Source organism: Phaeodactylibacter xiamenensis (assembly GCF_965229835.1).
Classification (GTDB): Bacteria; Bacteroidota; Bacteroidia; order Chitinophagales; family Saprospiraceae; genus Phaeodactylibacter; species Phaeodactylibacter xiamenensis.
Genome location: NZ_OZ245931.1, coordinates 7,290,414 through 7,521,099, shown reverse-complemented (window position 1 = coordinate 7,521,099; position 230,686 = coordinate 7,290,414). Strand labels below are relative to the sequence as shown.

Annotated in this window: 159 protein-coding genes and 3 pseudogenes (1 of these 162 running past the window's edge); 105 read left to right on the top strand and 57 right to left on the bottom strand. The window is 51.3% G+C overall.

What is annotated here, in order from left to right; translation table 11 throughout:
* Positions 1 to 476: 476 nt before the first annotated feature.
* The 7 genes from ACO08I_RS28790 to ACO08I_RS28760 form a co-directional block, all read right to left on the bottom strand.
* Positions 477 to 1,178, bottom strand: coding sequence for a DUF2490 domain-containing protein (locus ACO08I_RS28790; RefSeq protein ID WP_421947906.1), 702 nt, complete (start codon positions 1,176 to 1,178; stop codon positions 477 to 479).
* 3 nt (positions 1,179 to 1,181) lie between these two features.
* On the bottom strand, positions 1,182 to 1,949 hold the full coding sequence (locus ACO08I_RS28785) for a carbonic anhydrase (protein ID WP_421947905.1): 768 nt from the start codon (positions 1,947 to 1,949) through the stop codon (positions 1,182 to 1,184).
* Positions 1,950 to 2,142: 193 nt separating this feature from the next.
* Positions 2,143 to 3,477: an aminotransferase class I/II-fold pyridoxal phosphate-dependent enzyme gene (locus ACO08I_RS28780; protein ID WP_421947904.1), complete on the bottom strand. Its 1,335-nt coding sequence runs from the start codon at positions 3,475 to 3,477 to the stop codon at positions 2,143 to 2,145.
* Between the two features lie 139 nt (positions 3,478 to 3,616).
* Positions 3,617 to 4,150 (bottom strand): GNAT family N-acetyltransferase, encoded by a 534-nt coding sequence (locus ACO08I_RS28775; protein ID WP_421947903.1) that lies wholly within the window; start codon positions 4,148 to 4,150, stop codon positions 3,617 to 3,619.
* A 324-nt stretch (positions 4,151 to 4,474) separates the two neighbouring features.
* Positions 4,475 to 6,403 carry a S9 family peptidase gene (locus tag ACO08I_RS28770; RefSeq protein WP_282774970.1) on the bottom strand — a complete coding sequence of 643 codons (1,929 nt, stop codon included), beginning with the start codon at positions 6,401 to 6,403 and terminating at the stop codon, positions 4,475 to 4,477.
* Positions 6,404 to 6,696: 293 nt separating this feature from the next.
* On the bottom strand, positions 6,697 to 8,496 hold the full coding sequence (locus ACO08I_RS28765; RefSeq protein ID WP_421947902.1) for a PKD domain-containing protein: 1,800 nt from the start codon (positions 8,494 to 8,496) through the stop codon (positions 6,697 to 6,699).
* A gap of 176 nt (positions 8,497 to 8,672) precedes the next feature.
* On the bottom strand, positions 8,673 to 9,470 hold the full coding sequence (locus ACO08I_RS28760; RefSeq protein WP_421947901.1) for a T9SS type A sorting domain-containing protein: 798 nt from the start codon (positions 9,468 to 9,470) through the stop codon (positions 8,673 to 8,675).
* Positions 9,471 to 9,706: 236 nt separating this feature from the next.
* Between ACO08I_RS28760 and ACO08I_RS28755 the strand changes: the two genes are divergently transcribed.
* On the top strand, positions 9,707 to 11,989 hold the full coding sequence (locus ACO08I_RS28755) for a TonB-dependent receptor (protein WP_282774976.1): 2,283 nt from the start codon (positions 9,707 to 9,709) through the stop codon (positions 11,987 to 11,989).
* A gap of 53 nt (positions 11,990 to 12,042) precedes the next feature.
* Here ACO08I_RS28755 and ACO08I_RS28750 read toward each other — a convergent pair whose 3' ends face one another.
* The 3 genes from ACO08I_RS28750 to ACO08I_RS28740 form a co-directional block, all read right to left on the bottom strand.
* Positions 12,043 to 13,146, bottom strand: a complete 1,104-nt coding sequence (locus ACO08I_RS28750; protein WP_282774978.1) for a slipin family protein — start codon at positions 13,144 to 13,146, stop codon at positions 12,043 to 12,045.
* A 922-nt stretch (positions 13,147 to 14,068) separates the two neighbouring features.
* Complete coding sequence (locus tag ACO08I_RS28745; protein WP_421947900.1) at positions 14,069 to 31,603, bottom strand: GEVED domain-containing protein; 17,535 nt, start codon at positions 31,601 to 31,603, stop codon at positions 14,069 to 14,071.
* A 1,242-nt stretch (positions 31,604 to 32,845) separates the two neighbouring features.
* Positions 32,846 to 34,342, bottom strand: coding sequence for a hypothetical protein (locus ACO08I_RS28740; protein WP_421947899.1), 1,497 nt, complete (start codon positions 34,340 to 34,342; stop codon positions 32,846 to 32,848).
* A 973-nt stretch (positions 34,343 to 35,315) separates the two neighbouring features.
* Between ACO08I_RS28740 and ACO08I_RS28735 the strand changes: the two genes are divergently transcribed.
* Positions 35,316 to 35,930: a response regulator gene (locus tag ACO08I_RS28735; RefSeq protein WP_282783323.1), complete on the top strand. Its 615-nt coding sequence runs from the start codon at positions 35,316 to 35,318 to the stop codon at positions 35,928 to 35,930.
* Complete coding sequence (locus ACO08I_RS28730; protein ID WP_421947898.1) at positions 35,930 to 38,317, top strand: ATP-binding protein; 2,388 nt, start codon at positions 35,930 to 35,932, stop codon at positions 38,315 to 38,317. Before ACO08I_RS28735 ends, ACO08I_RS28730 begins: the two co-directional genes overlap by 1 nt.
* Before the next feature lie 291 nt (positions 38,318 to 38,608).
* Here ACO08I_RS28730 and ACO08I_RS28725 read toward each other — a convergent pair whose 3' ends face one another.
* On the bottom strand, positions 38,609 to 39,427 hold the full coding sequence (locus tag ACO08I_RS28725; protein ID WP_282783327.1) for a DUF4349 domain-containing protein: 819 nt from the start codon (positions 39,425 to 39,427) through the stop codon (positions 38,609 to 38,611).
* Between the two features lie 309 nt (positions 39,428 to 39,736).
* Here ACO08I_RS28725 and miaB point away from each other — a divergent pair, with 309 nt between their 5' ends.
* The 3 genes from miaB (at position 39,737) to ACO08I_RS28710 (ending at position 43,409) form a co-directional block, all read left to right on the top strand.
* Positions 39,737 to 41,179, top strand: a complete 1,443-nt coding sequence (gene miaB / locus ACO08I_RS28720; protein ID WP_421947897.1) for a tRNA (N6-isopentenyl adenosine(37)-C2)-methylthiotransferase MiaB — start codon at positions 39,737 to 39,739, stop codon at positions 41,177 to 41,179.
* Between the two features lie 35 nt (positions 41,180 to 41,214).
* Positions 41,215 to 42,525, top strand: coding sequence for a sigma-54 interaction domain-containing protein (locus ACO08I_RS28715; protein WP_282783331.1), 1,311 nt, complete (start codon positions 41,215 to 41,217; stop codon positions 42,523 to 42,525).
* 101 nt (positions 42,526 to 42,626) lie between these two features.
* Entirely contained in the window at positions 42,627 to 43,409 is a 783-nt protein-coding gene (locus ACO08I_RS28710; protein WP_282783333.1) for a hypothetical protein, read from the top strand.
* Between the two features lie 219 nt (positions 43,410 to 43,628).
* Here ACO08I_RS28710 and ACO08I_RS28705 read toward each other — a convergent pair whose 3' ends face one another.
* On the bottom strand, positions 43,629 to 44,054 hold the full coding sequence (locus ACO08I_RS28705; RefSeq protein WP_044224745.1) for a hypothetical protein: 426 nt from the start codon (positions 44,052 to 44,054) through the stop codon (positions 43,629 to 43,631).
* Between the two features lie 87 nt (positions 44,055 to 44,141).
* The gene (locus ACO08I_RS28700; RefSeq protein ID WP_421947896.1) at positions 44,142 to 45,662 is read right to left on the bottom strand and encodes an NAD(P)H-hydrate dehydratase; all 1,521 of its coding nucleotides are present in this window, start codon (positions 45,660 to 45,662) and stop codon (positions 44,142 to 44,144) included.
* Between the two features lie 14 nt (positions 45,663 to 45,676).
* Between ACO08I_RS28700 and ACO08I_RS28695 the strand changes: the two genes are divergently transcribed.
* The 5 genes from ACO08I_RS28695 (at position 45,677) to ACO08I_RS28675 (ending at position 51,798) form a co-directional block, all read left to right on the top strand.
* Entirely contained in the window at positions 45,677 to 46,765 is a 1,089-nt protein-coding gene (locus tag ACO08I_RS28695) for a CaiB/BaiF CoA transferase family protein (protein ID WP_044224737.1), read from the top strand.
* Between the two features lie 64 nt (positions 46,766 to 46,829).
* The gene (locus ACO08I_RS28690; protein WP_282783338.1) at positions 46,830 to 47,735 is read left to right on the top strand and encodes a mechanosensitive ion channel family protein; all 906 of its coding nucleotides are present in this window, start codon (positions 46,830 to 46,832) and stop codon (positions 47,733 to 47,735) included.
* Positions 47,736 to 47,795: 60 nt separating this feature from the next.
* Positions 47,796 to 48,311 (top strand): PA2169 family four-helix-bundle protein, encoded by a 516-nt coding sequence (locus ACO08I_RS28685; protein ID WP_421947895.1) that lies wholly within the window; start codon positions 47,796 to 47,798, stop codon positions 48,309 to 48,311.
* A 55-nt stretch (positions 48,312 to 48,366) separates the two neighbouring features.
* Complete coding sequence (locus ACO08I_RS28680) at positions 48,367 to 50,649, top strand: AAA family ATPase (protein ID WP_282783342.1); 2,283 nt, start codon at positions 48,367 to 48,369, stop codon at positions 50,647 to 50,649.
* Between the two features lie 3 nt (positions 50,650 to 50,652).
* Positions 50,653 to 51,798 (top strand): DUF819 family protein, encoded by a 1,146-nt coding sequence (locus tag ACO08I_RS28675; RefSeq protein ID WP_282783344.1) that lies wholly within the window; start codon positions 50,653 to 50,655, stop codon positions 51,796 to 51,798.
* Here ACO08I_RS28675 and metH read toward each other — a convergent pair.
* Complete coding sequence (gene metH / locus ACO08I_RS28670) at positions 51,786 to 55,463, bottom strand: methionine synthase (protein WP_421947894.1); 3,678 nt, start codon at positions 55,461 to 55,463, stop codon at positions 51,786 to 51,788. The genes ACO08I_RS28675 and metH overlap by 13 nt on opposite strands.
* Positions 55,464 to 55,658: 195 nt before the next feature.
* On the opposite strand from metH, the gene ACO08I_RS28665 reads away from it, so the two are divergent.
* Positions 55,659 to 56,654 (top strand): SPOR domain-containing protein, encoded by a 996-nt coding sequence (locus ACO08I_RS28665; RefSeq protein WP_282783348.1) that lies wholly within the window; start codon positions 55,659 to 55,661, stop codon positions 56,652 to 56,654.
* Positions 56,655 to 56,699: 45 nt separating this feature from the next.
* On the opposite strand, the gene ACO08I_RS28660 is transcribed toward ACO08I_RS28665, so the two are convergent.
* The 4 genes from ACO08I_RS28660 to ACO08I_RS28645 form a co-directional block, all read right to left on the bottom strand.
* The gene (locus tag ACO08I_RS28660) at positions 56,700 to 58,190 is read right to left on the bottom strand and encodes an MFS transporter (RefSeq protein WP_421947893.1); all 1,491 of its coding nucleotides are present in this window, start codon (positions 58,188 to 58,190) and stop codon (positions 56,700 to 56,702) included.
* Positions 58,191 to 58,222: 32 nt separating this feature from the next.
* Entirely contained in the window at positions 58,223 to 60,232 is a 2,010-nt protein-coding gene (gene pulA / locus ACO08I_RS28655) for a type I pullulanase (protein ID WP_421947892.1), read from the bottom strand.
* 86 nt (positions 60,233 to 60,318) lie between these two features.
* Positions 60,319 to 60,918 carry a hypothetical protein gene (locus ACO08I_RS28650; RefSeq protein WP_421947891.1) on the bottom strand — a complete coding sequence of 200 codons (600 nt, stop codon included), beginning with the start codon at positions 60,916 to 60,918 and terminating at the stop codon, positions 60,319 to 60,321.
* 2 nt (positions 60,919 to 60,920) lie between these two features.
* Positions 60,921 to 61,502, bottom strand: coding sequence for an RNA polymerase sigma factor (locus ACO08I_RS28645; RefSeq protein WP_282783354.1), 582 nt, complete (start codon positions 61,500 to 61,502; stop codon positions 60,921 to 60,923).
* A gap of 164 nt (positions 61,503 to 61,666) precedes the next feature.
* Here ACO08I_RS28645 and ACO08I_RS28640 point away from each other — a divergent pair, with 164 nt between their 5' ends.
* On the top strand, positions 61,667 to 62,239 hold the full coding sequence (locus tag ACO08I_RS28640; protein WP_044224699.1) for a hypothetical protein: 573 nt from the start codon (positions 61,667 to 61,669) through the stop codon (positions 62,237 to 62,239).
* A 29-nt stretch (positions 62,240 to 62,268) separates the two neighbouring features.
* Positions 62,269 to 63,300 carry a PspA/IM30 family protein gene (locus ACO08I_RS28635; RefSeq protein WP_282783356.1) on the top strand — a complete coding sequence of 344 codons (1,032 nt, stop codon included), beginning with the start codon at positions 62,269 to 62,271 and terminating at the stop codon, positions 63,298 to 63,300.
* 261 nt (positions 63,301 to 63,561) lie between these two features.
* Here ACO08I_RS28635 and ACO08I_RS28630 read toward each other — a convergent pair whose 3' ends face one another.
* The 3 genes from ACO08I_RS28630 to ACO08I_RS28620 all read right to left on the bottom strand — a co-directional run bounded on the left by ACO08I_RS28630 (position 63,562) and on the right by ACO08I_RS28620 (position 69,444).
* The gene (locus ACO08I_RS28630; RefSeq protein ID WP_421947890.1) at positions 63,562 to 65,127 is read right to left on the bottom strand and encodes a M28 family peptidase; all 1,566 of its coding nucleotides are present in this window, start codon (positions 65,125 to 65,127) and stop codon (positions 63,562 to 63,564) included.
* A 1,817-nt stretch (positions 65,128 to 66,944) separates the two neighbouring features.
* Positions 66,945 to 67,802: a formyltetrahydrofolate deformylase gene (purU, locus tag ACO08I_RS28625; protein ID WP_421947889.1), complete on the bottom strand. Its 858-nt coding sequence runs from the start codon at positions 67,800 to 67,802 to the stop codon at positions 66,945 to 66,947.
* 31 nt (positions 67,803 to 67,833) lie between these two features.
* Positions 67,834 to 69,444, bottom strand: coding sequence for a M1 family metallopeptidase (locus ACO08I_RS28620; protein WP_282783361.1), 1,611 nt, complete (start codon positions 69,442 to 69,444; stop codon positions 67,834 to 67,836).
* A 75-nt stretch (positions 69,445 to 69,519) separates the two neighbouring features.
* Here ACO08I_RS28620 and ACO08I_RS28615 point away from each other — a divergent pair, with 75 nt between their 5' ends.
* Entirely contained in the window at positions 69,520 to 70,437 is a 918-nt protein-coding gene (locus ACO08I_RS28615; RefSeq protein ID WP_421947888.1) for a glycerophosphodiester phosphodiesterase family protein, read from the top strand.
* On the opposite strand, the gene ACO08I_RS28610 is transcribed toward ACO08I_RS28615, so the two are convergent.
* Positions 70,428 to 71,501 (bottom strand): hypothetical protein, encoded by a 1,074-nt coding sequence (locus tag ACO08I_RS28610; RefSeq protein ID WP_421947887.1) that lies wholly within the window; start codon positions 71,499 to 71,501, stop codon positions 70,428 to 70,430. The genes ACO08I_RS28615 and ACO08I_RS28610 overlap by 10 nt on opposite strands.
* 24 nt (positions 71,502 to 71,525) lie before the next feature.
* Positions 71,526 to 73,652 carry a DNA helicase RecQ gene (gene recQ, locus ACO08I_RS28605; protein WP_282783370.1) on the bottom strand — a complete coding sequence of 709 codons (2,127 nt, stop codon included), beginning with the start codon at positions 73,650 to 73,652 and terminating at the stop codon, positions 71,526 to 71,528.
* A 438-nt stretch (positions 73,653 to 74,090) separates the two neighbouring features.
* On the opposite strand from recQ, the gene ACO08I_RS28600 reads away from it, so the two are divergent.
* The 8 genes from ACO08I_RS28600 (at position 74,091) to mnhG (ending at position 81,367) form a co-directional block, all read left to right on the top strand.
* The gene (locus tag ACO08I_RS28600) at positions 74,091 to 75,512 is read left to right on the top strand and encodes an adenylate/guanylate cyclase domain-containing protein (RefSeq protein ID WP_421947886.1); all 1,422 of its coding nucleotides are present in this window, start codon (positions 74,091 to 74,093) and stop codon (positions 75,510 to 75,512) included.
* Positions 75,513 to 75,631: 119 nt separating this feature from the next.
* The gene (gene mbhE, locus ACO08I_RS28595) at positions 75,632 to 77,938 is read left to right on the top strand and encodes a hydrogen gas-evolving membrane-bound hydrogenase subunit E (protein WP_421947885.1); all 2,307 of its coding nucleotides are present in this window, start codon (positions 75,632 to 75,634) and stop codon (positions 77,936 to 77,938) included.
* Positions 77,935 to 78,342 carry an MnhB domain-containing protein gene (locus tag ACO08I_RS28590; protein ID WP_044224680.1) on the top strand — a complete coding sequence of 136 codons (408 nt, stop codon included), beginning with the start codon at positions 77,935 to 77,937 and terminating at the stop codon, positions 78,340 to 78,342. The genes mbhE and ACO08I_RS28590 overlap by 4 nt, the downstream gene beginning before the upstream one ends.
* Positions 78,343 to 78,348: 6 nt before the next feature.
* Positions 78,349 to 78,699 (top strand): NADH-quinone oxidoreductase subunit K, encoded by a 351-nt coding sequence (locus tag ACO08I_RS28585; RefSeq protein WP_044224678.1) that lies wholly within the window; start codon positions 78,349 to 78,351, stop codon positions 78,697 to 78,699.
* Positions 78,696 to 80,213: a proton-conducting transporter membrane subunit gene (locus tag ACO08I_RS28580; protein ID WP_421947884.1), complete on the top strand. Its 1,518-nt coding sequence runs from the start codon at positions 78,696 to 78,698 to the stop codon at positions 80,211 to 80,213. The genes ACO08I_RS28585 and ACO08I_RS28580 overlap by 4 nt, the downstream gene beginning before the upstream one ends.
* Before the next feature lie 5 nt (positions 80,214 to 80,218).
* Positions 80,219 to 80,725: a Na+/H+ antiporter subunit E gene (locus tag ACO08I_RS28575; RefSeq protein ID WP_052516227.1), complete on the top strand. Its 507-nt coding sequence runs from the start codon at positions 80,219 to 80,221 to the stop codon at positions 80,723 to 80,725.
* Positions 80,722 to 81,012, top strand: a complete 291-nt coding sequence (locus ACO08I_RS28570; protein WP_044224676.1) for a monovalent cation/H+ antiporter complex subunit F — start codon at positions 80,722 to 80,724, stop codon at positions 81,010 to 81,012. Before ACO08I_RS28575 ends, ACO08I_RS28570 begins: the two co-directional genes overlap by 4 nt.
* Complete coding sequence (mnhG, locus tag ACO08I_RS28565; protein ID WP_421947883.1) at positions 81,002 to 81,367, top strand: monovalent cation/H(+) antiporter subunit G; 366 nt, start codon at positions 81,002 to 81,004, stop codon at positions 81,365 to 81,367. The genes ACO08I_RS28570 and mnhG overlap by 11 nt, the downstream gene beginning before the upstream one ends.
* 42 nt (positions 81,368 to 81,409) lie before the next feature.
* Here the strand turns inward: mnhG and ACO08I_RS28560 are convergent, their stop codons facing one another.
* Both ACO08I_RS28560 and nhaA read right to left on the bottom strand, forming a co-directional pair.
* Positions 81,410 to 82,795: a dipeptidase gene (locus ACO08I_RS28560; protein ID WP_044224670.1), complete on the bottom strand. Its 1,386-nt coding sequence runs from the start codon at positions 82,793 to 82,795 to the stop codon at positions 81,410 to 81,412.
* 59 nt (positions 82,796 to 82,854) lie between these two features.
* The gene (gene nhaA, locus ACO08I_RS28555; protein WP_421947882.1) at positions 82,855 to 84,222 is read right to left on the bottom strand and encodes a Na+/H+ antiporter NhaA; all 1,368 of its coding nucleotides are present in this window, start codon (positions 84,220 to 84,222) and stop codon (positions 82,855 to 82,857) included.
* A gap of 114 nt (positions 84,223 to 84,336) precedes the next feature.
* On the opposite strand from nhaA, the gene ACO08I_RS28550 reads away from it, so the two are divergent.
* A complete protein-coding gene (locus ACO08I_RS28550; RefSeq protein ID WP_282783385.1) occupies positions 84,337 to 85,488 on the top strand; it encodes a hypothetical protein in 1,152 nt (383 codons plus the stop codon).
* 83 nt (positions 85,489 to 85,571) lie between these two features.
* Here the strand turns inward: ACO08I_RS28550 and ACO08I_RS28545 are convergent, their stop codons facing one another.
* Positions 85,572 to 87,116, bottom strand: a complete 1,545-nt coding sequence (locus ACO08I_RS28545; RefSeq protein WP_421947881.1) for a hypothetical protein — start codon at positions 87,114 to 87,116, stop codon at positions 85,572 to 85,574.
* Between the two features lie 304 nt (positions 87,117 to 87,420).
* Here ACO08I_RS28545 and ACO08I_RS28540 point away from each other — a divergent pair, with 304 nt between their 5' ends.
* The 3 genes from ACO08I_RS28540 to ACO08I_RS28530 are packed head-to-tail and all read left to right on the top strand — an operon-like array spanning position 87,421 to position 94,695.
* Positions 87,421 to 89,034, top strand: a complete 1,614-nt coding sequence (locus tag ACO08I_RS28540) for a DUF1800 family protein (protein ID WP_421947880.1) — start codon at positions 87,421 to 87,423, stop codon at positions 89,032 to 89,034.
* A gap of 20 nt (positions 89,035 to 89,054) precedes the next feature.
* Positions 89,055 to 91,079, top strand: coding sequence for a DUF1501 domain-containing protein (locus ACO08I_RS28535; protein ID WP_421947879.1), 2,025 nt, complete (start codon positions 89,055 to 89,057; stop codon positions 91,077 to 91,079).
* A 7-nt stretch (positions 91,080 to 91,086) separates the two neighbouring features.
* The gene (locus tag ACO08I_RS28530) at positions 91,087 to 94,695 is read left to right on the top strand and encodes a T9SS type A sorting domain-containing protein (RefSeq protein WP_421947878.1); all 3,609 of its coding nucleotides are present in this window, start codon (positions 91,087 to 91,089) and stop codon (positions 94,693 to 94,695) included.
* 74 nt (positions 94,696 to 94,769) lie between these two features.
* Here the strand turns inward: ACO08I_RS28530 and ACO08I_RS28525 are convergent, their stop codons facing one another.
* From ACO08I_RS28525 to ACO08I_RS28430, 20 genes are all read right to left on the bottom strand, one after another.
* Positions 94,770 to 94,970, bottom strand: a complete 201-nt coding sequence (locus ACO08I_RS28525; protein ID WP_421947877.1) for a hypothetical protein — start codon at positions 94,968 to 94,970, stop codon at positions 94,770 to 94,772.
* On the bottom strand, positions 94,945 to 95,586 hold the full coding sequence (locus ACO08I_RS28520) for an SDR family oxidoreductase (RefSeq protein ID WP_421947876.1): 642 nt from the start codon (positions 95,584 to 95,586) through the stop codon (positions 94,945 to 94,947). Before ACO08I_RS28520 ends, ACO08I_RS28525 begins: the two co-directional genes overlap by 26 nt.
* Positions 95,587 to 95,630: 44 nt before the next feature.
* Positions 95,631 to 96,584, bottom strand: coding sequence for a radical SAM protein (locus tag ACO08I_RS28515; protein WP_421947875.1), 954 nt, complete (start codon positions 96,582 to 96,584; stop codon positions 95,631 to 95,633).
* Positions 96,581 to 97,315 (bottom strand): ABC transporter ATP-binding protein, encoded by a 735-nt coding sequence (locus tag ACO08I_RS28510; protein ID WP_421947874.1) that lies wholly within the window; start codon positions 97,313 to 97,315, stop codon positions 96,581 to 96,583. Before ACO08I_RS28510 ends, ACO08I_RS28515 begins: the two co-directional genes overlap by 4 nt.
* A 282-nt stretch (positions 97,316 to 97,597) precedes the next feature.
* Positions 97,598 to 98,365 (bottom strand): ABC transporter permease, encoded by a 768-nt coding sequence (locus tag ACO08I_RS28505; protein ID WP_421947873.1) that lies wholly within the window; start codon positions 98,363 to 98,365, stop codon positions 97,598 to 97,600.
* Positions 98,362 to 99,219 carry an ABC transporter permease gene (locus ACO08I_RS28500; RefSeq protein WP_421947872.1) on the bottom strand — a complete coding sequence of 286 codons (858 nt, stop codon included), beginning with the start codon at positions 99,217 to 99,219 and terminating at the stop codon, positions 98,362 to 98,364. The genes ACO08I_RS28505 and ACO08I_RS28500 overlap by 4 nt, the downstream gene beginning before the upstream one ends.
* Positions 99,219 to 100,442: an ABC transporter substrate-binding protein gene (locus ACO08I_RS28495; protein ID WP_421947871.1), complete on the bottom strand. Its 1,224-nt coding sequence runs from the start codon at positions 100,440 to 100,442 to the stop codon at positions 99,219 to 99,221. The genes ACO08I_RS28500 and ACO08I_RS28495 overlap by 1 nt, the downstream gene beginning before the upstream one ends.
* A 20-nt stretch (positions 100,443 to 100,462) precedes the next feature.
* On the bottom strand, positions 100,463 to 101,110 hold the full coding sequence (locus ACO08I_RS28490) for a hypothetical protein (protein WP_421947870.1): 648 nt from the start codon (positions 101,108 to 101,110) through the stop codon (positions 100,463 to 100,465).
* The gene (locus ACO08I_RS28485) at positions 101,107 to 101,730 is read right to left on the bottom strand and encodes a hypothetical protein (RefSeq protein WP_421947869.1); all 624 of its coding nucleotides are present in this window, start codon (positions 101,728 to 101,730) and stop codon (positions 101,107 to 101,109) included. Before ACO08I_RS28485 ends, ACO08I_RS28490 begins: the two co-directional genes overlap by 4 nt.
* A gap of 1,480 nt (positions 101,731 to 103,210) precedes the next feature.
* The gene (locus ACO08I_RS28480; protein ID WP_421947868.1) at positions 103,211 to 106,303 is read right to left on the bottom strand and encodes a TonB-dependent receptor domain-containing protein; all 3,093 of its coding nucleotides are present in this window, start codon (positions 106,301 to 106,303) and stop codon (positions 103,211 to 103,213) included.
* Positions 106,304 to 106,440: 137 nt separating this feature from the next.
* Positions 106,441 to 107,130 (bottom strand): TIGR04282 family arsenosugar biosynthesis glycosyltransferase, encoded by a 690-nt coding sequence (locus ACO08I_RS28475; protein ID WP_421947867.1) that lies wholly within the window; start codon positions 107,128 to 107,130, stop codon positions 106,441 to 106,443.
* Positions 107,131 to 108,844: 1,714 nt separating this feature from the next.
* Entirely contained in the window at positions 108,845 to 111,319 is a 2,475-nt protein-coding gene (locus ACO08I_RS28470; RefSeq protein WP_421947866.1) for a TonB-dependent receptor domain-containing protein, read from the bottom strand.
* Positions 111,320 to 111,396: 77 nt separating this feature from the next.
* Entirely contained in the window at positions 111,397 to 112,668 is a 1,272-nt protein-coding gene (locus ACO08I_RS28465) for a sensor histidine kinase (RefSeq protein WP_421947865.1), read from the bottom strand.
* On the bottom strand, positions 112,665 to 113,342 hold the full coding sequence (locus tag ACO08I_RS28460; protein ID WP_282778815.1) for a response regulator transcription factor: 678 nt from the start codon (positions 113,340 to 113,342) through the stop codon (positions 112,665 to 112,667). The genes ACO08I_RS28465 and ACO08I_RS28460 overlap by 4 nt, the downstream gene beginning before the upstream one ends.
* 1,320 nt (positions 113,343 to 114,662) lie before the next feature.
* Positions 114,663 to 115,127 (bottom strand): IS200/IS605 family transposase, encoded by a 465-nt coding sequence (gene tnpA / locus ACO08I_RS28455; protein WP_421947864.1) that lies wholly within the window; start codon positions 115,125 to 115,127, stop codon positions 114,663 to 114,665.
* Positions 115,128 to 115,821: 694 nt separating this feature from the next.
* The gene (locus ACO08I_RS28450) at positions 115,822 to 117,333 is read right to left on the bottom strand and encodes a PH domain-containing protein (RefSeq protein WP_421947863.1); all 1,512 of its coding nucleotides are present in this window, start codon (positions 117,331 to 117,333) and stop codon (positions 115,822 to 115,824) included.
* The gene (locus tag ACO08I_RS28445; RefSeq protein ID WP_421947862.1) at positions 117,320 to 117,847 is read right to left on the bottom strand and encodes a PH domain-containing protein; all 528 of its coding nucleotides are present in this window, start codon (positions 117,845 to 117,847) and stop codon (positions 117,320 to 117,322) included. The genes ACO08I_RS28450 and ACO08I_RS28445 overlap by 14 nt, the downstream gene beginning before the upstream one ends.
* Positions 117,848 to 119,518: 1,671 nt before the next feature.
* On the bottom strand, positions 119,519 to 120,709 hold the full coding sequence (locus ACO08I_RS28440; RefSeq protein ID WP_421947861.1) for a hypothetical protein: 1,191 nt from the start codon (positions 120,707 to 120,709) through the stop codon (positions 119,519 to 119,521).
* A gap of 126 nt (positions 120,710 to 120,835) precedes the next feature.
* Complete coding sequence (gene pepT, locus ACO08I_RS28435; RefSeq protein WP_421949737.1) at positions 120,836 to 122,086, bottom strand: peptidase T; 1,251 nt, start codon at positions 122,084 to 122,086, stop codon at positions 120,836 to 120,838.
* A 275-nt stretch (positions 122,087 to 122,361) separates the two neighbouring features.
* Positions 122,362 to 123,180: a M48 family metalloprotease gene (locus ACO08I_RS28430; RefSeq protein ID WP_421947860.1), complete on the bottom strand. Its 819-nt coding sequence runs from the start codon at positions 123,178 to 123,180 to the stop codon at positions 122,362 to 122,364.
* A 1,690-nt stretch (positions 123,181 to 124,870) separates the two neighbouring features.
* Here ACO08I_RS28430 and ACO08I_RS28425 point away from each other — a divergent pair.
* The 3 genes and pseudogenes from ACO08I_RS28425 (at position 124,871) to ACO08I_RS28415 (ending at position 126,481) form a co-directional block, all read left to right on the top strand.
* On the top strand, positions 124,871 to 125,215 hold the full coding sequence (locus ACO08I_RS28425) for a hypothetical protein (protein ID WP_421947859.1): 345 nt from the start codon (positions 124,871 to 124,873) through the stop codon (positions 125,213 to 125,215).
* A 171-nt stretch (positions 125,216 to 125,386) separates the two neighbouring features.
* Positions 125,387 to 125,722: pseudogene (locus ACO08I_RS28420) on the top strand (AAA family ATPase); the annotation flags it as partial.
* Complete coding sequence (locus tag ACO08I_RS28415; protein ID WP_421949736.1) at positions 125,708 to 126,481, top strand: ATP-binding protein; 774 nt, start codon at positions 125,708 to 125,710, stop codon at positions 126,479 to 126,481. The pseudogene ACO08I_RS28420 and the gene ACO08I_RS28415, both read left to right, overlap by 15 nt.
* 1,691 nt (positions 126,482 to 128,172) lie before the next feature.
* On the opposite strand, the gene ACO08I_RS28410 is transcribed toward ACO08I_RS28415, so the two are convergent.
* The 5 genes from ACO08I_RS28410 to ACO08I_RS28390 all read right to left on the bottom strand — a co-directional run bounded on the left by ACO08I_RS28410 (position 128,173) and on the right by ACO08I_RS28390 (position 138,134).
* Positions 128,173 to 130,365 carry a glutamine synthetase III gene (locus ACO08I_RS28410; RefSeq protein WP_421947858.1) on the bottom strand — a complete coding sequence of 731 codons (2,193 nt, stop codon included), beginning with the start codon at positions 130,363 to 130,365 and terminating at the stop codon, positions 128,173 to 128,175.
* A 3,280-nt stretch (positions 130,366 to 133,645) separates the two neighbouring features.
* A complete protein-coding gene (locus ACO08I_RS28405; RefSeq protein ID WP_421947857.1) occupies positions 133,646 to 134,677 on the bottom strand; it encodes a glutamine synthetase beta-grasp domain-containing protein in 1,032 nt (343 codons plus the stop codon).
* Positions 134,678 to 134,758: 81 nt separating this feature from the next.
* Entirely contained in the window at positions 134,759 to 135,946 is a 1,188-nt protein-coding gene (locus ACO08I_RS28400) for a porin (protein WP_421947856.1), read from the bottom strand.
* 348 nt (positions 135,947 to 136,294) lie between these two features.
* Positions 136,295 to 137,548 carry an ammonium transporter gene (locus tag ACO08I_RS28395; protein WP_421947855.1) on the bottom strand — a complete coding sequence of 418 codons (1,254 nt, stop codon included), beginning with the start codon at positions 137,546 to 137,548 and terminating at the stop codon, positions 136,295 to 136,297.
* Between the two features lie 247 nt (positions 137,549 to 137,795).
* Entirely contained in the window at positions 137,796 to 138,134 is a 339-nt protein-coding gene (locus ACO08I_RS28390; RefSeq protein ID WP_044224544.1) for a P-II family nitrogen regulator, read from the bottom strand.
* Between the two features lie 183 nt (positions 138,135 to 138,317).
* Between ACO08I_RS28390 and ACO08I_RS28385 the strand changes: the two genes are divergently transcribed.
* The 3 genes from ACO08I_RS28385 (at position 138,318) to ACO08I_RS28375 (ending at position 142,929) form a co-directional block, all read left to right on the top strand.
* Entirely contained in the window at positions 138,318 to 139,835 is a 1,518-nt protein-coding gene (locus ACO08I_RS28385; RefSeq protein WP_421947854.1) for a hypothetical protein, read from the top strand.
* A gap of 2,219 nt (positions 139,836 to 142,054) precedes the next feature.
* Positions 142,055 to 142,618, top strand: a complete 564-nt coding sequence (locus ACO08I_RS28380) for a DUF4240 domain-containing protein (protein WP_421947853.1) — start codon at positions 142,055 to 142,057, stop codon at positions 142,616 to 142,618.
* A gap of 5 nt (positions 142,619 to 142,623) precedes the next feature.
* Entirely contained in the window at positions 142,624 to 142,929 is a 306-nt protein-coding gene (locus ACO08I_RS28375; protein WP_421947852.1) for a hypothetical protein, read from the top strand.
* A 735-nt stretch (positions 142,930 to 143,664) separates the two neighbouring features.
* On the opposite strand, the gene ACO08I_RS28370 is transcribed toward ACO08I_RS28375, so the two are convergent.
* Entirely contained in the window at positions 143,665 to 144,192 is a 528-nt protein-coding gene (locus ACO08I_RS28370; RefSeq protein WP_421947851.1) for a hypothetical protein, read from the bottom strand.
* Between ACO08I_RS28370 and ACO08I_RS28365 the strand changes: the two genes are divergently transcribed.
* The 59 genes and pseudogenes from ACO08I_RS28365 (at position 144,178) to ACO08I_RS28075 (ending at position 211,756) form a co-directional block, all read left to right on the top strand.
* Positions 144,178 to 144,429, top strand: a complete 252-nt coding sequence (locus ACO08I_RS28365) for a hypothetical protein (protein ID WP_421947850.1) — start codon at positions 144,178 to 144,180, stop codon at positions 144,427 to 144,429. The genes ACO08I_RS28370 and ACO08I_RS28365 overlap by 15 nt on opposite strands.
* Positions 144,420 to 144,803: a type II toxin-antitoxin system VapC family toxin gene (locus ACO08I_RS28360; protein WP_421947849.1), complete on the top strand. Its 384-nt coding sequence runs from the start codon at positions 144,420 to 144,422 to the stop codon at positions 144,801 to 144,803. The genes ACO08I_RS28365 and ACO08I_RS28360 overlap by 10 nt, the downstream gene beginning before the upstream one ends.
* Before the next feature lie 1,509 nt (positions 144,804 to 146,312).
* Positions 146,313 to 146,645 carry a four helix bundle protein gene (locus ACO08I_RS28355; RefSeq protein WP_421947848.1) on the top strand — a complete coding sequence of 111 codons (333 nt, stop codon included), beginning with the start codon at positions 146,313 to 146,315 and terminating at the stop codon, positions 146,643 to 146,645.
* Between the two features lie 662 nt (positions 146,646 to 147,307).
* Positions 147,308 to 148,360, top strand: a complete 1,053-nt coding sequence (locus tag ACO08I_RS28350) for an NAD-dependent epimerase (RefSeq protein WP_421947847.1) — start codon at positions 147,308 to 147,310, stop codon at positions 148,358 to 148,360.
* A 145-nt stretch (positions 148,361 to 148,505) separates the two neighbouring features.
* Entirely contained in the window at positions 148,506 to 149,324 is an 819-nt protein-coding gene (locus tag ACO08I_RS28345) for a polysaccharide biosynthesis/export family protein (protein WP_421947846.1), read from the top strand.
* Positions 149,325 to 149,326: 2 nt separating this feature from the next.
* Positions 149,327 to 151,723, top strand: coding sequence for a GumC family protein (locus ACO08I_RS28340; protein WP_421947845.1), 2,397 nt, complete (start codon positions 149,327 to 149,329; stop codon positions 151,721 to 151,723).
* Positions 151,724 to 152,121: 398 nt separating this feature from the next.
* A complete protein-coding gene (locus ACO08I_RS28335) occupies positions 152,122 to 153,915 on the top strand; it encodes an ABC transporter ATP-binding protein (RefSeq protein ID WP_421947844.1) in 1,794 nt (597 codons plus the stop codon).
* 24 nt (positions 153,916 to 153,939) lie between these two features.
* Entirely contained in the window at positions 153,940 to 155,478 is a 1,539-nt protein-coding gene (locus ACO08I_RS28330; protein ID WP_421947843.1) for an aldolase catalytic domain-containing protein, read from the top strand.
* Positions 155,478 to 156,209: a 3-deoxy-manno-octulosonate cytidylyltransferase gene (locus ACO08I_RS28325; protein ID WP_421947842.1), complete on the top strand. Its 732-nt coding sequence runs from the start codon at positions 155,478 to 155,480 to the stop codon at positions 156,207 to 156,209. Before ACO08I_RS28330 ends, ACO08I_RS28325 begins: the two co-directional genes overlap by 1 nt.
* On the top strand, positions 156,202 to 156,828 hold the full coding sequence (locus ACO08I_RS28320; RefSeq protein ID WP_421947841.1) for an HAD family hydrolase: 627 nt from the start codon (positions 156,202 to 156,204) through the stop codon (positions 156,826 to 156,828). Before ACO08I_RS28325 ends, ACO08I_RS28320 begins: the two co-directional genes overlap by 8 nt.
* Positions 156,829 to 156,836: 8 nt before the next feature.
* Positions 156,837 to 158,027, top strand: a complete 1,191-nt coding sequence (locus ACO08I_RS28315) for a hypothetical protein (RefSeq protein WP_421947840.1) — start codon at positions 156,837 to 156,839, stop codon at positions 158,025 to 158,027.
* A complete protein-coding gene (pseB, locus tag ACO08I_RS28310; RefSeq protein WP_421947839.1) occupies positions 158,024 to 159,034 on the top strand; it encodes a UDP-N-acetylglucosamine 4,6-dehydratase (inverting) in 1,011 nt (336 codons plus the stop codon). The genes ACO08I_RS28315 and pseB overlap by 4 nt, the downstream gene beginning before the upstream one ends.
* Positions 159,034 to 160,245, top strand: coding sequence for a UDP-4-amino-4,6-dideoxy-N-acetyl-beta-L-altrosamine transaminase (pseC, locus tag ACO08I_RS28305; protein WP_421947838.1), 1,212 nt, complete (start codon positions 159,034 to 159,036; stop codon positions 160,243 to 160,245). The genes pseB and pseC overlap by 1 nt, the downstream gene beginning before the upstream one ends.
* Before the next feature lie 200 nt (positions 160,246 to 160,445).
* The gene (locus ACO08I_RS28300) at positions 160,446 to 161,006 is read left to right on the top strand and encodes a transferase (protein ID WP_421947837.1); all 561 of its coding nucleotides are present in this window, start codon (positions 160,446 to 160,448) and stop codon (positions 161,004 to 161,006) included.
* A 12-nt stretch (positions 161,007 to 161,018) separates the two neighbouring features.
* Complete coding sequence (locus tag ACO08I_RS28295) at positions 161,019 to 162,149, top strand: sulfotransferase (protein ID WP_421947836.1); 1,131 nt, start codon at positions 161,019 to 161,021, stop codon at positions 162,147 to 162,149.
* Entirely contained in the window at positions 162,139 to 163,428 is a 1,290-nt protein-coding gene (locus tag ACO08I_RS28290) for a DUF4910 domain-containing protein (RefSeq protein WP_421947835.1), read from the top strand. Before ACO08I_RS28295 ends, ACO08I_RS28290 begins: the two co-directional genes overlap by 11 nt.
* 3 nt (positions 163,429 to 163,431) lie before the next feature.
* Positions 163,432 to 164,121 carry a pseudaminic acid cytidylyltransferase gene (pseF, locus tag ACO08I_RS28285; protein ID WP_421947834.1) on the top strand — a complete coding sequence of 230 codons (690 nt, stop codon included), beginning with the start codon at positions 163,432 to 163,434 and terminating at the stop codon, positions 164,119 to 164,121.
* Positions 164,096 to 164,662, top strand: a complete 567-nt coding sequence (locus ACO08I_RS28280) for a GNAT family N-acetyltransferase (protein ID WP_421947833.1) — start codon at positions 164,096 to 164,098, stop codon at positions 164,660 to 164,662. The genes pseF and ACO08I_RS28280 overlap by 26 nt, the downstream gene beginning before the upstream one ends.
* The gene (locus ACO08I_RS28275) at positions 164,653 to 165,513 is read left to right on the top strand and encodes a methionyl-tRNA formyltransferase (RefSeq protein WP_421947832.1); all 861 of its coding nucleotides are present in this window, start codon (positions 164,653 to 164,655) and stop codon (positions 165,511 to 165,513) included. Before ACO08I_RS28280 ends, ACO08I_RS28275 begins: the two co-directional genes overlap by 10 nt.
* A gap of 1 nt (position 165,514) precedes the next feature.
* On the top strand, positions 165,515 to 166,558 hold the full coding sequence (gene pseI, locus ACO08I_RS28270; RefSeq protein WP_421947831.1) for a pseudaminic acid synthase: 1,044 nt from the start codon (positions 165,515 to 165,517) through the stop codon (positions 166,556 to 166,558).
* A 551-nt stretch (positions 166,559 to 167,109) separates the two neighbouring features.
* Positions 167,110 to 167,427 (top strand): annotated as a pseudogene (locus ACO08I_RS28265) (transposase); the annotation flags it as partial.
* Positions 167,428 to 167,461: 34 nt separating this feature from the next.
* Positions 167,462 to 168,847: a hypothetical protein gene (locus ACO08I_RS28260; RefSeq protein WP_421947830.1), complete on the top strand. Its 1,386-nt coding sequence runs from the start codon at positions 167,462 to 167,464 to the stop codon at positions 168,845 to 168,847.
* Positions 168,848 to 168,910: 63 nt separating this feature from the next.
* Positions 168,911 to 169,996, top strand: a complete 1,086-nt coding sequence (locus ACO08I_RS28255; RefSeq protein ID WP_421947829.1) for a transposase — start codon at positions 168,911 to 168,913, stop codon at positions 169,994 to 169,996.
* Positions 169,997 to 170,634: 638 nt separating this feature from the next.
* A complete protein-coding gene (locus tag ACO08I_RS28250) occupies positions 170,635 to 171,948 on the top strand; it encodes a DDE transposase (RefSeq protein WP_421947818.1) in 1,314 nt (437 codons plus the stop codon).
* A gap of 254 nt (positions 171,949 to 172,202) precedes the next feature.
* Positions 172,203 to 173,624 (top strand): NDP-hexose 2,3-dehydratase family protein, encoded by a 1,422-nt coding sequence (locus tag ACO08I_RS28245; RefSeq protein WP_421947828.1) that lies wholly within the window; start codon positions 172,203 to 172,205, stop codon positions 173,622 to 173,624.
* A 4-nt stretch (positions 173,625 to 173,628) separates the two neighbouring features.
* Positions 173,629 to 174,621, top strand: coding sequence for a Gfo/Idh/MocA family protein (locus tag ACO08I_RS28240; RefSeq protein ID WP_421947827.1), 993 nt, complete (start codon positions 173,629 to 173,631; stop codon positions 174,619 to 174,621).
* Entirely contained in the window at positions 174,608 to 175,702 is a 1,095-nt protein-coding gene (locus tag ACO08I_RS28235; protein ID WP_421947826.1) for a DegT/DnrJ/EryC1/StrS family aminotransferase, read from the top strand. The genes ACO08I_RS28240 and ACO08I_RS28235 overlap by 14 nt, the downstream gene beginning before the upstream one ends.
* The gene (locus tag ACO08I_RS28230; RefSeq protein ID WP_421947825.1) at positions 175,699 to 176,427 is read left to right on the top strand and encodes a dTDP-4-amino-4,6-dideoxyglucose formyltransferase; all 729 of its coding nucleotides are present in this window, start codon (positions 175,699 to 175,701) and stop codon (positions 176,425 to 176,427) included. Before ACO08I_RS28235 ends, ACO08I_RS28230 begins: the two co-directional genes overlap by 4 nt.
* Before the next feature lie 73 nt (positions 176,428 to 176,500).
* Positions 176,501 to 177,652, top strand: coding sequence for a hypothetical protein (locus ACO08I_RS28225; RefSeq protein WP_421947824.1), 1,152 nt, complete (start codon positions 176,501 to 176,503; stop codon positions 177,650 to 177,652).
* A 28-nt stretch (positions 177,653 to 177,680) separates the two neighbouring features.
* A complete protein-coding gene (locus ACO08I_RS28220) occupies positions 177,681 to 178,817 on the top strand; it encodes a hypothetical protein (RefSeq protein WP_421947823.1) in 1,137 nt (378 codons plus the stop codon).
* Positions 178,798 to 180,066 (top strand): hypothetical protein, encoded by a 1,269-nt coding sequence (locus ACO08I_RS28215; protein ID WP_421947822.1) that lies wholly within the window; start codon positions 178,798 to 178,800, stop codon positions 180,064 to 180,066. Before ACO08I_RS28220 ends, ACO08I_RS28215 begins: the two co-directional genes overlap by 20 nt.
* Positions 180,067 to 180,099: 33 nt before the next feature.
* A complete protein-coding gene (locus tag ACO08I_RS28210) occupies positions 180,100 to 181,200 on the top strand; it encodes a hypothetical protein (RefSeq protein ID WP_421947821.1) in 1,101 nt (366 codons plus the stop codon).
* Positions 181,201 to 181,204: 4 nt separating this feature from the next.
* Positions 181,205 to 182,335, top strand: coding sequence for a CapA family protein (locus ACO08I_RS28205; RefSeq protein WP_421947820.1), 1,131 nt, complete (start codon positions 181,205 to 181,207; stop codon positions 182,333 to 182,335).
* A 297-nt stretch (positions 182,336 to 182,632) separates the two neighbouring features.
* Positions 182,633 to 182,872, top strand: a complete 240-nt coding sequence (locus ACO08I_RS28200) for a helix-turn-helix domain-containing protein (protein ID WP_421947819.1) — start codon at positions 182,633 to 182,635, stop codon at positions 182,870 to 182,872.
* A 118-nt stretch (positions 182,873 to 182,990) separates the two neighbouring features.
* Positions 182,991 to 184,304: a DDE transposase gene (locus tag ACO08I_RS28195; protein ID WP_421947818.1), complete on the top strand. Its 1,314-nt coding sequence runs from the start codon at positions 182,991 to 182,993 to the stop codon at positions 184,302 to 184,304.
* Positions 184,305 to 184,701: 397 nt separating this feature from the next.
* Positions 184,702 to 186,180: an asparagine synthase-related protein gene (locus ACO08I_RS28190; RefSeq protein ID WP_421947817.1), complete on the top strand. Its 1,479-nt coding sequence runs from the start codon at positions 184,702 to 184,704 to the stop codon at positions 186,178 to 186,180.
* A 23-nt stretch (positions 186,181 to 186,203) separates the two neighbouring features.
* Positions 186,204 to 187,565: a hypothetical protein gene (locus ACO08I_RS28185; RefSeq protein ID WP_421947816.1), complete on the top strand. Its 1,362-nt coding sequence runs from the start codon at positions 186,204 to 186,206 to the stop codon at positions 187,563 to 187,565.
* Positions 187,562 to 188,623 (top strand): glycosyltransferase, encoded by a 1,062-nt coding sequence (locus ACO08I_RS28180; protein ID WP_421947815.1) that lies wholly within the window; start codon positions 187,562 to 187,564, stop codon positions 188,621 to 188,623. The genes ACO08I_RS28185 and ACO08I_RS28180 overlap by 4 nt, the downstream gene beginning before the upstream one ends.
* Entirely contained in the window at positions 188,620 to 189,753 is a 1,134-nt protein-coding gene (locus ACO08I_RS28175; protein WP_421947814.1) for a glycosyltransferase, read from the top strand. The genes ACO08I_RS28180 and ACO08I_RS28175 overlap by 4 nt, the downstream gene beginning before the upstream one ends.
* A gap of 401 nt (positions 189,754 to 190,154) precedes the next feature.
* Positions 190,155 to 191,372: an ISL3 family transposase gene (locus ACO08I_RS28170; protein ID WP_421947082.1), complete on the top strand. Its 1,218-nt coding sequence runs from the start codon at positions 190,155 to 190,157 to the stop codon at positions 191,370 to 191,372.
* 113 nt (positions 191,373 to 191,485) lie between these two features.
* The gene (locus tag ACO08I_RS28165) at positions 191,486 to 192,715 is read left to right on the top strand and encodes a glycosyltransferase family 4 protein (protein ID WP_421947813.1); all 1,230 of its coding nucleotides are present in this window, start codon (positions 191,486 to 191,488) and stop codon (positions 192,713 to 192,715) included.
* The gene (locus tag ACO08I_RS28160; RefSeq protein ID WP_421947812.1) at positions 192,705 to 193,868 is read left to right on the top strand and encodes an ATP-grasp domain-containing protein; all 1,164 of its coding nucleotides are present in this window, start codon (positions 192,705 to 192,707) and stop codon (positions 193,866 to 193,868) included. Before ACO08I_RS28165 ends, ACO08I_RS28160 begins: the two co-directional genes overlap by 11 nt.
* Before the next feature lie 2 nt (positions 193,869 to 193,870).
* A complete protein-coding gene (locus tag ACO08I_RS28155) occupies positions 193,871 to 194,440 on the top strand; it encodes an HAD family hydrolase (RefSeq protein WP_421947811.1) in 570 nt (189 codons plus the stop codon).
* Entirely contained in the window at positions 194,412 to 195,368 is a 957-nt protein-coding gene (locus tag ACO08I_RS28150) for a polysaccharide deacetylase family protein (RefSeq protein ID WP_421947810.1), read from the top strand. The genes ACO08I_RS28155 and ACO08I_RS28150 overlap by 29 nt, the downstream gene beginning before the upstream one ends.
* Entirely contained in the window at positions 195,365 to 196,504 is a 1,140-nt protein-coding gene (locus ACO08I_RS28145) for a hypothetical protein (RefSeq protein WP_421947809.1), read from the top strand. The genes ACO08I_RS28150 and ACO08I_RS28145 overlap by 4 nt, the downstream gene beginning before the upstream one ends.
* A complete protein-coding gene (locus ACO08I_RS28140) occupies positions 196,488 to 197,090 on the top strand; it encodes a sugar transferase (RefSeq protein ID WP_421947808.1) in 603 nt (200 codons plus the stop codon). The genes ACO08I_RS28145 and ACO08I_RS28140 overlap by 17 nt, the downstream gene beginning before the upstream one ends.
* A gap of 98 nt (positions 197,091 to 197,188) precedes the next feature.
* A complete protein-coding gene (locus ACO08I_RS28135) occupies positions 197,189 to 198,112 on the top strand; it encodes a sugar-transfer associated ATP-grasp domain-containing protein (protein WP_421947807.1) in 924 nt (307 codons plus the stop codon).
* A 69-nt stretch (positions 198,113 to 198,181) separates the two neighbouring features.
* Positions 198,182 to 199,240 (top strand): hypothetical protein, encoded by a 1,059-nt coding sequence (locus ACO08I_RS28130; protein ID WP_421947806.1) that lies wholly within the window; start codon positions 198,182 to 198,184, stop codon positions 199,238 to 199,240.
* 181 nt (positions 199,241 to 199,421) lie between these two features.
* Positions 199,422 to 200,114, top strand: a complete 693-nt coding sequence (locus tag ACO08I_RS28125; protein WP_421947805.1) for a YdcF family protein — start codon at positions 199,422 to 199,424, stop codon at positions 200,112 to 200,114.
* A complete protein-coding gene (gmd, locus tag ACO08I_RS28120; RefSeq protein ID WP_421947804.1) occupies positions 200,114 to 201,238 on the top strand; it encodes a GDP-mannose 4,6-dehydratase in 1,125 nt (374 codons plus the stop codon). The genes ACO08I_RS28125 and gmd overlap by 1 nt, the downstream gene beginning before the upstream one ends.
* Before the next feature lie 449 nt (positions 201,239 to 201,687).
* Entirely contained in the window at positions 201,688 to 202,095 is a 408-nt protein-coding gene (locus ACO08I_RS28115; protein WP_421947803.1) for a GxxExxY protein, read from the top strand.
* A 246-nt stretch (positions 202,096 to 202,341) separates the two neighbouring features.
* Positions 202,342 to 203,274 (top strand): GDP-L-fucose synthase, encoded by a 933-nt coding sequence (fcl, locus tag ACO08I_RS28110; RefSeq protein ID WP_421947802.1) that lies wholly within the window; start codon positions 202,342 to 202,344, stop codon positions 203,272 to 203,274.
* Positions 203,275 to 203,504: 230 nt separating this feature from the next.
* Entirely contained in the window at positions 203,505 to 203,885 is a 381-nt protein-coding gene (locus ACO08I_RS28105) for a hypothetical protein (RefSeq protein WP_282783299.1), read from the top strand.
* Between the two features lie 364 nt (positions 203,886 to 204,249).
* Positions 204,250 to 204,477: a DUF433 domain-containing protein gene (locus ACO08I_RS28100; protein WP_421947801.1), complete on the top strand. Its 228-nt coding sequence runs from the start codon at positions 204,250 to 204,252 to the stop codon at positions 204,475 to 204,477.
* 232 nt (positions 204,478 to 204,709) lie between these two features.
* Positions 204,710 to 205,810, top strand: coding sequence for a non-hydrolyzing UDP-N-acetylglucosamine 2-epimerase (gene wecB / locus ACO08I_RS28095; protein WP_421947800.1), 1,101 nt, complete (start codon positions 204,710 to 204,712; stop codon positions 205,808 to 205,810).
* 9 nt (positions 205,811 to 205,819) lie between these two features.
* Entirely contained in the window at positions 205,820 to 206,965 is a 1,146-nt protein-coding gene (locus tag ACO08I_RS28090) for a DegT/DnrJ/EryC1/StrS family aminotransferase (protein WP_421947799.1), read from the top strand.
* A 724-nt stretch (positions 206,966 to 207,689) separates the two neighbouring features.
* Positions 207,690 to 208,139 (top strand): NUDIX hydrolase, encoded by a 450-nt coding sequence (locus ACO08I_RS28085; RefSeq protein ID WP_421947798.1) that lies wholly within the window; start codon positions 207,690 to 207,692, stop codon positions 208,137 to 208,139.
* Between the two features lie 269 nt (positions 208,140 to 208,408).
* Positions 208,409 to 208,876 (top strand): hypothetical protein, encoded by a 468-nt coding sequence (locus ACO08I_RS28080; RefSeq protein WP_421947797.1) that lies wholly within the window; start codon positions 208,409 to 208,411, stop codon positions 208,874 to 208,876.
* A 939-nt stretch (positions 208,877 to 209,815) separates the two neighbouring features.
* Complete coding sequence (locus ACO08I_RS28075) at positions 209,816 to 211,756, top strand: polysaccharide biosynthesis protein (RefSeq protein ID WP_421947796.1); 1,941 nt, start codon at positions 209,816 to 209,818, stop codon at positions 211,754 to 211,756.
* 26 nt (positions 211,757 to 211,782) lie between these two features.
* Here ACO08I_RS28075 and ACO08I_RS28070 read toward each other — a convergent pair whose 3' ends face one another.
* A complete protein-coding gene (locus ACO08I_RS28070) occupies positions 211,783 to 212,100 on the bottom strand; it encodes a hypothetical protein (protein ID WP_421947795.1) in 318 nt (105 codons plus the stop codon).
* A gap of 267 nt (positions 212,101 to 212,367) precedes the next feature.
* A complete protein-coding gene (locus ACO08I_RS28065; protein WP_421947794.1) occupies positions 212,368 to 212,571 on the bottom strand; it encodes a helix-turn-helix domain-containing protein in 204 nt (67 codons plus the stop codon).
* A gap of 242 nt (positions 212,572 to 212,813) precedes the next feature.
* Between ACO08I_RS28065 and ACO08I_RS28060 the strand changes: the two genes are divergently transcribed.
* From ACO08I_RS28060 to ACO08I_RS28000, 13 genes and pseudogenes are all read left to right on the top strand, one after another.
* Positions 212,814 to 213,158, top strand: coding sequence for a hypothetical protein (locus ACO08I_RS28060; protein WP_421947793.1), 345 nt, complete (start codon positions 212,814 to 212,816; stop codon positions 213,156 to 213,158).
* Positions 213,159 to 213,164: 6 nt separating this feature from the next.
* Positions 213,165 to 213,560, top strand: coding sequence for a hypothetical protein (locus ACO08I_RS28055; RefSeq protein ID WP_421947792.1), 396 nt, complete (start codon positions 213,165 to 213,167; stop codon positions 213,558 to 213,560).
* Positions 213,561 to 216,283: 2,723 nt separating this feature from the next.
* Positions 216,284 to 216,502 carry a hypothetical protein gene (locus ACO08I_RS28050; RefSeq protein WP_350178116.1) on the top strand — a complete coding sequence of 73 codons (219 nt, stop codon included), beginning with the start codon at positions 216,284 to 216,286 and terminating at the stop codon, positions 216,500 to 216,502.
* A pseudogene (locus ACO08I_RS28045) lies at positions 216,483 to 216,911 on the top strand (putative toxin-antitoxin system toxin component, PIN family). Before ACO08I_RS28050 ends, ACO08I_RS28045 begins: the two are co-directional and overlap by 20 nt.
* An 844-nt stretch (positions 216,912 to 217,755) precedes the next feature.
* Positions 217,756 to 217,878: a hypothetical protein gene (locus tag ACO08I_RS28040; RefSeq protein ID WP_421947791.1), complete on the top strand. Its 123-nt coding sequence runs from the start codon at positions 217,756 to 217,758 to the stop codon at positions 217,876 to 217,878.
* A gap of 317 nt (positions 217,879 to 218,195) precedes the next feature.
* Positions 218,196 to 218,420, top strand: a complete 225-nt coding sequence (locus tag ACO08I_RS28035; RefSeq protein WP_044224330.1) for a hypothetical protein — start codon at positions 218,196 to 218,198, stop codon at positions 218,418 to 218,420.
* Positions 218,417 to 218,626, top strand: a complete 210-nt coding sequence (locus ACO08I_RS28030) for a PIN domain-containing protein (protein ID WP_421947790.1) — start codon at positions 218,417 to 218,419, stop codon at positions 218,624 to 218,626. The genes ACO08I_RS28035 and ACO08I_RS28030 overlap by 4 nt, the downstream gene beginning before the upstream one ends.
* A gap of 22 nt (positions 218,627 to 218,648) precedes the next feature.
* Positions 218,649 to 218,948, top strand: coding sequence for a nucleotidyltransferase family protein (locus ACO08I_RS28025; protein WP_044224327.1), 300 nt, complete (start codon positions 218,649 to 218,651; stop codon positions 218,946 to 218,948).
* Complete coding sequence (locus ACO08I_RS28020) at positions 218,941 to 219,375, top strand: DUF86 domain-containing protein (RefSeq protein ID WP_421947789.1); 435 nt, start codon at positions 218,941 to 218,943, stop codon at positions 219,373 to 219,375. Before ACO08I_RS28025 ends, ACO08I_RS28020 begins: the two co-directional genes overlap by 8 nt.
* A gap of 719 nt (positions 219,376 to 220,094) precedes the next feature.
* Complete coding sequence (locus ACO08I_RS28015) at positions 220,095 to 220,235, top strand: hypothetical protein (protein ID WP_421947788.1); 141 nt, start codon at positions 220,095 to 220,097, stop codon at positions 220,233 to 220,235.
* A 186-nt stretch (positions 220,236 to 220,421) separates the two neighbouring features.
* Positions 220,422 to 222,023 (top strand): hypothetical protein, encoded by a 1,602-nt coding sequence (locus tag ACO08I_RS28010; RefSeq protein ID WP_421947787.1) that lies wholly within the window; start codon positions 220,422 to 220,424, stop codon positions 222,021 to 222,023.
* Positions 222,024 to 222,253: 230 nt separating this feature from the next.
* Entirely contained in the window at positions 222,254 to 222,778 is a 525-nt protein-coding gene (locus ACO08I_RS28005) for a hypothetical protein (protein WP_421947786.1), read from the top strand.
* 1,292 nt (positions 222,779 to 224,070) lie between these two features.
* Positions 224,071 to 225,135 (top strand): mannose-1-phosphate guanylyltransferase, encoded by a 1,065-nt coding sequence (locus tag ACO08I_RS28000; RefSeq protein WP_421947785.1) that lies wholly within the window; start codon positions 224,071 to 224,073, stop codon positions 225,133 to 225,135.
* 2,551 nt (positions 225,136 to 227,686) lie between these two features.
* Here the strand turns inward: ACO08I_RS28000 and ACO08I_RS27995 are convergent.
* The 3 genes from ACO08I_RS27995 to ACO08I_RS27985 form a co-directional block, all read right to left on the bottom strand.
* Complete coding sequence (locus ACO08I_RS27995) at positions 227,687 to 228,439, bottom strand: LytR/AlgR family response regulator transcription factor (RefSeq protein WP_282776852.1); 753 nt, start codon at positions 228,437 to 228,439, stop codon at positions 227,687 to 227,689.
* Entirely contained in the window at positions 228,436 to 230,331 is a 1,896-nt protein-coding gene (locus ACO08I_RS27990) for a histidine kinase (RefSeq protein ID WP_421947784.1), read from the bottom strand. The genes ACO08I_RS27995 and ACO08I_RS27990 overlap by 4 nt, the downstream gene beginning before the upstream one ends.
* Positions 230,332 to 230,484: 153 nt before the next feature.
* A protein-coding gene (locus tag ACO08I_RS27985) for a type II toxin-antitoxin system VapC family toxin (protein WP_421947783.1) crosses the window boundary here: on the bottom strand, positions 230,485 to 230,686 show its 3' portion. The gene runs 242 nt beyond the window's last position; the window shows 202 of its 444 coding nt (coding positions 243–444); the start codon falls outside the window, past its right edge; the stop codon is at positions 230,485 to 230,487.

Genomic DNA, 230,686 nt, shown 5'->3' with positions numbered 1-230,686 from the left:
ACGCCCCCCTCCGATGTCATCTTTGACTTTAGCTTGCTTGCCCCCACCACAAAATACTTCTTCCCCGACCGTGAGCAGGAAGCGGTTTGACCAATACCCCGAATGGGTATCCCTGCACCAATGTTCCTTGTGCAAAGGAAGGTCTAGCCGGACCGGTACTACCTAACAAACACACCCTGTACCGAATATACGCAATACGAAGTGGTCACCTACTGGCGCTGACGGCCAGCACGGGGAACGATAAATGTCGGGTCTTTGATCCAGACTTCATCGTCTGGGCTTACAGTCCAGACATTCATCGTCTAGAATCTTAGATTTGCGACATCGACCACTAACGAAGCATAGCTTGTCAGGGCAAGCGCAAGACACTTCCCAGCGTAAATGCTGACATTAAGTAGGTTTGCTGCGGCAAACCACTTAATCGTCAGTATAAACCGTACAGGGTGCAATTCATTTTTGGCTTTTACGATAAAATCTTATCTAAAGGAGAAGTTATGGTGCGCACTGAATTGTGCCTGCCATTTGCTCCAGTTGGCGGTGGTTTGATTCATAGCACCCAGTTGGATGCGCAGGTTGTCACGCAGCCCGAACCCAATACCAAGATAGGTCCGGTTCCGGTCAAAGTATTGCACTTCGCGGCCGTCTCCAATATCGGTTTGACCATTGATGAAAATCTCATTGTACAGGGCCAGGTAGACGACTCCCTTCCCAAAATCGGTGGCATTGAGCGGTACATTCACAAATATATTGTACCGGTAGCGGGTACGGAAGTCCTGCTCCTCCAGCCAGCGTTGCTCCGACCGGAAACGGTGGGTAAGCAGAAAACGGCCACCCAGCCGCTGGGAAAAAAGAGCTTCCTGATAAATCCGGTTTTCATGGACCGTGTTGGTGCTTTCTCCCGGTGTGCCCGTTGTGATACTCGCATAGCCCAGTGTGAAGGTTACACCAGCATCCTTTGGGGTGTACGTCAATCCATTTCGGATCAGCACCTGCTCCAGGTCATTGCCGAAGTTCCAGAATCGGAACTGATAATCGCCCTGAATCCCGAAGGGGCCATCTCCAAACCTGGCATTGTAAAAGTACATGTACCAGGCTCCCAGTTTGTCTTCTTCAACAGTTTGGGCCGCAAGCGGGCTGGCAAGCCATGCACACAGCAGTAGTAACAGCAGTTTTTTCATAGGCTATTGAACAAATTTTGGCAGTGACTTGATCGTCTCTTCCAAAAACTCCACCTGACCGGAGTGCAGGTTGTACACTGCGCCGACGATGAGGACTTCACCGCTTGCAAACTTGCGGCTCAGTACCGGTTCCAGACCCCGGAGAAGTTCAACCTGCTCCAGTACATTCTTGCGAACGGCGGTATCGAGCATGTCATCCTCGCCTTTTGCGTTGTCTTTCGCATAAAGGGAAGCGGGTTTAATGGCATTGATGAGCGTCACCACGTGGCCCGGAGGGTTTTCCGGCAGCTGCATGGCTGCCTTTACGGCTCCGCAGGATTCATGGCCCAGCACAACAATCAGACGGGTATTCAGCACTACCGTGGCGTACTCAATGGTCCCATAAGAAGCTTCAGCCATCACCTGCCCAGCTGTACGGGTAATAAAGAGGTCTCCCACCCCCTGATCAAAAATAATCTCATTGGGCACACGGCTGTCCGCACAGCCAATAATCGTAGCAAAAGGCTTCTGCCCCAGCTCGTTGTTGCGCAGGTCTTCGTCGGTCTGACGCGGTTTGATACTCTTGTTCTCCGCAAAGCGCTTATTTCCATAAATCAGCTTTTTCAATCCGTAGTAGGGATCAAGGTAAGCGCTGTCCCGGTCGGCAAAATACTGATCGGCTTCGAGATCGAGCATCTTCTGAATGGCAGCGCTCTGCTGTGCGTGGGCGTGCGTGAACATGGTGGCCAGGAACAGGAATGCTCCTGACAACAGGGTCTTTGACAGTGTCATATTCATAGTTTGAAGTGAAAAATGACACGCCTAACCTTGGAAATACAAATGTTGTTTTGGTCCTGGATTTTTTAAGAAAATATTAACTAAAAATATTTTTACAAGTCAGAATTTTTATTTAATAATTTGCAAAAAATGGTAAGAAAAGACACATTGCCACAGTTCTGTAAAAACAAAACTGAAAGGAAGTGAATCAACTGGCCCGGTCTTGAAAAAAAGTCTTCAACCGCTCCAGCGCCACCTCCAAATGGCTCAAAGGCAATGTAGTATACACTATCCTAAACACCCCATACTTCTTATGCTGGAATCCGGCACCGGGCGTCAGCAATATGCCGGTACTGTGGTAAATGTCCATCCAAAGGTCTTCCTGCCCCTTTTCGCTATCCTCTTTCAGGTATTTGGAAAAATCAGCCCAAACAAACAGGCTGCCGCGGCTGGGGACGTGGGGCACTTCCAACTCCCGAAGGGCCCTGACGACTGCTTTGTAGCTCCCGGTAAGCCGGGCTTTGTTGGTTGCGATGTAGCGCTCCAGGAAGGCGTGGTCTTTCATCAGCTCCCCGATCACCCATTGCGCAAGGTTGGAAACCATCTGCGGGATATTGACATTCCCAAAACCCTTGAGGAAGCTTTCATTCAAAGAATGTACGATACCAAACCGGAACCCTGACATGGCAAAATCCTTGGACAGGGCATACCAGAGGTGCAGGTAATCGCTTTGAAGCTCCGCCATGAGCTGTGCGAAAGATTGGGGCACCGTTGCCGGCGTATAATCTGCCCGGATGTCACCGTCCTCAACATCCACCAACGACAAGCCGTAAATTTCACTGACAACCAAGTGCACCTCATGCGCCATGCACCACTCGGCAATCTCCCTCAGCTGTTGTTCCGAGTACATACAGCCGGTGGGATTATCCGGTGAGGTCAGCAACAGGATTTTGAACCTTTGCCCCTGCCCGCTGATATCCGCCCAGGCAGCATCAAGGTGTGCGGTGGTCAGGGGGGAAAGATCCCCATGATCGGCAGGATGGTGATGCGTTTGCAAATCGTAGCGCTGCAATCCGCTTTTCAAGCCCACATCATTGGTGTACATGGGGTAAGCGGGGGCCGGAATCACCACCACATCCCCCTCATCGGCCAGCATAAACGTACTCACCTCTATGGTCGCTGCAGCACCGGCAGAAAAGGCAATGGAATCAGGCGCAATGGGACATTGGCACAGGTATTGCTCCATAAATGCCGCCACGGTCTCCCGGACCTCCGGGTGCCCATTCGGATCCGTATACTGGAAAGCCCATTCGGGAACAGCGCCCTGCTGCAAAATTTCATCTATACGGGCCTTCATCATCGGGATCATCAGGGCATTCTCCGCCACATTCAGGGTGAAGTACCCTTCGGGATTTTCCTCCGGATCATACAGGTTTTGAGCGGCTTCAAAGAAGAGGTCCATGTCCACCCGGGCAGCGGAGGCCGCCAGGGGAGCCCCTCTCCTGGAAAGGCCGGAAGCCGGTGTCGTTTTTTCTATCGCCATTCGAGCTTTGATTTGTGGTTTTAGCCTGGTTCAGGCAAATTGGTAATACCGTGATCCGCACATCTAAGAATTCGGCCACTTGAATACAGAACACCTAACAAGCTTCTGATGTGCAGAGTTGAGTACTCAGGCCCATCCCCTACCTAAGCCCCCTGTACACCACCACCGGCATTCCGCTGTAATCCGTCTCCTTCCAGGGCAGCAGCCCATTCTTGCGGGCAACGTGCTGACTCGCCAAATTGTCTTTATGGATAATGGAAATGACCTGCTCCACCGGCAGGTGTTCGAAAGCCCAGCTCTTCATCTGTTGCGCCATTTCGGTACCGTAGCCCTGTCCCCAGTAGCCGGGCATAAGGGAGTAAGCCACTTCGTACAAAGTTTCCCCGTCCAGGTCACGGGGAATGACGCCCGCCATCCCAATGAGCCCGCCCGCCGATGGCAGCGTAGCCGCCAGGTGCCCAAAACCCGTGTCCCGGTACCGCTCTGCTTGCTTGTGAATCCACCAGGCAGAGAGCTCCATGGGCGTACCGTCCAGAGGCATGCCCAGGAAATGCAGCCGGTCATTGTCTATAAAGAAAACCGACCAGGCCGGAATATCTGCTTCCGTGGTTTTGCGGAAGGTCAGCCGGGCACTGCGCTGATTGTAATAGCGCTCCATTAGCGGTGCATTCATAATGATCTGGTGACTAAAAAAACGAATAGAACAGACAACCCAAACGGAGATGCCTCCGGCAACTTAACAGGCATAAGACTTCGCAGAATCTGGCCACCGCAGCGGTGCCAGGCAGAATCACGCCCCACTCTTCCATAGCAAAACCCACACTAGCCGACTTCGTAGAAGTCGCACATTAGTAACACAGGCAGCACCAATACTAACCGACTTCGTAGAAGTCGCACATTAGTAACACAGGCAGCACCAATGCTAACCGACTTCGTAGAAGTCGCACATTACACCCTATATCATGAACTCACCTCAAATTCAGTTGCAATCAAAGCCCTAAGTCGTCACCAACGCCTCAGGTACCCCCACCTCCAGCGGCTGCATCAGATAAGTTTGCAGGAACAAGATCACCGCCTGATTGTAAAAATCACGGTTCGACTTTTTCCGGAAGCCATGCCCCTCATCCTTAGCCAGCAGGTACCAGGCCTCTCCCCCATTCTTACGGATCGCCCGCAGCATTTGCTCCGCCTCACTGGCCGGCACCCGGGGGTCGTTCTGCCCCTGCACAATAAGCATCGGCTTGGTAATCTTATGAGCATTAGTCGTCGGAGAAATCTGCTCCAGATGCCGGCGCATAGCCGGATCACGCTCATCCCCGTACTCCACCCGGCGCAGATCGCGGCGGTAAGACTTGGTATTCTTCAGGAAGGTTATAAAATTACTGATGCCCACGATGTCAATCCCGCAACAAAGACGGTCGTTGTAATGCGACATGCTTGCCAGCACCATGTAGCCACCGTAGGAACCGCCCATAACCGCCACACGACGGCTGTCCAGTTCGGGCTGCTGTTCAATCCAGTCAAGCAGCGCCCCGATGTCCCGCACAGAATCCTCCCGCTTAAAGCCGTTATCCAGCTTGAGGTAGTGCTTCCCATAGCCCGAAGAGCCCCGCACATTCGGAGCGAGCACAGCCACGCCAAGTTCTTTAAGGTAGTACTGAAAAGCCGGTGAAAAGCCAGGCCGAAACTGACTCTCCGGGCCACCGTGAATGTAAATCAGCACAGGCATGGGCGCATCTTGTGGCTCCGGCCGGTAATAAAAGGCAGGAATCTCCCGGTCTTTGCCCCCTACCTGATCAAAAGTCGGATAATGAATGAGCCTGGGCTTGACAAACCCTTTGCGGTCTAACCCACCCACTTCTGAAAAGGTCCACTGCTGCAGGTCCATCGTTTCCACATCCAGCACATAGGCATCGGCCGGCGCCTGAGGCGTATTGATGGTCAGGGCAAGGCGCAGGGCCTTGGGGTGCCAGCGCATATCGGCAATGACGCCTTCCGGGAGGACTTCGACGCGCTCGTAGCGTTCCCGGGCCGTATCGTAAAGGTACAATTCGGAAATGCCGTTCTTATTGATAACAAAGGCCAGCTGTGTGCCATCGGCAGAAAGCTGCAAGCCTTCCACTTCCCAGTCCAGCCCCTGAGTAATCTTTTGCTTCGATTGTGTATCCAGGTCGTAAACCATCAGCCCGCGCCATTCGCTATCGGCATCAGACGTATAGTAAATCCGGCGGCCGTCGGCGGACCAGCTGCCGGAGCGGCAGGCAATATTCGGATCAGCCTGAATGGTCTGCAACATACCCGTCTCCACATCCAGGATATGCAAGTGGCTTTCATTGATCGACCGGTAGTTGATGACGGTCACATACCGCCCGCCTGATGCCCAGGCGACCGGGTACCAATAGCCCTTACCGGTAAAGACCAGTCGTTCGCCTGTACCACCTGCCAGGTCGTAGAGGTACAAATCCTGATCAATGCCGTTGCGCTTGGTACTGCTGTAAATAAAGGCGCTGCCCTCCCGGTTCCATACGCCACTGCTGTGCTTGGATTCCCCATCCGTCAGCATTTCGTATTCCTGCTTCCGTAAGTCATAGAAGTACAGCTGATAAGCCTCGTTACCACCGGTATCCCGCGCAAACAGGAACCCCTGACGGTCAGCATCGGGGCAGGTGCGGGCAATATAAACGGGCTCGTCAAAAAAGGTCAGTTGTTTACGGAAGTGCCCGGGCCGGACCACTTCGTGAATCTGTGCAGCTTCTCCAAACCGGGTTGAGATCAGTAACCCACTGCCATCAGGCAGCCAATCGGCCAAAGCCGCCTCGCGCGTCTGCTGATACAATTGTAGCTTGTCTTTCAGCAAGACAGGGATATCCGGGATGTTCTCAAGTAGAAGGTTGCCTATTTCTTTTCTTCTAATCTCAACTGTCATAATTCAGGGTTCGCAAGAGTACGGTGGGATATTCCACCATCGGACCGACTATCTAAGACCTGGAGTTCAGACTTGCGGTGCCAAATTCAGTTTGGGATTATGCGCAGTGTTCAGCCCGCAAAGCTACAATTTTTTCGGATACCCTGCTGAGTACCAAATCAGTAGCTGCTCCGGACCGAACAACGCGCCATGGCTTTTTAGGTTGCTCTTGCTTGTTTAGCCCCTCAATATATGATTTTTCATATATTTTAACAGTTAAGACACAATCTTTTTTAATCTCAGCTTCCAAAAGCCTATTGAATGACGACCGGGATCGTCTTCCCTCCAGCTTTGGTCTGAATTTGTAAATAATGTACGCCGGTGGCTAATATCGGGAGGTCGAGCCGCAGCGTTTCGCCAACATCGCCCCCTTCCAACCTCCACGACTGCAGCTGTTGCCCAAGCGTATTCATCAACCGGATGTTTATTGGGCCTCCAGGCATATCCCCTCTGATCCAAACCGGCGCACCGGGGGCAAGCAGCGTTGGGTAGGCCTTTATGCCCTGAAGTGCCGCCTCTTCCACACTTACCGGCATGCAGTTGGGGAAATCGGGGTCGTAGGTCATGCTTTGGGTGTAAGAACGGCTACAGCCCGTAAGCGGATTGACTACCTCCAGGGTGTAACTCCCTGAGGTGCTGATGCAGTATTCCAAATCATTGCCGCCTTCCAGGGGCTGCTCATCCAGGTACCACTGCAGCTCGTAGGGATCAGGCAGGGTGTCCGGATCCAGCAGAAAGAGCAGGTTTTGCTCGATCTGGAAGATAGGGAAAGCCGGCAGGTCGTTGAAATCCAGCAAAAGGGTGTCAGAAGTGGCGCTGCAGCCATCAGCATTGGTGTACGTGACCCAGTAGAAGCCGCTTTCGCCCACAGCTAGCAGATCGCCATTCGCCTCAAACAGGGGCACTGTGTCGAGATACCATTGGGTGTTTTCGGTGTAGTTGGTCATCAGCGTCAGGGAGTCGCCATCACAAAGGTCCTCGCCGCTGTAGCCCTGCAGTTCGGGCTTTTCCGGTTGCTCGTAGACCGTTATGATGCCTTCGGAGCGGATGGTGTCAACAGGATTGATGATGGTAATGTCTACCGTGGCGCCATCGTCTTCCAGCTCCCCGTTTGAAGTCTTCACAAAGCCAAAAACGCCGCAGACGTCATCGCCTCCGTCCAGCCCCTGATCGTCATCCACCACCTGAATTTGGTAGGGGCCGTTTTCGATGAAAATGCCAGGCGCAAAAACAACAGGCAGGCTGGCATTCTGCACGACATCAGAGGCAAAAATTTTGTCGCCCAGCGGGTTGTAGACTTCCAAAACCAGATCGGGCGCGCCACCGAAAATATCATTGCAGTCCACATCCGTAATGACCACCTCCGTCAGCTGATGCCCAAAGGTGTCCACAATCACCTGATAGCTCACTCCGTACTCACCAGGCGTATCATAAACCTGCGTGCCTGGATTTTCAGCAACAGAACTTTGCCCGTTGCCGAAGTCCCAGATATAGCTGAAGCCATCGGTGCCGTTGGAAGGCACATTATTGATAAAGTTCGCCACCACTTCTCCGCAACCTGAGGTATTGTCGATAGTGAAGCCTTCTGAAATGACCTGACCGGGCAGGATAAGAATAGGAATGGTCACCGCCGAGGTCTGCGTAGCCACCAAAACCTGGGCTGAAATAATGACTTCCACCTCATACAGCCCCGGAATCAGGGGGGTCCCGCAGAAGCGCACACAGCCATCCGTCACCTCACTAACGTCGAAGGCCAGCTGATTGGCTTCCCACTGCAGCCCAGGCGGCACATTCGCCACAGAGCTGATCGTCATTTGGGAAATTGGGAGCCCCGGAGGCGTATCCGGGTCGGTGGCATTAACCGGCGTGGTGGTTTGGGGCAGGCGGAACGACAGGTCTTCGCTGTAAAATTGGCCGACCTGCCCGTCCGGGGCAGCCGAAATGTAAATGGTATCCTCCGGGAGGGCGGGGAGATTGACCGTACAGCCGGGGCAGTTGGCTTTCGCCGAAAGGCTAAGCCCCCAAAGCAGGATGGTTAGGTATAAGTACTTCATGTCCTTCTGAATTTTAAATAACAAGACCGCCCTTGTGCAGCACAAGGCGCTGTACAAGAACGGTTTGCCAGTAAAGAAAATTTTATAGGGTGTCGGAGCGGGGCTTCACGCTGCAGGGTGGGCAGCACCCCGCTCCTTGTCAGAAGGACTGAATTCTTGGAGACCCGGCAGGGGTACTACCGGTTAATAATCATTTTGGAAGTAGCGGCGTGGCGGCCATCGGTGATACCGTAAAGGTACATGCCTTCTGCCAGTTGGCTACCGTTGAAGTCGATATGGTTTTCACCTTCGATCAGCTGAATTTGCTGTTGGTGCACCTGACGGCCCAGCAAATCCGTAACGAAGAACTGGTACATGCCCGACTGTTTGGCATCCACCACCACCTGCGTGAGGTCCCCAAATGGGTTGGGGCGGTTGCTCAGCCCAAAGTCTGCTGCAAAGGCCTCGTTGGTGTTGGAGAAGCAGTTGGTGCCGCCTTCTTCCTTTACAAAAAGATAGTAGTGGGCATCTGCCTCCAGATCGCCCGGGACCGTAACTTGAAGTTCGAGCCCGGCATTAATAACTGCTGCGATCGTCAGGTCATGCTGGCCTACTTCATCAGCCGTGGCTGTACCAGACACCAGGATGCAGCCTTTAGTCTCGGCGGCAAACACGCAGTTGGGCGGATTACAAACATAATCCATAGAGGCCGGCAAGTTATCAATCCCATCTTCCGCAGGGATGCTCACATCAATGAGCGGCACTTCAAACCCGCTCACATTGTAAATTGCCGGAATATTGAATGTAAAGACAAACTCATATGGGCTGCCTACGCATGCCGTATCTTTGATGCCTCCGTCAGGACGGAGCATTTCATTGTAAGGCAGTGGAGCAACCACCACCGAATCCGGAACTGTTTCGTCCGGCTGGCAATCCTGTGCGTACCCAACGCTGGCGAGGATAACCCCCAAGAAAATCAGTACAATTCGATTCATAATCGTGTTGTTTGGTAAAGAATTCAGCTGCCGAAGTTAGAAAACTTTTGGGAAAGCCAAATGGATTTATTGGAATCTGTCGGCTGCGTGCAAAGCGATTTTTTTCAGGAACTTGCTTGTCAAGTAACACGAATGCCTTAGATTTGTGCTTCCACACGCCCTGAAATTAGCACCCTGAACATTTTGGAGACCATCCACAGCCACTACTTTTGAGTGCTGTGCCTAATTCATTGCATATGACCAAGTACTACCTTCTGCTAATTTTTCTGTCCTTTTCTGTTTTACTGACTGCTCAGCAAGCCCTGCTCACCGGCCGGGTGACGGACGCCAAAACCGGGGAGCCTCTGATTGCAGCGACCATCAGCCTGCAAGGTCAGGGTACCGTAACCAACTTCGATGGGTTCTACGAGCTGGAGGCCGATGCAGGCAAACACCTCCTGAAAGCCAGCTATGTGGGCTATAAAACCTATGAAACGGAAGTAAACCTACCGGAAGGGGGCACCATTGAGCTAAATATGGCGCTCGATCCCCGTGCTACCGTACTCGAAACCGCTACCGTAACGAGCGGTAAATTCGAAAAGCCGCTCAGCAAGGTGACCGTCTCCCTGGAAGTCCTTCAACCTGACCTGATTGAGAACACGGGCAAAGTATCCATTGACGAGGCGCTGGAAAAACTACCGGGCGTAACCATCATTGACGGGCAGGCGAATATCCGGGGCGGCTCGGGCTATTCACAGGGTGCTGGCAGCCGGGTACTGCTGCTGGTGGATGATATCCCTATCCTATCTGCCGATGCAGGCTTCCCCAACTGGGATGATGTGCCGATCGAAAATATCGCGCAGGTGGAAGTGGTCAAGGGCGCGGGCTCGGCGCTGTACGGTTCTTCTGCACTCAACGGTATCATCAACGTCCGTACGGCTTACGCCAAATCAGCACCGGAGACCGAAGCAGCGGTCTTTTACACCCATAACTTCAGCCCCGAAGATGAACGCCTGAAATGGTGGGATACCGCACCGCGCACCATCGGAGCGAGTGTGGCCCACCGCCGTAAGATGGGCAAGCTGGACCTGGTTATGGGCGGCTATTACCTGAATGAAGAGAGCTATAACGAAGGTGCATTCCGCCGTACCGGCCGCTTCAATGTAGGCACCCGCTACCGCGCTACCGACCGCCTGACCATCGGGCTGAACGCCAATATCAACGCCGGAGAGACCGCCTCCTTTTTTTATTGGGCCAGCGATACTGCCGCATACCAGCCGGGCCCCAACACACTTGGTGGCCGCCGCCGGTTGCGCTACAATATCGACCCTACCGTCACCTACTACGATGGCGCCAACAACCGCCACCGCATCCTGAGCCGCTTCTACAATATCGACAATGAGAACGACCTCAATCAGAGTAATTTCTCGGATATGTTCTACGCGGAGTATCAGTTCCAGCGCCGGATGGCAGCAGCAGACCTGGTCTTCACGGCCGGGCTGGTCGGATCAGGCACGGATATCGAAGCGGAGCTGTACGGCGACACCACCTTCACCTCCCGCAACCTGGCGGCCTACGCCCAATTCGATAAGGAGTTTTTTGGCAAACTGAATGCGTCGGTGGGATTCCGCTATGAGCGTAATGTACTGCGCAACCCCGGTTTTGAGTACGATGGCGGCACGGTGGACCCTTCTGACGAGGAGGAAGCCAAACCCGTGGCGCGCCTCGGGCTCAACTATCAGGCCGGCAAGGCGACCTTCCTGCGGGCGAGCTGGGGACAGGGCTACCGCTACCCTACCGTAGCTGAAAAATATATCGTGACAGAAGCCGGCGCGCTACGCATTGTGCCCAATCCCACCTTGCAATCTGAAACCGGCTGGACAGCAGAATTAGGCGTTAAGCAAGGCTTCCGGATTTCCAATTTTGAAGGGTTTCTGGACTTTGCGGTTTTCCGCTCCCGCTACTTTGATATGATGGAGTTCAATATCGTAGGCTTTAGTTTTCAGGCCATCAATATCGGGGATACCCAGATTGATGGATTTGAGGTCACCGCCGCTGGCAGAGGCGAAATTTTAGGTCTTCCGGTAAGCTTACTAGCTGGATACACCTACGTTGATCCGCGTTTTGAAGCCTTTGACACGACCCGCGTCCCTGCCGGCCAAGACCGCACACAGGGGCAAATCAACGCCAATAACTCTTCAATTGATGAGAATATCCTCAAGTACCGCTCCCGCCACCTGTTCAAGCTCGACCTGCAGGCGGATTATAAAAAGGCGTCTTTTGGCGTTGAAACATTCTACAACAGCCAGATCGAAGCCATTGATGCGGCATTCCTGCTGTTCATCAACGGGCTGCGGGACTTCCGGGAGCGCAACGACAGGGGCTTTACCGTGGTCAACCTCCGGGGCAGCTATAAGCTCACGGAGTCTGTTAAACTTTCCCTGCTGCTCAACAACCTGCTCAATGAAGCCTACTCGCCCCGGCCGGGCATTATGGAAGCGCCCCGCAATTTGACGATGAGACTGGACTTTGATTTCTAAGCGAATTGAAAAAGGGCTGCCCCAAACGGAGCAGCCCTACAGTAAACCCTTGTCTACTTTTTATCCGCGATAAAAAGTTCGCGCAACTGATCAATCACCTGTCCGCCACCGGAGACAGAAAGGCTGTTGATCTTCTCAGCGATCTTCTCCACGTACTCCATCTCCTTGAGGCGGAGCAGCATGGCGTTGTCCTCCATCAGCTTAGCGGAGTTGAGCAGGCTACGGGTGGCAGCTGCTTCATCCCGCCGGAGGATGGTATTGGCCTGAGCCTGCTTTTCAGCCACGAGGACCCGGTTCATGATCTCCCGGATTTCGCCCGGTAAGATGATGTCCTTCAGGCCTCCGGACAAGACGGCTACCCCCAGGCTTTCAGCGGCTTTAGCCAGTTCGTCCCGGATGCTGTTGTAGACGCTGTCCTTACCAGCCAGCAGCTCGTCCAACGTCCGGGTGCCCACATAAGACCGCAGTGCTAATTGCACCAACAGGTACAATTGGCGGGGCATATCGCTCACTTCCAGCAATGCCCGCTCCACATTGGTGATCCGGTATTGCAATTGGAAGTTGAGCCGGATGCCCACCCGGTCTTTGGTGAGGATTTCCTGCCCGCTGACCTCTATGGTCTGCACCCTTAGGTCGGCCAGAAGCACTTTCAAGTCCTCAGCCGTTTTCCAGAAGTAGTGCCGTCCGGCAGACAGCTTTTGCTTCAGTTCACCGTCAATAAGCAACAGCCCGGTCTCATAAGCAGCCACATCATACCGGTGTACCTGACGGAAAACCACCAATTTGGTGAGCAGCTCTGGTTCGATAACGGCCCCAACTTCATCCTTGCGGGTATCTACCATCCGGAAGTCATACTCAATGCCAGACTTCCAGTAGACATAGCGCCCTGGCGATAAGAGATTGTCGAACAGCCCATCCCGGTACGCCAGGCAACGCTCGTGGTCCTTTACTTCTACCAGGTGGACTTCAGCCCGAAAGCGCTCATCCTCCAGCAAAATGCTCAGGTCAACAGGCAAGACTAATGGCGTGGTCCGGTCGAACACCAGCAATTCCTGCCTCCAGCCCACTACATGCCAACCTTCGAGGCGCACGCCTACAAAGGACTTGCCCCGGAACAACAGGCCAACCTCATGACGGCTGATCGTTACGAATTTCATGACTTGGTTTTTTGCAGTTGTGAACTATTTAAAAATTTTGATTCCTTACAAAACGTACAGCAACGGCGCCTCAATCCCAGGGATACGAGCCCGGCATTCAGTCTGTGGCAGCCTGTACAGTTGAGCCTTGACAACCCTGCCGAATTCCCGGGGATTACCATAGCCCGCCGCCCCGTAATGCAACAGGCGTACCTGCTACCCACGGCGCTGCGAAAAAGACATTTGGTACATTGCATGACGGTTTCCCGTCGGAGCAGCACCAAAAGCCTTTCCAAGTGCACAGCCTCCGGCAGACGGTATCCTGCCCAACCGGTAGCCCTTAGGATGGTGAATCGCTTACAGCCTGACTGTAAAATCCACGGGCATCCGCTGCTGCACGTACGGTCCAGGTTTTTTACAGGGAAGAACCTGAGAACTTCCAGATGGATTATCAGTCCATTGCCCAAAATGGCGGTTGGTACAGGGCAAAGCCCCGTGAAAGCAAGTACTGTGTTCTAACCAGCTGAACTATGGCACGATTAAGCGCCAGATGGATTCGAACCATCGACCGCAGTATCCAGATGCTTGCATAAACCCTATCGCACCAAACGGTATACCCTACCCCACACAGGCGGGCACCAGAGCGCTGTACAGAAACGCTGCTACGGTTCGGATACAATATGGTCCACTTCTTTAGAGCGTGAAATCTATACGCCCTGATGTATTTTTGAAGGGTTATTTGCTGTTGTCAGACATACATACAGCAGGCGGGATAGAAAAATTCCCAGAGCCGGCATTTTTTTAAAAAAAATGGAGGCTGGATGAACGCCTCATCCAACCTCCTTCCGTAATTAATTGCACAAATTAATGGTCTGGAGCTTGTGCTGCCATTACCCCTGACTTGCCCGGAATGAGGTAAGCCAGGGGCGGCACTCCATTTTATCTAGTCGGCTACCACCATCTTCTTAGTGGCAGTGAAGCGGCCAGCAGTCATGGTGTATTCGTATACCCCTGCTGCCAGTTTTAGCCGTTCTACGTTCAGCGTATTCAGCCCGGCTGCGGCATCCACTTCATAGGAACGGATGAGCCGGCCTGCTACGTCGCTTATTGTAATCGTTACCGTCTGCTCTGAAGGCACTTCAAATGGGATCATCGTTGTGCCCCGGTAAGGGTTCGGCTGGTTTTGGCCAAGGTAGTAGGCTTCATCAGATGCCATACCGTTCTGCCCAAAGCTCAGTGCCACATCCTCAAACGTGCCGCCATTGCCGTAAGCTTCCCTCGGCGTCACCGCATCGCTCATGCCCAGGGCTTCGCTCAGCTGTACGTCCGTGCGGGCGCGCAGTACCAGGGTGAACAGCTCACTGTCCGTTGGCACCGCCGTTTCGGATGCCCAGTTCCAGCTCATTGCTACCCGGCCTTGTGCAGCCTGTGTCAGGCCGAAGTGCCCCTCTGAGAGGGTACCCGGCAGAATGTCCACCAGCTCCAGTGCCTGCGCATCAAACTCCAGCGTGCCCTGGAAGCCTTCAATGGCTGCCAGTTGTGGCGCGGTGAATGGGATGCGGTACTCGTTGCCCGCTTTCAGGGCTTCGTCCGCCGTTTCCAGCTGGAAGCGGCCATCAAAGCCCCGCTCGTCGATCGCAGAGAAGCTATTGGCCACTACATCGCCGCTCACATCACCAATCTTCACGGCGATGAAGTCCGCTCCGTGGATGCCCGTTGCCGGCAGGTTGTTGATGTTGACCACCTCAGGGAAGGCTTCCTGCCATGGGTTCTCCGGATTGGGGAACACATAGCTTGCTTCCACAAAGCGCCAGCTCGTGTTGTTAGCGAACTCTGTATCGATAGACAGGATCAGCTTGCGCAGCTGGATCAGGTCGAGCGTGGTAATGCTGCCGGAGTTGTTCGCATCCGCTGCAATACGCTTGTAAGGGCTGCCCAGCGGCTCTACGCCCAGGATGTGCTTGCTGATCAGTACCAGGTCGAACGTAGACACACCGTTGAGGTAGTCGCCGTCGCGCTGTGGCGTGATCGTGTAGTCAAGCCCTGCTGTCAGGTTCGTGAATACGTAAGCGCCGTCGTTCTCTGTTGTCATCTCATCAGATGCCTGGCCGGAAAGGCTGGCCTGTACATCTTCTACCGGCTCGTTGTCCTCGGTATTGACTGCACCGGCTGCCATTGGTGCTGCTGCACCGCATACGCCCATGTTGTCCTGTACCAGGATGTAAGTCTCGCAGAAGTCGCTGTTGCCAGCTGCGTCGTACGCCCAGATCTCGATCACCAGCGTGCCTTCGTCGTCGCAAGTCAGCACAAGGCCGGCCTGGTCAGGGTTGTTAGGCTCGCCTACGCGGTTGATAGAGTACTTGATTGGCTCAGAGCAGTCGCCCGCCTGAGTGGAGAAGTCGACAAAGTCGCTCGCCCAGATCTCAGCCATGCCGGCGCCCGGGTCCGGCAGGTTGTCGCCGTCCTCGTCTACTGGCATCAGCTCGATCGCAATGCCGTTCAGGCAGAATGGCGCTGGCGCCTTGCAGTCGATGATGTCGAATGGCAGGATGGCAAGGTCTGAGTTGCCACAGCCGTCCAGTACGTGCACTTCGAACGCGTGGCTGCCGATTGGCAGGCCGTTCACTGTGATCGTGTAGTCTGGGTAGGAGCCAGATACCACGCCTGTCAGCTCCACAAGGTCACCGCTCAGGAATGGGTCCAGGAACACCTTGATCGTCAGGCCGTCCGGCGTGCAGTCCTCTTCGATGCTGAACGGATAAGTCACGTTCGCATCACAGTTCACGTTGTCCAGTGAGCAGAATGCGTCTGCCTGCGTGAAGCTGATCTCAGGAGCGGTGTCGTCGTATACCTTGATGATCTGAGTGTACTGGTAGTAGCCAGTCTCGTCATACTCGAAGCTGTAGTAGTCGTTCGATACGCCACAGAAGTTGAACCCTGGCACGTTGTTGCTAGGCGTCTCGTCTGTGTCCTGGTCGAAGTAGATCTTGCCGTTCGGGCGTGCAAGCAGCCAGAAGCCGTTGCCGTTGTTCGCAATGCGGTCGCCGTCGCCTGGCGTGCCGTTGCAGTCCTCGTCGCGGCCTACGATGTAGGGGTCGCTCTCGCCGTCGTACTGGCACCAGTTGATCACCTTCCACGTACGGAAGATCTTGTAGCACTCGTCGCCGGATGCAGAGAACTGCTCGTCGCTGCTTGTCACTGCAAGCAGGCCGCAGCCAAGCTCGTTGTACTCAACGGTGTCTGGTGTTGGCGTGCCACAGTTCGCCTCAGCATCTTCAGGGAAGTAGATCTCGTAGTTGTGCACCTCATTGATCGTGATCACCTGCACACAGCTGTTCGTGCTGCTCAGGCCGTTCACGTCAGTGACGCGGAAGATACGAGTGATGGAGCCGTAGCCGCACTCCAGGTCAGCGTTCGATGCTACCTGCTGTACAGATGCTACGCCGCAGTTGTCTGCGCCCGTCGCCATGCCGAACAGGTCTTCCAGCTGGCCTGCGTCAGATGCGTCGAAGCCGTATGGCAGATCGTCGCAATCCACAACTACGTTGTCTGGCGCGTCACAGAATGGGTTGATCTTGTCCTCTGGCGTAACGCTCAGCCAGCAGGAGTTCTGGTTGCCGTACTGGTCGGTCACAACCAGTGTGATATCAGATGTAACGCCTACGTCACAGCAGAAGAAGTCGACGAAATCGCCGGTTACGCTGTTCTGCGTGCCGCAAGTGTAAGTGACCGGGTTGAAGTTGTTGCGGAAGATCGCGATAGATACATCGCCGCAGTTGTCCCATGAGCCTTCGTCCACGTCAGATGCGAACACCCGTGCAAGCGCTGGCTGGCCAGGCACGATGTTGCCGCCGCCGATGCTTACGTTCAGCTGGTCGTCGCATACTGCCACTGGCTCGATCTGGTCGATCACTGAGAATGGGCAGTACAGCTCCGTCTCATTGCCACAGCCGTCTTCTGCCACATAGCGGAAGAAGTGGCCGCCGAATGGGATAGAAGACACAAAACGGTTCGCGCCAGGCTGGATCGTGCGCACCACTACGGTGTCAATCACAAACTGGCCGGTTGGCAGGCCGTACTGGTTGATCACCTCTTCCTCTGTTGTCGTCACGATCTCAGTGTATACCGTTACGTTAGAGCAGTTGTCGCTCACGCTTGGCATTGGCACTTCGAAAGATGCACCGCAAGAGAATGGGCTCGTAGAGTAAGCGATTGGCGTGCCTGCTGGGCAAGACACCTCTGGCGCTGTGTAGTCGCCTACTTTGATCAGCTGGTTAGCGATCAATGAGCTGCCTGGGTCGCACCAGTCAAAGATAGTCCACTCACGGCGGAACTTGAAGCGGCCTTCGCACTCGTCTACTGTTGGCAGGTCTTCGTAAGAAGCGCCGATGTTGCAGTAATTCGGAGCGATGTCAAAGATGCCGAACGCTGTGAAGATGAACGGATAGCCAGTCAGCTCTGGAGCCGGGTTGCCGTTCGCCAGCGTTGGGAAGTCTTCGTCGCACTCTACCACTGCTGTGAAGCTTGGGAAGTTCACGTCGTCAAGCGTTGGCTTGCGGACCGTGATCTGCTGCTGGCACTCGTCTGTCAGGCCCTGGCCGTCAGTCGCCGTGAAGGAGCGCGTGATTACTACGTCGCCGCAGTCGCCGGAAGCTGTGAAGCTGTCCGTCGCTGTGATGTCTACGTTGTTGTCGCAGTTGTCCGTCGCACTTGGCGCGCCTACCCACTGGTAAGTGCCGCTGATGAATGCAGTCTCCTGTGCTACAGAACCTGCGTCGCCGCCGTAGATCTGGCCGAAGTCGTCACAGAACAGCGGGATAGACAGCTGCTCAGTAGTCGATGGCAGGGCAGAGAACGTCGTGTCGAACTGGATCGTCCAGTCTGGCAGCATCGTTTCTGTAAAGTTCCATGCGCCTACAAGGCCGTTGCCGTCGCTGAAGATCGTGTGCTCGTAGGAGCCAGTCACGTCTGAGCCAAAGCTGGAAACCAGCACGAAGTAAGTCTCGTACGCACGCAGTGGCAGCGTTACGCGCACTTGTGGGTCGAACAAGCCGCCGATTGGGCCTGCGTTGCCAAGGATGTTGTCATCCGCTGCGTAAAGGATATTCTCACATGGGCTGTCCGCATCAAAGCTGCCCTGGTACAGTGCAGTGAAGCCGTCGCCCCATGAAGTGTTCAGATAAATCGTGTAGATATCATCGGCGCTCACCTGGAACTCGATGATGTCGTAGTACTGTCCGCCTGCAACTGGGCCTGCTCCGTCAAGGAAGCAAGAGTAGTCCGCAAGCTCAAGCTGTGCGTCAGTCGTCTCCAGGGCGCCCTGGATCTTCTGTACAGACTCAGAAATCGTCGCTACGTCTGTGTCGTCCGGGCACTCGATAACGGGTGCTGTCTTGTCCTCGCCAGTGATGAAGCCCCAGCAGTCCTGGAAGCCCGGCAAGCCGTCCGGCCCGGTGATCTCGTAGATCCACTGCCCGTGCCCGTCAAGGATATTGCCGTTAGCGGGGTTGTCATCGTTGACGATGGTGATGGTGAAGTCGTCTTCCTGCAGGCAGCCGAAGTTGCCTTCCAGCACCATATCTGCTGTGATCACCCGGGAGCAGTTCTCGTCCAGCGTCACGTTGATATCATCGTTGCACGCCAGGTTCGCTTCCGGCGCATCGTCTTGTGTGACAGACACCCCGAAGGCTTCGCTTGTGCTGTTGCCCGCTGCGTCCACCGCACCTATGCTCACCGTGTACTGGCCAGGGCCCGCTGTGAAGCAGTAGGCCGTGCCGTCTGCGGTAACCGGCACAGCAACGCCGCCAGGCCCTGTCACCGTTACCGTGGGCACGATATCGCCTTCGCAATCGTCAATGGCTGTGGCCTGGAAGCAGATTTCTGCCTCGTCCGGCCCACAGGGGTCAAGCACTTCCGTAATGTTCTGCGATGGGTACACGATGATTGGGGCCGAATTGTCTTCGTCCGCATTCACCGTGATCGTAGCCGTAGCCTCGGTGGTATTGCCGCCGCCATCCGTATACGTGCCCACGATGGTGTACACGCCCGGGCTCAGGCTCAGGCTCCACGCGAAGTAGCCGTTCGCAGGGTCCGACAGCGCTGCGTCGAATGGGGGCGCTGGCGCTCCGTTCACCGTGAAGCTGGCTGTGCCAAAGTCTTCATCGCAGTCGTCTTCCAGCTGTACCGCAAAGCTTACCGCTGCTTCGCCTTCGCAGTTCGGCACCTGGTAGGCCAGGTTGCCGGGCATTGTCATTACCGCCGGCGTGTCCGGGTCTTGCACCACTTCTACAGCATGGTCTATTGTTACCCCTTCGTAGCTGGTAACAATCAGGTAGCTGCCCGCGCTCAGGTTGCCCGTGGCTTCGAAGTACGCATAGCCCTCGTTCACCAGGATGTAGGTGATCTCCAGTGGCGCACCGCTGATGCTGATCAGCCCGTCGAGCACATCGCCCGGCTGCAGCTCGCAGTCATAAATATGGCCCGAGAAGACGATAAAGCCGTCCTCAGCACAGTCTTCGATCACGAACTGCCCGTTGCCGGACACGTCCACGATCGGCGCAGGGCTCTGCGCCTGCGTGACCGTGATGTCAAAGCTGTACTGGCTCGTATTGCCATAGTCGTCTGTAGCCTCGTAGACTACTGTGTATACTCCTGGCGCCAGCACATCGCCCGGCTGCGGGCCGCTGATCTGCACCAGCTCTACATCCAGGTCGCAATCGTCAATCACCGACATCTGCCAGTTCACCGGCATGCCGTCTTCGCAGGCCGGGATCTGCACCTGCATGTCGCCAGGGCCGTAGATCTCTGGTGGGCGGTTGTCCACGACCGTAATCTCGTACGTCATCTCGTTGATATTGCCCGCCTCGTCTGTAGCCGTCAGCACCAGAGTATTGGTACCAATGCCCGCGTGGACAGAGACTACGTATACCGAGCCGTTGTTGGACAGGGTTACGCTGGCAGAAGGGTCTACTGATGGGTTAGCAGCGCTCGTCGTGATCTCTGCGCTCAGGCTGAGACCGCTTACCGGGCAGTTGTCATCCAGCTCTACAAACCAGTCGAACTGCACGCCGCACTCCCCTTCCGGGATGCTTTCGTATACGATCGTCATCTCAGGCTCGTTGCCGGACTGGTCGGTGACCGTCTTAGTGGGCGCTTCGTCGTCTGTATTTTCAAGAATAAAGACTTCTTCGTATACAGTTGGCAGGCAGCCATCGCCGTAGGCACAGCTTAACCGGTCCGCGACTTCAACACGCACGCTGTAGCTTCCCTCGCTCAGGCCATTGATCACAAATGGCATATTCAGCATCACTGCATTAGCGATCAGTTGCTCGCCTGCGCCAACTTCTACCAGATAGATATTATAGGTAGCATTGCAGCCCTGCTCCTCAAAGAGGACAGTAATACTGCCATCGTCACCGCCCGGGCAAGTTGGGCCTTCACCGGTAAGGGTCAATACCGGTACTGGGTTACAAATAGCATAAATCTGGCCCAGAATGGCTTCTACCTGATTGTTGCCCAGGTTCTCGGTAATAGCGAAGTTGTAGCACTCGCCATTCGTCAGGGTACCTGGTGCAAAGGTGACTTCCGTGGAGGACATGTTTACAAAGTCGACCACAGGGTTACCGTTGGCATCTTCCACATCTATTGTCCAGGTCGTACCATTAGCGACAGGCTCCCAGTCTAAGGTGATAGAACCGTCACAGTTACAGATAATGGAGAATGCTTCGGTAACGATACCAAAGTCGAAGGACAGGTTATCCTGGCTGTCGGGATAACCAAGCCCGCCCGGCTGATCATCTGTACCATTTTCACCCAGAAGCAGCTGCCCGTTCTCGTCAATAACGATAACGACACCCTCGGGGTCATTGCTATCCTGATCCTCATCACTGCCTGCACCAATAATAGTTGGTGTAAAGCCCGGAGGCAGGGTAGCAAGGCTCAGCTCATAAGTACCAGGCGTAAGGCCACCGAAGAGGTATTGCCCGTTGACGCCATTATTCGCTGAAGTCGAAACAGTAAAGGTTTGATTGTCTGCAGTAGTTGCCAAATCGCCGTCAGGGCCCGCCCACTCGAGGTTGAGCTCTAAGCCATTGAGGCATGGGCTGGAGAAGTCGTCCTGTAAGCCATTGCCGTTGGTATCTTCCCAAACGTAGCTGCCGATGGCGTAAAGGAGTAGCTTATAATCTTCCACCTCGCCTCCAGGCATCGGGTCTGTACCATATTTATCCGGCCCGAACGGTAGTTGCACCTGAATGGTGTTGAGGCGGAAACGAGCCAGCATCATACCGTTCATGAAAGTGGCATCATCAGGTACACGAATTGCAACATTCACATCCAGCATACCAACCGATGGTACCGTATAAGGAATGGTAACACCTCCTGTTGAAGGATTAACCGGGTCAAGGTACCACTCCAGGTACTCATCATTATCAAGGCTACCATTGCCGTTCCAGTCGATCCAGCCTTCCAGTACTGCGTCCGCACCTGTGGTGTTCACCGCCTTGATATTCAGCACGGCAAATTCGCCAGGCACAAGAGGGGTAAGGAAAGTAATACCATCGTCATCTGCGCCTTCGCCATCTGCCATCGCATCTGGCTGTCCATCCAGTTCTGCATCAATGGTTGTGCCAAGTGACAAGCCAGGGATGATAACGTTTACCGCACCAACCTCTTCCATAAGGGTTGGGTAATCGTTAGGATCGTTGGGGTCATCAGGCAGGTCTCCATAATCCAGGAAGGCAAAGCCCTGATCGTGCGTCTCATCTGTTTGATTATCAGGGAAAGTGCCAACCACATCGCCTGTATCTCCGGAACCATTTTCATCTTCCGGCAGCGTAGTCACATTTTCAATGACAAAGGTTTCCATTGTCATGGAAAGGTCCATACCTGTAATGCCACCATCGCTGTCGAGTTCATCGTCACCGCCCCGGTCAGTACGTGTTGGGGTCATACCTGCAGGTGAGGTATAGGTGATCTTATACTCGCCTTCAATCAAGCCGCAGAAGTAATACTCACCGGTATCAAAATCATCGGCTCCGGTCGTAAGGTCAGCATAGATTACATCATCCGCAGTACCAAGCGTGTTGTCCGGGCCGAGCCAGGTCAGCCCAACAGTTACTCCATCAATCCCTGGTTCGTTGGCATCCTGAACGCCATCGAAGTCATAGTCTTCAAATACCAGGTTGCCAACTTTGCCCAGCGGCAGCTTGTAATCTTCGATCTCACCGAAGGGCACCACTCCCGTTTGGCTGTCAGGAGCTAAGCCTCCGTCTTCGCTAAGGCGGAAGCGGACAAAAGCTGCGCCTTCACGGAAGGCAGCATCAGCAGGTACGTCAAAACAGTACAGCTCTGCGTTCACACCACCATCAGGGATGGCATTACCATTAGTGCTCGTAAAGGTTACTTCTTCGCCAGCATCGAAGCTGCCGTCGCCATTCCAGTCCACCCACATTTGCAATACGGCGTCTACACCTTTATTATTCACTGCTGTCACCTCGATACAGGCTTCAGAGCCAGGGATCATCGGGGTGACAAACACGATGCCATCTTCGTCATCACCAGCAGTACCACAGGTACCAAAGGTAGCCAGCCCGGCATCCGCATCGTCGCCGCCCTGCATCAGGCCAGCCATCGCTTCCGGACTGCCATCAGCTTCCGTGTCCACACAGGTACCCAGCAGCAGGTCTTCGTCAACAATATGCTTAGGCGCCTCCGGGTCGGAAGTTGTGTAGGTGTCAGGCAGGTCACCGTAGTCAAAGCCTACGACTTGTACCATATAGTCTTCTACCTCACCTGAATTGGCAAGACCGGTGGCTGACATAACCTCTGCCATGTTATTAGCCAGACGAATACGCAGACCAAGGTCCTGTCCAACAACGGCATCCACTGGCACCAGTACATCCACTTGTGCGCTGGTGGCACCGTCAGGCACTGTAGCGGTAAACTTCTCGGTTGTGGCATCAAGCACCCCATCCTTATTGAAGTCAATGTAAACCGCAATGGTCGCGTCTTCTCCCGACATATTCATCACTGGAATATCCAGCGTTGTTGTTTGGGTTAAGATGAATAGCGGGAGGTTATTCAGGTCAAGTCCATCTTCATCATCCGGGTCTGCCACGCCTGATGACATACTGTTGTCATCGCCGGCAGCCGTTGCATTAGGCTGGCCATTGGCTTCGTCGTCAAGTTCTGCACCAATTTTAAGGACAGGAACGCCTACAGTATTGGTCAGGATTTTGTGGCGTGCACCATCATCAGCGAGAGTCGTCTGATAATCTGCAGGTGTCAGCGGGCTGTTCGGGTCACCATTGGTACCTGCAGCCATATCGTTGAGGTCACCAAAGTCAAAGCCCATTGATGGAGTCAGATAGTCTTCCACCTCTCCGTCAGGAGCAGGACCTGTTGGGCTCATGGAAGCTACAGCATCTGTACTTAGTCGGAACCGCACACCCACTGGCACCGTAAGCGTTGCCGTGAGCGGAGGCGTAACATCTTCTATTTCAACTAAAGTAGCTCCAACGGGCACATCCACTGAATACATTTCGTTATCATCTTCAAAGTCGCCATCATTATTCCAGTCAACGAACATAGTCAGCTTAGCGACCTCAGTCGTCATATTCATAACATTTACCGGTACATTAACCGGCATGCCTGTTACAAACATAGGCAGACTAACGCCATCCTCGTCCGCTCCGTCTCCATCTGCATTCGCGCTCTGCTGACCGTTAGCTTCTGCATCAACAGTGCTGCCAATTTTCAGGGTCACATCGCCGGTAACCGGGTCTGTCACAATTTTATGGCTGGGGCCGTTGCTGCCATCCTGTGTTTCGTAATCACCTGGGTTTGTACCGGCGCCTGAATCAGACAAGTCACCGTAATCAAAGCCCATGACCATGATTTCGTAGTCTTCTACTTCGCCATCGGGTGCAGGTCCCGTTGGGCTCATCGCTGCATCGGTGGTCAGGCGTAAACGGAAACCAAGGCCTGTATTGAGTGCCGCATCTTCCGGTGCCAGTATATCGGCAAGTGTCACATTGCCATTAGTGCCATCAGGAACACTGACAGAGAACATCTCCTCCGGATCACTGAAGTCGCCGTCGTTGTCCCAGTCGACATACAGCGTTAGCTTAGCATCGCCGCCGGTCATATTCATTACCGGAATATCAATATCCAGCATTTGGCCAGCTACAAACATCACGCTCGCCGGGTCGAAGCCATCTTCGTCGGCTCCGTCGCCGTCCGCATCTGCGCTAGGCTGTCCGTCAGCATCCGCATCAACATCAGCGCCAATCTTCAGCGTTACCATGTCGTCCTCGTTCGTCACGATCTTGTGCGACGGGCCGCCATTGGCGCTGCTCGTTTCGTAATTGCCTTCGCCAACGCCTGAGCCGCTGTCAGCCAGGTCACCGTAGTCGAACGCCATTACTGTGATCAGGTAGTCTTCCACCTCACCATCCGGTGCAGGGCCCGTTGGGCTCATCGCTGCATCCGTGGTCAGGCGCAGGCGGAAGCCGAGGTCGTCATTCAGCACCGCATAAGAAGGCGGTGTTACATTGCTCAGTATCGCGCTTGTCTGTCCGTCCGCTACCGTTACGGAGATCATCTCTTCAGGCTCGTTGAAGTCGCCGTCGTTGTCCCAGTCCACGTACAGCGTCAGCTTGGCGTCGACGCCCGTCATGTTCATTACCGGGATGGTGATGTCCTGTGACTCGCCCCGTACGAACATTACGCTTGTGGGGTCGAAGCCGTCTTCGTCGGCTCCGTCGCCGTCCGCATCTGCGCTAGGCTGTCCGTCAGCATCCGCATCAACATCAGCGCCAATCTTCAGCGTTACCATGTCGTCCTCGTTCGTCACGATCTTGTGCGACGGGCCGCCATTGGCGCTGCTCGTTTCGTAATTGCCTTCGCCAACGCCTGAGCCACTGTCAGCCAGGTCACCGTAGTCGAACGCCATTACTGTGATCAGGTAGTCTTCCACTTCACCGTCCGGTGCAGGGCCCGTTGGGCTCATCGCTGCATCCGTGGTCAGGCGCAGGCGGAAGCCGAGGTCGTCATTCAGCACCGCATAGACCGGTGGTGTTACATTGCTCAGTATCGCGCTTGTCTGTCCGTCCGCTACCGTTACGGAGATCATCTCTTCCGGCTCGTTGAAGTCGCCGTCGTTGTCCCAATCGACGTAGAGCGTCAGCTTAGCATCGCCGCCGGTCATATTCATTACCGGAATGGTGATGTCCTGTGACTCGCCCCGTACGAACATTACGCTTGTGGGGTCGAAGCCGTCTTCGTCGGCTCCGTCGCCGTCCGCATCTGCGCTAGGCTGTCCGTCAGCATCCGCATCAACATCAGCGCCAATCTTCAGCGTTACCATGTCGTCCTCGTTCGTCACGATCTTGTGCGACGGGCCGCCATTGGCGCTGCTCGTTTCGTAATTGCCTTCGCCAACGCCTGAGCCACTGTCAGCCAGGTCACCGTAGTCGAACGCCATTACTGTGATCAGGTAGTCTTCCACTTCACCGTCCGGTGCAGGGCCCGTTGGGCTCATCGCTGCATCCGTGGTCAGGCGCAGGCGGAAGCCGAGGTCGTCATTCAGCACCGCATAGGCCGGTGGTGTTACATTGCTCAGTATCGCGCTTGTCTGTCCGTCCGCTACCGTTACGGAGATCATCTCTTCCGGCTCGTTGAAGTCGCCGTCGTTGTCCCAATCGACGTAGAGCGTCAGCTTAGCATCGCCGCCGGTCATATTCATTACCGGGATGGTGATGTCCTGTGACTCGCCCCGTACGAACATTACGCTTGTGGGGTCGAAGCCGTCTTCGTCCAAGCCATCCCCATCGGCATTGGCACCTGGCTGGCCATCGCCTTCTGTATCTACATCAGCGCCAATCTTCAGCAGGACATTACCGGAAGGATCGGTCAGAATCATATGGCTCGGACCATTGCTTGCCGTTGTAGTTTCATAGTTGCCTTCACCCACTCCAGGCCCTGCATCTGGCAAGTCACCGTAGTCAAAGCCACCGATCATAATCAGGTAGTCTTCCACCTCGCCATCATTCGCCAGGCCAGTAGAGGTAGCAGTGAAATTCAGGAAGTCCGTATCTGTACTAAAGCGGAAGCGGGTACCCAAATTTATGCCCAGCACAGCAGTAGAGGGTACGGGAACACTGAAGTTAGCCGTTTGCACGTTGCCGTTAGAGCCAAAAGTGCTGCCCATGATATTTGAACCGGCAACGGTGATGCTTTGGGGCTGATATCGCTCCGTGGCATTATCGAGGGTTCCATCGTTATTCCAGTCAAACCATACATACAGCTCTGCATCGGAGCCGGTGTTATTAAATACGTCTACGGTGAAAGTCGCGGTCTCACCCAGTTCAAAGGTTGTACTGCCTGGGTTGAATCCATCCTCATCGGTACCATCGCCATCTGCATTAGCAGTTGGCTGTCCATCCGTTTCAGTATCTACTACACTGCCGATGTAAATCTGAGGGACATCCGCTACACAGTGGCCTGCTCCGTTACTAGCAGCAGTAGTCGCATATGGTGGGTCCTGAAGGTCGCCATAATCCACGCCATAAACCGTAATCGTTGCGGTATTGCTGTTGGTACATCCGTTGCCATCCGTATAAGTGTAGGTTACGGTTATTGTACCGGCGCCCGCTATAGCTGGATCAAAGTCGAAGGTTTCGCCATTACCATTATCCGTTACGCCTGTGCCGGAGTATTCGCCACCAGTTGGCATGCCGCCACCGAGGGTCTGCCTGCCATCTTCCAGGCAAAGGTCTGCGATTGGGCTGAAAGTTACCGTGGGCAGGGCAAAGACCTCAACGCTTACCGTCTGGCTGGCTTCGCAGCCGTTGCCATCCGTGAAGGTGTAGGTCACATCGTAGGTGCCCGCGCCCGCTGCGCTCACATCGAGCACTGCTGTACCCGCTGCATTATTCGGCGTAAAGCCTGATGGTGCCGTGGTCGAGAAGGTGCCGCCCATTGGAGTCGCCGTGAAGTTCATATCGCTGCCGTCTATGCAGACATCAGCAGGGTCGTTCAGCGTTACCGTGGGCAACGCAAAGACCTCAACGCTCACCGTTTGGCTGGCTTCGCAGCCGTTGCCATCCGTGAAGGTGTAGGTCACATCGTAGGTGCCCGCGCCCGCTGCGCTCACATCGAGCACTGCTGTACCCGCTGCATTATTCGGCGTAAAGCCTGATGGTGCCGTGGTCGAGAAGGTGCCGCCCATTGGAGTCGCCGTGAAGTTCATATCACTGCCGTCTATGCAGACATCCGCAGGGTCGTTCAGCGTTACCGTGGGCAACGCAAATACTTCAACGCTTACCATCTGATTGGCCGCACAGCCGCTGGCATCGGTGTAGGAATAAGTGATCGTGTAAACACCCGCTCCTGCTGCGCTTACGTCTAACGAAGCCGTGCCATCACCGTTGTCGGTGAAGCCTGCAGGGGCATTCGAGCTAAAGGTGCCCGTAGCGCCTCCAACTGGTGCGGGAGACCCTGTGAAGGACATGTCCGTACCATCTATGCACGCATCAGCCGGGTCATTTAGGGTCACCGTGGGCGCTGCCGGGTCAGACAAAGAAGCGGAAGCCGCTGCACCGCTGCAGCCATTGGGGTCTTCCAGTATTATATTGGTGTAGTTGCCCGCATTCAGGTTCATGATTACCACTTCGCCCGATGCGTTGCTTGTTACATTTGTTGGGCCAACAGCCGTGCCGTCATCTTCGTAGTTGAGGATGTACATAGTACTCGCCTGAAGACCGCTGATCGTAACGAAACCATTTGTACCTGTGCACACCGTTGGGTTGGTACCTACAGCCGTGTAGGTTGGCAGGGCAAAGATTTCCACGCTTACCGTCTGGCTGGCTTCACAGCCGTTGCCATCCGTGAAGGTGTAGGTCACATCGTAAGTGCCCGCGCCCGCTGCGCTCACATCGAGCACCGCTGTACCCGCTGCATTATTCGGCGTAAAGCCTGCTGGCGCCGTGGTCGAGAAAGTGCCGCCCATTGGCGTAGCCGTGAAGTTCATATCGCTGCCGTCTATGCACACATCCGCAGGGTCATTAAGGGTTACCGTAGGCAGGGCAAAGACTTCAACGCTCACTGTCTGGCTGGCTTCGCAGCCGTTGCCATCCGTGAAGGTGTAGGTCACATCGTAGGTGCCTACGCCCGCTGCGCTCACATCGAGCACCGCTGTACCCGCTGCGTTATTCGGCGTAAAGCCTGCTGATGCTGTAGTCGAGAAGGTCCCGCCCATTGGAGTCGCCGTGAAGTTCATATCGCTGCCGTCTATGCAGACATCAGCAGGATCGTTCAGCGTTACCGTGGGCAACGCAAAGATCTCAACGCTCACCGTCTGGCTGGCTTCGCAGCCGTTGCCATCCGTGAAGGTGTAGGTCACATCGTAGGTGCCCGCGCCCGCTGCGCTCACATCGAGCACTGCTGTACCCGCTGCATTATTCGGCGTAAAGCCTGATGGTGCCGTGGTCGAGAAGGTGCCGCCCATTGGAGTCGCCGTGAAGTTCATATCGCTGCCGTCTATGCACACGTCCGCAGGATCGTTCAGCGTTACTGTGGGCAACGCAAATACTTCAACGCTTACCGTTTGGCTGGCTTCGCAGCCGTTGCCATCCGTGTAGGTGTAGGTCACATCGTAGGTGCCCGCGCCCGCTGCGCTCACGTCGAGCACCGCTGTGCCGGCTGCATTATTCGGCGTAAAGCCTGCTGGCGCCGTGGTCGAGAAAGTGCCGCCCATTGGCGTAGCGGTGAAGTTCATATCACTGCCGTCTATGCAGACATCCGCAGGGTCGTTCAGCGTTACCGTGGGCAACGCAAATACTTCAACGCTTACCATCTGATTGGCCGCACAGCCGCTGGCATCGGTGTAGGAATAAGTGATCGTGTAAACACCCGCTCCTGCTGCGCTTACGTCTAACGAAGCCGTGCCATCACCGTTGTCGGTGAAGCCTGCAGGGGCATTCGAGCTAAAGGTGCCCGTAGCGCCTCCAACTGGTGCGGGAGACCCTGTGAAGGACATGTCCGTACCATCTATGCACGCATCAGCCGGGTCATTCAGGGTCACCGTGGGCGCTGCCGGGTCAGACAAAGAAGCGGAAGCCGCTGCACCGCTGCAGCCATTGGGGTCTTCCAGTATTATATTGGTGTAGTTGCCCGCATTCAGGTTCATGATTACCACTTCGCCCGATGCGTTGCTTGTTACATTTGTTGGGCCAACAGCCGTGCCGTCATCTTCGTAGTTGAGGATGTACATAGTACTCGCCTGAAGACCGCTGATCGTAACGAAACCATCTGTACCTGTACACACCGTTGGGTTGGTACCTACAGCCGTGTAGGTTGGCAGGGCAAAGATTTCCACGCTTACCGTCTGGCTGGCTTCACAGCCGTTGCCATCCGTGAAGGTGTAGGTCACATCGTAAGTGCCCGCGCCCGCTGCGCTCACATCGAGCACCGCTGTACCCGCTGCATTATTCGGCGTAAAGCCTGCTGGCGCCGTGGTCGAGAAAGTGCCGCCCATTGGAGTCGCCGTGAAGTTCATATCACTGCCGTCTATGCACACATCCGCAGGGTCGTTCAGCGTTACCGTGGGCAGGGCGTTAATAGTCACGCTTACAGTTTCAATTGCTGAACAGGTAACAGCAGAGGCATCAGTCACAGTAACCGAGTAACTACCTGCTGCCGCAACAGTAGCCATATTAATTATTGGATTTTCATCAGTAGAAGTGAAACCATTTGGCCCGCTCCAATTAAAGGTATAACTGGCAGCTCCGGAAGGGTTAGCCATCAAATTCAGGGCATCGCCTACACATGGTGTGTTTGCAGAAGGAGCCGCAGCCACAGCGCAGGAACAATCAATAGTAGCGGTAGTGACCGTCACATCCTCCCGGCAACCATTCCCCATATTGAAAAGGCGAATGACATAAGTCTGATTATGCTGCAGCCCGGTGATGGTCACACTACCGCCGGATACTGCAAACAGCTGTGGATTACTGGTGGCATCCGAATTGTACTTAGGCCCGTCATAGCCGCCGGTAGCACCGGGATTACTGACCCCGACAATATCGGAGTTCACGATCATAGGTATGGTGACGGTTGCGTCGTTATTAGGCACATTTACGGCCTGACAGGTTCCTGCGCTTGTAGTCGGGGTGCCGCTCTGAGGCGGGTCCGTGGTACAAATTTCCACAGTTACATTAAAGGCACCGCACTGATTATTTGTACCTGTACCGTTCGATGTCAGGGTGTAAGTGGCACAGCCCGCACCGGTAACCGTGATCGAATTATCACAGCTTTCGTAATCAAATACACCATTGGCATCCGCAGTTTCCGCCCAGGTTCCCTCGGCGATGATGCCCTCACAATCGAGGACTTCCTGCAGGAAGATGGTTTCATTGTTTACGCCATCGTAGCAAATGGTATTGTTGATATTTTGAGTGGCCGGGGTGGCACAGCATTCTGTGACTACCCCAATGGCTTTAGGCCTGCCATTCATGGGGTTACCGTAATTGAGGGCGGAAAGCTCCGTAAGGTCTGTTTCGAATACGGAAATACAGTTCACTTTCGAGCTCACATACACCCGGTCTGAAGCCGCACTGTAGGTTACTCCCCGGGCACCACTGAAGCCAGGAACACCATTATTTACATTTCCGACCAGTGGATCAGCCGGGGCGGTCACAGTGCCCAGTACAGCACCCGTAGGGCTATACTTCACCAACACCGGCTGATCATGGGTACCGGAGATGGTCTGCCGCTCAATTACATAAAAATTACCCGCAGCATCCCGAGTGATGCCCATGCCATTTTCATCGCCATCACTGCTGCCGGTGGCTGGCTCCGAGAGGTTGAAAAGCAGGGTGCCGCTGTGGGCCGGCGTACCAAATCCGGTGGTGTAAAAGCTCAGGTCCAGCGGACCTGTGTAAACACTGCCTGGATTACTCCGCTGTACGGCGTACCAGTTGTTATTGTCCACATAAAAGCCCCAGACCACCGGGCCGCTGCCGCTCACTGCATCCGAGCCCGGATACAATTCCATGCGCCCAAGGCTACTGCCGGTGCAAAGGTCAATAGCATATACGTAACGATGCTGATTGTTATGGATATACAACACATTATCTTTGAAACCATAATTGACCGTCCGCAGGGCCGTACCGGCATCGAAGCCTCCCGGCCCTCCGTTGCTCAGCCATGGGCTCAGGGTAATATTGCCAAATGGGTCAAACTGGTAGATGTCTCCCTGGGATGAGGTAGCGATGTACAGGTTACCATTCAAATCCTGCGCAATACCGTGCGGATCGGTAAACTGAGGGGACTGAGCCAGCCCCTCAAACCAGGGGGCACCGATTTCAGTAACAGAGCCACTAGTCTCGTCCACGGCAAATTTATGGATGAACTCAAGATCTGTATCGTTGAGGTAGATGTATTCGGTGCAGTTGCAGCTTTGTCCATAGAGCGTAGACAAAGTTTGTCCCAAAAAAAACAGGACAAAGAATAATTTCAGGAGTGGTTTTGCAAATGCAGCCCGATGGTAAAAACAGGAGTTGAGGCCGGGAGCTAATCCCTTTGAAGAATTTGTGCGTGCTACTTTCATGAGTTCCAAGTTCAAGTGTTGTTATCCCTTATGATTTGCTGGTATGCAATAAAACCATCGGCAAGACCGCATTGCTTCGAGGTAGAGAATAGACTCAACTCTGATACGGAAAATGGTATTTTACACATACACATAGCAAAAGTGCGTTATGTTTCCCGAATCAACCGGGACACTTTTGCCCATCTACCCACCCCCTGAGCGGAGGACCACTAAATACAGGGCAGCTGTAAGGTTATAAATATGATTTACAGGCCATTCCTGGCCATGCTATTGTTGCTTTTCAACCTGACCTCAACAGGGACTGTGAAGAAGGCATTCTGATGGACTATGCGATAGAGACCTGTTTGCAATGTCATCAAAACCCCTAAAGGCCCTACTTTGTAATCAACGGGTTCGGGCAGGGAAAAATGTGAATTGCAGAAATATCTGGCCTGTACACATGGTGAGAGGCTACCGATCAGAAAATGAAGATTCAGTATAAGTCCGCTGTCGTAATGCAACAGGGCAATACCAGGTTGGCACCCTGATTTCCCAGGTGAAGGCGATCTGTGATTCAAATCTTCAAACCTGCAAATCCCCTGCCCTGAGCAGTTAGCACTGGGGGCACCAAAGACCACTTTGCTCATTGTTGTAAAAGAGGCAACCTGGGGGAGCCCGGAGCCAACTTGGCGCAAGGCAGCCTGATGGCTAAGCGTGCCCAATTTATTTGTTAGGAGCATTTAAATTTATTTAAGACCCAGCACCGCCTGGCACCGGGCCTCTGTCCATAAAATCACTTCAGGCTTTTGGCGAAATGATATCCACGTTGATCACGCCATCATTCTGAAGGAATAGAAACTGTCCGTAGAGGGTAAAACTGGAAACGTTCATAGTTGACTCAATTGAATGGATTAAATATTTAGACTGTTCTGATATCGAAAGAAATTTGCCTTGGAGGGATACAGGCTGTATATTCGGATCTTGAAAAGACCAGATTTCGCATTAAATAACTCTTCATATATCAATATTACAAACATATAAAAGACAGTCTGGCAACACACAGACAGTTTTCGGGATTTACCCACCCCCGTTTTTTACACCATCAGGAAAAGCGGAGGGCAGCAGCCGGCCGGTTTACAAATGACCGATCAATAATTCCCAAAGGGTTTCATAGGGGACTATTTCGATTTCAAAAGGCTGACTGGCCAGCGGTATAGACATTTGCTGAAGGCACTGCCAGTCTTTAGCGGCCTTTTCGAGTACGATAGCTTTGTCAAAAGCATTCTTCGGCAGGTATAGCAGCAACTTCATAAACAGGTTGCTTCGCTGTAGGTCCTCCGCCTGATTCAGATAGCGGGTACGGTACTTATGCAAAGCGTCCACCCGGTCAATCAACTCATCCCGGCCTCCGTCTATAGTTTTAAGCAAAATCTCAAGTAGCAGAATAGGAATGTTCATCCCTTTTTTATATTTGGAGAACACCTCTATGCCGTTGAGAAAGCGGGCAGGCCGAAAATCAGTGACCCACTTTTCTGACAAGGCACCTACACTTTGTAAGAAGTACAGGTAAGCCTCTGCTATACGCCAGGACTCCTGAACATTTTGGGGCATGCTTTCAAAATTGCGGTGCCCGACTGCGCTTGTGATGACAACTGCTGCCTCTTCATAATGCTGATTGTGCATGTGGAGCAGTGTCAGGACTTCCTGTATTTTGAACCAGTTAAAATCGCCCTCCGTGACGTATTTCCCGCAGTAGGCCGCGGCCTCAAAAGCTGGCTCAGGCTGCTGCAACTGCAGAAAACAGATCAGCCTTTGGTACGAAAAAACCTGAAGGGGGACAGTTGCACTATAAGGCTTCGCTTCAAAAAACTGAATGGCCCGCTCGCAGACTTCAAGCGCCTGCTTATAATCATTCACTACCGTAAATTGGCTAACCTCCAGCAACCGGCCGCACAAGTGCAGCTGATAGGTATCATATTTTTCGAGTGCAGGCTTCACGGTAAGGTAACTTTCAACAGCCTGCTTCTGCAACTCCCGCTTCGTAGCTTTCTCGTTGACAAATTCAACAGACAGCGACAAATACAGCTCCTCCGCAAGGCTTTCCTCCATCCATTTCTGCTGTACCAGTTTGTACTCCTGATTGTAGGCTTTGTACTTCCTGGCATCGCCTTCTATTGTGCTGTAGTAGACCCTCAGGGTATGCAGCAGATCTAGCTGAAGTTCTGTAAGTTCAAATTTCCGGCTGATTTTCGCCAGTTTCAACATTATGGAAAGCGCTGCGGTACGTGCCTGTTTCCCAAGTAGAATCTTAGCAGCTGCCCACTCCCTGTAAGCTTCGAAATATGCATTTTTCCGGTCTTTATAGCCAGAGCGCTTAAGATCAATCAAAAACAGAGCATTGATCAACCTGCTTTTAAGGCTGCCCCTCAGCTTTTGATAGCCAGAGTAGCTTTTGTCCTTACCGTACAGTTGTTCGGCGGCAGCATCGTCATCTTCCACAGATTTCTCCTGCAGCATATCATACAGCTGCTGAATCATAGAGTCTGACTTGCCTTCGGAAGCATTGAAGAGCTCAACCGACCGTAGCTTATGAGGTGTTACGATTTGTGCAATTTCAAAAAGGTCTTTCATGAGTTATTTTGTGCAATCATTCCGAACTAAAGCCCCTTGTTCCCAGACATATCATACAACTTTGAGAGTTGTTGCCTGTACAACACCGAGACCAGGCAACAACCAGGTAGCTGAATGCCTTGAGAAAATAGTTTTCCGGTAAATAATGACACTACCAATTGAGCCCAGGCACAGCCTGAGCATCCGGTCATCATCTTCCGAAATCTTCTTTAAGGTTGGGAGCTTGCATTTCACCCATACTTGTGCAGGGTGAAAATGTGTTGATTAAATGTGCGGTAAATGTGCAGTTATCAAACAAAGCATATGGGGAAATACCTTTGACCTAATTAATATAGGACACCTGCTATCGTCAAGTTTTAAATATAATCGGAGCGTTTTGGGCTATTGTTTTTCAAGTATAAAAATAGGTATTCTTTTTCTTTGCCCTTAAATCTCAATAGTTAAAATACGTATTAACTCTTTACACAGCGCGCCACAAAGCAAAACCAGATTCTTCGTAACTCACTGACATTCTGCAACAAGTCTTGTGCGGCATACCCCGTGTTCAACTGAAAACAATCTGCAATTCACTACACTTTAAGGTAGTTGTGTTATTGCGGCGCCCACAGGGCTCAATACAAAAAAGCTACTAACAGCCAGTAAATCAGGCTATTCCCATAGGAAGTAAGTTCTGTCATCCTGTCCACCGTACTCAACTCCTAAACAATATATCCGGTATTCTGTGTAATAGTACAACCTGGCCGAAATATTTGATTAGGTTTTTCACACCTAACCCCTCAGCCATGCCCGGCTATCGGCTACCAGATAGTTACAGCTCAAATCATTTAGAACCATATTGAAACACTCAATTTTTCAACCCAAAGTGGTGGACTATACAACATCTCTTTCGGTTTTGTTAAGAAAATCTGTTTTCTTGCAGGAGAGAAAGTCATACGGGTCTCCATATGTGGCTCCACGCTAATGAACAAAAATAATGATCAAGATAGCCCTTATAGAAGATGATGCTGCCTACCTCTACAGCCTTAGGCACAGGATACAGCTACAGCCAGATATCCGTTGCCTGATAACGGCATCCTCAGTCAAATCCTTTTGGGAAACGCTGCCCCGTTTGGCATCTATTGATATTGTTTTTATTGATATAGACATGCCCGAAATGAGTGGCATAGAAGCGTTACCTGGCCTTCGGAAACGATTCCCGGAAGCAAATTTAGTCATGCTCACACAGTGTGAAGACCGGCAAGCCTTATTCCAGGCTTTCTCCAACGGTGCCGATGGTTATATTCTGAAGGATTTTCCGGTACGGGAATTCCCGGATTTAATAAAGGTCATCCGGGACGGGGGCGCCCTGATTTCGCCCAAAATGGCCAGATGGCTGATCGCCTACTTCCAGCCCGCTCCCAGGCCTGAATCTCCACTCACGCCGAGGGAAGAGCAGCTGCTGCAATTCTTTGCAGACGGGCACAGCTACGAGGAAACGGCTTCCCTGATGGGTATTACCGTAAACGGGGTCAAGTATCATGTCAAAAAGGTATACGCCAAACTGAATGTGGATAACAGGATTGACGCGATCAAGAAAATGCAGGGATAATGTGTGCACCCAAGGGCAATGAATATGACAGGTTTGGTAGTCTCTTCCGGTTACTACTGCTGCCTGCCTGCTTCAGCCTGTTGTGCCGGGGAGTCTCCGCCCAAACTGCCACAGATACGCCGCGCTGGGAAGAAACATCGTTTGAAGCATTGCTGGATTCGCTTAATACTGCAGACGGGCCCGAAGACCGGCAACGCATTATACAGGCAGGCCTCACCAAAGCTAAAGCAACCGCAAACGCGCTGTGGGAGGCAGAATTCTCCTACCGGCTGGCTGGGCTGTATGGGCAGCAGGGGCAATACCAAGCTGTAAAGAAAATGGGGGAGCGCCCCATTAAGCTCGCCAAACAAGAAGGCGCCCATCATCTGGCGCTTCAGCTCTACAACCTCTATGCAGGATATGGCTTTTATTCTCTGCAGACCTTCGAACCTGCGATCGGGCTCTACACGGAGGCGCTGCAATACGCGATGGAGCACCGGCAGGTTTTGGGCGACAGCCTTTATACCAGAATGGCGATACAGATTTACCCGCCACTTTCAGAGTGCTATTTTAGAACTGGCCAGTACAACAGGCACCTCGAAACTCTTAAAGCTTTCCAAAAACTGGCCCTTGAGTCTGAAAACCCCATTGCCATGGCTACAGCAGCTATTGCCGTTGGGGCTTCTGCACTAAAGTTCAACAACTACTCCCGAGCCAAAGAAGTCCTGCTGGAAGGATATGAGTATATCAAAACCACTAACTATACCACCCTTAAATTCAATTTTTATATTACCCTTTTTGACATCTACCGGAAGGAAGAACAATTGGATTCCGCCCTGCTTTATGCCCAATTGCACCACGACCTGGCGATTCAAAAAGACTTTCCATTTGACCAGTTCACTTCCCTATACCGGTTGGCGGAAATTGACATCAACCGGCAGGATTACAAACTGGCCCTCGAAAAGCTGGAACAGTGCCTCGCTTTTTTTAGCAACGAAAAAGCTCCCATCCATATCGGCAATATTCATTTGCTGAAGTCTAAGGCACTAAGCCAGCTTGGGCGTGACAACGAGGCCCTTTCTGAAATCAAGCTGGCCAAAGGTTATACTGATACGATTGCAGATCTCTATTTCCTCAAGGACTTGCTCCAACAGGAAGCGAAGCTATACTATCAAACCGGTGACATCACTATGGCTTATGAGGCTTTACGGCTCTACAACGAGGCTACCGACAGCCTCCGGCAAAAGGAGCTCTCCAAAGAAATAGAGGGTATGCAGGTAAGCTTGCAGCTTCAGGCTCAGCGGCTCAAAACTCAGGAACAACAAACTGAGCTGCTGCAAAAGGAGAACCAGCTCTTGCTCTCAGAGCAGAAAAGCCGGCAGCTGACCTGGATTTTGCTGGTCTTGTTCCTGTTTTTTATTACCCTCCTGATTGGGCTGCTGCTGGAACGCAGGAAGTCCCTGAAGGCAGCCCGGCGCCTAAGCGAACAGACCAATCAGCAGCTTGATGAACTGCTGGCCGCCATGCGCAACCATGCCAGCCTGCTTTCCCGGGAACTCCCCGGCCACCCTGATGCCGTTATCATACCCAGCCGCTCTGAACACAATACACCAGAGCCGGAAGAGGCACCACAAAACCCCGGAAGCAAACTGCTACAGCTTAAGTCTTTTGTCAACCGGGAGCAGGAACTGCTTACCAGAATCCGCAATCTTGCTCAGGAGAAAGAAGAAACCCTGAAGTCTTTCAACTATATCGTAGGGCATGATCTGAAAATCCCTCTAAGGGCAGCCCTCAATATTGTCTCTATCCTGGAAGAAGAGAGGACCGTTGCAGAGCAGGAAGAACTCCGCCCCCACTTCCACTATCTCCAGAGCAGCCTTGAGCAACTCGCCAAAATGCTGGATGATATGATTCAATATGCTCAGGCCGACCGTCTGGCCCTTCAACCCAAACCCATACAGCCTGCAGGGATTATCCGGGCGGTCTGGCACCAACTTGAGCACGCTGTGCCGGATTTACCGGAGGGCATCAGATTGCAGCTCCCTGATCACTTACCGGAGGTGTATGCCGACCCACCACTTTTCCGGCTGGTGATCACCAACTTGCTTACCAACGCAATCAAGGCTACTGCACGTACGCCCGATCCTGTCATCCGGCTCACCGCACAACCCGAGGGGCGTTTTCTAAAGCTTGAGGTATCGGATAATGGCATGGGTATCGCTTTGCCTAATCAGCAGCGGCTGTTCTCTCTTTTCAAGTCTGTTCATAACCGGCAGGAGTTCCCCGGGACGGGTGCCGGGCTGGCTATTGTCAAACGTATTATGGAGCGGCATGAAGGCAGTGTTTCAGTAGAAAGCATGGGCGAAGGGCGTGGTACCACTTTCACCCTCCGCTTTCCTTTACCATAAACCCCGCCCTATCAAAAATCAGCCCCGCCGCTGACCCCTGTCAACGCTCCCGGCCATCATTCCCCTTACCTTGAAAATAATTCATCACCAAAATCGACAATCATGACAGGCGGAACTTTTTCTTTGATGATACTCTTTGCGATAATCTTGTTTGTGGTGCCTATGATGATGGGCTTTTCAGGCCGTAACCGGCTGGGATAGACTGTGTCGGATTCCCCCTTTGCAGCACCTCACAGGCCGATTGCCAAATCTGACCGGATACAGGTTGAGCAACTCCATCTTGTTGTAGTGCTATCGCTTTGACCGGCGCCGGCGCCACCACCAAATGAGCAGTGCCAGCAGTAGGAGAACAGGCCAGGCCGTAATGGCACCGAGTACCAGGTTCTTCAGTAGCCCCCATCCATCTGCAAAAGCCATCGCTATTTTACTGCCAAAGCTGCGCTGAGCGATACCTGCTGAGCTGGTCTCGTACAAAGTCAGGTAAATGGTGCTCCGGTCTACCTGCTGCTTCAGGTAACGGAACTGGGCCTCCATGGACTCCACCTCCTCGATGACCTGCCTCAGGTTGTTCTCCACAGCCAGCACGTCGTTCACATTCCGGGCTTCCGCCAAAAGCTCCTGGTAACGGGCAATGACGGCACGCTTGGATGCCAGCCGGGTTTCAAGGTCAACGTACTGCCGCGTAACATCCTCCGCATTAACCGAACGGGAGTCAATTTGCAGCGCCAGCCCCTCCAGGGCATTGAGCATGGAGTCCAGTTGTGCAGGTGCCAGCCGGATCACCAGCTGATTCTCCAGTTGCTGCCCGTACTGCCGTTCTTCCTCGGATGTAATCTCGGCCTCAAATGCCGTGATGACCTGCTTCGCCTTCCTGATTGCCTCCTCGTAATCGGCCACTTCCATCCGCAACCGGGCCGTGCGGATCACTTTCTTTTCCGGGACAGCCTCACCAGGCCCGCCACCAGACTTAGCTTCGGTGGTTTGATCAGGAATGGCCTGAGCTTCCTCCATGGCATAGGAATAATCTGAAGAGCCGGAGCGCCCGTCGCAGGCCATAGCCGAAAAAGCCAGTACCAATAATGGGATCAGGGTGCGAAGTGTCATTTTCATGGTTTTCAGGTTTGGATGTACAGGTATTTGATGCGATTTTGGCTGAACCCGGTGTGCCCGGAGTTGTTAAGGTTTTCATAATAAGAAGTGGGGCAAAAATCAAATACACAACTTTCAAAAAGCTTTTGCCCCAACGTTGCACCAAACTCGCCCTCTGGTTGGTTTTGTGCAACGTTGAAACAAAACCAGGTCTGTATTTGATTTTTCGAGAAGCCCTTAGAGACAAATTACAAAATCTACCTGCCAAATTGTCACTCAGCCGGTGAATTTGTTTTATCTTTGCCGACTACTTTGAAAACGGGACAGACGATGTACGATGATAATCCAACCTTGGTCGGCTTGACCAAGACCATAGACGAACAGCGACAGGGCGAAGCTTTTTTCCAGGAGCAGGCCGCAGAGGCCCACCCGGAAGGGGTTCGGCATTTCTATATTGAGAGCTACGGCTGCCAGATGAACTTTAGCGACAGCGAGATTGTAGCGTCCATTTTGGGGCAGGAAGGATATCAGTCTACCCGCAATATGGAAATTGCAGACCTCATTCTCATCAACACCTGCTCTATCCGGGAAAAAGCGGAGGACACAGTGCGCAAGCGGCTGCGGGTGTTCGACAAGGTAAAAAACAACCGCCCCGGCACTTTGGTAGGTGTCCTTGGCTGTATGGCAGAGCGGCTGAAGACCAAGCTGCTGGACGAAGAAAAGCTGGTAGACCTCGTCATTGGCCCGGACGCTTACCGTGACCTGCCCAAACTGATCGCTACAGCCGAAGACGGGGACAAAGGCATCAACGTCTTTCTTTCCCGTGAAGAGACCTACGCCGACATCAACCCCATGCGCCTCGACAGTAATGGCGTGACGGCTTTTATTTCCATCATGCGGGGCTGTGACAATATGTGCTCTTTCTGCGTGGTGCCTTTCACCCGTGGGCGGGAACGGAGCCGCAATGCGTTCAGCATCGTAGCGGAAGCCACTGATTTGTACGAACGGGGCTACCGGGAAGTTACCCTGCTGGGGCAAAACGTCGACTCCTACAAATGGGAAAACCCGGAGACCGAAGAAACAGTCACCTTTGCCAATCTCCTGGAGATGGTGGCCCTGGTGCACCCTGACCTACGTATCCGGTTCAGCACTTCCCACCCTAAAGACATCACGGATGAGGTGTTGTATACCATGAAAAAATACGATAATATCTGCAAGTACATCCACCTGCCGGTGCAGTCTGGCAACAGCCGTGTACTTGACCTGATGAACCGGACTTACGACCGGGAGTGGTATATGAACAAAGTACGCCGCATCTACGAAATCATGCCTGACTGTGCGGTTTCCTCCGATATTATCGCCGGCTTCTGCAGCGAAACGGAAGAAGAGCATCAGGAAACCCTGAGCATGATTGAATTTGCGAATTACAGCATGTCCTATATGTTCTACTACTCAGAACGCCCCGGCACAATGGCTGTACGTAAGTACGAAGATGACATTCCACTTGAGGTGAAGAAACGCCGCCTTCAGGAAATCATCCGTTTGCAAACGCAGGTATCCTTTGCCCACAACAAGCAGGACATTGGCAAAACCTTCAAGGTCTTGATTGAAGGCGATTCCAGGAAGTCCGATCAGCAGTTCAAGGGGCGAAATTCCCAAAACAAAATGCTGGTCTTCGACAAAGAGCCTGGTTACAAACCCGGCGACTACTGCTACGTGAAAGTAAACGATGCCACAAGCGCCACCCTGATTGGCGAGATGGTACAGGCCTAAGCCAGATTTTTTATACCGAAAACCAACTACCTTAAATGGACGCCAACCTCCAATCCATTAAACAACGCTTTGGCATCATCGGGCGGTCTCCCCTACTCGACCGCGCGCTGAGCACTGCCGTCCGCGTATCAGGTACAGACTTGTCTGTACTGATTACCGGGGAAAGCGGTGTGGGTAAGGAGGTGTTTTCCAAAATCATTCATGCGCTGAGTGCCCGCAAGCACAACAACTTCATTGCCATCAACTGCGGGGCTATTCCGGAGGGTACGATTAACTCAGAGCTGTTCGGACATGAAAAAGGGGCCTTCACCGGGGCTACAAGCGAGCGTAAAGGCTATTTTGAGACGTATGACGGAGGTACGATTTTCCTGGATGAGATCGGCGAAATGCCCATGGATACGCAGTCTTTTCTGCTGCGCGTGCTGGAAACCGGAGAATTCATCCGGGTAGGTGCCTCTAAGGTGCATAAAACGGATGTGCGCATCATTGCGGCTACCAATGTTTCCCTGCTGGAAGCGGTAAAGAAAGGTAAGTTTCGGGAAGACCTATACTACCGCCTGAATACGGTGCCCATCAGTGTACCGCCTCTGCGGGAACGACGGGAGGATATTTACATGCTCTTCCGGAAGTTTGCTACTGACTTTGCCGAAAAGTACCGGACCGCCTCTATTCAGCTTGATGAAAAAGCCCGCCTGATGTTGGAAAACTACAGCTGGCCAGGTAATATCCGGGAACTCAAAAATGTGGCGGAGCAGGCGTCGGTTATGGCAGAGGAGAAACTCCTGGATGCCGGGCAGTTGTTGCAGTATGCACCTCAGCTCAGCCGCCGCAATCTTCCAATGATTGCCGATCGCAAAGGAAACGATGGAGATGGAGTAAGCATGCAGGAACGGGAAATCTTCTACAAGCTCATGCTTGATATGAAGAACGACCTGAATGACTTGAAAACGCTCGTTTTTGAGCTCATCCGCAATAACGACCTCCGCGTGCCGGATGCAAGTGATATCCGCAGCCTGCAGGCGCCTTCCTCCGACTATCCGGGGACGAATGCGGCCGACAGGCGGGACGTCACCGACTTCCTCCACGACTACCACGATGACGACTTCCCTGCGCAGGATCTGCCCGATAGCGTCAAACCTATCATTCTCAACCACGATGATCCGGAACAGCAGCAACACTACGCTCAAACGGAAGAGCTGGAAGAGAACCTTTCGCTGGAAGACAACGAAAAGGAGCTGATCTACAAAGCCCTGCGCAAGCACAATGGCCGGCGAAAGGAAGCAGCTTCCGATTTAGGTATCTCAGAGCGGACCCTTTACCGCAAGATTAAGCAGTACGGGTTATAAGCCCGTTTATGGTCTCCATTTTAATTTTATGTAAAATTTCCTGAAAAGACCGTTCATTTACGGCAGACCTGCTATCTTTTGCATCTAAAACTGGTGCACCTATGGATCATAGCCAAAAAGAACTGCCGACAGCAATGGAACGTCGTCTACTCGGTTTTCTCAACCATATCAATAATGCCGCTACGCTATCTGATGCTATCCGCGACCGCCGGCAGGAAAAAGGCACGGGGATTGGAGAGAAGGTAGCTGACCGCCTGATCAAAGCCCGTACTGAACTGCCCGGATGCCGCTTTGAAAGCCTCAAACAGGTAGCAGCTGTTCCCGGAGTAGGCCAGGACAAACTGCTTGACCTCATGCATGCTTTCAAACAGCCGGCTGCACAGGCTTTCCGCAGCAATATGTACAATGGGGTGATCCTCAGCAACTGGGAACTGGAGTATTTTACTTCTATTTTTGAAGACGAAACTGCTTTTCAGGAAGTAATCGACTCTAAATCCAGCCTTGCTGAATTCGTAGGCGAGCAGGTGGAGCAAATTTCCCTGGAGCGCTACAGCAACAGCAAAGCGGCAGAGCTGGCCGGCGAACTGGTGGAACGCTGCTACGACGAGCACTTCCCAGACTCCCATTTCGGTGCCTACGCCCTGGCGCTTTGGTTTTATCAGTTTGATGCCGACAACTGGTTCTCCTTTGAGCGCGTCTTAAAGGAAACCGAGAAGTACCTTAATTTCTACCCGGAATGGGAGGACCGTTTGGAGCTTCATTTGTATAAAGGCTTCGATAATACGGGAGTACTGGTTGACCCGGTCACTCAGGTGGATCTGCCCGTAGTGATCAACCGGGGTGAACGGGCGGTGACGATTTGGACTTGCCAGCTGAATGATTAGGCTTCCCTCCTTATTGTGAAAGCCGTACCGCTGAAGGGCAATCCTGAACATCACTAATACACTTTATACTGTTGATGGCAGGCGGAGTTCTGTGGCTCTGTTTTCACGCTCCAGCCCTATCAGGCGCTACGGCTCTTAGTGCCCGGCCCGCTCAAATAACCGGGCCTGCAGTCAGTAAAACACTGAGTACCCGTCTGATAAATGAGCGCATGCTCAACGCTACTCAATTAAGGGCACGCCCAGATAAACCTTAATCTCCGGAGAAAGCCGCACCCGTACTTTAACTACGAGCGGATCGTTGAGGTTAGCCAGTGTCCGGCGGTGCAGATTGTAAGTGGTCCGTATGGTGGTAAAGACAGAGACAAGGGCCGCATTCTTGCGCGTCTCCTGAATAATTTCATCCAGTCGTTCCGGCCGGAAATCCTCATGCCGGCCTACCATTTCAACTTCCAAAGCAGGGCTAATAGCCACACTAAGGGCAAAGCTGCGAATTTCAAGCCCGTAGATTTCCAGTTTAGGGAAGACCGTTAGCCATTCTTCGATCAGTTGGAAGCTTTTTTCTTTGGCGCCTTCACCGAACTGTGCGGCTTGTTCACGCAAGGCCCCGGTAGCATCATTTATCGCTTGTTTGAATTTGTCGATCATGGCATTTCTTACGGTTGTTGAAGGGCCAATTTAGAAATTGCAAGCTTCTTTCATTCTGTTTTTCTCTGAACCGCCCTGCTTTTTAGATTAATGGCGGTTGCCGGCTTTACGCAATTGCTGGTAGGCCAGGCCCAGGGCATCCGGGATGTCGCCGGCGATCAGGGATTCCTCGCTTTCCCGTTGCAGGGCACAATCGCCGGCCAGCCCGTGCAAAAAGACGCCAAGCAGGGCAGCTGCTTCCGGTGTATAGCCTTGCGCCAGCAGCCCGGTGATTATACCTGCCAATACATCACCACTGCCACCGGTAGCCATGCCGGCATTCCCGGTGCTGTTGAAGTACGAACGCCCATTGGGGAGGGCGATACAGGTATGCGCGCCTTTGAGCACAATGATTACCCCGTGCTCCCGGGCTTTACGGATTTGTAGTTCGTGGCGTTTGAAGTGATTGGGGGTGGGGCCAAACAAGCGCTCGAATTCTTTGGGGTGGGGCGTGAGGATACTCTGGGAAGGAAGTGCTTTCAGCAAATCTGGCTGTGTGCTGATTATATTCAGGGCATCGGCATCGAGGACGAGTGGCTGATCGGCCAGGGCAATGAGTTGGGACAGTGCTTTTTGCGTGAGCGTGCCCTGCCCAAGCCCGCAGCCTATGCCTATAGCCTGATACGCATCGAGTTGCGGGACTTCAGTGAATTGGAGTTCGTGCCCGTCCAGGCTGACCATGGCTTCCGGAAGGGCCGTTTGGACGATGTTATAGCTGATTTTGGGAACATGCAGGCTCACCAGCCCTGCGCCAGACCGCAATGCACCACGCGCAGCCAGCAGGGCAGCTCCCATCTTGCCATAGCTACCCATGATAAGCAGGGCATGCCCGTGGGTGCCCTTGTGAGAAAACTTAGCTCGTGGCCGCAGTAGCGTGCACGCTGTTTCTTCCGTCAGATAGTAGTTGGAAGTTTCTGCCTGAGCGATGGCTTCAGGGTGCAAGCCGATTGACCGGACCGTCCATTGGCCTACCCTTTCAGCATTTTCCGGAAAAAGGAAAGCCAGTTTAGGCAACTCAAAAGCAAAAGTACGATGCGCGTGAAAAGCCACTCCGGTTGTGGATTGGTCAGCGTAAACGCCCGATGGAATATCAATAGCCACTCTGTTTACATTCAGGCCATTGAGGTGTTGTAGCAGATCGCCCCAGTATCCCTTTACAGGACGGTTAAGGCCCGAACCAAACAGGGCATCAATGACCAGTGCCTCTTCCGGCAACTCTGGCATCGGGTCCCCTTCAGCAATGGGGCAGGCTCCGATAGCGCCATGCCCGGGCAACCGCTTCAGGTTGGCTTCAAAATCCTCCGACCGGTTGGGGCTAATCTGGCAGGTATGCACCCTCACATCGTACCCCGAATGATGAAGCAGCCGTGCTGCCACAAGACCGTCTCCGGCATTATTGCCAATCCCGCAAAAGATATGCACCGGCCGTTGTTGGTCCGGATAGGTCTGAATAAGCCACCGGGTGAAGCAGGCTGCCGCCCGTTCCATTAGTTCGAGGGAGGAAATCGGCTCGTGATTTATGGTATATGCGTCGAGTTCCCGAATTTGAGCAGCAGAACAAATTTTCATAAAATATTTTTCATTTGGATAAGCAACAGTTTTTCGAAGGGCTCAGAGTAGTTGAGCTGGCCAGCGTACTGGCGGGGCCTGCCATCGGATTGTTTTTCGCCGAGCTTGGTGCAGAAGTGGTTAAGGTTGAAAATGCCCGGACCGAAGGTGATGTGACCCGCCGCTGGAAGCTGCCCTCAGAACCAGCTGAAGCGGATTACTCCGCCTATTACTGTAGCGTAAATTACAAAAAAAATGTTCGAATGATCGACCTCTCTGCCCCTCAGGGCAGAGCGGAAGTCCTGGAGTTGATCGCAGATGCGGACATCGTGGTGAGCAACTTTAAACGGGCCTCTGCACAAAAGCTGGGCATGGATTATGACACGCTGTACGAGCACAACCCTGCATTGATCTATGCGCAGTTGGATGCATTTGGTGCCGACGATCCCCTGCCCGCTTTTGATGTGGTGCTCCAAGCCGAGGCTGGCTTCCTGTATATGAATGGCGAACCAGGCCGGGACCCGGTCAAAATGCCCGTAGCCCTTATTGATATTCTGGCCGCTCATCAGCTCAAAGAAGCGGTACTCCTGGCACTGCTGCACCGCTACCGGACCGGCAAAGGGAGTTTCGTCTCCACTTCTCTCCTCGATGCAGCTATTGCCTCGCTGGCCAATCAGGCTACCAACTGGCTAATGGAGGGGCATATCCCTCAGCCTATGGGCATGCAGCATCCTAATATAGCACCTTACGGCGATATCTTTTACGGTAGTGATGGCAAGCCTCTTGTCCTGGCAGCGGGTACCGAAGGCCAGTTTACTCAGCTTTGCCAATGCCTTGGCCTGCCGGAGTTAACGCAGGATGAGCGCTTTGCCAGTAACAAAAGCCGGGTACAGCATCGTAGCCAGCTTTGCGATCAGCTGCGCCCTGCCTTTGAACGGGCTGACCGGGCTGCATGGATGAAGAAACTGGGAGAGGCCGGGGTGCCTGTAGGGAGTATTCGCAACATGCGCGAAGTCTTCGAACGGGAGCAGGCAAAAAACCTCATCCTGGAAGAGCCTATGCCTGATGGGCGCAACAGCCGAAGGGTAGCCACCGCTGCCTTTAAGTGGAAGCCTGCAGGCTGATCTGTCAGGGATGAACATCTCGGGGCTGTCCCCGTTCAAAGACTGAACAAACCCAACATGTACCTTGAACGACTTCAATGCCTCGCTGGAAGCTTTTTGGAACACACTAGAGGGGTGGCTGGAAGGATTAATAGCTAATCTGCCTAATATCATTTTAGCTGTCCTCGTACTGGTCGCTTCCATCTTCCTGTCCCGGTTCATAAAGAAATATGCCGGTAAAGTAGTGTCCAGATTCTCCGGAAATCATACCATCAACGGGCTTTTGGCCAACATCATCACTTCCGGTTTTTTAATGGTAATGCTCTTCGTGGTCCTGGGGATTCTCGGTCTCGACCGGGCGCTGACCTCCCTGCTGGCGGGTGCCGGCGTGGTAGGCCTGGCCGTTGGTCTTGCCGTTCAGGAGCCACTCATGAACCTGTTCTCAGGTATCCTGATGTCAACCAAATCCCTCTATAATGTTGGTGACCTGATCGAAACCAATGGTTACTTTGGCAAGATCAGGAAAGTCAACCTGCGCTCAACCATACTGGAACAGCTGAGTGGGGAGGAAGTGCTCCTGCCTAACAAAAGTATTATTCAAAATCCCCTGACAAACTATACCGTATCAGGCCGGCGCCGGTTAGCACTGAGCTGCGGCATTTCCTATGGGGAAGACCTCGAAAAAGTGCGTGCGGTAACCGTCAAAGCAGTAAAAGACAACGTAGAATATGACGAGCGTTTTCCGGTAGAATTCTACTACGAAGGCTACGGCGACAGTTCCATCAATTTCATCGTACGTTTCTGGCTGGCCGACATCACGCAGAAAGGGCTGCTTAATGCCCAAAGCGAGTCAGTCATCGCCATCAAAAAAGCCTTCGATCAGCATGATATAATGATCCCATTCCCCATCCGCACACTGGATTTCGGCATCAAGGGAGGCGAAAAGCTGAATACCATGCTGAAAGCATCTGCTATGAACGGTAAAGAATAGCCTTGCCGGGCCTTTTCAATGACTCGCTTTCTCCATCACAAAAAAAACAACAATCAAATTATGGCTAACAATCAAGATAAACCCTGGAATAAGAAACGTTACGACGCCAATACGCATGCCTCAGGCATAGCATTAATCAATAACCTCATGATGCGCAACAAAGATGCGGAAGAGCGTTACCGGGAAGCTGCCGCAGTAGCAACCGATGAGAGTCTGGTGCAATACCTGGAAAGCCTCGCTCGCTACCGGAACAGCCTCTATGAGCCGCTTTTTGAGTGGATGAATGCCTTGCCACCCACGCCTATGCCCATCAGCAAGCAGGCACGCTCCTATCTCTATGAACATTGGGGCGAATTTCGGGAGGCGCTGCTGCTCAACAATAAATCAAAGGTTGTAGAATTCTGCGAGGATAGTGAAAAGAAAATCTCCAGAGCCTACCGCGAAGCCGTTGCCCAAACTGGTGTGCCAAAAGATATCAATGAATTCCTCAACAAACAGCTGCAGCACATCCTTAAAATACGCCGTAAAGTAGAGCGTATGGAAACGGTCCCTATGCTCCATGACAATGACTTTTAAGCGGCCGTTTCAGGTCTGACAGAAATAATTATCTTAGCCGGGAATAATTCCCGGTATGGAAAAAATTATATATCCGCTGCTTTATTATCCTATTAACGAAGACACCCTGCTCGGGCAGCTCGTAGGTACGGATATTGAAGCGGTGGACAGTAGCCTGGCGGGGTTAAAGAAGACTTTGCTATCCTACCTTCAGAAACAGTATAAAAAGTACGATGACTACCCGCCATCGGAAATTCAATCCCCCCGGCTGAAAATGGTCGAGCTTCAGGTACGCCCCTCCTACCGGTCTCAGGGAGGGGTATTCCCGTTGCCGGACACGCTAAAAATCCGGTTGCCCATCGTTTACGGCGCGGTAGAAGACGGGCATTATGAGTGCCACATTCCCACCTTTCGCGAAAATTTCTTCTATTACGAGCCCAAGCAGTTTGATGCCCTTGTGCAACATGCGAGCCTCACCCTGCTCAATCAGGCTACCCCTGAGAAGCTATACCGCCTGATGCGTTACCCAAAACCTGTGCTGGACCATGTGGAGCTCAGGGTGAATTATGAAAGAGAATACTTTTGGGGAGGCTGGAGCCATGAGCGCACCTACGAAGTGCTCAACCGGCTGGCAGAACCTTATCCGCCCACCAAGAGCCAGCAGCGTAGCCTCAGTGTATTTCCGGACGCCGCCTGGGAACGGGAAGAAGCCGTTGCGCAGGCAATGGATAAAATTGCAGGCACCCGTTCCAATGTCCTTATTGTCGGGCGGTCCGGCACTGGAAAAAGCGCGGTGCTCACGGCAGCACTAAAACGCATCAGCAACCAGTCCCGTAAACAGCAGCTGGGATACACTTTCTGGCGCATTATGCCACAGCGAATAACGGCAAGCGCTAAATACCTGGGCGACTGGGAAGAAACGGTAGAAACCCTGGTGGAAGAACTCAGCATGGCAAACGGCATTATCTGGGTGGAACAGATGGTGCAATTGCTACAGACCGGGGGCGAAGGGCCGGAAGACAGTGTAGCGGCTTTTTTAATGAACTTCCTCCAGCAGGGAAAGCTCCATATGGTCGGAGAGGCTACGCCACAGGAACTGGAAAGTATGCGCAGGTTACTGCCCGGATTTGCAGAGGCTTTTCAGGTTATTGAAATAGGGGAACTAACGGAGCAGCAGGTCAGTAAAGTCATGAATGAGCTGGCTAATTATGCCGCCCAAAACCTGAAAGTGGATATTCTACCGGAAGCCCGGGAGTTGGTTTACCGGCTACTGTTACGATACCACCCCTATGCCAGTTTTCCCGGCAAAGCAGTCAGCTTCCTGGGGCAATCCCTGAATGAAGCCCGGTCCAGGCAGGAGCGGCAAATTGGCAAAACGGAGGTTATCCGGAATTTCATCCAGCAAACGGGCTTGCCGGAGTTATTTCTAAGGGATGAGCTGCCGCTGGACCAGAAAGCCCTAAAGAGCCACTTTGAAGCCCGGATTATTGGCCAGCCACAGGCTGTAGATGCCCTCACCCGGGTCGTCAAAATCTTCAAAGCCGGGTTAAACAACCCTCATCGCCCCATCGCCTCCTTTTTGTTTGCCGGGCCTACCGGCGTTGGCAAAACAGCGAGCGTAAAAGCTTTGTCTGAGTACTTCTTCGGCAAAGGCCAGCGCCAGTCGCCTCTGATCCGAATAGACATGAGCGAGTTTCAGCATCCAGAGCAACTCACCAGGCTTATCGGGGCGGGCCGGCAACCCGGTCAGCTCGTTAAGGAAGTCCGGGAGCGGCCCTTCTCTGTCCTCTTGCTGGATGAGGTGGAGAAAGCGGACCTTTCCATCTTTGATGCGCTGCTCGGCCTGCTCGATGAAGGCGTGCTGGTGGATGCCTACGGACGGGAAACCAATTTCCGCAATACGATTGTCATCATGACCTCCAACCTCGGCGCCAGCAACCGCTCTGTGCCTGGCTTTGGAGATAAATATCCCGATGCTGCAGCTTACCGTTCGGCAGTGGAGCGGCACTTCCGCCCGGAATTCGTAAATCGTATTGATGAACTGGTTGTTTTTGAATCCCTGAAAGCCGAAGACATTCTCAAAATCACTGAGAAGGAACTGGAAGGCTTAAAAGGCCGGGAAGGGTTCCAGAAGACCGGGCTGGAGGTACAATTCGAGCCTGCGCTGGTCCACTACCTGGCCCGTATCGGTTTTGACGAGCGCTACGGGGCACGGCCTCTTCAAAGGGCGCTGGAAGACCATGTGGTGATGCCGGTGGCCAGATGGATGCTTAAACATCCTGTAGACCGCCCCGGCCGGTTGATCATAGGCTGGTCTGACCGTCAGCAGCTCACCTTAAACTACCTGCCAAAAAAATAACTTATGCCCTGGATTTTGCTGCAAGGTGCAATCTTGCTGGGGGTTCCTTTCCTGAGCCGCAGGCTTGCCCGCCGGGGGCTGTTGCCGGACTGGCTGAGCCCGGTGGTGCTCTGCTATGCAATAGGCATTCTTCTCAAGAATACCAGCCTTTTCCCGCTCAGCGATCCGTTCTCAACTACCGCTACGGAGGTGGGGATTTTGTTTGCTATTCCACTTCTGCTTTATGCAACTGACCTGAAGCGGTGGTTATCCCACGCAGGCAGCAGCGTGCTGAGCTTCGGGTTGTGTGTGCTGAGTGGTGTTGTGGCAACGGTAGCTGCAGCATATTGGTTCCTGAATGACCTGCCGGATACCTGGCGGCTGGCAGGTATGCTCGCAGGGATTTACACCGGAGGTACACCCAATATGCAAGCCATCGGGCTGGCACTGAAAGCACCGCAGGAAACCATCATTCTGGTGAATGCGGCAGATGTGCTGCTGGGTGGCGTGTACCTGTTGCTGCTCACTTCGGTGGTGCCAAAATGGCTGAAAGCTGTACTGCCGGAGTTTCAGCACGACAAGGCAGCAGCGGTGGACGAAACAGAAACTGACCCCTACCAGGCATTCAGCTACGGACATGCCATCCGTGCGATAGGCTTAACGATGCTGGTGATAGGCAGCGCTCTGGGGCTAACCTGGCTGGTCTACGGCCAACTGGGCCAACTGGCGTTTCTCATCCTGATGCTGACGAGCCTGAGCCTGGCAGTGTCTTTTATACCCACCGTCAGGAACTGGGAAAACACCTTCGAGACCGGTGAATACTTTCTGCTGATTTTTTGCGTAGCTCTGGGCATGCTGGCCGATTTCCAAAGTATTCTTGAAAAGGGGCTGGGCATTGTTCAGTTCACAGCAGTAGCCCTGCTGGGCACTATCCTTTTGCACCTGCTTCTGGCCCGGCTTTTCCGTATTGATCGGGACACTTTTCTTTTTACCTCCGTAGCTGCCATCTACGGGCCCCCGTTTATAGGCCAGATCGCCAGCATCACCGGTAACCGGCAGCTAATCCTTTCCGGCATCGCCATGGGATTGCTGGGTTATGCCATTGGCAATTACCTGGGCATCGGGCTGGCTTATCTGTTGCAATGGCTGTTACAGGCTTACACATCATAATTCAGCACCGGAGCCAGCCAACGTTCTGCTTCCTCCACTGACATTCCTTTGCGGCGGGCATAGTCCTCCACCTGATCTTTACTGATCTGCCCCAGGCCAAAGTACTTCGATTCGGGATGAGCGAAGTAGTAACCACTCACCGAGGCAGCCGGGTACATAGCATAGGACTCGGTTAGCTGGATACCGATATTTTCCTCGACCTTCAGCAGTTCCCAAATGGTCCCTTTTTCGGTATGCTCCGGACAGGCCGGGTAGCCGGGAGCAGGGCGGATGCCTTTGTACTGCTCAGCAATCAGCGCTTCATTATCCAGCTCTTCCGATTGGTCATAGCCCCAGAACTCCTTGCGTACCCGCTGATGCAGCCTTTCCGCTAAGGCCTCAGCAAGCCGGTCAGCAAGGGCTTTCAGCATGATGGCAAGGTAGTCATCGTGCTCTGCTTCGAAGCGTTGAATGTGGGCTTCTATTCCAACACCGGCCGTTACGGCAAAAGCACCGATATAGTCGGGCCCGTCTTCGGGTTTCCGGATATAGTCCGAGAGGCTTAAGTTCGGCTGGCCAGGAGCTTTTTGGCGTTGCTGGCGCAGAAAATGAAGGACGGTCTGCGGTTCTTTCCGTTCTTCATCAGTGAAGACCGCTACAGACTCCTCTCCTACAGCATTAGCAGGGAACAGCCCAAATACAGCTTTAGCCGTCAGCCACTTTTCATCGATAATCTGACGGAGCATGCTGCGGGCATCGTTGTACAGTTTTTTAGCTTCAGTACCGACCACCTCATCTTCCAAAATAGCCGGGAACTTGCCTTTGAGCTGCCAGCTGCTGAAGAATGGCGTCCAGTCGATAAATTCAGTTAAATCTTCAAGATTGTAATCTTCGATCACCTGCAAGCCAGGCTGTGCAGGCTTAACGGCAGGCGTGGCGGCCCAATCCAGCTCCAACCGGTGCGCTCTCGCTTTTTTCAGGGTATGGTACTTTTTGTTGGACTTTCGGTTGCCGCGCAGTTCGCGTACCCGCTCGTAGTCCTTGCGGATGTCCAGCACGTAGTTGCTCCGTTGGCTTTCATTTTCGTTGAGCAAACTGCTGACTACTGATACGCTCCGGGAGGCGTCCAGCACATGTACAACGGGGCCGGAGTACTGAGGCTCCACTTTTACGGCGGTGTGGGTTTTAGAAGTCGTCGCCCCGCCAATCAGCAGTGGCACGGTAAAGCCCTGCCGCTCCATCTCCTTTGCCACATGCACCATCTCATCCAGCGAAGGCGTAATCAGGCCGCTCAGTCCTATAATATCTGCACCGGTTTCCTTTGCCTTGGCGAGTATTTTGTCTGCCGGGACCATTACGCCCATGTCGATGATGTTGTAATTGTTGCAGCCGAGCACCACACCTACGATATTTTTACCGATATCGTGTACATCACCTTTGACAGTGGCGAGCAGGACTTTGCCTTTACTGCTGTCTTCGCCCGCTGCTTTTTGAGCTTCAATATAAGGCGTAAGATAAGCCACGGCTTTCTTCATCACCCGGGCGCTTTTCACCACCTGAGGCAGGAACATCTTACCTTCCCCAAAGAGGTCGCCCACTACATTCATGCCATCCATCAGCGGGCCCTCAATCACATCAAGAGGTGAAGGCAGCTGTTGCCTGGCCTCCTCCGCGTCCGCTTCAATGTGTTCGGTGATGCCACGCACAAGGGCATGTTTGATGCGCTCGTGCAGAGGCGCTTCCCGCCAGGCCGTATCTTTTTTGAAGGTCCGGCCGCCATCGCCCTTTACGCTTTCGGCAAAGTCGGTGAGGCGCTCGGTAGCATCTTCCCTTCGGTTGAAAAGCACATCTTCCACCCGTTCCAGCAGATCTCTGGGTATCTCATCATAAACTTCAATCATGCCGGCATTCACAATGCCCATATCCATGCCCGCTTTGATAGCGTGGTAGAGGAATGCAGCATGCATAGCTTCCCGGACTACGTTGTTGCCCCGGAAAGAAAAACTGATATTGCTTACTCCGCCGCTGACCTTTGCGCCCGGGCAGCGCTTCTTGATCAGACGGGTGGCTTCGATGAAGTTAATGGCGTATTCGTTATGCGCCTCTATACCAGTGGCTACTGCGAATATATTAGGATCGAAGATGATGTCTTGTGGACGGAAGCCTACCTGTTGGGTGAGAATGTTATAGGCCCGCTCGCAAATGGCCACCTTGCGCTCGATGGTGTCGGCCTGCCCTTCTTCGTCAAAAGCCATGACGACCGTTGCGGCACCATAGCGCCGAACGGTTTTCGCTTGTTGGATAAAGGCCTCCTCCCCTTCCTTCAGGGAGATGGAATTGACCACGCACTTGCCCTGAACGCACTTCAGCCCCGCTTCGATGACGGAGAATTTGGAAGAGTCGATCATAATGGGCAGCCTGGCAATATCGGGTTCGGCCATGACCAGGTTGAGAAAATCCGTCATTGCTTTTTCAGAATCCAGCAGCCCTTCATCCATATTCACGTCAATGATCTGTGCTCCGCCTTCCACCTGATGCTGGGCGACGGAAAGAGCCTCGTCATACGCCCCGGATTTAATCAGGCGTGCAAACTTTCGGGAGCCGGTGACATTAGTCCGTTCTCCCACATTAACGAAGTTGGTCTCGGGGCGGATGATGAGTGGTTCCAGCCCGCTAAGCAGGGTGTATTCCGGAGATGGGGAGACCTGGCGCGGAGGTAAACCGGCTACAGCCTCAGCCATGAGCTGAATATGCTCAGGGGTAGTCCCACAGCACCCCCCAATGATATTGACGAAGCCACTCTCCGCAAAATCCCGGATGTATTTTTTCATTTCTTCCGGTTCCTGGTCGTATTCTCCAAATTCATTGGGCAGGCCGGCATTGGGATAAGCACTAATGAAGCAATCGGCCATATCGGAAAGCGCCTCAATATGCGGGCGCATTTCCTGTGCACCCAACGCACAATTCAGCCCCACACTAAGCAGCGGCATGTGGCTGACGGAAATCCAGAACGCCTCAGCAGTTTGGCCTGATAGCGTTCTTCCGCTGGCATCCGTAATCGTACCCGACACCATGACAGGCAGTTCCCTGCCCCGTTCCTCATGCAACAAGTCAATAGCAAAGAGAGCCGCTTTGGCATTGAGCGTATCGAAAACGGTTTCGATGAGGAAGAGGTCGGCTCCGCCATCCATAAGGCCTTTGGCCTGCTCGTAGTAATTGTCCCGCAGCTCATCGAAGGTAACCGCCCGGTAGCCGGGGTCGTTAACATCAGGAGATAGCGAGGCCGTGCGGTTAGTCGGCCCTATAGCACCAGCGACAAACCGGGGGCGCTCCGGGTTTTTAGCCGTAAATTCATCGGCAGCCCTGCGGGCAGCCTGCGCCGCCTTGAGGTTGATCTCGTAGGCGTATTCCTCCATACCATAGTCGGCCTGGGCAATACGGGTACCGCTGAAAGTATTGGTTTCAATGATGTCCGCTCCGGCTTCCAGGTAAGCCTTATGGATCGCCTCTATGATTTGGGGCTGGGTAATGGACAAAATATCGTTGTTCCCCTGAATATCCCGGGGCCAGTCTGCAAATCGCTGGCCACGGTAGTCAGCTTCCTTAAGTTGGTACTGCTGAATCATAGTGCCCATAGCACCGTCAATGACTAGAATTCTTTGCTGGAGTATATCGCGGATCGACATGAATGCGTTAAGTTTTGAAGGATTGACCACAGCAGGTATAACAAATACCCTAAATTGTGGTTGCCAAAGGTAGCATATATTGGAAAGTGGCCAAAATTGATTAGCTTAGTCAAGTGAGCATTTTAATGCCTAAAGGCGTACCTTTGCAGAGCTGAGGCGGCACAACCGCCCGGAATACAGCAAAAAGCAGCAGATATGGAAATGGATATAGGTAGTTATATCAGTTTACTTCTTTACAAAAATAAGGCCGTTGCCCTGCCAGGGCTGGGCAGCTTTGAGGCTGCCTATCAGCCTGCAGTAATTGATCAGGTGCAGGGGGAGTTGCACCCACCGGGGAATACCATTTCCTTCAATCCCAATTTGGTGAGCGATGATGGCCTGTTATGCAGCATGATTCAGGACCGCTACGGCCTGCCGGCTACAGATGCTGCAAAGACGCTTGAGGATTACGTCCATGAAGTAAAAGAAGCGATTGGGCGAAGAGAAATTGTCGTCTTCCCCAAAGTGGGGCGCTTGTACCGGGACTATGAAAACAATCTGCAATTCTTACCTGACGGGAATAACTACGATGTGGAATCCTATGGGCTGCCCACGGTAAGCTTCTATCCGGTAGCCCGGTCCAACCGGGCCCAACCGGTGAAGGAACAGCCTGGAAAAACAGCCGCACGCCCCGTATCGGCGAAAAAAGCACAAGCCACGAACAATGGGCTGATTGCAGCTATTGGAGCGGCAACAATCGTGGTTGGCGTAGCCATCTATTTCCTGCTCTTTGGTGCTGATCAGACACAGGAGCAGCCCCTGCACCCTGTGCCGACTTCAAGGGTGAACGTGCGGCCGGGTGACGAAGCATCAGCTAATGCGGCTCCGTCAGAGAACGAAGCTGTGGCGGAATCAGAAAATAAGGCGGAAAGCTCTTCCGAAAGAGCGGAAAGCACAGATACGGAACAACCTACACCTGTTCCCGGGCAGCAGTCTTACGTCATTATTGTTGGGGTCTTTGGCAACCCGGATAATGTAAAGCAACTCATCGACGACATCTACGATGCCGGGTACGAACCCTATACCGAAAAAGCAGGCAATCTGACTAAAGTAGGCGTACAGCGGACTTACCGCTCCGAAGCCGAGATTGAAGCAGCGATTCAGGATGTGCGTAAGCGGTTTACAAAGGATGCCAAACTGTACCGGTGGTAGGTGAAACAGGAAACCAGCTATGAAAAAATGCGGGTTTCCTGTTTTCTAATGTCCTGCCGGCGCAACCGCTGCTGCGTCTCCGGTCTGTTCTTCCTTAACCATAAGCCAGGCCAGGGCAGAAATACCGAGCGTCACGCCACATACCACGAAGGTGATGCTCTTATTTTCGGCATTGCCAATCAGCTGCCCCACACCTAAACTGGCAACTAGCTGAGGTAGCACTACCGACAGGTTGAACAGCCCCATGTAAAGCCCCATTTTAGCCTGATCCACTTTTTGCGACATGATGGCAAAGGGCAGGCTCACGGTAGCTGCCCAGCCAACGCCCGCCACGCCCATCAGCACATAAATCAGCGTTGGGCTGATACCCGGCACCAAAAAGCTGAAGTACCCAACCGCCATCACAGCAATACAGGCAAAGTGTACTTTAACGCGCCCAAATTTATCGGCCATTGGCTCCAGAACGGTTGCAGGCAGGATGGCAGCAACCGCATTAAGGACCAGGAAAGCAATTGAGACCACCCGGCCCATTTCGATTTTAATATCTTCAGGAATCACATCGCCCGCCCTGAAGCCGTACACATCGTGCTGCACGTAGGAAAACATGTAGACAAACATGGTTTGCACCCCAATCCAGGTGAAGGAATGAGCCGCCAGTACTTTCTGAAAACCAATCAGCCCTGCCTCTGATTTACCCTTCCCGGTTTCATTCTTGAGCAGGGCTTGTATCATCACCACCGCAGTAAGCGCCAGGCAAAAGCCCTCTACAAAACCCGGCTCCCGGTCAATATCCATTATCCGTAAAGTCATGGCATAAATGGCATAGACCAGGAATCCCCAAAGGGGCCGTATGGCATTCAGCGTTTCCGAAAGGGAAAAGCCTGGTTTCTTTTCGTTTTCTTCTTCCGCTCCGGAACTCTTAAGTACCCGGGGTTCTTCTATAAAAAAGACGGGCAGTACCGAAAGGATGAGCACCAGGCCAGCTCCGAAATAGATGAGTACGAAGTTGTTCCAAATGGCACCTACCGCATAAGCCAGTACGCCGAATGTACCCGAAATAGTCTGCATCCAGGTGTAGCCTTTGGTGCGTTCTTTGCCCTCGGGGGTAACATCTGCAATGATGGAGCGTGTAGGATTAAAGCTCACATTGATGGCCAGATCAAGGGTTAGCGCTACAATAATAGCAATGCCCAGAATAGACTCCGCCCCCATTGCATCGGAAATGACTCCGATATTAGGCAGCGCCAGAAGCATAAGCGCCGCCAGTACACCGCCAATGAGGATGAAAGGGCGGCGGCGGCCGTTCAACAACCAAACGTTATCGCTAATGACCCCAATCAAAACCTGGCCAATGATACCGGCTATAGGGCCCGCTGCCCAAACCAGTCCAATGTCTTCAATTTCCAGATGATACTGAGTACTGAGAATCCAGCTCAGGGCAGAAATCTGTACCGAAAGAGCAAAGCCCATAGCGGTAGCGGGAAGGCTGAGGTTGACATAGAAGAAGTTCGTCAACCGCTTTTGCATGTCCAGCATAGTTCGCTTGTTTTTTGTTTGTTATCAGAAGGTTACTGGTAAAGCACCATAGCGGTTCTGCCCGGGATCTGCAGCACACCTCCTTCTATGGTGCCGAGCCCTTCCGGGCTTACCTGCCCGCCATCCACAGCAATAGTCCAGGCTCCTTCCGGGATGTTGACACTCTGATAGTCTTCATTGCCGTTGAGGACGACAACAATATTGGACCAGTCGTCTCCATTGGCACCATCGGCAATCTGATAGGCGATCAGATTACTGCTTTCGCCTGTATCCAGAAAGGCCAGATGTTTCTTCACTTCAGCCGTGGTCCGCATCCGGAATGCCGGATGGGCTTTACGCAGCGCAATGAGCCCTTTGACGTAGCCGTTGACGCCGGCGTACTGTGCTTTGCGCGGCCAATCCATCTGATTAATACTGTCCGGAGATTCGAAGGAGTTTTCCACGCCATCCTTAGTACGCAGAAATTCCGTACCCGCATGCAGAAAAGCCGTCCCCTGGGAAGTCAGTACCGTAGCCAGGGCGAGCTTATGCATTTTGATGCGTTCTTCCTCGCTGTCATCAGGGCAGGACAATGCCAGCCGGTCCCAGAGGGTGTGGTTGTCGTGACAGGAGACATAAGTCATCGTCTGTGTGGGGTGAGCCGCCCAGGGGCTGTCCGAATAGGCCACTTTTTGATAATCCACCTGTGGGTGGGCCGTGGAGGCTACGATGCCGAACTTTACGTCTTCTTCCCGTCCGGGCTTACCGCTGACAAAACCTTTTTCTTCATGTTCAAAAACGCTGCCCTTTAGCCCGTCCCGGATGTCATCACTGAAAGCGGCCACATCCGGCATCTGAGCGACTTTGGCTTTTAATGCCCGATGGGACACCGGAAGCGGGCTGTCCCCGGCTGTCCAGCCTTCGCCATAAACGATGATGCTGGGGTCGATATCGGCAAGGGCTTCCGTAACCTCGTTCATGGTTTCAATATCATGAATGGCCATGAGGTCGAACCGAAAGCCGTCCATATGGTATTCCTCTGCCCAGTATTTTACGCTCTCGACAATAAACTTCCGTACCATAGCCCGCTCGGAGGCGGTTTCGTTGCCGCAGCCGGAAGCATTGGAAAAGCTGCCATCTTCATTGTGGCGGTAGTAATAGCCGGGCACGAGTTCGTTGAACAGGGAGTTCTCCGTGAAGCCGGTGTGGTTGTAGACAACATCCAGCACCACCCTTATGCCTTTATTATGGAGGGCTTGTACCATGGTTTTGAACTCCCGGATACGGGAAGCCCCATCGGCAGGGTCCATGGAATAGCTGCCTTCCGGCACGTTATAGTTTTGAGGGTCATAACCCCAGTTGTAGCGTCGTTCTCCTTCCGGCTTGCTTTCATCAATAGACCGGAAGTCGAAAGCAGGGAGAATATGGACATGGGTAACCCCGAGATCAGCGATATGGTCCAGGCCAGTGGGCGTACCATCCGGCGTGGTGGTCCCGGTCTCTGCCAGCCCGAGAAACTTCCCTTTGTTCGTAATGCCCGATTCAGGGTGGATGGATACATCACGGATGTGCAGTTCATAAACTACGGCATCGGTGATAGCATCAAAAGGCGGCCGCTTGTCCTCGCTCCAGCCTTCCGGATTGGTGGCATTGAGGTCAATCACCTGCCCGCGCATGCCATTAGTGCCTACGGCTTTGGTGTAAGGCCCGGGCACCGGCTCCCGCCATTTGTCTTCCACCTTGACTTGGTAAGAGTAGAAGGTACCCAGGAGGTCCTCCTTGAATGAGGCCGTCCAGGTGCCTTGTTCTGCAGGCTCCATTTCGGTGGTACGGGTGGGTTCTCCGCCCAGCGGCTGACTGTAAAAATGGAGGCGTACGGTTTGAGCAGCGGGCGACCACAATCGGAAGCCGGACGACTCAGGCGTGTAAGTCAGCCCAAGGTCATTACCGGTATAAACCGGATAATCATCATAAGAATCGTACTGTGGGGGCTGATAGCCCTCGGATTGGCAGGAGGCCACGATCATACTGGTTGCAATTAGGATCAAAAATGAACGGAGCATGGATTCAGTTTTGTCCTAAAAATAGATAAACTTGGCTGATCAGGGCATAAGAAAAATAGTCTTTAGCAAAAAATCCTGCTCCCGCACTAATGCATCATAAGTAAAAGCGGGGTATTCTCTACGGTGCCCAGCGCAGACCGCCTGGCCCAACCGGGTGTATCTGAAACGGGCTGAGGCAGCATTTTTTCGGTTGGCAACTGAGCCGTAGCGGTAGCGGCAATATTGGCCTCGCCTTCTTTAGGCGCCTTCAGCTGATCATCAGCCGAAAATACCGCCAGGGCGGTATCGGCTACGATTTGCGTTACTTTTTTAAACCATATAGAGTCATTAGCTTCCCAGACTATAGCCGGGGTTTGAGCGTAAACCGGTCCAAAGCGGACGAACTGCCCCATGAGGACCATACAGGCTGCAATGGCTGCGGCTTGCCAAAAGGGCAGGGTGATGGTATGAAGCGGTATGTTGCGGCGCTGATGCTTTTGCCGGAAGGCCCTCATCAGGTTGGCTTTGAGGGATGTCGGCGGAGTGGGCGCCTCTCTCAGTGACTTACCGGAAAGGACGACCTGACGGAGCTGTTCGTACTCCTGTTGTCCGCAGGATTGGGCAACCTGATCGCGCTCGGCTTTGGTCAGTTCCTCATAATCTTTTGTAGCCAGTAAGGCTTCGATATTGTTGGTCAATGGCTCCATAACTATGCATTTGGGCCCAGCACGCAGCTGAGCAGTTCGTTCAATTTTTTAAGACTGTAGTGCAGGCGTGACTTGACGGTGCCGGGCGGGCAATCCATAATTTCGCTAATTTCCTGCACCGTCAAACCTTCCTGGTAGCGCAGCAAAAAGCACTCCCGATGGTGGGGGCGCAGGGACTGCACGGCTTTCTCAATATAGGTTTTGCGCACCTCCGCGTCAAGATCTGGCAGTACTGCCATGGAAACTGGCGTATGATTGGCATCGTGCAGGGAGGCTTGCAGTGGCTGTTTAGCTTTTCTGCGGTACTCATTCTTAACCAGATTGCCAGCCACGGCATAGAACCAGGTAGAAAACCGGCGCCCGGTGTCGAAAGCCTCCGGCTGTTCAATAATTTTGAGAAAAAGCTCCTGTGTAAAATCGTGTGCCATTTCTGCCGATTGCCCCAGCATGCGGTAAAAGTACCGGTACATGCGCTGACTGTAGCGGTCGTACAGGGCGTTGAAGGCAGACTCCTGCCCCTGCTGCATACGTTGCATCAGCTGTTCATCGGTGGGTATAGCCTTAGATTGCTTCTGATCGGGCATTCCGTGCCTGTGTTTGGTATGGAATACACGCCTTCTGTACGGGCGTTCAAAAAAATCGGAAAAAAATTGTTATATCGAACTTCCATCCGGGATCATCGAAAATATACTGTGGTTTTCCGGCAATTTCTTTTAATTTGTAGCAACAGTAAAAAACTTTCGACTAAATGCAAAAAGACCTGAAATCGCTTTTTGGCGATCACCACGGGCTGGATGAAAGAAGTGTAAGCGCGCTGACCCGCGCTTTGGCTAATGAAAACCTTCCAGGCTTCGATTATATTGAGTTCAAACAGGCACTAGCCCGGCTACGCGAAATGGACATGGATGAGCCGACGGCTTTCCGTTCCGCCTACGCAACGGCCTCCACGATGGGACTGACCAAGGAAAAACTCCTGAAAACGGCCCTGCACTATAAAAAGGTACTGGACAATGAAAATGAGCACTTTGAGGAGTCGCTCAAACGCCAAATGGAGCAGCGCGTCAAAGCCAAGATGCAGGAGGTGGAGAAAATGAAGAAGCAGGTGGCGGATTTTCAGGGCAAAATTGAGGAGCTGGAAAACAAAATCAAGAGCCTGGAAGCCAAAATCAAACAGGGAGAGCAGACCATTGCTTCTGCCGATGAGGACATTCAGGCTGCCAAGGACAAATTGCTTTCTACCAAAGATGCTTTCCAGCATGCCCTTCAGAGTATTTCCAATGAGATACAGAAGGACATTGAAAGCATGGAGTCGTACCTTTAATTTTTTGACAAAACCATACCGATATAACTATGGCAACATCATCGCCAAATTTTGATCAATCTGAATTCAAGCAGAAGTCCTTCTGGAAGCGTCCGGAAGGCGTAACCGGTGCGATTTTCCTGGGTGCCCTGATCCTGGGCGGCGGTTACTTGCTGGCCGTCAATATGGCTGCTATTCTGGCACTGGTCCAAAATACGCTTTACCTGGCTATTCTGCTGGCCGTGCTGGCAGCGGTCGTCTACATGGTCCTGGACCCCCGCATGCGCAACCTCATCTGGTACATGTACAAAAGCGTGATGCGCAAAGTCACCGGCATTTTTGTACAGGTTGACCCCATTGGTATTTTGAAGAGCTACGTGGAGGATCTATCCAACAACCTGGTCAAAATGCGGAAGCAAATCGGCATACTCCGTGGCCAAATGCGTAAACTGCAAACCCTGGTGGAGGAGAATACCCGCACCATCGAGGAGCAGATGAAAATGGCAAGTGCTGCAAAAGAGAAAGGCATGGACAGTCAGGTCGTCCTGGCGACCCGAAAAGCAGCCCGTTTGAGGGACAGCAATGAAAAGTATACGTCCCTCCTTAACCGTATGGATGTGATGTACCGCATCCTGAAAAAGATGCACCAGAATTCTGAAATCCTGCTGGAGGATACCAAAGATCAGGTGCAGCTCAAAGAGCAGGAGCGCAAGGCCATCCGCACTTCCCACTCGGCGATGAAATCGGCGATGAGCGTCATGTCGGGCGATCCGGACAAGCGGGCTATGTTTGATGCAGCCATGGAGGCTATCACCGACGATGTGGCCAATAAGGTGGGCGAAATGGAGCGTTTCATGGAAATGTCTTCCAATGTAATGAACTCTATCGACTTACAGCAGGGCATCTTCGAAGATGAAGGGCTGAAAATGCTTGAACAATGGGAAAAGGAAAGCACCCTTATGCTGATGGACGGCGATTCTTCCAGCTCTGATACGCTAAACCTCGATTCGCCTATGGCGGAGCCGGAGCAGCGGAAGCAGGGCGGCAGCAGGAAGGAGGGGTATGACACCTTTTTTGATTAGCATGGATTAGGTGGGGCTTCTCATCGGCTGCCGTAGCTATCAACTCAGCGATGGTATGCCCGGAACCGCCTGATTATTGTTTAAGATTAGGCGGGTCTTTCCCAGAACCGCCTAATTTGTACCGCTTAAAGTTAGGGCATGCCGGTAAAGCCTACCCTAACTGTTGTTAATAGATTAGGCGGGTCTTTCCCAGAACCGCCTAATTTGTTACCGCTTAAAGTTAGGGCATGCTGGTAAAGCCTACCCTAACTTAAATTATCCTTACCGAACCACCACCCGCTGCGCACTAAAGTGATGCCCGTCACTGAGCTGCAGCCAGTAAACGCCTGTGGGAAAATTGCCTACAGGTATACGGAGGCTGCCCATAGTGGAGTTATGCTGCCCACTCCATACTGGTTGCCCTTTCACATTATACAAGCGCAGATCAAGCTGCATGGGCTGGCAATCACCAAAACGGACAGTGAATTCCTCCTGTGCCGGATTGGGCGAAAGGAAGTAACTGCAGGGAAGTTCATGCAGGTGCTCTGCATCCGTAATTATAACATTACTGGCAATGGCTTCACCACTATGCATGGGTTCCGCCATCATAGCAGCGGTAGCAATGACCGCTTTTACTGCATTCGCCATAAAAGCGAAGTTAAGGGTGCCAATCGTATCTGAAGGCTCGTGGTAATGCGGGTTGCGGAAATCTGCACCATCGGTAAGCATTAGTGCAGGGATGTTGGCTTCCCAGAAAGAACCATGATCACTGCGCAGCAGGTCAGGCACAAGCAGTGGGTTGGCAACATTCAGCCCAATGACACGCAGCTCCGGTACATAGGCTGCCGCAGCGGTATTGAAAGCATCGTAAAGGGTGCTGCCAAAACTCGGCCCCACATTGATTAGAAAATTGCCCCGGTTAGCATCAGACTGCACTTCGGCCGCCGCCTCCGGAAAAACCAACTCAAAGCCAGGCGGGAAGTCCTGACTGTTGGGCGTATCACTGTAATAACCGATCATTTCCATATTGAGTACGCCTTCGATGGCTTCGTTCCCGGACAGGTGCTCCACATAATACATACTGCCGTCCAGCCCGGTTTCCTCAAAGTCAAAGCCAATAAACCGAAGGCTTTTCCGGAAGTGGTAAGGCGAGAGGATACGGGCGGCTTCCAGTACACCTACCGTAGCAGTACCATTGTCGTCAGCTCCCGGAGAATCGCTCACGGTATCATAGTGCCCGTCGATGATAATCACGTTGCTGCTCTGCGTTTGGCCCCAATGGTGGCCAATGATATTCTGGCCGGTGGTGCCCAGATTGGGGAAGTTTTGCCGGAAGGTCTCCAATCCATAATCCAGAAAAGCCTGCTCCAGGGTATCCCGGCAGCGGTTCAGATTATCTGGATTCGTAATGTAGTGCCGGATGCCAGCGATATGCTCCATGCGGGTTCGCAAAAATTGGCTGTCTACCTGCGCAACCAGGTCTTGAATAGGGATGTCGTAGCCATCATCGGCAATGATTTTAAAGTCATACGTATCGCTGTTGCCGATTTCACCTGCGTAGTTCCAGGTCATCTGCAAGCCCTCACCCGGAGCAACCGGAAAACCAATAGCACCGGACACATTCTCCGCATGGATACTGAAGTTAGAGCTGCCAGAAGGAGCGGCGCGAAGGAAGACTTCGAGCTCGGTGTCTTCAGCATCTGCCAAATCGTAGGTAATGGTCAAAGTCTGCGTTTCCTGGTTGAGGTCTACAGACTGTATCGTGAGCTGAGGAGGCTGGTTTTGAGCGCCAATGCAGATACTGCATAAGCTCAGTGCCAGAGCGAGAAAGTACTTTCCTGTTATCATATTCGGGGTTGGATTGATTAAAAGATGAAAATACGGTATTTGTCCTCCATTCACAAGGGCGGGATTGATTGTGATGGGATTATTGGATCTGGGCGTCACTGATTTGTTTGGAGGGCAGGTACACATGGTTTGCACTGCTTACACAGATTGGACTAATTCCCGGGATGGCCCCCCAGCGGGGCGGGTCTCGTTGGGCAGATCAGTGGCATCAGTGTACTATCATCGTGCGCGGCGTGTTGGAACACGGATTGGACGGATTTGCGCAGATTTCCACGGATTCCAGGGATGGCCCTCCAGCGGGGCGGGACTCGTTGAGCAAATCAGTGGCATCAGTGTACTATCATCGTACGTGGCGGGTTGGAACACGGATTAGACTGATTGCGCAGATTTGCACTGATTTCCGAGCGGGCCCTCCGGCGGGGCGGGTCTCGTTGGGCAGATCAGCGTCATCAGTTTACTATCGTCGTACGTGGCGGGTGGAAACACAGATTGGACGGATTTGCGCAGATTTCCACGGATTCCCGGGATGGCCCTCCAGCGGGGCGGGTCTCGTTGGGCAGATCAGTGGCATCAGTCAGATCAGCGGCATCAGTGTACTATCATCGTGCGCGGCGGGTGGGAACACGGATTGGACGGATTTGCGCAGATTTCCACGGATTCCAGGGATGGCCCTCCAGCGGGGCGGGTCTCGTTGAGCAGATCAGTGGCATCAGTCAGATCAGCGTCATCAGTGTACTATCATCGTGCGCGGCGGGTGGGAACACAGATTGGACGGATTTGCGCAGATTTCCACGGATTCCAGGGATGGCCCTCCCGCGGGGCGGGTCTCGTTGAGCAGATCAGTGAGATCAGTCAGATCAGCGTCATCAGTGTACTATTGTCGTACGTGGCGGGTTGGAACACGGATTGGACGGATTTGCGCAGATTTCCACGGATTCCAGGGATGGCCCTCCAGCGGGGCGGGTCTCGTTGGGCAGATCAGTGGCATCAGTCAGATCAGCGTCATCAGTGTACTATCATCGTACGTGGCGGGTGGAAACACAGATTGGACGGATTTGCGCAGATTTGCACGGATTCCCGGGATGGCCCTCCGGCGGGGCGGGACTCGTTGAGCAAATCAGTGAGATCAGTCAGATCAGCGTCATCAGTGTACTATCATCGTACGTGGCGGGTTGGAACACGGATTGGACGGATTTGCGCAGATTTCCACGGATTCCAGGGATGGCCCTCCAGCGGGGCGGGTCTCGTTGAGCAGATCAGTGGCATCAGTCAGATCAGTGGCATCAGTGTACTATCATCGTACGTGGCGGGTTGGAACACGGATTGGACGGATTTGCGCAGATTTCCACGGATTCCAGGGATGGCCCTCCGGCGGGGCGGGTCTCGTTGGGCAGATCAGCGTCATCAGTGTACTATCATCGTGCGCGGCGGATGGGAACACGGATTGGACGGATTTGCGCAGATTTCCACGGATTCCAGGGATGGCCCTCCAGCGGGGCGGGTCTCGTTGAGCAGATCAGTGAGATCAGTCAGATCAGCGGCATCAGTGTACTATCATCTTGCGTGGCGGGTGGGAACACGGATTGGACGGATTTGCGCAGATTTCCACTGATTCCCGGGATGGCCCTCCAGCGGGGCGGGTCTCGTTGGACAGATCAGCGTCATCAGTGTACTATCATCGTGCGTGGCGGGTGGGAACACGGATTGGACGGATTTGCGCAGATTTCCACGGATTCCGAGCAAGGGCATAAGAGCGGGGCATGCTTGTGGGACGGCACCGTTTTGCCAGGATTAGCGGCATCAGTAAGATCAACCCTTTAATCAAACACAATCGTCTTATTTTGGTAAGGCAAAATCTTATGCTGAATCTCCAGCCAGATGGCCCGGGCCAGGACGACCTTCTCCAGGTCCTTCCCAATACGGATCAGGTCCCTGATGGAGTCTTTGTGAGAAATACGCCGCACATCCTGTTCGATGATCGGCCCCTCGTCCAAATCTGCAGTGACATAGTGGCTCGTTGCACCAATCACTTTCACCCCCCGGTTGAAGGCAGAGTGATAAGGCTTCGCACCCTTGAAAGCAGGAAGGAAGGAATGGTGGATATTAATAACCTGATTCGGGAAAGCGGCCACAAAGTCGTCGGACAAAATTTGCATGTAACGGGCCAGGACAATGAAGTCTATATCCAGCTTACGCATCAGCTCAATCTCCCGCTGCTCCTGCTCTGCCTTGTTGGCTTTAGTGATGGGAAAAATCTCAAAGGGAATTTCAAAACGCTCTGCAATGTAGCGCAGGTTCTCATGGTTGCTGACGATAACCGGGATGTCCACTTCCCACTCCCCACTCATGCAGCGCTGCAAAATGTCATAGAGGCAGTGCGACATTTTGGAAACAAAAATCGCCATTCGCGGTTTGCGCGCGCTCAGGTGCACCTGCCATTCCATCTGGTATTTTTGCCCTATCAGCGTACCAAAATACTCATCGATTTTTTCGGCAGGGATATTAAAACCCTCCAGCTCCCACTCTACCCGCATAAAAAAGCGCCCCGCCTGCCGGTCAACGTGCTGGTCCAGAGAGATGACGTTCCCGTTGTTGCGGTGCAGAAAGTCGGTGACTGCCGCGACAAGGCCGGTTTGGTCCGGGCAGTGAATCAGTAAAATGGCCGTTTTCTTCATGGTTCCCGTTTTGGAGGCACAAAAATGCAAATTAATTTTTCATCTGCTTCAGTTCAGCGCTAAAAAGCAGCCAGGTATCCGGGTCCAGCCATAGCCGTTGGGGCTCAAAGTCACAGGGCAGGGTCACCGTCTGCTGTTCCTGATCAATATTTACCGTCCAGGTTTCACGGGTACCATCGGGGGCTTCCGCCGCAATATCAAGGGGGAAAGTATAGGTCGCATCGCTGCGCAATTGACCGATATCCAGTTGCAAACCTTCCTTTTTGCTCCACGACCAGCTCACCCCAATTTCCGGCACGCCGGGCTGATAAAGCCACTGGTAAAAGAAACCGCTCAAATCCTGCCCGCTGGCGATTTCCATCACTTCCTGGAAATCCCGGGTCAGAGCATTGCCGTTTTGGTAGGCTTTGTAGTAGGCCCGCAGACCCGACCAAAATGCGCGCTCGCCCACCTTATGCCGCAGCATGTGCAGCACCCAGTTGCCTTTCTGATAGGCATTGGCGTTCAGCAGGCGGTTCCAGTTGGTGATGAGGGTATCAATGATGGGGCGATTGGACTGGCGGGCAAACTGCAGGACTTGCTGACGCTCGGTAAGCAGCCGCTTAGCCATGGCATCCCGGCCGTACTTGTGTTCGATGTAAAGGTTAGCGCCATAGGTCGCAAAGCCTTCGCTCAGCCAGATGTGGTGCCAGTTGCCTTCCGTCACGCTGTTGCCAAACCACTGATGGGCCACTTCGTGGGCGATGAGGTCTTCATGATCCTGCCCACCGGTCACGGAATTTTCAAAGTAGAAGATATTACTGGCATTTTCCATCCCTCCGTAGCGGGTTTTGGACTGTACATTGGCCAGTTTTGGGTAAGAATAAGGCCCGATGGAGTCGATAAAAAACTGCAAAACCTCCGTCGCCTGTGCGTAATCCTGATAGCCTTCCGTCCGGTTTTCGGGGTAAACCCAGCTGCTAACGGGTATACCGGCCACTTCACCGGCCCGGCTCACCGCAAACTGCGCCGCTCCAAAGACCGCCACTTTAGTAGGAATGGGCGTGTCCATCCGCCAGAAAGTAAGTTTGGTTTCCTGGTCAAGGTTAAGCTCTTCCAACTGCAAACCAGAACCCACCACCTGATAATGGTCCGGCGCGATAATCACAAAAGCCACCGTCGCCTTATCCGAAGGGTGGTCCACACAAGGCAGGTAATGATGGGCACGATTCGGCCAGTTGTCGCCAAAGAAGGTCCGGTCACCGTACTTGTTTTGGGCGATGATAAGCCCGTCAGCCGGAACACCTTTGTACCGAATGGTGAATTGCCGGGCGGAACCTGCCGCTGCCGGGCTGCTCAGCGCAATATGCAACTGAGCCCCTTCATGCCGGTAGGCCAAAGGCTCGCCTCCTTCCTTCACTTCCAGGACCTGCATGCCCCCCTGCCCGGCCTCCTCTGCAACCAGGTCCAGCACCAGGGTATCCAATGCCTGTAAAAACCGGATATCCATCAAGGCACTGCCCTGAATGGTGTCGTGCTCATCACTCAGCTCCAGCTGAAAGGTGTAATGCTGTACATCTATTTGGGAAAGGCGGGGAATGGAAAGCTGTGCCAAGAGCAGTAAGGGGCACAAAAGCACAAGCGGCAAAAGGAAGGTTCGCATTTTTGATGGTGAAAATACGTTTTTCCGGGAAAAGACAATTTCCCAATTCCGTACCTTTACCCCAAAGCCAACATTATGCGCCAATTTTATTTCCTCCTCCTGCTGCTCGGGCTTTCAGCCTGCTCAGCGCCTTCAACTCAACAAGACATGAATGCCGAACAAGCTGCTGATTTCGACTGGCAGGGCCACCGGGGTGCCCGCGGGCTGCTGCCGGAAAATACGGTGCCCGCCTTTCTCAAAGCACTGGAATTCCCTCAGGTGAAAACGCTGGAGCTCGACCTGGCGGTAAGTCAGGACAGCCTGCTGGTGGTCAGCCACGAGCCTTGGATGTCTCACCACATCTGCAGCCATCCGGACGGGCGGCCCGTAACGGAAGCGGAGGAAGAGGAGCTGCTGCTCTTTCAAATGCCCTACGCTCAAATCAAGGTCTACGATTGCGGCACCCGCGGCAACAGCCGCTTTCCGGAGCAAACGCCCATGCCGGTGCACAAGCCCTTGCTTAGCGAGGTGGTACAAGCCGTCAATGCTTACTGTGCTGAGCACAACCGCCCCAAGCCACGCTACAACATCGAAATCAAGCACGACCCGGCTTACGATAACGTCAAAGCGCCCCGCCCGCTGACCTTTGCCCGCCTCGTTTTGCAGGAGATAGAAGACCTGGGCATTAAAAACCAAACCTGTGTACAGTCTTTCGATGTCCGCCCCCTACAGGAACTGCACCGGCTTGACCCTGCCGTCACCACAGCCCTGCTGGTTGAAAACCCCAACGGCGTTCAGGTCAACCTCGATGCCCTGGGCTACACCCCGGACATCTACAGCCCCTATTACAAAATGGTGACGGGCAACGTGGTGGAAACTGTGCACGACCTCGGCATGGCTATCATCCCGTGGACCGTCAACGACACCACCGCCATGAAAGCGCTGATTGGCCTGGGCGTGGACGGGATCATCACCGACTACCCCAATAAAATTTCAGCAATTACTCAAAACTGATACCCTACACTAGCAGATAGGGAATAATAAAACAAGTCGGTGGGGAACCAACGGAAGCTACCAAAGTAAAAAGTGGCATTACCGTGCAGCCCGGCATAGAATGGCCCGGCAATTTGCGCCCACGCCCCTGCCGAATAAGCCGGCTTCAGCAGATTAATGGAGGCGTATGGGCGTATCCGGAACGTCTCCGGCAGCATATAGCCGACTTCCACATTATAGGTAGTAAAAGTGTCCGTTTCATTTTCATCCGCCAGCTGCCGGTTGGCTTGTTGCACCCCAAGGCGGAAAAAGACGCGTTCATGCACCCTGGGCATGACCAAAAACAGATCAGCCCCATAGGCCAAATGCCCCTGATCCGCTACAGTTGGTGTATTGGAGAACTGCATCAGTCCGCCCCCAACCCCTATCAGGGGCTTGAAAAAAGGTAATGCCTTTTGGTAAATGGTTAAGGGCTGCCCGGGCTCCGCTTTGAGCTGATGGTAGCGTTTGGCCAACCGGACCAGTGATTGGTGGCTGGGTTTTTCAATTTTCGAGATTTGCCCCTGCAGTTCCGGAGCATCCTGCAAGTGATACTTCAGCAACCCGATGTGCTTCTTCGAACGGAAAAGATAGTCCGCTCTAATTTCCGGTGCGCCCTCAATCTGATTTCGGTCGAAATATCGGATTTCCTCCACATATGGCAAGTGCACCAGTGTATCACCGGTCTTGCGGAAATAATACTGATTAGAGTCGGCTTCATCCCGATGGTAATACACTTCCATCGCCCCGTTAACCAGGCACTCCAGAAAAGCCTTTTTCTCTTCCAGTTGTTCAGCAACAAACAACCGGTCGTCCTCAAACCGGTAGCCTTTGATATCCAGAGGTGAAAACACCTGTTCGGTAGCATCAGCACTACCTTTGAAGTGGCACGCCTGCCCCAGAGAGAGGTCCCCCCGGTAATCAATCCTGCCATACAGGGTGTCGCCTTCTTCCATCCAAACCATGCCCGGGCGGAAATCGGACTGAGCCTTAGTTAGAGAAACCCCTGTTAGCAACAGGGCAGCAAAGAGAAGTATTTTTTTCATCGCGCGAAAGTTTGAAAATCCGGGCTAAGCCTCCCGCTTTGCGTAGGCAAGCGCCAGCCGGATTTTATGATAAGGGATTTGTTCGTCCAAATATTCAAAGACATCCTTCAGTTTATAAGGCTCCTGAAGGTACCGCAAAGATTTCACCACCTGATCGACTTCTGAGGGCGTCACGAGTTCGTGCAGGTTGATGTCCTGCCCTTTCTCAAAAAGGATAGCCAGGTGGGAATAGACCGTCGTTTCAGTCAGCTGCCGTTTTTGTGCTATTTCGGATACGCTCAGCCCCCGTTGGTACATATCGTGGGTGATTTGATAGGTAGAGGACTTGCCCCGGCTCGCTGCCGGACCCACATGCTCAATGATGGCATCAATAAAATAATTGCCGTAGAGGTGCAGCTTGCGCTCCCCTACCCCGCTGATGCGCTTCATTTCATCATCCGTCATAGGCCGCACGGCAGCCATTTCCTCCAGTGTTTTATCACTGAAAATGATGTAAGGCGGCACGCCCCGCTCCTGAGCCAGCTGACGCCGGAGTTGGCGGAGTTGCTCAAACAGCTCATCCCGTACCCCCTGCCGCTCGGTGGCTTTGGTTTTAGCCTGAGCTTTCTCGGCCTCCTGCCGTTCTTTGAGGGTCGCGAAGCGTACAAGCGGCACTTTTTCTCCTTCGAAGAGCACCCGTTTGCTCGCCGGAGTCAGTTTCAGCACGCCATGCTCATCGTGTGCAATCTCGATGTAGCCATAATTCAGCAATTGCAACATGTAGTGCTGCCATTCCAGAAAGGGGATATCACGGCCGGCACCGTAAGTTTTGATGTTTTGGTAGCCGCGTTCAAAGATTTCCTTCTTCCCGCTGCCGCGCAGCACGTCAATCGCCAGGGTCATGCCCACCTGTTGCCGCAACCGGTAAATTGCAGACAGTGCCTTTTGGGCAATCTCCGTTCCATCTATGGTCTTTGGCGGGTTCCGGCAGATATCGCAGTTCCCACAGTCCTCCGTGGTTTCCTCCCCAAAGTAGCTGAGCAGGATACGCCGCCGGCAGCCTACCGCTTCCGCAAATTGCCGCATACGGTCCAGCTTCGCCAGTTTGATATCCACCTGATCGCTGTCGTTTTGCCTGAGGATGTCCTCCATCAGAGCGACATCGTTGTAGCTGTAGAAAAGCACGGTATCCGACTTTGCGCCATCGCGCCCGGCCCGCCCGATCTCCTGATAGTAACTTTCGATATTCTTAGGCAGGTTGTAGTGGATGACCCAGCGCACATTCGACTTATCGATGCCCATACCAAAGGCCACCGTAGCGCAAATGACCGGTGTGTTGTCGTTAATAAATGCCTCCTGCACCGCATCCCGCTCCTCGGGAGAAAGGCCCGCGTGGTAATAATCAGCCGTAATGCCGGCATCCTGCAGTTTTTCCGCCAGTTGCTCGGTACCTTTTCGGCTTAGGCAATAGATGATACCAGACTCATTCGGGCGTTTGCCGATAAACCGCAGGATTTGCTCCCGGCGGCGCTGCCCGGGGCGGACCTCGAGGCTGAGATTGGGGCGGTCAAAAGATGAAATAAACACCTGCGGGTCTGGCAAATTGAGCTGCCGAAGAATGTCTTTCCGGGTCAGTTTATCAGCGGTTGCGGTCAGTGCAAGTATGGGCGTGTCCCGAAACTCCTGTTTGAGGAACTTCATGCGGGTATACTCCGGCCGGAAGTCATGCCCCCAGGAAGAGATACAGTGTGCCTCATCAATGGCAAACAGGCTCACTTTCGCCCGTTTCAGCAGCGGCAGAAAATCCCGGGAAGTCAGCTTTTCCGGAGAAACGTAAAGCAGCTGTAGTTCACCGTTAAAAAACTGATCCTCCACGGCCCGCTGATCGGCTTCGCCGAGTGAACTGTTGAGAAAAGCCGCCTGCACCCCATTAGCCCGCAGCGCTTCCACCTGATCTTTCATTAGAGAGATGAGGGGGGAGACCACTACGGCGGTCCCTGGGAGTGTCACCGCAGGCACCTGATAGCAAATGGACTTGCCCCCGCCCGTGGGCATTAGCACCAGGCTGTCTTTGCCGGCATACACCTGCTCAATGATATCGGCCTGCATGGGGCGGAACGTATCGTAACCAAAATATTTTTTGAGCGCATCCTGAGCGGCGGGCATATTCATGAACTAACAATTTGTTTTGAGCCAGATTCAAATTTAACAAAAATCATCAAATCCCTCCGTCTTTACGCCCGTAATATCCCAAAAAAAAGGGCTTCCAACCTGCGCTGAAAGCCCTTCGAAACTTTTTTGGGTCCAATGCCCAAGAAAACGGGCACTGAGGATTAGTTTCCCTTCCAAAATAAAGGGCTTCCCAGAGAGGATCAAGGGAAGCCCCCATTTAAACACGCTTCTTGTTTATAAAGGAAGGAAGATTTATAACCAGGTGATAGTTTGCAAATTCTGACTAATTCTAACGATTACAAATATAGACCCTCTACCTTAAAATCTAAACCCCATATTCATGGGGCAAGACATTGTGCCTCACGATGTGCGTAAATCATATAGAAACCTTATATTTGGCTTCAGTCGGATCCACCCTTGGCAAAAAAGTACCTTATTATGAGAATGATACTCCTAACTGCAGGACTATTGGCGCTTTTTTCATCGGCTGTCAACGGCCAGGGGAACGCTCAACTGGATTTATCACGGGAATTACTCGGGCGCGAACGCTACGAGGATGCGGCGCAGGTTGCGGAGCAGGCCTTTCACAGTGGCCGCAAAGCAAATAACCTGACTATTCAGACCGAAGCCCGGCTGCTTCAGGCTGAGGCATTTTTTGGCAAACAGACGGCCAGCTCTCTCAACTGGCGGGACAAAATGAAGGTCAAAAGGGCCATGAAGGCAGCGGAGCAGCTTCTGGAAAAAGCACCGAATGACACCTTGCAATTCCAATATCAGCAGTTGGTCCGCCGGCTGAACAATAAGCCACAGATGCCCATTCAGCCCGGCGGGGTGGCAGAACAGCGCCCCACCCTGGAGCAACTTAAGCAGCGCAGGCTCGATGTCATGCGCGCCGTGGGCGATTCCATACTCTCCCTCAAAAAAGAACGGGAAGCTTTTGAAAAAGAAGTGCAGACCCTTACCGATGAACAAGCCCGGCAGGAGCTGCTGCTCGCCCGGCAGCAACAGACCATCGACTCTATCTCCCTGGCCCGCCTGGAAGATTCCATTATGGTCATCCGGCAGGAACAACAGCTGCAGGCTCAGGAAGCCCAGCTACAGCTTCAGCGTACACAGCGCAACCGCAGCCGCATTGTAGCCGGCGCTATTATCCTCATCGCCCTTATTCTGACCTGGCTGTACCTGAACTCCCGCCGGAAAAACCGTATCATCGATACCGAGCGCAAGCGCTCAGAGGAACTTTTGCTGAACATCCTCCCGGCATCCGTCGCTCAGGAACTCAAAACCGATGGGCAGGCCACGGCCCGGCACTATGACGAGGCCACAGTACTCTTTTCCGACTTTAAAGACTTTAGCCGGATTTCCAAGGACCTTACCCCTGCCGAATTGGTGGAAGCCCTCGACCGCTGCTTCAAAGCCTTTGATGAAATTGCAGAAGCACACGGCATTGAAAAGATCAAGACCATTGGCGATGCTTACATGGCCGCCGCCGGCGTACCGGAATCGAATCCGGATGACGCCCATCGTGCAGTAAAGGCAGCCCTGGCCATGCAGGATTGGCTGGAGCAACAAAAAGACCTGCCTTTTTCCGGTGCACGCATTGGACTGCATACCGGCCCGGTAGTGGCAGGCGTGGTAGGTGCCCGAAAATTCGCCTACGATATATGGGGGGATACCGTCAACCTGGCTGCCCGCCTGGAATCCAAAGGGGAAGCCGGAAGGGTCAATATCTCTCAGGCGACCTACGACCGGATTGGCGATACGTTTTCCTGCACGCCACGTGGAAAAGTACCGGCTAAAGGGATCGGTGAGGTCGAAATGTACTTTGTCGAAAGTACCGTTGCCGCCCCGATAGCATAAGGCGCCCAGCGTGGATTGGCCAGCGTTGGCCTCCAAAAAGCCCCTCCGTTCTTATTAACAAGGCTCAGATTAGAACATCTGCCCCATGGTATGCGCTATAGTTATGCATACCAAACTATATGACCATTCTATTTTGCATCCTGGCGGTATTCATGGCTGGCTTCCTGTCTGCTTTATTTTATGACAGGCACCGAAGTATCCTGCTGCCTGCCATCTCACTGCTTTTTCTCGCAATTATCGCCTACTTCGGCTCCCTGACGGGAACAGTACTTGACGGAGCAACCATCGTACAGCAAGTAAAGTGGGTGGACACCCTCAGTATTCAACTGGCTTTCCTTGTGGACGGGCTTAGCCTGTTTTTTGCGCTCCTGGTCACGGTCTTTGGGTTGCTGATCTTTTTATACGCACACCGGTATATGGAAGACAGCCCTCAAATCAACCGGTTTGCAGGTTACCTGCTGTTATTCTCAGGCTCCATGCTCGGCCTCGTCCTCTCGGCCAATCTGATCAGCCTGTTTGTATTTTGGGAACTCACCAGCCTCAGCTCCTTCCTGCTCATTGGCTTCAAACATAAAGATGAAGACTCAAGGCGGTCCGCAAGGCAGGCACTCCTAATTACAGCTGGTGGAGGGCTGGCCCTGATGGCGGGTTTTATCCTTTTGGAAATCGCCACCGGCAGTGGGTACAACCTAACGGAGATACTATCCCAGCCTGAAGTAGTGGCTAACAGTGGATTGCAATCTGCGGCCATTATCCTCATCGGACTGGGCGCCCTCACAAAATCCGCACAATTCCCTTTCCATTTCTGGTTGCCCAATGCCATGGCTGCGCCCACCCCGGTAAGTGCCTACCTGCATTCCGCAACGATGGTCAAAGCCGGCGTCTACCTCATTTTCCGGCTCAATCCTTTATTTCAGGAAGCCGCACTCTGGCACCATCTGCTCGGCGCTGCCGGGGCGCTGACCATGACCTGGGGCGCCCTGAAAGCTTTTCAGGAGGATGACCTCAAGCGTATCCTCGCTTACACAACCGTCAGCGCCCTGGGTATCCTGTTTATGATGATTGGCCTGGGTGGGGAAGCAGCAGTTAATGCCGCGATGGTGTATGTCCTGGCCCACGCCCTGTACAAATGTGCCCTGTTCATGACCGCCGGCAACATCGACCATCAAACCGGAACGAGGCGCATTTCCCAGCTATCAGACCTGAGCCGGAAGATGCCACTTACAGCAACAACTGTAGCCCTTGCCCTGGCATCAATGGCCGGCGTGCTGCCTCTGCTGGGTTTTGTAGGAAAAGAACTTTTGTACGATGCGCTCTACCATGCCGCCGATCCTTTTGCGATCGTTTACCTGGCGCTGTTGTTTCTGGCCGGGGCGCTCTTTACGGCAGTGAGCGTAGACATCCTATATAACGCATTTTTCAAAACCGGCAAACTCAGGGATCAGCCCATACGGGAGGGGCAGCTGCTGCTTACCCTTCCCCCCCTGTTATTGGCTGTCGTAAGCCTGCTGACGGGCATTGCCCCCGGATGGACTATAGCGCCCCTGCTAAAATGGTCGGCTGCCAGTATCCAGGATTTTGCCCCCACTATGAAACTAAAACTGTGGCATGGGTTCAACTTCGTGTTCCTCCTGAGCTTAGCCACTTTGCTCACCGGTGTAGGTTTGTACTTCCTCCGCAACTGGCTCAGGCGGGCCCAAAAACCGCCCTGGGCTTCCGCCGATTTTTTGTACGATCAGGTCATTGCCGGCAGTGAGTTCGTTGCGCAGTACATAACCGGGGAGATTCAAAATGGCTACCTAAGAAGATATATAGCCACCGTTATCATCACCTTTTCCATGCTGCTTTTGGCCGCAATGGCTCATGGCCAGGTTTTCCAGTCTTTTTCAACGGCACCGCTACTGGAAAGCCTGCAGATTTACGAGGTGGTCATTTTGGCCCTGATCGTTCTGGCCACCGGCTTTCTCTTCCGGGTCAGGTCAAGGCTGATTGTGACTGCAACCTTTGGCATTATTGGATATAGTATTGCGCTGGCGTATACCCTGTTCAGCGCACCGGATGTAGCCATCACGCAGTTCCTGGCTGAAACCCTGACCCTGATCCTGCTCATTCTGATTATCCACCGCCTGCCTTCCTATACCCTCAAAACCTCTATTGCCCGGCTGAAATACCTGCCTGTGGCGATCTTGTTTGGGGCAATGATGGCAGTGACGGCCTATGTGATGCTGCTACAGGAAAAGGATACTGGCTCACAAGCCTATTTTTTGGAACAAAGCATCCCCAAGGGCAAAGGCCAAAATGCCGTGAATGTCATCCTGGTGGATTTTCGTGCTCTTGACACCCTTGGGGAGATTACCGTGCTTACAGTTACTATGATTGGCATCATTGCACTGCTAAAATTCAAACCCAATAACAAAAAAGCATGAAAACACTCATTCTGGCGACCCTGCTACGCGCACTGACGCCCCTGTTTATCAGTTTTGCCCTCTATATGTTTTTCAGGGGGCACGATAAACCAGGGGGTGGATTTATAGCCGGGCTGATCGCCTCCATTCCCTTTATGCTGCACGCTATGGTCTTTGGGTACGAGCGGACCAGGCAGGTATTCAGGGTAAAGCCCACCATACTGGCTGCACTTGGTTTGCTGATGGCCCTCCTTAGTGGCTTTTTTGCTGTACTAAAGGGCGAGCCCTACCTGACTTCAGCCTGGGTAACCCAGGAATTGCCCCTGGTGGGCAAAATCGGCACGCCTATCTTTTTCGACTTTGGTGTTTTGCTGGTGGTCTTTGGCGTGGTCCTGCAAATTACTTTTTTACTCACTGAGGAATAACAACTTATGAACCTGATTATACCCCTGATTATTGGCGTTTTGTTTTCAGCGAGCTTGTTTCTGATGTTCCAGAAAAGTTTCTTCAAGCTGATCATCGGGGTCATCCTGTTTGGCTATGCCACCACCTTTTTCCTGTTCACCGTGGGAGGGGTAACCAAGAATGCGCCCCCACTGCTCTCCGAAGCAAAAGCAGCGGTGGACCAGCTTGCAGACCCTTTGCCTCAGGCACTGACATTAACAGCCATTGTGATTAGTATTGGCGTGCAATTGTTCGTGATTGTGCTGTTGAAAAAAGTATACGAGGAAGTTGGGACCGAAGATTTGGATGAACTCAATACAACAGATAAAATAAAGTGACCGATACGATTCCCACCTTACTGCTCTTCCCGTTGTGGGTGCTGCTCGCGGCGTTCATCTTCTGCATTTTATCCTGGCAGCGGGTCAAGGTTCAGGCCGCTATTGCGGTCGTCGCCGGGTTTCTGTACCTGGTAGCGGCGGCAAGCCTGTTTATGGAAGTGAACCAAAACGGTATTCAGGTCATACAGATCGGCAACTGGCCGGCACCGTTTGGCATCACTCTGGTTGCAGACCTGCTGGCCTCGGGAATGGTGCTCATTTCTGCCGTCATCGCCTTTGCTATCATTCTGTACTCTATTCAGGACATATCAGCAGCACGCAAAAAGAAAGGCTTTTACCCGGTTTTGCTCGTGATGATGTTTGGCGTTTGCGGCTCCTTTCTGACGGGCGACATTTTCAACCTCTACGTCTGGTTTGAAGTCATGCTGGTGGCTTCTTTCGTGCTCATCGTTTTGGGCAACAGCAAAAAGCAGCTGGAGGGGGCAGTTAAATATGTCACCCTGAGCTTCATCTCCTCGGGTTTTCTGCTCACCGGTTCGGCTATACTATACAAATTAACCGGCACCCTGAATATGGCTGATCTGTCCGTAGCGATTGCCCAGCACCCCAATCCGGAGCTGATTACGGTCTCTGCCGTATTTTTTCTTACCGGATTTGGAATCAAGGCGGCCCTGTTCCCGTTTTTCTCCTGGCTGCCTGCCTCCTACCCCACGCCACCAATATCGGTGGTGGGGCTGATGGCCGGATTGCTGACCAAAGTCGGAGTATATGCATTAATCCGGTTTTTCACCCTGCTCTACACTCATGATTTGCCAACTACCCATTCGGTACTGCTCGTCCTGGCTGGCCTGACGATGTTTTTTGGAGTGTTGGGGGCTATTGCGCAGCGCAATTTCAAAAAAATCCTCTCGTTCCATATTGTCAGCCAAATCGGATATATGATTATGGGGCTGGCACTATTTACCCCGCTGGCCATTGCCGGTTCCATCTTTTACATCATCCACCATATTCTGGTCAAAACCAACTTGTTTTTGATCAGCGGAATCGTCAAAATCACCAATGGCCATTATGCATTAAGCAAACTGGGAGGGGTATATGACCGATTCCCCTTCGTCACGGTCCTGTTTGCCATTTCTGCCTTTTCGCTGGCGGGCATTCCTCCCCTTTCGGGTTTCTGGGGCAAGTTTATACTGGCGAAGGCAGGCCTGGAGTCCGGAGCGTACGTTATCGTTGCGGTATCTCTCCTCGTGGGGCTGTTGACACTTTTTTCCATGAGCAAAATCTGGGTATCCGTATTCTGGTCTGCAAACCCCGGCACCAAAAGCAATCCACCACAATACGACAGCCCAACGCTGTTCCGCCGTTACTACTGCCTGCTGCTTGCTTCGGTTTTCCTGACCCTTTGCACGCTGGGCATCAGCTTTTATCCTGATTTTTTGATCTCCTTTTCGGAGCAGGCTGCTGAGCAATTACTGAACCCTCAGGAATACATTAATGCTGTACTCAACCCATAAAAAACATGGTTATACTGATCAACCTATTCGTAGCTGTACTGATGACCTGGTTCACCCAAGCCATCTACCCTGGCATCCCGAATGATGGGTTCGCCACCCTCCTGCTGTTTGCCGGCTGGAATATCGTACTTTGGCTGCTCACCTTTTTTTACAGTCCGCATTCCTTTCACAAGTCCCGGCAGATTAGCGCCCTTGTCTTTTTTTACCTGAAAGAGCTCCTTACCGCCTCCCTGCGTGTCGCTTATGAAGTACTCACCCCACAGGACCATATGCAGCCTGCAGTGGTCGCCATCCCGCTTGAAGCAGAGACGGACTTCGAAATCACCCTGCTGGCCAATTTCATCACCCTGACGCCAGGTACGCTGAGTATTGATGTTTCCAAAGACCGGAAGACGCTCTACGTACATGAGGTCTATGTAAAGGCAGGAGATACAGAAAGCGTGAGGCGGCAAATCAAGGACGGCTTCGAGAAAAAAATCCTGAAAATCACCAGAAACCCGTATCAAGTATGAGCCTTTTCACCATCGCAGCTTACATCGCTATCGCCATCATCAGTATCAGCACGATACTGACGCTGGTCCGGTTTTTCAAAGGGCCGAGCCTGCCGGACCGGATTATTTCCCTTGATGTCTTTTCTGCCAACCTTCTTGCCGTACTGGCCATTTACTCCGTTCTGTCTGAGGAGAAAGCCTATCTGAATGTAGCCCTGATCATGTCGCTGATTGCTTTTGTGGGCACTATGACCTTCGCTTACTACCTGGTACAGAAACGGGAAAAATCCAAGAACTATGATCAATGATCTATTCAGTGCCGCCTTTATGCTTGGCGGCTCTATCTTTATGCTGATTGCCAGTATTGGCATGGTGAAGTTCCCGGACTTCTACATCCGCAACTCTGCCAGTACCAAAGCCGTTGTTTTGGGCGTTTTGCTGATTTTGCTGGGCGTTGGGATCCACTACAACGACACGATGATCTTTATTGAGATTTTCGCCATCCTCCTGTTTATTTTCCTGATCGCGCCCTTAGCCGCTCATATTGTGTCCCGTGCTGCGGTCATCACGGAGGTGGGATTCTGGGAAAAGACCGGCCTCAGCGAACTTGAGGACTACAAGAAGGAGCAGGATAAGGAAGCTAAAATCACAAAAGTGGAGTAACCCTTTGGGATTACTCCACTATGCAGTCTTTATCTTCACGCCTTACTTCGCATCAGCGTAATGCGCAAAAAAGTAAGGAATCGTCTCGATACCTTTGTAAAAGTTGAACAGCCCGTAGTGCTCATTGGGCGAGTGGATGGCGTCGCTGTTGAGCCCGAATCCCATTAAAACGCTCTTCGCATTCAGCACCTGCTCGAACAAGGCTACAATGGGGATACTGCCCCCTTCCCGGGTGGGGATGGGCGTTTTGCCGAATGCCATTTCCATAGCCATAGAAGCCGCTTTGTACTCCGGCGTATTAGTTGGCGTTACGGCAGGCTCGCCGCCATGGTGAGGCGTCACAGTAACTTTCACGGAAGCCGGAGCGATACGCTCAAAGTGCTGTTTGAACAGCTGCGTGATTTTCTCCGGGTCCTGATTCGGCACCAGGCGCATGCTGATTTTGGCATTGGCTTTGGAAGGCAGCACCGTCTTCGCGCCTTCTCCAATGTATCCGCCCCAGATGCCGTTGACATCCAGGGTTGGGCGGATGGATACGCGCTCCAATGGCGTATAGCCCGCTTCGCCCTGTACGTCCCCGATTGCGAGGTCTTTCTTGTACTTTTCCAAGTCAAAAGGGGCTTCGTTGAGCTTTTTGCGCTCAGCCTCCGACAGTTCCACCACATCGTCATAAAATCCGGGAATGGTGATGTGCTTACGGTCATCCATCAGGGAGCTGACCATATCGCAGAGGACATTGATCGGGTTGGCTACGCCACCACCGTAGACGCCAGAGTGCAGGTCGCGGTTGGGGCCTACCACCTCCACTTCGAGGTAGCTCAGCCCGCGCAGCCCAACGGTGATAGAAGGGACATCATTAGCGATGATAGAGGTGTCAGAAATCAGGATGGTATCGCACTTAAGCTTTTCCTGATTCTCCCGGCAAAAGATACCGAGGTTGGCGGAGCCTACTTCCTCTTCGCCCTCTATCATAAACTTGATGTTGCAAGGCAAAGCGTCCTGTGCCATCATAGCCTCAAAGGCTTTGACGTGCATAAAAAACTGCCCTTTGTCATCGCAGGCCCCACGGGCATAAATGGCACCGTCCGGGTGTGCTTCCGTCTTTTTGATAATTGGCTCGAAGGGCGGGGATTCCCAGAGCTCCACCGGGTCGGGCGGTTGCACATCATAGTGGCCATAAACGAGTACGGTGGGCTTGGCAGGATCGATTATTTTCTCACCATAAACAATGGGATAACCGGCGGTCGGGCAAACCTCCACACTGTCAGCACCAGCTTTCCGAAGGCTCTCAGCCACAAAGTCTGCTGTTTTGAGTACATCTCCTTTATAGGCAGGGTCTGCACTTACCGAAGGAATACGCAACAGGTCGAGCAGCTCGTCCAGAAAGCGGTCCTTGTTTTCCTGAATATAGTCTTGTACAGCTTGCATAGGCTTAGTATTTGGCGGGTTGATTAACGCGCCAAATGTAAGGAAAAAACGGGAACAGATCAGACCGTTTGCTCCTGACCTGATGCGGCGACGGACTCCAGTTCTTCCTCAAGCGGTTCCCGAAGCGTGTAGTGCAGGAGCAGATACCCTGCTGTACCTGCCACAAAAGAGCCTATGAGTATGCCCAGCTTTGCCTGAGCCAGCAGAGCAGCTCCCTCAAGGGCGAGGTTGGAAATAAACAGCGCCATAGTGAAACCGATCCCGCCCAGCAAGCCCAGCCCGACCATTTGCACCCAGCCTGTTCGCAGGGGAAGATCGGCAATCCGGAGCTTTACAGCCAGCCAGGAGAACAGGACAATCCCAATGACCTTTCCGAAAAGCAGCGCCACCGCAATATTCATAAACAGGGGCTGACCAAAGACCTCACCGCTCCCTCCAAACTTTATCCCGGCGTTAGCCAGCGCAAAGAGTGGCATCACAAAAAACGCGACAAAGTCATTGAGCTGATACTCCAAACGCTGTAGCGGCGGGAGCACCGAGCGGGCCCGCTTTCTCAAATCCTGCAACTGATGGACTTCCGGGTCGGGAATAAAAGGCCCTCCACCGTCAGCCTTCTCCAACCTGAATTCATCCAGGAAATCTTCAATACGATCGGCAAACCGGCGGGCCCGCAGCTTATTAGTAGCTGGTACCGCCATAGCCACTAATACCCCGGCTATGGTCGGATGAATGCCCGACTTAAACATATAGTACCATACTCCCAATCCTCCGAGCAGGTATATCCAGTTGCGTTTGATGCTGAACATATGGTTGCACAAAAACAAAAACGCCAGAATTCCTCCCGACATGGCAAGGGCACCCCAGTGAACTTCATGGGAATAAAATACGGTAATGACGAAAATCGCTCCAAGGTCATCGACGATAGCAAAGGCTGTCAGAAATACTTTCATGCCTAGCGGTACCCGGCTGCCCAGCAGAGAGAGTATCCCTATAGAGAAGGCAATATCAGTCGCCATGGGAATCCCCCACCCCTTCATGCCCGGACCGGCATCCTGAAGCAGAAAAAATAAACCGACCGGGACGACCATGCCTCCAACGGCAGCCAGCAGCGGCAGCGCTGCCTTGCGCGGAGTGGACAATTCACCGTCAATGACTTCCTTTTTTATTTCCAGCCCTATGGTAAAGAAGAAAATGGCCATCAATCCATCATTTACCCACAGCAGCAACGGCTTGGAAAAGCTGTCTTCCCCAATCGAAATACTCACCGGTGTATCCCATAAATTGAAATAGGCAGGAGACAGAGGGGAGTTGGCCCATACCAAAGCGATCACCGTGGACAGGATAAGCAAAATCCCACTCGAAGACTCATTACGGATAAACTGTCGGAAGGGAGCGGCGATGGACTGAAGAAGTGTTTTAGGCTGCATGTAGCGATTGACGTGTTAACCAATTGATTTCCAATAATTTTGAATTGTCAACTATTGAACATGGAAATCAAACCCCATGTTCTAACAGTGAAATCAGTCATAAAAAATCGTAATATGCTCAACCGACAAACCTTCCATACACTTGCTCAGGTCAATACTCCCAATTGTGTAAGCATCTATGTGCCGGGGTATCCTTCCGAACGGGGTATGGAGAGCCGTTCTTTTCTGAAAAAGATGCTCAATGATGCTGCGGACCGGTTAATACAAAGTGGTATGTCCGACAAGGATGCCCGGGCCTATCTGTTCAATGGCTATGAATTGCTCAATGAAACAGAACGCTGGCAACAGCTTGAATCGAGCTATGCCCTTTTTATCGGCCCGGAAATTTTCGAAGCCCTGGAGCTCAATCGTCAGGTATCGCCCCGGTTGATTGTAGACCAGCGGTTTTACCTGCTGCCTTTGATTAGCGAAATGAGCGCCGCCGGCGAATTCTATGTCCTCGCCCTGGGCGAAACATCAACAAGCCTGTACCGCGGCGACGCCAACTCCATACAGCCTGTACCTGCCGATGAACAACTCCCCAAAAACATGGAATCGGCATTGCAAATGGATACTGAGACGCGCAATGTACAAATGAACCGTGGTGCGGCTGCCTTCGACACTCCTATTTTCAATGGAGAAGAGATGGGGCACGACCATCGCCTTAAACAATACAAAAGATACTGCTATCAGGTAGATCAGGGCGTGCAGGCCATCCTCGAAGATGCTGATGCCCCGGTCGTTTTGGCAACGACCGACCAAATCGCGCCTATCTACAAAGAAACCAGTGACTATACAGATATCGCCCCCGTTCATATCAGCGGCACGCCGGAGCAGCTGTCCAAACAGCAGATGCATGAGCAGGCGCTGGAAATCATTCGCGACTTCCACCACAACCAAAAAGACCGTAAAATAGAGGGCTTCAGTGATTATGATGCAAAAGAACTTGCCTCCTCTTCCGTATTTGAAATCCTGCCCCGAGCCTACAAAGGTGAGGTGGAGACCCTCTTTGTAGCGGAAGGACAGAAACGGTGGGGTACTTTCAGCCCTAAAAGTGGTAAAGTCGAATTGCACAAAAGCCGACAGAAGGATAGCGAAGACCTAATCAATCTGACTGCCATTTACGCCTTCCTCAGAGGCGCAGGTATTTTCCTTGTGAACCAGGATGACCTTCCTAATTCCAGCACCCCGATTAATGCCATTTACAAGTCAGGCAACGAATCCTGATCTTGAGGGGTCTGACTTACAGAACAAAGAACTGATTCCCCCCAATCGGCCGTCTGCATCATTCGTGATGTGGGCGGCTGTTTTTATAGCGCTGCCTTAGCTCTAAGTGCACCATTGACAGCGAGCGATCGGCCTGGCCCTCTTTCCTGAGCCATTTCATACATTTCCAGGGCTTTAGCATAAGACGCCTGCTCCATAAGGTAATCGGCGTAGAATTCGTAGGCGGGGTACACAATCTCCGGTGGCCCGTAGCTGTAATCATTTTTGTGCTGCGTATTGACCGCCCTGACCATATACTTTTCGGCTTTCTTTTCGTCCCCTCTAAGGCGCCAAAGCAGTGCCTTTAGCTCCAGCTCCATCACCTCCGCCTGTTTGACCTCCACTTTATTGGCACTGCCCCAGGCACTGCTCGTGCTGCACATGGGTGCTCCCCCCGTAGCCATGATCATGGTTGCCTGCTGCCGCTTGTCCGCCAGTGTGTCAATAATGCCCGCCAACAGCGTTTCATCCTTCTGCCGGTAAGCCTGATAGCCCTGCAGGAAATACCCAACCGCCTGATGGCTGATATTGAGGTCATCCAGTTCCACTTCCGTAGCTGCCAGTGGGTGGTCCCATTTGCCGGTCTCCACCAGGAAATTGCCCAGCATGCGTACCAGGTACGACCGGGCGGTAACCGAAGGCAACTCCGTTGTGTAGCCTGCCATTTCCGTCAGGATTGCTTCGGCTTTTTCAAAATCCCCCTTTTGCAGATAACCATACTGCAGCCAGTGGAAAGCGTGGTAACTCCGGGCATCGTTGTCCAGTTCTTTTGCTTTCATACGCTGCACGCTCGCATCGTAAGAAGCAATATTCGAGTTGACAACTTCGTCCCACATCCCCATAGCCACATAAATATGAGACGGCATATGCAGGGCGTGGGCGGCATCGGGGGCAACTTTGGCATAACTATTGGCCGCATCGAGCGCCAAACGGGCGTGCCCCGGGTCATCGTAGGAATGAATAAGATAGTGCAGTGCGCCCGGGTGGGCCGGATTTTCCCGGATAATGCTCTGTGCGATGCCTGCGCCTTTCTCAAAGACCGCCTTATCACGGCCCGCCTGCACACTCCCCAGCAGGGAAAGCGCGTAGAACGCAGCCACTTCCTGCTGCCCCGGATACTTTTCGTACAGTTCGCTCATGAATTCAGCGTATGCCTGATCCCGATCCGCCTTCTCGCCCTCTCCATACAGCACATGCAGAGAGCGGACCAGGTCCTTTTCCAAACCGGTCCCTGCTTTAGCCAGCTGCTGATTCAGGTTTTTGCCCAGTCGTGCCATGGTACTCCGGCCTTTCTCCGCCTGCTGCCGGTGCCAGATCGGCTGATTGTAGGTCATCGCTTCGCCCCAGTAAGCCATGGCAAAATCCTCATCCGTTTCCTGCGCTTTCTGAAAAGCCGCACGGGCATCTTCGTATTCGAAGCTGTGCAGCAGCAAGAGCCCCTTTTCGAAATAGGGCAATGCCTCCGGCGAACCCGTAACTTTAAGATCAACCTCTCCCAACTGATAGGGCTCAGCTTCAGCCGGACTGCCTGATTCACAACCCACTACAACAAACAACAGCAACAGCCAAAAAACAGACTTCAAGGACATAGCAACTTTTTTTACAAAGCTAAGCATTAATTTATTCCTAAAAACCCTCGGGGATAATTGGGAAAGAAAACCAAATATCATTAATATTGACCAAAGGCAAAGTGACGACTTATTATTTCACTTCTCCTCGTCCTGCTAAAAGCTTAGTTTTCGCGTTAAGCAAACACTTCGCAATCCTACTACAAAGATTTTTTACAGGTTCTACCTAAAGACTGTGTCGGGACTTTAGTCATCGGTGCCCGCTTCCGTTTTGGGGTACCTGAACCCTGTAGTACATTTATCTACTTACACAACCTATTGATCTATGGCGAACCTAAGTCCCCGGCCGGGAGTACTGGGCAACAGACTTGCAGCTCATTTGCTTCGGCGGGCTTCCTTTGCTGTCTCCAAAGACCGGATTAATGCATTTGCCGGTATGACGGCAACGGAAGCAGTGGAAACACTCCTGGCTATACCTCCTCTCGTGCATCCCGAAGGGCCCATCAACTGGATGGATGGCACAACCGCCTGGCTCACCACCGGCCCCTACGATAACGGCCCCGACACCTTCATGGGCAGAAAGCGGCGCGCGGTATGGCTTTGGGTGGTGAATGAAATGCTTCATGACTCGTCCGTGCGGCATAAAATGGCGCTGTTCTGGCATAGCATTTTCGTCACAGAGGAAGACCGCGACTGGTCTGAATTTGACCTGTTCAGGCTGTTCCAAATGTACGCCACCGGCAACATCAAAACGCTGGCCTGTAAAGTCACCCTCGACAATAAAATGCTACGCTATCTCAACAATAACAACAACCGGCGCGATAGCCCCAACGAAAATTACGCCCGGGAATTCCTGGAGCTTTTTACCATCCTGAAAGGGCCCGTGCAGAGTACCGGCGATTACACCAACTACACCGAAGAAGACATCAAACAGGCCGCCCGCGTCCTCACCGGATTCGACGATGAAGGCTTCGATAATAAGGACCCGGAAACCGGGCTGTCCACCGGACGGGCCATCTACAACCGTCACCACGCGGGTTTCAAGACCTTTTCCGCTGCTTTCGGAAACCAAACCATCACCGGCGCTACCGACGAGGCCGATATGTACCGCGAGCTGCAGGACTTCGTGGACATGGTCTTCAACCAAACGGAGACCGCACGGGCTTACGTACGGCGCCTCTACCACTTTTTTGTAAAAGACATCATTAGTGAGGAAGCCGAGCAAACGATCATACAACCGCTTGCAGACCAACTCTACAATGATGCATACCATATCGAAAACACCCTGAAGACCCTGCTGTGCAGCCGTCATTTCTACGATGAAGATGACAGCAACGCTAAAGACGAAGTGATCGGCGGAAAACTAAAAAGCCCATTGGATTACGTCCTCGGCGCCATCAACCTCTTTGATGCCAATAAAATGGGAGTGCTCAATAACAACGTGGAGCATTACGACACCACCGCTCAGCGCTTTTTGTACAACCACCTGGAGCACATCGGTTTTACCTTCTACCCCCTGTCTGTAGAAGGGTATCCGGGTTTCTTTAAAGCACCCAATTACAGTAAATTCTGGTTCGATCAGTCCACCATCGCCTACCGGTTCCGCTTGCCCTATGCACTATTGGAGGGCAAAACCGTTCAGAACAACCGCGACATCCCGTTTCAGGTTGACCTCGTCGCTTTCTTCCGGGACAATTTCACCAATCAGGAGTACGCAGACGAACTGGTCCGGCAGTTTTTGGAACTCACTTTACCGGAAATGCCACAAGGCGAACGATTTGACTACTTCCTACAGAAACTGCTCGGCGACCTCAGCCCCATCAACTGGATGTTTGAATGGCAGGGCTATCTGCAGTCCGGCAACGATGAGTCCGTCAAAGTCGCACTCACCGACCTCTTTGAAGCCGTCGTGGGCTCACCGGAATTCCAAACTTTCTAAAACCGACCAACACCGAAATCATGAACAGAAGAAACTTCCTTCAACAATCGGCAGCACTGGGGATGTACCCCCTACTGGCCGGCGCGATGCCGCTGAGCGGAATCGCCTCGACCACGCCTTTCCTGCCCAACCCCTGCGAAGTGACCGACCGAAGTGTCGTCATCATATTCCTTAACGGTGCCAATGATATTTTCAACACGGCGGTGCCTTTATCCCAATTTTCAGCTTACACCCAATTCCGCCCCTCCATCTACTTGCCTGAACAAAGCCTGATTACCCTGGACGACAGCCTCAGCGACGATCAGGCACTCGGGCTGCACCCCCGCCTTTCGGCCTTCAAAAACCTGTACGATGATGGCTTACTGACGATGGTGCAGGGGGTGGGCTATGATCAGCCCAACCGTTCCCACTTCAAATCTACGGAGAACTGGCTGACCGGTAGCGGTGGTGCCCTGCAAAATGAAAGAAGCGGCTGGATGGCCCGCTTCCTGGAAGACCGCTACCCGGGCTACAACGGCACGCCCTTTGACGGAGAACCGGATCCCCTGGCCCTCCTCTTTGGCAACACTATCTCTACCGGCTTCCACTCTGCGGCCGAGCACCGCCTGGAGATCAACCTCTCCGGGCAGGACCCGTCCGGCTTTTACACCATGATCTCCTCCCTTGGCGGTGCGCCGATTATGGACATTCCCGATACGGACCACGGTGCTATGCTCAACCACATTCAGACCATCAGCAAAAGTGTGAATGTCTACGCTTCCCGGATTTCAGATACCTTTAACAACGGCACCAATTCGGCAGACTACCCCAATAGTTCCCTCGGCAATCAGCTCAAAACCATTGCCCGGATGATGGCAGGGGGCAGCCGCACCAAAATTTATATGGCCAGCAAAGGTGGCTGGGACAACCACAATAATATGGTGCAGTACAACAACAATACAGAGGGCACTCACGCCAACCTCCTCGGCGACCTAAGCGAATCCGTGGCGGCTTTCCAGGAGGATATCCAAAACATGGGCCTCGACAACAAGGTGCTAACCGTAATTTTTTCAGAATTTGGCCGCAAAATCATACAAAACGGCAGCCGCGGCACCGACCACGGTACCCTCAGCTCCATGTTCCTCATCGGCCGGGGCGTGGACGGTGGCGTGATCGGCAACAACATCAATCTGAGCGATCAGGACAATCCCGGTGCGCCCAATCCTGAACAAATTCAGTACGACTACCGGCAGGTGTTCTCTACTGTCCTTCAGGACTGGCTGGGGGCCAATGATGATTCGCTTAGCAGCACCTTCAAGCGGCAGGAATACATCGCCAATCGCCCCACTTTTATCAACGAGAGCAACCTGGTGCCCGACGCCTGCTACTATACCCCTCAGCCACCCGTGACCTGCGCCTGTATACGGGTGCGCCTGTTTCTTGAAGGCTTCTACGATCCGCAGCGGCAGCAAATGCATACCCAACTGCTGGACCGGAATGCATTGCCGAACACTCAGCCCTACACTGCCGCCCCCTTGAACTACAATGGCACCGAAACCGTAACTACCTGGCCGGAAGATACCGTTGACTGGGTGCTGGCCGAGTTGCGCACTGCCAATAACCTCGCCCATACCGTAGCCCGCAAGGCTTTCCTCCTTCGCGCCGATGGACAATTGATGGGCACTGATGGTACCGCTGGTATTTCCTTTGATGGCGTACCGGATGGCACTTACCACCTGGCGGTATTCCACCGGAACCATCTGGCCGTCGTCTCCGCTGAGCCTGTTCCCACAGACAGCCCGAACTTCCAGTATGATTTCACAACCAGCGAAAACCGAGCCCTCGGTGACCGGCAGCTAAAAATCACCGGACAGGTTTGGGCCATGCGCGGTGGCGATGCCGACCACAACCACATCGTCAACAATCAGGACTACAACCTCTGGACCACCCAACAGGGACAATCCGCTCATTACGACAACTATGACCTCAATGCCGATGGCCAGATTGATGCCAACGATTTCCAGCTCTGGCGCGGTAACCGCAGCAAACTGGGCCAATTAAAATAACCGAACGATGAAAAGAACGATCACCTATATTCTGCCGCTGGTATTCAGTCTTTTCACCAGCGGTCAGCTGCTGGCCCAAAGCGTTGCCCTGCAGCTCGATGCCTCCAAAGACTGTAACCTTTACCGGTACTGCACGGATATCATCCTGGCGTCCGATAGTGGTGAGCCCGTCCGCATGGGCACCTCCTCCCTGCTGCTGACTTACAATGCCGAAGCACTTACGTTTCATAGCTATGAGCCCCTGGCTTATAACGGTGGGCAAGACTGCCTCGATGGTACGATGAGCCCGTGGTCCGCTCATGAATACGATGCCTACTCCCACCCCGGTGAATTCAGCCTGACCTTACTGCTCAACGATGCTATGCCGCCCTGCGCGGAAATGGACGAAGCTCCTGCAGTAACCATAGGTACGGTTTGCTTTGACGTCAAACAGCAGGGCAGTGCTCCGGAGATCAGCTTTGATGCCGCCCACACCTCCCTCAACAGCCGGCAGCCCAATAACGGAACGGCTGCATTGCCCGTTTCCTCCTGGCCCACTTTGTCGGAGGCAGGGAGCCTGGCCTGCGACTGCCCCGGAGCAGGAGCGGCCTGCGATGACCAAAATGTGTACACCGTCAACGACCAATACGACAACAACTGTAACTGCAAGGGCGTCGCGCTCGATTCGGATGGGGATGGCATACCCGATGGCGTAGACCCCTGTAGAAATCTGGCTTACGAAGCAGAAAATTTCCTGGAGGGGAATATAACTGTGCACAACCATATTCCCCATTTCTACGGAGATGGCTTCATCGATTACACCAACGATACTTCAGAGTTTATCCTCCTTCAGGTTGAAACGAGTATTGACGGGGAGCACCAATTCACCTTCCGGTACACCTCCGACCACCGCGACCGGTTTCTGCAACTGGCCATAGATGGGGAAGTCGTTGTACCCGCCCTTTTGTTCCCGGAAACCACCGACTGGGAAGACTGGCAGGAGATAACGCTTCCACAGATTTTGTCAGCCGGCACACATGAAGTCACCCTGCGCCCGGTAGATGGCTGGGGCCCGAACCTCGACCGCATGGTGGTTTCCATTTGTGACGGCTGTACCGACAGTGGCAGCCCCTGCGACGATGGCGATCCCTGTACGATTGATGATGTACTCGACCGGGACTGCAATTGCGGTGGCCGGGTCATTGACGAAGACGGGGATCAGATTCCTGACCTTTGCGACCCGCACGTAGGCACTGCGGCTGATTTCCCCCTGGAAACCGGCATCGCTCCATCTGTTACCGAAAACTGGCAGACGATTACCCTGGCCGAAACTTACGATTCCATGGTAGTCATTGCCACCCCACACCTGATGCACAAAACCGACTTGCCAGTAGTAACCCGTATCCGGAATGCACAAGGCAACAGCTTTGAGCTGAGGATTCAGAACCCGGGTGGGACAACTTCCGCTAACTACGCAGTTTACTATGCAGTGGCAGAAGCCGGTACTTACTCCACTGAGCACGATGGCATCAAAATGGAAGCCCGCCTGGAGCCCGCCACAAAAACTGCCGATGCTTCCAACTGGTGGGGCAACCGGGAGCAACGGACTTTCCGGCAGTATTATGAAAATCCGGTCGTGCTTGGGCAGGTGATGACAAGCGAGAATGATGCCTGGTCCGTATTTTGGGCCTCCCGGGGCAATCATTCCGCCCACCCTCCGGAAATGAACAACCTGTCCGCCGGCAAACATAAAGGCGAGGACTACCACACCACCCGCACGGATGAAATGATCGGCTTCCTCATCATCGAAGCCGGCTCCTATCAGGTCCGCAACCGGATCCTGGAAGCCGGGCTGGGCAGCGACATCGTCCGTGGCCCCAACAATAATGGCTACACCTACGACCTCGACAACCCTGAAATCCGGGGCGCGGTGCTGAGTGCTGCCGGCATGGACGGCGGCAATGGCTACTGGCCGGTCCTCTTTGGAGAACAGCCCATAGAGCCCGGCCTGATCCGAATGGTAGTGGATGAAGATCAAATCCATGATACAGAGCGCGGGCATACCACCGAACAGGTTGCCTATCTCGCCTTCGAAGACCGCATTTGCCGGTACGATGGTGATATGGATGGTATTTGCGATGCGGAAGATGTGTGCCCCGGCTTTGACGATATGGCAGACGAAGATGAAGATGGCCTACCCGATGCCTGCGACGACTGTAACGACAACCTGATCGGCCGCCCCTGTGACGACGGCATTGCCTGTACGATTCTCGATGTCTACACCGAGGACTGCGGCTGTGCAGGTATCCCTATGGACAGCGATGGAGACGGCGTCTGCAACTGGGATGACATTTGTGAGAACGGCGATGACAATACCGACACCGATAACGATGGCATACCGGATGCCTGCGACCCGAACGTAGGCGATGCCACCACGATGCCCATAGAAACCGGGTTAATCACGGGCGTTTCAGATACCTGGCAAACGGTTACCCTTAACCGGAGTTTTGAAGACATGGTTGTTATCGCCACCGTGCAGCTACCCAGCTATGACTACGCCCCCGTGGTCCCGCGGGTACGCAACGCCAGCGGAAACACCTTTGAATTAAAAGTCCAGAACCCGGGTGGATCAACGGACAGCCTCTACGATGTCCACTTTGTGGCAGTGCAGGCCGGCAAGTACCAGGCTGCGCACGATGGCGTCACTATGGAAGCCGGATTCGTAAGCGCCCTTGAAACGGCGAATACCGGCTCCTGGTGGTCTGCCCGCGAAAAACGCGAAATGGAACAATCCTACACACAACCAGTGCTGCTGGGGCAGGTCATGAGCGAAAACGATACCCGGTGGTCGGTATTTTGGGCATCAATGGGCAACCATTCCGGCAACCCGGCCGCGCCTGACAATTACGCTATGGGCAAACACGTCGCTGCCGATACCATCACGGACCGGGCAGTGGAAACCATCGGCTACCTCCTCATGGAAGCCGGACAGTACAACCTTAGCGGCGTTATGCTGGAAGCTGGAGTTGGACCGGCTATCATTGGCGGTCAAAACGCGAGTGATACCTACAATACAGTTGTTCCCGCCCCTAATGGTGCTGTTCTCAGCGTAGCAGGCGTTAAGGGGGGCGACGGGCATTGGCCTGTCCTCTACGGTGCAGAGCCTTTCGGCAATCAGTCCTTCGAGTTATCTGTAGATGAGGATCAGATTTCCGATAGCGAGCGCTGGCATATGGACGAGTCTATTGCCTTCATTGCCTTCAACAACACCAATGCGACGATTCCGAACCTGGCGCTGACTACGCCTGACACACCGGAGCCGGCGAGCCAGATTGCAGCGGTTAGTCCAACGCAGGAAGCGCCCATTACTCCGGGTGCCCAACTCCAGGCTTTCCCGAACCCGGTTTATGATGCGGTAACGGTCAATGCGAACGTCAAAAGCGGCACTCCGTGTACCCTGACTGTAGTAGATATGAATGGCAAGGTCCGCCTGACCCGCATTCACCCTCAAACCAATAGTGCGGTACTACAAGAGACCCTGAACCTCAGCCACCTGCCCAACGGCTACTACTTCCTCCGGCTGACCGATGGCGGCCGGGACCGAACAATCCGGCTGGTAAAGGTTAACGGTCAGTAAAAAGATTATTCCCCCTTATTTCAACTGCCCCCCCCGGACCGTATAGCAATATGCGGTCCGTTTTTTATTAAAAATCAATCCCAGCGCTCCTCATCGTACGGAATAATGTAAGCCTTAATAGTTGTGCCGTCAAAGTCTTCCTTCCCTTCCCGCACAATGTCCGGGTAAGCAATATTGTTGGGGCAAAAGACGAGGTACAGCCCGGTGGTGAGGCCGAGGCTTTGACAGTAGTAGGCGAGTTGCCGTTTATTAAATCCGCTCCACCGCCTGCTCAATCGGCTGATCTCCCTGCAGCATCTCATAGGAACCCCGGTAGGTATTCGGGCGGTCCAGGATTTCCTTTATAGTGGTGGCCACATCTTCGCGGGGGATTTCACCCATGCGCTTCTGCGTACGCTCGCCGATGTCTACCTTGCCCTTCCCGCTGTCGTTGGTCAGGCGGCCCGGCTTGAGGATGGTGTAGTTCAGCCCGGAGGATATGAGGTGGTTGTCAGCGGCAGCCTTGGCCTCGTAGTAGTGCTTCATGGAGTCGGGCCATTCCTTTGGCTCAAAGTCGGCACCGAAGGCACTGACCATAACGAACCGGTCGATGCCCCTGGACTTGGCTTCGTTGATGGCTTTGACGGCGCCCTTTTTATCGACCAGTTCGGTTTTCTCCTCCCCGGTATCGGCGCCAGAGCCTGCAGTAAACACCACGGCATCTATGCCCTGAAAAGCATGGCTGATGTCTTTTTCCAGATCGGCCAATACCGGATTCGTCCCCTTTTCCTTGAAGGCGCTAACGTCTTCTTCCTTCCGCACCATAGGCACCGGCTCGTGTTGGCTGTCTTTAAGTTTATCTACCAGTTGCGTGCCGATTTGCCCGTTCGCTCCAATAATCAGTACTTTCATAATTGCTTTTACTGGTGAAAGGCAGGCGGGCAGCAGATGTTCGTTTACGCATTCACTACCGGCAACTCCACGAAGGTATCCGGGTTCATATCCTGCAGGTGCTCGTTGAAAAAGGCATCGCAGTACAGACAGATATTTTCCAACTCGCGGGTGCGGGCTTTGGCTTCGGCCTCCGTTACGCCCAGGTGCTCGCCCATGCGCCAGGGGTCGCCTTCGTTGAGCTTTTTGAAAACGGGGTGCTCGGCCATGCGCACCAGCACATCAGCTACTTTTTCCTTCCGGGCATCGCCCATGGGGAATTTCGTGCCCGGGCAGCAGGGGTTGATCCGCCACAGCTGAATGCTGATTTCCTGCGGGATATCCTCGTAGCCGCCCAGGAAGTTGCGGGCACCGGAGAGGATGGTGCAGAAGTTGTGCTCCGGGTCACGCTTCCAGATATCTTTTTCTATGGCACGCCCCCTTGCCCAGTTGCCGCCCAGCCACATATCTTCGGTAGCGCCCCATGCCCCCCAACTCAGCGGATGGCCATGCAGGTAGTTTTGCTTGTCCACCAGCGGGTCTTTGTCCTCTCCGTTGACGCCCCGGGACTCGAACAGCTCGGCCAGCTCCATCAGCCGGGCGCCGGCCTTTTTGTGGAAACGGTCGATGCTCGCGATGTCGAAGCGGGTCACGCCCTTTTCGATGAGGGTGTCCAGGATTTCTTCGGTCAGCAGATCGCCGTTGGTTTGCAGCATGATTTGAGTGCCCTGATCGGTGTAGCGTTCCCGCAAGGCATCCAGGATGTTGTACAGCTTTTTGCGGTCCGCGATAGGCTCTCCCCCGGAAAGAATGATGCGGTCGATGCGCTCCGGCAGGTTATCGATGATCATCATGCACTCTTCCTCGCTGATGCGGGCACCATAGGGGCCGGAATCGTTGTAGCAGTGGTCGCACTCGTCGTTACACAATTGGGTAAAGACCCAGTATAAAGATTCGCAGTGATTGAAGTCTACTTTCATTTTGTCAGTTTTAAATCATGGAGATCTGTCCAAAACCGGGCCTCTTCCCGGGCACCGGTGGATTCATCCGCGATAAATTCGGCGCGGCTGCCGTATATTTTTAATTGTCCGCCTTGCATCATGCCGAGGCGGTCGCCCATGAGCATGGCTTCCTTGAGGTCGTGGGTGACGAAGATGGCGGTCAGGCCAAGGTCTTTAGCCACCCGTTTGAGCAGTTGCTGCATGCTGCGGCGGGTCTCTGTATCAAGGGCCCCGAAGGGCTCGTCCAGCAGCAGCACCCGCGGCTCGATGATCAGCGCCCGCCCGAAGGCTACGCGCTGCCGCTGCCCACCCGACAGTTGTTCAGGCATTTTGCGGGCTTGCTCCGGCAGTTCGAGCCGTTCCAGCAGTACGTTTACTTTTTTCTTGATCTCCGCTTCCGGGCGGTGCCGCAGCCGCAGCCCAAAGGCGATGTTCTCAAACACGTTCAGGTGGGGGAACAGCAAGGCCTCCTGATAGAGGTACACGATCCCCCGCTGATTGGCCGGAACGGGCGACAGGTCCTGCCCGTCGAGCAGCAATTGCCCGCGGTCGGCAGTTTCCAGGCCGGCCAGCACCTTGAGCAGGGTGGTTTTGCCGCTGCCGGAGCGCCCGAGGATGCTGAGCATTTCGTGCGCCTGTAGGGTGAAGCTGAGGTCCTGCAGGACGGCTTCTCCTTTGTATTTTTTATTGATGTTTTTTATGTCCAGCATTGGCTGTTTGTTACCCATGTTTCGCACCTAAAGGCGCGTTTACCTACATTTCGCACCTACGGCGCGATATGCATATGCATTTTGTTCTACCCATGTTTCGCACCTAAAGGCGCGTTACCTACATTTCGCACCTACGGCGCGATATGCATATGCATTTTGTTCTACCCATGTTTCGCACCTAAAGGCGCGTTACCTACATTTCGCACCTACGGCGCGATATGCATATGCATTTTGTTCTACCCACGTTTCGCACCTAAAGGCGCGTTTACCTACATTTCGCACCTAGGGCGCGATATGTTTTTGGAAGACCACCGCCCGGTTTAGCCACAATAGCGCCACCGGTGGCAATATCAGCAGGCAGCTCGCCAGGGCCGCCAGAAAGATATTAGCTTCGTTCACGTACTGAAAGACCCGCAGCGTCAGCGTTGGCACCTTCCCCACCCCGATCAGATTGGTGAGCCCGTACTCGAACCAGGAGATGAGGAACAGCTGAAAAAAGCAGGTCATCAGCGCGCCCTTTGCTACCGGCACCAGCACTTTGGCGTAAGCCTGAAGGGTACTGCCCCCCAGCGTTTTCACCAGCTCCTCCATACTGCGCAGCCGCTCATTCCAGAAGCTGCTGAAGAAAATGACGCCGTAGGGAAAGGTGATGAATAACTGCGCCAGCAATACGCCCCCAAAGGTCCCGTACAGCCCGCCCACTATGAAAAAGAACTGCAGGCAGGCCGCCAGGATGACTGGCGCAAAGACGTACGGAAAGTACGCCAGGCTCAGCCAGGCTTCCCGCTTCGGGTGGTAGGCGATGTGCCGGCTCACCCAGAAACTCAGCCCCGTGGACAGCGTAGCCACACTTAGCGATAACAACACAGAAAGCAGCACACTGTTGCCTAAGCCTTCACTGCCGCCCAGTACCAGCTGCCAGTTGCCCAGCGACCACTGCTCCGGAAAAACAGCCGGATAAGGCCACTGCCGACCTACCGAAAGCATCAGCAGGAAGGCAAAGGGGAACAGGATCAGCCCGATCAGCGCTATTTTGGTGAATCTGCTCATGCGCGGCCCATTTGTTTGCGGTTGTACCAAAGCAATCCGCCCAGCAGAGCCACCACAAGCACAGTATAAGCCACGCTAATGGCATAGGCTTCCGGTATATCGCCCAGATTATAACGCTGCAGCCGCTGAATGGTCCGCACCGATACCATCTGCACCGACTGGCTGCCCACCAAAAGTGGGATTTCGTAGCTGCCCATGACGAACATGAAGTACAAAAACACCGTGGCCAGCCCCCGCCGCAACAGCACCGGCACCGCCACCCGGAAGATGCGCTGCCGCCCTTTCGCGCCAAGCGTAGCCGCCAGGTGAAGGTACTCCCCCAGCCGCTCATTTTGGTACAGATTGGCGAAGAAGATGGTAAAAAAGGGCGTCGCCATGATCACATGCGCCACGATGATACCGATGCCATAATTGTCATTTACCCAGTCCGGGAATTGCTCCAGCGCGCTGATGAGCCCCAGCTGATGCGACACCCGCGACAGCCAGCCGCCTTTGCCCAGCAGTTGGAAGATGAAAAAAGCCATCACAATCGCCGGAATACTCAGCGGCAGGTAGATGAAAAACGATAACTCTCCCTTCGTGAAAGCCTGAGGCGAGCGGAGCACCAGCGCCAGAGACAACCCCAGCGCAATCAGGATACTCACCGCCGCCACGTACAGGCTGAAGCCCAGGGTACGCCAAAATGCTGCATCCCCCAGTATCTCCTGCCAGTGGGCCAGGGTGAAGCCCTCCGCCATGACGCCCGTCAGCCCGAGGCTGTAGAGCAGGGCGTAGCTCACCCCCGCTACAATCGGCACGGCCGAAAGCAGGACAAACAGGCTTCTGCCCCCGTATGCTGCCCAGCGCTGCTGCATCAGCCTTCTATGATTTCTTTACGAAAATCTTCCGCCAGGCGGATCATATACTCCGGTGCCAGCTCCATCAGCGCTCTGTCCTGAATAGCCTCCCGGTCGGGCGCGTACTGCCGGTTGGGGAGGTTGCGGAACTTAGCCGCCCAGTCATCGGGCAGTTTATCGAGGCTGAGCACGGTGCCATCGCCCCAGATGGCCGGGTCCATTTTGCGGTACTGTGCTTCCGGGGAGATCATGAAATTAGCGACCACCATGGCAGCAGCTTTGTTGCCCGAGTGTTTGGCGATGCCCAGATAGTGGGAATTCTGAATGGTGCCCGGCTCCCAGACGTAGCCACGGGCGCTCTCCGGGAAGACGCCCTGCAGCACCTTGTTGTCCACTTCGCAATCGTTATTGCTCATGGTGAAATGCAGCTCGCCGTTGGCAAACATCTGATGCATGGGCGCTACGCCTTCCGGAAAGGACTGCCCTTCCTTCCATAGGTGGGGTTTGAGCTCGCGCAGATATTCCCATAGCTGCGGGGCGTACTGCTCGTATTTGGCTTCGTCGAAGTCGCCGGCCAGCGCCTCCTGCCCGCCCGCGATATCAATCAGCAGGGCCTTAAGGAAAGTGAGCCCGGTAAAACGGGTGTCGATGGTAAAGGTGCCGGGATGCTTTTTGGCGTAAGCCAGCAACGCCTGCCGGTTCTGTGGCGGATTGGGCGTGCGCAGGGTATCGTAAATGATGGCCATCTGCACGTTGCCCCAGGGGCATTCGTACCCGTCTACCGGCTGCTGAAAGTCGACGCCAATAAAGGGATTGTCCAGGTCGATGTACTGCGCATTGGGCAGCTGTTCCGTCCATGGACCGTGCAGCCCTTTGATTTGCCGCAGCTGATAGAAGGTCTCCCCATTGATCCACATCATATCCACTTCGCTCTCGGTTTTGCCGGCCTGCAGCTCTGCCATCATCGTCTGTACGATGGTCGAGCCCTGCCCGCTTACGATGTTGAGCTCGATGCCGTAGCGCTCCTTCACCTCCGGCTTCACATAGTTCTGCATGTAGTCGTTGATGAGGGGGTCGCCTGTCCACATCATGTGGGTGAGGGTGGCGCCTGCTGCTCTTGCATTGATTTCCTCCCAGCTCATTTGGGAGAGGTCTTCTTGTATAGCTTCCGGTGCGCTGCTATCCCCGCAGGCGGAGAGCAAAAGCGCCATCAAAAGGCTGAAAAAAGTAAGTCTTGTCATGGTTTTTGCTTCGTTTCTTGCTAATCGTTTTCCCAGGCCACGCCATAATGCGCCGCCTGCATCTCGAACCGCCCTTCCGGCTTCACGCCGCACAGCCATTCGGTGAGCTTGTCGACGTAATGATCGAGGTGGGTGATTTGTTGAATGCCGTGCTCCACAATCGGGTCGAGGGTGGTCACGAACAGAGTGCCACCGTAGTGGTTCGTTTCCCAGGAGATGACCTCGCCCCTGCCGTTGGTCTGTACGATGCGGGCGTGCTCCGGTATACGGGTGTATACGCCGTGGGTGTGCCAGCAGGCGTGGCGGGCACTCAACCCTTCGTAAACCGGGTGGCTGTAGTCGGTTTGGGAAACGGGCGGATTGTTAGGGTCTTTTACCCACCAGTAGTTATTGACCGGGCGGTCCTCCCACTGCGCATCGAGCCAGTCGGCGGAGCTGTCGCCGGCCACGAAAACCTTGCCGCCCTGTTTCAGGAAGTTGTAGATGAGGCCTTTGCGCTCCCGAATCGCCGCCTGATTGGACTGAAAGGGCACAGCGATGGCTTTGAGGCCCTGCAGGGAGGCTTCCGTGAGGTCGTGAATGTACAGCAGCCGGTACAGGTGCTGGTATTTTCCCGCTTTCGCGAAAGCGTACTGCGACCTGACGCCGTTAAAGAGCAATCCTATCATGATACTGGTGTTTTGATGAGTTTGGTGAGTAAATTGTGGTAAAGCCGGGTCAGGCCTTCCATAGAGCCCGCATCGTCGGTGGTGCCGTAAGCGTAATCGCCCAGCGGGCCGCTGGCGGTGGCGAAGATGGTGCCCGGAGTGGTCTGCTCATCCAGCAACATAATGCAGCGCCCCCAGGTATCGGCTACCACTACTTCCGCCCGGGGAGCAGGCTGAATGTAGCCGCAGGCCCACCAGCCGCTGATGCCGTTGGAGAAGATGAAGTGGTCGAGGTCCACGCCTTCAAACAGTCCGTAGCGGTCGGATTTCAGGGTGTAGCGGATGTCGATGGTCTTTTTGCTGTTATCGGCTACCCACTGACTGCCGGGTAGCCAATTGGTGAACCAGCCGTCGAAGCAAAAGAGGGTTTTCCCCTGATTAAGAAAGCTTTGTACGGCTTCCCGCCAGCGGTACATGGCTACCTGATCGGTACCATTGGGGACGACGAGCAGGTCGTAGGGGCTGAAGTCCGGTGCGGTGGCCTGATGGGTAGGCAGGAAATCGTACTGCACGTGCGGCTGATCGAGGTAGCTCTCGCGGAGCCCGACGATGCCGTTGTCGATGACGGCTGCTTTGATCATGGTGGTGGTATTATTTTTCAATATTACTTACATGTGACCTCTACGAGGTCGGTTTCATTGATGTTAGCCGGGGGTTACTAACGTGGGACTTCTAACGAAGTCCTCATTTTCACCACGGCTGCGTAAAACCTGTCTACCCGGTAAAGCCAGGTAGAGCAACATGCTACTAAACAACTTAACATGTGACCTCTGCGAGGTCAGTTTCATTGATTTTAGCCGGGGGTTACTAACGTGGGACTTCTAACGAAGTCCTCATTTTCACCACGGCTGCGTAAAACCTGTCTACCCGGTAAAGCCAGGTAGAGCAACATGCTACTAAACAACTTAACATGCGACCTCTACGAGGTCGGTTTCATTGATTTTAGCCGGGGGTTACTAACGTGGGACTTCTAACGAAGTCCTCATTTTCACCACGGCTGCGTAAAACCTGTCTACCCGGTAAAGCCAGGTAGAGCAACATGCTACTAAACAATTTAACATGCGACCTCTGCGAGGTCAGTTTCATTGATGTTAGCCGGGGGTTAGCAACTTGGGATCTCTAACAAAGTCCTCATTTTCACCACGACTGCGTAAAACCTGTCTACCCGGTAAAGCCAGGTAGAGCAACATGCTACTAAACAACTTAACATGTGACCTCTGCGAGGTCAGTTTCATTGATTTTAGCCGGGGGTTACTAACGTGGGACTTCTAACGAAGTCCTCATTTTCACCACGGCTGCGTAAAACCTGTCTACCCGGTAAAGCCAGGTAGAGCAACATGCTACTAAACAACTTAACATGCGACCTCTACGAGGTCGGTTTCATTGATTTTAGCCGGGGGTTACTAACGTGGGACTTCTAACGAAGTCCTCATTTTCACCACGGCTGCGTAAAACCTGTCTACCCGGTAAAGCCAGGTAGAGCAACATGCTACTAAACAATTTAACATGCGACCTCTGCGAGGTCAGTTTCATTGATGTTAGCCGGGGGTTAGCAACTTGGGATCTCTAACAAAGTCCTCATTTTCACCACGACTGCGTAAAACCTGTCTACCCGGTAAAGCCAGGTAGAGCAACATGCGACTAAACAACTTAACATGTGACCTCTGCGAGGTCGGTTTCATTGATGTTAGCCGGGGGTTACTAACGTGGGACTTCTAACGAAGTCCTCATTTTCACCACGGCTGCGTAAAACCTGTCTACCCGGTAAAGCCAGGTAGAGCAACATGCTACTAAACAACTTAACATGCGACCTCTACGAGGTCGGTTTCATTGATGTTAGCCGGGGGTTACTAACGTGGGACTTCTAACGAAGTCCTCATTTTCACCACGGCTGCGTAAAACCTGTCTACCCGGTAAAGCCAGGTAGAGCAACATGCTACTAAACAACTTAACATGTGACCTCTGCGAGGTCGGTTTCATTGATGTTAGCCGGGGGTTAGCAACTTGGGACTTCTAACAAAGTCCTCATTTTCACCACGACTGCGTAGAAGTCGCATGTTACTAAAACACGTACCGCAAGGTAAACTGAAACTGCCGTGGTGCACTTGCATTCCGGCGGATCAGCCTGCCGCTCGCTGCCGAGCCCGGCTGAATCTGATTCGACTGCGTGGCGTTGTTGCTGTAGCCGCTCAGATTTTGGGTATTGAACACGTTGAAGACATCCGCCCGCAACTGCAGTTCGTTGCTGCCCAGCTGAAAATCGTACTGCAAGCCCACATCAAAGGTATTGGACCAGGGCAGTCGGTCGCTGTTGCGGCTTTCGCCCGGGAAACGGTCGCTGTTGCCCACGTAGGCATCGCCAAAGGAGGCGCCATCCCCGTTGAGGTCGGTGGTGGAAGCGGTAACGTCCACCAGGATGGGGTCGCCGTTTTGGTCGAAGGCAGGGGTGCCGTCCGGGGCGGTGAGCTGCTGCTGCACGGGGTTGCCATTCTCATCCACCACTACGTAGCTGACCGGAAGCGGCGTACGGTTGATCGGCTGCCCGCTTTGGATCAGGCCGGCCACGGTCAGCGATAGGTTTTCCACCGGATAGTACGTAAAGATGGTATTGATGATGTGGCGGCGGTCGTTGATGCTCGGCCCCCACTCTGCTTCGAAGTCATTGGCATCCATAGCGCGGAAGTTAATGTCTTCGGTATTGTTCTCCAGGTACGACAGGGTGTAGTTGAGGCGGAAGCTGTAGTCGTCCTCTCCCCTCGCCTTCTGGAAGTTGAAGCTTGCGGCGTAGTAGCGCGATTCGCCAGCGGTTTCGCTCATCACCACATTGCGGGCCACGCCGGTAAGCGTCTCCCCGTTGATTACTGCGCTGTTGCCATCAATAATCGGCAGCGGGCGGGAGGCATCGGCTTCGGCAATGGTGCGCACCTGCGGGTTGTCCGGATCCACCTCGTAGGGGGCGGCGGCATTGAGGTTGCGCAGGCGCAGCAGGTTGAAGGAGCGGTTGTGCACCAGGTCCACGAAGAACAGGCTGTTGTTGTTCATCTGCAGCTGATAGCCCAGCGCCATTTGGTGGGTGTAGGGGTTGTCGTAGCCATTGGGGTTGAGGATGCGGCGCTCGTTGCTGAAGACGCCCTCCCGCTGTTCCTGCAGGCTCTCCGCGGAGGGGCCTTGCAGATAGCCTACGTTGGAGGCAAAGCCGCTGAGGTTGCCCTCAAAGGTGACAGCACTCACATCTGTATCCGCCGGCAGTATGCCCTGATCGACAAAGTACTGAATTTGCTTGCGATAGTCCGCGCTAGTGGTGTTCTGCTGCAGTGCATCGCTGTAGATGGCGTAGGGGATTTTTTCGTAAAAAATGCCGTAGCCCCCGCGCAGGCTGCTGCGCCGCCCGAGCTTGTAGTTGAGGTTAAGGCGGGGCGCGATATTGTTGTAATCGCCCTCATCTGAGCCACCGGCGGAGAGGTTGTCGTAATCGTAGCGCAGGCCGAGAGTGGCGGTCAGGCGGGAAGTCGCCCGCCATTCGTCCTCCAGGTAGGCGGAGTAGATGGTCTGCCGCGCACCGAAGGAAGTAGGGCGCAATTCTACGGCATAGCCCAGAACTTCCACATCGCCCGGGATGTCGTTCACATTCAGGGCACTGCCCCGGCCGAGCCCCCGCACCTGATTGAGTTGGTCTTGGGTAAGGCGGACGGTGTAGTTGCCATCCACATTGCCACCTCCGAAGAGCTGATGGTCGGCAGAGATGACTGCCAGGCCGGTCTTCAGGGTGTGGTTGCCCGCGTAGTAGTTGAATTTTTGCTGGAACTGCACCGTGTTTTCCGTTTCGTCAAAGACAAAGCCCGGGTGACCGATAACGCCGACGGTGATGTCATTGGGATTGAAAATCGTCACCTGCGGGCCGGGACCGTTGAGTGCCCGACCGTAGTTCCAGCGGAAGCGGCTGTATTGTACATTGGTTTGTGCGCTGAAATTATTGCCAATGTAGTTATTCTTCAGCGCCACCAGGATTGAGTTCCGGTCCTGCACACTGCCCGCAGAGGGGAAAGTCACGCCCCCGTCGAGCCCGCCGCCCTGCCGCTCGATATTCACGAGGCCGACGTTCGCCCGCAGGCTGGAGGTGAAGTTGGGGCTCCAGTTGTGGTCGAGCTTACCGGAGATGTAGGTGAAGTTGTTTTCGCCGCGGACCGTTTCGTTTACGCCCAGGGCATCGGAGTTGAGGAGGTTGTCTTTCAGGTCGGTGGTGTGCTCTACGTTGAGGTAGTAAAAGGTCTGATCCTGCACAATGGCCCCGCCGAAGCCCACACCGGCCTGATAGCGTTGAAAGCCATCCTTTACCGGGTTGCCGGAAAGGTCGCGCTGCGCAAAGTCCGACTGACCGTCGATGACCGGCCCGGGACGAGTGATCAGGAAAGCCTCCCCGCCAAACTCATTGCTGCCGCTGCGGGTGGTGATGTTGACGATGCCATTTGCCGTAAGGCCGTACTCTGCGCTGTAGTTGTTGGTGAGCACCGTGATGTTGCGCGCGAAGCCCACCGGAATGGCGAACTTCTGGCCGCCCAGAAAGCGCTCGTTGTTATCCATGCCGTCGATGAGGTAGCTGGTGAAAAGCGGGTTGGCGCCGTTGATGGCTACATTGGGCGCTTCCGGGTAGAAGCCCGTGGCCTGAGAGACGTTGGGCAGGCGGAAAAGCACCCGGGTGATGTCCCGCCCTTCGATGGGCAGTTCTTCGATTTCCCGTTGTTTCAACTCGAAGGATACTTCGGCGTCAGTGCTGTTGATTTGGGTGGTGGAGGCCGCAGAAACCTCCACTGCATCAAGGGCAATCTGCCGGTTTTCGAACAGTGCCAGAGTGATGGTTGGATTTTGGTTGGACCGGATGCTGAATGGGTCCGACTCTCCGGAAAGGAAAGCCTCTGTTTCCTCCGTCAGCACTTTATAACCGGTGACTTCAGGCAAGCCTTTAAAAGTCGCCACGCCCTGATCATTGGTGGTAGCCAAACGCTCCAGACCACGGCTTTCATTGAGCAGCCGGACTTCCATGCCGGCAACCGGCGCATCCGTCAGGTAATTGATGAGGTTGACGTTGAGGTCGGCTTGTGCCAGCAAACCAGCAGCCGTGATGAAGCTCAGCAGGAGCGTCAATTGGATTTTCATAAAAGTGAGTATTTGAAATAGTGAGATTTTGAAAAGATGTACGGAAATGCCCACCGGGTCAGATCATCACCGGTGACCATTCTGCATCAGTTAGCGGGGCTAAGCCCTCATTTTCATGTTATTAACAGGTAGAAATACTACAGGCAAGCTGCGAAGGGAGGGGCACGAAGCCCAAGGGAGCGCAGTAAAGTCAGGTGAAAGGGGCGCCATTGAACTTGAAAAACGGCACCACTCTCCTGCCCCATCAAACGGCTCAGCGCCCGGCGCAGGACAAGAGGCAGGCGCCAAAACTGCCGGCTTAAGGTTCCGGGGCGGTCTATGTCGAAAGAGGTACTGAGCACAGCAACTCCCCCCCCGGCCAAAGCCTGAAGGGCTTCATAAACCGTATCGGTCTGCCAGGGCAGATTCGCAAAAGCGGCATGGTCAAAATCGGAACGCTGCAGCCCAATCAGGTAAGTGCCACCGTCTTGTGTCGGCCCAAGGACCAACCCATGCTGTTCCAGCGCACCTGCGGCCTGCAACAGCAAACCAGTGCTCAGTTCAGGGCAGTCGTTGCCGATAGCAATCACCCGCTCGTACCCCAGCTCAAAAACAGATTGATAAGCATTGGCCAGGCGTTCGCCGAAGGTGGCCCCTACCTGCTGATCGCCCTGAATGACAAAAAGCGGCAGCCCGGTACGCCGCGCCTGCTTTATGGCATAGCGGTTGAATTGCCGGAAAAGCGCAGCACTCCCCTTTTGGCTGCCGGCCAGAGGCTTGTAGCGCGCTTCGTCCTGCTCATTGCGAAGGAAAAGCAAAAGAGCCGTGCTATGCAATTGGGTGCTCATCGGGTGCTAAAGTAGGGAAAAATTTGGTGGGGTGGGTGTCGTTGAGGGGACAGTAGGATTAGAAGTACACTGATGACGCTGATCACACTGATCTTGCAACCCTGCTGCCGCCACACATGCATGCCCCTGCTCGAAATCTGCGAAAATCCGCGAAATCAGTCTAATCTGTGTTCCCCCTCACGCCGCGCACGACAATAGTACACTGATGTCGCTGATCTGACTGATCACACTGATCCTGCAACCCTGCTGCCGCCACACGAACATGCCCCGCTCTTATGCCCCTGCTCGCAATCCGTGCAAATCTGCGCAATCAGTCTAATCCGTGTTCCCCAAACTCCGCGTAACGCAATAGGACACTGATGACGCTGATCTGACTGATCACACTGATCCTGCAACCCTGCTGCCGCCACACGAACATGCCCCGCTCTTATGCCCCTGCTCGCAATCCGTGCAAATCTGCGCAATCAGTCTAATCCGTGTCCCCCCTCACGCCGCACACGACAATAGTACACTGATGACGCTGATCACACTGATCTTGCAACCCTGCTGCCGCCATGCATGCCACCGCTCGAAATCAGCGAAAATCTGCGCAATCAGTCTAATCCGTGTCCCCCCTCACGCCGCACACGACAATAGTACACTGATGACGCTGATCACACTGATCTTGCAACCCTGCTGCCGCCATGCATGCCACCGCTCGAAATCAGCGAAAATCTGCGCAATCAGTCTAATCCGTGCCCCCCCTCACGCCGCACACGACAATAGTACACTGATGACGCTGATCACACTGATCTTGCAACCCTGCTGCCGCCATGCATGCCACCGCTCGAAATCAGCGAAAATCTGCGCAATCAGTCTAATCCGTGCCCCCCTCACGCCGCACACGACAATAGTACACTGATGACGCTGATCACACTGATCTTGCAACCCTGCTGCCGCCATGCATGCCACCGCTCGAAATCAGCGAAAATCTGCGCAATCAGTCTAATCCGTGTCCCCCCTCACGCCGCACACGACAATAGTACACTGATGACGCTGATCACACTGATCTTGCAACCCTGCTGCCGCCATGCATGCCACCGCTCTTATGCCCCTGCTCGCAATCCGTGCAAATCCGCGCAATCAGTCTAATCCGTGTCCCCCCTCACGCCGCACACGACAATAGTACACTGATGACGCTGATCACACTGATCTTGCAACCCTGCTGCCGCCATGCGTGCCACCGCTCGAAATCAGCGAAAACCTGCGCAATCAGTCTAATCCGTATCCCCCCTCACGCCGCACACGACAATAGTACACTGATGACGCTAATCACACTGATCTTGCAATCCTGCTGCCGCCATGCATGCCACCGCTCGAAATCAGCGAAAATCTGCGCAATCAGTCTAATCCGTGTCCCCCCTCACGCCGCGCACGACAATAGTACACTGATGACGCTGATCTGACTGATCACACTGATCCTGCAACCCTGCTGCCGCCACACGAACATGCCCCGCTCTTATGCCCCTGCTCGCAATCCGTGCAAATCCGCGCAATCAGTCTAATCCGTGTCCCCCCTCACGCCGCACACGACAATAGTACACTGATGACGCTGATCTCAATAACAAGACACATCAATACGAAAGCCCAACCCATCCGCTCTTCTAACAAAAAAGCAGCGGATGCCATTCACCCGCTGCCAACCAATTTTCACAAAGTAGTGTATGAGTAAGTCTTAGAAATCACCGCCGCCGCCATCGTAGCCACCGCCATAATTACCCCGGCGCTTTTTCTGCTGATTGATGCGGTAGGAGAAGGTCAGACGGGCCTGACGGGCGCGCCACTGAAAGTCGCCTTCGCTGTAAAAGCCGGTGCCTTCGTTGACATAGCGCCAGCGGCGGGAGTTGAAGACGTCGCTTACGGAGAAGGTCAGTGTACCTTTCTTTTCCAAAATATCTTTGCTCAGGGTCAGGTCCATATGGTACATGGATTTATCGCGGCCCTGAGGATCATTGCGCGGTGCCCGGTAGTTGAAGCGGACCTGCGTATTGAGCTCGTCCCAAAGCGTGATCTGTGAAGTCAGCCGCCCAAAGGAAGTAATAGCGTCTGCCCCGAGGTCTTCGCCCGACTCAGTGGTACCGGAAATGATGGACCGGAAGAAATTGACGTTGCCATCCAAATCCCACCACTTGGTAGGGGAAACGGAGAAGGTGACGTCCACACCGTAGGCATCCTCTGTGGCCAGGTTTTCCGGCTGCGTGAAGGTGATGCCCTCGGAGTTGACCCGCTGAATACGTTCCGTTTTGCCTGTGGTGAAGCGGTAGAAAACGCCCGCTGTCATCGAAGCGTTATCCCAGTATTTCAGGTAGTTGATCTCGTAGGAGTCGGTGAATTCGGGGTCAAGGTTAGGGTTGCCGGTGAAGATGTTCCGGGCATCGCTGAAGCTGAAGAACGGGTTCAGGCTCCAGAAGTTAGGCCGGTTGATGCGGCGGCTGTAGCTCACCTGCATGGAATTGCCGGTTTCGCCCAGGTCGTAGCCCAGGAATACACTGGGGAACAGGTTGAAGTATTCCCGTGGATTGACCTGCTCGGTGGCGACTAATTCAGTAACCATATTAGTATATTCAGCTCTCACCCCGGCCTGGAAGGAGAAGTCACCGTACTTATTGCCAATGCTCGTATAGGCGGCATAGACATCCTCGTCAAACAGGAAGTTATTGGTGAACTCGGGCAGGTTTTCCCACCCACTCACTCCAAATTCATCTACCTGGAAGTTGGTTTCTATATCGCGCAGGCCAGCCCGCAGCCCCACCTCAAATTTGCCCTCTTCGGCAAAGGGCCGCACATAGTCGGCCTGCCAGATCAGTTGTCTTTGCAGCTCCAGATTGCTGGACCGCTGCTCCAGCTCGCTCGCACCGGTCTCTTCAAATTCCGGGGTAAAGTAGGCCTCGCGGATGGTGGACGTTTCCAGCTCCTCACTGTCCTGATAGCGGATATCAGTGGTGAGCTGATGCCCCTTGCCTTTGAATTCCTTGCGATAGGTCATGACATATTCCAGGTCGGCTTCCTCTTCCCGCTCATTATCGGTACGGGTGCTGATACCGGTGGGATTATCCAGGCTGTTGATAAAATCGCGGTAGGTAATCTCCGAGATATTGTCGCCATCTTCCACGCTGTAGGTAAAATTAGCGGTCAGCGTGCTGGTTTCGCTAAAGCTGTAGTCCGCTCCCACACGGATGTTATTGTCCCATCCGCCACGGGTACGGTCCCGGGTCAAGTCCTGGATAAACGTCGTATCCGGGCCAAATTCGTTGCGGTCATAGACTTCCTGGTAGCGGCTGCCACTGCCGGGGCTCTGCCGGTAGGTCAGGCCATAGTTGGCAAAGAAATTCCACTTCTTGACGCGGTAGTTGGTATTGATGGCCAGGCCTGCCTGTTCCGGGTAGCCCCCGGTGATGTCCACCGAGCCATTCCAGCCTTTGCGCTTTTCTTTTTTGAGAATGATGTTGATAATACCCGCCATTCCTTCGGCTTCGTACCGGGAGCTGGGGTTGGTAATCACTTCCACCCGCTCGATCAGGTTGGCGGGGATGTTGCGCAGGCCATCGGTATCCCCTACGCCGACCAGGCTCGAAGGCCGGCCGTTGATCAGGATGCGCACGCCACCACTGCCGCGCAGGCTCACATTGCCTTCCACATCCACCGTGACTGAAGGAACGTTGTCCAGCACATCCGTAGCCGAACCGCCGAGGTTCGCCAGGTCCTTGCCGACATTGAATACGCGCTTGTCCAGCGACATCTGCATGCGGCTTTTCTCTGCCCGCACTTCCACTTGCTCAAGGGTGGTGGCATCCGGCCGCATTTCAATTTTGCCCAGATCGGCACTCATCCGGCCACGGGCAATCTCGAAAGGCTTCGTTTCCAGCTTTTGGTAAGAAATGTAAGCCACTTCCAGGTAGTAGCGGCCTGTTTTCAGTTCTATGGAGAAAATGCCCTCTCCATCGGTAATGCCACCCGTCACCAGATTGCTGTCTGGCAAGGCATAAACCGATACTGTGGTGTATTCCAAAGGAGCCCCTGTGGAGCCATCTATAATTTGCCCTTTCACAAGCCCCTTCATGTCATCGCCGGGGTCTGTGGAGGCACCCTTTGCGGCGTGCAAAAAGGAAAAGGTGAGCAGAAATGTGAGTAAGGTCAGGTGAAACTTCATGCTTGAATTTTATTTACGACAAAGGTAAGAGGCGAATCTATCGCTCACCTGTAGTAATGTTGAAGCAATTCTGAAGTTTAAACATTTGTCGGGAAAATCACACTTATTTCGTGCCAGCCGTCCTGAAAATCGTAGTTGACAGACAGGCGGTTGGTGTCGCAGATCTTCTTAACGATGGCCAGCCCGAGCCCCATTGACTTCTCGGATTGCTGGTTTTTGCGGAAGCGCTTGAAGAGATCCCGGGTAGGGATGGTAGGAGCCGCACCGGTATTGCGGATGATAAGGCCCTTGTGGTCCAGGTGAACCTCAATGGCACCATCTTCCTGATTGTGGCGGATGGCATTGCGCACCAGGTTGGAGACCAACACATCAGCCAGGGTGGGATCAAGGGCAACCTTCACACCGGGGTTGACGTCCCGCTTCACGGGCAGGCCCCGCAGCATCGCCAGCTCCTCAAAATTATCGATACAGGCGTTCACGATGGCCGAAAAATCAATTTTATGCTGCGCCCGGAACTCGTGGTTCTCAATTTTGGTGAGCAGCAACAGAGCGCTGCCCAGTTTAGACAAGCGCCGGAGTGCCGTTTGCGCATCGTCGATGAGCCGGAGTTGCTCCTGGTCCAGGGACGGGGTTTCCTGTAGGAGCTCCAGCTTGCCCCGGGCGATAGACAGGGGCGTTTGCATCTCGTGGGAAGCATTCTCAGAAAACTCCCGGACCGTGCGGAAATCCCGCCTTGCCCGCTCCGTCATAGCCGATACAAAGGCGTTGAGCTGCCGGAACTCCCGGGTAGTGGTCCTGGGCAAATCCAGAGGCTCGGACTGCTTGATGTTAAAGCCCCGGATGCTGCTCAGGATGCGCTGAAATGGGGTTAGCAGCCATCGGGTCACCAGAAAACTGGCAATCAGCATGCCCACGCCGAGGATGAGAAAGAGCCGCCAGATGATTTCCACCACCACATCGTAGATATCATCGGATTCGATGAAAACATCAGTGATGGTAATATGGAAAAAACTGCCGTCCACTTCTTTCACGGCTTCCAGCTTCCGGTAGGGTTCGGTTTCGCCTTCGCGGTAGGGATGCGGAGCGATGGTGTCTGAGAACCGATAGAAGGTATCAACCTGCAGGTGGTCCCCCAGGTATTCAATCTCTGCTTTGCGGCGGCGCAGGATCTCCAGGGGGATGCCATCCCGGATATCGCTGGCCATATCCTGTACCTCATCGTAGAGCGCGTAGTCCGTCTCTTTGATCACTTCCGTTTCCACCACATGGTAGGTCACGTAGCCGCCGATGCCAAAGACCAGCACGGACACCAGCAGGTAAAACACGGTCGTTTTGGCAATCAGGTTCATCGGTTGGTAAATTTATAGCCCAGCCCGTAGATGGTTTTGATGTGCTCTTCGCAGCCTTCGATGGCGATCTTCTTACGGAGGTTTTTGATGTGCTGATACACAAAATCGAAAGAGTCTAATAGGTCCACATCATCGCCCCAGAGGTGCTCGGCGATCACCTGCTTGGTCAGTACCCGGTTTTTATTGGTAATGAAAAACAGGAGCAGCTCGTACTCCTTGACGGTCAGGGTAATGGGCTGATCGGAGACGGTTACTTCCCGGGTATCGGTATCAATGCGGATGCAGCCATGCTCCAATACTTTATGCCCCTGCTGACGGCGGCGGCGGAAGATAGCGTTGAGGCGGGCGTTGAGTTCGGAAAGGTGGAAAGGCTTGGTCAGGTAATCATCGGCTCCCAGTTCGAGCCCTTTGATTTTGTCGTCCAGTGCATTTTTTGCGGAGATGATGAGCACGCCTGTTTCCGGGTTCATCCGCTTGAGCAGGCGCAGGAGGTTGAGGCCGCTCCCATCGGGCAGCATCAGGTCGAGCAGCACAATATCATAGCTGAAGGACAGGAGGCGGTCCTGTGCTTCCGCAAAGTTGCGCGCGGCTTCGCAAACTACGTCGCCACGGCTCAGATACGCCCGGATGTTGTCTACCAGTTCTTGCTGATCTTCTACTATGAGCAATTTCATAATAGCAAAGGTAAAAAGTGATTCTGTAGAAATTTTGAAGTCCCTGTCGCTATCCTCTCCCATAAGCATCAGACCGGTAAGCCCGGACCTGACCTCGGCAAAGCATACGTTGCTCACTACCACCTTTACGGGGTCAGTGCGCTACAGGGCCTAAGGCTAGTAAGGTTTTTTATCCGGCAAAGCCTGCTTTGGCAACAGAGACCGGAAAGGTTAACTTTTAAGGTTGGGGTGACTTACTGCCTAAGCAGCGCATGCGACCTCTGCGAGGTCGAACCTCTCTCGTTCCGGAAGTTAGTAAGATATGACTTCTACGAAGTCAGCCTGTGAAGCCCCATACTATTAACGTCAACTTGGTGCCCCGGTACTGACCTCGCCAGAGGTCACACCTTACTCACTCCCAGCCACAGCAGCCAAACGACCTCGCAGAGGTCGCACTCCAAGCCTCTTAACCGCTACCAAGCCAGCTTGGAAAGACCCACACCATGAGCGCCTGCCTGGTAATACAGACACTGACCTCGCCAGAGGTCACACCTTACTCACACCCAGCCACAGCAGCCAAACGACCTCGCAGAGGTCGCACTCCAAGCCTCTTAACTGCTACCAAGCCAGCTTGGAAAGACCCACACCATGAGCGCCTGCCTGGTAATACAGACACTGACCTCGCCAGAGGTCACACCTTACTCACACCCAGCCACAGCAGCCAAACGACTTCGCAGAGGTCGCACTCCAAGCCTATTAACTGCTACCAAGCCAGCTTGGAAAGACCCACACCATGAGCGCCTGCCTGGTAATACAGACACTGACCTCGCCAGAGGTCACACCTTACTCACTCCCAGCCACAGCAGCCAAACGACTTCGCAGAGGTCGCACTCCAAGCCTATTAACCGCTATCAAGCCAGCTTGGAAAGACCCACACCATGAGCACCTGCCTGGTAATACAGACACTGACCTCGCCAGAGGTCACACCTTACTCACACCCAGCCACAGCAGCCAAACGACTTCGCAGAGGTCGCACTCCAAGCCTCTTAACCGCTACCAAGCCAGCTTGGAAAGACCCACACCATGAGCGCCTGCCTGGTAATACAGACACTGACCTCGCCAGAGGTCACACCTTACTCACTCCCAGCCACAGCAGCCAAACGACCTCGCAGAAGTCGCACTCCAAGCCTCTTAACCGCTACCAAGCCAGCTTGGAAAGACCCACACCATGAGCGCCTGCCTGGTAATACAGACACTGACCTCGCCAGAGGTCACACCTTACTTAACTCAACAGACCATAGCAAAACGACCTCGTAGAGGTCGCACACTCACCACTTTTAGCTAGTTTTCCCAAAAATCAAAAGGCCTTTTTCTACCAGTTTCTATTTCATAAGCTTTCAGGAAAGACGAAAACTCCTCCCGGAACGTCCGTTTCCGGTGGTGCGCCTTTTGATTTTGAATATACCAGTATACCCGTTCCACGTGAGATTTGCTATAAGAAAAAGCAGCGTATCCGGCCTGCCATTGGAATTTTTGAGGGCAAAACTGATTGTCGTTAATAAAATTAGTACTCGCTTTCTTCGTCTCCTGAACTAAATGAGAAAGGGATTCAGCAGGTTTGAAGCCGATTAAAAGGTGCGTATGGTCTGGCATACCGTTAATTGCCATCATTTTGTGCCCTCTTTTTTGTACGATCCCTGTGATGTATTTATATAGCTCTTCTTCCCATTCAGGTCTAATGTGGGCTTGTCGGCACTTTACTACAAATATAAGCTGGATATAAATTTGAGTGTAGGAGTCTGCCATAACTATTGCTTTTACTTATATGTCGCGGAAGGATGGTAAATTCCATAAATCCCAGGAAAAAAACTTTCGCTTTTTTTAGGTTTGGGTTCCGGAATCAATTTTAGTTAGGGCAACATTTCAAACTTAAAGCAGGTATAGCGCTTGTACATATGCGACCTCTACGAGGTCGAACCTGCCTCGTTCCCCGGGTTAATAAGCTGTGACTTCTACGAAGTAAGCCTGGACGCCCCCCACTATGAACATCAGACCGGTAGCACGGAACTGACCGCGGCTAAGGTCAAATATTACTCTCTCACCTACCCAGAACCACAAAACGACCTCTTTCCATGGGTTGGAAAGCGACGGCTTCCACGAAGTTATTTTGGGCTGCTCAGAACCTATGTATCTACCTGGTAGCTCAGAACTGAACTCGCCAGAGGTCACACCTTACTCACTCCCAGCCACAGCAGCGAAACGACCTCGCAGAGGTCGCACCCAAAGCCACAATTACCCACTATTCCGACGACGAAGTAATTTGGCACCATGACTTCGTGCCTGCCCGTGTCCCGTCGCCAGAGGCTTTGGCCGCCGGTGACCATGCAAAGGCAGGCGGGTCGGCATACCTGTGCATACCGGCATACTCGTGCGTCGGGTTTGTGCCTTCGCCCAAACCTCTCCGTTCCGAGTATAATCATACCATCCAGAAAGCGTCTTTTTACATCCAATCCTCCCGCCGGCTTTCCACCCGGTACAGCACATAGTCCTGCAGCGCCCGCGCCAGATCAAGCGGCAGGAAAGGTACCCGCACCGAGCCCCCCGCCGTGTACAACTCAACAGAAGCCAAAGCCCGCCGCCGCTGAAAAAACGACTGCCGGATACGAACCGACTGCACCTTATAAACCGGCAGCAACGTAACCGTCCGCCCCAGCACTCCCTCCGAAGTCTTCAGGTATTCCGGGGACAACCACAACCGGAAACGCTGCTGATACGCCCAAAGGTACAAGCCCCCCAGCACCGGAAAACCAACCGCCGGCAGGGCAAAGCGCGGCTCCTGCAACAAGTATCCCAAAGCCCCAAAAACAACCGCAGGCAGCAACATAAACCGGATATACCAGATAAAATACGCTTTGGAAATGCAATGCCCCCGAAACTCAGCCTCCGCACTGCCCTCAAAACTCGAATGTACCACGTCATTCACCTGAGCCTGTTTACAACCGGGAATGGAAATTTGCTCCGCTGCCCGCTCCGAGCCCGAAATCGCCTGATGAATCGACACCCGGAACAGCCCCAGCAACCGCCGCAGCGGATTGTCCGTCCAGCGAATAAGCTGAATCTTGCGCTTCTGCATGGAAGCTTCCCGCCGGTTAAACAGCCCCGCCTTCAGCTGAAAACCGTCCCGGCTCTCAAAAAACTGTAAATCGTAGTGCTGCGTGACCGTCCGGATCAGGGTCAGGAAAAAAGCCACCACAAACAACAGGGTCGCCAATATCAAAAAGCCCCAAAAGCCCGGCTGCAGCATCGGCCAGCGCTCAATCAGGGTCTTGACCAGGTCTTGCTCAAAGGCACCGGCCACTGTAAACAGAAAGCCGAATACCGTACCCACGATCACTCCGGCCGTAGCAAGGTGGTTTTGGGTCACCCCAATCCGCAGCAAATCCTCAAAAGTCAGGCGGAGGACTATCGATTGCGCAAGCGGGGCACTTCGTTCGGAGGCTTCCGGGCCCAGGCCAGACCGCTCCTGCGCCTCTTCACGCTTTTGCTCCAGCACATAGGACCGCATCGCTTCGGCATCTTCGCGTTCCAGCGCATCAATCGTTACCTCATGCCCGCTGCTGCCGGCCGAGTCGACCCGCAGGCTCACTACACCAAGGAGGCGGTGCAGCACGTTCTGCTCAATATACAGGTTCTGAATGCGCTCAAAGGGGAGTTTGGTCAGGCTGCGGTTGAACACGCCTTTCTGAATCACCAGCTGATCTTCCTCCAAATGAAAGAAGTAACGGAAGTAAGCCACTACCGACACCCCAAGAGAGAATAAGCCTCCAATCAGCACCGTAGCATTCATCAGCAGCTCCGTATTGCTTTGCTCCTTATTGCTGCGAAATAAAAACACCAGCAAAATCGGCCAGGCCGCCCGAAGGATGCGCACCACAAATTTGTAAATGAAAATCGCGATCGCCGCTTGTGCCTGACGGCGGGGCTCAAGAAAATTCAGCTCACTCCTCTTCATCCGCCGCTACTTTTTGGGAAAGGAAATTGCGGATGCGCTCAGCGTCTTCTCTTTTCAGGCCGGGAATGACCAAGTCGCTCTGACTCCCCCCGGCGGTAAAGACCGACAGGCTCGACAGCCCAAACTGCCGCTCAATTACACCCTGCTCCACCTCGCTGTGCTGAATGCGCGTGAAGGGCACTACCGTGACCGACCGGAACAGCAAGCCGCGGCGGTACATCAAGTCGTGCTGCCGTACCGCATACCCCTTGATCCGGAAGCCGAGATAGCGCAGCACCGTGATCAGCAACAGCAAAAACACCCATAGCCCGGCAATACTCCACCGTACCACCGGCGGAAATCCTTCCACAAAAAAAGTATAGGCCAGGAAAACCCCCAGCACCCCCAGCCGGAACAGCCAAAGCCCAATCAGGTCCACCCGAAGATAAGCCGGATTGAGCCCCTGCCATTTCACCCCGGCTACACTCGGCAGCTCCTCAATTGACAATTGTGCGTTTTGGAATAATGTATTCATGCTTCCAAAATAGGCACTCTGCGGTGATTTTCAAATATTCGGATTCATATCACCCCCTGTGCTACTGCTTAAACTGCCCTTGCCCCTTTGCTTCTCCTGCGCTTACTATACCACAAGCCTATACTGATGCCCCTGCTCGCAATCCGTGAAAATCCGCGAAATCAGTCTAATCTGTGTCCCTCCTCACGCCGCTCACAACAATAGTACACTGATGACGCTGATCTGACTGATCTCACTGATCTGCCCAACGAGACCCGCCCCGCTGGAGGGCCCGCTCGGAAATCAGTGCAAATCTGCGCAATCCGTCCAATCCGTGTTCCCACCCGCCGCGCACGATGATAGTACACTGATGACGCTGATCTGACTGATCACACTGATCTGCTCAACGAGACCCGCCCCGCTGGAGGGCCATCCCGGGAATCCGTGGAAATCTGCGCAATCCGTCCAATCCGTGTTCCAACCCGCCACGCACGATGATAGTACACTGATGCCACTGATCTGACTGATGCCACTGATCTGCCCAACGAGACCCGCCCCGCCGGAGGGCCATCCCTGGAATCCGTGGAAATCTGCGCAAATCCGTCCAATCCGTGTTCCCACCCGCCGCGCACGATGATAGTACACTGATGACGCTGATCTGACTGATCTCACTGATCTGCCCAACGAGACCCGCCCCGCCGGAGGGCCATCCCTGGAATCCGTGGAAATCTGCGCAAATCCGTCCAATCCGTGTTCCCACCCGCCACGCACGATGATAGTACACTGATGACGCTGATCTGCTCAACGAGACCCGCCCCGCCGGAGGGCCATCCCGGGAATCCGTGGAAATCTGCGCAAATCCGTCCAATCCGTGTTCCAACACGCCGCTCACGATGATAGTACACTGATGACGCTGATCTGCCCAACGAGACCCGCCCCGCTGGATGGCCCGCTCGGAAATCAGTGCAAATCTGCGCAATCAGTCCAATCCGTGTTCCAACACGCCGCACACGATGATAGTACACTGATGACGCTGATCTCACTGATCTTACTGATCTGCCCAACGAGTCCCGCCCCGCCGGAGGGTCATCCCGGGAATCCGTGCAAATCTGCGCAAAGCCGTCTAATCCGTGTTCCAACCCGCCACACACGATAATAGTACACTGATGACACTGATCTGACTGATCTCACTGATCTGCCCAACGAGTCCCGCCCCGCCGGAGGGCCATCCTTGGAATCCGTGGAAATCTGCGCAAAGCCGTCCAATCCGTGTTCCAACCCGCCACGCACGATAATAGTACACTGATGACGCTGATCTCACTGATCTGCCCAACGAGTCCCGCCCCGCTGGAGGGCCATCCCTGGAATCCGTGGAAATCTGCGACATCCGTCCAATCCGTGTTCCCACCCGCCACGTACGATGATAGTACACTGATGACGCTGATCTGCCCAACGAGACCCGCCCCGCCGGAGGGCCATCCCGGGAATCCGTGGAAATCTGCGCAAATCCGTCCAATCCGTGTTCCAACACGCCGCACACGATGATAGTACACTGATGACGCTGATCTGCCCAACGAGTCCCGCCCCGCCGGAGGGCCATCCCGGGAATCCGTGGAAATCCGTCCAATCCATGTTCCAGTCTACCTCCGCGATCTCTGCGTGCCCCCCGCGAACACCGCGTGAAGACAACGCTCAAATCATCCGCCGTGCCCCCGCAATCTCCCGCTTCACGAAAGGCTTCAACCGCTCCACCGCCTGCAGCAACAACATCTCCTCACTTGGGAAAGGTACCGGCTGATTGCCAATCCGCTGCCGGGACTGCTTGCTCAGCGCCCGCTTATCGCCCCGGAAGGTCGCCGCGTAATTCTCGAATACGGCCTCCGCAAACATGGGCTCGGTATGAATCAAGTTGTCCGTAGAGCGGTCCACAAACTCCAGCCGCCCACTGACCCGCGCCGTCTTGTTCTGATAATTTTCCAGGATCAGCGCCCGTACCGTCACTTCCCGGGGCTGCGTAATATCGTTGCCCAAAGAATCCTTCGCTACATTGCCATTGGCATCCAGGACGTATTCCCAACCATCTTCCACCACCGCGGTCTCCTCGTACTCCCGCTCGCGCACCAGCCCGGGGCTGATTTCAATGCGGTTGATGCGCATCGCCACCTCGTAGTCGTAATGCAGCCCTTCCACCGGACGGGTATGATAGACCTTCCACTGACTATTCAGGTCCTGAACGGCCATTGCGGTAAGCTCCCGCTCAAAAGCATTGGGGATGGCCACCGGCGCCTCCTGCCGCATGCTCACCAGAATATGCGTCGTGCCCAGGTACAGGGCTTCTTCCTGCAGCTGCTCCACCTCCCGGTAACGGCTAAAATACTGCCGGATGCGGTCCAGCTCGGCGTACGCCCGGCGGGCAGCCAGCCGGTCTTCTCCCTGACGGGCATCCCGGAGCAGGCGTTTGGCCTCTGCATAGTGGAATTCTGCTGCTTTCTCCCGGCTCTCCATCTCCAGCTCGTCCACCTTTACGAAACGGAAGTTGGCCTTAATGCCTTCTTTGGATACCAGGGGCAACAGGGGTGCCACCGCCTCCTGACGCTTGCGGATACTGAGGTAGTGCTCGTGGATGCGCGCCCAGTTCTCCGGCCGGTTCTGCCGCTTGAGGCGGTCGGCTGCCGACAGGTCGCGCTGATTGGCTTTCTGAAAGGCTTCCTCCAGCGCCAGCACCAACCTGGTCTTCTTGTTTTTCTTACCGGCCAGACGACGGGCGGCCACTTCGATGGCAGCTTCATAATTGCCGTGCTCCACCAGCTTTTCCGGGGATACACAGGAACTCAGGCTTATAAAAAGGATAGCGATCAGGGAAAAGGAATATCGGGTACGCATAGTGTGTGGGTTTTTCTTATCCCCAAGTTACCACCCCTGCCTGCCCGATGTTCCTAAATTGGCGTTAAGCCGCGTGCAGATTCTGTTAAAAAATCTTAAGCCGGCAATATTGGCTCTTAAATTCTATTAAGAACGCTCTTCCCACAGGCGTACAATCTCCACAATCGTGCGCACGGCCGCTTCCATATCCTGCACCGACGACCATTCTTCCTTAGAGTGGAAAGCATACTCCCCGGCAAAAATATTCGGGCAGGGCAAGCCCATAAAAGACAAACGCGAACCATCTGTCCCGCCCCGGATACTGCGCTTTTGAGGCTCCAGGCCAGCCCGGCGCATAGCCTCCCCGGCATAGTCTACGATCTCGGGGCGCTTTTGGATCATCTGCTTCATGTTGCGGTACTGCTCTTTCACCACAAACTCCGCTTTGGAGTGCGGGTAGTGTTGCATCACCTGATCCAGATAGCCTTTCAGTTCGGCTTCGTGGGCTGCCAGCTTTTCATCCTCAAAATCGCGGATAATGAACTGCACTTGGGCTGACTCTGCCCCACCGCTGATGCTCACGGGGTGGACAAAACCTTCCTTGCCCTCCGTGGTCTCCGGTGAGAGGCGGTCTTTGGGCAGGGCCGCCACCAGATCAGCTGCAATTTTCAGGGCGCTCTCCAGCTTGCCTTTGGCGAAACCCGGGTGAATGCTTACACCAGTAATATTGACGGTGACCGCATCCGCAGAGAAGGTCTCATCCTCCAGGCTGCCCAGGCGCTCCCCATCAACGGTATAGCCAAAGTCAGCATTCAGCTTCTCCATATCCACGTGGTCCACGCCCCGGCCGATCTCCTCATCGGGCGTAAATAGGATACGGACAGCACCGTGCTTCACCTCCGGGTTTTGGGTAAAAAAGTGCACCGCGTCCATAATTTCGGCCACGCCGGCTTTGTTGTCTGCCCCCAGCAGCGTCGTCCCGCTAGCTGTGACGATATCGTGCCCGATTTTGTGCTTTAGTTCCGGGTGGTCTTCCGGGTTGAGCTGCACGGCAGGGTCATCGGGCAGGGTCAGTATGCCCCCGTCGTAATCTTTATGCACGAGCGGCTTCACCCCTTCCCCGCTACAGTCGGGCGAAGTATCCACATGGGAGCAAAAGCAGATGGTAGGCACCTGTTTGTCTGTATTGGCAGGCAGGGTGGCATAAACATAGCCGTGCTCATCGAGGTGGGCGTCCGCGATGCCCATTGCTTTCAGTTCTTCCACCAGGAGGCGGCTGAGGTTCTTCTGTTTTTCAGTAGACGGAAAGGTGGTGGATGCCGGGTCGGATTGCGTATCGATCTGTACGTACCGCAGGAAGCGGTCGAGTACCGTATGGTTAATGGTCAGGCTCATCATTTTTGCCGGCAATTTAGGGAATTTGGGGGGTAAGTTCATGCGGAGGGCTTAGAAAAAGGGTGGGCGGGATGGGTGCACGCTAAGGGCGCTATGAGAGGGGTGCACGCTAAGGGCGCTGTGGGAAAGGTTGCACGCGGAGAGCGCTGTGAGAAAGGTTGCACGCGGAGAGCGCTGTGAGAGGGGGTTCACGCTAAGGGCGGAAAACCCCGTGAAACCTCCGCAATCTCCGCGTGAAAATCTCCGCGACCTGCGCGTGAACCCACCCCGTGAAACCCCTAAGGCAAACTATTCTGAAAAGCCATCCAGGCCTGCGCATCCGAGTCAAAAGCCGTATCGCACATACGCTCTTCCGCCTCCATATTGATGGCCTCCACACGGTTGTCCGGGTTCGGGTGAGTGCTCAGGAACTGCGGCGGGTTCGCACTGCCCTGATCAATCAGCTTCTGAAAAAAGCTCGCCGCACCGTTTGCCGCGTACTCCGTTTCGCACAGGTAGATGACTGAGAACTGATCCGCCTGCGACTCATCATCCCGGCTAAACTTCAGCCCCAGCAGGCTGCCCAGGACATTATTCAGCAATTCCTGGTCTTCTCCCAGCAACAAGCCCAGCAAAGTCGCCACCCCATACTGTTGTGTGAGCTGCTGCGTGGAATGCCGCAAATCAGCGTGAGCAATCTCGTGCCCCATGACGCCCACAAAGTCATCCTTTTCCTCCAAAAACTTAATCAGGCCCGTGTACACAAAAATATAACCGCCCGGTGCCGCAAAGGCATTCAGCGTCTCCGGGTCATCAATGATATAAACCTCCCAGGCAAAATCCTGTGCGTACTTCACCTCCCCACTGCCCAGGATATCATCTACAATATCCTGCAAAAAAGCATAAGCCTCAGGGTACTGTGCCTGATCCAGGATAGGATACTCCTGAGGGTTCGCCAGGATTTCGTCCCGCAGTTCCCTGCCCAGCATTTTATCGTCCTCAATAGAGAATAAATTAATCCCGCCCCCGCGGTCATCGTCCCCACCACAGCCGGTGAAACTCACCGCACTAATCAGCAATACAAAAGCAAGCAGGGTCATCTGAATACGCTTCATCATGTTTGTTTTTTTAGTTTAATGGTTCTGACGCCCAAAACCGCGCCAGTCACATTTTAGGAACGGCAGGGACAGCGGTTAAAGTTCGTGGGCGCCCCCAAAGTTTTCTTAATTTGGTGAAAAACGGGCGGCACGGGCGGGCCCGCCGAGGCTGAGGCTGAGGCCAAGGTTGAGGCTGAGGCCAAGGTTGAGGCTGAGGCCAAGGTTGAGGTTAAGGTTGAGGTTGAGCACCAGCCTGCGTCACCCAGTGCCACGGCCGCTTTGCGACCGCCTCCCGGCAGACCAAGCGACCGGCACTGCTAGCCCCAAGCCACCGCCCCGGCAGCCCCAGCCCGGAAGACCCCGCCTGGCCCTCAACCTCATCCTCGCAAAGACCTCGCCACAGACCAACCTCAACCTCCCCCAGGAAAAGCATGGCACCGCCCAGCTGAGGTTGAGGTTGAGGTTGAGCACCAGCCTGCGTCACCCAGTGCCACGGCCGCTTTGCGACCGCCTCCCGGCAGACCAAGCGACCGGCACTGCTAGCCCCAAGCCACCGCCCCGGCAGCCCCAGCCCGGAAGACCCAGCCTGGCCCTCAACCTCATCCTCGCAAAGACCTCGCCACAGACCAACCTCAACCTCCCCCAGGAAAAGCATGGCACCGCCCAGCTGAGGTTGAGGTTGAGGTTAAGGCTGAGGACCAGGCTGCGTCACCCAGTGCTACGGCCGCTTTGCGACCGCCTCCTGACGACCCACCGACCGGCACTGCTCGCCCCAAGCCACCGCCCCGGCAGCCACCGCCAGGAAGACCCCGCCTGGCCCTCAACCTCATCCTCGCAAAGACCTCGCCACAGACCAACCTCAACCTCCCCCAGGAAAAGCATGGCACCGCCCAGCTGAGGTTGAGGTTGAGGTTAAGGCTGAGCACCAGCCTGCGTCACCCAGTGCCACGGCCGCTTTGCGACCGCCTCCTGACGACCCACCGACCGGCAACGCTCGCCCCCGAGCCACCGCCCCGGCAGACCAAGCCCAGGAAGACCCAGCCTGGCCCTCAACCTCATCCTCGCAAAGACCTCGCCACAGACCAACCTCAACCTCCCCCAGGAAAAGCATGGCACCGCCCAGCTGAGGTTGAGGTTGAGGTTAAGGCTGAGCACCAGGCTGCGTCACCCAGTGCCACGGCCGCTTTGCGACCGCCTCCTGACGACCCACCGACCGGCAACGCTCGCCCCCGAGCCACCGCCCCGGCAGACCAAGCCCAGGAAGACCCAGCCTGGCCCTCAACCTCATCCTCGCAAAGACCTCGCCACAGACCAACCTCAACCTCCCCCAGGAAAAGCATGGCACCGCCCAGCTGAGGTTGAGGTTGAGGTTAAGGCTGAGGACCAGGCTGCGTCACCCAGTGCCACGGCCGCTTTGCGACCGCCTCCTGACGACCCACCGACCGGCACTGCTCGCCCCCAAGCCACCGCCCCGGCAGCCACCGCCAGGAAGACCCCGCCTGGCCCCCGGCCTTGCAGCGTTTAGGGAAAATCGCGGAGGAGCGGCGTTCACGCAGTGACGTGGATACACTGTTTGAGCCCAAACGCCCAATCACCTGAAAAACCAGCATCATGCTATTCACCACGCACCCTTAACCCGCCCTGCACCAAGGCGAGTTTGTAGGCACGAGCCGCTCCTTCGCGATTTTCCCGTTAAGAACGATGCAGAGCCGTGATTTTTGTTTCTTTTCATCCAGGAAAAGAAAATGTAATATTTGCGCACAAGCCACCGCCCCGGCAGCCACCGCCAGGAAGACCCCGCCTGGCCCTCAACCTCATCCTCGCAAAGACCTCGCCACAGACCAACCTCAACCTCCCCCAGGAAAAGCATGGCACCGCCCAGCTGAGGTTGAGGTTGAGGTTAAGGCTGAGGACCAGCCTGCGTCACCCCAAGCCACGGCCGCTTTGCGACCGCCTCCTGACGACCCACCGCCCGGCACCGCTCGCCACTTTTACCCTCCTTCCTATCTACTTCAGCGGGCTGAGCATTTCCGAAGGCCCGTATGGGTTTCATTAAGCATTTTGCTGTTTTACATTTATCACCTGCAGCCCTTAAACCTACCTCTCAAAAACACCGTTTTTTTGTGTAAATTAAAACCTAAACTTTAAATTTACACAAAAAAGCATGTACTTACCGCGAATACTGGAACCATCGATCAGGGAATCTTTATAATACAATCCGGCAACCGCTGTGCTGGGGCCCAGGCAATGCGGTAAATCAACCCTGGTCAAAGAGTTGCTGAAGGAAAAAGAAAAAACACTTTATCTGGATCTGGAAAGGCCTTCCGACCTTCAGAAACTGCAAGACCCCGAATGGTTCCTGAGCACCCAAACCGACAAACTCATATGCCTCGATGAAATCCAGCGGGTGCCTGAGCTATTCCCCGTACTGCGCAGCCTCATCGATACCACCGCAAAGAAAGGCATGTACCTTATTTTAGGAAGTGCATCACGGGAGCTGATCAGGCAAAGTTCAGAATCATTAGCTGGCAGAATTAGCTTCAAGCGCTTGACACCTTTTCTTTTCGCAGAGATCAGCGACCGGGTTAGCCTGGAGACCTATTTATACAGAGGAGGATTCCCACTCAGCTTACTGGCGCCAAAAGAGGAAGTCTCCTTTGATTGGAGGCAGGACTTTATCAGCACTTTTCTGGAGCGTGACCTACTGCAGTTTGCAGGTTTTACACCCCGGACTATGCACCGGCTATGGCAAATGCTTGCCCATACTAATGGACAAACGATAAACTTCAGTAAGCTGGGAAGCGCCCTGGGCGTTAGCAATACCACCGTCAGAAAGTATATTGATTTGCTCGAAGGGACCTTCATGCTCCTGCAAGTGCCCCCGTACGAACGAAACACCAAAAAAAGGCTGGTCAAATCGCCAAAAGTTTATATCTCGGATACAGGCATAACCACGGCCCTGCTCCAACTAAAAAATTTCGAGCAGGCAGCTGGCCATCCAACCTTTGGTTCCCTTTGGGAAACAACGGTACTGGCCAACCTGAAAGGCCATTTTCCCAATCTGGACTATTCCTTTTACCGGACTAACCATGGCGCAGAAATAGATTTCGTTTTATCCAATGGCCATAAGACCGCAGTGGTGGAATGCAAAGCCTCCGTTGCACCCAAGCTAACCTCCGGCAATTACGCCTCCCTCCGGGATATCAATCCCGACCACTGCTATATTGCTGCACCGGTACCTTCCGGATATCCTAAGGAAGAGGGAATTGAGGTGGTCTCGCTACATGAATTAATATCTAATATCGGCGAAATGCTCACCTGACTGAAAAGGTCAATCGACCCAATACCAAACTATTCCCATCCTGACGTGGATCGGGGGTGGAAGTTTTATCTTTTCCTTTGCAAAATAATAGTGCCCCACCGACCGGCACCGACCGCCCCAAGCCACCGCCCCGGCAGACCCAGCCCGGAAGACCCCGCAACAGACCAACCTCGACCTCCCCCAGGAAAAGCATGGCACCGTCCCGCCAAGGTTGAGGTTGAGGTTGAGGTTGAGCACCAGCCTGCGTCACCCCAAGCCACGGCCGCTTTGCGACCGCCTCCAGGCAGACCAAGCGACCGGCACTCCGAGACCCACCGACTGGCAACGCTCGAAAGTAATTGCCCACGCTGCCCCTCAATCCCCTAAAGGGGAAGAACCACCCGCACCAACACCCAATTACCCGTTTTCACCCCATTTCCCATGTTGGAAAGAAAGCTTCATTAAAAGCAAAGCGCCCCCGGAACCACCGACCGGCACCGCTCGCCACTTTTACATTTTTCAGTTTTACATTTCCGAAGCGCAGCAAGGCCCGTATGGGTACAGTTCTCTGTTTTACAGTTCCAAACCACAGCCCATGCCCCGTTAGGGGCTAAATGTCGGTAACACCCAAGACCAACCATCGCCTCGTGCCGTAGGTACGAAATGTGAACGCCAAGGCTACACCAGCTGGGCACTGCTTACAGAACGCCGGGGGAAGGGAGAGCCCCCGGCGTTCCGATTTCCCAAGCCTCCCCGACCGGCACCGCTCGCCCCCAAGCCACCACCCCGGCAGACCAAGCTCCGAAGACGCCGCCTGGCCCCCGGCCTTGCAGCGTTTAGCGGATTGGGCTGCGAAAAACCGTGAAGAACGGCTCATTGTTTGAGCCAATGCCTGCAACCAAACTGAAAACCCAGCACTACGCTATTCCCCACAATTCCTATGACCACAATGCACTAAGGCGAGTTTGAGCAGTTTAGGTTTTTCGCAGTTCAATCCGCGTTAAGAACGATGTCCCGGTATAACCGGGAATTTTTGTTTCCTCCGCCTGCCGTAGCTTAAGCGCCAGTATCCATTCGTAGGGACTTATCCGTAGGGATTTATCCGTATGGACTGGCCCGTATGGGAAGGCAGGTTCATCCAGGAAAAGAAAATGTAATATTTGCGCCTAGCCACTGCCCCGGCAGCCACCCCCAGGAAGACCCCGCCTGGCCCCCGGCCTTGCAGCGTTTAGGGAAAATCGCAGGCAGACGACGGCCACACAGTGGCGCGGATACACTGTTTGAGCCAATACGCCCACACAACCTGAAAACCCGGCATCAAGCTATTCCCCACGCCCCCATAACCCACCACGCATCAAGGCGAGTTTGTAGGCGCGAGTCGGCTGTCTGCGATTTTCCCGTTAAGAACGATGCAGAGCCGTGATTTTTGTTTCTTTTCATCCAGGAAAAGAAAATGCTAGATTTGCCCCAAGCCACCGCCCCGGCAGCCACCGCCCAGCCCTCAACATCATCCTCGCAAAGACCCCGCCACAGACCAACCTCAACCTCCCCCAGGAAAAGCCCGGCACCGCCCCGCCAAGGTTAAGGCATACCACCTAACCAAGCCTACACTCAAAGTATACCCTAACAGCCCAGCCCAAAACCAAAGCAGCCCAAGCCACGCCATACGCGCAGCCCGGGCTACTCCTTTACAACAGTCTAAAACGTATCTCTTACCGGACGAACATCAGCTCCCGGTACTTGATCAATGGCCACTCCCGGTCATCCACCAGGTACTCCAGGCGGTCAGCATAGGTGCGGATCTCCTCCATCAACGGCTTGATCTCGTAGCAGTACGCCTTCGCCATCTCATTGGCATCCTCCAGCTCGTTGGCATCCCGGCGGGCAATCGTCATCTCATTGACTTTCTGCTTGATGAGGCTGATGTTTTCCGCAATCAGCTTGATAATGTCCAGCTGTGCCTTGTACTCATTTTCGGTCAGCCCCAGCTCCTTGATCTTCACGGCACCATCCGCCAGCTGCCCCTGATAGGCAATCGCAGCAGGCAAAATGTGGTTGATCACCATCTCGCCCATAGTGCGGGCCTCGATCTGCAGCTTGATGATGTAGTTCTCATTCATCACCTCGTAGTGGGCGTGCAGCTCCTTCTCTGTGAATACCTTGCTCGACGTGAACAGCTCGATCGCCTCCTCCGACTTGTAGGCATTCAGGGCATCCGGCGTGTTCGGCGTGTTCGCCAGCCCCCGCTTTTCAGCCTCCCGCTCCCAGGCTTCGCTGTAGCCGTCGCCTTCAAAACGGATGGCCCTCGACTCCTTGATGTAGCGGCGCAGGATCGTCAGAATGGCTGCATCCCGCTCCTGCCCTTTGTCCATCAGCTCCTTCAGCTCCGCATTGAACAGCTCCAGCTGACGGCCCACAATCGTGTTCATCACCGTCATCGGTGCCGCGCAGTTCATCGTAGAGCCCACCATGCGGATCTCAAACTTATTGCCGGTAAAGGCAAAAGGAGACGTCCGGTTACGGTCGGTATTGTCCAGCTCCAGGTTCGGGATCTTATTCAGCAGATCGATCACTTCCTTCACGCCCGCCTCATCCAGGGTCGCCCCGTTCTCAATGCTGTCGAGGACTTTGGTGAGGGTATCGCCGATAAAGACGGAAACGATAGCCGGCGGCGCTTCATTGGCTCCCAGACGGTGGTCATTGGAAGCCGAAGCTACGCTGGCACGCAGGATGTCCGCATACTTGTGCACAGCCTGAATGGTATTCACAAAGAACGTCAGGAAGCGCAGGTTGCTGCCCGGCTTCTTGCCCGGCGACAGCAAGTTGCTGCCCGTGTTGGTCGACATCGACCAGTTGTTGTGCTTGCCCGAGCCGTTCACGCCTGCAAAGGGCTTCTCGTGCAGCAGCACCCGCAGCTTGTGGCGGCGCGCCACGCGGTCCATCAGGTCCATCAGCAGCTGATTGTGGTCGACGGCGAGGTTGACTTCCTCGAACATAGGCGCCAGCTCGTACTGCCCGGGGCCTACCTCATTGTGGCGGGTACGTACCGGGATGCCCAGCTTGTGGCACTCCGTCTCCAGGTCGCGCATGTAAGCGTACACCCGCTCCGGAATGGAACCAAAGTAGTGGTCGTCCAGCTGCTGCCCCTTAGGCGAGTGCTTGCCCAGAAGGGTGCGGCCCGTCAGCAACAGGTCAGGACGGGCATTGAACAGCGCTTCGTCCACCAGGAAGTACTCCTGCTCCCAGCCGAGGGTGACCCAGACTTTGGAGACCTGCTCGTCAAACAGCTGGCATACCGGGATGGCGGCCTGCTCCAGATAGGACTGCGACTTCAGCAACGGTAGCTTGTAGTCGAGGGAATCCCCCCCGTAAGTGACGAAGATGGTCGGGATGCAAAGGGTCTTGCCCTCCCCTACTTCCAGGATAAAGGCCGGTGAAGAGGGGTCCCAGGCCGTATAGCCGCGGGCTTCGAAGGTGGACCGCAGCCCGCCACCGGGGAAAGACGAGCCATCAGGCTCCTGCTGAACAAGGGTATCACCGGTGAACTCTTCCACTACCTCCCCGTCCGGGCGCAGGGTGAAGAAGGAGTCGTGCTTCTCTGCCGTACGGCCCGTCAGCGGCTGAAACCAGTGGGTGTAGTGGGTGGCACCGTGGTCCATCGACCAGCGCTTCATGGCATCGGCAACGACGTCGGCATCCTCGCGGGACAGCTTGGCACCCGATTCGATCGCCAGCTTCACGTTGCTGAAGGCTTCTTCGGTCATGTATTCCTTCATGGCTTTGTCGTTGAAGACATTACAGCCGAAGAAGTTGGAAATCTTGGGGTCGGGTACGTCTACGTACTCCAACTCAAACCCGGAACGATTAAGGATAGTATCCAGGGCTTGGAATCTGGAAAGGCTCATAGAAATATGCTTAGTTTTAAGTTTTAAAAAAAATGCGATCCCAGGGTTGATGAATGCTGATGTGTTTTCCTTCAAAAATCCTGAAATGCTATTATAGTTCCTATAATTTTCAATTGCTCTAAAGGTAACAAACTTTGGTGGCCCGTGGTAGCTATACTTGCCCCATTTTGGAAAACCTGCCAGGGGGCCCAGGCTGCTCCCAGGGGAGGTTGAGGCTGACCTTGGGCTGCACCCGGACCGAGGCTGAGGTTAAGGTTTAGGTTAAGGACCAGGCTGCGTCACCCAGTGCCACGGCCGCTTTGCGACCGCCTCCTGACGACCCACCGACCGGCAACGCTCGCCCCCGAGCCACCGCCCCGGCAGCCACCGCCAGGAAGACCCCGCCTGGCCCTTAACCTCATCCTCGCAAAGACCTCGCCACAGACCAACCTCAACCTCCCCCAGGAAAAGCATGGCACCGCCCAGCTGAGGTTGAGGTTGAGGTTAAGGCTGAGGACCAGCCTGCGTCACCCAGTGCCACGGCCGCTTTGCGACCGCCTCCTGACGACCCACCGACCGGCAACGCTCACCCCCGAGCCACCGCCCCGGCAGCCACCGCCAGGAAGAACCCGCCCGGCCCTCAACCTCATCCTCGCAAAGACCTCGCCACAGACCAACCTCAACCTCCCCCAGGAAAAGCATGGCACCGCCCAGCTGAGGTTGAGGTTGAGGTTAAGGCTGAGGACCAGCCTGCGTCACCCAGTGCCACGGCCGCTTTGCGACCGCCTCCTGACGACCCACCGACCGGCAACGCTCGCCCCCGAGCCACCACCCCGGCAGCCACCGCCAGGAAGACCCCGCCTGGCCCTCAACCTCATCCTCGCAAAGACCTCGCCACAGACCAACCTCAACCTCCCCCAGGAAAAGCATGGCACCGCCCAGCTGAGGTTGAGGTTGAGGTTAAGGCTGAGCACCAGGCTGCGTCACCCAGTGCCACGGCCGCTTTGCGACCGCCTCCTGACGACCCACCGACCGGCAACGCTCGCCCCCGAGCCACCGCCCCGGCAGCCACCGCCAGGAAGACCCCGCCCGGCCCTTAACCTCATCCTCGCAAAGACCTCGCCACAGACCAACCTCAACCTCCCCCAGGAAAAGCATGGCACCGCCCAGCTGAGGTTGAGGTTGAGGTTAAGGCTGAGGACCAGCCTGCGTCACCCAGTGCCACGGCCGCTTTGCGACCGCCTCCAGGCAGACCCAGCGACCGGCACTGCTAGCCCCAAGCCACCGCCCCGGCAGCCACCCCCAGGAAGACCCCGCCTGGCCCTCAACCTCATCCTCGCAAAGACCTCGCCACAGACCAACCTCAACCTCCCCCAGGAAAAGCATGGCACCGCCCAGCTGAGGTTGAGGTTAAGGCTGAGGACCAGGCTGCGTCACCCAGTGCCACGGCCGCTTTGCGACCGCCTCCAGGCAGACCCAGCGACCGGCAACGCTCGCCCCCAAGCCATCCCCCCGGCAGCCCCAGCCCGGAAGACGCCTCGACCGGCACTGCTCGCCCCAAGCCACCGCCCCGGCAGCCACCGCCAGGAAGACCCCGCCTGGCCCTCAACCTCATCCTCGCAAAGACCTCGCCACAGACCAACCTCAACCTCCCCCAGGAAAAGCATGGCACCGCCCAGCTGAGGTTGAGGTTGAGGTTAAGGCTGAGCACCAGGCTGCGTCACCCAGTGCCACGTCCGCTTTGCGACCGCCTCCTGACGACCCACCGACCGGCAACGCTCGCCCCCGAGCCACCGCCCCGGCAGCCACCGCCAGGAAGACCCCGCCTGGCCCTCAACCTCATCCTCGCAAAGACCTCGCCACAGACCAACCTCAACCTCCCCCAGGAAAAGCCCGGCACCGCCCAGCTGAGGTTGAGGTTGAGGTTAAGGCTGAGCACCAGGCTGCGTCACCCAGTGCCACGTCCGCTTTGCGACCGCCTCCTGACGACCCACCGACCGGCAACGCTCGCCCCCGAGCCACCGCCCCGGCAGCCACCGCCAGGAAGAACCCGCCCGGCCCTCAACCTCATCCTCGCAAAGACCTCGCCACAGACCAACCTCAACCTCCCCCCAGGAAAAGCATGGCACCGCCCAGCTGAGGTTGAGGTTGAGGTTAAGGCTGAGGACCAGGCTGCGTCACCCAGTGCCACGGCCGCTTTGCGACCGCCTCCAGGCAGACCCAGCGACCGGCAACGCTCGCGCACAAGCCACCGCCCCGGCAGCCCCAGCCAAGAAGACGCCTCGACCGGCAACGCTCGCCCCAAGCCACCGCCCCGGCAGCCACCGCCAGGAAGACCCAGCCTGGCCCTCAACCTCATCCTCGCAAAGACCTCGCCACAGACCAACCTCAACCTCCCCCAGGAAAAGCATGGCACCGCCCAGCTGAGGTTGAGGTTGAGGTTAAGGCTGAGGACCAGGCTGCGTCACCCAGTGCCACGGCCGCTTTGCGACCGCCTCCTGACGACCCACCGACCGGCAACGCTCGCCCCCGAGCCACCGCCCCGGCAGCCACCGCCAGGAAGACCCCGCCTGGCCCTCAACCTCATCCTCGCAAAGACCTCGCCACAGACCAACCTCAACCTCCCCCAGGAAAAGCATGGCACCGCCCAGCTGAGGTTGAGGTTGAGGTTGAGGTTAAGGCTGAGGACCAGGCTGCGTCACCCAGTGCCACGGCCGCTTTGCGACCGCCTCCTGACGACCCACCGACCGGCAACGCTCGCCCCAAGCCACCGCCCCGGCAGCCACCGCCAGGAAGACCCCGCCTGGCCCCCGGCCTTGCAGCGTTTAGGGAAAATCGCGGAGGAGCGGCGTTCACGCAGTGACGTGGATACACTGTTTGAGCCAATACGCCACACAACCTGAAAACCCGGCATCAAGCTATTCCCCACGCCCCATTTTCCCACCCTGCACCAGGGCGAGTTTGTAGGCGCGAGTCGTCTGCCTGCGATTTTCCCGTTAAGAACGATGCACAGCCGTGATTTTTGTTTCTTTTCATCCAGGAAAAGAAAATGCTAAATTTGCGCCAAGCCACCGCCCCGGCAGACCAAGCGACCGGCAACGCTCGCCCCCAAGCCACCGCCCCGGCAGCCCCACCCAGGAAGACCCCGCCCGGCCCTCATCCTCAACCTCATCCTTGCTACAGACCTTGCCCCAGCCCAAACCCTACAGCTCCAACAAGACTGCCCCCGGACTTTACCGGAGGCAGAAAATTGCATACTTCTATGCAGGAACTATAAGGTCAATGTATAGTCATTACGGGTTTAAGCCGGCTGCATCACATCGGCCGAGCGGACGGTCCTGATGATGCGCGCCGCCACCTTGTAGGGGTCTGCAGCAGAGTTCGGGCGGCGGTCTTCCAGCCAGCCCTTCCAGCCATTCTCCACCGTGGCGATCGGGATGCGGATAGACGCGCCCCGGTCAGAAACCCCGTAGCTGAATTTGTCAATCGATTGCGTCTCGTGCAGCCCGGTCAGGCGGAGGTGGTTGTCCTCCCCGTATACCTCGATGTGCGCCTTGATGACTTCCGGCGTGGCACCGAAGGCCTGACAAACCGTATCGTACACCTCGCGGCTGCCCGCCTCCCGCAGCAGGGAGTTGGAGAAATTGGCGTGCATGCCCGATCCGTTCCAGTCGCCCTGCAGAGGCTTGCAGTGCCAGTTGATGCCCAGGCCGTACTTCTCAGCCGTACGCTCCAGCAGGTAGCGGGCCACCCATACCTGATCGCCAGCCTCGTGCGCGCCTTTGGCAAACACCTGAAACTCCCACTGCCCGGCAGCGACTTCTGCGTTGATGCCCTCGATATTCAGCCCGGCATCGATGCACAGGTCGAGGTGCTCCTCGATGACCTCCCGGCCGTAAGCATTGCCGGCGCCCACGGAGCAGTAGTAAGGCCCCTGCGGCCGCGGATAGCCATTGGCAGGGAAGCCCAGCGGCTTGTTGGTCTCCAGGTCCCAGAGGAAGTATTCCTGCTCGAAGCCAAACCAGAAGTCGGCATCGTCATCATTAATCGTAGCCCGGCCATTGGTCGGGTGAGGCGTGCCATCCGCATTCAGTACCTCGCACATCACCAGGAAGCCCGCCCGGCGGTCGGGGTCCGGATAAATCGCTACGGGCCTGAGCAGACAGTCGGACGCACCGCCCTCCGCCTGATTGGTGGAGCTGCCGTCGAAGGACCACATCGGGCAGTCCTCCAGGGCACCACTAAAGTCTTTTACAATCTTGGTTTTGGAACGCAGCCCCTGCGTGGGCTCAGAACCGTCCAGCCAAATGTACTCTAACTTTGATTTTGCCATGATCTATTCAAATTTTGTGGTCAATGTCAGTTGTAAACGATGTTGGGCATACACTCCATAAGGAGAATACCCAACCGGGTTTTAAAAAGCGTAAACCGCCGCCAGCATAAAGGAAGCCAGGGAAGCCACCGGCTCAAGGGCGGTATTCACAAATACATCGTCCTCCGAAGCCGTGTCCAGCCGCAGTTCCGGGATCAGCGTCAGGTTGCCGATGGTAATATTCCCGGAAAGGGTCAGTGCCATAATGCTGCCGTTTGCATCTGCATCATAAGAGCCAATAATGCCGTAACCGCCGTTGGCTTCCGCGAAGTACTCCCCGCGCAGCCCAAGGGCAAAGGTTTCGGATGCCCGGTACTGCAGGTAAGCCGCCGCGCCGTAGAAGCTGTTGCCATCACCGCTGTCGGCCACAATCTCGCCCTGCTCAATATGCTCGCCCATAGCGGTCGTATTGTAGGTCGTATTCAGCCCCAGGTAGAAAGCTTCCGTCAGGTCCCAGCCCGCGGTCAGGTCTACCTGAAACAACGCACCGGCAGACGCCAGCCCTTCCTCCGTATCCCCGTCCGTCAGGCGGCCATCCTGATCGCCGTACAGGAGATTGAGGTAAACGCCCTTGTAGCCGATCTGACCGCCCAGGCTGTAGGTGCCCACCGGGTTGAACTCCGTAAAGTCGGTCGGATTGAAAACCCCCAGCATAAAGGACAAATCGTCACTGACCGCAAAGTCAGCCTTGATGCCCGTATGGGAAAACGGCCCCCAGGAAAACATATAGGAGGTCGAGTAATTAAAATTGCCGGTAGGGGAAATGACCTCATACCCCAGAAAGGTATTGAAGTCTCCCATCGTCAGGGTCAGCTGATCGGTCGCTTTCCAGTACACGTAGAGCTGATTGACAACGTTGTTGGGCGCGCCGGAGGCAAAAACAGCGTCCACCCCCCGGGGGCCAAAGACCAGATCGCCAACCACCCCGCCCCGCTGCCCTTCCCAGGCACCGATGAGGTTGAACATGCCCATGCCGAAGCCCGGTGCATACGCAAATGCCGTATTGGGGGCCGGCGCACTGTGGGCCGGGTCGTTGTTGGCCGTCAGATTGGCCCGGTAGTAAACATCGGCACTGCCCGAAAGCGTAAAGCCCGGCTTTTCCGCCCCTTCTTCCGCTTCCAATTCGGTTGCCGGTACGGCCTCCATGCTGAGGTCGGCGGCATCCTGACTGTAAAGGCTCAGATGCAAGATTTCAAAGAACAATAGTAAAAGGAGTGTCTGAATTTTCATGATGACTAAAGGTTTAGGCTATGCCGGGGCTTCACCCTCCGGGCAGCAGTTGCGCTTTAAGCGAATGCTCAGCATAGACTTGGTGTGAAAAATGAGGCTTGAAAAATGGCGCACAGCAAATGCATGCTGCAAAACACATGTGGCCGACCTCACCCAAACACACAAACCTTTTGGAAAAAGTGACACTTTCCCCTACCTTTGTGATTACCAAGCGTGGAATTCGGTCCGCCGACTTCTGCGGGGGCTTCCGGCGCCAATCCGGAAGCCTTTTTTGTTGGTGAGCACCGGCCGCCAATGACCGGCGCTCCCCTGTTTTTTCATACTAATCCAGTACAACGCAGGGCTGTACTATTTCATCAGCTGATAAGCCGGCTCCGTCACCGTGCCCGCTTCATAAGCTTCCATATCGTGCTCGGCCACGTCCAGACCGCGCTCTTCTTCTTCCTCGCTGACGCGGATGCCGATCGTCACCTTGAGGATATACATCAGCCCGAAGGCAAAGGCGAAGGTGAAAGCCCCCACCGCCAGGGTGCCGTACAGCTGCGTCCACAACTGCCCCAGCCCGGCTTTGGCACCGAAAATGCCTACCGCCAGAGTGCCCCAGAGCCCGCACATCAGGTGGACGGAAGTGGCGCCCACGGGGTCGTCGATCTTGATACGGTCAAAGAAGACCACAGAGACCGGGATGATCAGCCCGGCAATACCACCGATCATGATGGCCTCCATAGGGCTCATCAGGTCGGCCCCGGCCGTGATGCCCACCAGGCCGCCCAGGATACCGTTGAGGACCATGGACAGGTCGTGCGACTTGAAGAGGAAGTAGGACAAAAAGAAAGCCCCTACCGCCCCGGCCGAAGCCGCAAGGGAAGTCGTTACAAACACCAGGGAGACCGCCACCGGATCAGCCGACAGCACCGAGCCCCCGTTGAAGCCGAACCAGCCGAACCACAGGAGGAAAACCCCGATTGCCGCCAACGGCATGCTGTGCCCCGGAATCGGCTTGATGCCCCCGTTTTTCTGATACTTGCCCCGGCGTGCGCCCAGCAGCAATACGGCCGCGAGTGCGCCCCAGCCGCCTACTGCGTGCACCAGCGTGGAGCCCGCAAAGTCGTAAAAGCCAGCCGCATCCAGCCAGCCCGCACCCCACTTCCACATGCCGGTAATGGGATAGCTGATGGCCACGAACAAGGTCGCGAAAACCAGGAAGGCATTGAGCTTGATGCGCTCCGCTACCGCCCCGGAAACGATGGTCGCCGCCGTAGCCGCAAACATGCCCTGAAATATAAAATCCGTGTAGTAAGTGTAGCCGCCATCTGCGTAGGCAATCCCGCCTGCGTCCCCTTCCGGCATCGACAGCCCAAAGCCGCCAAAGCCAAAGAAGCCGCCTTCATTCACACCCGGATACATGAGGTTGAAGCCCACAATAAAGTAGGTCAGCAGCCCAATCGAAATGATCATCGCATTCTTGAAGAGAATGTTGACCGTGTTTTTCTTCTGTACAAAGCCAGCTTCCAAAGCCGAAAAGCCCAGGTGCATCACAAAGACCAGCACCGTCGAAACCAACATCCATACATTATTTGCCGTGAATAATGCCTGATCCATAAACGTAGTCGTTAAAGTAGTTCTTCAAATAGTTCCTCACACAGAATACTCCGCTGGCTTTCGCCAAACAGCATTTACTGCACTGCTCCAATGGCAGACAGTCATTTCTTAAAGCATAATTTGGTATTGGTAAGACAGGGCTAATTCGTCAGCGCAGGCCTCAGCAGAGGACTGGCTAAATTTTAGCAAAAAGGGAGATAAATAAGGTTGTGCAGCAGCGTAGTAAACAGGTTAAGCGTAATCTCTTCTAAAGTGCCTCCGCATTGGTTTCCCCGGTGCGGATGCGGACGACGTGCTTTACATCATAGACAATGATTTTGCCATCCCCCACCTCGCCCGTACGACCGGAAGCACTGATGGTTTTGACAATATCATCGACCTTTTCGTCCTCACACAGAATATCGAGCTGTAAACGGGCAATATAATCAGCATCGTAAGTGCTGCCCCGGTAAGTCATCTTGGGGCCAATCTGCAGCCCAAAGCCCTTGACTTCCGTAAGGGTAAAAAAACGTACCCCAATACCCGCCAGCGCATCCCGGATTTGCTCAAAACGGGACAACCTGATGATCGCTTCTATTTTTTTCATTTTGTCAATCCTTTAAAGTTTTGTCAACTTTTGGCCGGGCCTGCGGAACTGTATTCTGTGATAATTACAAATGTAGCGCATGATACTCCCCCAATATAGCTACTTTTGTTTTTTGATGTGATGCCCAAAACCAAACCACAAACCCTAACCCCCTGTTTTTCAAAACTATAAAATCTGTTTAATGTGCCACTAAACACCAAACGCGACCACCTGCTCCACCTCATTCAGTCCATGACCCGGGCCGAAAAGCGCAACTTCAAGCTCTACGCCAGCCGCTACCAGGGCGACGCCACCTTCGTGCAGCTCTTCGACCTCCTCAATCAGATGGACACCTACGACGACAAGGCCATCCTCGATGCCCTGCCCATTTCCCCCCGCAACCTCCCCAACCACAAACGCCACCTCTACCAGCAGCTCCTCAAGAGCCTCCGCCTGCTCTACATCAAGCGCGATATTGAGATTTTCATACACGAGCAGATCGACTTCGCCCGCATTCTCTACAGCAAAGGCATGTACATGCAGGCCCTGCGTACCCTCGAAAGCGTCAAAAACAAAGCCGAAGCCCACCATCAGGACGTCCTCCACCTCGAAATCATCGAATTCCAGAAGCTCATCGAAGCCCGCCACATCACCCGCAGCCGCCGCGTGGCCAACAAAATGGAAGGCCTCCTCGAAGAAGCCAGCCACCGCAGCCGCATCGCCCACTCCAGCAACCTCTTCTCCAACTTCAACATACAAATCCAAGGCTGGTACATCGAGCACGGCCATGTGAAGTCCGAAAGCGAAGTCGCCAACGTGCAGGCCTTCTTCGAAGCCCATATCCCCCAGGAGCACCTCAACGGCCCCCTCACCTTTTTCGAGAAAGCCAACCTCTACCAGGGCTATATGTGGCATCAGTACATCCTGCTCAACTTCGATGACGCCCTGATCTACGCCCAGCGGTGGGCCGCCCTGTTCCGCGAAGACCCCCAGATGCAGGAAAAAGACCCCACCCTCTACATCCGCGCCCTCTACTATAATATGGTGCTCCACTATATGCTCGACGATGCCGAATCCCTGCGCGACTGCCTCACCGGCTTCGAAGCCTTCTACCACGGCACCGCCCCCGCCCTCGACGCCACCGCCCGCTCCACCGCCCGCGTCTACCTCCACCTCAGCCACCTCAACCACGCCTTCGTCAGCCGGCAGTACCAGGACGGCATACAGCTCATCCCCACCCTCAAAAAAGAGCTCCGCCTCCTCGAAGCCCAGACCGACGTCCACCGCATCCTCCTCTTCTACTACAAATTCGCCTACCTCCACTTCTGCGACGGGCAGTACGAAGCCGCCCTCGACTACCTCAACGAGATCATCCACCTCAAAGCCGGCTCCCTGCGCGAAGACCTCCTCCACAACACCCGCATGCTCCACCTGTTGTGCCACTACGAGCTCGGCAACTACCGCCTGCTCGACTACCTCCTGCGTGCCGTGCAGCGCCTCTTCGCCAAAGCCACCGACCTCAGCCCTATGCTCGCCCGTACCCTCCGCTTCCTCGCCGAGCTGTCCAACAAGCCCCTGTCCGAGCACACCGCCGCCTTCCGGCAGTTCCACGCCGCCCTGCAGCCCTTCCTCCACAGCCCCTTCGAGCGCAAAGCCATCCACTACCTCGATGTCCCCGCCTGGGTGGAAGGCAAGGTAGGGCGACGGATGGGGAATGCTTAGCCACGGAGGCACGGTGGCAGGGAAGAGCACGGAGGCGAGGGCAAGGTTGAGGTTGGCCCAGTGCAAGGCCTGACCGAGGTTGAGGTTAAGCGCCCAGGTGCCGCCCTCCAGAGGCCCCACCGATCGGCACCGCTCGCCCCCAAGCCACCACCCCTGCAGACCCAGCCCGGAAGACGCCTCGACCGGCACCGCTCGCCCACCAAGGCTAAGGTTGAGGTTGAGGTTGAGCACCAGCCTGCGTCACCCAGTGCCACGGCCGCTTTGCGACCGCCTCCCGGCAGACCAAGCGACCGGCACTGCTAGCCCCAAGCCACCGCCCCGGAAGACCCCGCCCAGAAGACCCCGCCTGGCCCCCGGCCTCATCCTCGCAAAGACCTCGCCACAGACCAACCTCAACCTCCCCCAGGAAAAGCATGGCACCGCCCAGCTGAGGTTGAGGTTGAGGTTAAGGCTGAGGACCAGCCTGCGTCACCCAGTGCCACGGCCGCTTTGCGACCGCCTCCTGACGACCCACCGACCGGCAACGCTCGCCCCCGAGCCACCGCCCCGGCAGACCAAGCCCAGGAAGACCCAGCCTGGCCCTCAACCTCATCCTCGCAAAGACCTCGCCACAGACCAACCTCAACCTCCCCCAGGAAAAGCATGGCACCGCCCAGCTGAGGTTGAGGTTGAGGACCAGGCTGCGTCACCCAGTGCCACGGCCGCTTTGCGACCGCCTCCTGACGACCCACCGACCGGCACTGCTCGCCCCAAGCCACCGCCCCGGCAGCCACCGCCAGGAAGACCCCGCCTGGCCCTCAACCTCATCCTCGCAAAGACCTCGCCACAGACCAACCTCAACCTCCCCCAGGAAAAGCATGGCACCGCCCAGCTGAGGTTGAGGTTGAGGTTAAGGCTGAGGACCAGCCTGCGTCACCCAGTGCCACGGCCGCTTTGCGACCGCCTCCCGGCAGACCAAGCGACCGGCACTGCTAGCCCCAAGCCACCGCCCCGGCAGCCACCGCCAAGAAGACCCCGCCTGGCCCCCGGCCTTGCAGCGTTTAGGGAAAATCGCAGGCAGACGACGGCCACGCAGTGGCGCGGATACACTGTTTGAGCCAATACGCCCACACAACCTGAAAACCCGGCATCAAGCTATTCCCTGCGCCCCCATAACCCACCACGCACCAAGGCGAGTTTGTAGGCGCGAGTCGGCTGTCTGCGATTTTCCCGTTAAGAACGATGCAGAGCCGTGATTTTTGTTTCTTTTCATCCAGGAAAAGAAAATGCTAGATTTGCCCCCAAGCCACCGCCCCTGCAGACCCAGCCCCGAAGACGCCTCGACCGGCACCGCTCGCCCACCAAGGCTAAGGTTGAGGTTGAGGTTGAGGTTGAGGTTGAGGTTGAGGTTGAGCACCAGCCTGCGTCACCCAGTGCCACGGCCGCTTTGCGACCGCCTCCCGGCAGACCAAGCGACCGGCACTGCTAGCCCCAAGCCACCGCCCCGGCAGCCACCGCCAAGAAGACCCCGCCTGGCCCCCGGCCTTGCAGCGTTTAGGGAAAATCGCAGGCAGACGACGGCCACGCAGTGGCGCGGATACACTGTTTGAGCCAATACGCCCCACCAACTTGAAAACCCAACACCAAGCTATTCCCTGCGCCCCCATAACCCACCACGCACCAAGGCGAGTTTGTAGGCGCGAGTCGGCTGTCTGCGATTTTCCCGTTAAGAACGATGTCCCGGTATAACCGGGAATCTTTTGTTTCTTTTCATCCAGGAAAAGAAAATGTAATATTTGCGCCTAGCCACCGCCCCGGCAGACCCAGCCCCGAAGACGCCTCGACCGGCACTGCTCGCCCACCAAGGCTAAGGTTGAGGTTGAGGTTGAGCACCAGCCTGCGTCACCCAGTGCCACGGCCGCTTTGCGACCGCCTCCCGGCAGACCAAGCGACCGGCACTGCTAGCCCCAAGCCACCGCCCCGGCAGATCAACCCCAGGAAGACCCCGCCCGGCCCTTCTCCGTCCGACGTAGCTTTAGCGCCAATATCCATCCGTATGGACAAGTTATGGGGAGTCGGAAACCTCATCCTAGCAAAGACCTCGCCCCAGACCAACCTCAACCTCCCCCAGGAAAAGCCCGGCACCCCCCAGCCGAAGGAAAGACAACCCCAAAAAACCACCACCCCTTGCCCCACCACTCAATAAATCATAACTTGCAACGTACAATTCCAATATTCAAATGGCCCAATCCATCAAAATACCCATCCACCAGCTCAACGAAGACAAACTCAAAGAGCTACAGGAAAAATATCCCGGCGCAGAAGTCAACCTCACCCTCCCTGCACAGCCCAACGACCACCTGAGCGAAACAGACTTTTGGGCAATTATCGGGCTATTCAACTGGGAAGCAGCATCCGACGAAGCCATCGTCCAACCCGCCATAGAAACACTGGCAAAAATGCCCACCCCGGCTATCTATAGCTTTGCCGACTTGCTTTCTGAAAAACTATACCTCCTCGACCAAAAAAAATACGCCCTCCATATCGGAGAAGACGCCTGGCAGCCCCATACCTATTTCTCCGTAGATAACTTCCTCTACGCACGGGCCTGCGTCATCGCCAACGGAAAAGACTATTACGACAAAGTAAGCGCCCATCCGGAAGCCATGCCCAAAGACATGACCTTCGAGTCTATACTCTATATCGCCAGTGAAGCCTTCGGGCTGCAGCGCGGCAAGCCCTTTGACTATATCCCCGCCTACCCTATTGAAACCTACAGCAACAAAGCAGGCTGGCCAGACTAAGTCCTATGGCAAAGCACGGAAACAGCCTGAACAACGACAAAGAGCACCACCTCTACGCTATTCATGACCGCAAGGAAAAGGACATTTTCAAATACGGCATCAGCGACAAACCCATAGGAGAAGATGGCTATTCTGCAAGAATGCGGGAGCAAATCAACTACCTCAATGCCGCCGTCGGTATTATCCGCTACGTTGGAGAAGTCCTCCTGAAAGGTATCATCGGAAGAAAAAAAGCACGCCAAATCGAAGACCAGTACATCGAAGCTTACGAACAGCAAAAAGGCAGGAAACCGCGGGGCAACAGGAAATAATTCAAAATACGCCCCCTGCGCCCCCAGACCCACCGACCGGCACTGCTCGCCCCAAGACCCCGCCCCGGCAGACCCCGCCAAGGCTAAGGTTGAGGTTGAGGTTGAGGTTGAGGACCAGGCTGTGTCACCCAGGGGCACGGCCGCTTTGCGACCGCCTCCCGGCAGACCAAGCGACCGGCACTCCGAGACCAACCGACCGGCAACGCTCGCCCCAAGCCACCGCCCCGGCAGACCCCGCCAAGGCTAAGGCTAAGGCTAAGGCTAAGGTTGAGGTTGAGGTTGAGCACCAGCCTGCGTCACCCAGTGCCACGGCCGCTTTGCGACCGCCTCCTGACGACCCACCGACCGGCAACGCTCGCCCCAAGCCACCGCCCCGGCAGACCCAGCCCCGAAGACCCCGCCTGGCCCCCGGCCTTGCAGCGTTTAGGGAAAATCGCAGGCAGACGACGGCCACGCAGTGCGCGGATACATTGTTTGAGCCAATACGCCCCACCAACTTGAAAACCCAACACCAAGCTATTCCCTGCGCCCCCATAACCCACCACGCACCAAGGCGAGTTTGTAGGCGCGAGTCGGCTGTCTGCGATTTTCCCGTTAAGAACGATGTCCCGGTATAACCGGGAATCTTTTGTTTCTTTTGCATCAAGGCAAAAGAAAATGTAATATTTGCCCCCAAGCCATCCCCCCGGAAGACCCCGCCCCGAAGCCCCCGCCCGGCCCCCGGCCTTGCAGCGTTTAGGGAAAATCGCAGGCAGACGACGGCCACGCAGTGGCGCGGATACACTGTTTGAGCCAATACGCCCACACAACCTGAAAACCCGACATCAAGCTATTCCCTGCGCCCCCATTTTCCCACCACGCACCAAGGCGAGTTTGTAGGCGCGAGTCGGCTGTCTGCGATTTTCCCGTTAAGAACGATGCACAGCCGTGATTTTTGTTTCTTTTCATCCAGGAAAAGAAAATGTAATATTTGCCCCCAAGCCACACCGACCGGCACCGCTCGAAAGCAACCGCCCACGCTGCCCCCACCGACCGACGAAGCCTAAAGCGCCAATACTGGCCCGTCCATACGGATAAATTATGGAAAGCCGGCCAATCCCCTAACGCCTTCGCATCAGCTTCGGCGCTCAGAGAAACAGGAAGAACCCACGCATACAACACCACAAAAATATAGAACCAAAAAAACATAAAATCCTGGAACCACCCCACTCCGCCAAGCGTTCCAATAAAGAAAATAAGAATAGAATAATGAATATCAATCAACTATACCATACTTACCTAAGCCAACTCAATTGGAAAGAAAAACTGGAGCTCGCTGAGTTACTCATGCAGTCTACGATCGAATCTATAAAACAAAAAAACCAAGCTAGACCTCAACAAAATGACAAAGACCCTGAATACACCCCACTTCAAAACAAACTGCTCAACGGTCCGGTAATGGCTAATGAAGACTATGAACTTTACCTGGAGAAAAAGAAACACTTCGATAAGTGGAAGTAATTACACTAGATACCTCCGTCCTGATCAGCTACTACAGGTCAAACGACAAAAAGACCAGTTTTCTTTTTGACCTGGCAGGTAAATACAGCTTCACAATTCCCGCAATCGTAAAATACGAGGTATTTAAAGGCGATAAGAACCAAGACCCTTTCTGGAGAGAACTATTATCTGATATCCCAGTCTTACCCTTTGATGACGCCTGCTCAAAAACAGCCGCCAAAATCTACCTGGATTTGAAAAAACGAAGTCAACTCATCCCAACTGATGACATCCTGATTGCGGCAACGGCCATCAGCAATAATTTACCGTTGGCCACTATCAACGTCAAAGATTTTTCAAGGATTGAAAACCTCAGCCTCCTAACACCGCCATAGGATAAAAGCAGAAAGAAAAAGGTTAGCGTAGGTTTGGAGGTGCACTTCGGCTGATAACCAAAGCCTTGTGAATGGACTGACCTGTCCATACGGACAAGTCCCTACGGATAAGTCCATACGGATAAATTATGGGAAGTCGGCCGATTCCCCAACACCTTCGCATCAGCTTCGGCGCTCAGAGAAAGGGGAAGAACCGCCCGCACCAAAACCCAATTACCCGTTTTCACCCCATTTCCCATCTTGAAAAGAAACCTTCATTAACAGCGAAGCGACCCCGGAACCACCGACTGGCACCGCTCGCCCCAAGCTACCCCCAGCTAAAGGTTAAGGTTGGTCCACAAAGCAGCCCCACCAAGGTTAAGGTTCAGCGCCAGCCTATGTCCCCCAAAGCAACGGGCGCTTCGCGACCGCCTCCCGCAGACCAACCCACCGGCAACGCTCGCCCCAAGACCGCACCACTGGCACCGCTCGCCACTTTTACATTTTCCAGTTTTACATTTCCGAAGCGCAGCAAGGCCCGTATGGGTACATTTCTCTGTTTTACAGTTCCAAACCACAGCCCATGCCCCGTTAGGGGCAAAATGTAGGTAACACCCAAGACCAACCATCGCCTCGTGCCGTAGGTACGAAATGTGAACGCCAAGGCCACACCAGCTGGGCACTGCTTACAGAACGCCGGGGGAAGGGAGAGCCCCCGGCGTTCCGATTTCCCAAGCCTCCCCGACCGGCACCGCTCGCCCCATGCCACCGCCCCCTGCAGACCCCGCCCCGAAGACCAACCCTAGCTCCCCCGCAGGAGACCGCAAACGGTCGACCCAGGAAGACCCCGCCCAGCCCTCAACCTCATCCTCGCAAAGACCCCGCCCCAGACCAACCTCAACCTCCCCCAGGAAAAGCTAGGCACTGCCCAGCCGAGGTTGAGGCTAAGGTTAAGGTTTCCGACTCCCCATAACTTGTCCGTATGGACCTGTCCGTATGGATAAATTATGGGAAGCCAGCCAATCCCCTAACGCCTTCGCATCAGCTTCGGTGCTCAGAGAAAGGGGAAGCCCCCCACCGACCGACGAAGCCTTACACAAAGTCACCCTACACCTCCCATTACAAAAAACAACCCAAAAGAAAAACCCCAAAAAAATTTGGCACTCTCAAAACCCCTTCGTTTTTTTGTACCGTCTAACACATGACAGGGCAAACACAACGAACATTCCCAACACTGCTTGTCAGCATTCCCGCTGATAAAACAGTCCTGATTTATTCCAGTTGATAAGCCCTTGCGACTTATCGTTGGCGAAGCCGTAGGGGCAGGGCGATGGCAAGGGAAAGGTTGAGGTTGAGGATAAGGTTGAGAGTCCAGGCTGGACCTCCCAAGCGGCGACCGCTAACGGTCGCTTCCTGCAGCAGACCCCGGATCGTTTCAACCTCACCCTCGGTACAGACCAAGCCTAAGAACAACCTCAACCTAACCCAAGAAAACCCCAGACCACCATACGCTACCAATCCTTCACCGAAATGCCCGTCTGGCAAAAAGCAAATAACCTGGCTACCGAAGTCTTCCAGCTGACCGTACCTCTGCCCCGATCAGAAGACTATGGATTGACCTCGCAAATCAGAAGATCTTCTAATAGCGTCTCCGGTAATATTGCAGAAGGGTTTGGCAGGCATACTTCAAAAGACAAAAGCTTTTTTTATACCATCGCCCGTGGATCAGCATTCGAAACTCAAAGCCACCTCCTTTACGGACAACAGGTTGAATATTTCACACCGGAAAAGGTCGAAAACCTCTATCAGGAATATAGTGTCCTGATTTTGGAATTAAACCGGTTGATGAGGGCGTTGGGGTGAGGGCAAGGGCAAGGGCAAGGGCAAAGGTTGAGGTTGAGGTTGAGGATAAGGTTGAGGTCCTGGCTAGGCCTCCCTGGCGGCGACCGCTAACGGTCGCTCCCCCGCAGCAGACCCCGCATGGTCTCAACCTCATCCTCGGCACAGACCAAGCATGAGACCAACCTCAACCTGGACCCAGGGCAAAGGTTGAGGTTGAGGATAAGGTTGAGAGCCCAGGCTAGGTCTCCCTTGCGGCGACCGCTAACGGTCGCTCCCTGCAGCAGACCCCGGATCGTCTCAACCTCATCCTCGGTACAGACCAAGCATGAGACCAACCTCAACCTAGCCCCAGGGCAAAGGTTGAGGTTGAGGATAAGGTTGAGAGCCCAGGCTAGGTCTCCCTTGCGGCGACCGCTAACGGCCGCTCCCCCGCAGCAGACCCCGCATGGTCTCAACCTCATCCTCGGCACAGACCAAGCATGAGACCAACCTCAACCTGACCCAGGGCAAAGAGAGGTTAAGGTTAAGGTTGAGGGGCTACACAACGGCTCCCAGGCGGCGACCGCTAACGGTCGCTTCCTGCAGCAGATCCCGGATGGTCTCAACCTCATCCTCGGCACAGACCAAGCATGAGACCAACCTCAACCTGGACCCAGCACAAGCATTCCAATACTAATTACAGAATGAAAATACTTATTACCGGCACCGCAGGCTTCATCGGCTACCACCTCGCCAACCGCCTAACCGCCCGCGGCGACCAAGTCACCGGCCTCGACATCATCAACGACTACTACGACCCACAAGTCAAATACGACCGCCTCAAAAGCGCGGGGATCAATACCGATGCCATAGCCTACGGCAAGCCCGTTAAAAGCACCACCCACGACAACTACCAGTTCGTCAAGCTGGACCTGGTGGACCGGGAAGGGCTCGATAAACTCTTCAAAGCGGAAAAATTTGATGCGGTAGTTAACCTGGCCGCACAGGCGGGCGTGCGCTACAGCCTCATCAACCCGCAGGCGTATATCGATAGCAATATCATCGGATTTACCAATATACTGGAGTGCTGCCGCCACCACGAGGTTGGGCACCTCGCCTACGCCTCCAGCTCCAGCGTGTACGGACTGAATGAGAAAATGCCGCTGTCGACGGCCGATAATGTGGACCACCCCATCTCCCTCTACGCGGCTTCCAAAAAGAGCAACGAGCTGATGGCGCATACTTACAGCCATCTGTTTGGGCTACCGACTACCGGGCTCCGCTTCTTCACCGTCTATGGCCCCTGGGGCCGGCCGGATATGGCGCTTTTCCTGTTCACCGAAGCCATGCTCAAGGGCGAGCCCATCAAAGTCTTCAACCACGGCAATATGGTGCGCGACTTTACTTACGTGGATGATATCGTGGAGGGCGTGGTGCGCGTCATCGACAACCCACCAAAGGGCAACCCGCAGTGGACCGGCGCGGCTCCCCTGCCTGACTCCTCCGTGGCGCCATGGAAGGTCTACAATATCGGGAATAACAACCCGGTGAAGCTGATGGACTTTATTAAGGCGATTGAGGAGAAACTGGGGATTACGGCAGAGAAAAATATGATGGATATCCAACCGGGGGACGTGCCCGCGACTTATGCGGATGTGCAGGACCTTATGGATAACTTTGGATATAAGCCTGGGACGAGTATTCAGGCAGGTATTAGTCAGTTTGTGGATTGGTACCTTGAGTACTATAAAATCTAAAACCCAGTAAAATAAATATATCTACAGGGAGCTCTGATCAATTATTTAAATTAGATACATAGGCTGCTACCTTTTTGAAAACAAAGTAATTGGCTGTAAATCATAAAAAAGACTACTTTTGCCTACTAATCAGGTGGAATTTATAATGACTAAATCTTCAAAAATCAGATTTAAGATCAATTCAAGGCAGCTGCTTCTGTTGTATAGCTTTGGGCTAAGCTTATTTTTGTCTTCCTGCGTTACGCATGATGAACTACTTAACTTTAATAGAGGCCCTGAATTCCCAACAGCTCCGGAAGCTATCCAAAACCTGCCTCAACTCACGATACAACCGGACGACCTGCTCTCTATCCGGATAAAAGCACTCGACCCAATTGCGGCGATGCCTTTTAATATTGACCCGGAGGGCATGAATATGCAAATGATGGGGGGAGGAGGTATGCGCCCCTTAATTGGCTATCTTGTTGACCGGGAAGGGGCGATTGATATGCCCATACTTGGAGAAATTAAGGTATTGGGGAGAACAACGGACGAAGTACGGCAGGTTGTACTGGAAAAGCTGGAACCATTTTTGAATAATCCAGTCGTTTCCGTACGATTTTTGAACTTTAGAATTACAGTTTTAGGTGAAGTTTTACAACCAGGCACTTTTTTCGTAGCTAATGAAAGAGTAACTGTTTTGGACATGCTGGGACAAGCCGGCGATATTACCCCCTATGGTAACCGGACCAACATTCTGGTTATCCGGGAAGAAGATGGGCAGCGCGAGTTTGGCAGACTGAATATACAGGAACGGGACATTTTTAAGTCCCCTTATTTTTACCTTCAGCAGAATGATGTGATTTATGTGGAGCCTTTAGAGGTACGAACGGCTTCTATTCGTGATCAATCAACACGGATTCTGCCATGGCTATCGGCGATTACGGCGCTTACCACTCTTGCGCTAACCCTTAGTAATATATAATTTTGAACAGTAACCAAAATATAAATAACTCTGATTTAATTCTCTCCGAGCCCTACGGAGGCGACACTATCGATGTACGCGAACTCCTCTTTGCTTTCCTTCGGAATTGGTATTGGATTGGGCTCTGTGTGGTCACTGGTTTTTTCTTAGCAAGATTGTATTTAAGGTATACCGTACCAATCTATCAGGCAAATGGAACAATTTTAATCAAAGAAGAAGAAAGCAGTGGGTTGTCTGAAGAAGCGGTACTACAGGAAATTGGCATACTGAAACCTAGTAGCAATATCGAGAATGAGATACAAATTCTCAAGTCACGTACGCTAATGCGCGAAGTGATGGCAGAACTGGGACTAAATGTAGAATATGTGGGCTTGGGGAGGTTAAGGAATTCCGATCTGTATTTGAACTCCCCTATAGTTTTAGATTCTGTGCATTGGAATGAAGGTGAAAGGCAAGCTACGCTGGATATTGAAATCAATAGCTCAGAATCCTACACACTCCTTGACGTGGAAAACGAGATCGAAAGCTCATATACTTTTGATGAACCTCTAACCCTTGAGAAAGATACCTTTTGGTTGCGGTACGTCCCCTATCAAAGCAGTGCTAATCGTATTCAAATCAATATTGGCGTAAGTCCAAAGCGTTACCTGAAACCACTACAAGTTAAAACGGTCGATGATTACTCTAGTGTTTTGAATCTGCAAATTGAAGACCCCGTGCCTCAAAAGGCAATTGATATTCTGAATAAACTAGTTGAAGTTTACAATCAGGCAGCTATTGATGATAAGAATCAGGTAGCGAAGAAGACGCTTAAATTTATTGATGATCGACTGCGGTTGCTAACCATAGAACTGAGTAATGTAGAGGGAGGACTTGAGCAGTACAAGGAAAGAAATGAGATCCCTACAGAAGCCGCTACGACAGTAAATATAGTTCTCGAAGAAATTGGTCAGTATGATAATACCCTGACTCAAAAGCAAATCCGTCTAGAGCTCCTTAAGGCGGTTGAGGACATACTCAGTGGTGGGGATGTGACTCAGTACGAATTAATACCCGCTAATATCGTCCTTGAAGATGCTGGGGGGGTGGATGCTCAAATACAACGGTATAATGAATTACTATTAGACCGGGAACGGTTGATGCGGGCTGCAGGGGCGGATAACCCGCAACTTATTGCGCTCAATCAACAGTTGGCAGGCATGCGGAATAACATTGTACAGAGTGTACAGGCGGTACGAGAAAACCTGGAGCTCTCAATTAGAGAAACCCAACGCAAGCTTAAAGAATTGCAGCAACGGATTAATAAAGTGCCACGACAGGAAAGAGAATTGTTGGAAATTAAGCGGCAGCAGAATATTAAAGAAGCGTTATTTCTCTTTTTATTGCAGAAGAAAGAGGAGACAGCGCTCTCCGCTGCCATTACAGTGCCTAATGCCCGTGTAATTGACCCGGCAATTTCTGGTGGTGGTCCAGTTTCCCCAAATGCCATGCGTATTTATACGCTAGGGCTTATACTGGGCTTTGCACTTCCTATTGGGCTGATATTTATATGGGAATTATTGGATAATAAAATTTATAGCGAGGCAGACATCAAACGTTTCACCCAAACACCAGTACTTGGGGCTATTGCACAGAGCAAAGGTCAAAACCCAATTGTGGTAAAACCGAATAGCCGCTCAGGGATTGCGGAGATGTTCCGATTACTTAGAACCAATCTGAATTATATTGGGCAGGGACAATCTAAACAGGTAATACTAATAACATCTGGTATGAGTGGGGATGGAAAGACGTTTATCGCTGTTAACTTGGGAATTTCTTTGTCCCTGACTGGTAAGCGAGTCGTTGTTTTGGGTATGGATTTACGCAAGCCAAAGCTGTCTAAGTATCTAACCCAACAATCCGACTACGAAGGGGAAGGGGTTACTAATTATCTAGTCTCTAACATCGAATTAGAAAGTATAATCCGACCTACTGAAATTAATGAGAACCTTTTCTTTATTCCAAGTGGTCCGGTACCGCCAAACCCATCAGAACTATTGAGTGGTAGTAAGACGACTGAGCTATTTAAATATTTGAAGCAACAATTTGATTATATTGTAATCGATACAGCACCGGTTGGATTGGTAGCGGACGCATTCCTACTAGAACCTTACACAGATATTTCACTTTTTTCTATTCGTTATGGAAAAACGCCTCAGCAAGTTTTAGGTGGGCTTGAGGAAATGCGTAAAGACAAAAAGCTAAAAAATCCATCAATTGTATTGAACGGCGTGAAAGAGGGCAAAGGGTATGGGTATGGGTATGGGTATGGGTATGGGTATGGGTATGGGTATGGGTATTATGAAGATGATGACAACCCTAAAAGAACAGGGAGAACTCTAAATATTTTCAACAAGTAAACTCTCATGACTTAGATTCATTAATAAAGGTTTTGATCTTGCAAAACATCATAATTTGTGCCAGATCAAAACCTGCCATGCAACATAGTAAAAAACGACCAAGATTCTAATGCAGAAAAGCCGCGATTTAGTTAGTACATTTCCTTACTCTATTCTATAGCAGCTTCGAAAGTAAAGATTTACTAAGGAACTGGTGAAAAAGTAATATAACGAATATACAAAATTTGCGTTAACAAACTATATTGTCATCCTTGAATATGTGTGTTCTTCAGACAAAAAGTATTTACACTTTACCGTCTAAAGTTTTACACTTATGGTAGCTAACTTCTAAAAGTGTATAGTCATCAAAATTTTTCTGACTTATCTTCTAAAACACTCTCGTTAACAATATTGCTATTTTGGTACAATTTTTAACCGTAAAATTTCCTTATCTCCAGTATTTCCACGCCCATCTGGGCTATCGTATGTATCTACTTTTAGTGGTAAGTATAGCTGTAGGCGTTATGGATGGTTTAGGCTTAGCTATGTTCCTTCCTCTTCTAGAGTTATTGACAGATCAAAATGATATCGCAAGTACAGAGAAGATGGGTAACCTAGCTTTCATATTAAACAGTCTAAATTATTTAGGTCTAAAACTAACGCTCAACGTAGTACTTGTAACTATGTTTATCTTCTTTACATGTAAAGGTTTAGCCATGTATTTCCAACAATATCTAACTGCTTCATATCAACAGTTTTTTATTCGAAATATCCGAGTAGAAAATATTGATGCATTAGCAGCATATAGCTATTATGCTTTTGTCAAGGAAGATGTTGGTCTTATACAAAATACTCTAAGTGGTGAGGTACAAAGGGTTATGTCAGGCTTTCAAAAATATACAGCGATACTAAAGCTATTTATTCTGGTCTTAACTTATGCAAGTCTTGCCTTTTTAGCCAATCCTGAATTTGCTGTATTAGTATTGATAGGAGGATGGGTTTCTAATTTCATCTTTTCTTATCTATATAAAAAAACAAAGTCTCTATCAAGTGAATTAGTGAAGAGCAATCATGGTTTTCAAGGGTTACTAATACAAGAAGTCGCTTTTTTTAAATATCTTAAATCTACAGCAAGTATAGAAAAATACGCTTTAAAACTTAAAGAAAGAGTCTATGAGATCGAAAAAGCAATGCGTACAATTGGTATTCTTGATGGAATAATGCGTGGATTACGTGAACCACTTATGATAGGCATAGTGGTACTTGTCATAATCATTCAAGTCAATTATTTAGGGGGAAGTTTATCTACTATTATTCTCAGTTTGTTATTTTTTTATAGATGCCTTACTTCCGTGATGACATTACAATCCAATTACAATCAGTTCTTATCAGTATCTGGATCACTAGAAAATATGACGGTATTTATAAATAAATTAAAAAAACACCAAGAGGTATTTGGAAAAACCCCTTTTCAAGGTCTTGATAAAGCTCTTAAGCTTAACAAAGTTTCATTTATGTATGATGAAGGGATAGATATTCTTAAAGATATTGATCTGATCATTAATAAAAATGAAACAATTGCTTTTGTGGGTGAAAGTGGTTCAGGTAAAACCACTCTAATGAATATTCTAATTGGTCTTTTAAAACCCACAACTGGTATGTTTTTTCTTGACGAGACAGACAGTCTGCAAATTGACATAACTACCTATCAAAAACGGATTGGATATATTACACAAGATCCCGTAATATTTGATGACACTATTTACAACAATGTTTCATTCTGGGCAGAGAAAACGCCTGAAAATCGTTTACGATTTGAGGAAGCTTTGAAGAAAGCTAGTATCTTGGATTTTATGTTGGCACAACCAAAAAGAGAAGATACCAGATTGGGAAATAATGGAATTAACCTGAGCGGCGGACAGAAACAACGCATCTCTATAGCTCGTGAACTATACAAAGAAGTAGAATTCCTGTTCATGGATGAGGCAACTTCTGCTCTAGACTCCGCAACAGAAAAGGAAATCCAAACAAATATTGACACTTTGAAAGGCAATTACACTATTTTGATAATAGCTCACAGACTATCGACAATTAAGAATGCAGATCGAGTAGTCGTTTTGAATAAAGGGCGAATAGAGAGGATTGGCAGTTATAAGCAGCTAGTCAAAGAGTCCAAAGCTTTCCAGCGGATGATTGCGTTGCAAGAAGTCTAAAATTTACATTTAATCGAATTGAAAATGAAAACCAAAATATTAGACTGTACCCTTAGAGACGGTGGCTATTATACTAATTGGGATTTCCCAGAATCCGTCGTGCAAAACTACCTTGAAGCCTTTAACCATATTCCTATTGAGTTTTTAGAAATTGGTTATCGCTCTGTACCCATGAAGTCCTACATGGGAGAATTTTTTTATTGTCCTCCGTCATTAGTTCAAAAAATAAAGTCTGTATCGAATAAAAAGCTCGCAATTTTAATAGATGAAAAAAACACTACTCCTAAAGATGCAGAAAAGTTATTAGAACCAGTCAGAAGTATGGTAGATATGGTTCGTGTTGCAATAAATCCCAAAAACATTAATCGTGCCCTTCATTTAGGCGAGAGCATCAAGAAGCTAGGATTTGCACTTAGCTTCAATGTAATGTACATGTCAACTTGGAAAAATAACAAAGCATTTCTAGAATCAGCATCTGATATTGATGATCTTTTAGATTACTTCTACATGGTAGATTCGTTTGGTGGTGTATATCCTGAAGAAGTAAAAAATAGCATTCATTTTTTGCGCTCTAAGACTTCGGTAAAACTAGGTTTCCACTCTCATAATAATTTAGAGATGGCTTTCTCAAATACACTAACGGCTATTGAACACGATATCGATATAGTGGATGCCACAATTACAGGGATGGGGCGCGGGGCAGGTAACTTGAAGACAGAACTCCTCTTGACTGCTCTCAATGCACAGAATAAAATAGACTTCCCTTTCAACGAATTGAGTAAAGTAGTTGATACTTTTTCAGAGCTACAAAAAGAATACCAATGGGGTACAAACTTACCCTACATGGTTTCGGGAGCTAATTCCCTTCCACAAAAGGATGTGATGAGCTGGGTCAGCAAGCGCTACTATTCTTTTAACAGTATTATTCGCGCACTTCAAAATTTGTCAAAGGGACAGGAAGATAACGAAAAACTCCAAACATTTAGACCAAAGAAAAAGGTTAAAAATGCCCTAATTGTTGGTGGAGGTTCATCCGTAAGTCAACATTCTAAGGCTATAGCTGAATACTTAAATCGCAATCCGGATATTTTAATTATCCATGCCAGCTCTAAGAATGCCATGATTTTTAAGCATTTGAAAAATCCTCAATATTTCTGCTTGGTAGGCAATGAGGGCTACAGGATGGAAGATGTATTCCATGGCACACTACCTAATAACACTGTTTGTATTTTGCCGCCTTATCCAAGAGTAATGGGGACCTATATACCTAGTTCTCTTAAGCATAATGCGAAAGAGATAGCAAAAAATACATTCACAGACAAATACATTGACTCACACACAGCTATTGCGCTCCAAGCAGCACTGGACTTAAAAGTAAAGCACCTCTATTTAGCTGGTTATGATGGCTATGCTTCGGAAGAGCTGACAATAAAAACACAAGAGCTAACCGAAGAGAATAAGTTTTTGTTTTCTTGTTTTATGACTTCATTTAAAGGTGAAATTGTCGCCCTCACTCCAACTGTATATATCGATAATGTGGTTTCAATTTATTCCCTACTTTGATGAAATTCCTTACCGTAATACCCGCAAGAATGCAATCTACCAGGTTGCCAGGTAAACCATTACTAAATTTGATGGGTAAAAGCATGTTGGAAAGAACTTATAATAGATGTCTGTTAGCAGTTCCTTCTGACCAACTAATTATTGCTACTGATCACCTTGAAATTGAAAACCATTGCAAATTAATGGGCATGAATGTTATCATGACTTCTACTGAATGTATGACCGGTACAGACAGAGTAGCCGAAGTAGCAACAAAGATTGATGCAGATATATACATCAATGTACAAGGTGACGAACCTTTAATGAATCCAGCAGACATTAGAGCCACTATTAGGGCAGCGCAAAAATACCCTGGTGAAATCATAAATGGTTATGCCTCAATTGACGAAGCTGATTACATCAATTCTCATACTCCTAAGGTTGTATTTTCAAAAGACAATAGCTTATTATATATGTCTAGAAGCAGTATTCCGGGTAATAAAAAACAATCTTTTACTAAGGCTTGGCGTCAGGTATGTGTATATGCCTTTCCGAAAGTGACCCTAAAAACATTTGCAGCCCAAACGGAAAAAACACCGCTGGAATCAATTGAAGATATTGAGTTACTTCGATTTATTGAATTAGGTATACCAGTAAGAATGATCCCACTTTCAACAACTTCTATACCTGTAGACACTCCTGAAGATCTAGATAAAGTTATGATTGAGCTAAAAAAACTTGAAAATGTATAATAATATTCAGGTCATCTTCTGGGATTTTGACGGAGTGATACTGAATTCTAATTCGGTTCGTGACTATGGCTTTAGAGAGGTATTGAAAAAATTTCCAGAAAAACAAGTTCAGCAGCTCATTACGTATCATATTCTTAATGGAGGGTTATCTAGGTATGTCAAGTTCCGTTACTTTTTTGAGGTGATTAGAAAAGAAGCTATCACAAAAAGACAAGTACAAGACTTATCAGCTCACTTTTCAGATATCATGTTGAAGAGACTTATCGATCCCTCTTTATTAATTAAAGAAACGAATAATTTTATTAGACAAAATAACAATAACTATGCTATGCACATCGTTTCTGGTTCAGATCAAAAAGAATTGCGTACTATCTGCAAAGAACTGAATATCGACCAGTATTTCAAGTCTATACACGGCTCTCCTAAGCCAAAAATTGAATGGATTAAAGAATTGCTCAATATACATCAATATTCTGTTGATCATTGTGTCTTAATTGGTGACTCCACGAATGACAAAGAGGCTGCTATTGGAAACAACATTAAATTTCAAGGGTATAATAATCCTATACTTGAAAAGGGAAGCGAAACTTATTTCATTTTTGACCCTCTCTCCCTTTAAATCATTTCATGAAAAACATCTTACTTGTACTTAACATGTCTCCAGGTGAACTCGACTGGATAATTCCGATTCTAGACATCGCCAAGACTCAATACCATATTAGAATTACCGTTATTTACGACAAAAAAAGTATTTATCAAAATCTAAAAAAAAACTACCATCTAAAAAAGAACTTAACGGATATTGTAGATAAAGAAATAGTATTTGATAAATTCCCTTCTTTATTTTATCGCGTTGTCTGGATGTTACCTTATAAACCTCTAAAGAAATGGTATAATCTTGTCATAAATAGGCTATTCGGACAACGACTTATTAATGAGTTGCAAGCTTTGGGGTCAGATGTCACAGTACTATCTGAATCTGGAACAGATACACTATCTTATAAAATTGTAAAAAAAGTCTTTCCTGATTTCTACTATGTCCGCTTTCCTCATTCCTTTTTCATAAATGGAAATAAAAAAGATGGGAGACCAATTCATGTTCAGAAGAAAGTTAACTACGATAAAATGTTAGTAGCGTCTGAACATGATGTAGGGTTTTACGCTCTAAAGCACCCGGTAGACAACATCGAGGTTGTTGGTTATCCTTTTTTAGAAAAGGTATGGCTGGAGAAATTTGTAAAAGATGCTGAGGAAGAAAGTGAGCAATCTGCGATGCTGCTTTTGAGCAGAAATATACACCCCGTAAATCTAAAGAAAAGTTCATACGACTATCTGATAAATTCTACAATCGAATGTGCGCGACAGCTAGGCATGAAACTGATCGTTAAACCCCATCCAAGAGAAAAAAAATCATATTTACTAAAACGATTAAACCGAGCTAATGGACTAGCATATGAAATATCCTATGCTCACCCATTAATATTAGCAAAAAGGGCCCGGCTGATAGTTGCACTGAATACTTCAGCATGTATATTACCTTTAGCTCTTGATAAACTAGTAATTGATTTTTGGTTAGGGAACGAAGGTAATCACGTCGTTGGTCGGCGTATTTTTAAAGAGCTTGGATTAGTCGTCTCTGTTGATACTAAGGAAGATTTACTTCTGCAAGCAGAATCAATCATTAATAACAACTTCGATAAAGAACAAATCCTTAGTAATTATAAAGAACACGTGCGTTTTGAACCCAAACCATCTTCAAAAGCTATCAAGCTTATCCATGATGGTATGATGTTTAAAAACCAAACAAAGCAAACATGAATTTGAAAGATAAATCAATCCTAATTACAGGAGGAACTGGCTCATTAGGTAAAGCCCTCGCGAAGCACTTATTAACTAAATATCCTCAACTTAAAAAATTGGTTATCCTATCTCGTGATGAGCAAAAGCAATATCATATGGCGATGGAGTTTGAGGAATATAAAAAACAAATTAGATTTTTCATTGGTGATGTCAGGGACAAAGCAAGGCTAGTCAGAGCATGTAAAGATATTGACTACGTTATCCACGCAGCAGCAATGAAGCATGTTCCAATTGCAGAATATAATCCTGAAGAATGTGTAAAAACTAATATTGACGGCGCTAGAAATGTTATCGATGCTTGCTTGGAAACAGGGGTTGAAAAAGTAATTGCCCTATCGACAGATAAAGCTGCTGCTCCTGTAAATTTATATGGCGCTACAAAACTTGCATCAGACAAGCTTTTTGTAGCTGCAAATAACATCACTGGATGGAACCCAATAAAATTTAGTGTTGTTCGATATGGTAATGTAATGGGGTCTAACGGTTCTGTAATTCCGTTCTTTCTAAATAAAAGGAATGAAGGAACTCTTCCTATCACCGATCCAGAAATGACTCGGTTCAATATCAGTCTAAAAGGAGGAGTAGCGATGATTATGCATGCTCTGGAGCATGCTTGGGGCGGAGAGATTTTTATACCTAAAATCCCTTCCTACCGAATTACAGATGTGGCAGAAGCTATAGGACCTCAATGTGATAAACCAATCATAGGTATTCGCCCTGGTGAAAAGATTCATGAGGAAATGATTACTTCTTCGGACTCTTATAATACCTACGATCTTGGTAAGTATTATACCATTCTTCCTTCTAGACATAAATGGGTCTTATCGGACTACATTGCTCATTTCAATGCGAAGAAAGTTGAATTAGGCTTCAGGTATAACTCTGGAGAAAACACAGAATGGGAAACCGTTGAAAGCCTAAGGTCACTAATTAAAGAATATATAGACCCTACATTTGAAGTATAATGGAGAATACAATACCATATGGTCGGCAATACATTTCAGATGAGGATATCGAAGCCGTAGTTAACACGCTTCGTGCGGATTATCTTACTCAAGGTCCACGTATACCCGAATTTGAAGCAGCTTTTGCGGAGTATGTAGGTGCAGAATACGCGGTGGCAGTCGCTAATGGAACAGCTGCATTACACCTTTGTACTTTGGCACTTAATGTGCAAGCAGGGGACAAAGTTATTACCTCGCCCATCACATTTGCAGCCTCTGCTAATTGTGTCAGCTATTGCGGCGGTGAAGTAGTCTTTGCAGATATTGACCCTGATACTTACCTATTGGATATTACGGCAGTTAGAAGACTCTTGGAATCAGCTGAATCTAGAGCTTATAAAGGTATCATACCCGTAGATTTTGCCGGCAGAGCGGTGAACATGGAAAGCTTCCGTAATTTGGCTGATGAATATGACCTTTGGATAATAGAAGATAGCTGCCATGCCCCAGGAGGTTACTTCATGGACAACAATGGCGTAGAGCAATATTGTGGAAATGGCAAATTTGCCGATTTAGCTATTTTTTCTTTCCATCCAGTAAAACATATCGCTGCCGGTGAAGGTGGAATGATTACAACTAATGACAGAGTACTTTATGAGAAGCTCAATGTCTTAAGAACGCATGGAATCACAAAAGATAGTACTCAGTTCACTAATGACCTTTCCTTTGCTGCCGGAATAGACTCGTCCATTACGCAGCTCAAAAGCTATCCAAATTGGTATATGGAGATGCAGAGCTTAGGCTATAATTATCGTCTTACTGATTTTCAAGCGGCATTAGGAAATAGCCAATTAAGCCGTGCGGCTCAAGGTATGCACCGTCGCAAAGAAATTGCTCAGCGCTATCAGCAGGCTTTCGAGAATGCTCCTTTCGTGATCAGACAAAGCGGGGTCATCATAGGTCATGCCTATCACCTCTATGTACTTGAAGTGAAAGATCGACTAGGTTTATATAACCATTTGCAATCAAATAAAATTTATACTCAAATTCATTACATCCCTTGCCATATGATGCCTTATTACCGAAATAAAGGTTGGCACGAAGGGGATTTACCGTACGCTGAGAACTATTATAAGCACTGTATTTCAATCCCTATTTTCCCTACCCTATCCGAAATAGACCAAGAGCGTGTTATCGAAACCATCTGGGACTACTACGAACTTAGGTGCTGAGATATATGAAAAAATTCTTAAATTAATAGAGTTTATTAAAGCTGGCTCTGAGAGCAACTCAACGCGTACGCGCGTACAAAATCAGGGTGAATAAACTCTAATATAAGACTTAGATCAAAGTGATTATACGAGGTGCCAAATCTGAATTAATCCGATTAATTCGTAAACAACTAGACTTTTTTTTAATAACCACTAATGAGATGAAAGTGGTTGAAGCATTACTTGATGAGGTACTAGACGAACTTTCGTATTGTTTTTCTCATAGTACGAACAAGTATTACATACGGGGGAATGAAGTATATTTCAATCCTTTTCATTCTTCTCAATATTGTATTTTTCTCTATAAGCTTGCTAATTCAGCTTTCTACAGAATAGAAAATAAGTCTATAGCCACTAAAATATATCTTTTAAACAAGATGCTTCATAGCTGCGATCTATTCTATGAAATTAAACTACCAAAAGTATTTTTCTTAGACCATCCTTTAGGAGCTGTACTTGGCAAAGCTACTTACGGTACTCATTTTTCGTTTCGCCAAGGATGTACGGTAGGTAACAACAAGGGAATTTTCCCAGTTATCGGAGACCATGTGAAAATGTGGTCAAATAGTAAAATTTTAGGGAATTGCCAGATTGGAGATAATGTCATTATTTCCAGTGGTTCGTATATCAAAGATCAAAACATCCCAGATAATACGATTGTCTTCGGGCGTAGTCCTAATATTATTCTAAAAGAAAATAAACAATCAGGAGTTACGTCCTAACATCTTCTTTTAATGACTAGTACATTATTTATTAGTGGATTATTCAGATCAGGCACCACCTTTCTTGCTCGTGCCTTGAATAGCCATGCTGAAATGTGTGTGCTTTCCGATCCTCATCGTGTGTTTTTTAAATATGTACGAAATAAGTTTTATACTAGTAGACTAGGTGAGTATAACTCTAATCAACCGCTAGATGATTACTTTTTAAAGGACGTCGCTCTACGCAATGATTTCCATCATAGTTGGACATCTATTCCCTTTACCTCCGACGAGGTGGAAGCCTTAAAGCCTATTCTTATTAAAGGAGCTGCCGCATTTTCACCAAGAATTGGGCACAATTTAGATAAACTGCAGGCAGGTTCTGCAATAGAAGTTTATAATCAGTTGATTCAACTTGCCGCAGAGGCATATCAAGCTAAGGCAAGTGATCTGATTGGCACGAAAGAGGTTTGGACAGACGAATTTCTACCTACACTGGTAGCGCAGAACCGAAAATGTTTGCAAGTAGTCCGTGACCCTAGAGCAGTGATAGCTTCCAATAGGAAAAGTGCGACTGGAGCTTATCCCATTTTGTTCTTAATTAGGCAATGGCGAAAAAGTGTGGCATCTTATCACCTTATGGAAGACCATCCATCACATCTACTGATGAAATATGAAGACTTGGTAAGTAATCCAAGGCAAAGCTTTGAACGTATTACTAATTTTTTAGGGCTTCCTTTTGATTCAAATCTTTTGTCCCCATCTACCTATAAAGATGGTTCCGGTGCTTCTTGGCAGCAGAATTCATCCTATGGGACTTCGAAGCAGATTAATAGTCAGTATTTAGATAAATGGAAAACAATCCTTAGCCAAGACGAGTTGCGCATGATTGAATGGTTCTGCTTGCCGGAAATGCGCACTATGCGTTATAACCCTTCAATAGAACTTCATTCATTTCCCAGAAAAGAAGACCTCTACATAGAGCACTACCCTACAGAAGCAGAATGGATAAAGGAGTTTGATTTTCGTCTTAACCCCGTTGTATTAGAAGAGGAATATAAGCGTTACCAATTGCTTAAAGAGAATAGCAATCTCGATGAAGCCGATATTAATCTATACTTCTTGAATGTTCGAGCCTATAATGCATTAAAGAATGTCATTTAGTTACCAAATCATAGAAGAACTATACTTTACGAATAGGAATTTCTGTTCTGATGACTATGATAAAGTGCTGGCTCAAATCCTAGGTTATTTACCTGGTGCTAAAGTTCACAGATATACTTCAACTGAAGCACTAAATGGCTGGGAAATTCATCCAAAATGGAACCTAAAAAGTGCCAGCATACGAAAGGACGGTGAGTTGATATTTGATGGCACTGCTCACCCTTTGAACGTTATTGGGCTGTCAGCACCGTTTTCAGGAAAAATAATTGGGCAAGATTTAAAAAAACACCTTCATTATAAGACTATAAGTCCCCTTGAAAAAGAAGCCATCCCTTTTCATTTTCGACAGTTTTATCAACCTTGGAATCGAGATTGGGGGTTTTGTGTCACCATGTCCTTTTACGAAAGTATAGCCGATAAGGATGAATATACTGTGGAAATTGCCACAGAAGAATCTGAAGGATATTTAGATATACTGGAGTTTGATATTAAAGGACAGAGTGAACTTACCTTTTGTTTTGTAGCCCACCTTGATCACCCTGGAATGGCGAATGATGATCTAGCTGGCTGTGCTGTGGGGATCGAGTTTTTCAAAAAACTAGCTGAGACAAATACTAAATACAGCTATAAGCTGCTGATCCTACAAGAAATCATTGGCTCTGTATATTACCTTGAAAACTTAGAGCCATCCGTTAAACGCAATTTATTTTCAGGCATGTTTCTGGAAATGCTAGGTAGTGATGGACCACTAAAGCTTCAACGAAGTTTTAGTGACAATCTAATCGATCCAATAGCGGAAACGCTCCTTTTGAGCCAGTCTTCAGGTGACGATATACAGAAAGTTTATGACTTCAGGTCGCTCATTGGAAATGATGAGATTGTATTTGAATCTTATGATATCCCAATGTGTAGTCTATCTAGGTTTCCTTATCCACAATACCATACCTCACTGGATAACATGGACATTATAAGTGCGGAAAGTCTGGATGAAAGCGTAGTCTTTCTTCAAAATTTGATCGAACAAATCGAAGAAGTGACCGTTATTAACAAGCAAATTAAAGGCTTGTTTGCATTAAGTAATCCTAAGTACAATTTATACGTTGATGTAGCTACCGCAGGCGAACATGCGGTAGGATTGAGGAGGTTAATGGACTTTGTATTTTTTATGCGGAAGCCATATAGTTTGAAAGAACTTTCTAAAAGATTCGAACTACCATTATCGGTAACTTTAGATTATCTGAAGAAATGCGAAGCAAAAGGATTGGTTACGATAGAATAAAATATGAGACTAGCTATAATTCCTGCTAGGGGCGGCAGTAAGCGTATACCCCGAAAAAACATCAAACTGTTCTTGGGTAAGCCGATTATTGTTTATTCTATTCAGGTAGCTCTTAATAGTGGACTATTTGATGAGGTGATGGTTTCTACGGATGAGGACGAGACAGCTCAGATCGCAAAACAATATGGAGCTAAAGTTCCGTTCAGGCGATCTGCAAAAAATGCTGATGATCATGCCGGAACTATGGATGTAATCTTAGAAGTCATTGACGAGTATATGGGACGAGGCATTGATTTTGACTATATCTGTTGTCTTTACCCAACAGCACCATTAGTACTCACTGAACATTTAAATGAGGGGCTAGCTTTGCTAGAAAGTACGCCTGATTTGCATTTTGTCTTTCCAGTTGCTCAATTTAGCTATCCCATCTGGAGAAGTCTTAAACGCGATGCAAATGGGGTGACGGTAATGAATTGGCCTGAACATCTCAACTCCAGATCACAAGACCTACCATCAGCCTATCATGATGCGGGTCAATGGTATTGGATGCGAAAAGAGGCTGTTGGAAAGCCCTTCTTTGGAGAAAAATCCAAATCAATAGTGCTTTCTGATGAGTATGTTCAAGATATAGACAACCTTAGTGATTGGAATATTGCTGCTTTAAAATATGAGTACTTACAAAGTATTAAGTAGCCAGTCGTACGTATCTGATCCTTATCGTATTGTCCCTATACGTATGGAAGATCGGTATGACATCATGAAATGGCGAAATGAGCAAATATATCATTTGCGTCAAGATAAAGTATTAACGAAGGAGAGCCAAGATTACTATTTTAGTAATGTGGTAAGTACCTTATTTGATCAGGATTTTCCTAGTCAAATTCTTTTTTCCTATTTGGACGAACAACGTTGCATTGGATATGGCGGACTAGTGCATATCAATTGGATGGATCGAAATGCCGAAATATCCTTCATCATCGATACAAAATTGGAAAAACATGCTTTTCATCATCACTGGTCTAAGTATTTAGCTCTAATTGAAAAAGTTGGTTTTGAAGACTTAAAGTTGCATAAGCTTTATGTCTACGCTTTTGATCTTCGTCCGCACCTTTATGAAGCATTAGAATATAACAATTATTTTATGGATGCGCGCCTTAAAGACCACTGCCTTCTTGACGGTACATATACAGATATTGTTATTCACGCTAAAATAAATCCTACTGTATGGAGGTAGGTATATTGGCTAGTGGTAATCTAGGGTATGAACTATTACAAAAAGTAGTATCCAAGTATAATGTGGTGGCTATTCTTACAGATGCTAAGTCCGAATTAATTGTTGCTCTAGCAAGGGAATATGCGATTGACTGTTTTATTGGCAATCCCAGAAAAGGAAAAGCAAGCTCTTTTATTCGCAAGCATAAAATAGAAGTCTTAGTATCTATCAACTATCTTTTTTTAATTGAAAAAGATTTAATTAATTGGCCTAAGGCATTGGCTTTCAATATACATGGTTCTTTATTGCCTAAATATAGAGGACGTACGCCACACGTATGGGCGATCATTAATAATGAAAAAGTGACTGGTATTACTGCCCATGTTATTGATGAAGGATGTGATACTGGAGCTATTATTGAGCAGGTCCCTATTCCAATTCTACCTAGTGACACAGGCGCTGATATGCTGAAGAAATATACTGAGCAGTATCCTGTGATAATAGATAAGGTGCTGACCCAGATTAGCAACAATCGCCTATCCTTGACAGAACAAGATTCCGAGCGGGCTACTTATTTTGGTAAACGTGCCCCTGATGATGGTCAAATAAACTGGGATTGGCAGCGAGAACGTGTAATTAATTGGGTACGAGCTCAAGCAGCCCCTTATCCAGGAGCATTCAGTTGGATAAAAGCAGAGAAGGTAATCATTGACCAAGTACTTCTTGATGACTATGGCTTTCATCAAGAAACGCCTAATGGCACCATACTTACGCTTGATCCTTTAAGAGTGAAAACGCCTAATGGCGTATTACAAATAACAAAAATTAGACCTACGCTGACTATATTACAAGTCGGAACGCAATTACAGTGATATGAAGATCGAAAACTTTTATTTAAACAAGGATAGTAAAGTATTTATAGTAGCTGAGCTTTCAGCCAATCATAACGGTAGTCTGGATACGGCACTTGAGACAGTGCGTGCGGCCAAGCGAGCCGGAGCAAATGCGATAAAACTTCAAACTTACACTGCTGACACCTTGACTATTAAGAGTGAAAAAGATGATTTCATCATTAAGTCCGGATCCATTTGGGATGGAAAATCTTACTATGAACTTTACGAAAGTGCCTATACCCCTTGGGAATGGCACCAAGCATTATATGATTGTGCTAAAGAAGAAGGGCTGATCTGTTTTTCTTCCCCATTTGATACTACTGCAGTGGATTTCTTAGAAACCCTTGGTACGCCAGTTTATAAAGTAGCTTCCTTTGAAATTACAGATATTCCTCTGATAGAATATATCGCATCCAAACAGAAGCCAATTATTCTTTCAACCGGCATTGCCAGTTTAGAAGACATTGAATTGGCGTTAGATGCTTGCAGGAAAGTTGATAATAATGATATCGCTTTGTTAAAATGTACCTCTAGCTACCCTGCCCCTATTGCAGAAGCCAATATGATTATGGCTCAGGATTTCGCAGAGCGATTTGACGTAATACCTGGCTTATCCGATCATACCATAGGTAGTACAGTACCAGTAGTAGCCACTGTTCTGGGGGCAAAAATTATAGAAAAGCATTTCATTCTTGATCGCTCCATTGGTGGTCCTGATGCATCATTCTCTATGAATGAAAAGGAATTTACAGAAATGGTAAAAGCCGTACGCGAGGCAGAACTCGCCATTGGAAAAGTAGATTACACCCCAACTCAAAAGCAAATTGATAGCCGAAACTTCAGTCGCTCGCTTTATGTAGTGGAAGATATTAAAGCTGGTGAAACGATTAACGAAGAAAATGTGAGAAGTATACGTCCAGGGCATGGGATGCATCCTAAAGAGTTAAAAAATATAATTGGGAAAAAGGTTAAACAAGATTTAGAGAAAGGGAGTCGAATGAGTTGGGATTTGATAGAGAGCTGAAGCATATAAAATATTGAAAAGGCAGTTATTTGAAGAAACTTTGATAGGCAAACCTAAAGGTGGGATTGCAAAAATAAAATCAATAAAAAATCTCCCTAGGTCTCAGGATAATGAGTTCCAAAATGACACCAACAGCGTAAAGAAACAGCAGTTCTCAATTTAAATACCATTCCGATAATGAGCGCGTCTGTCTAACTTTACGGGATGGAAAAAGTAGTAAGCAAAGAATCATTGAGCTGCTTTGACAGCCTTTATCACGGAGTGATTTCCCGTTTGCTTGACCGCATGGAGGACAGCCGCGCCGAAAATGCGAGCTATAGCATGAGCGATGCCCTGAAAAGCGGCTTCGCCATTTACTCGCTGAAGTGTACGTCTTTGTTCTCCTTCCGTAAGCGAAGCCAGGCCGAAGACAGCAATCTTGCCACGGTTTACGGTATTGGTCGCATACCCACGAACAACGCCCTGCGCAACATATTGGACAAGGCCAAGCCTGATAAGCTCAGACAAGGGTTCCATGACTTATTCAAGCGCGTGCGCAAAATCGGGGTGCTCGACAAGGGCGAAGCCGCTGGAAAATTGAGAATGAGACGTTCAATACACTCAAGAACCAGTCTTACAATTTCGAGCATAACTTTGGCCATGGGCAGGAAAACCTGTGTACCATTTTTGCCTACCTGATGATGCTGGCATTTTATGTGGACCAAATCCAGCAAAGCAGTTGCCGCTACTTTAGGATAGTCCTCCGAGAGCTAAAGACCAGAGCAAAGCTATGGGAAAGCATCCAGGCGGTGTTCAAAATCCTGCCCAGAGAAAATATGGCACAGGTGCTTCTCTCCGTGGCCGAAATGTATCAGATCAAACTGGAGTAATTTTCAAATTGAGAATTGCTGCTAACACACTATAATGAGTAATGTAGAACCCGCATATAAAGAAGAAAACTTCGTTTTCAAGAGACCTCCTAGGATATTGGAGCTAGCCTCGACTTTAACGCCCTTGCTTAATGAACTGCACGATGTGTCATATTCTGCTAGTTATTGGCTTGCCACTTTACATAGACACCTCACAGCCTGTATTAACAGACGCCCCTATTTAGAGCAAGAAAATGGTAATGAAAAATATGGGACTTTTGGCTATTCCAAGTTCCATCCGCTCCCTGAAAAAGTGATGCGGAAACAGACATTGCTATATATTCTTAAAGCCCTGAGATATAGGAGCAATTTCAAAAAGAATCTTAAATTACTTGGGCGGCACGATCATATCCTATTGGGTGACCGGGCTCAGAAGTTAGCTTACTATAAAGAAGGCGTTGTAATGCCTGCCTTATATCCTGTCTCTGTTTTATTTTCTGGTGTCAATAGGAAAAAGAGAAAAAAGCTGGAAGTCATTGCGAACCGGCATAATAGTAGATACATAAGAAATTGTTTGTTATCTACTCCTAAAATATATGTAGAGTACTACGATGCCATCATCAAAAGCATACCTGTTATATCACCTGAGTCCAAAACATTTCATTTTGAGCATTTGGAGTCTTTCTACTCTGAGTTTTTAGTAGCTCTATATCGAGAAAAGGGCGCTAAAGTGGTAAGGTATCAGACTGGCGGATTCATGGGAGAACTACAATACAGCCCCAACGAAGTATTCTATGCTCAAATAGATGAACTAAGAACCTACGGTTGGAAAAATCATCCTAAAGATTTTCCGGATAAGCCATTCCGCTTGATAGAATATCTAGAAAACTGGAAAAAACACCGTCCGGCTTCCGGTATATTTGATTATAAAATATTAATAGTCATGGCCATGGCGGTCACGGAACAGTCGAAGGATTCATACAATCATTTTTTCGAACATTTTTTCACATCTATCCCTGATGACATTAAGGAAAAAGTCCTTGTTCGACCGCTACCTAAGTATCGCTTCATGGACAATTCAAAACAGGCTAGGGTACTAAATATACCATTTGATATACAGTTAGATAAAGGAGATAAGCCTATGGTACAAGTTGCCTCCCAAGCCGAATTGATAGTGCTTACTGGCATTCCTTCCACTACTTTCCTAGAGTGTCTCTATGCAGGTCAACCCGTGATCACCTTAAATACCAATACAGCGCCTTCAGAGTTGTTTAGTAGCTACATTCCTGATCTTACCCGTTTAGGAATACTACATAATGACGTTGAATCGCTTATTGATAAGGTTTTAGGATTAGAAGACATTAATTCTTGGTGGAAAGATGTTGAAAGTGATAAAAGGTTCATTGCTTTTTTAAAGCATTTTTGCGGAAAGGAGGTATAATAGAGGTTCAAAGTGAATCCATTTGGTTAATAAATGTAAGTGCAAGAACTTTATCCTCAAAAGATGGATCAGTTACAAGCACTATTTATCGAATCGCTAGGTCTTGAATATCCGTTTAATTTGGCTAGCGTAGACCGGCAAGTGAAAGATAAAAAGACATCTAGCATCACGTTCACGATTGAAGTTGATAGCTCCTATCGACCAAGCAAATTTCATACGAAGCATTCCTCTTATGAAAAATGCTGGCAGCACCTGAGTTTGTTTCAGTATCCCTGTTATATTAAAGCCGATCTACCTGTTTTCAAGGATAGCCGAACCGGGAAAATAGCAGTGATTGATGTTCCCTGGGCTCGTAAAGGAAGTGGTTTTACGCTGCTATTTGAACAAGAGGTCTTAGCATTGCTCCGCTTAACGAATTGCAAGAAAACAACCGCTGCCTTTTTCAATATTTACCCTCAACGAGTCCGTACTATCTATGATAATTACACGCTGGACAGATACGAACAACGAGAAGCTCAAGTAGCCCAAAAAGTTGGCCTTGATGAAACTTCTACCAGGAAAGGGCATACCTACATCAGCCTATTTGTCAATTTAGAAAATGGACAAATCCTTGATATTCAGGATGGCCGGTCATCTGAAGCTGTTACCGAATACGTCAATCAACTCCGTCTTTCGGGTAAGTCAGTTGATACGATTGAAGAGTTTTCAATAGATATGTCCCCTGCTTTTATCTCAGGAGTGAAGACTCATTTTTCAGATGCTCGAATTACTTTTGACCGCTTCCATGTAGTTCAACTTATCAATCGGTATTTTAAGCCACTATGGAAGTCAAAAAAAGTCGATAAGCAGCTGTTAGCTTATCACATAGAAGAGCTCGACCAACTATGGATACAGCCCAATTGCCAAGAGGCTGCTGCTTTCTTGTCTTATTGGGTAGGCCGAACCAAGGATTTATTCAATATGGACCGCCTTTGCAAATCCATTTACAAACATTTTCAGGGTATCATTAACTTCGTCGAATCCAAAGTCACCAATGGATTACTCGAAGGAATGAACTCGAAAATCCAGTTTATCAAAAGAGCCGCAAGAGGCTATCGATATACTGATAATTTCAAACGAATGATCTTATTTGCCTTTGGGGCTCTTTAGCTCATTGACCAAATGAAATCATTTTGTACCATAATAGAGTTGTTGAGGCATAATTGAACTATAATCAATGATTAGTTTTCTTAAAAAGTGGCGTTTTAATAATTTCTAAAGTCAAAACTATAGATCCTAAGAAAATTATAACTGATAATCAAAGAGTTATATCTCAATAACTCTGACATACTCAAGCCATTAAAATCATTCAGGAATAATCAAATTACCGAATTTCAAAAGGAGTCCAATCGCTGGGGTAGTTCAATACGTGCAGAAGCCGAAGATGCTATTGACGGAATCAAACGATAACGGTCAACATTTGAGAGGGTCAGAAAATTCTTAACCTATCGAGCAGATCAAACTTTGCAAGTGACCGCTAGCCTCCAAACTTAAGAGTCAGTTTGAGAGACTGTTACAGCGTAAAATCCTCGTATGTGCGCGAATTTGTCAACTTTTAATATAGGGTCTACCCTGAAATTGAAGCCACATCAAGAATGTAGAGGGCTAGAAGTATTAAAAAGGGCATGAAAAACCCGGAAAAAGCCAAAAAAGACCTATTTTCCGGGTCGAATTTTGTTTTGCGTCCACAAGATAACCCAATTTTGTTTTGCAGTTACATTTTTTCCGCCCCAATTTGGGGTACAGCCATGACTCAGCGCACCCACCTTGGGCAGCTGCACAGCAGGCTGCCAATAGCCGAATTGGCAGCATTGCTGCCGGAGTCCGAAAATAGCACAGGGGCTAAGCCCTGGTTTGACAACTACGGCAAGGTCGCCTTGCAATTCCTAAAAGCCTATGAAGGCTGCAGCGATGCTAAGCTGCTGGAACATATCAATACAGACTGGTCGATGCAGTTATTTTGTGGTATCCGCTTGGGCAAGAGCGAATGGATCAAAGACAAAGACATTATCTGGAAAGCCCGCAGCTTCGTGGCTAAACACCTCGCCATAGAACAGGCCCAGCCTATACTGGGCAGGCATTGGAAGCCCTGGATGGGCAACCTGAGCCGTGGTATGTGCGACGCGACTTGTTATGAGTCCTATATCCGCTACCCAACAGACGTAAAACTGCTGTGGCAGAGCGCTGAATGGCTGCATGAGCGCATTGCGCTGATATCGAAGGAACTGGGGCAGCCCCGCCCGCGCAGCAAGTACAATGAACAGCGCAAAAAGCAAATGGCTTATTCGCGCCGTCGGCGCAAGCCCTATGAGCTGGAGCGCCGTAGGCGGAGGCAGCTCCTGCACTTGTGCGCTAAACTGCTGGGCCAACTAGCTTTGCTCTTTGAGCAGTACCGTGCGGCGGGCCAGCGGGAGCTGTGCGATGAGGCTGTCATGGAGCGCTACGGCACAATTGCTCAGGTCTATGCCCAGCAGCAGTGGCACTATGACAACCCTGGCGAGCCTGTACCTGAGCGGATCGTAAGCCTGCACAAGCCTTACATCCGCCCGATCGTGCGGGGCAAGGAGAACAGCCGCACAGAGTTCGGTGCCAAGGTAAACACCTGGCAGGCTGGCGGGCTGAACTTCATAGAGCACTTCAGCTTCGAAGCTTTCCACGAAAGGGTGAGGCTCAAAGAAGCCATTGCCTTCCACCGCAAGCACTTTGGGCAGCTGGACAAACTGGCCGCAGACGCGATATACGCCACGAACGACAACCGCTCGTACTGCTCGGATGAAGGCATTCGCACAAACTTCAAGCCTAAAAGCCGCCGTACATCGGATGCACAGATGCGCAAGGAAGAAGACCAGCAGCCGGCGCAGTTTGGCAAAGCGCGGTCAACAGAACTGGAAGGGAGCTATGGCAATGACAAAAACCACTACGGCTTGCGGAAGATCAAAGCCCGCAATGAGCATACCGAAATAACATGGATCTTCTTTGGGATGATGACGGCTAATGCGATGAAAGTGGCAAGGCGCAAGCATAAAAAGCTCAGCCGCAGCAGGAAGGCCCGCGCTGCTTAGGGCAACAGTATGATTAAGCCAAGGGCGGACAAGACATCTTGCATTCTAAGGAAGTAGCCTGAGGATGCCCTTAACCTCTTGGGCTCTGACATGAAAAAACAGCCAAAAGGCAATGCCCGGCCCCAAAAATAGCTCAGCCGCGCCAAAAAAATCTCCAGCTAGCCTTGACAACAAGGTCAAAGTAACCAAATTTTGTTCTGATCGGGGCTCTTGAAAGTAATTTTCAGGGTAGAACCTATAATATATACGCTTGAATGGAAATATCAAATAATCTAATTTTTTTAAAAAGCGCTTTAACCTTTGAAAACCCTTTCATCTCCATTGAAGAGACGGTCAAATGGTTAACATTACAAAAAGAAAAGATTAATCTGTCTACAGAAAAGATAGCTTTTGAAGATTTAGAACTGTGGCACTTTGATCAAGAGAAGCATAACCTAAGGCACCAAAGTGGCAAATTCTTCACTATTGAAGGAATCAATGTAACCACTAATTGGGGTGGAGTACCTAGTTGGGATCAACCGATTATAAATCAGCCTGAGATCGGTTTTTTAGGTTTCATTACGAAAGAGTTTAATGGCGTTCTATATTTCTTGATACAAGCAAAGATAGAGCCCGGTAATATAAATTATGTCCAGCTCTCTCCTACTCTTCAGGCTACGAAAAGTAATTATACCAGAGTACATAAAGGAAGGACCCCTGACTATCTTGAATATTTCTTAAATATAACACCCAAGCAGAAGCTACTAGACCAGTTACAGTCCGAGCAGGGGGCCCGCTTTTTACGTAAAAGGAATAGAAATATTATTATCAAAGTTGACGAAGAGATAGAAGTAAAGGACAATTATATCTGGTTAACATTAGCCCAAATTAAAGCCCTTATGAACTATGATAATCTTGTCAATATGGATACCCGTACAGTCATTTCAGGTATCCAGTATGGAGAGATTAATGAAGGAATAGTGGATCTTCTCACCTTTTTAGGTGATACGCAGCTTAAAACATTCCAAAGTAGTCTTTTAAAATCTTTTCTTAATGCTAATATCGCTAAACATTCCATAGATGAAATTATCAATTTCATTACGTTGCAAAAGAGTCATTATGAATTAGAAGTAGTCAATAAGCCACTCCAAAACCTCGACAACTGGGTAATCGAAAAGGATCAAATTCGACATGTAGACAATAAGTACTTTAAAGTTATACCTGTCAAAGTGTCGATTGGTAATAGAGAAGTTATTAATTGGACCCAGCCAATGATAGAACCTGCTCAAGAAGGCTTGTGCGCTTTTATTGGTAAAATGATTGGAGGAGTACTCCATTTCATCGTTCAGGCTAAGTTGGAATGCGGTAATTTCGATACGATTGAATTGGCTCCCACTGTTCAGTGCTTAACCGGCAATTATAGACAGACAAAAGAAGAAGCTTTACCTTTCTTGCATTATGTGCTTAATGCTCCAGAAGAAAAGGTTGTGTTTGATACACTACAGTCAGAGGAAGGCGGTCGATTCTATAAAGAGCAAAATAGAAATATGATTGTAATCGCAGGTGATGAAATGAACGAGGCTCTGCCTTCGAACTATATTTGGATGACCCTCAATCAACTACAAACATTTCTGAAATTCAACAACTTCCTAAATATTCAAGCCAGGAGTCTTCTTGCAGCAATACAATTTGCTTAGATCAATGAAATCACTAAATATCGGAATTCTAGGTACTGCTGATATAGCTAAGAGAGCGATCCTCCCGAATATCAAGGATCTACCAAGTTATTATATAATTACAGCAATTGCTAGCCGGACCATGAGTAAGGCTCAGGAACTGGCTGACGTATATGATGCAAAAGCTTTTCCTTCTTACGAAGAAATGATTAACGCTAACTGCTGTGATGCAATATATTTACCATTGCCCAATTCGCTGCACTATGAATACGTAATGAAATGCTTAGAGGCAGGAATTCACGTACTAGTCGAGAAACCCTTGGCTTGCTCAAATAGAGAAGTGATAGTCATATGCCAAAAAGCAAAAGAAAAAGGAATTGTTGTAGTAGAAAACTTTCAGTTTAGGTTCCACCAGCAATTAGCGACCATACAAGATATGGTTACATCCGGAGAAATAGGAGAAATACGTTCTTTTCGAAGTACTTTCTGCTTTCCACCTTTTCCAAATACTAAAACCAATATCCGTTATCAATCTGAACTGGGCGGCGGCGCTCTATTAGATGCGGGAGCCTACCCCATAAAGATTGCGCAGATGTTCATCCCTCAGCCGCTGAGTGTAAAAGCGGCCTCATTGTGGATTGATCCTGAATTAGGAGTCGATATTTGGGGGGGGGGGGTTCTAGAAAGTGAATCAAGCTCGCATTTTGCTCAAATTGCCTTTGGATTTGATAATTTTTATCAGTGCAATATTGAAATTTTGGGGTCTAAAGGGAAGCTCTATACTAATCGAATCTTCACTGCAAAGCCTAGTTATAAACCTACTGTTTTACTAGAAAAACGAACAGGACAAAAGCAAATTGAATTAGAACCTGATAATCCGTATAGAAACATGTTGCTATATTTCTATGAACTTGTTGTGAATAGAGATCCTCGGCAATTAGAAATCGAATATCAGGCCAATATAATGCAAAGTAAGCTTTTAACTGAATTTAAAAACCTAGCAAATGAACAACAATAATAAACCCATATATGTGACTAAGCCGTCTCTTGCCCCTTTGCAAGATTATATGGTATTGCTACAAGAAGTTTGGGAAAGTGGCATTTTGACTCATAACGGTCCTAAAGTCCAATTGTTGGAACAGCAGTTAAAAAAGGTGCTAGGGATTGATCATCTATATGTAGTTTCCAATGGGACTATTGCTATTCAAATGGCCATCAAAGCCTTAGGCATAAAGGGAGAAATCATTACGTCCCCTTTCACTTGGGTAGCAACACTAAGTGCCATACAATGGGAAGGATGTACACCCGTATTTGCAGAAATCGAGCCCGATACTTTAAACATGGATCCAAATACCATAGAGGCACAAATCAATGAGAATACAGTAGCTATTATGCCCGTTCACGTATTTGGCAACCCTTGTGATGTAGAAGCAATCCAAGAGATTGCAGGAAAGTATCAACTTAAGGTAATCTATGATGCCGCGCATGCTATCGGCTCTACCTATGAAGGGAAGAGTGTACTGAATTGGGGGGACATTTCAGCGACTAGCCTCCACGCAACCAAATTACTTAACACTGCAGAAGGCGGAGCTTGTATTACACAACATGCTCATTTGGCGAAACTGTTAGAACAAATCCGTTTTTTCGGACATGATGACAATAAGGAAATTGTTCGAGAAGGGTTCAACGGTAAGTTGACCGAAGTAAATGCGGCATTGGGTCTTGCCAATTTAAAATACCATCAGGAAGTATTAGATGATCGAAAAACTAAGTACCGCTTCTATAAAGAGGCACTTATGGAGTTAGATTTTTTGACTTTCCAGACCATAAAGATCGGAGAAACAAACTACTCCTATTTTCCAATTATCTTTGCTTCTGAGACCTTGCTCTTAGAAGCGTTGAAAAAACTGAATGCTGAAAATATCTTCCCAAGAAGATATTTTTACCCTGCGGTGAATACTTTTAATAATATCGTCCCCTACGCTGAACGTGAAATTTCTGAGGATATCTCTAAAAGGATTATCTGTTTGCCATTGTACAAGGATTTAGAGCTAAAAGATATGGAACGTATTATTGATATCATAAAGCAATTTTCATGAAAGTATTGGTAATCATTGACAATATTATCCAATATGAAAGGGTAAAGCACGTTTTTAAAAAGACCAACCTGTCTGATGTAAGTACTGATTTTTACCACAGTCCTATAAAAAGTAAAATTTGGGAACACCCAGACTTTCTTGATCAAGATAAAATGCTTGATGTTAAAAATGACGCTGATTCTATCATCGAAAACTATGACTTAGTTATTTCTATTCATTGTTTTCAATTTTTTCCAGCTAAATTAGTGAATAGTGTACGTTGCATAAATATCCACCCAGGTTACAATCCTATAAATCGTGGGTGGTATCCACAAGTATTTGCTATAATAGATGACTTACCAATTGGAGCCACTATCCATGAAATGGACGAAAAGTTAGATAACGGTCCTATAATAGCTCGTGCATTTGTAGATAAATATAAGTGGGATACCTCCTTTACTATTTACAATCGCGTTTTAGATAAAGAGATTGAATTATTTCAAGAGTATTTTGAGGCAATTATAATGGGCACTTATGAACCTACGCCCCCAGAAGATACAGGAAATATCTACAGAAAGCGTGATTTCGAGGCATTATGCGAAATTGACTTGAATCAAAAAGGAGATTTCAATCAGTTTTTTGATAGACTACGAGCTTTATCTCATGGAGATTATAAGAACGCTTTCTTTTATGATGAAGAGACAGGAAAAAAAGTTTATTTCAAATTATCGATTGAGATTGAGTAGTGTTACGATTTGTTCCTATTGATTTGCCTGTATTTCTTACTTATTATTCCTAGTTTCAGTAATTTTAGATTTTGTGAATCTGCACCTCATTAGTGATAAAAAATTTTTAGCCGGAGCGGTTGCTTTATTTGAAAGATATTACCCAGACAATAATATCTATATTCTTCAAATATCGAGGCAAGAAACTAGCAGCGTACAAGGGAACAACATTTACTTGATTCCGTATCATACCAAGAAGGGGATAAACATTATGAAAAAAATGTTTGCAGAGTATCCTATTAAAAATCTTTTCATTCATTATTTGAACGCAGGAAAGGCAGCCACCGCTCTTAAGCTTAAACGAGATTTCCCTCTTCGAACTTTTTGGATTTTTTATGGTGCTGATTTGTACAGCATATTGGCGGAAAAATTCAATTATCAATTACACGATTACTCAATAAATAACTCCTCTAAGCAGCGAAGTCTTAGTAAAATTATTAATAATATTAAGCGCTCATTGATCCTCGGTGCTGATCCAGATAAGTTAGTCGAGCAATTTATCGCCCAGCTTGACCACTTTTGCTTTTGGAATGAATTCGATTATAAACTATTAATTAACCATTTTGATACAAAAGCAACTTTCAAGCGATTTGTATATTATGAGCTCATTAAGCGTTCGGACTCATTCCAAAAAGCAGCTATTGAGGTAGCGGACTCTTATGTATTGGTCAATCATGCTGCTAGTAGAAATGGTAATCACAAAACCATTTTAAGCCGCCTGTATGAAATTAGTCACGATGGAAGAATCTTATGTCCATTAAGCTACGGTGATGATAGTATCAGATTAGCGATCCAAGATTTTGGGATCCAATTATTTGGCGATCAATTCATCCCACTTTTAGCATTCCTACCTAGGAATCTATACTACAAGGAACTTGACAAAGTTAGTGTGGCCTTATTTGGACATAGAAAGCAAGAAGCTGCCGGAAATATATTCTACCTTTTATCTAAAGGAGTTAAAATATTTCTACGAGAAGACAATAATATGATGCTTTGGTTAAAAAAGAGGGGGTTTCATGTTTTCTCTTTTGAAAAAGATTTGAATAGTAAAGCCGACTTAACTGGCTTGTCTCCTGAAAAAGCACGAGAAAACTTTGAGCTTATATCAAGTGAATTTTCTGTTGCTAAAGAAAAAAAAGATATGATGCTTCTTCTGGATTATAAAGCAGAGGAAGAATCGGCTTAAGGCAATCATATATTAAGTTGTTAATATAATGCCATTGAACATATTAATTGTTTGCCGTTCATTTTATCCCGTAAAATCAGCTCGCTCGCTTCGCGCAACAGAGCTTGCCTTGGAACTTAAACAAAAAGGGCATGAAGTCACGGTCTTAACCCCCTTCCGTGATGGACAGGAAGAATGGCAACGGCAGCATGCCATACAGCTAGTCGATTTGGGTCAACAAAAGTGGTCAGAAATTGAGTTAAAAGGAGGACGTATCCAGATGCTATTCCGAAAAATATTGAAGAGGTTAGCGTCTATGTTATTTGATTATCCATCGGTAGAGCTTGTTTTTAAAATAAATAGAGCGCTCGCCAAGCAAAAAGGCTACGAGGTACTTATTTCGATTGCAGTACCATACGCCATTCACTGGGGAGTTGCAAGCCGATGGAGCACTAAAAAGCCCAATGAAAATCCAGCTAAAATATGGATTGCTGATTGTGGAGACCCTTACTATGGGAGACAAAATGATTCCTTTCGAATATTGCCGCACTTTGCAATAGTTGAAAAGTGGTTTATGCGTAAGGCTGATGTAATAAGCATACCGATCGAAGGTGCACGCAACCGCTATTTTACTGAATTTCATGAAAAAATCCAAGTGATTCCACATGGGTTTCGCTTCCCCGAAAGAACACAGCTTCCCACTAAGAAGGATACTGATATAACTTGCCCCTATTTTATTTATTCTGGTGATATGGGAACAGTTCTACATCAGTCAAGAGCGCTTTTTAAAGCGCTTAGGGCTATTCCTGATGACTTTCGATTTAGGATATATACACAGAATATAGATTTTGTAAAGCAGGAGGCTAACGATCTAATACAAGCAGGTAAGATTGAACTTTTTACTTATATTGACCGAATGGAGTTATTAGAGGAGCTTGCCAAAGTAGACTTTTTGGTAGCATTCAAACCGAAACATCTAAGTCAAGTTCCTTCAAAGCTTATCGATTACAGTTATATCGGGAAACCAATATTATATTTCGGAATCGATGGAAATGTGAGAGATATATACCATTTTATATCAGGAGATTATAGCGAACAATTAAATAAATTGGATATAGAGCCCTTTAAAATCCATAATGTTGTCAATCAGTTTCTTAAAGTATTTGATGAGACGATCAAAAAGTAATATTATTAACTATTGGCTACTTTTTCTAATTTGGCCGTTTGGAAGCCTAATAGCAGCTTTCAACTCATGTGATTATCGAAAAATTAAGGTTTTCTTATGGGCGTTTAGTGTATTCTATGGCTTATCATTTACAATTGAGGAAGGTTCCTCATCTGACATTCTTAGGCATTTCAGAATATTCTCTCGATGGTATGAGATAGGAACATTTAATTGGCAGGAAATATCTGACTTTCATGAGTTAACATCTCGACCAGATTACTACAAAAGTATTCTGTTTTACTTGCTTTCTAGAGTAGGCAACAGCTTAAAACTACTAGGTTTCGGTATTTACTTTTTATTTGGATATTTTTACGCTGACAACTTTACAAGAGTTTACAAAAGATATCGGGAAAATAAGTCCAAAATCATTCTTCCGTTTCTATTGCTACTCTCTATTCTGTTTTTACCCAGCTTGGAAGAAGCCACTGGATTACGTTTTGCGACTGCAACTGTATTTTTTTTGAATATTTTTTTAAGATTTTTAGAAAATTCAAATTGGAAAATATTGCTGTTGTTATTAATTGCTCCAATGATTCATTTTACCTATTGGTTTTTTATCCCTCTGATAATTTTATTTTTCCTTACACGTAGATTTTTAAATGTATGGTTTGTCTTCTACTTATTAACATTAATCACCCCAAATGGTCTTATTGATAATAATAGTGCATCGAATATTATCGCAAGTTTATCTGTTGCAGAAGAAGTTTCTTCAGCGACAGATAACTATTTAACGGATGATGTATATAATCGTCAATTTGGCGGAAGCGCGAGTAAATCTTGGCATGCTAGATACTATTTTTATTGGTTTCAAATTTTAGTTAAATCGTTAATTGCTATTCTAGCTTATCATAGAATCTTTAGAAGAACTTCAAATACTGCGCAAATAGATCTTCTGCTGTCATTCACACTTGTTTCTTTCAGTTTTATAAACCTTGTTGATCATTTACCAAGTGCAGGCAGGTTCAGTTTTATACCATATTTCCTCGGTATATTTTACATAATTATTAAATTTAATTTACTATCTATACACAAATGGTTTAGGGAGTTACAACCTATTGCTTACTTTATAGTAAGTCTTTTTATTATTGTATCCTTCAGAACCCTATTTTATTTTGCAAGTATATCTACATTTTTCTCTAATCCCATTTTTCTGATGTTTTTAGGAGGAGATGAGATAACCATAAATTATGTTTTAAAGTCTATCTTTTAAGCCTTTTTCATTCCAAATATTTAGAACTATTACATGAAACAATTGCTGAAAATACTAGCCCTAAACACTTTGGGATGGCGAACAAAGCGTAAAATAGTTATCTTGGAGAGCGATGATTGGGGTAGCGTCCGTACACCTAGTATTAAGTCTCTTGAGGCATTGCATAAGCGAAACGTAAACATTAAGCAATGCACCTATATGATGTATGATTCCATCGCTCAACATGAAGATTTAGCATTTCTTTTTGAAGTCCTTAGTAAAGCAAAAGGTTTTTACAATCACGCTTGTCTGACTGCCAATTGTTTGGTGGCAAATCCTGATTTTGCAGCCATTGCAGCTTCGGATTACAGCCATTACAGCTATCAACTATTACCCAAAACTCTAGAACAGTATTCCAACAGGAATTCATTATTGGATATGTGGTTTGAAGGCAAAAATAAAAATGTCTTTTTCATGCAGTCACATGGAAGAGAACATGTCAATACTACCAGATGGCTGAAAGCGCTACAGAGTGGTGATGAAATAACACGATTGGCTTTTGATTATGGAATGTTCGGCGTCAGTGGACATGTTATTTCACAACGTAGGGAAAGTTTCCTTTCTGCATTTGATGGAGCCAACGATGCTTCCTCTTCTATAATAGCAGATGGTTTGAACATCTTTGAAAAGCTTTTCGGTTATCGTTCTGCTTCATTCATTGCTCCAAATTATGTTTGGGGGCATGAAGTTGAAGAAGCTTCAGCCCGAGAAGGAGTGCAATTCATTCAGGGAGGTTTTATTCAGTTTTTTCCTTCATTGGAGGCGGAGAAAAAGCAAACAAAGCGTAGATTTTTAGGCCATAGGAATCCATATAAACAATACGCGCTTGTACGAAATGTACACTTCGAGCCTAGCTCAAATCCTAATATTGACTGGGTCGATAAGAGCTTGGCAGAGGTAAAAGCTGCTTTCGCTTTGAGAAAACCGGCAATTATATCGACTCACAGAGTTAATTATATAGGTAGATTAGACACCAGGAACCGCGATCAGAATTTAAAGCTACTTAACACTTTACTATCAAATATCATAAAAAAATGGCCGTCAGTGGAGTTTATGACTTCTCCTCAACTTGGTCAATTAATGGCTAGCAAGTAATAAAGTGAAAGTACTAATTTTAGGGGATTTATATTTAGGAGATGCATTCAAAGTGTCTAATTCTTCTTTGGAGGTTCAGCTAGAACCTGTTAAGGCACTAACAGCTAAAGCTGATTTGTCTATCGTAAATCTCGAAGCTCCGCTTACTACTCATGATGAGCCGATCTCTAAAACGGGACCTGTATTGAAGAATCATCCTAATACTGCTGTATGGATGAAAAATAGTGGCTTTGATATAGTGACTTTAGCCAATAATCATATTTTGGATTTTGGGGAAAAGGGTATCAGAGATACTTTTCAAGTCCTTGATCAATCTGATATCGCTTACGTTGGTGCAGGAGCGACCTTCTCGTTAGCGGAAAGACCAAAGTATATCCAAAGGAATGGATTAAAACTAGCTGTAATAAACATAGCTGAAAATGAGTGGTCTACCACTCATGGTAATGTACATGGTGCAAACCCCGTAGATCCTGTATCTAACTACAATGTCATAAAGGCGGCTAAGAGTCAAGCTGATTTTGTATTAGTAATCCATCATGGAGGACATGAGATGTATTCCTATCCTAGCCCTCGATTGAAAAGATTACTTAGGTTTTATGTAGATACAGGAGCTAGTGCTGTGATTAACCATCATCCACATTGCATTAGTGGTTATGAAGTGTATCAGGATGCTCCTATTTTTTATTCAATAGGAAATTTCTTATTCCCAAGTCTAAGCACCAATAATTCTATTTGGCATGAAGGAATGGGTGTTTATCTTACTTTTAATAAAAGGGGTAAGGTTTCTTTCGAGTTCTTCTTATTTAATCAGTTCATAGACAATCTCATCTTTGAAGTACTTGTGGAAGATTTGAGTAACGCAAGATTGAAAGCGCTTAGTGAACAAAATGAGGTTATTCAAAACGATAGATTACTTCAAGTTTTTTTTGAGCAATGGGTCAAAAAACATACTAAACAGTATAGTGCTTACTTAGAACCTCACCCTAACCGTTACTTACAAGCTTTACAAAATAGAAAATGGATACCAAGTTTGTGGTCAGCGCGAAAAAAGAAATTATTGCTTAATTTGATCCGTTGTGAATCACATAGAGACATATTAATAGCTTTACTATCTAAACAAAAAGAAAAAAACTAATACCTTAATAGCCTTTAAACTTTTATGGAAAGTAAAAGGTTAGACGCGCAGCGCACTCTCTGCACGCCACGTGCATACGCAGAGCTCCGAAAGCAAACCCGCGGGTTGTGCAGACCACAACCAATAATAAAAATTTGGCGCGGTATCTCTTGCTCCCAGTACAGCTTTAGGCTAGAGAGTAAGGCCAATCATTTGATGCCGCCGATGGAATGTTAGACCACGCTGCGCACTGGGCTTACCCAAGCATTATACTACTTCTCAAGCTCAGTGTGGACGGATGATTGCGCTTTGCTTTGAATGGTCCTTTTAGATGGGCTCCTTTCTAGGAAGTTGGAGCTTCTGGATGAAGCTAAAGCTTATGGGGTCAAAGTAACTTTGGCGAAGTATGATGTGTATCCTGCAACGTACTATTACTGGAAAAATCAGTATCAAGCTGATGGTGCTGATGGCTTAGACCATAGCGTAGCTAGAGGGTCTACCCTGAAATTGAAGCCACATCAAGAATGTAGAGGGCTAGAAGTATTAAAAAGGGCATGAAAACCCGGAAAAAGCCAAAAAAGACCTATTTTCCGGGTCGAATTTTGTTTTGCGTCCACAAGATAACCCAATTTTGTTTTGCAGTTACATTTTTTCCGCCCCAATTTGGGGTACAGCCATGACTCAGCGCACCCACCTTGGGCAGCTGCACAGCAGGCTGCCAATAGCCGAATTGGCAGCATTGCTGCCGGAGTCCGAAAATAGCACAGGGGCTAAGCCCTGGTTTGACAACTACGGCAAGGTCGCCTTGCAATTCCTAAAAGCCTATGAAGGCTGCAGCGATGCTAAGCTGCTGGAACATATCAATACAGACTGGTCGATGCAGTTATTTTGTGGTATCCGCTTGGGCAAGAGCGAATGGATCAAAGACAAAGACATTATCTGGAAAGCCCGCAGCTTCGTGGCTAAACACCTCGCCATAGAACAGGCCCAGCCTATACTGGGCAGGCATTGGAAGCCCTGGATGGGCAACCTGAGCCGTGGTATGTGCGACGCGACTTGTTATGAGTCCTATATCCGCTACCCAACAGACGTAAAACTGCTGTGGCAGAGCGCTGAATGGCTGCATGAGCGCATTGCGCTGATATCGAAGGAACTGGGGCAGCCCCGCCCGCGCAGCAAGTACAACGAACAGCGCAAAAAGCAAATGGCTTATTCGCGCCGTCGGCGCAAGCCCTATGAGCTGGAGCGCCGTAGGCGGAGGCAGCTCCTGCACTTGTGCGCTAAACTGCTGGGCCAACTAGCTTTGCTCTTTGAGCAGTACCGTGCGGCGGGCCAGCGGGAGCTGTGCGATGAGGCTGTCATGGAGCGCTACGGCACAATTGCTCAGGTCTATGCCCAGCAGCAGTGGCACTATGACAACCCTGGCGAGCCTGTACCTGAGCGGATCGTAAGCCTGCACAAGCCTTACATCCGCCCGATCGTGCGGGGCAAGGAGAACAGCCGCACAGAGTTCGGTGCCAAGGTAAACACCTGGCAGGCTGGCGGGCTGAACTTCATAGAGCACTTCAGCTTCGAAGCTTTCCACGAAAGGGTGAGGCTCAAAGAAGCCATTGCCTTCCACCGCAAGCACTTTGGGCAGCTGGACAAACTGGCCGCAGACGCGATATACGCCACGAACGACAACCGCTCGTACTGCTCGGATGAAGGCATTCGCACAAACTTCAAGCCTAAAAGCCGCCGTACATCGGATGCACAGATGCGCAAGGAAGAAGACCAGCAGCCGGCGCAGTTTGGCAAAGCGCGGTCAACAGAACTGGAAGGGAGCTATGGCAATGACAAAAACCACTACGGCTTGCGGAAGATCAAAGCCCGCAATGAGCATACCGAAATAACATGGATCTTCTTTGGGATGATGACGGCTAATGCGATGAAAGTGGCAAGGCGCAAGCATAAAAAGCTCAGCCGCAGCAGGAAGGCCCGCGCTGCTTAGGGCAACAGTATGATTAAGCCAAGGGCGGACAAGACATCTTGCATTCTAAGGAAGTAGCCTGAGGATGCCCTTAACCTCTTGGGCTCTGACATGAAAAAACAGCCAAAAGGCAATGCCCGGCCCCAAAAATAGCTCAGCCGCGCCAAAAAAATCTCCAGCTAGCCTTGACAACAAGGTCAAAGTAACCAAATTTTGTTCTGATCGGGGCTCCCGAAAGTAATTTTCAAGGTAGACCCTATTTTATATATAATGAAATGATTGCCAAATTAGTGCTCCAAACATACTCGTATGTTTGGTCTGTATCTACCATACGACGTAACATAACAGTTTTTTTTATCAACCAAACCCGCACACACAAGCGCGCGCGGTCTGGATTCAACTTTACTAAAATCTAATAGTGACTGAACTTTTTAATTATTCCAATCACCTAGGATTTTCCAATCCTTTCTATTTCCAAAAAGAAGGAAAAACACTCTCTATCAATCGTTCTTTTGAAAATATAGTAGAGACATTTGAACAACCATTAACAATAGACCCATTAGCTATTATTGAAATTCTCAATAAGAATTTCATGTTAGGGGATCGAACCATCTTTAAACAAATAAGAAGGACACCATGGATGGCTTTCCCTAATGCTAACTTTACAGGTTGGAACTTCCACAATATTCCTACACATAGAGAGTTGCAAATGGACGAAATTGATATTGCTGCTCGTCTATTTGAACTTCTCTGCGAGGAGATTAAAAGTTTTACTGAGGGTAAAATCCACATAGGTTTACTATTGAGTGGTGGTATGGATAGTCGAATAGTAGCAGGGATTCTAGATTTCCTAATAAAAAAAGGAATCATTAATGTTCAGTCTGTCACAGGATATACTTGGGGGAATCATTGCTCCAGAGACGTGATATATGCGAAACAGATAGCAAAAACACTGGGTTGGAATTGGAAGCATTTTTTGGTTACACCAAATGATATGTGGAACAATCTCATATTAGCAGGTCACCGCGGCTGCGAATATTCGGGGATACACCTACATGCAATTCCACAAATCGCCGAAATAGCTTCTAGTGAGATAGATATACTTCTAGCAGGGAGTTATGGTGATAGTGTCGGGCGGGCTGAGTACTCAGGTCGCCATATGAGCCGTCTTTTACCGCTTACAAATAGAATAAGAAACTTTGGCTTTCTATTCAATCCTCAATGCTTTAAAGCATATAAAGGTCTCTGGCAGCAAGATATTCACCAATATCACCGCCTTTTTCCAAGACCATCACTACAATCTCAACTTGAGTTAGATTATGAGTTACATTATATGAGAAGAATGTTAAATCCGTGCATGGAGTTAATTAATGAAAATACACCTGTCCGACAGGCATTTACATCTCCAAAAGTGTTTGGATTTATGTGGTCGTTATCTCCTCATTTGCGAAATGATAATATTTATACACATCTTCTAAATCATTTTGCTACGGATTTGAGTGAATTTAACTGGGCAAGAACAGGTCTTCCGTATGGCAGTGAAGATGGAAAGCCTGATCAGTACACTAAAAATCATCACGATTATAAAACAATTATCCAAAAAGATTTGTTTCCACAAATTGTTGACAGATTGAAGCAGTTGCCAGAAATTGGAAAAGATATCTTTGATGAAGGTGCTGTTCGACAGTTAGTAAGTGGTATACGTAGACTTCCAAATCAAAATAACGATTATTTAGAGAGACTGACATGGTTAGTTTCTTTTTCGTTCTTCAGTGAAAAATATATGGATCTGATTGATACTTCTACTATCGCTTCAAAGCAATTTTCTTCCTCAGGAATAAAAACAGCAATCGAGTATACATTAATAAATCTTTATCGAAAATTACGGTTAAAATAATACTGCCGTCCATTTAACAATCGATGAAAAACAAGACAACCAATTGGAAACATGACATTTTCATTGCAAAGAATTCTTTATTTAGGAACGCAGCGATGAAAGAATATAAAATTGCGCTAAAGAATGAGCACCTTAGATTAGATGAACTGCTACATCTTAATCGCTGCAAACGAATTGCACTGATTAAGTTCGCAGCCGAAAACATCCCATTTTACAAAGAGTATTACAGAAATATTACATTCAAATCCCAATATTTTGACTCTCCATCATTTTGGGAAGATATCCCTATCCTAGAAAAGCATCATATCAAAAGTCACTTCAATGAATTTTTTAATCCCAAACTTGAGTCTAAGCACGTTAGAAAAGTTACTACGGGAGGAAGTACTGGAGAACCTCTCAAATTAGCCCGCGACAAGCGTTTTCCCGAAGAAGTATTACAGTGGCGAATGTTGAAACACTGGAAAATCAGCCCTGCTGAAGATAAACTAATGTTTTGGCGGCAGGTTCCAACAGATCAAAAATGCTACAAACGTGTAGTTAATCAAGCAATATGGTGGCCGACTACTCGGATTAAAGCAGATGCATCCTCTCTCGATGCTACTAAGCTTAATGAAATTTACAAAATTGCAGAGAAAAAACATCCGGGTATATTCTGGGGCTATGTGGGGGCAATAGAGCAGTTTGCTATTTTCATGGACCAGGAAAATTTGAGATTCAGTAAGCCGCCTAAATGTATATGGGTCACTGCAGCCCCTACCACTACATTCCAAAAGAATCTCTTTCAAAAAGTTTTTGACTCTCCTGTATTAGACCAATATGCTTGTAGCGAAATACACTGGGTAGCATCAGGTGTACCCGCTAGTGATAATCTCATACTAGATTATGATTACAGGCATATGGAGATCGTTAATCGAGATGGTTCTAGCATTCATTCCGCAAATCAACAAGGGGATATTATATTAACGGATCTTCATAATTATGCATTCCCGCTGATTAGATATCGAGTGGGAGATCGCACTGCTTTTGCAGAAGACCATTTAAGTCAAGCTCCTTTTTTCCCAATGATACATCCCGTAAAAGGAAGGATTTCCGATTTTATTAAGACTTCGTCCGGTATTATCCTAACAGGAGAGTATCTAACTACTATATTTGATGATTACACTGATCTAATCAGACAATTTCAAATTTCCCAAGAAGATATTAGCACCATCAATATTTTTATTGTGCCTAAACAGGGAGCTGTGTTGACCAATGTAAAAAAAACAGTAAGAGATATATTAAAAACAAAAACAAAAGGACAGTTAGATATTATTTTTCATGAAGTTGAATCTATAGGTCATGATAGAGGTAAAATTAGGTTCATCATTAATAAACTTAAATCATGAAATTAATGATTATTACCCCCTCCCTAAAAGGAGGAGGGCTAGAACGAGTAGTATCAAGTCTATCTAACTATTTAGCAAGTCAGCTAAACATTCAGGTAAGCTTACTCTGTTTAAGTAGTATGCCGTCTTTTTATACGATTGATGCAGCTGTTAAGTTAATTCAATGTCCAACTAACATCAGTAAACTCAGTAAATTTTTTCGGATCCATCCTCTAGGATTATGGTTACGAAAAAAAGTCAAAGCCGAAAATCCTAGCAGTATTATAAGTTTTGGAGAAGGGTATAATAGTTTTGTGATAATTAGTACTTTAGGGCTTTGCATTCCAATATACGTATGCAATAGAGCATCTCCATATTCTAGTCTATCAGGAGTTCGAGGTCTTATAAATCCCAAAGTATATCCTTTTGCAAATGGAGTAATCTTACAAACTAATTCAGCAAAAAAAATTCTCAGCAAAAAGTATCATAAATCAACATTTCATGTAATTGGTAATCCTGTAGCGCGAGTTATAGCAAACCACAAAAAGAAACTTTTTATTTTAAATGTAGGCAGGGTTGGTGGAAAAAAAAATCAGGATTGGCTAATCACTTATTTTCATAAACTAAAAAGTAAAGATAATTGGAAACTATACCTTGTAGGTTCTGGTCCCAATGAACAAAAATGTCAAGATTTAATTGCTAAAAAAAAACTTGAGGACAAGGTATTCATGCTAGGACAGCAAAAAGAAGTTCATCAATTTTATGAGGAAGCTGCTATTTTTGCATTTACTTCTATTTCAGAAGGTTTTCCAAATGCATTAGCAGAAGCTATGGCATATGGCTGTGCTTGTATTTGTTTTGACTGCATTGCAGGTCCATCAGACTTGATCGATAATGGAATTAATGGTTTCCTTATCCCTTTAGACGATCATCACCTATATCAAGAGAAACTCCAGCTATTAGTTGATGATCCTGAACTAAGAACGAAACTTGGAATGGCTGCTAAAGAAAAAATAAAACAATTCGAAGTGGGAAAAATTGCCCGGAAATATCTAGAAATTGCATTCCAAACATCGTGAGAATTATTATTAATTCAGCGCATCAACGATTCGGTGGAGCCATTCAGGTAGCCCTATCTTTTCTTTATGAATGCCGAGGGTTTCCTAAGAACGAGTATTATGTTTGGGTCGGACCTGGAGTTGCAAAATCGTTACAGACCAAAGATTTTTCAGCTAATTTTCACTTTTCTTTCTTTGACTTCGGCAAAATTGATTTTGGCAAAACCCAAAAAATCAATCGGATACTGCGCGAAGAAGAGCAAAAGATTAAACCGAATGCGATTATCTCTACCTCTGGTCCTACGTATTTTCATTCTCAAGCTCCGCAAATTATTGGTTTTAATCTGCCCCTATACATCTATCCTGAATCTCCATACGTCAAGGGATGGCTATTCCCCAAAAAAATAAAGATGTGTCTGAAAAAATTAGCCCATTTCTATTATTTCCGACGGGATGCATCTGCATTTGTAGTTCAAACAGATGATGTAAATGAAAGGGTAAGAAAGGTCTTAAGAACAAAAGAAGTACATACCGTCACCAATACTTACAATCATTTCTACCATAATTGGAATAGATATCCTAGGAAACTCCATCCAAAAACTCCAGATGTTTTCCGTTTTTTAACAGTCTCTTCTTGGTATCCGCACAAAAATCTAGATATAATTCCTGAAGTACAAAGAATTCTTCATGGTCAAGGAGTAAAAAATGTGGAATTTGTACTTACGCTTAAATCTGAAGACTTTATAGATAAGGTACTAAAAGGGAAAACTATTGCTGGTGTACATAATAATGGTCCTATAGCTCCTGAGGAATGTCCATCACTTTATGATGAATGTGACGCTATATTCATGCCTACCCTAGCAGAGTGCTTTTCTGCGTCATATCCTGAGGCTATGATAATGGGCAAGCCTATTATTACGACTGATTTAGGTTTTGCAAGAAGCATCTGTGGAGAGGCGGCTTTATTTTTTACCCCACAGGATCCCCGATCAGGAGCAAATTCTATCATACAATTAATCAACAATCCTCAATTAAAGTATGATTTAATTTCAAAAGGGAAACTTCAATTGAATGAATTTGATACTGCATTTGAGAGAGCTAAAAAATATTTAGCCCTCTGTGAGATGATTAGTAAAAAGCGGAGCACATAACAAAAAACGGGAAATAAGAAAGACTGCCATATCTTAAAGGTTAGTAACCAAAGAAAAACAAGACATGACAGCAAACCTCAAAGGTAGCGCTTTCGGGCAAGCTCTGTAAGAATATTTCCCGGAATTGCATGGCGCTCGGTACAAGTTCCTTGAAAAGATCATCCCTGCGATTGCCAAAGCCTCCAGTGTAGTGCTTCGGCGAATGGTCTGCGCTTTTGAAGAGCCAGCCCAGGTAGACAGCGTGGTTCGCCGAATCCAGCGTTTTCTTGCTGAGAGCCCGCTGTGTCAGAAGCAGCAAGCTCGTTTCATTGTTGTGGAGTTCCCCCAAAAAACTAGACAGGTAGCTTGATTTATAAAAACCGGCTCTTCGCCATTAATAGTGGGTTTCGTATTTTTAGCAGATGAAAGACACCGAACTATTTGCAGCAGCCTTAGCGCTAAAATCACCTTGGTATATCAAGAAAATTGACTTTCGAGATACAGCACAGGGAGAAAAGGAACTCCATATCGAAGTAGACCACCATAAGCGGGTCAAATTTGAGTACGAGGGCGAGCTGTGCCCTGTGCACGATCATCAATTGCGGAGTTGGCGGCATCTGCGTTTTTTCCAACATGACTGCTATCTGCACGCACGTGTGCCGCGGGTGAAGACGGAGTCAGGAGAGGTACGCCTGGTAGCTGTGCCCTGGGCTGAGCCGGGCAGCTCCTTTACCCTTTTGTTTGAGCTTGACGTTCTAAAGCTTATGGATAAAGGCATGAGCGCCTCTGCAGTTGGCCGCCACTACAGCTTTGATTCCCGTATAGCTAGCCGTATAGTGGGCCGCCATGTAAGCAACGCTTTGGCTACTCAGGAGCTAAGAACGGTCAAGGACCTGTCTGTCGATGAGACCTCACGAAAGAAAGGGCACAACTACCTGACCATCCTATGTGACCGGCAAGCTAAAAAGGTAGTAGGCGTATCTCGGGGCAAAGACCAAAAAGCTGTAAGCCATGCACTTATCGATATGGAAGCACGTGGCGCAGACAGGGCTACAGTACGGTCAGTGACTCTAGATATGTCACGCTCCTATATCGCGGCCTGTGAGTCCTACCTTCCACAAGCCGAGATGGTTTTTGACCGCTTTCATTTAGTCAAAAAGCTTAATGAAGCTATTGATACTATTCGAAGAGCAGAACAAAAGCAGTTTAAGGAGGCGCTCAAGCACAGCCGGTATTTATGGCTGCGCAATGCCAGCAAGTTATCTCAAAAGCAGCAACAACGCCTGGACTTGTTAAAAGAAGCATTCCCCAATCTAGGCCAGGCCTACCGGCTCAAAGAGCTATTCCGGGAAGTTTTCGATGCGGCTCAGTTCACCAAGCGCCTCAAGCCGCTCAATGAGTGGATAAAGATGGCTTGGGACAGCGGGATCAAGCCCATCCAGGAGTTTGTCAATATGCTCCATGACCATTGGTACGGTATTAAGACCTACTTCAAAAGATTGGCAAATAATGCTTTCGCTGAAGGGGTGAACCTAAAGATTCAGGAAATAAAGAGAATTGCCAGAGGCTATCGGAACCCACACAATTTCATCCTGATGATCTATTTCAAACTCGGAGGACTTGATTTGAAAATCCACTAAATATGGCGAAGAGCCTAAAAACCCTTAAACTTAGCTATCATGAGCAGAAGAAATTTCAACTTTTGTCATGTACTTAGAGTAAAAAGACTAAACTAAAAACATAAAAGAGGTTTATGAATATCTGGCTAATTTCTCTTTTTGATCCTACACCTTTGGATGAACCAATATATCCAAGATTTATTAGCATTGCCAATGCTGCAGCTGCAAAAGGTCATTTTGTTACTCATTTCACTAGCACTTTTCGACACACAACAAAAACGCATAGATTCGATAAGAGCGTTTCAAAAAAAATCTACGACCGATATACAGTACACTTTACTAGATCCATGGGATACACTAGAAATATTAGCCTCAGACGTTTTCTCGCGCACAGAAATTATGCCAAACGACTAGTCAGTGAATTTCCAGGACGACCAAAGCCTAATATTATTTTCATAAGTATGCCTCCTTTAAGCACAGTTTATGAGGTTACCAAATGGGCCGAAAACCAAGATATACCCGTCGTTATTGATGTTATTGACCCTTGGCCCGATTCTTTTATTAAAGATGTGCCTAACCAGATCAAATCAACAGTAAGGATCTTTCTTAGATCTTTTTATTGTAGACTTAAAATGGCTTTAAAACGTAGTACCGCAGTGACAGCCATTTCAAATGGTTATCTTGATTGGGCAAATAAATTTCATGATGATGACAAACCGGTTGAACTGTTTTATTTAGCAATCGACCTAAATGCTATTCAATCAGAATTACAGCGATATGAGCATGAAAAAGATGATGGTCCATTGCGGCTAATCTATGCAGGAAGCCTTGCAAGTTCTTATGACATACCGACAATTATCGAAGCTGCTAAGATTATCGAACGCAAATATCCGGGTCAGAGTCAATTCATCATCACAGGTAAAGGTCCTCAGTTAGATATAATAATATCGGCTCAAAAGCAGACCAAAAATCTGAAGTATCTGGGATGGTTAAGCAAAGAAGAATTAATTCACCAGTATGCTATTGCTGATGTTGGTTTGATCCAGCATAAGAATAGTTTAACACAAACGATTACTTACAAATTTTTCAACTATATGAGTGCTGGACTTCCTTTGTTAAATTCTTTACAAAGCGAAATGGCTGAATTGATCAAAAAAGAACAGTTGGGATTAAATAATAAGGAACAAGATGTAGATGCCTTGGTTGAAAATATTGAATCCTATCTCAAAGATCCAAGCCTTTTGCATAGACATAGTGCGAATGCACTAGCATTCACTAAAAAATACGGAGATATGCAGGTCGTTTACGGGAGGCTTATTGACTTTTTGGAGCAGCAGGCTAAAATAGAGTCTCATGTCCAATAAGCGAGGATTAAAAGTAATAGTTTCTGACGTCGATTCCAGAAAAGGGTTTGATACTGTCAACATCATTAAAAGATTGTATCAATTTCCAACTATTTTATGCGCAAGTAAAAATGTAAAATATCAGCTTCCGTTCATTTATGGTCAAGATGTTTTCCTATTGAGAAGTCATTCTTACAGTTTATTCGAAAAGGATTTTATTGACATCTTGGAACGTAATGCTTCTTTTCGCTTAGTATACCTTCCTGTATCTGAAAAACCCACTCGTCATTTGTACACTTTTGTGGACAAATATGGACAACCAGATCAACTAAACTATTTATTGCCCTGTAAGGAAGCGTTTAAGATTACCAGTCACAAAGGGCTGTTTCAAGCCCACTGCGAACAAAATGGTTTCTCAATACCTAAATCATTTACAAAATCAAAGGTCTTAACAACTGAATTTTCGTTTCAGCCACTCATTGCAAAGCCTTTCTTTGGAGAAGGCTCAGTAGGTATTAAGCATATTGACCGTCCTGAACAACTATCCCTTATAAAATCCTTAGATTCCAAAAATTATTTAATTCAAGAAAAAATACAGGCTGTGCAGAAAGTTGCCGGAGCATTTTTTCTCTGCAAAAACGGCGAGGTTCTCAACCAGTATACTCATCAGAGGCTACGTACCTTTCCCGAAAATGGAGGGGTGACAGTTTATTCAAAATCGGGAAACAACTCGGAAATACTTCCTATCGGAGCAGAATTGTTGCAATCTCTAAATTGGACGGGACTAGCAATGATTGAATTTATCCAAGATAAAAACTCAAAAGAGTGGAAAATAATAGAATTAAATCCTAGGCTTTGGGGCTCTGTTTTGCTTTCTGCATTCAATGACTCCCGGATGCTTGAAGATTACGTCCGCTATAGTGTGAACTCCGAATCCAAGCCTCAAAAATCTCTCAAAACTATTGAAAATAGGTACATTAGATGGTGGTTTCCGTTTGAACTACTTAGCTTCTTAAAAGGTAAGCTACCTTTCAAAGACTTAATTACATTTGACTTTAGAAAGACTTGCTATATTAATTTCACCTATGCTTCCGCATGCAGTAGCCTCGCATACCTGCTCTATTTTACCGTTAACAGCAAGTCATTTAAACGCTTCCTGAAAAAATTGAGCTAAACTTGGTTGTATTTGATTTTGATAAAACCCTTACCAATGAAGATACCCTTTGGGGATTTTACAAAGAGGTAGATAGCAGTAACCTGTTTTTTTCTTTTAAAAGAGGGATTATTTTGTTTTTTGCCATACTACATAAAGTTAAAATTATTAATAATACGGTATTGAAAAAAATAGGGGTTAGATTATTTCTCAAAGGGAAATCACGGGATTATTTGTTAAAGAAAGCAATCACTTATACTCAAAAAATTCCATTAAACAATATATATAGCATCCATTTTCTTAGCGTCCCTAAAGAAAAGAGATTAATTATTTCTGCATCGTTTGATGTCTACCTTTCTATTCTCTTTCTTGGGGAAAGAGTAATAGGCTCAAGCCTTTACTTTGAGAAAGGAAAAGTCTTGGGCTTGGAAAAAAACATGTACGGAGAACAAAAAAAGTTGGTCCTGAAGGAAAATGGGATTGAAACAATTGAAGCTCTTTATACGGATTCATATAGTGACAAACCGTTAATGGAAATCGCTAATTGTATAAATATCGTAAAAAATGGAACGATTGTCACAAGAACAAAATAAAACCAAGGCTCTGGAGGTAAAATCCGTTTTCTCCGTTGACGTTGAAGACGGTGTAAGTATTGCTATGCGCGACATTTTCAATAAAACAGTACCACAAACTGATCGGGTAATACGCACTACAGAAGTAATATTAGACCTTCTTGCCAAACACCATACCAAAGCAACCTTTTTCACCTTAGCCCAAGTGGCCGAAGCTTTTCCGGCGTTAGTACAAAGAATTGTTTCCGAGGGACATGAATTAGCGGTTCACGGTAACAAGCACCTGTTATTCTCCCAAATGACACCACAATTGGCAAGGCAAGAGCTCAGTAGTGCCAAGAAAAAATTGGAAGATATCTCCGGGCAATATGTTATCGGACATCGGGCACCAGCATTTTCTATATCAGAGCGAACACCTTGGGCAATCGATGTCCTTCTTGAATGTGGATTTCAATATGATAGCAGCATCATGCCAATCAAAGCCAGTCGGTATGGATGGCCTGGATTTTCGGAGAATCCATGTTTACTAATTGGAAACGATAACAGAAAACTTGTTGAAGTACCAATTAAACCCATAAAGCTATTTGGCAAAGCCTTCCCATACAGCGGGGGGTCTTATCTTAGATTATTACCTTACTCTCTGATAAAAACTGGTTTTTCACAAAACCCTACTCAAAGTATTTTGTATATTCACCCATATGAGTTAGATACAAAACAATATCCCGATTATTATTTAGCTGCTTTGAAAAAGGAATCGTTATGGACACAGTTAAAAATGCGCTCTATGTGGTTCAATCGTAAAAATACCATTCATAAATTAGATGATTTACTTTCATGTTTCAGGTTCGACACCATGAAAAACTTTATTAAAGCAACTGAGCAGCAAAAGACTCTAAAAAAAATAAATTTTAGAGAATTAGTAGCTAGAGGAAAAAACTCTACATTATGAAAACTAGTATCCTTCTTCATTTGAAAAACATTCCCGGTTGGCGTACGAAACGCAAACTCATCCTTTTTGCTGTGGATGATTATGGCACGGTACGATTACATTCTAAGCTAGCTAGACTGCAGTTAGATAAAGCCGGGTTACCTGTAAATTCCCGATTTGATGCTTTAGATACTCTAGAAACCCGTGAGGATCTAGAAATGCTTTACGAAACACTTAGTTCCGTAAAAGATAGAAATAGTAACACAGCCGTATTCACACCTTATGCTCTACCGTGCAATATCGACTTTGAACAAATTAAAGAAGATAATTATCAAGGCTATCGTTATGAGCCACTACCCACTACCTACAATAAATTGAGTACTTTACATCCTCAGTCTTATGAAGGAGCGTGGGCGCTTTGGCAAGAAGGAATTACACAGGGTTTTTTACACCCGCAGTTCCACGGTCGTGAGCACCTTAACCTAAAGGTATTTGAAGAGAAACTGCAAAGGAGAGACCATGACATCATGAACGCTCTTGAAAACCGCTCATACACTAGTATTCAACAGAAAGACTATCCTACCATTGGATGGTCGGCTGCTTTTTCTTTCGCCCAAATTGAAGAGTTAAAGCTCTTTCCAGAAGTATTACATTTTGGGCTAGAAGCTTTTAATTCTGTCTTTGGCTATCGGGCTATCGCCTTCACACCTCCTGCTCAGCAGTTCCACCCATCGCTGAATATTGCCCTCTGGAAAAATGGTATACAAGCCATTGATCGTCCATTGACTTACAAACAACACTTGGGTGATGGGAAATATAAACGAGTATTAAGCCGGACACATTGCAATAAGAATACAGGTAAGGTTACTATCACAAGAAATGTCGTGTTTGAACCTACCGAGGAACGGGGTTTGGATTGGGTGAATTTTACGCTTAAGCAAATAGAAGCTGCTTTTCGCTGGAATAAACCTGCGATCATCAGCTCGCATCGGGTAAATTTTTGTGGGCATATAGATCCAAAAAATCGGGTGCAGGGATTGGCAGCACTGCGTACCCTTTTAAAAAAAATAGTAGAGCGCTGGCCCGATGTAGAGTTTGTATCTGTTGCAGAATTAGTACAGCAAATCCAAAAAGCTAAAGGTGTACACGCAAATTAAGTCTATTTTGGATATACTCGCTGCTGCCGTACTGCTTATTGTGCTCGCCCCTATTACCCTGGGACTAATGCTTATTTTGTATATTCAGAACAATGGCCAGCCATTTTTCAGGCAACAGCGTCCCGGTTATCAGGAGCGTCCCTTTTACCTAATGAAGTTCAAATCCATGACCGATGAACGGGACACGAACGGACAGCTATTGCCGGATAACGAGCGGCTGACACCCGTTGGCGCATTTGTACGCAAAAGCTCTCTCGATGAGCTGCCCCAATTATTTAATGTACTGAAAGGTGAAATGAGCATCGTCGGCCCCCGCCCTTTACTATTCAAATACATACCGCTATACTCACCTGATCAGCGCCGCCGACACAATGTAAAGCCTGGCATCACCGGATGGGCGCAGGTCAACGGTCGAAATAGCATCAGCTGGAAGCGCAAGTTTGAATTAGATGTCTACTATGTGGATCATCAGTCCTTTTGGCTAGATATTAAAATCCTATGGCTTACGGTGCAAAAGGTGATACAACGAGAGGGTGTCAACCAAAGTACTGAACGACCTATGCAACCCTTTAACGGCGATAATTAATGTTTGCAAAGCGATTTTTATACCTTGGATATTACATAAAGCAGCTCGACTGGATCAAATTGAGTCGGTTCCAAAGGCATGTGCAGAAAACATCTCACTTGTCTTTGATATCGCAGTGGTATCATTCCATCCGCTCTGTATTCCGCTACAATATTTCGATTGAGGAGTATTATCAATTCCGATTTTATGAGCTTCAGAATAATAAACGTGATACTTACGCTGGCACCGGCTACATGTATGAGTACCAGCGCCGACTGAACCCTCCAGTATACCGAGCAACACTAGCCGATAAAACGCAGTTTCTGGAAAAATATCGGGATTTTGTTCGGCACGAGTTCCTAACCCTTGAAGAATTGGAAAATCATCCAGAAAAGAGTCACGAACTGCTAAAGAATCCGTCCGGAAAAATTGTCCTCAAAAGCTCTGATGGGCAGTGTGGTCGCGGCATCGAAGTCCGGCAAAGCCGGGATTTCACTCCCACTTCTTTGGTACAGCGACTTAAAGCAACTGGCAATGATTTTGTGGAAGCCTTTGTCACCCAGCATCCTGACCTAATGAGACTTTCACCATCCGGCTTAAATACTGTCCGTATCATCACTCAGTTAGATAAAAACGATCAAGTTCATATCATCGGCACCCGCTTACGCATCTCGGTCAATTCTGCTGTCGACAACTTGGCTGCCGGCAATATAGCTGCTTCCATCGACTCGAACACAGGTAAGGTCAACGGTCCCGGCGTCTACAGCGATATCACAAGGTCCGATGAGTATCAACATCCAATTACGGGTGTAGATATTGTTGGCTTTCAAATCCCTTACTGGCAGGAGACGCTCGATATGTGCAAATCTGCTGCATTGCTCGATACCCGTAACCGTTCCATTGGCTGGGACGTAGCAATCACCGATGACGGGCCGGAGCTCATTGAGGGCAACCATGATTGGTGTAAACTGCTGTGGCAATTACCTGTGAAAAAAGGTCTAAAACCAATTCTAGAATCCTTTACGAAAGAACTACAGCAATAACTGTTTGGATTTAAACTTACACTATTTCTGCCTTGGCATACTTTAACCTTTAAACTTTCAACTTTAACCTTGAACATCCTCATCAACGGCATCGGCGGCCCCACTCCCCGGAGCATTGCCCGCTCCCTACGCTGGTGCAGCCGCTATAGCCAATATGAACTCGTAGGCACCGATATAAATCCATATGCTCGGGATTTATACGATTCGACTCTCTACAACAAAACTTACCTCGTTCCTCCGGCAGGGCATCCTAAATATTGGCCCGAGATGGAGCGGATTATTGAAGCGCATGACATTGAAATGGCGTTGGTACAGCCGGAGCTCGAAGTGCTTGCATGGACCAAGCGTGCCGAGGAAAGCGCGCTACCCTGCAAAGCACTGCTGCCTAGTTATGCCTTAGCGCAGCAGCTGACTGATAAAGGGATTATGACGGATATCCTTAAAGATACAGGCTGGGTACCCCCCTCTGTAATAATTGATCCAGATAGCAATAATATTTATGAAGCAGTTAAGGCTTTAGGCTATCCATTTTGGATAAGAGCTACTTCTGGATCCAGTGGCTTAGGGTCATTAAAGGTAGAAAACGAAGCGGCGCTTCGAAATTGGCTTCACATCAACCCTAATGTGAAGCAATTCATCGGCAGTCAGTATCTGCCAGGGCGTAACCTGGCCTGCAAACTGCTCTATTTTGAAGGAAAACTACTTCGAGCTGCCTGTGCGGAGCGAGTCAACTATATTATGTCAAAGGTAGCGCCCTCGGGCATTACTGGTAATACATCCTTTGGCCGTTTAATCAATGAGCCCGATCTTGTACACAGAGCTAGTAAGCTGATGGACCGGATGTTTACTCATGCTAAAGCCCCTAAACATGGTTTTTTCACAGCTGATTTTAAAGAAGATGAAAATGGCACACCATACCTTACTGAGATCAATGTGCGTATGGTAGCATTCAATTACAGCTTCGCAAAAACCGGAGCAAACTTTTCTGAAGATATCGTTAGCTTGATGAATGATGATTCTACTTTCGATAGAAATTATAAAATGTATGAGTTTGAACCTGGTACGATATTCCTAAGAGACGTTGATGCCGAACCTATTTTAATGAATGAAAGAGACTTAAAACATTAGGAGCAATAGTTAAGATATAACTAAATTTTGTGCTTTGATTATTTTGTTGTTTTGATGAAGCACCCTTTCTAACTTGAGATCTTTTGTTCACATCTTTCTTAACCCGCTAAGCCATTTCTGGGTTATTTTATTATTGAGTCTATTCTGTTACTGGCGAAAAGAGAGTAAACTCAGCTTTTATTTGGTACTGTATGCAGTTTTCTGGCTCCTTATGGTTTCTATATCTCCTTTGCCTGTTTACTTGGCGAAACTTGAAGAGTCACAGTACCCATCACTATGGACAATTCCAGATACGCTACGATCTCCGCATATCCTTATTTTAGGAGCTGGCTCAAGCACCGATCCTAAACTCCCACCAAACAATCAACTTTCAACCACAACACTTTCCCGTTTATCAGAAGGGATAAGGCTCTACCGTCAGCACCCTAAAGCAAGGTTAATCGGTTCCGGAAATGCAAAGGAAAAACGCACCCCACAGGCAAAGATAGTAATGAATACTGCTGTCGCAATGGGTGTTAGTCCAAGTGACACCCTTCAAAACACTACTCCGTTCAATACGGAATCTGAAGCGTTGGCTTACTTTAACCGTTTCGGGAATCAGTCAACAGTTATCCTCGTCACAAGTGCCTTGCATATGCCAAGAGCACTTTTTTGGTTTAAGGCAAATGGTATCAATGCTATTTCAGCTCCAACTGATCACTGCGTCAAAATCGATCCCGAAGATTCGCCATATAATTGGAAACCATCAACCCGAAAGATTGAAATTACAGCTGCCCTACTGCACGAGTGGGCAGGCATGATCTACGCCAGGATAAAAACCAGAGGAAGCAACAAAAAAGCAGCTCCTCGCGCTAAAACACAAAAGGATTCGTAATGAGCAATCAAAAGAAAAAAGCCCTAATCACCGGCATCACCGGCCAAGACGGCGCCTACCTCAGTGAACTCCTTCTGGAGAAAGGCTACGAAGTCCACGGCATCAAGCGCCGCGCGTCCCTTTTCAACACCGCCCGCATCGACCACCTGTATCAGGACCCCCATGAGGAAGACCTCCGCTTCATCCTCCACTACGGCGATCTGACCGACAGCACCAACCTCATCCGCATCATACAGGAAGTACAGCCGGATGAAATTTACAACCTTGGTGCCATGTCTCACGTACAGGTCAGCTTCGACGCCCCCGAGTACGCCGCCGATGCCGATGGGCTCGGTACCACCCGCATCCTCGAAGCCATCCGCATCCTCGGCTTGCAGGAGAAGACCCGCTTCTATCAGGCTTCTACTTCCGAGCTATACGGCCTCGTACAGGAAGTCCCACAGCGGGAAACCACCCCCTTCTACCCCCGCTCCCCCTACGCTGTCGCCAAGCTCTACGCCTACTGGATTACCGTCAACTACCGCGAGGCCTACAATATGTACGCCTGCAACGGTATCCTCTTCAACCACGAGAGCCCCCTGCGGGGCGAGACCTTCGTCACCCGCAAGATCACCCGCGCCGTCGCCAAGATCGCCCTCGGGCTTCAAGACAAAGTCTTCCTCGGCAACATGGATGCCAAGCGCGACTGGGGCCATGCCAAAGACTACGTCAAGGGCATGTACCTCATGCTGCAGCAGGATCAGGCAGAGGACTTCGTCCTGGCCACCGGCGTCACCACGAGCGTGCGCGACTTCGTCCGCATGAGCTTCCGGGAGATCGGCGTGGAGCTGGAGTTCAAAGGCGAAGGCGTCAACGAGGTCGGCATCGTCAGCAGCAGTTCCAATCCGGAGTACGCCCTGCAAGTCGGCAGCGAGGTCGTCGCCGTAGACCCGCAATACTTCCGCCCGACCGAGGTGGACCTCCTCATTGGTGACCCTTCCAAAGCCAAGGCCAAGCTGGGCTGGGAGCCGTCTTATGACTTGCAGGCGCTGTGTAGTGAGATGGTGGCGGCGGACTTGGATCTGTTTAAGAGGGATCAGGTGTTGAAGGCGGCTGGGTTTGAGGTAAAAAATGAATTCGAATAGGGGATTTCACGCAGCGGGCGCGGAGGTCTCGCAGAGAATCGCTACGAAGATCAGGTGCTATGCATGAAAACGAAATAGCCACTATCATTTTGGATGAAGCTTTTGCCGTGCATACCCATTATGGTCCGGGCGTTTTTCACGCAGCGGGCGCGGAGGTCTCGCAGAGAATCGCTACGAAGATCAGGTGCTATGCATGAAAACGAAATAGCCACTATCATTTTGGATGAAGCTTTTGCCGTGCATACCCATTATGGTCCGGGCGTTTTTCACGCAGCGGGCGCGGAGGTCTCGCGGAAGATCGCTACGAAGATCAGGTGCTATGCATGAAAACGAAATAGCCACTATCATTTTGGATGAAGCTTTTGCCGTGCATACCCATTATGGTCCGGGCGTTTTTCACGCAGCGGGCGCGGAGGTCTCGCGGAAGATCGCTACGAAAATCAGGTGCTATGCATGAAAACGGAATAGCCACTATCATTTTGGATGAAGCTTTTGCCGTGCATACCCATTATGGTCCGGGCGTTTTCGAGCGAGTTTATGAATCTGCTTTGGAAGGCAGGTTATTGAGTCGGGGTCTTTCTGTATTACGGCAACATACCGTGCGCATTACGGATGAATACATACAGGATGAGCCAGGATTCATTATTGATCTGCTAGTCGGAGGCAAAGTAATTGTAGAATTAAAGTCCGTAGAAAAAATTCTACCTGTACACAAAAAGCAAGTACTAACGTATCTGCGTCTCACGAACCGAAGACTTGGTCTACTGATCAATTTTAACGAAGATCGGCTAAAGAATGGCGTATCCAGAATCGTCAACAATCTAAACAATAATGACCATCCTGAATACTCAATTTAGTTGATTCAAATCAAACCCGCCGCGAGCTACTGCGATCCGTAGCCCCACCGCGTGAAAAAAACAAAAAAAACACCGCGAACCACTGCGTCCCTTTGCGGCTCTGCGTGAAAAAACAAAAAAACCACCGCGAACCACTGCAACCCTTCGCAACACCGCGTAAAAAACACAAAAAAACACCTCCGCGAACCACTGCGTCCCTTTGCGGCTCTGCGTGAAAAAACAAACCACCGCGTGAAAAAAACATCCATGAATAACCAATCAAAAATCTACATAGCCGGCCACCGAGGCATGGTAGGCTCCGCCCTGGCCCGCAAACTAAAAGCCGAAGGCCACGAAAACATTATCACCCGCACCAGCAAAGAACTCGACCTCCGCAACCAAGCCGCCGTCAACCACTTCTTCCAAACCGAAAAGCCCACCCACGTCTTCCTAGCCGCCGCCAAAGTAGGAGGCATCCTCGCCAACAACACCTACCGGGGCGAATTCCTCTACGACAACCTGATGATACAAAACAACGTCATCAACGCCGCGAAGGACAACGGCGTGGAAAAGCTGCTATTCCTCGGCTCCAGCTGCATCTACCCCAAGATGGCCCCACAGCCACTGAAGGAAGACTATCTCCTCACCGGAGAACTAGAGCCCACCAATGAGCCCTATGCCATTGCCAAGATTGCCGGCATCAAGCTCTGCGACGCCTACCGCCATCAATACGGCTGCAACTACATCTCCGTCATGCCCACCAACCTGTACGGGCCCAATGACAACTATGATTTGGAGAAATCCCACGTGCTGCCCGCCCTCATCCGCAAATTCCATGAAGCGAAGAAGCGCGGGGACGAAGCCGTGACGATCTGGGGCACCGGCTCCCCAAAGCGGGAGTTCCTCCACGTAGACGACCTGGCGGACGCCTGCTACTACCTCATGCAGACCTACAATGAGCCCGGGCTCGTCAACATCGGCACCGGAGAAGACATCCCCATCAAAGACCTGGCCCTGCTCATCAAAGACATCGTCGGCTACGAAGGAAAACTGGAACACGACCTTTCCAAACCCGATGGCACGCCCCGCAAGCTCATGGACGTCAGCAAACTGAAAGCGGCTGGCTGGACGGCGCGGATTGGGCTGCGGGAGGGGATTGAGCGGGTGTATGAGGGGTTGAAAAGTGAGGAGTGGTACTAGTAATGTAAGGGTTCACGCCACGAGCGCAACGCAGCAAAGACTCGCAACGTGATGGTACCGTCTCCGCAGCCCATCACCAAACCACGTAGCGAACCGTTGCTTCGCAGCTATCGCCGCGTGAGCCCCAAAAAACTACTCCCCCCGGAACTACTCCCCGGAAAAGAAGGTTTATTAGACAATATCAATCCCTACCGCTATGCCAAAATTTGAATGGGATGAGCACAAAAACGATGAAAACTAAACTAACCGTAGCCGAAGCCCTGCAAAGAGCCAGGGCCGAAGAGCCATTACAAGGCTACCAAGTGGATTTTACCGATCATAAAGTCGAAGCCCTGGAGGCGATGCAGCTTGCCAAAGCCGGGGTAGACGTGCCCGAGGAAAGCATCTACTACGATGATGAGGCTATTGCTGAAGACGAAGCTTTCGAAGGCGAATGGACACCAGTGGCTACCGATGGCCTTGCGGAAGCCGAAGCAGCCCTGAACGTCCGCCTGCAGCTAGACCCGGAGATTAAATATTGGTTAGAACAGCAGTCCATTCCTACCAGCCAGCTCCTCGAACAGCTGCTAGTGAATTTTTACCGTACTGAGCAGCGGCTTAGGAAAGGTTGAGGTATTGCTGGTTGTGCGGCGTGGAGTGGTAGTCAGTAAGCTGCACTTAGAAAGAAGGCTTAACCCTTTAGTGCCCTCAGTGCCTCAGTGGTAAGAGAAAGGTTAACGCAACGAGCCTGTACCGCCCCCGCAGCCCATCACCAAAATCTAGCCAGAAACCCGATAAACATAAAAAGTCGGGCTTAAGAGGTAAAAGGTTCCTGCCAAAGAACTATCTTATACGCAATACGAAGTGGTTTGCGACATCGTAGCAAGCCACTTCCCAGCGTAAATGCTGACATTGAGTAGGTTTGCTGTGGCAAACCACTTAATCGTCAGTATACAAAAGCGGAGGTTTTCAAAAACAATAGAAATAGGATTAATTATGAATAACTATAAGGAACATATCAGCATAGATTCCAATATCCGTTTCGGCAAACCCTGCATAAAGGGCACCCGTATTACGGTTTCAGATATACTAGGATGGTTGGCCTCCGGTATGAGTTATGAAGAAATACTTGAAGATTTTCCCTTGCTAACCAAAGAGCACCTTCTAGCCGCCCTGGCATTTGCGGCGCACCGGGAGCAAATCACGCAAATCATTGCCGCGTAAAATGAAGCTATTGCTCGATATGAAAGTGCGGAACATGGCTTTTTGGAAATTGTTTAGAGATGTTATATTAGCATCTCTTAGGCAGTAAGCTCCACTTAGTAACCCCTTAGTGCCCTTAGTGCCTCTTGTGCCTTAGTGGTAAAACTCCATGGTTCCCCCCTAAGTGCCTAATGCGCCTCAGTGATAAAAACAACCCCATCAAATCAATAAATCAACCTAAAAACAAGACCCTTTGAAAATCGATATTATTGCCGGAGCAAGACCAAATTTCATGAAAATTGCTCCCATCATTGAAGCTATAAAACATACAGATCCGGAGCAGAACAGGCTGACTTATCGCCTAATTCATACGGGTCAGCACTACGACAAAAAAATGAGTGCTGACTTCTTTGAGCAACTAGGCATTCCGGAGCCAGATGTCAACCTTGATGCCCGATCCGGTACTCAGGCTGAGCAAACGGCACGCATCATGACCCGCTACGAAAAGCTGCTTTTGGAAACACCCGCGGATTTATGCCTTGTAGTGGGAGATGTGACCTCCACTATGGCCTGCTCCATCGTTGCCAAAAAGTTAGGGATGAAAGTTGCTCATGTCGAAGCAGGCATACGCTCCTACGATCTCACCATGCCTGAGGAGATCAACCGTATGGTAACGGACAGTATTACAGACTATTTTTTCACTACTTCGGAAGTTGCAAATAACAACCTCCGGAAGGCTGGTATCTCAGAGGAGCGCATCTTTTTCGTTGGCAATACCATGATTGATACTTTGCTCAAAAACCGCCCCCGCTTTACCCCACCTCCCATTTGGGAGGAAGCGAAACTAGAAAAAGGTCAGTACATCGTCATGACAATGCACCGTCCGGCCAATGTAGATGAAGAGCAAAAGCTAAAACGGTTCATGGAGGCTATTCTTAATAATGTACATGGGCTACCGGTTGTCTTTCCAGTTCACCCTCGTACCGCTAAAATGCTTGACCGGTTAGGTATTGAAGCTGATAACCTCCATTTAATCGGGCCACTTCCGTATTTGGAGTTCAATTATCTGGTGGAAAACAGCAAGGCCGTTTTAACAGACTCCGGTGGTATCACCGAAGAAACAACGGTAATGGGCGTACCTTGTATAACCCTCAGAGATAATACGGAGCGCCCGGAAACCATCACAGAAGGAACCAATGAACTGGTTGGAACTGACCCGGCAAAAATAGCCCCTGCTTTGGAACGCGTTTTCAACAATACCTGGAAAACCGGATCAATTCCTGAAAAATGGGATGGGAAAACAGGTAAACGCATCGCTGAAATTTTAAAAAAATTAGGAAATATATCAGCGTAATCAATGCCCATGAATAAAATATACCTCTCCAGCCCCCATTTAGGTCAGGAAGAACTCCACTTCGTCCACCAAGCCTTCGACACCAACTGGATCGCCCCCCTTGGCCCCAACGTTGATGGCTTCGAAGCCGACCTGCAGGACTACAATAAGGTCGCTTACGCCGCCGCCCTGTCCTCCGGCACCGCCGCCATCCACATCGCCCTGCGGCTGTTGGATGTACAGCCCGGCGACTACGTCCTCTGTCAGAGCTTCACCTTCTGCGGCTCCGCCAACCCCATTTTATACATGGGTGCGAAGCCCGTCTTCATCGACTCCGAGCCCAACACCTGGAACATGAGCCCCGCCCATCTTCAGGAAGCCATAGCAGACTTACACCGTCAGGGCATCCGCCCCAAAGCCTGCATCCCCGTCCACCTCTACGGCACCCCCGCCAAGATGGACGAGATCGTCCGCCTCTGCGACAACTTTGACATCCCCATCATCGAAGACGCCGCCGAAAGCCTCGGCGCCACCCTCCACGGCCAGCACACCGGCACCTTCGGCAAGCTCGGCGTCTACTCCTTTAACGGCAACAAGATCATCACCACAAGCGGCGGCGGCGCCTTAGTCTCCCGGGACGAAGCCCTCATCCAACGAGCCCGCTTCCTGGCCACACAGGCCCGCGACCCCGCCCCCCACTATCAGCATACCGAGGTCGGCTACAACTACCGCCTCAGCAACGTCCTGGCCGGCATCGGCCGCGGCCAGATGCGCGTCCTCGATAAGCGCATCGCCCAGCGCCGTGCCAATTTCCAGCGTTACCAGGATTACTTCGCCACCTGGCAAGACCACGGCTACCACATCCAATTCCCGACCGAGCCCGAAGGCACCTTTTGCAACCGCTGGCTCACCACCATCCTGGTAGACCCCAAACAAAACAAAGGCCTCACCCGCGAGGACATCCGCCTGGCCCTCGAAAAAGACAATATCGAAGCCCGCCCGCTTTGGAAGCCGATGCATATGCAGCCGGTCTTCCAGGAGGCTCTTTTTTATGGGGATGGCACTTCGGAGCGGTTGTTTGAGATCGGGCTATGTTTACCTTCAGGTACTAATATGTCGGAAGGGGATTGGGAGCTTATTTTTAAAGTTTTGGATCAGATTATTGCTGACTGGTAAACCTTGTGGGTCGCGGAGCGGTCCAGGGTGAGGTTGAGGTTGGTCTAGAGGCTGCGCCCAGGCGAGGTTAAGGTTGAGATCAGCCGAGGTCTTCCAGGGAGCGACAATTTATTGTCGCCGCCCAAGGATCCCAAGCCTGCTCCATAGACACACCCTCAGCAGCAGTAGCCAGCTCGCTGGCGCGCCTAGAGAACACGCCCCTGCTCGCCTCAACCTTCTCCTCAACCTCAACCTCAGCCTACCCCGTTGCCAAGGCAGGTTGAGGTTGGTCTAGAGGCTGCGCCCAGGCGAGGTTGAGGTTGAGACCACCCGAGGTCTTCCAGGGAGCGACAATTTATTGTCGCCGCCCAAGAATCCCAAGCCTGCTCCATGGACCCGCCATCAGCAGCAGTAGCCAGCTCGCTGGCGCGCCTAGAGAACACGCCCCTGCTCGCCTCAGCCTTCTCCTCAACCCCAACCTCAGCCTACCCCGTTGCCAAGGCAGGTTAAGGTTAGTCTAGATGCTGCGTCCAGGCAAGGTTGAGGTTGAGCGTCCAAGTGCCGCCCACCAAGGGCACGGACGCTCTGCGACCGCCTCCCGGCAGACCAACCTATCGGCACTGCTCGTCCCCCAGTAGGAGACCGTAAACGGTCGGACCAGGAAGCCACATCCTAGCCCTCAACCTTATCCTCAACATCAACCTTTTCCCCAGCCTCTCCCTAATATCCTACAACCAATATTTAGATGACTTTAAAATCTATTTATCTTAAAACCCTCGGCCGTCTCCTCCCCTCCGACTACTTCGCCCGCCGCTACCCCGTTTCCGTCAAAGGCATCTGCTGCATTGACGGTAAGGTCATCCTCCTGCGCAACGAGCGCGGCGAGTGGGACTTCCCCGGCGGCAAGCTCGAAGGCCGGGAGTCCCTCACCGAGTGCCTGCGCCGCGAGATATACGAAGAGCTCGGCATCGCCGTCACCGTAGGCCCCCTCCTCCAAGCCACCACCCTGCGCATCCTGCGCCAAGTCAACGTGGTGGTCCTCCTATACAAATGTTACACTCAATCCCCCGCCGGCGCCCTCCGGCTGAGCGGGGAGAATTTTGAGCTCCGCCTTTTCCCGGTGGAAGAAGCCCTGCAGCTCCGGTTGCCGGAAGCTTACCGGTCGGCTTTGCGGTCGGTGGTGGAGGCGGGGTAGGCTGGGCTGGGCGAGACCTCGCCGAGGTTAAGGTTGGCCCCGGGCAGGCCCAGCCGAGGTTGAGGTTTCCGACTCCGCTAAAGCTACGTCGGACGGAGAAGCACCAGGCTGCGTCCTCCATGGGTACGGCCGCTTTGCGACCGCCTCCTGAAGGCCCAGCGACCGGCAACACTCGCCCCCAAGCCACCGCCCCGGCAGACCCCGCACAGAAGACCAACCCTCGCTCCCCGGCAGGAGACCGCACACGGTCGACCCAAGCAGCCGTAGCCATGCCCTCAACCTCAACCTCGGCACCGACCCCGCCAAAGACCAACCTCAACCTCCCTCAGGAAAAGCCCGGCACTCCCCCGCCAAGGCTAAGGTTAAGGTTAAGGTTCAGCACCAGCCAGCGCCCTCCATGGGCACGGCCGCTTTGCGACCCCCTCCTGGCGACCCAGCGACCGGCAACGCTCGCCCCAAGCCACCGCCCCGGCAGACCCCGCACAGAAGACCAACCCTCGCTCCCCGGCAGGAGACCGCAAACGGTCGACCCAAGCAGCCGTAGCCATGCCCTCAACCTCAACCTCGGCACCGACCCCGCCAAAGACCAACCTCAACCTCCCTCAGGAAAAGCCCGGCACTCCCCCGCCAAGGCTAAGGCTAAGGTTAAGGTTTCCGACTCCGCTAAAGCTACGTCGGACGGAGAAGCACCAGCCTGCGTCCTCCAATGCAACGGCCGCTTTGCGACCGCCTCCTGACGACCCAGCGACCGGCAGCCCGAGACCAACCGACCGGCAACGCTCGCCCCCAAGACCCCGCCCCGGCAGACCAACCCAAGGAGACCAACCACAGCCAATGCCCCATAGGGGCAAAATGTAGGTAACTCCCAAGACCAACCCATGCCTCGTGCCGTAGGTACGAAATGTGAAAGCCCGGAAACCCACCGACCAGCAACACTAGTATTCCAGGACCACCCCAACGAGCACGCCCGGCGAAAGAAGAGCGCCGGGCGAGACAGCCTCACCCACCGGCAACGCTCGCCCCCAAGCCATACCCCCGGCAGACCCCGCCCCGAAGACCCCGCCTGGTCCCCGGCCTTGCAGCGTTTAGGGAAAATCGCGGAGGAGCGGCGTTCACGCAGTGACGTGGATACACTGTTTGAGCCAATACGCCCCACCAACCTGAAAACACAGCATCATGCAGTTCTCCGCGCCCCATTTTCCCACCACGCACCAAGGCGAGTTTGTAGGCACGAGCCGCTCCTCCGCGATTTTCCCGTTAAGAACGATGTACAGCCGTGATTTTTGTTTCTTTTCATCCAGGAAAAGAAAATGTAATACTTGCGCACAAGCCCCACCGACCGGCAACGCTCGAAATTCCAAGCCACCGCCCCCAAGCCACCGCCCCGGCAGGCCCAGCCCAGAAGACCAACCCTCGCTCCCCGGCAGGAGACCGCAAACGGTCGACCCAAGCAGCCGTAGCCATGCCCTCAACCTCAACCTCGGTACCGACCCCGCCACAGACCAACCTCAACCTCCCCCAAGACCCCGCCACAGACCAACCTCATCCTCCCCCAAGCCCCCCCCACAGACCAACCCCAACCTCCCCCAGGAATCTCCCTGCTCTTTATGCCTCCGTGCCGAGAAAAACCCAAAAAAACAATTATCTTCGCAACGACCTAAGCACAAAACGTCCCCATGAAACTCCCATTACACTACCTCCCCGGCAACGACACTGCCGTATCCGGAAACGCATCCAAGTTGATGATTCTGCTCATCGACCTGTTTGCCGCATTGATGTCCTTCTCCTTCGGGCTACTGCTGACTGACAATATGGACATCTACAATCAGGGCATCTTCCTGATTGGGACCGGGCTCATCGTACTGCTCGCCCTGCGCGGGCTGTCCTTTTATATTTTCAAGACCTATCTTATCATCATCCGCTTCGCCGGGCTGAGAGATGCCCGCAATGTCTTTCTGGCAGTGCTGACCTCCTCGGCCGCCTTCTTCATCGCCACCCTCTTCTTCCCCGTGCTGCTCAAGACCGACGACAACTGGAAGATCATTGTGGTAGACGCCGTGGTCCTCATCGCCCTCGCCGGCGGCTTCCGGCTGGCGCTGCGCACCCTGGCTGACGTCAACCGGGGGCGCATGCACAACGGCGCTTCCCGTATCAACACCGCTATCTTTGGGGCCGGGGAACTGGGCGCACAGCTGTATCAGGTGCTGAAGCAAAACGTCAACCACGACTACCGCGTGATGGCCTACTTTGATGACAATGAGAAAGTGCACCGCAAGCACCTCAACGGCATACCGGTCTACAATCCGGACAAAAGCTTTGAAGCCATCATTAAGAAATACCACATCAAGACCGCCATCATTGCCATTGGCCCCAGCCTGGCCGAAGAGCGGCGCATCCGGTTTATCGACCAATGCCTGAAGCACAAGGTGAAGGTCAAGAAAGTGCCCGTCACGGAAGCCTGGATACAGAATGACCTGCAAGTCGACAAGCTGCGGGACATCAAATTCGAGGACCTCCTCAACCGTCCGCCCATCACCCTGAGCCTGAACGCCATTGAGCAATCCATCAAAGGCAAGACCATCCTCGTCACCGGCTGTGCCGGTTCCATAGGCAAAGAGATCGTCCGCCAATGCCTGCGCTTCGAGCCCCACCTTCTGATAGGAGCTGATGTAGCCGAGACCCCCCTGGCCGAGGCCGCCCTGTCCTTTCAGGAGCATATCAAAGCCAGGCGCCTGAAGACCATCATTGCCGATGTCCGGGACGAAGAGCGCATGCGCCGCCTGTTCGAGTCCCACTGCATCGACTACGTCTTCCACGCCGCTGCCTACAAGCACGTGCCCATTATGGAAGACCACCCCGAGGAAGCCATCAAGACCAATGTACAGGGGTCCTACAACATGGCCCGCCTGTCATCCGAGTACAAAGTCGGCAAATTCGTGATGGTCTCCACCGACAAGGCCGTCAACCCCAGCAACGTCATGGGCGCCTCCAAGCGCATCGCCGAGCTCTACGTACAATCCCTGAGCAACCGCAGCGGCAACGAGACACAATTCATCACCACCCGCTTCGGCAACGTCCTCGGCTCCAACGGGTCCGTCATCCCCATCTTCAGGAAGCAGATAGAGAAGCGGCAGCCCGTGACGGTCACCCACAAAGACATCACCCGCTACTTCATGACCATCCCCGAGGCCTGTCAGCTCGTCCTCGAGGCCGGCTCCATGGGCAACGGAGGCGAGATTTTCATTTTCGACATGGGCAAGCCCGTCCGCATCTACGACCTCGCCCAGAAGATGATCCAAATGGCCGGCTTCACCCCCGGGGAGGAGATTGAGATCAAGATATCCGGGCTTCGCCCCGGCGAGAAGCTCTACGAGGAGCTCCTCGACAACGGAGAGAACACCCGCCCCACCCACCACCAGAAGATCAAAATCGCCAGCGTCCGCGCCTGCGACCACAACTCGGTCACCCTGGCCATCCATCAGCTCATCGCCCTGGCCAGCGAAGGGGCACCGCCCCGGGAGATCGTCCGCTGCATGAAGGACCTCGTCCCCGAGTTCACCAGCCAAAACTCCGACTTTGAGGAGCTGGACCGGCCGCGTACGGGGTCGAAGGGTTGAGGTTTCAAGGTTAAAGGGGGCAAAGGTTAAAGGCTCCGGGCAAGCCCTACCGAGGTCCAGGGTGGCCCCGGGCAGGCCCCGCCGAGGTTGAGGTTGAGGTTAAGGTTTCCGTCTCCGCTAAAGCTACGTCGGACGGATAAGCACCAGGCTGCGTCACCTAATGCCACGGTCGCTTTGCGACCGCCTCCTGGCAGACCAAGCGACCGGCACTCCGAGACCAACCGACCGGCACTGCTCGCCCCAAGACCCCGCCCCGGCAGACCAAGCTCCGAAGACGCCGCCTGGTCCCCGGCATTGCAGCGTTTAGCGGATTGGGCTGCGAAAAACCGTGAAGAACGGCTCATTGTTTGAGCCAATGCCTGCAACCAAACTGAAAACCCAGCACTACGCTATTCCCCACAATTCCTATGACCACAATGCACTAAGGCGAGTTTGAGCAGTTTAGGTTTTTCGCAGTTCAATCCGCGTTAAGAACGATGCACAGCCGTGATTTTTGTTTCTTTTCATCCAGGAAAAGAAAATGCCAGATTTGCGCCTAGCCACCGCACCCGCAGACCCACCCTGGAAGACCCCGCCACAGACCAACCTCAACCTCCCCCAGGAAAAGCCCCTTACTTCCTATTAGGCACCAGCAACTCCCGGACATCCACCTCCAGGGCATCCGCCACCTCGTACAATACCTCCAATGGCGGCTGTACGTGATTGGAGCACCAACGCGAGACTGTAGCACGGCTCCGCCCCACCTCCTCCGCTAACCACTTGCTAGACTTTTGCTTGTCTGCCAATACCGCCTTAATCCTGTTGTACCGCCGCATTACCTGATTTATGATTCCTGACAAAATTACGGCATAGCATGAGAGAAGAAAATTTAAAAAATACATGAAACTTTAAAATAGTTGCACGAAATGTAACAAGTTTGTATATTTGCCCTTGTCAGGCCCAAAAAAGCTCAACACAGAGCGGTCTGTCATCCAATTTCAAACCCACACTTGCGACCATTTTCGAACCACTGCCCAACGAAGCCTTGTGCAAAGTTGGGACAGCAAAACTCTTTCTCATGCCGAGAAAAGCACACCGAGGTCGCATACAAGCCCAGGGCGGCGGCCTGGAAGCCAGCGAAAGCTGGTCGCAAGACGAGCCACTGACTGCAAAAAAAGGCCGTACCCTGCTACAGCAGCTCAAAGCCAAACTATCGAAAAAAGAACGCCGGGAGCGGAAACACCACCTGGAAAAACTGGAAGACCTGATCGACCGGGCGGAAGAAACCGGCGGGCTTCATGCCCATTACGGCAAGTCCTTCCAGGACCCCGGCAGCGACATCCGGGTTGATGTGGAAGTACTGGGCGGAACCGCTTTCGTCTGTGTCGTGTTAGCTATTATACTTTGGGCAATCATCCAATAATTCATCATGAGCAATATCTTATATCCCGATTTCCTGAAAGATGAACAGGAGTACGCCGCCACCACCGAGCATTGGACGGCACTATTCAGTGGCCTGATGGCACAGCAAGGCTTTAACTGGTCGCCTTACATCAAAAACCAATTTGGCGATGGCACCCCCATGCGGGATGGCAATCCTATCTTTAATGCCTTTGTCCCCCGCACCGGGCGGGCAGTGCGTATCATACAGCACCCACCATCCCCAAAGGACAGCTTCGTCACCTGGAAAAACGAAACGGAATGGGCAGATGGCACCCATTTCACGGAGCTCGTCATCAGCCTCATCCTTACAGAAAAGACTGAAGGGCAAGCTATAGAAGCAATGAAGGCATGGTTTTCAGCTTCTACGCCTACCCAAAATTAAAGCGAGGAAATGGCGACTCTTATAAACCCCTTATTTCCCAACTTCCTATCCGACTACAACGTCTACCAGCAGGTTGAGGTTTCCGACTCCCCATAACTTGTCCATACGGATGGATATTGGCGCTAAAGCTACGTCGGACGGTTAAGCACCAGCCAGCGTCCCCCAGTGCCACGTCCGCTTTGCGACCGGCACTCCGAGACCAACCGACCGGCAACGCTCGCCCCAAGCCACCGCCCCGGCAGACCCCGCCAAGGCTAAGGTTGAGGTTGAGGTTGAGGTTGAGGACCAGGCTGTGTCACCCAGGGGCACGGCCGCTTTGCGACCGCCTCCCGGCAGACCAAGCGACCGGCACTCCGAGACCAACCGACCGGCAACGCTCGCCCCAAGCCACCGCCCCGGCAGACCCCGCCAAGGCTAAGGTTTAGGCTAAGGTTAAGGTTAAGGTTTCCGACTCCGCTAAAGCTACGTCGGACGGAGAAGGACCTGCCTCCGTCCTCCAAGGCCACGGCCGCTTTGCGACCGCCTCCCGGCAGACCCAGCGACCGGCACTCCGAGACCAACCGACCGGCAACGCTCGCCCCAAGACCCCGCCCCGGCAGACCCCGCCAAGGCTAAGGTTGAGGTTGAGGTTGAGGACCAGGCTGTGTCACCCAGGGGCACGGCCGCTTTGCGACCGCCTCCTGGCAGACCAAGCGACCGGCACTCCGAGACCAACCGTCCGGCAACGCTCGCCCCAAGACCCCGCCCCGGCAGACCCCGCCAAGGCTAAGGCTAAGGTTGAGGTTGAGGTTGAGGACCAGGCTGTGTCACCCAGGGGCACGGCCGCTTTGCGACCGCCTCCCGGCAGACCAAGCGACCGGCACTCCGAGACCAACCGACCGGCAACGCTCGCCCCAAGACCCCGCCCCGGCAGACCCCGCCCCGAAGACCCCGCCCGGCCCCCGGCCTTGCAGCGTTTAGGGAAAATCGCAGGCAGACGACGGCCACGCAGTGGCGCGGATACATTGTTTGAGCCAATACGCCCCACCAACTTGAAAACCCAACACCAAGCTATTCCCTGCATCCCCTTAACCCACCACGCACCAAGGCGAGTTTGTAGGCGCGAGTCGGCTGTCTGCGATTTTCCCGTTAAGAACGATGCAGAGCCGTGATTTTTGTTTCTTTTCATCCAGGAAAAGAAAATGTAATATTTGCGCCTAGCCACTGCCCCGGCAGACCAAGCCCGGAAGACGCCTCGACCGGCACTGCTCGCCCCCAAGCCACCGCCCCGGCAGACCAACCCAGGAAGACCCCGCCTGGTCCCCGGCCTTGCAGCGTTTAGGGAAAATCGCAGGCAGACGACGGCCACACAGTGGCGCGGATACATTGTTTGAGCCAATACGAACCATAACCTGAAAACCCGACATCAAGCTATTCCCTGCGCCCCCTTAACCCACCACGCACCAAGGCGAGTTTGTAGGCGCGAGTCGGCTGTCTGCGATTTTCCCGTTAAGAACGATGCAGAGCCGTGATTTTTGTTTCTTTTCATCCAGGAAAAGAAAATGCTAGATTTGCGCCAAGCCACCGCCCCCGGCAGACCAAGCCCGGAAGACACCTCGACCGGCACCGCTCGCCCACCAAGGCTAAGGTTGAGGTTGAGCACCAGCCTGCGTCACCCAGTGCCACGGCCGCTTTGCGACCGCCTCCTGACGACCCACCGACCGGCAACGCTCGCCCCAAGCCACCGCCCCGGCAGACCCAGCCCCGAAGACCCCGCCCGGCCCCCGGCCTTGCAGCGTTTAGGGAAAATCGCAGGCAGACGACGGCCACGCAGTGGCGCGGATACATTGTTTGAGCCAATACGAACCATAACCTGAAAACCCGACATCAAGCTATTCCCTGCGCCCCCTTAACCCACCCCGCATCAAGGCGAGTTTGTAGGCACGAGCCGCTCCTTCGCGATTTTCCCGTTAAGAACGATGTCCCGGTATAACCGGGAATTTTTGTTTCCTCCGCCTGCCGTAGCTTAAGCGCCAGTATCCATTCGTAGGGACTTATCCGTAGGGATTTATCCGTATGGACTGGCCCGTCCATACGGACAAGTTATGGGAAGGCAAGTTCATCCAGGAAAAGAAAATGCCAGATTTGCGCCAAGCCACCGCCCCGGCAGACCCAGCCCGGAAGACCAACCCTCGCTCCCAGGCAGGAGACCGCAAACGGTCGACCCAAGCAGCCGTAGCCATGCCCTCAACCTTCTCCGGCTGACGTAGCTGAGCGGAGTCAGCAACCTCGGCACCGACCCCGCCAAAGACCAACCTCAACCTTCCCCAGGAAAAGCCAGGCACCGGAGCAGCCAACGCTCAAAGTATACCCTAACGCCCAGCCAACCGACCTCGTAGAGTGTCGAAGATTACTCACCCCCGACCTCATCCCCGTTTTACGACCTCGTAGAGCGTCGCACCCTTCTTTAGTTTTAAAATCACCCACCCGCAAGTTAGGGCATACTCCCCAGAGCAGCCAGGGCTCAAAGTATATCCTAACGGCACTCCGCGCCCCGCCCACCGAAGCTCCAGGCGAAGGCTGGTAGCCCAGGACTGAACCAACGGCACTGCTCGCCCCTCTAAACTTTAAACTCTGGACGCTACACTTAAACCTTTACCCCCTCAAGACCGCCCCCACAGCACCGACCACCAAACAAATTTCGCTTTGAAAGTATTTTCTTTGTACATTAAAACGAAAAAAGCATGTTAACCATAGAATTAATAGACCCCAGAGCAAGAAGCTTACTGGACGAACTGGTAAAACTTAACCTTATCCGTATTCAGGAAAACCCCAGTTCAGATTTCCGGGATGCCTTACAGCGTGTCCGGGAACGAGCTGCCACCTCCCCACTGTCTGATGATGAAATCAGGGCTGAAGTAGAAGCCGTTAGAGCAGAACAGCATGGAAAAAGCAGCTCCTAAAAATACAATACTCGATACTAATCTATGGATCAGCCACCTCATTTCGAATAGCCTTGCCCATTTGGACCAACTGCTTATCGAAGGGAAAGTACGGCTGATTTTCAGCGAACAGCTTTTAGAGGAGTTTTTGATAGTCGTACGTCGTCCAAAGTTTCAAAAGTACTTTTCCGGGCCAGATATTGAAGCCTTGCTACGCACATTCTAAAGCTACGGCCGTATCGCCTCAGTTTTTTCCATTGTAGAAGTGTGCAGAGACCCTAAAGACAACTTTCTTTTGGCATTAGCAAAGGACAGTCAGGCAGACTCCCTTATTACAGGCGACCAAGACTTACTGGTTCTGCAAAAATTTGGTCACACGCCTATTCTTACCTATTCAGAATTCCTCACCTCTATTGACCTGCCGGAATAAACTACGTTTTTACTCCTACGCTCACCCTTCAGGACTGCACCAACGGCACTGCGCGCCCCCAAGCCACCGCCCCGGCAGACCCCGCCAAGGCTAAGGTTTAGGCTAAGGTTAAGGTTAAGGTTAAGGTTCAGGACCAACCTCCGTCCTCCAAGGGCACGGCCGCTTTGCGACCGCCTCCTGACGCCCCACCGACCGGCAACGCTCGCCCCAAGCCACCGCCCCGGCAGACCAACCCAAGGAGACCAACCACAGCCCATGCCCCATAGGGGCAAAATGTCGGTAACACCCAAGACCGCCCGTAGCCTCGTGCCGTAGGTACGAAATGTGAACGCCAAGGCCACACAGCTGGGCACTGCTTACAGAACGCCGGGGGAAGGGAGAGCCCCCGGCGTTCCGATTTCCCAAGCCTCACCGACCGGCACCGCTAGCCCCCAAGCCACCGCCCCGGCAGACCAACCCAGGAAGACGCCTCGACCGGCACTGCCCGCCCCAAGCCACCGCCCCGGCAGACCAAGCTCCGAAGACGCCGCCTGGTCCCCGGCATTGCAGCGTTTAGGGAAAATCGCGGAGGAGCGGCGTTCACGCAGTGACGTGGATACACTGTTTGAGCCCAAACGCCCAATCACCTGAAAAACCAGCATCATGCTATTCACCACGTACCCTAAACCCGCCCTGCACCAAGGCGAGTTTGTAGGCACGAGCCGCTCCTTCGCGATTTTCCCGTTAAGAACGATGCACAGCCGTGATTTTTGTTTCTTTTCATCCAGGAAAAGAAAATGCTAGATTTGCGCCAAGCCACCGCCCCGGCAGACCTAGCCCGGAAGACCAACCCTCGCTCCCCGGCATGAGACCGCAAACGGTCGACCCAAGCAGCCGTAGCCATGCCCTCAACCTCAACCTCGGTTCCGACCCCGCCAAAGACCAACCTCAACCTTCCCCAGGAAAAGCCAGGCACCGCCCCAGCTGAGGTTGAGGCTAAGGTTAAGGTTGAGCACCAGGCGCCGCCCCCCAAGGGCACGCCCGCTTTGAGACCACCTCCTGAAGACCAACCGACCGGCACTGCTCGCCCCGAAGACCCCGCCTGGTCCCCGGCCTTGCAGCGTTTAGGGAAAATCGCAGGCAGACGACGGTCACCCAGTGGCGCGGATACACTGTTTGAGCCCTATCGGATAAACATCGTTACAACAAATGCAACACATAACTAAAAATCCTTAATATTATATTCAGAAACCAAAAGAATCAGAAACTTGTTTAAAAGAAGTAATTTTGATCAAAACCAGAGATATGAAAACGGTAACACTTGATTCTTCAGAAGACCGATTTATAATTAGCATTGACAAAAAATCAATAAACAAAGACGCTTTACTCCAGTTTCTCGAGAACCTAAGACTGGAAGCTTTAGCTGATAAAGTTAATTTTGGAAAGGAAATAGAAGATTTGGGAGAAGAGATCAAAGGTGACTGGTGGCAATCAAATAAAGATAGGTTTATCCCCAAATCGGAACAATGAGAAAAGTAATCGTCGATTCAAATATTGTATTTTCAGCCCTTAGGGTGCAGCGTTCATTAACCCGAGATAAAATTCTGAATAGCCAGGATAAGTATTACGCTCCCAATTTTTTGATAGGTGAAATATTTAAGCATAAAGAAAGAATACTTAAGAAATCAAAAGCATCAGAGGAAGAAACGTTAGAATATCTTTTAAAGATTTTATAGTTCTCCAAAAGACTAGAACCAAATGGATAGGAACCAGATAATCAATAAAATAAGAGAGAACAGGGAGACCTTGGAGAAAAGGTTTAACATATCCCGAATAGGTCTTTTTGGAAGTTACTCGACCAATACTTTTCACAATGAGAGCGATATAGATTTGATTTATGATCTCAAAGAGGGTATAAGGTTAGGCTTTAAAGAGAGCTATGAATTGGAAGAATACATCAAAGAATTATTAGAAGTTGAGACGATAGATTTGGTCAACCACGAATATGTCAACCCAATTATTGAGGATGAAATCGACAAAACGGTGATTTATGTATGAGAAGAAGAATTTTACATACATAATGACGACGATCCTCGAGTCAATCGAGAAGATATTTTTATACACCGAATCTTTTGAAGACCCAGATCGTTTCTTTGAGGCAAATGAACAAATGAATTTCAATGCCAGCCAAATACTTCTATTGGTAATTGGCGAAGAAGTTAAGAAAATAGACAATAACCTAAAAGAAGAACATAAGGGTATACCTTGGCCCGAAATATCAAAATTGAGGAACAGGATTGCCCACGATTACAGAAGCATAGACCCAAATATCTCATTTGATATCATCAAGAATTATTTACCCAAATTGAAATCAGAACTCGTGAAGATGCTTGACAAAGTATCGTTTGAGAGCGCACTTCTGATAAAAACAGTAAATTCGAATCAATACAGACACCTAAAATATTTGATTGATGAAGAAGAATAGGAGTAAGCCACCCGGCGAAGGGACCGACTCCCCATAATTTATCCGTACGGACTTGTCCGTATGGATGTATACTGGCGTTTCAAACTACGTCGGACAGCGAGTGCGCCGGGCGTGCCTGCCACACCGACCGGCAATGCTCGAATCCCAAGACCTACCAATCGGCAACGCTCGTGTCCCCGCTATACACCAATAAACAACACAAAACCATTCCCATCCTGGCGGGGGTCGGGGGTGGAGATTCTAACTTTTCCGTCACAAAAAATAGCGCCACACCGACCAGCAACGCTCGCCCCAAGACTGCACCAACGACAACGCTCGCCACTTTTACATTTTTCAGTTTTACATTTCCGAAGCGCAGCAAGGCCCGTATGGGTACATTTCTCTGTTTTGCAGTTCCAAACCACAGCCAATGCCCCATAGGGGCAAAATGTAGGTAACCTCCAAGACTAGCCAACGACTCGTGCCGTAGGTACGAAATGTGAACGCCCGGAAACCCACCGACCGGCAACGCTAGTATTCCAGGACCACCCCAACGAGCACGCCCGGCGAAAGGACCGACTCCCCATAACTTGTCCGTATGGACGGGCCAGTAGTGGCGTATAAAACTACGTCGGACAGCGAGAGCGCTGGGCGAGACAGCCTCACCCACCGGCAACGCTCGCCCCCCAAGCCATACCCCCGGCAGACCCCGCACAGAAGACCAACCCCGGCTCCCCGGCATGAGACCGCAAACGGTCGACCCAAGCAGCCGTAGCCATGCCCTCAACCTCAACCTCGGTTCCGACCCCGCCAAAGACCAACCTCAACCTCCCCCAGGAAAAGCCCGGCACCAGAGCAGCCAACCCTCAAAGTATACCTAACGGCACGCCGCGCCCCGCCCGCCGAAGCTCCAGGCGAAGGCTGGTAGCCCAGGACTGAACCAACGGCAACGCTCGCCCCCCTAAACTCTAAACTCTAAACTTAAACCTTTACCTCTCAAGACCCACCCCAAGACCAAACCAAAACCCAAAAAACCCCTACCTTCACCCCCAAAACCACTCAAAGCAATGAAAGCCCACATCCTACTATACCTCCTGCTCCTCCTCCCCACCCTCACCTACGCCCAATACCAGCTCCTCCAGCTCAACCCCCAGGAACGCTACTGGCACGAAAACGCCCTCCTCCGCGACACCCATCAGCTCCACACCGCCATCCGCCCCTGGCGGCGCGATGAAGTAGACCCCTACAGCCGCAAAGGCGACCTCCTGCCCGACACCATCGTCAAAAAAGGCGGGCTCTGGGACTGGGTAGAACGCAAAGCCCTGTACGAAGACTTCATCCACTCCCGGGGCAAAGACCACTACTTCACCCTCAACCCCGTGGTATACTTCCGCGGCGGGCAGGACAGCGAAGGCGACTTCGACTACACCTACCGCAACAGCCGCGGCGCCCGCCTCGAACTGCAGCTCGGCAAAGTCTCCGCCTATACCACTTTGGTGGAAACCCAGGCCCGCCTGCCCATGCACGTACAGGCCTTCGTGCGCCAAAACCGGGGCGTAGTGCCCGGCTACTGGCTCTCCAAAAATTTTGGGGAAAACGCCCGCGACTACGCCTACGCCGCCGGGGAAGTCGCCTACACGCCCACCCCCAACTTCCACTTCCGCCTCGGCCACGGCAAGCAGTTCATAGGCGAAGGCTACCGCTCCCTGCTGATGTCCGACAACGGCGTCAACTACCCCTACTTCCGCATCGAGACCACCTTCTGGAAATTCCGCTACGTCAACACCTGGGCCATTATGAACGACCTCCGCGACAGCGTGATGGTCGGCAACATCTTCGCCAAGAAGTATATGTCCATGCACTACCTAAGCGCCAATATCGGCAAGCGCTTCAACCTCGGGCTCTTCGAAGGCATCATGTGGGGCGACGAGCTCAACCGCTACGGCTTCGACCCCAGCTTCCTCAACCCCGTGATCCTTTACCGCCCCGTGGAATACGCACAAGGCTTCGCCGGCGGCAACACCCTCATGGGCCTTCAGGCTTCCTACCACTTTAAGAATGGCATACTGGCTTACGGCCAAATGGCGATGGACGAGTTCACCTCCTCCGCCGTCTTCAACTGGAGCGAAGGCAGCTGGCTCAACATGATGGCCTGGCAGGCCGGGCTGAAATGGGGCGACGCCTTTGGCATCCGCAACCTCTTCCTCCGCGCCGAGTACAACATCGCCCGCCCCCACATCTACGCCCACCGGGAGATCCTCACCAACTGGGGCCACTATCAGCAGCCCCTCGCCCACCCCTGGGGCGCCAATTTTGAGGAAATGCTCGTCCGTGCCCACTACCGTATTGGCCGCTGGAGCTTCCTGGCCGCCTACCACCAGGGCCGTACCGGCCGCGATGCCCCCGGCGAAAACTGGGGCGGCGACATCTTCAAGTCCTTCGACATCCGCTCCGCCGACACCGGCGTCTTCGCCGTACAAGGCAACCTCGGCGACCTCACCTACCTGCGCGCTGAGGCCGCCTTCACCATCAACCCCCTTTACAACCTCGAAGTCCACGCCGGCTATCAGTCCCGCACCGAGACCAGCGAAGTCGGCGGCTTCCCCGACAGCCGCTGGGCGTACTTCGGCCTGCGCACCAACCTCTACACTTCTTATCAGGACTTTTAAGGCCGGGAGGCCCCGGGCAGGCCCTACCTAGGTCTTGGGAAGGCCCCGGGCAAGCCCTACCTAGGTCTTGGGAAGGCCCCGGGCAAGCCCTGCCTGGGTCTTGAGGAGGCCCCGGGCAGGCCCTGCCTAGGCTAAGGCTAAGGTTGAGGTTGAGGTTAAGGTTTCCGACTCCGCTAAAGCTACGTCGGACGGAGAAGGACCAGCCAGCGTCCTCCAAGGCCACGGCCGCTTTGCGACCGCCTCCCGGCAGGCCCACCGACCGGCAACGCTCGCCCCAAGGCACCGCCCCGGCAGACCCAGCCCGGAAGACGCCTCGACCGGCACTGCTCGCCCCAAGCCACCGCCCCGGAAGACCCCGCCCGGAAGACCAACCCTCGCCCCCAGGCAGGAGACCGTCTACGGTCGGTCCAGGAAGCCATCGCCCGGCCCTCAACCTCAACCTCGCAGAGACCTCGCCAAAGACCAACCTCAACCTCCCCCAGGAAAAGCCCGGCACTGCCCCGCCGAGGTTGAGGTTAAGGTTAAGGTTAAGGTTAAGCACCAGCCTGCGTCACCCAAGGGCACGGCCGCTTTGCGACCGCCTCCTGACGACCCACCGACCGGCAACGCTCGCCCCAAGACCCCGCCCCGGCAGACCAAGCTCCGAAGACGCCGCCTGGTCCCCGGCATTGCAGCGTTTAGGGAAAATCGCAGGCAGACGACGGCCACGCAGTGACGTGGATACACTGTTTGAGCCCAAACGCCCAATCACCTGAAAAACCAGCATCATGCAATTCCCCACGCCCCATTTTCCCACCACGCACCAAGGCGAGTTTGTAGGCGCGAGTCGTCTGCCTGCGATTTTCCCGTTAAGAACGATGCAGAGCCGTGATTTTTGTTTCTTTTCATCCAGGAAAAGAAAATGTAATATTTGCGCCCAAGCCACACCGACCGGCAACGCTCGAAAGTAACTGCCCACGCTGCCCCTCAATCCCCTAAAGGGGAAGAACCGCCCGCACCAAAACCCAATTACCCGTTTTCACCCCATTTCCCATCTTGGAAAGAAACCTTCATTAACAGCAAAGCGACCCCGGAACCACCGACCGGCACTGCCCGCCCCAAGACCCCGCCCCGGCAGACCAAGCTCCGAAGACCCCGCCCGGCCCCCGGCATTGCAGCGTTTAGGGAAAATCGCGGAGGAGCGGCGTTCACGCAGTGACGTAGATACACTGTTTGAGCCCAAACGCCCAATCACCTGAAAAACCAGCATCATGCTATTCACCACGCACCCTTAACCCGCCCTGCACCAAGGCGAGTTTGTAGGCACGAGCCGCTCCTTCGCGATTTTCCCGTTAAGAACGATGTCCCGGTATAACCGGGAATCTTTTGTTTCTTTTCATCCAGGAAAAGAAAATGTAATATTTGCCCCCAAGCTCCCGCCCCGGCAGACCCACCCAAGAAGACCAACCCTCGCTCCCCGGCATGAGACCGCAAACGGTCGACCCAAGCAGCCGTAGCCATGCCCTCAACCTTCTCCGGCTGACGTAGCTGAGCGCCAATATCCATCCGTCTGGACTGGCCCGTCCATACGGACAAGTTATGGGAAGGCAGGTTCATCCAGGAAAAGAAAATGTAATATTTGCGCACAAGCCACCGCCCCGGCAGACCCAGCCCGGAAGACCAACCCTCGCTCCCAGGCAGGAGACCGTCTACGGTCGGTCCAGGAAGCCATCGCCCGGCCCTCAACCTCATCCTCGCAGAGACCCCGCCAAAGACCAACCTCAACCTCCCCCAGGAAAAGCCCGGCACCAGAGCAGCCAACCCTCAAAGTATACCCTAACGGCACTCCGCGCCCCACCCGCCGAAGCCCCAGGCGAAGGCTGGTAGCCCAGGACTGAACCAACGGCACCGCTCGCCCCCCTAAACTTTAAACTCTAAACTTAAACCTTTACCCCCCAAGACCCACCCCAGACCCACCCCAAAAACCCAAAAACCCTTATATTCGCCCCACCAACAAAACAAACCACCACAACACCCCCATTAACTCATCCCCACAAAACAAAAACGTATGCCCAACAACAGCAACACCTACGTAGCCATCATGGCAGGCGGCATCGGCAGCCGCTTCTGGCCCGCCAGCCGGGAAGAACGCCCCAAGCAATTCCTCGACATCCTCGGCGTCGGCAAGTCCCTCATCCGCCTCACCTTCGAGCGCTTCCTGAAGCTCTGCCCCGCCTCCAACATCTTTATCGTCACCAACAAGCAATACGCCGGGCTCGTCAAAGAACACCTGCCGGAGCTCACCGATAATCAGATCCTCACCGAGCCCTCCCGCAACAACACCGCCCCCTGCATCGCCTACACCGCCTTCAAGCTGCAGGCCCTCAACCCGGACGCCAACCTCGTCGTCGCCCCCAGCGACCACGTCATCCTCAAAGAAGACACTTTCGTGGAAACCCTGCAGCAAGGGCTCGCCTTCACCGCTGCCAACGACGCCCTGCTCACCCTCGGCATCACCCCCACCCGCCCCGATACCGGCTACGGCTACATCGAAATCGACCCCAAAGCCCCCGGCGACAGCAACCAGCCCAAATCCGTCAAAGCCTTCCGCGAAAAGCCCGACCGCCCCACTGCCCAACAATACCTCGATAGCGGCAACTACCTCTGGAATGCCGGCATCTTTGTCTGGCGCGTCAGCAGCCTACTCAAAGCTTTCGCCGAAAACGCCCCCGAGATCCACCGCATCCTCGGCGCCGGCGCCCCCCACTACAACACCCCACAGGAGCAGGCCTTCATCGATGAGGCCTACCCCACCACCCCCTCCATCTCCGTAGACTACGCCATTATGGAAAAAGCCGGCAACGTCTTCACCATCCCCAGCGACTTCGGCTGGTCAGACCTCGGCACCTGGGCCTCCCTCCACGCCGAAAGCCCCAAAGACGATCAAGGCAATGTCGTACAAGGCAGCCCCATACAGCTCATCGACACCCAAAACACCCTCGTGCGCGCCCCCAAAGGCAAGCGCCTCGTCATCGGCGGCCTGGACGACTACATCGTGGTTGACGAAGGCGATGTCCTCCTCATCTGGCCCAAGTCCAGAGAGCAGGAGATTAAGCATTTGGTGGACAAGTAGGGCTGGGTGCGCAGGGCGGCCAGGGGAGGCTGAGGTTGGCCCAGGGGGCAGCCCTGCCAAGGTTGAGGCTAAGGTTAAGGTTGAGAACCAGCCTGCGTCACCCAGGGGCACGGCCGCTTTGCGACCGCCTCCTGACGGCACACCGACCGGCAACGCTCGCCCCAAGCCACCGCCCCGGAAGACCCCGCCCGGAAGACCAACCCTCGCCCCCAGGCAGGAGACCGTCTACGGTCGGTCCAGGAAGCCATCGCCCGGTCCTCAACCTCAACCTCGGCTCCGACCCCGCCACAGACCAACCTCAACCTCCCCCAGGAAAAGCCCGGCACTGCCCCGCCGAGGTTGAGGTTAAGGTTAAGGACCAGGCGGCGTCACCCAGGGGCACGGCCGCTTTGCGACCGCCTCCTGACGGCACACCGACCGGCAACGCTCGCCCCAAGCCACCGCCCCGGCAGACCCCGCCCCGAAGACCAACCCTCGCCCCCAGGCAGGAGACCGTCTACGGTCGGTCCAGGAAGCCATCGCCCGGCCCTCAACCTCAACCTCGCAGAGACCCCGCCAAAGACCAACCTCAACCTCCCCCAGGAAAAGCCCGGCACTGCCCCGCCGAGGTTGAGGTTAAGGTTAAGGACCAGGCGGCGTCACCCAGGGGCACGGCCGCTTTGCGACCGCCTCCTGACGGCACACCGACCGGCAACGCTCGCCCCAAGCCACCGCCCCGGAAGACCCCGCCCCGAAGACCCAGCCTGGCCCCCGGCATTGCAGCGTTTAGGGAAAATCGCAGGCAGACGACGGCCACCCAGTGGCGCGGATACACTGTTTGAGCCAATACGAACCATAACCTGAAAACCCGACATCAAGCTATTCCCCACGCCCCCTTAACCCACCACGCACCAAGGCGAGTTTGTAGGCGCGAGTCGTCTGCCTGCGATTTTCCCGTTAAGAACGATGCAGAGCCGTGATTTTTGTTTCTTTTCATCCAGGAAAAGAAAATGCTAGATTTGCGCCAAGCCACCGCCCCGGCAGACCCAGCCCGGAAGACACCTCGACCGGCACCGCTCGCCCACCAAGGCTAAGGTTGAGGTTGAGGTTTCCGACTCCGCTAAAGCTACGTCGGACGGAGAAGGACCAGGCGGCGTCACCCAGGGGCACGGCCGCTTTGCGACCGCCTCCTGACGGCACACCGACCGGCAACGCTCGCCCCAAGCCACCGCCCCGGCAGACCCCGCCCCGAAGACCAACCCTCGCCCCCAGGCAGGAGACCGTCTACGGTCGGTCCAGGAAGCCATCGCCCGGCCCTCAACCTCAACCTCGCAGAGACCTCGCCAAAGACCAACCTCAACCTCCCCCAGGAAAAGCCCGGCACTGCCCCGCCGAGGTTGAGGTTGAGGTTGAGCACCAGCCTGCGTCACCCAGTGCCACGGCCGCTTTGCGACCGCCTCCTGACGACCCACCGACCGGCAACGCTCGCCCCAAGCCACCGCCCCGGCAGACCCCGCCCCGAAGACCAACCCTCGCCCCCAGGCAGGAGACCGTCTACGGTCGGTCCAGGAAGCCATCGCCCGGCCCTCAACCTCAACCTCGCAGAGACCTCGCCAAAGACCAACCTCAACCTCCCCCAGGAAAAGCCCGGCACTGCCCCGCCGAGGTTGAGGTTAAGGTTAAGGACCAGGCGGCGTCACCCAGAGGCACGGCCGCTTTGCGACCGCCTCCTGACGGCACACCGACCGGCAACGCTCGCCCCAAGCCACCGCCCCGGCAGACCCCGCCCGGAAGACCAACCCTCGCCCCCAGGCAGGAGACCGTCTACGGTCGGTCCAGGAAGCCATCGCCCGGCCCTCAACCTCAACCTCGCAGAGACCTCGCCAAAGACCAACCTCAACCTCCCCCAGGAAAAGCCCGGCACTGCCCCGCCGAGGTTGAGGTTAAGGTTAAGGACCAGGCGGCGTCACCCAGGGGCACGGCCGCTTTGCGACCGCCTCCTGACGGCACACCGACCGGCAACGCTCGCCCCAAGCCACCGCCCCGGAAGACCCCGCCCGGAAGACCAACCCTCGCCCCCAGGCAGGAGACCGTCTACGGTCGGTCCAGGAAGCCATCACCCGGCCCTCAACCTCAACCTCGCAGAGACCTCGCCAAAGACCAACCTCAACCTCCCCCAGGAAAAGCCCGGCACTGCCCCGCCGAGGTTGAGGTTAAGGTTAAGGTTAAGGACCAGGCGGCGTCACCCAAAGCCACGTCCGCTTTGCGACCGCCTCCTGACGACCCACCGACCGGCAACGCTCGCCCCAAGCCACCGCCCCGGAAGACCCCGCCCGGAAGACCAACCCTCGCCCCCAGGCAGGAGACCGTCTACGGTCGGTCCAGGAAGCCATCACCCGGCCCTCAACCTCAACCTCGCAGAGACCCCGCCAAAGACCAACCTCAACCTCCCCCAGGAAAAGCCCGGCACCGGAGCCGCCAACGCTCAAGTATACCCTAACTGCCCAGCCACTTTAACCTTTAACCTTCTCCCAGCCGCAGCCACGCACACTTTATCCTTGTTCACTTCAGCCTAAACCCCACCCCCCAACCGCTCCAAGAACACCCCTTTCTTAGACTGCGCCACCGACAACTCCTTCCCATTCTTCAACACCACCGTGCCCCCCTTCCCCTTGATGTACCGCTGCACAAACGATAAATTCACCAGCGTAGACCGGTGAATACGGCAAAAACCCTGCGCCTCCAGCAACCCCTCGTAGAACTTCAGCTTGCGGCAGATCAGATGCTGAGCCCCCGAACTCAGGTAAAAGCGGGTGAAGTTGTCCGCCGCCTCGCAGTAGAGGATGTCAGCTGCCTCCACCACCTCAAAGCCATCAATCAGCGGCAGGACAAGGCGGTGCGGGCGGCCCTGCAAATGCTCCCGGAGCACCGCAGCCCGGACCAGGCGGTCCTGCTCCTGCAGCTGAGCACGCACCTTAGCCACAGCTGCAATCAGCTCATCAATATCAATCGGCTTGAGCAGGTAGTAGGCCGCGCTGAGATTGAGGGCAGGAATGGCGTACTGACTGTAAGCCGTGACAAAAACGATTTCAAAATCAATGGACTCCAGCTGATCCAGCAAGTCAAAAGCATTGCCGTAAGGCATTTCGATATCCAGAAAGACCAGTTGTGGCTGATGGGCCTCAATAGCCTCGGCAGCCGACTGAATATCCGGGCAGGTGCCCACCACTCTGACCTCCGGACAATACTTGCCCAGGTAACTTTGCAGGCTCTCGCGGCTGTCTTTTTCATCATCAACAATCAGTGCGGAAATGAGATCGGTCATAGGGGCAGGCTTAAGGTGACCAAAGTGCCGGGGTCTTCCTCCCCGGGCTGCAGGTCGGTAATCGACAGCTCGTACTGCTTATCGTAGAGGGTATTGAGCAGGGCCATACGCTGCTGGGTATTACTCAGGCCGGTGCTTTGGTATTGGGCCTGCCGCTTCGTCTTCACCGATCGGGAACGCGCACGGCCAATCCCGTTGTCAGCGATTTCAATCCAAAGTCGTTGCCCGGCGCCCGGACGGATGGACAGCCGGAGGTGCCCTTTGCCGGATTTGTAGCGGAGCCCGTGCCAGATGGCATTCTCCACAAAAGGCTGAAGGAGCATGGGCGGAATTTCCACTTCGGAAGTATTCAGCCCGGGCGCTTCCTCAATCTCGTACTCAAATTGCTCACCAAAACGGGCGTGCTCCAGCTTGAGGTACAACTTCAGCAGACGCAGCTCTTCCTCAAAGGGGATGAAGTCCTTTTGGCTGTACTCCAGGACCATCCGCATCAGGCGGGAGAAATCTGACAGGTACTTATTGGCAGCCCGCTCGTCTTGTTGCGCAATATAGTTGTTGATGCTGTTGAGGGCATTGAAGATGAAATGGGGGTTCATTTGGGTGCGCAGCGACTTCAGCCCCAGCAACTGATAGGCTTTTCGGCGCTCCTTTTCCTGCTTGCGCACCATGCCAAAGCCGATGCCCACCGCCAGCAGCAGCAACACCAGCAAACCGATGATCCAGCGTTGGGCCTGTAACTGATTGCGCAGCAGGTTTTGTTCGGTCTGCCGCAACAGAAAATCCTTCATAAAGAGGTCGACTTCCCCCTGTTCCTGCACGATGGCGATCTGCTGCTTCAGGGCTTTTTGCTGAAGCGCCAGGTTACGCTCATTGGCTTCGACGTATTCCTGATAGGCCGCTACTGCACTTTGGTAATCGCCCTGTTTGAGCTTGACTTCCGACCGGAATTTGTGCACCTCTGCCGCCCGGGAGGGGTCAACGGCAGGTGTCATCAGTTCATCGGATGCTTCGAGCACCTCCGCAGCGGCTTCCAAATCGCCTTCCTCCAGTTCCAGGTTGGCCAGTTGCAGCTGCTCCCGGAGCTTCACCTCAGGGGGCAGAGACCGCTTTTGCTGTTCTGAAAGGGTGCTTTGCGCCAGCTTTTTTTGTTCGGCCTTGTCCTCCACGGCTTCGTCCAGAGCGGTCTTAGCCTCCTCGATATACTGGTAATCCTCATAGTCCGGCACCTGTTCGGGCAACTGCTGAATGGAGGTGTTGTAAGAGGCCCGGGCATTGGTCAAATCGCCGGCATTGTCCAGAAAGTTGCGCGACCGCTTAGCCGACACCCGCGCCATACCGATGCTGTCCTGACGCACCACCAGTTCCTGATTGACGGTATTGTAAAGGGCTTCGCTCTCCTCAAAGGCACCGGCAGCCCGCTTGACATCTGCCAGCCCTTCCCGGCATTGCAGGTGAATGGCTTCTCCGGCGGGCAGGTCCAGGCACTGCTGAAAGCTCGTTCGCGCCGCATCGTACTGCCCCGTTGCCAGCTGCAGGCGCCCCAGCCGGTTTCGGTTGGCCGCCTGTTCGGGGGGATTGGCCAGCATATTCCAAAGCGGCATCGCCTGCTGATAACGGTTGAGGGCCAGGGAGGCCTGCCCGATATCTTCGTAAATCTGCCCCAGGAGCACATAGGCCCGGGCGCTCTGCCGGTAGTCCTGCGTGCCCAGGCTTTCCTGCAGGCTGCGGTTGAGCAGGCGGATGGCTTCCTGTGGGTCTGTGTACCGGCGGGCCGTGGCCTTTTCCAGATAGGTGGAATCACTGCGGGTTTTGCTACGGCTCAGGCTGCCGGACTGGGCGGTTGCGTTGACCGAAAGGATGAAAATCGCTGATAGGATCACTAAAAGGTCCAAGCAGATTTTGGTAACAGCAGAATGGATTATTTTAGTGATCATTTCGGATTTTTCACAAAATCAATCTGGGATCTGAAGCTATCTCTTTTTGTATATTTGATGAGGGTCTAATCAAAAGCAGCATTAAAACAAGAACTTTTTACAAACCTCACGTTAAATTTCAATCAAAAGCAAATCCAGATATTCCCCTTTTAAATGATTAAAGTCCTTGTCTGAAGAAATCAATCTGGAGTTAGTTACAGATGCCGTTGCAGCAATCCATAAGTCATTCTTACCCATATTTCTTGAAGAGTCTCCTAATCGTTTCTCTTTCAATTTTCCCTGGCTAAATGCATCAATTTCGCCATATCTTCTT

Coding starts and splice junctions, on each gene's coding strand:
- ACO08I_RS28790 (WP_421947906.1), bottom strand. CDS start 1,178: ATGAAAAAACTGCTGTTACTACTGCTGTGTGCATGGCTTGCCAGCCCG.
- ACO08I_RS28785 (WP_421947905.1), bottom strand. CDS start 1,949: ATGACACTGTCAAAGACCCTGTTGTCAGGAGCATTCCTGTTCCTGGCC.
- ACO08I_RS28780 (WP_421947904.1), bottom strand. CDS start 3,477: ATGGCGATAGAAAAAACGACACCGGCTTCCGGCCTTTCCAGGAGAGGG.
- ACO08I_RS28775 (WP_421947903.1), bottom strand. CDS start 4,150: ATGAATGCACCGCTAATGGAGCGCTATTACAATCAGCGCAGTGCCCGG.
- ACO08I_RS28770 (WP_282774970.1), bottom strand. CDS start 6,403: ATGACAGTTGAGATTAGAAGAAAAGAAATAGGCAACCTTCTACTTGAG.
- ACO08I_RS28765 (WP_421947902.1), bottom strand. CDS start 8,496: ATGAAGTACTTATACCTAACCATCCTGCTTTGGGGGCTTAGCCTTTCG.
- ACO08I_RS28760 (WP_421947901.1), bottom strand. CDS start 9,470: ATGAATCGAATTGTACTGATTTTCTTGGGGGTTATCCTCGCCAGCGTT.
- ACO08I_RS28755 (WP_282774976.1), top strand. CDS start 9,707: ATGACCAAGTACTACCTTCTGCTAATTTTTCTGTCCTTTTCTGTTTTA.
- ACO08I_RS28750 (WP_282774978.1), bottom strand. CDS start 13,146: ATGAAATTCGTAACGATCAGCCGTCATGAGGTTGGCCTGTTGTTCCGG.
- ACO08I_RS28740 (WP_421947899.1), bottom strand. CDS start 34,342: ATGAAAGACCTTTTTGAAATTGCACAAATCGTAACACCTCATAAGCTA.
- ACO08I_RS28735 (WP_282783323.1), top strand. CDS start 35,316: ATGATCAAGATAGCCCTTATAGAAGATGATGCTGCCTACCTCTACAGC.
- ACO08I_RS28730 (WP_421947898.1), top strand. CDS start 35,930: ATGTGTGCACCCAAGGGCAATGAATATGACAGGTTTGGTAGTCTCTTC.
- ACO08I_RS28725 (WP_282783327.1), bottom strand. CDS start 39,427: ATGAAAATGACACTTCGCACCCTGATCCCATTATTGGTACTGGCTTTT.
- miaB (WP_421947897.1), top strand. CDS start 39,737: ATGTACGATGATAATCCAACCTTGGTCGGCTTGACCAAGACCATAGAC.
- ACO08I_RS28715 (WP_282783331.1), top strand. CDS start 41,215: ATGGACGCCAACCTCCAATCCATTAAACAACGCTTTGGCATCATCGGG.
- ACO08I_RS28710 (WP_282783333.1), top strand. CDS start 42,627: ATGGATCATAGCCAAAAAGAACTGCCGACAGCAATGGAACGTCGTCTA.
- ACO08I_RS28705 (WP_044224745.1), bottom strand. CDS start 44,054: ATGATCGACAAATTCAAACAAGCGATAAATGATGCTACCGGGGCCTTG.
- ACO08I_RS28700 (WP_421947896.1), bottom strand. CDS start 45,662: ATGAAAATTTGTTCTGCTGCTCAAATTCGGGAACTCGACGCATATACC.
- ACO08I_RS28685 (WP_421947895.1), top strand. CDS start 47,796: ATGGCTAACAATCAAGATAAACCCTGGAATAAGAAACGTTACGACGCC.
- ACO08I_RS28680 (WP_282783342.1), top strand. CDS start 48,367: ATGGAAAAAATTATATATCCGCTGCTTTATTATCCTATTAACGAAGAC.
- ACO08I_RS28675 (WP_282783344.1), top strand. CDS start 50,653: ATGCCCTGGATTTTGCTGCAAGGTGCAATCTTGCTGGGGGTTCCTTTC.
- metH (WP_421947894.1), bottom strand. CDS start 55,463: ATGTCGATCCGCGATATACTCCAGCAAAGAATTCTAGTCATTGACGGT.
- ACO08I_RS28665 (WP_282783348.1), top strand. CDS start 55,659: ATGGAAATGGATATAGGTAGTTATATCAGTTTACTTCTTTACAAAAAT.
- ACO08I_RS28660 (WP_421947893.1), bottom strand. CDS start 58,190: ATGCTGGACATGCAAAAGCGGTTGACGAACTTCTTCTATGTCAACCTC.
- pulA (WP_421947892.1), bottom strand. CDS start 60,232: ATGCTCCGTTCATTTTTGATCCTAATTGCAACCAGTATGATCGTGGCC.
- ACO08I_RS28650 (WP_421947891.1), bottom strand. CDS start 60,918: ATGGAGCCATTGACCAACAATATCGAAGCCTTACTGGCTACAAAAGAT.
- ACO08I_RS28645 (WP_282783354.1), bottom strand. CDS start 61,502: ATGCCCGATCAGAAGCAATCTAAGGCTATACCCACCGATGAACAGCTG.
- ACO08I_RS28640 (WP_044224699.1), top strand. CDS start 61,667: ATGCAAAAAGACCTGAAATCGCTTTTTGGCGATCACCACGGGCTGGAT.
- ACO08I_RS28635 (WP_282783356.1), top strand. CDS start 62,269: ATGGCAACATCATCGCCAAATTTTGATCAATCTGAATTCAAGCAGAAG.
- ACO08I_RS28630 (WP_421947890.1), bottom strand. CDS start 65,127: ATGATAACAGGAAAGTACTTTCTCGCTCTGGCACTGAGCTTATGCAGT.
- purU (WP_421947889.1), bottom strand. CDS start 67,802: ATGAAGAAAACGGCCATTTTACTGATTCACTGCCCGGACCAAACCGGC.
- ACO08I_RS28620 (WP_282783361.1), bottom strand. CDS start 69,444: ATGCGAACCTTCCTTTTGCCGCTTGTGCTTTTGTGCCCCTTACTGCTC.
- ACO08I_RS28615 (WP_421947888.1), top strand. CDS start 69,520: ATGCGCCAATTTTATTTCCTCCTCCTGCTGCTCGGGCTTTCAGCCTGC.
- ACO08I_RS28610 (WP_421947887.1), bottom strand. CDS start 71,501: ATGAAAAAAATACTTCTCTTTGCTGCCCTGTTGCTAACAGGGGTTTCT.
- recQ (WP_282783370.1), bottom strand. CDS start 73,652: ATGAATATGCCCGCCGCTCAGGATGCGCTCAAAAAATATTTTGGTTAC.
- ACO08I_RS28600 (WP_421947886.1), top strand. CDS start 74,091: ATGAGAATGATACTCCTAACTGCAGGACTATTGGCGCTTTTTTCATCG.
- mbhE (WP_421947885.1), top strand. CDS start 75,632: ATGACCATTCTATTTTGCATCCTGGCGGTATTCATGGCTGGCTTCCTG.
- ACO08I_RS28590 (WP_044224680.1), top strand. CDS start 77,935: ATGAAAACACTCATTCTGGCGACCCTGCTACGCGCACTGACGCCCCTG.
- ACO08I_RS28585 (WP_044224678.1), top strand. CDS start 78,349: ATGAACCTGATTATACCCCTGATTATTGGCGTTTTGTTTTCAGCGAGC.
- ACO08I_RS28575 (WP_052516227.1), top strand. CDS start 80,219: ATGGTTATACTGATCAACCTATTCGTAGCTGTACTGATGACCTGGTTC.
- ACO08I_RS28570 (WP_044224676.1), top strand. CDS start 80,722: ATGAGCCTTTTCACCATCGCAGCTTACATCGCTATCGCCATCATCAGT.
- mnhG (WP_421947883.1), top strand. CDS start 81,002: ATGATCAATGATCTATTCAGTGCCGCCTTTATGCTTGGCGGCTCTATC.
- ACO08I_RS28560 (WP_044224670.1), bottom strand. CDS start 82,795: ATGCAAGCTGTACAAGACTATATTCAGGAAAACAAGGACCGCTTTCTG.
- nhaA (WP_421947882.1), bottom strand. CDS start 84,222: ATGCAGCCTAAAACACTTCTTCAGTCCATCGCCGCTCCCTTCCGACAG.
- ACO08I_RS28550 (WP_282783385.1), top strand. CDS start 84,337: ATGCTCAACCGACAAACCTTCCATACACTTGCTCAGGTCAATACTCCC.
- ACO08I_RS28545 (WP_421947881.1), bottom strand. CDS start 87,116: ATGTCCTTGAAGTCTGTTTTTTGGCTGTTGCTGTTGTTTGTTGTAGTG.
- ACO08I_RS28540 (WP_421947880.1), top strand. CDS start 87,421: ATGGCGAACCTAAGTCCCCGGCCGGGAGTACTGGGCAACAGACTTGCA.
- ACO08I_RS28535 (WP_421947879.1), top strand. CDS start 89,055: ATGAACAGAAGAAACTTCCTTCAACAATCGGCAGCACTGGGGATGTAC.
- ACO08I_RS28530 (WP_421947878.1), top strand. CDS start 91,087: ATGAAAAGAACGATCACCTATATTCTGCCGCTGGTATTCAGTCTTTTC.
- ACO08I_RS28520 (WP_421947876.1), bottom strand. CDS start 95,586: ATGAAAGTACTGATTATTGGAGCGAACGGGCAAATCGGCACGCAACTG.
- ACO08I_RS28515 (WP_421947875.1), bottom strand. CDS start 96,584: ATGAAAGTAGACTTCAATCACTGCGAATCTTTATACTGGGTCTTTACC.
- ACO08I_RS28510 (WP_421947874.1), bottom strand. CDS start 97,315: ATGCTGGACATAAAAAACATCAATAAAAAATACAAAGGAGAAGCCGTC.
- ACO08I_RS28505 (WP_421947873.1), bottom strand. CDS start 98,365: ATGAGCAGATTCACCAAAATAGCGCTGATCGGGCTGATCCTGTTCCCC.
- ACO08I_RS28500 (WP_421947872.1), bottom strand. CDS start 99,219: ATGCAGCAGCGCTGGGCAGCATACGGGGGCAGAAGCCTGTTTGTCCTG.
- ACO08I_RS28495 (WP_421947871.1), bottom strand. CDS start 100,442: ATGACAAGACTTACTTTTTTCAGCCTTTTGATGGCGCTTTTGCTCTCC.
- ACO08I_RS28490 (WP_421947870.1), bottom strand. CDS start 101,110: ATGATAGGATTGCTCTTTAACGGCGTCAGGTCGCAGTACGCTTTCGCG.
- ACO08I_RS28485 (WP_421947869.1), bottom strand. CDS start 101,730: ATGATCAAAGCAGCCGTCATCGACAACGGCATCGTCGGGCTCCGCGAG.
- ACO08I_RS28480 (WP_421947868.1), bottom strand. CDS start 106,303: ATGAAAATCCAATTGACGCTCCTGCTGAGCTTCATCACGGCTGCTGGT.
- ACO08I_RS28475 (WP_421947867.1), bottom strand. CDS start 107,130: ATGAGCACCCAATTGCATAGCACGGCTCTTTTGCTTTTCCTTCGCAAT.
- ACO08I_RS28470 (WP_421947866.1), bottom strand. CDS start 111,319: ATGAAGTTTCACCTGACCTTACTCACATTTCTGCTCACCTTTTCCTTT.
- ACO08I_RS28465 (WP_421947865.1), bottom strand. CDS start 112,668: ATGAACCTGATTGCCAAAACGACCGTGTTTTACCTGCTGGTGTCCGTG.
- ACO08I_RS28460 (WP_282778815.1), bottom strand. CDS start 113,342: ATGAAATTGCTCATAGTAGAAGATCAGCAAGAACTGGTAGACAACATC.
- tnpA (WP_421947864.1), bottom strand. CDS start 115,127: ATGGCAGACTCCTACACTCAAATTTATATCCAGCTTATATTTGTAGTA.
- ACO08I_RS28450 (WP_421947863.1), bottom strand. CDS start 117,333: ATGAAGAGGAGTGAGCTGAATTTTCTTGAGCCCCGCCGTCAGGCACAA.
- ACO08I_RS28445 (WP_421947862.1), bottom strand. CDS start 117,847: ATGAATACATTATTCCAAAACGCACAATTGTCAATTGAGGAGCTGCCG.
- ACO08I_RS28440 (WP_421947861.1), bottom strand. CDS start 120,709: ATGCGTACCCGATATTCCTTTTCCCTGATCGCTATCCTTTTTATAAGC.
- pepT (WP_421949737.1), bottom strand. CDS start 122,086: ATGATGAGCCTGACCATTAACCATACGGTACTCGACCGCTTCCTGCGG.
- ACO08I_RS28430 (WP_421947860.1), bottom strand. CDS start 123,180: ATGATGAAGCGTATTCAGATGACCCTGCTTGCTTTTGTATTGCTGATT.
- ACO08I_RS28410 (WP_421947858.1), bottom strand. CDS start 130,365: ATGAGCCTTTCCAGATTCCAAGCCCTGGATACTATCCTTAATCGTTCC.
- ACO08I_RS28405 (WP_421947857.1), bottom strand. CDS start 134,677: ATGGCAAAATCAAAGTTAGAGTACATTTGGCTGGACGGTTCTGAGCCC.
- ACO08I_RS28400 (WP_421947856.1), bottom strand. CDS start 135,946: ATGAAAATTCAGACACTCCTTTTACTATTGTTCTTTGAAATCTTGCAT.
- ACO08I_RS28395 (WP_421947855.1), bottom strand. CDS start 137,548: ATGGATCAGGCATTATTCACGGCAAATAATGTATGGATGTTGGTTTCG.
- ACO08I_RS28390 (WP_044224544.1), bottom strand. CDS start 138,134: ATGAAAAAAATAGAAGCGATCATCAGGTTGTCCCGTTTTGAGCAAATC.
- ACO08I_RS28380 (WP_421947853.1), top strand. CDS start 142,055: ATGGCCCAATCCATCAAAATACCCATCCACCAGCTCAACGAAGACAAA.
- ACO08I_RS28375 (WP_421947852.1), top strand. CDS start 142,624: ATGGCAAAGCACGGAAACAGCCTGAACAACGACAAAGAGCACCACCTC.
- ACO08I_RS28365 (WP_421947850.1), top strand. CDS start 144,178: ATGAATATCAATCAACTATACCATACTTACCTAAGCCAACTCAATTGG.
- ACO08I_RS28355 (WP_421947848.1), top strand. CDS start 146,313: ATGCCCGTCTGGCAAAAAGCAAATAACCTGGCTACCGAAGTCTTCCAG.
- ACO08I_RS28350 (WP_421947847.1), top strand. CDS start 147,308: ATGAAAATACTTATTACCGGCACCGCAGGCTTCATCGGCTACCACCTC.
- ACO08I_RS28345 (WP_421947846.1), top strand. CDS start 148,506: ATGACTAAATCTTCAAAAATCAGATTTAAGATCAATTCAAGGCAGCTG.
- ACO08I_RS28330 (WP_421947843.1), top strand. CDS start 153,940: ATGAAAACCAAAATATTAGACTGTACCCTTAGAGACGGTGGCTATTAT.
- ACO08I_RS28325 (WP_421947842.1), top strand. CDS start 155,478: ATGAAATTCCTTACCGTAATACCCGCAAGAATGCAATCTACCAGGTTG.
- ACO08I_RS28320 (WP_421947841.1), top strand. CDS start 156,202: ATGTATAATAATATTCAGGTCATCTTCTGGGATTTTGACGGAGTGATA.
- ACO08I_RS28315 (WP_421947840.1), top strand. CDS start 156,837: ATGAAAAACATCTTACTTGTACTTAACATGTCTCCAGGTGAACTCGAC.
- pseB (WP_421947839.1), top strand. CDS start 158,024: ATGAATTTGAAAGATAAATCAATCCTAATTACAGGAGGAACTGGCTCA.
- pseC (WP_421947838.1), top strand. CDS start 159,034: ATGGAGAATACAATACCATATGGTCGGCAATACATTTCAGATGAGGAT.
- ACO08I_RS28300 (WP_421947837.1), top strand. CDS start 160,446: ATGAAAGTGGTTGAAGCATTACTTGATGAGGTACTAGACGAACTTTCG.
- ACO08I_RS28295 (WP_421947836.1), top strand. CDS start 161,019: ATGACTAGTACATTATTTATTAGTGGATTATTCAGATCAGGCACCACC.
- ACO08I_RS28290 (WP_421947835.1), top strand. CDS start 162,139: ATGTCATTTAGTTACCAAATCATAGAAGAACTATACTTTACGAATAGG.
- pseF (WP_421947834.1), top strand. CDS start 163,432: ATGAGACTAGCTATAATTCCTGCTAGGGGCGGCAGTAAGCGTATACCC.
- ACO08I_RS28280 (WP_421947833.1), top strand. CDS start 164,096: ATGAGTACTTACAAAGTATTAAGTAGCCAGTCGTACGTATCTGATCCT.
- ACO08I_RS28275 (WP_421947832.1), top strand. CDS start 164,653: ATGGAGGTAGGTATATTGGCTAGTGGTAATCTAGGGTATGAACTATTA.
- pseI (WP_421947831.1), top strand. CDS start 165,515: ATGAAGATCGAAAACTTTTATTTAAACAAGGATAGTAAAGTATTTATA.
- ACO08I_RS28260 (WP_421947830.1), top strand. CDS start 167,462: ATGAGTAATGTAGAACCCGCATATAAAGAAGAAAACTTCGTTTTCAAG.
- ACO08I_RS28255 (WP_421947829.1), top strand. CDS start 168,911: ATGGATCAGTTACAAGCACTATTTATCGAATCGCTAGGTCTTGAATAT.
- ACO08I_RS28250 (WP_421947818.1), top strand. CDS start 170,635: ATGACTCAGCGCACCCACCTTGGGCAGCTGCACAGCAGGCTGCCAATA.
- ACO08I_RS28245 (WP_421947828.1), top strand. CDS start 172,203: ATGGAAATATCAAATAATCTAATTTTTTTAAAAAGCGCTTTAACCTTT.
- ACO08I_RS28240 (WP_421947827.1), top strand. CDS start 173,629: ATGAAATCACTAAATATCGGAATTCTAGGTACTGCTGATATAGCTAAG.
- ACO08I_RS28235 (WP_421947826.1), top strand. CDS start 174,608: ATGAACAACAATAATAAACCCATATATGTGACTAAGCCGTCTCTTGCC.
- ACO08I_RS28230 (WP_421947825.1), top strand. CDS start 175,699: ATGAAAGTATTGGTAATCATTGACAATATTATCCAATATGAAAGGGTA.
- ACO08I_RS28220 (WP_421947823.1), top strand. CDS start 177,681: ATGCCATTGAACATATTAATTGTTTGCCGTTCATTTTATCCCGTAAAA.
- ACO08I_RS28215 (WP_421947822.1), top strand. CDS start 178,798: ATGAGACGATCAAAAAGTAATATTATTAACTATTGGCTACTTTTTCTA.
- ACO08I_RS28210 (WP_421947821.1), top strand. CDS start 180,100: ATGAAACAATTGCTGAAAATACTAGCCCTAAACACTTTGGGATGGCGA.
- ACO08I_RS28200 (WP_421947819.1), top strand. CDS start 182,633: ATGGTCCTTTTAGATGGGCTCCTTTCTAGGAAGTTGGAGCTTCTGGAT.
- ACO08I_RS28195 (WP_421947818.1), top strand. CDS start 182,991: ATGACTCAGCGCACCCACCTTGGGCAGCTGCACAGCAGGCTGCCAATA.
- ACO08I_RS28185 (WP_421947816.1), top strand. CDS start 186,204: ATGAAAAACAAGACAACCAATTGGAAACATGACATTTTCATTGCAAAG.
- ACO08I_RS28180 (WP_421947815.1), top strand. CDS start 187,562: ATGAAATTAATGATTATTACCCCCTCCCTAAAAGGAGGAGGGCTAGAA.
- ACO08I_RS28170 (WP_421947082.1), top strand. CDS start 190,155: ATGAAAGACACCGAACTATTTGCAGCAGCCTTAGCGCTAAAATCACCT.
- ACO08I_RS28165 (WP_421947813.1), top strand. CDS start 191,486: ATGAATATCTGGCTAATTTCTCTTTTTGATCCTACACCTTTGGATGAA.
- ACO08I_RS28160 (WP_421947812.1), top strand. CDS start 192,705: ATGTCCAATAAGCGAGGATTAAAAGTAATAGTTTCTGACGTCGATTCC.
- ACO08I_RS28150 (WP_421947810.1), top strand. CDS start 194,412: ATGGAACGATTGTCACAAGAACAAAATAAAACCAAGGCTCTGGAGGTA.
- ACO08I_RS28145 (WP_421947809.1), top strand. CDS start 195,365: ATGAAAACTAGTATCCTTCTTCATTTGAAAAACATTCCCGGTTGGCGT.
- gmd (WP_421947804.1), top strand. CDS start 200,114: ATGAGCAATCAAAAGAAAAAAGCCCTAATCACCGGCATCACCGGCCAA.
- ACO08I_RS28115 (WP_421947803.1), top strand. CDS start 201,688: ATGCATGAAAACGGAATAGCCACTATCATTTTGGATGAAGCTTTTGCC.
- fcl (WP_421947802.1), top strand. CDS start 202,342: ATGAATAACCAATCAAAAATCTACATAGCCGGCCACCGAGGCATGGTA.
- ACO08I_RS28105 (WP_282783299.1), top strand. CDS start 203,505: ATGAAAACTAAACTAACCGTAGCCGAAGCCCTGCAAAGAGCCAGGGCC.
- ACO08I_RS28100 (WP_421947801.1), top strand. CDS start 204,250: ATGAATAACTATAAGGAACATATCAGCATAGATTCCAATATCCGTTTC.
- ACO08I_RS28090 (WP_421947799.1), top strand. CDS start 205,820: ATGAATAAAATATACCTCTCCAGCCCCCATTTAGGTCAGGAAGAACTC.
- ACO08I_RS28085 (WP_421947798.1), top strand. CDS start 207,690: ATGACTTTAAAATCTATTTATCTTAAAACCCTCGGCCGTCTCCTCCCC.
- ACO08I_RS28080 (WP_421947797.1), top strand. CDS start 208,409: ATGCCCTCAACCTCAACCTCGGCACCGACCCCGCCAAAGACCAACCTC.
- ACO08I_RS28075 (WP_421947796.1), top strand. CDS start 209,816: ATGAAACTCCCATTACACTACCTCCCCGGCAACGACACTGCCGTATCC.
- ACO08I_RS28070 (WP_421947795.1), bottom strand. CDS start 212,100: ATGAGCCGTTCTTCACGGTTTTTCGCAGCCCAATCCGCTAAACGCTGC.
- ACO08I_RS28065 (WP_421947794.1), bottom strand. CDS start 212,571: ATGCGGCGGTACAACAGGATTAAGGCGGTATTGGCAGACAAGCAAAAG.
- ACO08I_RS28060 (WP_421947793.1), top strand. CDS start 212,814: ATGCCGAGAAAAGCACACCGAGGTCGCATACAAGCCCAGGGCGGCGGC.
- ACO08I_RS28055 (WP_421947792.1), top strand. CDS start 213,165: ATGAGCAATATCTTATATCCCGATTTCCTGAAAGATGAACAGGAGTAC.
- ACO08I_RS28050 (WP_350178116.1), top strand. CDS start 216,284: ATGTTAACCATAGAATTAATAGACCCCAGAGCAAGAAGCTTACTGGAC.
- ACO08I_RS28040 (WP_421947791.1), top strand. CDS start 217,756: ATGAGACCGCAAACGGTCGACCCAAGCAGCCGTAGCCATGCCCTCAAC.
- ACO08I_RS28035 (WP_044224330.1), top strand. CDS start 218,196: ATGAAAACGGTAACACTTGATTCTTCAGAAGACCGATTTATAATTAGC.
- ACO08I_RS28030 (WP_421947790.1), top strand. CDS start 218,417: ATGAGAAAAGTAATCGTCGATTCAAATATTGTATTTTCAGCCCTTAGG.
- ACO08I_RS28025 (WP_044224327.1), top strand. CDS start 218,649: ATGGATAGGAACCAGATAATCAATAAAATAAGAGAGAACAGGGAGACC.
- ACO08I_RS28020 (WP_421947789.1), top strand. CDS start 218,941: ATGTATGAGAAGAAGAATTTTACATACATAATGACGACGATCCTCGAG.
- ACO08I_RS28015 (WP_421947788.1), top strand. CDS start 220,095: ATGAGACCGCAAACGGTCGACCCAAGCAGCCGTAGCCATGCCCTCAAC.
- ACO08I_RS28010 (WP_421947787.1), top strand. CDS start 220,422: ATGAAAGCCCACATCCTACTATACCTCCTGCTCCTCCTCCCCACCCTC.
- ACO08I_RS28000 (WP_421947785.1), top strand. CDS start 224,071: ATGCCCAACAACAGCAACACCTACGTAGCCATCATGGCAGGCGGCATC.
- ACO08I_RS27995 (WP_282776852.1), bottom strand. CDS start 228,439: ATGACCGATCTCATTTCCGCACTGATTGTTGATGATGAAAAAGACAGC.